Origin of the sequence: Aeribacillus composti (genome assembly GCF_031760945.1) — a bacterium.
Classification (GTDB): domain Bacteria; phylum Bacillota; class Bacilli; order Bacillales; family Aeribacillaceae; genus Aeribacillus; species Aeribacillus composti.
This window is the reverse complement of the sequence record NZ_CP134501.1, coordinates 3,094,717-3,325,402: the sequence shown is the minus strand read 5'-3', so window position 1 is coordinate 3,325,402 and position 230,686 is coordinate 3,094,717. Positions and strand designations below refer to the sequence as shown.

Below are 230,686 nucleotides of genomic sequence, written 5' to 3'. Positions count from 1 at the left end.
TGATGAAGAAATCTAGGGAAGTGGATGCGTTATGAAGGAACATGTAGAAATCCCTCTTCGGGAAAAAAATATTGTTTTAATTGGATTTATGGGAGTCGGCAAAACGACTATTGGCCAGTTGGTCGCGAAAAAGCTGTACCGAGATTTCATTGATGTGGATCAGGAGATTGAAAAAAAGCAAAATATGCCCATCTCGTTAATATTTCAAAAATTTGGCGAAGATTATTTCCGAAAAATCGAAAAGGAGTATATTGTTGATATTTGCACGAACACACGCTTGAAGGTTGTATCTTTAGGAGGGGGAGCCTATTTACAAGAAGAGGTCCGCAATGCTTGTTTATCAAACTGCATCGTCTTTTTGCTGGATTTATCTTGGGACAGCTGGAAGGATCGAATGCCGCTTTTAGTCGAGAACCGCCCTCTTTTAAAGGAAAAATCAATGGAGGAAATTGAAAAATTGTTTATAAAACGGCAAAATGCATACTCTCTCCATAACTCAAAAGTATCGACCAATAATCTTGATCCTGAAACAGTAGCAGATGAAATTGTAAATTCGGTGAAATTAACGTGGAGCATCTATGAACCGAACCAATAATATGAGATTATCCCTTTAAATGAATAGTTTGCAAGATGAGATTTGGGAAAGGGATTTAAAAACATGAATGTAGAAAACTTATTGTCTCCTTATCTTCAACTGGCTGATGCTGTCATTGTGACAGATAAAGATCATGTTGTCGTCGCTGTTAACGATGCGTATGAACAAATAACGGGATATAAAAAGGATTTCATTGTCGGCAGAAGAGCAGGTGTCATTAAATCTCATTTGACCCCGGAGCAAACTTATGCTTCGATGAAAAAAGCATTATCGGAAAAAAAGCCTTGGTCCGGTGTTTTTGTGAATCGTAAGAAATCAGGAGAATTATGGCACTCATCTATAACGATAACTCCTATTCTAATAGAAGATGAACTGTTTTTTGTAGGAATTTTTCGGGAATTGGAGCAGCTGGACAGCGGAGCATACGTTTCGCAGGAGCAAATAGAAGAAACAAAAAAATCAATATTGGAAGTGCTGGCGATTTCTTGTGAAATTCAAGATCCAAGTATTGAGGATCATTTGATCAACGTTCGAAAACTAACTGAAAAGCTCATTTATGCTCACAACAGCTATCATAATCTTAATTTATCAGAAGAATATATGAGAAATGTTGCTTATTCCAGCATTTTGCATGATATAGGAAAAGCTGGCATACCTGAAGGAATTTTATATAAACCAGGACCACTAACAAAATATGAACGCTTAATTATGGAGACGCATCCGTTAATAGGCTTTGACATTTTGAAAAAAATAACAAGCAAACTGAAAGATAACTTTTTAAGGCAAAGCTATAAAGTGGCCGAAAATATTATTCTCTTTCACCATGAAAAATGGAATGGAACGGGATATCCGAAAAACTTGAAAGGAGCAGAAATTCCTTTAGAAGCTAGAATTGTTGCGGTTGTCGATGTGTTTGAGGCTTTAACGAGCAGCCGTCCATATAAAGTTGCATGGCCGATTGAAAAAGCGTTGAATTTTTTAGTGGAGCATCAAAATACGCATTTTGATCCAGATGTAGTGGCCTCATTTCTGACAATTAAGGATTTTTAAACAGAAGGAAATTTTAGTTGAAGATCAACTAAAATTTCCTTCTTTTTTTGAAAATTTTTTATTGTGTTTTTTGTGTAATTGTGTATAATAAATCGTCGTGAAATAAACAATTTTCGATAAATATATTAATTTTTTTTGACAAAAAGTTTACTAGTATTAAACAAATGAGGTTGTTATGATGAAAATTGGGAGGAAAATTCGAAATTTGCGGATAAAAAAAGGTCTGACGCAAGAAGAGCTAAGCGAACGAACCGATTTGTCTAAAGGATACATTTCCCAATTGGAAAGAGATTTAAGCTCTCCCTCATTGGAAACGTTTCTGAATATATTGGATGTGCTGGGATGCAATCCAAAAGATTTTTTCGATGATGAGGATGCCGAGCAAAAAGTAGTTTACGGCAAAGAAGAACGAAAAGTATTTATTGACCAAGAGAGAGGATATAAGGTTGAATGGATTGTTCCTGAATCAAATGAAAAAGAAATGGAGCCGATTCTTTTAACGTTGTTTGAAAAAGGAGAGTTTAAAGTTTTTGAACCATCCTTATCTGAAACGTTTGCCTATGTTTTGAAAGGAACAATAAAAGTTCGGATCGGAACAAAAAAGTATGTGGCAAAGGAAGGAGAATCCATTTATTATCATGCATCCGATGAGCATCAAATTGTCAATGAGGCAGAAAGCATGTCGCAAGTAATTTTAGTGGCAACTGAATCTTATTTATAATTCTTGATGCGGTTGGAGGAAACGTTCATGAACAATAAAACAATTATTCGTTTTGAACAAGTGACAAAAAAATATGATGATGATTTGCCAGTATTGGATAATGTAAGTTTTGAAATCGAACGCGGAAAATTTTACACGTTGCTTGGACCTTCAGGATGCGGAAAAACAACCATTCTCCGTCTAATTGCGGGATTTACGGAACCGACCAGCGGCACGATTTATTTTAACGGAAAAAATATTAACCATGTAACGCCGAACAAACGTCAAGTCAATACAGTGTTTCAAGATTATGCCCTTTTTCCGCATCTGAATGTGTTTGAAAATGTTGCCTTTGGCCTTAGAATTAAAAAAATGAAAAAGGATATCATCGAACAAAAAGTAAAAGATGCCCTTCGTTTTGTAAACTTATCTGGCTATGAACAACGGAACATTCAGGAGATGTCAGGAGGACAGCGGCAGCGGGTCGCCATTGCGAGAGCGATAGTCAATGAACCGGAAGTGCTTCTGTTAGACGAACCGTTGTCAGCTCTTGATTTAAAGCTGCGCACGGAAATGCAGTACGAGCTGCGGGAGCTTCAGCGCCGGCTCGGCATTACATTTATTTTTGTCACACACGACCAAGAGGAAGCTCTTGCAATGTCTGATGAAATCTTTGTTTTAAATAAGGGGAAAATTCAGCAAAGTGGAACGCCGAAAGATATTTATGATGAACCTGTTAACCGCTTTGTGGCAGACTTTATCGGAGAATCGAATATTGTCGCAGGAAAAATGATTCAAGATTATCTTGTTGAATTTGTCGGAAAGCAGTTTGAATGTGTTGATAAAGGCTTTGCTCCGAACGAGGACGTAGAAGTGGTAATTCGACCGGAGGACTTGGAAATAACAACACCTGAAAAAGGAAAGCTGAAGGTTTATGTGGATTCCCAGCTGTTTAGAGGAGTTCATTATGAAATTTGCTGTTACGATAAGGATGGCAACGAGTGGCTTGTTCATTCTACAAAAAAGGCAGAAGTCGGCGATGAAATTGGTCTTTATTTTGAACCGGAAGCAATACACGTTATGCGTTTAGAAGAAAATTCTCGTATTGGTGTTGCCGATGAAAAGTAATATTCGCGCTTTATACTTCTTACCATATGTGTTATGGATCTTACTATTTGTTGTCGTTCCGATTCTGCTTATCATTTATTATTCGTTTTTTAACATTGAAGGAACATTTTCTGTTGAAAACTACGAGAAATTTTTCACGCCGGTCTATTTGAAAATGGCGTTAAGCTCATTTTGGTATGCGTTTTTAATTACAGCCTTTTCGCTATTGATCGCTTATCCGACAGCTCTTTTATTAACGAAAACAAAACATAAGCAGCTTTGGCTTTTGTTAATCATTTTGCCGATGTGGATCAATTTGCTGTTAAAAGCATACGCCTTTCTCGGCATTTTTGGAACCTATGGAATAGCTAATCATTTTTTGGAATTAATTGGTGTCGGTGCTAAACAAATATTGTTTACAGATTTCAGCTTTGTGTTTGTTTCTGTCTATATTTTCGTTCCATTTATGATTTTGCCGATTTTTAATGCTTTAGAAAAATTAAATCCAACGCTTGTAGATGCAGCTAAGGATCTCGGAGCATCCCCTTGGATTACGTTCCGCCGGGTCATTTTTCCGCTGACGCTGGACGGTGTTAAATCCGGATGCCAAGCAGTGTTTATTCCTGCATTATCGTTATTTATGATTACCCGCTTGATTGCAGGAAACCGGGTAATTACGCTTGGCACAGCAATAGAGCAGCATTTCCTAGTTACTCAAAACTGGGGAATGGGAGCAACCATTGCGGTCTTTTTAATTCTTGCAATGGTGATCATCATGTTTTTAACAGGAAATCGGAAGTGAGGGATGAAAAATGAACAGAAAATGGAAGGTTTCAAATATATATTTAATCATCGTATTTTTCATCTTATACGCTCCGATTTTCTACCTTATTTATTACTCGTTTAACAGCGGCGGAAAAATGCATCATTTTGAAAATTTTACGTTGGACTGGTATAAAGAAGTCCTGCAGGATGTGCGTCTGTTGATTATTGTACTGAATACGATTGTAATTGCTTTGCTTTCTGCGGCGATTTCAACGATCATCGGCGTTTTCGGTGCGCTCGCCATTTACTCCGTCAAAACAAGACGGGTGAAAAATACATTGCTTTCGTTAAATAATGTTCTATTAGTCAGTCCTGATGTCATCATCGGAGCTTCCTTTTTAATTTTGTTTACCATTGTCGGCATTCAGCTTGGTTTTATTTCTGTTTTGCTGTCTCATATCGCCTTTAGTGTGCCGATTGTCGTATTGATGGTATTGCCAAAGCTTCAGGAAATGAGCCCGACATTAATCGATGCGGCAAGAGATTTAGGGGCGAGCCAGTGGAATGTCATAACAAAAGTAGTAATTCCCTATATTACCCCTGGGATTTTTGCTGGATTTTTTATGGCTTTAACCTATTCTTTGGACGATTTCGCCGTTACATTCTTTGTTACTGGAAATGGTTTTTCCACTTTATCTGTTGAAATATATTCAATGGCTCGACAAGGTATTTCCCTTACCATTAATGCTTTGTCAACACTCATTTTCCTATTAACGATTTTGCTTGTGATCGGCTATTATTTCATCACGCTGCGCTATAATCGTCCGGGAAGATTGGGGGGACGGAAATGAAGAAAATTGTGCAGATGTTTGCGATAGTATTTATCGCTTCGTTTGCCATCCTGTTTTTTATTGCGAGACTGAATGCATCTGAAGGCTACTCCGGTGATAATACCCTTACGATTTACAACTGGGGAGAATATATTGATCCGGAATTGATCGACCGTTTTGAAAAAGAAACAGGTATAAAAGTGATTTACCAAACATTTGATTCAAATGAAGCGATGATGACAAAAATTTCTCAAGGAGGAACAACATTTGATATTGCCGTCCCTTCTGAGTATGCCATTAGCAAAATGAAGGAAGAAGGTCTTCTTATTCCGATTGATCATTCGAAAATTCCTAATTTAAAATATATCAACCCCCGTTTTCTAAATTTATCGTTTGATCCGGGGAATAAATATTCCATTCCATATTTTTGGGGAACGGTCGGCATTTTGTATAATCCGGAAGCTCTCGGGGGAAAAAAGATCGACAGCTGGAATGATTTATGGGATAAAGATATGAAAAATCAAATACTTCTTGTCGACGGCGCCCGAGAGGTAATCGGAATGGGGTTGAACAGTCTTGGTTACTCGTTAAATGATACGAACAAAGACCATTTGCTAGAAGCGAAAAAGAAACTGGATAAACTGACTCCAAACGTGAAGGCGATCGTTGGAGATGAAATCAAAATGCTGATGGCAAACGAAGAAGCCGGTGCCGCTCTCGTCTGGTCGGGAGATGCTGCAGATATCATGTGGGAAAATGAGAAGCTAGATTACGTGGTGCCGAAAGAAGGCTCTAATCTTTGGTTTGATAATATGGTTATTCCGAAAACGGCCAAAAACATAGAAGGCGCTCATAAATTTATCAACTTTATGCTAGACCCGAAAGTGGCTGCGCAAAATGCTGAATATGTCGGCTACTCTACTCCAAATGAAAAGGCGCTTGAATACTTGCCGAAAGAGATTTCTGAAGATGAGCGGTTTTACCCGCCCCCTGAATTAACGGATAAATTGGAAGTGTATGAAAACCTAGGGAAACGAATGCTTTCCTATTATAATGATTTATTTTTAGAATTTAAAATGCACTCGAAATAAAAGGAAACCATCGCCATCCTCAATTTGGGAGGCGATGGTTTTTTTTGAATTCTGCGAAAATCTGATCTTTGACGCAAGAACGAGCTGTTGTTGGAAAAATATACAGCATAACCCTATCTTTATGCGGCTGTAAAAATAGACGTATAGTAGATGTAATTGGCACGTTGAAGGCAGCCGTTTGCAGCATAGAAAAAATGCGCATATGGGCTTTTAAAATCGAAAACAAGAATCGGCACTTTGCCGGTTTCTGCTCATCGCGCTCACCTTTAAAAGAGTGTGGTTATGAACATTTCCTTAGCTGCTGCCGCATCCTCCGCCGCAGCTGCTTCCGCAATTTGAACTGGAGCATCCTGAAGAAGAGCATCCGGAACCCCCTGAATGATCATTGGAATCGCTGAGCGCAGCCCCGCATGCATAAACAGAACCTCCGCTTGTCCCTGCATCCTTATTCAAAAGCTGCGACATTTTTTCTGTATAACTGTCCTGCTCGTACAGCGATAAAAATACCATTGCCGGCAGCAGCATCGAGTACGTATCGTCTGTTTTTATTTTCTTGCGAAGCGATTTGTTTTGCCGTTTCATTTCTTCTGCTTTTTCAATATCGTTTTTCAGCTGTTCAAGCAGCTTTGTTTGTAATGGTTTGATCGGGTCAAACGAACGAAAATATTTATCAAACAGTTTTTCGTCACTAGCTGAGCGAACTTCTTCCAAAAATGTTTTGCTTAGCGGATTTTTTAAAAAGCCTCCCCACAGCTTCGTGCTGTTTGGATAGATTTCAAATAAGTGCAAATACATCCAATCAAAAAGGGCTCTTTCATGGGGAATCGGTGTCCGTTCCACATTAGGGCTGTGATGCAGAAATGATCCAAAAAATTTTTTTGAAAAATTTTCGTATTCTTTCGTAAACATAATCATTTCATGCCATATTTCATCCACTTCATCGCTGAACATTGGAACTGATTTTAAAATTCCTGCCAATAAAAAATATCTTTTTAATTCAAATAGGCGCCAGTTAAAGTCCGTTTCGGTCCAATTAGGATGATTTGCTAACACTCTTTTCTTTACTTTTTCCATATATTCTGAGTTTAGAGAGTCTTCCAAACGAGAGATAATTGGCAGCCCTTCTGGAATGCGGCAGGCTAATTCTGTCGGGACAGCCTCTTGAACAAGCTTTAATGATCTTTTTTTCTTCGTTTTATTGATATTGACAACGATGAACATGATGAAAATACCAATGATCAATCCTACTAAAAGCTCAGTCATAATATCCCTCCACAACACTATATATATCTTATTATACTACTGGAATAGGAAATTTATAGAAACGATTTTCGTGAAACTTGAATGTTGTAAAATTTCAAAAATATCGTAAAATGGAAAGAGCAAAAAATTCCTATTTAATCATATAGAAAGGTTTTGGCGATGAACGTTCAAAAAATAAATATAGCAGGGAAAAAAGATCATATTATTTTTTTAACAGTTATCTTTTGCTTTTGGTTTTCCATTTATATTTATGTTCCAATCTTTGGGGTTTATTTAGAACATTTGCAGTTTGACTATTCACTTGTTGGCATTATTTTTGGCAGTTACGGCATCACCCAGATTTTGATTCGTTTGCCTCTTGGAGTTTTATCAGACTATTTAGGGCAAATGAGAAAAGGAATGCTTATAGCTGGTTTTTTTATGGCGTTTGCCAGCGGAATCCTGTTTCTTTTCTTTCAATCATTTATCCCGATTTTTATTGCAAGACTTCTTTCAGGAATTACCGCGTCGATGTGGGTAATGGCTACTACATTATACGCTCAATATTTTACGGAAAGTCAATCTTCCAAAGCGATGGGAATTCTCCAGTTTATGACGGTCGTTTCCCAATTTATTAGCATGGCTATCAGCGGGAAAATTGTAGAGTGGTTCGGCTGGGAAATGCCGTTTCTCATTGGGACCGTCATGGCTTTGATTGGTCTTATTCTTTCATTTCGCATTAAAGAAATCGGCGATAAGGTGAATCTTATTGATTTTAAATATATGAGTCAATTAAAATATGTTCTCGGCATCAAGCCGCTTTGGGGCATCTCAGCTTTATCGCTTGCCGGACACGGAATTTTGTTTATGACGATTTTTGGATTTACACCGGTTTATGTCTCGAAAATCGGATTTAGTGAGTCCGTGTTTTTTTGGGTCGTCACTTCCTTTTTTATTCCGCATGCAGTTGCATCATTGCTGCTTGCCTATTTTCCTGTTCGAAAGCAAAAACAACTGCTTTTGCTTTCATTTATTTTAAGCGGATTATTCCATCTTCTGTTGCCGTTGTCAAATTCGATTCTATGGATTTGCTTCATGCATATTTTCATAGGGTTTTGGCTTGGTTTTATTTTTCCGCTGCTGCTTGCGATGGTTATTCAAAGCTGTCAAGAAGCATATCGGACGACCGCAATGGGTTTTTATCAATCATTTTATGCAATCGGCATTTTCACTGGTCCGATGTTAGCGGGCTTTATTGCAGATCACATCGGTTTTTATGAAGTGTTTCTTGCAACAGGCTTGCTTGCCTTTGCAGCTGCTTTTCTGTCTTTATTCATTCCAAGCTCCCGCATGGAAAGGAAAGCGGAGCGAATCTCTTCGTAAAGAGATAAAGTGGAATACGAACATTTTTTCATATTAGCGTTGAATCCTATATTGCTTGGGAATATGAAATGACATCTTGCCATAAATGAAAATGGCTGACTGTTTTTGCACGGAGAGATCAACGGTCTTTTTCAACTATGTATGTTGTTTTTTCAGTTTCAATTCGATAGCTTCCATAAGAACCTCTCAATTTGTAGCGGCTGAGCTATATTTGCTCAGCCGTTTTTTTCGTGCGCCCGGCATGTACATGAACTATAGGGTGTAAGTCCCGAACCCCGAAGACAGAAGTAGAGGTTAGCCAAGAGCAAGGGTGTCCGTGGTGACGCGGAATCTGAAGGAAGCTGGAGGCAAAACACCGGTCCGAGGAACACGAACCTCATATAAGGCTAGGTATGATTGAGTGAGTTTGCGAAACAAAACAAAGCTCTTTCTGTCGAAGGTCATATCGAGTAAATGAGGCGGATAGATGGTGTGAAAGTGCATGTACTTACCCGGGGAGATCTGGCTGGCACGCCAAGTAACCTTGGTAACCTATCTAGTGATAGATAACTGAACAGTCAGAAGTCAGCAGAAGTCATAGTACTCTTTTCGAGCTCGAGACGAAAGAGGAAGGACTGAACAATTAAGGAGAACGAATCGCTAGGCGTTCACCTTCTGTGTGGAAGCAGACAATCCGATAGGACTTACTTGAAGGAGGAAGTGGTGAACCCCACGGGGGACTTCAAGAGGGTGGAGCAGAAGATGGCACAAATAGAAGAATTCGTTCACGTGGAGAGGATATCAATGTTGATGGAAATGATTTTGTCACGGGAAAATCTCCTGGCGGCACTGAAACGAGTCGAACAGAATAAAGGAGGTCACGGAGTAGATGGCATGTCCGTAAAAGACCTACGAAGACACCTCTACGAAAATTGGGACTCCATTCGACAGTCGTTGAGAGAAGGAACCTACAAGCCCTTACCCGTCCGTCGAGTCGAAATCCCGAAACCGAACGGTGGAGTAAGGCTTCTAGGGATCCCTACCGTGACGGATCGTTTCATCCAACAAGCGATTGCCCAAGTGTTGACGAAAATCTTTGATCCGACCTTCTCGAACCATAGCTATGGTTTCCGCCCAGGTAGAAGGGGACATGATGCGGTTAGGGAAGCAAAGGGTTATATCAAAGAAGGATATCGTTGGGTAGTCGATATAGACCTAGAGAAATTCTTTGACAAGGTGAATCACGACAAACTGATGGGGATCTTGGCGAAAACGATCAAAGATCGAATTCTACTGAAGGTAATCCGCCGGTATCTTCAATCAGGCGTGATGATCAATGGAGTGGTAATGGAAACGGACATGGGAACGCCTCAAGGCGGCCCGCTTAGTCCACTTTTATCAAACATCATGCTTCATGAATTGGATAAGGAGCTTGAGAAACGTGGACATAAGTTTGTTCGGTATGCGGATGACTGTAACATCTATGTGAAAACAAAGAAAGCAGGAATTCGTGTCATGAACTCCATTACGAACTTTATAGAGAAGGAGTTAAAGCTCAAGGTAAATAAAGAGAAATCGGCGGTAGACCGTCCTTGGAAACGGAAGTTTCTCGGTTTCAGCTTCACACTCAATAAGACTCCAAAGGTACGGATTGCGAACGAAAGTGTGAAACGTTTGAAGAACAAGATCCGTGAAATTACATCAAGGTCGAAACCGTATCCAATGGAGAAAAGGATTGAGAAACTGAACAAGTATTTAATGGGATGGTGCGGATATTTTGCCTTGGCAGAAACACCAAGTAAGTTCAAAGAATTTGATGAATGGATTAGACGAAGGCTTCGGATGTGTTTGTGGAAAGAATGGAAAACCCCGAAAACAAGAATTCGGAAACTCAGAGGATTAGAAGTTCCAAGCCATAAAGCATTCGAATGGGGCAATACACGCAAGAAATATTGGCGGATTGCCTGCAGTCCCATTCTACACAAAACCCTCGACAACTCCTATTGGAAGCGTCGAGGGTTAAGAAGTCTATTCGAAAGATATCAAGCACTACGTCATACTTAATTGAACCGCCGTATACCGAACGGTACGTACGGTGGTGTGAGAGGTCGGGGGTTAGTCACCCCCTCCTACTCGATTGCCAATTTTTTAAACAACTTGTTAAAGAAAATAAACAGAACAACATGAAAAAAATAGTGGCTAATTGATAATAAACGAGGTTCATTGATTGATAGATCAACGGTTTCAAACTCCTTTATTAAAATTATTATAATTTACTATTGATTTTTAATTAAAATATGTTATCATATAGTTGTAATGATTAGAGAAATATTATTTTAAATTATGAGGTGATCGGTAAATGGGAGAGAATAAAAAGCTTACGACGAGCTGGGGTGCTCCTGTAGGGGACAATCAAAATTCGATGACAGCAGGCCATCGAGGTCCGACATTAATTCAAGACGTACATCTTCTGGAAAAACTAGCCCATTTTAATAGAGAAAGAGTTCCTGAACGAGTTGTTCACGCAAAAGGTGCCGGTGCTCACGGATACTTTGAAGTGACAAATGATATGTCAAAATATACGAAAGCGAAAGTCTTCAACGGAGTAGGCAAGCGAACACCAGTATTTGTAAGATTCTCAACTGTTGCAGGTGAGCTTGGCTCCGCTGATACGGTCCGCGATCCGCGCGGTTTTGCCGTTAAGTTTTACACAGAAGAAGGAAACTATGACATCGTAGGAAACAACACGCCGATTTTCTTCATTCGCGATGCGATTAAATTCCCTGATTTTATCCACACACAAAAACGCGATCCAAAAACACATTTGAAAAATCCTACTGCCGTATGGGATTTTTGGTCTCTATCGCCTGAATCATTGCACCAAGTAACTTATTTGATGGGAGATCGCGGAATTCCGGCAACATACCGTCATATGAATGGTTATGGAAGCCATACATTTAAATGGACAAACGAAGACGGGGAAAGCGTCTGGATCAAATATCATTTCAAAACTGACCAAGGTATAAAAAACCTTGATACGAAAACAGCTGTAAAAATTGCCGGAGAAAATCCGGATTATCATACAGAGGATTTATTCAATGCGATTGAAAACGGAGACTATCCTTCTTGGACGCTTTATGTGCAAATCATGCCGCTTGAAGATGCCAACACATACAGATGGGATCCATTTGACGTGACAAAAGTATGGTCTCACAAAGATTATCCATTAATTGAAGTAGGAAAATTAGTATTAAATAAAAACCCTGAAAACTATTTTGCAGAAGTTGAGCAAGCTGCATTCTCACCGGGAAACCTAGTTCTAGGAGTCGATGTGTCGCCGGACAAAATGCTGCAAGGTCGTCTCTTTGCATATCATGATGCACATCGCTACCGCATCGGGGCAAACTATAACTCACTTCCAATCAACCGTCCGCGGGTTGAAGTGAACAACTATCAACGCGATGGATTTATGCGCTTTGACTCAAATGGCGGAGGCTCTGTATATTATGAACCAAACAGCTTTGGCGGTCCAAAAGAAACACCTGAAGCAAAACAAGCATCATACCCAGTATCAGGTGTTGCGGAAAACGTTCCTTATGACCATGATGACCATTATACTCAAGCGGGCGACTTATACCGTCTCATGAGTGAAGATGAAAGAGCACGCCTTATTGAAAATATTGTAAATTCAATGAAACCAGTTAAGCTGGAAGAAATAAAACTCCGCCAAATCGGCCACTTCTACAAAGCAGATCCTGAATATGGAACCCGCGTTGCAGAAGGTCTTGGTTTGCAAGTGCCTGAAGAAGTAAAAAAAGGTTAATAAATATTTCATAGCTGGACGATCTCGGAAGGTTCAAACGAACTTTTCGGGGTCGTCTTAATTTTTGTCACCTTCGAAAAAATATTTGGAATTACAACCTGCTTGCTTGTGAATGCGTCAGCTTTCAAACAATAGTTGGAATTACCACACGTCCCATAAAAACATATAATTGCCTTCTTTAATAGGGAAAAGTAAAAATAGTTAAAAAATTTTTTATAAAGTTGTATGATGGAAAATATAAATAGTTTCGTTCATACTTTTTGGAGGCTATGCTTATGAAAGAAGTGGCGTCTTTCTTAAAACCGTACCGCCTGGCGGTTGTTATTGCACTTGCTCTCATGTTAACAGAGCTGACAGTGGAGCTTGTCCAGCCTTTGTTTATGGCAAAAATTGTAGATGATGGAATTTTGAAAAGGGATTTATCAGCTGTCGTCCATTGGGGGCTGGTGATGGTTGGTGTATCGGCTCTTGCCTTTGCAGCAGGCATCATTAATTCATTTTTTGCGGCGCATGTCAGCCAGAGCTTTGGATTTGATATTAGAAAAGTTCTTTTTGGGAAAATTCAATCCTTTTCATTTGCGAACTATAATCAATTTTCCAATTCATCTTTCATTACAAGGATGACAAATGATGTCTCCCAAGTGCAAAACACAATTTTTATGGGACTTCGGATTATGCTGCGTGCTCCATTGTTGGTGATCGGCGGCGCGGTTATGGCTCTAGCAGTAAATTTTACATTATCCTTCATTCTCATCGTCATTCTTCCGTGCCTGATCTTTTTTCTTTTATGGGTGATGAAAAGAGCAGGATCGATGTTTCGAATCGTGCAAGAAAAGCTGGATACGGTGAATAAAGTCATACAGGAAAACTTGACGAATATGCGCTTAATCAAAGCTTTTTTGCGAAATGACTATGAAGTTAATCGCTTTCAGAAGGCGAACAAAGATTTAAAAGACCAAACAATTTTCGTGCTCCGCTTTATGGAAATCATGCAGCCTGTCTTGCTTTTTGTAATGAATGTAAGCATTTTAATTATTTTATGGGCGGCTCATGCTGGACCAAGTGAGGCAAAAGTAGGTGAAGTCGTTGCGATCGTCAATTATTCAACGAGGATCATTTCTGTTTTATCTATGCTGTCTTTTATTGTCTCTGGTTTTTCAAGGGCAAAAGCCTCCAGCTTAAGGATTTCGGAGGTGCTTCAAACAGAAGTAAAATTGACTGATGAGCTTGCCGAATCAAGTCATCAAATAACAGAGGGAAAAATTGAATTTCGATCGGTGTCCTTTGCATACCCGGATTCAGCCGTTAAGGTGCTTGATGATGTATCGTTTACGGTAAATGCTGGAGAAACTATGGCGGTGATGGGGGCTACCGGCTCCGGCAAATCGACTCTTTTCAATTTAATTCCGCGATTATATGACTTAGAAAAAGGAGTCGTTTATATTGACGGTTTCGATATACGTACGATCAAGCTTGAGCATTTAAGAAGGTCAATTGGAATGGTTCCGCAAGAATCGCTGTTATTCACTGGAACGGTAAAAGATAATATTTTATGGGGAAAAGAAGATGCTACTATGGAAGAAATCATTGATGCTGCAAAGGATGCCCAAATACATGATACGATTTTAAAGCTCCCTCATGGATATGATACCCTTATCAGCCAAAAAGGCGTGAATCTTTCCGGAGGGCAAAAGCAGCGAATTTCGATTGCCAGAGCGCTTGTCCGAAAGCCAAAAATATTGCTGCTTGATGACAGCACGAGTGCTTTAGACTTAAAGACGGAAAGAAAACTGCTTCAAGCATTGATGAAATATCCATGTACGACCTTGATCATTACGCAAAAAATTTTAACAGCGATGGCGGCTGATAAAATTTTGCTACTAGAAAACGGAAAGGTGCTTGCGAAAGGAAGGCATGATGAATTAATACGCAGCGTTCCACTTTACCAAAAAATCTATGAATCACAATATGGAAAGGATGGCATCCGTCATGCTCAAAAGTCTTATTGAACCTTTCCGATATGAAAAACTAAAGCTGACAAATGAGTCAAAAGTGAAGAAAAGCTCTTCAAAAGTTAAAGACTGGAAAGGAACATTAAAAAGAATTTGGGGATATATGTCAGATCAAAAGGTTTTGTTTTTATTCGTTTTGCTCATGGTTTTTATTAGCACAGTTTTAACAATCCTTGGGCCTTTTTTAGTAGGGAAAGGGATCGACATTTATATTGTAGAAAAAAGCGGAAATCACTTTTTCTTTTTTTTCGTCGTTCTTGTTTTAATCTATGCATTGCATTCCCTTTCCATTTGGCTGCAAAACATATGGATGATCAAAGTGGCGCAAAATACTGTGTATAAAATAAGATCCGATCTATTTCGCCAGTTTCATCTTCTTCCCATTTCTTTTTTTGATCAGAAAAAAACGGGAGAGCTGATGAGCAGAATGACCAATGATGTTGAAAACGTCAGCTCGACATTAAACAGCTCAGTGATTCAAATCTCATCCAGTGTTCTTACATTAATTGGTGTTGTTTCTGTTATGTTATGGATGAGCCCTTTTTTAACAATCATCACCTTAATAGTTGTTCCTTTATTGGTTGTAGGTATGAAATGGATTACCCGGCGGACTGGACAATTGTTTAAAGAGCAGCAGCGAAGTTTAGGAGAACTGAATGGATACATTGAAGAAACCATCACTGGTCAGCGAATTGTCAAAACCTTTTCACAAGAGAACCGGGTTATGCATGAGTTTTTAGAAAAAAATGAAAGGCTGCGGAGATCTTCATTTTGGGCTCAGACGATTTCCGGTTTTATCCCAAAGCTTATGCACGTATTAAACAATTTAAGTTTTACATTGATTGCAGGGTTCGGTGGAATCTTTGCTCTAAAAGGGTGGATAACCATCGGAACGATTGTTGTTTTTGCGGAGTACGCCAGGCAGTTTACACGGCCTTTAAATGATCTTGCCAATCAATTTAATACATTATTATCTGCGGTTGCCGGTGCAGAGCGGGTATTTGATTTGCTCGATGAGCAGGCAGAGGAAGCTGATTTTGGAGAATATGTACAATCCGCAAATATAAAAGGGGACATTGTGTTTGATCGAGTATCTTTTTCATATGGGGAAGAGAGCCAAACGATAAAAAATATTAGCTTTCATGTTTTTCCGGGAGAAACAGTTGCCCTTGTCGGTGCCACCGGCGCCGGAAAAACAACGATCATCAATTTACTGGCACGCTTTTATGAAATAAATGAAGGGAGAATTTTGATAGATGGAAAGGATATTTCCAAATTAAGACGGAGTGAACTTCGTCAAGCAATGGGGTTTGTATTGCAGGATCCTTTTTTGTTTCACACGACAATTCGTGAAAATATCCGATACGGAAGATTGGATGCAACAGATGAGGAAGTGGAGGAAGCGGCAAAGCTAGCAAATGCTCATTCATTTATTAAAAACCTACCTGATCAATATGATACAATCATTAACGAAGGTGGAACGAGCATCAGTCAAGGTCAAAAACAACTTCTTTCAATTGCGAGGGCGATTTTAAAAAATCCGTCCATTTTATTGCTGGATGAAGCGACAAGCAGCATTGACACTGTAACAGAATTAAAGATTCAAGAAGCGCTGGAGAGGCTGATGAAGGGGAGAACAAGCTTTGTGATCGCTCATCGGCTGAATACGATTAAAAAAGCAGATCAAATATTTGTTATCCAAGATGGTCGCATTGTGGAAAAAGGATCTCATGATGAATTGCTGGAAAAAGAGGGGTTTTATTTTGATTTAGTCACAAACCAGCTAAAACCGCAATTAAAAACGAAAGACATGTTGTCAGAAATAAAGGATCATATATAATGAATATAATCACTTTACTTTGTTAAAAGGGGAAACAGTATGAAATTAGTAGCTATTGATTTAGACGGGACATTGCTATCTTCAAATTTATCCATATCAGAAGAAAATCTTACAGCTATTCGGGAAGCACAAAATGAGGGAAACATCATCATGATTTGCTCCGGCAGGGCGCCTGAGAGTATTCGTGAACTGCTGGACGAATATGATTTTGCATGTCCATTTGCAGCAAGCAATGGAACAGTTGTCGTAATCGAAGGAGAAAAGCCGAAATACATTTCAATGAACAAACAAAACATGTTGGAAGTAGCCGAAATTTTGGAGAGTTATGGTGTGCCGTATAAACTTTATACAAATGATGGTATTTGGATGCCGGAAGACTGGAGCGCCAAAGTTCGCTCTGCTCTGCAGTCGAATCCGGAGCTGGCAAAATGTTTGCTTGAATCTGAGTACAAACAGTTTATCGAGCAGCCAAAAAGGACCGACAATAATCGATACTTTCGTCATATACAAGATGTTATAAACCGCGGTGATTTATCGGTCCAGAAGTTTTTTATTTTGCAATTTAATCAACATACTAGAAAAGAAATTATGGAACAATTAGAAAACATTGCTGGGATTGCGGTTACGACATCAGGTGACTACAACATTGAAATAATGGATGAAAAGGGAAATAAAGGATACGGATTAAAAGCTGTTGCCAAGCACTACAATATCCCATTGGAACAAACGATTGCGATTGGTGATAATTTCAATGACGTTCCAATGCTGGAAGCTGCAGGGCTTTCCGTTGCAATGGGGAATGCCGAGCCTGAGGTGAAAGAAATGTGCGATATCGTGACGAGGACAAACGATGAACACGGTGTCGCCCATGCTATTCGACAATTTGTGCTGTAAATGGTTTATGGATGCAAAGGGGTGTCTAATAAGTCGTTTTTACGGCTTATTGACGCCCCCTTTAATGTTTTATAAACGTTGATTTATCGACGTTTATAATTTTTAGTGTGCGCCCGGCATGGGTGTAATCTATAGGGTGAAAGTCCCGAGCTGCGAAGGCAGAAGTAGCAGTTAGCTTAACGCAAGGGTGTCCGTGGTGACGCGGAATCTGAAGGAAGCGAGCGGCAAACTTCCGGTCTGAGGAACACGAACTTCATATGAGGCTAGGTATCACTGGGTGAGTTTGCACAACAAAACAAAGCCCTTTCTGCCGAAGGTGATACAAAGTAAATGAAGCAGATGGATGGAAGGAAAGATTACACTCTTACCCGGGGAGGTCTGGCTGGCACGCCAAGTAACCTTGGTAACCTATCTAGTGATAGATAGCTGAACAGTCAGAAGTCAGCAGAAGTCATAGTACTCTTTCAAGCTCGAGATGGAAGAGGAAGGACTGAACAATTAAGGAGAACGAATCGCTAGGCGTTCATCTTCTGTGTGGAAGCAGACAATCCGATAGGACTTACTTGAAGGAGGAAGTGGTGAATCCCACGGGGGACTTCAAGAGGGTGGAGCAGAAGATGGCACAAATAGAAGAATTCGTTCACGTGGAGAGGATATCAATGTTGATGGAAATGATTTTGTCACGGGAAAATCTCCTGGCGGCACTGAAACGAGTCGAACAGAATAAAGGAGGTCACGGAGTAGATGGCATGTCCGTAAAAGACCTACGAAGACACCTCTACGAAAATTGGGACTCCATTCGACAGTCGTTGAGAGAAGGAACCTACAAGCCCTTACCCGTCCGTCGAGTCGAAATCCCGAAACCGAACGGTGGAGTAAGGCTTCTAGGGATCCCTACCGTGACGGATCGTTTCATCCAACAAGCGATTGCCCAAGTGTTGACGAAAATCTTTGATCCGACCTTCTCGAACCATAGCTATGGTTTCCGCCCAGGTAGAAGGGGACATGATGCGGTTAGGGAAGCAAAGGGTTATATCAAAGAAGGATATCGTTGGGTAGTCGATATAGACCTAGAGAAATTCTTTGACAAGGTGAATCACGACAAACTGATGGGGATCTTGGCGAAAACGATCAAAGATCGAATTCTACTGAAGGTAATCCGCCGGTATCTTCAATCAGGCGTGATGATCAATGGAGTGGTAATGGAAACGGACATGGGAACGCCTCAAGGCGGCCCGCTTAGTCCACTTTTATCAAACATCATGCTTCATGAATTGGATAAGGAGCTTGAGAAACGTGGACATAAGTTTGTTCGGTATGCGGATGACTGTAACATCTATGTGAAAACAAAGAAAGCAGGAATTCGTGTCATGAACTCCATTACGAACTTTATAGAGAAGGAGTTAAAGCTCAAGGTAAATAAAGAGAAATCGGCGGTAGACCGTCCTTGGAAACGGAAGTTTCTCGGTTTCAGCTTCACACTCAATAAGACTCCAAAGGTACGGATTGCGAACGAAAGTGTGAAACGTTTGAAGAACAAGATCCGTGAAATTACATCAAGGTCGAAACCGTATCCAATGGAGAAAAGGATTGAGAATCTGAACAAGTATTTAATGGGATGGTGCGGATATTTTGCCTTGGCAGAAACACCAAGTAAGTTCAAAGAATTTGATGAATGGATTAGACGAAGGCTTCGGATGTGTTTGTGGAAAGAATGGAAAACCCCGAAAACAAGAATTCGGAAACTCAGAGGATTAGGGGTTCCAAGCCATAAAGCATTCGAATGGGGCAATACACGCAAGAAATATTGGCGGATTGCCTGCAGTCCCATTCTACACAAAACCCTCGACAACTCCTATTGGAAGCGTCGAGGGTTAAGAAGTCTATTCGAAAGATATCAAGCACTACGTCATACTTAATTGAACCGCCGTATACCGAACGGTACGTACGGTGGTGTGAGAGGTCGGGGGTTAGTCACCCCCTCCTACTCGATTTACGATAGGGATTTGACTTTCTGGATAGCTCCTTTCATTTTATTTACTATTGAAAACTGCGACGGTGCGGCTTCTTTGAGGCGGGCAATAAAAAAGTGTGATGAATTATTTTTATTGTTTCGCTAGTTCTGTCTGCCATACTTTTTTTAACATAGCTGTTTCGTCACACGATGGAAGTTTCGGACAATTGATGCAATCCTTCCACATTTTTTGCGGGAGAGATTGCTTGTCAACGATATCGAATCCTAATTTGGTAAAAAACTCGATTTGATACGTTAAGGCAATCAAATTTTCAATTTCCAACCTGTTTGTTTCATAAATGATTTGTTTTACGAGCTCTTTTCCGATGCCTTTGCCGGTATGGTCAGGGTCAACGGCCAGCGAGCGGATTTCAGCCAAATCTTTGTCTAAAATATGCAAGCTGGCAACGCCAGCCACTGCTCCGCCTTCATCTGCAACATAAAAATTTTGTAAATTCTCATAAATAGATGCGTACGTTCTGCTGAGCAGCTTTCCTTCCAATGCATAATGTTTAATTAATTGATAGATGGCATCTGTATCGCTCATAGTCGCTCTTCGAATGTGCATGTATACTCCCTCATTTAATCGAATGAATAATTATAAGTAAAACAAAATATTTATTCATATATATTATCGGTATGAACATTATTTTGTCAATAAAAAACCAAACAATTTATAATTATGCAAGTTCATCAAATATTTAAACATTTTCTGTAAGTAAAATTTTGGCGGGAGAAAATATTTGATAAGAGGATTTTACTACATGGAAGCTAGCATTCAATGAAACTTATGGTAAAAAATAGATGTTTACAAGAGAGGTTTAATCTTCTTCATCCATCAAATTGTGAACAAATTCAGACATTTTTTCTTAATTTATTGAAAATGAGTCTTATTCTTATTATAATTGATAACGAATCTCATTATTAATTTATTACGGAAAGAGTTAAAAAATGAAAAAACGATATTTGATCATTGCTCTCATTATTCTTTCAATTGCATCGATTTTTATCGGAGTAAACGATATTAAACCAACTGATATATTCAATTTGACAGATGAACAAATACAAATTTTGATCATCAGCAGAATTCCGCGCGTTATTAGCATTATTATTGCAGGAACGAGTATAAGCATTGCCGGTCTTATTATGCAGCAGCTGAGCAGAAACAAGTTCGTTTCCCCAACTACGGCAGGAACAATGGATTCCGCCAGATTGGGGATTTTAGTTGCGATCATGGTTTTTGCAGACGCCAGTCCGATTCAAAAAATGATTGTCGCTTTTGCTTTTGCACTTTTAGGAACATTTATCTTTATGAAAATATTAGAAAAAATTAAATATAAAGATACTATTTTTGTTCCTCTAGTCGGGCTGATGTTCGGCAACATCATTGGATCTATCACTACTTTTTTTGCATACAAAAATAATTTGATTCAAAATGTTTCCTCATGGCTGGAAGGAGATTTTTCGTTAATTTTAAAAGGTCAATATGAATTATTGTATGTCAGCATTCCTTTTGTATTAATTGCATACTTGTATGCGAATCAATTCACTGTCGCTGGAATGGGAGAGGAATTTTCGAAAAATTTAGGCTTGAATTATAAACAAGTTGTCAATATCGGACTTGTTATCGTAGCTTTGATCACTTCATCTGTTGTATTGACGGTTGGAACCATTCCGTTTCTAGGTCTTGTCGTTCCGAATATTGTCGCCATATACAATGGAGACCATTTGAAAAAGAATTTGATTCATACCGCTTTGCTCGGTGCTGTTTTCGTTATGTTTTGCGATATTTTAGGGCGAATCATTATATATCCGTACGAAATCTCGATCAGCTTAACCGTCGGTGTCATCGGCAGTGCCATTTTTGTTTACTTACTTATGAGGAGAAAAGCATATGGGTTATAGAGCGAAAATAACATCTCTTCTAGTGGTCGCAGTCCTTTTAATTATCACCTTTTTGTTCATCGACCTCGGCAAAAATTGGGATTATGCATTGCCGCGCCGTTCGGTGAAGATGCTGGCGGTTATTATTACAAGTGTAGCAATCGGTTTTTCAACGTTAGTATTTCAAACGATTACAAACAACAGAATTTTAACTCCGAGCATTTTAGGTTTAGATTCTTTATATATGCTTTTGCAAACCATGCTTGTCTTTTTATTTGGTTCAACACATGTTGCGATGATCGATAAAAATATTAACTTTGCGCTTTCCTTGTTCTTTATGATGCTGTTTGCACTGATCTTTTACAAATTCCTTCTTCGAGGCGAGGGTCAAGACATTTATTTTCTTCTTCTAATTGGACTGATATTCGGAACATTATTTAACAGCTTGACTTCTTTTATGCAAGTGCTGATAGATCCTAACGAATTTCTAATTGTACAGGACAGAATGTTTGCCAGCATCAATAACGTGAATACGGATTTGCTGTACTTGTCGATTGCCGTTATGCTGCTGGCGGGTCTTTATTCACTGAAATATGCCAAATATTTAGATGTGCTGGCACTTGGAAGGGAGCATGCGATTAATCTCGGCATTGATTACGATCATGTTGTTAAAAGGCTTTTGATCATTGTGGCTGTTTTCGTTTCGATTTCGACAGCTTTAACCGGTCCGATGACGTTTTTGGGTCTTCTCGTGATTAACGTGGCAAGGGAATTTTTAAACACATATAAACATAGTGTTTTAACGATCGGGACCGTTCTTTTTTCCATCATTGCGTTGGTTGGCGGTCAGCTATTGGTCGAAAGAGTGTTTACATTTTCAACTACGTTAAGTGTTGTCATTAATTTTGTTGGAGGGGTTTATTTTATTTATCTTCTATTAAAGGAGAATCGATCATGGTAGAAGTAAAAAATGTTTCAAAACAGTACGGAAACAAATTTGTAGTAAAAGGTGTCTCGCTGAAAATTCCGAAACAAAAAATCACAGCCTTCATCGGCCCAAACGGAGCTGGAAAAAGCACACTGCTATCAATGATCAGCCGATTAATAAAAAAAGATGAAGGAGAAATATTGATTGACGGAAAAGAAATTGGCGCATGCAAAAGCAACGATTTGGCGAAAAAAATTTCGATCTTAAAGCAATCAAACCACATTAATCTTCGCTTAACAGTCAGGGAACTTGTCTCTTTCGGCAGATTTCCGTATTCAAGCGGAAGATTAACAAAAGAAGATCAAAGGCATGTGGATGAAGCGATCCGTTACATGGGGCTTGAAGAGATCGAACATAAATTTCTTGATCAGTTGAGCGGAGGCCAAAAGCAGCGGGCTTTTATCGCTATGGTGATCGCGCAGGATACCGAATATATTTTGCTTGATGAGCCATTGAACAATTTAGATATGAAGCACTCTGTGCAAATTATGAAAATGTTAAGAAAACTTGTCGATGAACTTGGAAAAACAATTGTCATTGTACTGCACGATATCAATTTTGCTTCGGTGTATGCCGATTATGTAGTTGCAATGAAAGATGGAGAACTCGTACACGTCGGGCCAACTGATCAAGTCATAGATCGTTCTGTCTTAAAAGACGTATATGATATGGATATAAACATCCAGCAAATAAACAATTGCAAAATATGTGTGTACTTTTCTTAAAGGGTAGTATGGATGGAGGCATTTTGATAAACATCTCAGCAGAAGGAAGAGCTGTCAGCTCTTCCTTATAAAGAATTCGAAATGATAATGATTTTCTTATTCAATTGCGAGATGTTTAAAGAATTGCCGACATCATTTAAAAAATATACAGGGGGTAATTTTTATGAAAAAGTTTTTAGTTTTTCTCATTGCTTCTTTGATGGTTTTTGTTGTTGCAGCTTGCGGCTCGAACGGGTCAACTAGCGGCGAAGGTGAAAAAAATGGCACGAAACAGGAGTCAGAAGAAATGACGATTAAGCATCAGCTTGGCGAAACAAAAGTGAAGAAAAATCCAGAAAAAGTCGTCGTTTTTGATTTTGGTGCTCTTGACACATTGGATAAGCTTGGCGTTGAAGTGGCAGGTGTACCGAAGGATAACCTTCCATCCTATTTAAAAGACAAATACAGTGACGATAAATATGAAAATGTCGGCGGTTTAAAAGAACCGGATTTTGAAAAAATCAGTTCGATTGAGCCTGATTTGATCATTATTTCCGGAAGACAATCAGAGGTTTATGAAGAGTTTGAGAAAATTGCACCAACCATCTTTATGGGTGTTGATACAACGAAATATTTAGAGTCATTCCATGAAAATGTGAAAACACTTGGAAAAATTTTCGGTAAAGAAGAGGAAGCTGAAAAAGAACTGGCAGCAATCGATGAATCGATTAAAAAGCTAAAAGAAAAAGCAGAAGCGTCTGGAAAAAATGCATTAGTTATTTTAGCCAATGAAGGGAAAGTCAGCGCATATGGACCGAAATCTAGATTTGGACTCATCCATGATGAATTTGGAATTAAAGCTGTAGATGAAAACATTGAAGTTTCTACACACGGACAAAGCATTTCATTTGAATATATCGTTGAAAAAAATCCTGATTACTTATTTGTGGTAGACCGCGGTGCTGTTGTAGGCGGCCAATCATCTGCAAAACAAACAGTAGAAAATGAATTAGTGAAAAAGACAAATGCCTACAAAAACGGCAATATTGTGTACTTAGATCCTAACTACTGGTATTTATCCGGCGGCGGATTGATTTCGGTTGCTGAAATGGTGAAAGAAGTGGATAATGCGATCCAATAATTTTTCAAAAGGGAGCTGAAAACAGCTCTCTTTTTTCATATGCACCCGGGCATGGGTGTAATCTCTAGGGAGAAAGTCCAGAGCTGCGAAGGCAAAAGTAGCAGTTAGCTTAACGCAAGGGTGTCCGTGGTGATGTGGAATCTGAAGGAAGCGGGCAGCAAACTTAAGGTGTCTCTCGAAACACGAACTTCATATGAGGCCAGTTGCCATTGGATGAAACAAAGTCCTTTCTGTCGAAGATGGTACAGAGTAAATGAAGCAGACAGGTGGAAGGAAAGACTTCACCCTTACCCAGGGAGGTATGACGACATGTCGAATTGATTAGTATGTGCTTGAACGACTCAACCTTTTCCATAAAAGAAACAGACGCAAAAAACACATACATATGCCGAAAGTCATAGACAAGGTCAACATTTGATTATGAGACTCGCTAGTTAGACACCGTGAGAAGGCATTACAAAAAGCCAATACCTTGCTACATAGTATTGGCTTTTAATCATTGATGAAAAATGAAGTGAATAGACTCTCATCTCCTTTTAACTTAAATTCTTTTTCTTTTTTGAAGTTATCAAGATTATAAATTTGTATCTTTGTACCGTCTGATGTAATAAATTGATCTTCATGAATATATGATACATAGTTTTCAATTTCTGTAGTAAATACATCCATTTTAGAAGAATTTAAATGAAGTTTCGCAATTTTCTTTTCCGTGGGTTCTAGAAACGAATTTCCTTGTGTGATAAAGATATGGTCTTTGTGTACATGCATATCACTCAAGGATTTGAACGGAAGGGTAATCTTTTCAATTTTCTTGTTCATCAAGTTTATTTTTATTAATTCATTTGACTGATTGTCTTTTCCATCTGATGTTTTTACTAGGAAAAGATCGTTGTCAACGAGCTCCATATCTGATGAATACATCATATCGTCTATTTTTATTGTTTCAATTAAAGATAAATCTTTTTTATTGATTACATTGATAATACCGTAAATATCATCTGGATTGGAGTGTATAAAGGTTAATACATATAATTTGTCTGAATGTTCAATCATATAGTTCGCCTCCCCCTTGAGCTTAGTGGATGCGACCTGTTTTCCTGTTGCTATATTTGTTTTGGCAAGCTTAGAGGAAGTAAGATCTCCTTCAGACATATAAGCAAACTCCTTATCAACAGTCCAAACTGTGGGAGCAATTTTTTCTTCGTTAGGAATTTCTTTAATCTGCAAATTACTTTTATTTAACTCTAATATAAATTCATTGGTGTTGTATTTAGATTGTGGATTAGCGTAATATACTTTATTATTCATATGAATAGGTCTTTCCATAAAAGCTCCAAGAGGCATTCCTCTGTATTTCGTTTTATGTTTTGAAAGAAACTTTCCTTTTTCATTGTACAGGTGTATAACTGCTTTCTCAAACATATTTGTATAAATCACTGCATATTTGTAATCTTCGATGTTTTTTGTTTCCGTTGAGAAGCATCCTTGTAAAAAGATCATGGAGGATAACAAACAGATAAAGATCATTTTGTATCTGTTTGTTATCGTATTAAAAAGGTTCATTTGTTAAACTCCTTTAATATAAATGATATACGTGTGAGAAGAGTTAACTAAATCAATTGGAAATACGATTCCTCCGCCATGATTTAAGTTTAAACCTGTAGAATACTTATATGCTTCATATACTAATTGCGAACAATAAAATTTTTTTGTAGTGTTGATATTCGTAAATTCCCAATTATAAGGTTTTCCTTTGTGTGAATACGCTCTGTCTGCAGCTTTTGCATCTTGAGCGACAGTTGTTCCCTTTGTCGTTACCGCATAAACAGTTTTATATTTTGTATTCCAATTATTTTTGAATGTTTTCACTCCTTCTTTTGGGAAAGATTCAACTGTTTTTGTTTCTGAGTATATGATTCCTGCATGACCTACTAGAGAACCAAATTTTCCATCTTTAGTTACTAATATAACTCCTTTTCTTTTTGGATATGATGGTGCTGCTAACGCTTGAAAATTATTAGCTTTAAAATTATAAGATGATGAATTTTTATCAGGTTGAACTAGTTCTGGGTCAGATTCGATCTCTTTCTCCACTCTTTCAAAAGTTTCTAACTGTTGTTGGACTATGTCCTCAGAAGAAGTAGAATTTGCATGAGATACAGCTGGCAAAATTACCGATAACATGCATAAGGACAAGACTGTACTCAATACTTTTCTAATTTTCCCTTTATTAAGAATTCTCCTCCTCTGTTAATAAAGTATTAGGAAAAAATTCCTTTTCATTTTCATTATATATTAAACTTAACTTTTTTCAACTTAAATTTGGTAAATTAGTAAAATATTTCTGGTAAATAGAATAATAGATGAACATAGAAATTGGTGATCCTTTTTGCAGATAAAGTTAGCCAAAAACAACACCGGCACTTATTAAGACAGAAAGCCAGGTGTGCTTTTCCTATAATCCCGTCTACCGCTAACATACAAAAGCATTGAAATTCCATAACGGCTCTAACGCTACTTCCATAAAAAAGTTGCCCACAAATACTTGACTCAAACTTTTTCATTTGAAAATAAGGGATGAACGGAGTATTTATAGTATGATAGAGAAAAAGGGGGAAGAAAGGCATGGGAAATTTACATGGGAAACGGATCGCTATCACAGGCTCTCGTAAGAGCGAGGAAATTTCCACGTTAATTCGTAAAAAAGGAGGAGAGCCTGTAATTCGAGCTATTCAAGAAACAATAAAATGCTCTCCTTCGGATTTGGAGGCTGATCTTCGAAGCATTGTTGAAAAAGGGACTGACTGGGCTGTGTTTACGACAGGAATAGGGACGAACGCTCTGTTGGAAGCGGCAGAAAAGATCGGCATTTTGGATTCATTTATAAACGTTTTAAAAGAAGCAAAAATAGCTGCCCGCGGCTATAAAACGAAAGCGGCTCTTAAACAAATCGGCATTCAGCCGGATGCTGCCGATGATGACGGAACGAATGACGGGCTGCTTCGGGCTATTGAAGGATTTTCTTTTAAAGACAAGCATGTTTTTTTACAATTGCATGGAGAACCGGTGCCAAAGCTTTCAGAATGGTTTGAAAAGCACGGAGCGATTTTGAGTGAAATTTTGCCATACCGCTCCATTGTACCTAATCCTGAGACCGTTGAGCAGCTGCTGGATGAAATAATCGAGAATAAGCTGAATGCTGTTGCGTTTACAGCTGCCCCGCAAGTAAGAGTGCTTTTTAAATTGGCTGAAAAAAAAGGAGCAACATCTGACCTTATAGAGGCATTTCAACAAAATGTTGTGGCAGCAGCCGTCGGCAAAGTAACTGCTGGAGAATTGAAGGAATATGGGGTGCAGCGCATCGTGGCTCCAGAGCTGGAGCGGATGGGGGCGATGATTGTCGCTTTGGATGAGTATTTTCAATGATGTTGTCGTCAAAAAATTTAATGGCTGATTGTGTGTATAAAAAACAGGTGGAGCGTGACAGCTTCGAGGATGAATCACGTCCACCTGGGTTTGAACCTTTTACCTAAAAATCAGTATGTATGAAAGCATCGATTTATTTCATGAAAAACAAATACTGTAAATTTTGTGCAATATAATTCGGGTAAATTTTGTTTTTTTCAATATCTTCTTTTCTAGAGGCTCCTGTTAATACAAGGCATGTGCGGCAATTATTTGTTTTTCCAAGCAAAATATCGGTTTCTAAACGATCGCCAATGATTAAGCACCTGTTGCTGTTTATGTTTAATTTTTCAAGAATTTTTTTGCCGTAAAAAGAGGAAGGCTTCCCGATCACCTGATCTATCGGCCGTCCTGATGCAGCTTCTATTGCTTTCGCTATTGCCAGTGTATCTGAAATATACCCTTCAGGAACTGGACAAAGCGAATCCGGATTGGCTGCAATTAATTTGGCTCCATTACGAACCGCGTTCATTGCCAAATTGAGTTTTTCGTAAGTGAAGCAGCGATCAAGCCCGACAAGTACGTGGGTCGCGTCCATAGGATTGTCGGTCATTTTTAGTGAAAATTTGTGGAATTCTTCCGAAATCGCTTTTTCACCTACAATATAGACTAAAGAGTCCGGAGATTTCTCTAAAAAATATACAGCTGACAAATAAGAAGCTGTCATGATTTCGTCCAGTTTCGCTTGAATTCCTAAATGATGAAGCCGCTTTCTGCATTCTTCTCTTGTTTGTGTCGATGTATTTGTGATAAAAAGAATTTTTTTGTTATGGCGCCTTAATCGGTCGATCGTTTCTTTTACACCGGGCAAAAGTTTATTGCCAATATATATAGTTCCATCTAAATCAAAACAATATGCATCAAAATCGTCAATGTGTAACAATACAATACTCCACCTTTATTCTGTTGAAAGTTCTTTTAGAAGAATTTCTTTGCCTTCGCGTAACTTTTCTAACGGTGTTCCGGGGGCATATTCTAGGATGAGCTGACAATCGATTGATTGTTCATGAATCGTTTTAAAGATTTCTTGCCATGGGACAGTTCCTTCACCGATTGGCAAGTGATCGTCTCCTGTTCCGTTATTATCATGAACATGGAGGGCAATCAGTCGATCCTTTGTCTGCTTCATTATTTGCGGAATATCCCAACCGTTTAAATTTGCGTGGCCAATATCAAGTAAATATCCTGCCGTGTCATGAATATTTTCTAAAAAGCTTATAAACTCATCTTGCGTAAAAATCGAACTGCCGTTGTATCCGACGTTTTCGATTGCCAGCTTGACGTTCAAAGGTTTAGCAAATTCACATAATTGATGGATATAATCTTCAGCTCGCTGCTTTGCTAAACGTTTGTCAAAAACCGGAGAAAAACAGAACCCAGGATGGATCACAACATGCGAAGCCTGAATCATGCCGGCAAACTCAATCGCTTTTTTGTATTCAAAAAATGAAGCTTCCCGAATCGCTTTATTTTCACTTGTTAAGTTAATATCCCATGCTGGCGGATGAATGGTGTAGCCGATGGGCAATTCTTTTAGTTTGGAAGACAATTTTTTGAATGATTTTTCCATGTCATCCCATTTTTCGCCATCCATTAATAGTTCAACTTTATCAGCTCCATATTCAATTAAGTCATGGACATTTTTTAAAGGATCTTTTGATACAAGCGGCAAATCAGAATAACAGATTTTTCTTTTCATAAACAACCACCTCATGAAAGATATGTTTCCACATTGATTTTGTGATTCATCGGACTGCTTTCATTCAGATCCAGCTCTTGCGGATAGCCTATTGATTGTGTGGATTCTTGATCAAAAATATGAATACGATCCATTTTTGGTTTTAAATAGACCATTTCCCCCGGATGCCAATTCTTTTTTTCACTCATCGCAATCACTTCATGACCTTCTAAATTTATATAAATACTGTAGCTGCTTCCTTGGTTTTCCACGTATTTCACTGTGCCTTTTAATGTGTTTTCTTGGGGAGTTTTATAAATTTCTAGATGTTCAGGACGAATTCCAAAAACAAACGTTTTGGCATTGCATTCATTTATTTGTCGGATCCACATCGGATGCAATAAAAATGATTGTTTCCCGATCATAACCTTGCCATCATAATAATCCATATCGACAATATTCGTTGGAGGTGAGCCGATAAATTTTGCCGTAAAGATGTTTGCAGGGCGGTTATATACATTTTCCGGCGTATCTACCATTTGCAATTGCCCTTGATTCATTAACGCAATACGATCCCCTATAGTCATTGCTTCAATTTGATCATGTGTAACATAAACGATTGTTTGCTTATACATTTCATGGATTTTCACTAGTTCCTTGCGCGCAGATACTCTTAGCTGCGCATCTAAATTTGATAATGGTTCATCAAGCAGAAAGAAATCAGATTTTTTTACAACGGCTCTTGCTAAAGCGACACGCTGCCTTTGCCCGCCGGATAAATCTTTCGGCAATCTGTTTTCATATCCTTTCAGCTGGAGCATTTCTAACACAGCATTTAATCTTTTTTGAATTTCGTCTTTATGAACCTTCTGAACTTTTAAACCGTACGTAATATTTTCAACGACATTCATATGAGGATATAATGCATAATTTTGAAATACCATCGCTACATTTCTTTTTCCGCTTGGAATGTCATTCGCCTTTACGCCATTCAAATATAAGTCGCCCGAAGTAATTTCTTCAAGGCCTGCAATCATGCGTAAAGTTGTCGATTTGCCGCATCCGGACGGACCTAGAAGAACTAAACGTTCTCCAGGATGAATGGTAAGATTGAGCCCTTTTACAACATGTGTTTTTCCATAGGATTTCCAAACGTTTTCAAATCTTATTTCCTTCATTGTGCCATCCTCCGTTATTTAATTCCAGAAGAAGTAAATGTTCCTATAATATACTTCTGGAAAATTAAATATAAAGTTAAAGGTATTATCATTGTGATGACTGATACGGCCATGGCGACAGTAAAATTCGTGCCGCCTTCTGAGCTGATGTACATCTGTAAAGCAAGAGGCAATGTATAATTTTCCTTGCTTTTTAAAATGAGCACCGGCCATACGTATTCGTTCCAGGTAGTAATGAAAAACCAGATGCCTGTTGATGTGACAGCCGGCCTCACTAATGGGAGAACGATATCTTTCATAATCCGGGCGTGTCCAATATGATCTAATTTGGCTGCTTCAATTAACGAGATGGGGATTGTTTTCATCGACTGCCTCATTAAAAAGATACCAAGCGCATTGGCGAGCTGCGGCAAAATAACACCCCAAACGCTGTTGACTAAACCGATACCCGATATGATCAAATAGTTTGGAATCATTGTTACGGTAAAAGGGATAAAAATTGTACTAATTAACATAAAATATAAAATGTTTTTCCCTTTAAACTGCAAAAATACGAAAGCATACGCTGCTAAAAATGAAGTAATCAGTTTGAAAATTGTCGCAACAGAGGCAATAATGAACGTATTCATCGTAATTTTGAAAGCGGGTAAACTATTAAAGAATGTGATATAGTTTTCGAATGTCGGATTTAACGGAACTATGTTCAAAACATTGTTGTAGGCATCTTCCAACGTTTTAAACGATGAACCTAATGCAAAAACGATAGGATATAATAGAATAATGATTGTGATGATAAAAATAATGTGCCAAGGTATCGCAACAGATCGTTTAATTTTCATAATAGATACCTCTTTCAACAAACTTAAATTCAAGAGCTAATAATATGAAAAAGATTAACATCGTCATAATTGCTAAAGCTGCGGAATGTCCTGTTCTGTAAAGTACGAAGGCTTCGTGATAGGCGTGATAGATCGCATTGGAGCTGGCGTAATTTGGACCGCCTTGTGTTATCACTTTTATAGGCGTGAATACATACTGCAGTCCTTGGACGATTGTAATAATAAACACATAAATGCCAGTAGCGCTGCTCATAGGCAAGACGATATGAAAGAATATTTTCCATAAAGGAACATTATCCAAACGGGCTGCTTCTATTATTTCGCGTGAAATACCGTTGATAGAAGCATAAAGGACGATAAAGTTATAGCCAAATACTTTCCAGGATGTAATCAAACTTAAAACCAATATGACCCAACCGTCTAATTTGCTCCAAATCGGCATTTCAATGCAGAACCATCCTAAAATAATGGCAACAGGTCCGGAAACTGGATTTAAAATCCACGTAAACAATATCGAACCGACGACCAATGAGATGAATGCCGGCAGAAACAAGGCGCTTTTATAAAAACCATTAAATCGTTTTAAAATTAAATCTAAAACGAAAGCAAAAAGATACGGTATGATACAGTTTATAACTAATAAGAAAGCAATATATATAAATGTATTTCCCAAAATTTTATATGTATTTCGATCAGATAAAACATCAATGTAGTTTTTCAATCCTACAAATTCTTTTGTCGGAGTAATCATGTTCCAGTCAAAAAAGCTTAAATAAATTGTGTATAAAAATGGCCAGAACATGAATATCGAAAATATAATTAACGTTGGAATCAATAAGCAATACGCTTTCCAACTCTCTTTATTTTTTAAAACCGTCCCATCACTCATATTTTTATTACCCTCCGTATTGATACCGAAAATAAAAGTTAAAAGGAGGGTGACTAAAGGAAGTTTTTTTGAAAAATTGTTATAAATGTTAGTCACCCTTTGTAGACATTTCCTTTTACTTTAACAATTCATTGATGGATTTTTCCGTTGATTTTAAACCTTCTTCTACTGATACTTTTCCAGTAAGAATTTCGTCGCGTACATCTATTAATAATTGCTCTGCCTGTAAACCGGTATCTCCAGGGAATGATGCCCAAGGAACAATCTTGTCCATTTGTTCTATGGCAGGCTTCATCATTTCATTTTCTTCTAAAAATGATTTAAGTCCATTTTCTGCTTCTGCAACATCTTTACGTGGAGGCACATAACCTGTTCCTTCTGTCCATTTGGCCATTGATTCAACGCTATAAAGAAATTTCATGAATTCCCATGCTGCTTTTTGCTGGTCTTCATCTTTTGCTGTAATAGCCAGCATTGCGCCACCTGCCGGCAGTCTTACTTCTTTTCCTTCCCATGCTGGCGATTTGATTGCCGCTACGTCAAATTTGGCATTCGCTTGGATATGCGAACGTTGGGCAATCGTTGTATAGACCATGGCGACATTGCCATCGATAAAGCTTTGTACACCTTGATCCCAAGGCAAATGCAAGGCTGTTTTATCTTTTAACACCATATCAGCCCATAGTTGATACGCTTCAATTCCTTCTTTTGAAGCAAATGTTGCTTTTCCGTCCGTAATCATTTTGGCTCCGTTGCTTTCTAATAAAGCTTGTGTAGCCCAGTTATCTGCCGGCTCCTGCAAATAAAACCCATATTTTCCTGTTTTCTCTTTTATTATTTTGGAAAATTCTCTTACCTCTTCCCACGTTTTTGGCCCATTTTCATCTAGTCCAGCTTTTCGTAAAAGGTCTCGATTAATATAGAGGACTGGATTGCTTAACGAATATGGAATCCCGACTTGTTCACCATCCGAATTTTTCGCTAAATCCAAAACATTTTTTAAGAAATGATCTTTTAAAAATGTTTTATCTTCTGGAAAATATTTATCTATTATTTCTTGCGGCGGCACATAATGAAAATTATTTGAGAAGTAGTCTAAAAATGCCCATCCTACTTGTACAACTGCTGGTGAATTGCCCGCAGCTACTTCAGCCTGTAAATTTTGCATCAACCCTTTATACATGTCCGGGTTGTATTTGGCTACGACTTCTACAGTATCACTTTGTGCATTAAATTCCTTCACTAACTCTTCTACTGTTTTTCCGCCTTGAGTTTCAGCATTTACGTGCCAGTATTCGATAACCGTTTTTTTGTTGCCGTCCTCTGATTTAGAAGGAGAGTCATTGGCTGCCTGCTTGCTTGTGTTGTTACAAGCTGCTAACATAAATACTAATGTAAATGCGCAAATCAATTTTACAAATGATTTCATTATATTCCTCCTCACCAAATTGTTTGACCGTAATTAATGAAAGGATCTTCAAAATGTCGTGACATTTCGTCTATTTAGAAAATTCTTTACATGAATCAGTTAACAAATCGTGTTGCCTTTGACTGGCTATCACCGTCCGTGTTCGAGCAAGCGGCTTCTACAAGCTGTCTTCAATTTCAGATAAAGCTATTTTTCATCGTTATGCCAATGACAGGTTGGCAGATCGTTTGCATTAATATTTTAGGTGTAAATGCTTTTTATCTCCCGACCTGACAAATCTATTAAATGATGTCGAAATCACCTCCAATTGCTTGCATAACAAAAAAAGAGACTCCAAATATAATGTATATATCTATTCCATATACATTAAATTTGAGGTCTCTCTATTTGCACCAGTAATTATTCACTTGTTACTTATAATATAGATGAGAATTGTTAATCTAGTATAAATCATATGTAAATTCTCTTTTAAAATTTATTTAAATCCATTTCCCACAATTTTGAGTTGGACGTCGTTACAGCGAGTGCGCCATTATTTATCGCTTCCTTCGCATGTTCAGGCAAAGTCAACAGCCCTCCTGTTATAACGGGAACTTGCGAAACCTTTGTGAATTTCTTTAAAAAATCCGGAGCACGGCACGGCATAATTTCTATTATATCTGAGCGGATTTGGTCCGCATCCTTCACTAAATTATGATAAACTTCCGTGTCAATTAAAAAGATTCGCTGAATAACAAATAAACCGCTTGATTTTGCCTTTTTTATAATGCCGTTCCTCGTTGTAACGATCGCCGTTGGCTGGACATTCTTTTTTACAAAGTCAATTCCATCGCCATCCATTTCCAGACCGCCTATTTTTTCAACATGCAATATGACGGGGAGCCCTTCAGACTGGATGAAATCAACATATCTTTTTACCGTTAAAATGGTCCCTGTCATTAGTAAGACAGCACTTAAATGTTCTTTATTCTTGATCGCTTTCTCAATATATTTCGGTTCTTTAATAGCTGCTACCATTCTATGTTTTTTTAATCTTTCCAACAAAATTGTTCCTGCATTGCTTTTTGCCACAGCTAAATTTCCTTTCTTTTAAAATTCCGAATCTGCTCTTAAGATTTAACAAAGTATTTTGTTATAAAATCAATTCGATTGGCAAACGTTTGATATACTTTGGATTGCGCGAAACATCTTGTTGGGCAGAATATGCTTGCTCTTTGGATGGGGGCAGAGGATCAAAAGCTTTTAAAAGAAATATAAAAAACAAATATTAAGCAAATATTGTGCCCAAGCTAATTCATTGTAAATTTTGCTTTACAAAAGATTTACATCTAGCATGATTTTGCCCGAAAGATTATTTTTAATAGCCGAATTATTTTTGCTGTTTTCTAAAATCGCTGGAGAGACTAGTTCCAAATAAGAAAGATGTGTATAAAAAAAGAGGATGTATGCTCTAATCATGAACATACTATCCTCTGAAAAATTAATATAGGTAATTAGATGATTAGTTGGAAAAGCACTTTCAACTTGTAGGGCTGAGATATCCCTTGAAACAGGAAAGTTTGCCGTGCACAGCGATTATGCTCTTCCCCAAATACGATTAATCCAGTTTTCAATAAGTCCGACCGCTTTATCGAGAAGCAGCCCGGATACGCCGATAAATAGTATGGCAGCCATGACTAAATCTAGCCTCATGGAATTTCTGGCGTCGACAACTAAATAACCAAGTCCTGACTGCGTTCCAACCATCTCTCCTGCTACAAGAAAAATCCAAGCTGTACCTACAGCTATATGAAGCCCGTTCGCAATATAAGGGAATGTGGCAGGAAAAATGATTTTGCGCAATAGCTCGAATTTTTTAATCTCGAAATTTTGTGCCACTTTCAAATAAGTTTTATCAACGTTCTTTACAGCAGATACTGTCGATAGCAAAACAGGAAAGAAGGCAGCAATAAAAATAATTACTATTGCCGGCATATTGCCAATCCCAAACCAAAGTACAATAAACGGCGACCATGCGATTGGCGAAACAGGCCGCAATACCTGGATAATTGGGTCAATCACTCCCCATAATAGTGGTATTCTGCCAAAAATAAGTCCTAAAATGATCGCTAATACAACGGCAGAAAGATATCCAGCCAAAAATCGCATGATACTCACTTGAAAATGTTCGAACAGTGTGCCATCTTTAATCAAAGAAAGTATTCCATCCCATACTTGAATGGGTGAAGGGAAAAGTGCTGAATCATATTTTCCAATGAAAATAATTAATTGCCACAAGGTAATCAAGATAGCAAAACCAATGATGACGTTTATGAAATTCTTATATTTAATCATCCTATCACTTCTCTTTTTTCTCAAATTAATTGGTGAATTTATGCATCATCAACCATGCGGAACTGTCATTTTAGTATACTTCCATCATTAGGGCTTCTGTTGTTCAACATGCCTAGTGCTTGCTTAACCATAGAACATCTTTAAATTCGCGTCCATCTTTCGGTTTGCTCGAGAAATAGGAATTCCCCTTATGGAAGCTTTGCATTGTCTATTAGCGAATTATCTACAAATTCTTCATAAGATGGCGGATTTTTTTGTAAGCCCATCTCAATCAAGTTTTTCGTTAATTCTTTATAGTCTTTTTCATGAATGATTAAATCGTCATAGGCAATCCATTTAAAAGATAAATCCATTACTTCTTTGTCCGCTTTCATATATTTGGAGGACATTTCAATTGTTTGCTCATCCTTGTGCTCTGCTACCTCACCAGCTTTTAAGTAATAATTAACAAAATCCTGAGCAATCTCTTTTTCCTTTTCGATAAATTCACCGCGCAGTACTAGTGCACAGTCAATGGAATTCTGCCAAATTTCATTATCTTGAAATAGTACCTTGCCCTTTCCGATCGATACGGAAGCTGCACCAAAAGGTTCTGCAACGACATATCCAGCAATTCTGCCCTCAGATAAAGCTGCCGGCATTTCTGCTGGAGGCATCTCGACAGCCTTTACATCATCGTACTTTAATCCGTTTTGTTTTAACATTTGATAAAGCAAAATATTGTGAGTGGAGAATTTGTGTGGAATAGCAAAATTTTTCCCCTTTAAGTCTTTAACACTATTAATATCATTTGCTACGACAAGTACGTTCCCATCTCGATGTCCTAATGCGACAGCTTTTAAATCTATGCCTTGCTCTTTTGCCTTCATAGCCAAAGTAACTAGCATGGAAGCTCCGTCAATATTGCCTGTGTTTAAGGCGTCTACAAGCTCAGGCCACGAACCGAATTTCACGAGTTCAAGATTGAATTTTTCATATTTTTCTAATTCCTTCTCGATAAACAGAGGTACTGCATGAGTAATCGGCAAATACCCGATCTTGATTGTTCTTTTTCCATCTTTGCCACTTTCGGAAGTATTATCGCTTCCGTTTGCTCCACAAGCAGCCATTGTCAATAACAATACTGATATAACTAATAGAAACAGTCCAGATTGAATAATCCTTTTCATCTAATTTCCCCTTTTCCTATTTTTATTTTTTATATACAATGTGAGCTTGCTTTGAAAAATTAGATATAATACTCCGTTGTTACATTAGGATGGTTAAAGTGGAATTCTTCAAAAATGATTTTTCGATAATACTGAAAATCAGAATGGCTTCGGTCTCGAGGCTTCGAGAGAGCGATCTTGATCTCCCTGTGAATATGACCGGGATTTGGATGCATTATGAGAATCCGGTCTGATAAATAGATTGCTTCATCAATATCGTGGGTAACTAAAATAATAGTTGTTTTTTCCTTTTGCTGGATGCGAAGCAGTTCATCCTGCAAATAATAACGATTAAACGTGTCCAATGCTGCAAACGGTTCATCCATTAAAATTAATTCTGGCTTCAGTGCAAGTGCTCTGGCAATTCCTGCTCTTTGCTGCATTCCTCCAGAAAGTTCATGAGGAAACAAATCTTCTTTTCCTTTTAGACCAACCAATGCCAAGTAATGTAACGCTCTTTCCTTCCGTTCTGCAGGATGAAGCTTGAGACCTTCCAGCCCCAATTCTACATTTTTAAGCACTGTTCGCCATGGGAGCAGTCCATAGTCTTGAAACAGCATTATGCATTTGCGATTCGGCTGATTCACCACATTCCCATCAAGCAAAACTTGACCGCTATCCGCCTTTTCAAAGCCGCCGATAATATTTAAAAAAGTGCTTTTCCCGCAGCCGCTTTCTCCTAATATGGAGATGATTTCACCTTGCTTTATTTCTAGTGAAATATTGTCTAGAACGTGTATTTCTTTATTTTTATTTGTGTAGCTCTTGCTCAAATTTTCAACTTTAATAATTGTAGACTGCTGAGAATCCATTCATTACACCGCCTCTTAGTCGTCGGATTTTCATTAATCTTCGGTTAATTAATTAACAAAATAATTCTTATAAGAATAGTGAGTTTTAATATTTGTAGATCATTTTATTATACTTTGTTAGTTTTTTCAACTATATATAGAAAATATTTTTTAGTGTCAATGATTTTAATTTTTGAGAATGAATCGTGTTATTTTGATTGTGAGCGGTTTGCACCGATGTATCTGGACGTTTTGCAGAAGAAGTGATGGGAGTTCAATGAGGATAAGCTTAGTAATTGCGTTTTTATAGATTTTTATTATGATGGACGTTTGCGGATGGCATTTTTGAAGCTGGAGGCAGGAAAACATTTAAAGCTGTAAGCGGGATTTTTAAAGTGATGCTTTAAGAATAGGTAGGTGATTCAAGCATACTGGATTTTACGGAAGGTGTTGAAAAAGGAGAACAAGGGAATGATGATAACCTGGAATAGGGGATTTATAATATGGATTTCGTATTCGTTATTGACAAAGGGAAATGAATTTATGTAAAAATTGGTATCTAAGAGGCTAGACGCGTGGAAAAACCCCTCCTGAAAGGCAATTGCCGGAGCTTCCAGCACGCCTATCCTTAAACTAGTCTTAGAAGACCTGACAGCATTTTTATTTAATATTTTGAAGCTCACTTTCAATAGAAATAACTTCAACATTTTGGACAAGTTCGCCTGTTTTTTTGGAATAATAGGCAATGTCCACCTCATCACCTGTAGCCGGGTCAATTAGTTTTTTATAACATTTTTTTAAATGTTTGCTTCCCCAAATAATAAGTGCATTGAAAACATGCTCTAAATCTTTTCCGCTTTGTGTTAATACATAGCGGTATCGAGGTGGATGCTGTGAATAAAGCTCTGATTGAACGAGGCCTTCTTCTTCTAAATATCTGAGACGTTCCGAAAGCAAATTAGAAGAAATTCCCGGTAAAGCTTTTTTAATTTCATTAAAAAGTGCATTTCCGTTTAAAATTTCATGAATAATTAACAGTGTCCAACGATCTCCAATGATATTAAGTGATTGCGCGATGTTGCAAGGGATATCATATCTTATTTTCATAAACTAATCTCCTCCATTTGTTACAATCCATTTTAACATAAAATAATTTAAAAGTGATTAAGTTGATTTTTTGAACTAAGTATATTAAAATGACTTTATGATAATAAAAAAGTGGGGGATAAAAATATGGCGCTATACTTAATTGAATCATCCTTAAATGGTATTGTATCAGCAAAAGAGGAATTAGATCAAAAAGTTTCAGAGCTTCAAGGAAAATTAAACGAAAATCAGGCATCATTAATTGAACTTCAAGTATCAAAGGATTTCTCACGCGCATTCTTTATTGTTGAAGCAGAAAATCAAAAAGCTGCCACTGAAACGTTAAAAGATATTCAGATACCTATTCATCTAGTAAAACAAGTTCGTCTTGTTGGAAAAGAACTCGAAGATGTAAAGAAAAATAATGAAGTTGTCAATTATTTGGTTGAATGGAATTTACCAGAAGATTTGACAATGGAACAATATTTGGAGAGAAAGAAGAAAAACTCTGTACATTATCAAGAAGTTCCTGAAGTAACATTTTCGAGAACTTATGTTTGTGAAGATATGACAAAATGCCTTTGCTTCTACGATGCACCAGATGAAGAGGCTGTTAAGCGTGCCCGCAACGCAGTAAAAACACCAATTGACTCCATTACGGAAATATTGGCAGATAAATAATCAATTTTAATCACCTTTTTTTAAGAGGCGGGGCTGTCCGATAAGTCCCTAAAATGAAGCAAGTGGAGAAAAACAATGCGTTTCTTTCCACTTGCTTTTATATTTTTTCGATTTTTATCTGAAAGTAGCTTGCGGATGCCGGCTACTTTCAGGAAGTTGTAATAAGCCAAGCATTGGTTTATTGTCTTTTTTTCAAAGCTCTTTTGAAATACATATACAGGTTCATCTTTATCAAAAAAATAGGAGAGGCGGCAAAATAAAGATTGATTTTTTGAACCTAATATAATAAAATAACTTTAAACCGACTAAACACGTAGGAATTATTTATTTAATAATAATTGGAATGCCTGATTTCGGACATTATGAACGCGGGTGATGATTGAAATGAATAGTTTGGACGAAAAAGTTGAAACGTTGGAGCAGTTAATTGAAAAAGAATTGAAACCATATGTAAAAAAAATTGATGCGGAAGGTTTTTATCAGGAGCAATATTTGCGGGAGCTAGGGAAAGCTGGATTTTTCTCTACGAATCATAAGTCGCAAAAGGAATATATTTTACAAGAAATGAAAGTAGTAGAAGAAACAGCAAAATGGTGTATGACGACTGCATTTTGCCTATGGTGCCATCTGGCCGCTTTAACTTATGTGCGAAATTCCAACAATCTTTCATTAAAAAATAAATTGCTCCCTTTGTTGGAGAGTGGAAAAATTTTAGGTGCAACAGGCTTATCGAATCCGATGAAATATTATGCAGGACTTGAAAAATTGCACTTAAAGGCAAAACCTAAAGAAGATGGTTATATACTTTCAGGTGTTTTGCCGAATGTATCCAATCTAGGTGACAATCATTGGTTCGGTGTGATTGCTGAGGTGGATGAACACAAACGAATCATGTGCTTCATTCCGAGCAATGCAGAAGGATTAATATTAAAGGAAAAAAATGATTTTCTAGGTTTAAATGGAAGCGCAACATATTCTTGTACTTTTCAAGATGTTTTTGTCCCGAATCAGTGGGTTTTATCTGACGATGCGGATCTTTTTGTGGAGAAAATCCGCCCGGTTTTCATTTTATATCAAATACCTCTTGGTTTAGGTGTTATACGATCTTCCATCGCCTCCATTGAAAAGGTTATTAATAAACAAAATGGCTGCAACAGCTTTTTGAAAATACAGCCGGGTCAATTGAAAACACAAGAGCGCAAAATTCAAGATGACATTCATGCATTGTTCAGCGATCAAAGACTCGACTGGAAAGAAATTGCAAAGATACGTTTGGAAGCTGCTTATTTAACCCTTGAAGCTGTACAGGCAAACATGCTTCATCACGGAAGTGCCGGATATCTCATGCATAGTGCACCTTCCCGCAGACTCCGCGAAGCGTATTTCTTTGCTAATTTAACACCAACAGTGAAACATTTAGAAAAAGTTCTTCACTCATAAAAAATCCCTCATGGTTATCCATAAGGGATTTTTTGTATGTGCTGGGCATCTGTACATTCGCCAAGCTTTAAAGCAGCAGTATTTTGTTTAAGACAAGGGTGTCTAGGGCGCCAAGATCTGAAGGAAGTCAGCAGCCAATTTTTGACTTGCGGAAAAGATGATCGATGTTTTATTCTTTCTCCTTTTTTTTCTTTAACCTTCCTTCGCGTCGAGCAGCGTCCCGCAATAAAAATTCAATATGGGAATTGACGCTGCGGAATTCCTCTTGCGCCCAACGTTCAATAACGGCATACAATTCAGGATCGATTCTTAAAGGGAAATTTTTCTTTTTTGCCATGATGCGACACAACCATTAATATAGACTTCCGGTATTTATGACCGGCTGGGTGCCGCGATCGGAGATGATCGCAACCATTAAATTATTCACCATGTTAACCTTTCTTTCTTCATCAAGCTCAATCGTTCCGTTGCTAGCCAGCTGCTCGACAGCCATTTGGGCCATGCTGACGGCTCCTTCGACAATCTTTTTTCTCGCAGATAAAACGGCGGCTGCCTGCTGGCGCTGAAGCATGGCGCTGGCAATTTCAGTCGAGTAAGCTAAATGAGTCAGTCTAGCTTCTATTACTTCAACTCCAGCGACGTTCAACCGTTCTTGCAATTCATCTGCCAGCTCTTTTGAAACAACATCGGCGTTGCCTCTTAATGTAATATTGTGGTCATCAAACGTATCGTAAGGATATTTCGTTGCTACATGACGAATGGCAGCCTCGCTTTGGATTTCCACGAATTCTTCATAATCATCCACATCAAAAGTTGCTTTTGCGGAATCGATTACTTTGAAGACGATGACCGAAGCAATTTCAATCGGATTCCCTTCCACATCGTTTACTTTTAGCTTTTTGCTGTTAAAATTTCGAACGCGAAGGGACACCTTTTGTCTAATAGTTAATGGAACCGTTAAAGCAAGGCCACTTTTCCGAATGCTTCCTAAATAACGTCCGAAGAAAATGACAACGTTTGCTTGATTCGGCTGTACAATGGTAAGGCCGCTTCCAAGCAGTGCGGCAAGAACAACCAATACAATTGCAGGAACAATAAACTCCTGGATAAATGTAAAAGCTGCTCCGAGCAAAAGTGCAACGATTAATACAATTCCAATAAACCCGTCAATAAACCATGCCTTTTTTTCTTTCAACTTTCATTGCCCCTCTCATATTATTTTTATATTAAAATGATATCACTTTTTGAAATAAATGTAAATTATTATTGTCAAAAAATTTTGGCGAAAAACGTTTTTGGAGCTATGAAAATTCAATGAAAGCCAAAATAAAAAACCTCAACTAACAACCATGCTAAACGTCATTTCGTTAGCAAGGGCTAGTCGAGGATTTCGGTTTAAATATATTTAGTTCATTATTGTTTGCATAGGTTCGTTTCTTTAGCATTAAAACAGAAAAATAAGACATACAATGAGGATGACAATAAACAATAAGGTATAAATCCATGTCAACGAGCGAACATTGCGAAAGGAGCTTGTTTCATATTCCCTTGACCTTGCGAGTTCATCATGGGGACTGTTCCCGATCGCTTTATATGTTTCTATTTTGTTTCCTACTTCTTTTCCGATAAACGCAGTTAAAATGAGTGCAAGTACACAAATAATAATGCCTACGGTCAATAACATACTATACATAAAACCATCTCCCTGTCTCTTTACATTGTGGTAGAGAATTGATTCGTTAATGTCCTTGCTTGATAATCACCTGAAAATAGAAATTTATTTATGCTGAATATTATAAAATGCATCAGCAAATCTTTTTATTCCTTCATTTATATTTTCTTCATTTTCTCTTGCGAAGGTAAAACGGACATATTTTGTACTTGATCCAAGCGTTGAGCCCGGAACATAAATAACCCCGCGCTTGATCGACTCTTCTAGCAGCTGGATCTCATTAAAGTCTTTCTTTATTTTGCACCATAAATGAATGCCTCCTTGTGGGATATAAAAATCAACATCGTCTTTTAAGTAGAATCGAAGGCTTTTGACAATTTGATCCCTTCTGTTTTCGAGCCGTTTGACTAAGCAGTTGATATGGGCATCGAAGTCGTCAGATTCCAGAAAATCATTGGCAATCCATTGAGTAAAGCTGGCATGACCGAAATCCACTTGCTGTTTGGCATCAGACAATCTTTCAATCACAGGCTTTGGTCCAATAACCCAACCAATTCGCAAACCAGAAGCAACAATTTTTGACAATGAGCTGATATATAAGACATTTCCATGCTCATCCATTGATTTTAGCGGGTAGGTCTCTTCCCCATTAAAGGACGTTAAACTGTAAGGATCGTCTTCAACAATCGGTATTCCATACTCAGACGATATTTCCAATATTTTTTCCCGCCGGTTTTTATGAAGGAAAGCGCCTGATGGATTTTGGAAAGCAGGATTTAAAAAGATCATCCTGATTCGATGTTTTTTATGCAATAGAAGCAAATCATCCGGGTTTATACCGTCTTTGTCAACTGGTAAATAGAAAGGTCTAATTCCGGTTGATTTAAAGACCGGGAGACTGTAATAATACGAAGGCTCTTCTAATGCTATCGCGTCACCCGGCTTTAATAAGCATTGGACGATTAAATATAAAGCTTGCTGCGCTCCTGATGTGATGAGAATGGAAGACGGATTTGTCTCAATTCTCCGATATCGTTTCACATGCTTTGTGATAGTTTTTCTTAATATCTCATTCCCTTGAGGATGATCATATCCTAGGCTTCCGATAAATGACCTTGTCGAAATGATTTCTCGCAAGGAGTCGATTGGAAAAAGATCTTCCGACAATTCACCGCTAGCTAAATTGATTAGTTTATGCTCTTCCATCTCTTTGCGTATTCTCTGGGTCACAGGTAAATTCGGCAAGAACGATCCTGCCTCAATATACCGATTCCAGCTTGGTACACGCTTCTTTGTCATGCCCCATATATCTTTGCTGATTGTTGTTCCGCTTCCTCTCTTTCTCTCGATAAGTCCGTTTGATTCTAATTCGTCATATGCAGCCACAACTGTGCTTCTGTTTATTTGCAGCTTATTGGCCAAAAACCGTTCAGAAGGCAGCGGTTTATCAGGGGGAAATGTGCCATCCGCAATTCCATTTTCAATATATTCGGCCAGCTGTTTATATATAGGCTTTTTTGCATTTCGATCCGGTTTCCAGTCCATATGCTTCACCCTTTAGATTTGCTTGGCACTTCCTGCTATATGGCAAGTTAACCAGGTTCTTTGTTATTTATCTATAGAATGTTCCTATTGAACATAATCGAAAATGTTGTTATATCCATCAAAATTTGAACCTGTTCAAACATTAATTATAACGCTAGATGAAAGAATAATGCCCATCCAATTCAGTAACATTTTACCCATCCACTTTTATTTTAACTTGGAGTTTTTAGCACATGATTTGAACGCTGCTGAAAAATCATTATCTTTTGTAACATGGACGCAATGCTTAAAGCTGTCCTGCCCGATTTTTTCTTTACTTGAAGTTGAAAACCCTTAAAATAGATGTGCGATTTTCGGCAAATTTATTTCACTTTATGGTTCGTCTTGGATAAATGGCTGTTGCAGTATTGAAATTGGATGATTGACAAAATCTTTGATTGGATGGTCCAAAAATTTTTGAACATTTTTATTATGAATAATATACTCCAATTCAAACCGTTTCTCATATTTTACGCTTAATGCTTCTATAGAATTAAGTGTTGATAGTTAGTTCGACACTCAGCCACAGCTGTATTGTACAAAGGAGCATGCTAAGAAATTACCATTAAATTACTTCAGATGAGATATCACATGAAAAGCTCTCATGGAAAAACATAATCCAATTATTTTGAACTCTAATACATGGGCCGGCCCTTCTATGCTAAAAAAGAGGATTATTCAAAGTGTTTTCCTTCCTGTGCAGATTTTTTTATGGAAGATGAATAGGGGGGCAACTTCCGAAGGTTATTGACTTTGAAGGTTCATGAGCTTCGGCATTTAAGATGGCTTTAGATTTTTCAATTTGGTGGAGGGGAAGAATATGTCGAACAGAGCACAAAAGGTTAAAGTTGCTGTTATACAAGCCTCATCTGTTATTATGGACCGAGACGCCACGACAAAAAAGGCGGTTAGCCTCATACATCAAGCTGCTGAAAAAGGAGCAAAGATTGTTGTATTTCCTGAAGCTTTTATTCCCGCTTATCCTAGAGGCTTATCTTTCGGTACAACGATTGGGAGCCGTTCGGCTGAAGGGAGGAAGGATTGGTATAGATACTGGAGCAATTCTGTAGCTGTTCCGGACGAAACGACGGAACAACTGGGCGAAGCGGCTCGAAAAGCAGGTGTCTACCTTGTGATAGGCGTTACAGAAAGGGATAATGAATTTAGCGGCGGGACACTTTACTGTTCTGTTTTATTTTTCGATTCTGACGGACAGTTGTTAGGAAAACACCGCAAATTAAAACCGACTGCAGCAGAACGGATTGTTTGGGGGGAAGGGGATGGAAGCACATTACCAGTGTTTGACACCCCTTATGGAAGAATAGGGGCGCTAATCTGCTGGGAAAATTATATGCCGTTAGCAAGGGCTGCGATGTATGCACAAGGAATTCAAATTTATATTGCCCCAACGGCTGATGCAAGGGAAACTTGGCAGTCAACAATCCGCCACATTGCTTTGGAGGGGAGATGCTTTGTTTTGTCTGCCAATCAATATGTGACAAAAGATATGTATCCGAAAGATTTGGCTTGTTATGATGAACTTGCTTCTTCACCTGAAATAATGAGCAGAGGTGGTAGCGCGATTGTTGGACCGTTGGGCGAATATGTGGCAGAGCCCGTATTTGGCAAGGAAGACATCATCATTGCAGAACTGGATATGAAACAAATCGCCTATAGCCAGTTTGATTTTGATCCTGTTGGGCATTATGCAAGACCTGATGTTTTTAAATTGCTAGTCAACAAAGAGAAGAAGGCAACTATTGAGTGGAAAAATTAATCTCATGATGAGACTCGTTTCTACGATTATCTCATTATTTATTTGAGATTTTACAGTTCAATAAACAATAAGGGAAATAAAGAAATCCCTTGCTCCTTTACATTAAGAAAGCGTTTATTTTATAATTAGTGTAAAACAAACGTTCGAGTGGATTCGCTATTTTAAGAAATATTTTCCGGGAAATATCGAGCCCTCTGGCGAATGGGAATGATTTTGTCGAACTTAGCTGAGAGCTTGTTTAAAAAAGGAGATGCTCTTAATTGATAAAAATTAAGAAAATTGTTTTGCATATATTACAGATGCGTTTGAAAGCCCCATTTTCTACTAGCTATGGAGACATTCACGATCGCGAATTGTTGATCGTAGAAGTAAAGGATGATGATGGTGCAGCCGGTTTTGGAGAAGGGGTTGCTTTTTCCACTCCATGGTATACAGAAGAAACCGTGAAAACAACTGTGCACATGATCGAAGATTTCCTCATTCCGATTTTATCAAAGACGTCGTTTCATCATCCTCGTGAGTTGGCTGAATCGTTTCGTTTTATTCGCAGAAATTATATGGCAAAAGCGGCTTTGGAAGGTGCCGTGTGGGATCTATATGCAAAACAGCAAAATATACCTCTTTCACAAGCTCTCGGGGGAATGAAAAAAGAAGTTGAAGCTGGGGTGAGCATCGGTATTCAGCCGACAATAAAAGATTTAATCAGTCTTATTGAACAATATCAGGAGGAAGGATACAAGAGAGTAAAAATAAAGATTAAACCCGGTTGGGATATTGAAGTAGTTAAGGAAATACGGAAGCATTTTCCGAACTTGGATTTAATGGCTGATGCGAACAGTGCCTATACATTAAAAGATATAAATCATCTAAAACAATTGGATGAGTTTCAATTAATGATGATTGAGCAGCCTCTTGCGCACGATGATATTGTGGATCATAGCAAACTTCAAAAAGAATTGGACACACCGATCTGTTTAGATGAAAGTATTTGTTCCTTCGAAGATGCTCGAAAGGCTGTTGAACTTCGAAGCTGCAAAATTATGAATATAAAAATCGGCCGTGTTGGCGGTTTGACAGAAGCAAAAAAAATCCATGATTTTTGCAAAGAGCAAAATGTTCCAGTTTGGTGCGGAGGGATGCTTGAATCAGGGATTGGACGGGCCCATAATATAGCCTTAGCGACACTTGAACAATTCACACTGCCAGGAGATATATCCAGTTCATCTAAGTATTGGGAAGAAGATATTATTGAACCGGAAATATCGGTTTATAATGGAAAAATTGCCTTGCCTGATAACCCGGGGATCGGTTTTCATGTAAGCCGTGAAAAATTAAAAAAATACACTGTTGAAACGAAAGTATTTACCCTATAAACAAAATCATCCTCTGCATGTTTTGCAGAGGACTATTTTATTTATTTTACAACCAATCTTGGCGCCGCCATAATGAGAATAACAGTAACGACAGCGCATAATACAAAGGCTCCTATCATCGTAATGCCGTTTACGATCAAAGAATAAACGACCGCTGACATTCCTTCTGGTGCATATTCTCCGAAGAAAAAGACACCGCTGATAAAATGCCAAAAATAACGTGCAAAAGCTCCGATGAAGACGCCAAAGATGATGAAAACAAGAGCAGAGCTTTTCTTTCCATCTTTCAGCTTATTTTGGATAGTTTTGCTGAAAAGACCGGCTAAACCGATAAAGGAAAAAGCTAGAAAATAGTCGATGAAGCCTTGAACAGGCGTCAGGATGTATGCATCACCTAATACAATTTGCAATAATCCCCATAAAAAGCCGGAAATGAAGCCAATCTTTGCACCGGATCGAAACGATAATATGAGTACAGGCACCATGGCAATGGATATAGAAATGGCTGATGATAATTGAATGGAAGGGAGAAGATCAAGTATAACTGCCAATGCTGCAAAGATTGCTGCTTCTATTAATAGTAATAAGCGATTTTTTTCCAAAAATAAAACCCCCTGTATATTATTTGCTATCAACAAATATCCATAAGGGGGAAAAAGGCTGTATCATGGATCAGTATACTTCCACATCCCTACGCTAGCATTAACTAACAGGTTCAAAGGGTCTGGACGAAATATCCGTCCACTCTCAGCATATAGCTCCCCTTGTGGATCTGTTGATATTCGAATCTTATGTCTATCATAATAGACTATAAGAAAATTGTCATTCTTTTTTCGCTATATTCAAATAAATTTAAACACGATAAAGCTGAAATGCAGCCTTTGGACAAAAAGTAATGAAAAAAGGGCGTTAACAATAAGAACTTTTTTCAGAATGGGGGTTTTGGTTTGAATCTTAATCGTGAGCGTTATGAAGTAGTGGATGTGGTGCGGGGGGCTGCGATATTTGGCATTTTACTTGTGAATATGGCGCATTTCAGCTATCCAGATGTATATTTATACCAAATAGGCAGCGAAAATTTTTTTACTGAAACATGGAGAACATGGGATTTTCTAACGAAAAATATTTTGGAAATATTTGTACAAATGAAGTTTATTACAATGTTCTCATTATTGTTCGGATTTGGAATCATCATCATGGAGGAACGGGCTTTAGGAAACGGCAGGAACTTTGTTTCTATATATATACGCAGACTGGTGGTGCTTTTTGTATTTGGACTAATTCATTCATTTTTCATCTGGGATGGAGACATTTTAATGGATTATGCTGTGCTGGGGTTTCTTCTCCTTTTTTTCCGGAAGTGTTCCTGGAAAACCCTTTTGGTATGGACTGTATGTTTATTTAGTTTATATTTGCTCCTTATTGGTTTGATGACGGCTGTATCCAATGGTGAGGATGCTTTTGTCCAAAAAAGAGAGCAGGCTGCCTTACTGGAAGAGGAGGCAAGAAACGCAATCCATTCATATCAAAACGGAAGTTTTACTGATATTTTCCATCAGCGTATTCATGATCGGCTTTTTTACATGTCTATGTCTGGCATGTGGCCTTTTCAACCGCTTGTCTATATAATAAACATGCTCCCATATATCAGCATGTTTTTAGTTGGCATGATATTTGCGAAACAAAAGCTTTTTCAAGAACCGGAGAAGCATCGAAGGTTATTAACAGCCATCTGGTTTTTCGGGCTTATCATTGGGCTTCCGTTAAATATTTTTGCGGTCACCGCTAAAAATAGTTTTTACATGGTGTTCGGTGCACCATTTCTCATGTTGTTTTATGTGATCTCTCTCATATTTTTATATTTTCACCCAATCTGCCGGCAAATTGTTAAGAAGATTGCGCCTGTTGGACGCATGTCATTGACAAATTACATCATGCAATCTGTTATTTGTACATATATTTTTTATCATTACGGATTGGGATTGTACGGTAAAGTATACCCCTTCGCCGGTTTTTGGCTTGCACTCGCAATTTTTGCCGTGCAGCTTATCATCAGCCATATTTGGTTTAAATATTTTCAATTAGGGCCGTTGGAGTGGGTATGGAGAACAGCGATGTATTTCAAGCGCCAGCCTATTCGCATGAAAAAGGAAGTTTCGAAGCATAATAACAGATCAAGATGAATTGTAAAAATGTAGTTTCAAATCTCAGATTTTGAGTTTATGATAGCTCTTTCTTTTTGAAAATAATTTATAGAATGATGGAACAAAGGAGTGTCTAGGCAACATGTTTCTACAAGCAATTTTTATTTTTTTGCTGCAATTATTGTATGTACCAGTATTGACGATCCGAACTATTTTGTTAGTGAAAAATCAAACAAAGGCTGCTGCTGGTATAGGTTTGCTAGAAGCAGCGATTTATATTGTCGCTTTAGGAATAGTTTTTCAAGATTTATCTAATATTTACAATATTAGTGCATATATTGTCGGTTTTGGTGCAGGGCTGTTGTTGGGCGGTGAACTGGAGAAAAAGCTGGCTTTTGGATATGTAACATACAATGTGAATTTAATGGATAAAAATTCCGAATTAGTAAAAAAATTGAGGGAGGCTGGTTTTGGGGTTACGGTCTTTCAAGGAGAAGGAATGAATTCGATCAGGTATCGTTTGGAAGTTGTTGCTCAACGCTCTCGGGAGGAAGAATTTTTAAACCTTGTCAATGAAATAGAACCAAAAGCGTTTTTAAGCTCGTATGAAATTCGTTCTTTTAAAGGCGGATATTTAACAAAAGCGATGAAAAAGCGGGTAAAGCGTTTAGAAAAAGGACGAACATAACGGTCGAAGGGAGGGTGAAGCGTGGATATATTTGCAAAAATTGCTGAGGATCGGATCAAAAAGGCATATGAAGAGGGAGAGTTTAAAGAACTTCCCGGGATGGGGAAGCCTCTCCCGCATGACGATTTGTCTGATATTCCGGAAGAACTCCGAATGGCTTATCGTCTTTTGAGAAACGCCGGAATGGTCGATCAAGAAAATGACTTGAAAAAGGAACTATTAACTATTCAAGATTTACTAAAATGCTGTGAAGATGAAGCAGAAAGGAAAAAATTACAACAAAAGCTGTCGGAAAAACAATTAGCATTGGAACGAATCGTGAAGAAAAGGAATATATTCAACACATCTGCATCTCAATTTTATAAAGATAAAGTTTATAAAAAGCTTATTTGACGTTTTCGAAAAAGAATGGTGCCTTTATTTTCGCCATTCTTTTAAATTTGCTGTTTTTTCAAGGCTTCTCTATGGAAGACATAATATAAAGCAAGATTGAAAAAGCCTAAGAAAATGACTATCACCGAAAGCGGAAGCTCCTTTGCAAAACCGACCAAAATTCCAGACAATAAACAGAAGAGAGCAACGAATAAATAAAAATATTTCATAAGTGTCACGACCATTTTTTTGACCCCCAAACAAAGAAAACGTTTTCTTTTATTATAAATCATTTGTCACAAAAACGAAACAAAAAATTCACATTTTGTTCAAAAAATAGACACCGTTTTGACAAAAAGTTATTATACAAAAAGCAGCTTATACTGAATTTATAAAGCTGCTTTAAAGTAAAAACGATTTCTTCTGAAATCTGGCATCTAAACAACAAGGAGGTCTATCTTTATTTTTCTCCTGCAAAAGAAAAAAGAGAATGATGAAAATGGAGCGCGTACACGATTCGCCTGCTTTAGAATCCAAGCTAAACCTCTGATGGATGGCAGATTGGGCGGTTCCTAATGTGACTCGAACATCGTTTTGAGAAGCGTATAGAACCACATATAACAAATCAACTGAAGCAAGCTGATGAGGACAGCAGCTGCGAGTTTTCACAACACTTCAACATCGCTAAGTTAAACACTAATTGCCGTCATTTGCACAAGCCCATTCGCAACGAGCAGCAGAAAGCTCAATTCACTTAAAGAGTGCTCTTTCGTAGGTTCCCCAATTCCTCTGCAATTGCTTGCATTTCGCTGGGGCTGAAAGTATTTTTTTTCATTACATGGTCATAAATTTCTTTTAGGTCTTCATACATATTTACATTAAAATGTGTTGGTTGAACTGCACTGATGTTGATCATATTCAATTTTTCTGTAATTTTTTTAATCATGTATTCCATATTTTCTGCTGATTTTTCACATAAATTCAATTGATTTCATCCTCTCGTTTTTTTATTTGTTTCATTGTATCATGTATTATGAAAGATTGAATATTATGATCAAAAAAATTGATCTTTCCAAACTATTCTTTGCAGCTTATGAAAAAACGATTGAAGCAATGGTTTCAGGAGGTTTCAGCAATGATAAAAGTACTTTTTGTTTGTTTAGGAAATATATGCCGTTCGCCAATGGCTGAGGCGGTTTTTCGTGATTTAGTTAAACGGGAAGGTCTGGAAGATAAAATTTTTGTCGATTCAGCGGGAACGGGAGGCTGGCATGTAGGAAGCCCGCCGCATAGAGGGACTCGAGAAATATTAGACCGTTACCAAATTTCTTATGAAGGTTTAAAAGCACGTCAAATTCATAAGAATGATTTATCAGATTTTGATTATATTATTGCCATGGATGGAGAAAACTTAGGAAATTTGCGCCGGATGGCAGGATATAACAATACGGGTGAAATCAGTCGTTTAATGGATTTCGTACCAGATGCTGATATTTTGGACGTCCCTGATCCGTATTATACTGGGAACTTTGAAGAGGTTTATGACATGGTTGTCAAAGGCTGCAAAGGGCTGCTCCAGAAGATCAAAGAAGAACACCATCTTTCGTAGAAGAGGTGAAAGTCAAATGAAATCGCAAAATAAATTGTTAAAAGGGCTGTTCATCGGAGCGATCGCAGGCGCAGCGCTTTCTTTATTGGATAAAAAAACAAGGGACAATGTAATCAGCAAAAGCAGATCAGCTTTTAGCAAAATCAAGCAGTGCGCAGAAAATCCGATGGAGATTGCTGATAAAACAAAGGAAAAAATGAACTCTGTCAAAAGAACAATCGAGCAAACAATCGAAGATATTGAATTTGTTTCTGAAAAAGTGAAAGAATTAAAAGAAACGACACCGAAAGTAATGGAAATAATGAAAGAAGCAAAAGAGAAATGGAAGGAGCGCCTTTGACAGAAACTAGTTTGAAATGAGGTGCCAAGATGGATGACCACATCAACCTTCTTCAAATCGCTAAAGAGCTTTTTAAACGGTTTAAAGAAGATGAAATATCAAGTTTAGCTGCGGAGTTAGCCTACTTCTTTCTTTTGTCTCTTTTTCCATTCCTTATTTTTTTAATGAATCTCCTTGCATATTTGCCCCTCTCTTCAGATGTTGTTCTTGATTTTGTCGCACAATATGCACCGGGAAATACAATGAAATTGATCGAAAACAATGTGAGGCATATTATTGAAACTCAAAATGTGACCCTTTTGTCGTTCGGAGTCATTGGAACAATTTGGTCTGCCTCAAATGGGATTAATGCGATTGTCAGAGCTTTTAATAAAGCATATCAAGTGGAAGAAAACCGTCATTTCCTTGTAGCTCGCTTGATGTCTATTTTGTTGACTTTTGCCATGATTTTAGTCATTTTAGTTGCACTGCTGCTTCCGGTGTTTGGCAGAGAGATAGGCTTGTTTATATTTCGGGCGTTCGGATTTACAGAAGTGTTTTTAACGATATGGAATACGATAAGATGGTTATTAAGTGCTGTTATTTTGTGCATCGTTTTTACAGGACTGTATTTTATTGCGCCAAATAAACGGATGAAAATTTCTGAAGCATATCCAGGCGCTTTATTTGCTACCGTTGGCTGGATTGTTGTTTCTCTTCTTTTTTCTTACTATGTCGGAAATTTTGGGAATTTCAGCGTGACATATGGAAGCCTCGGCGGGGTGATCATTCTTCTAATTTGGTTTTATCTTTCCGCGGTTATTATTATATTAGGCGGGGAGATCAATGCAATTTTATCAAAAAATTCCAATAATTAATAAAGGCCGCCATTTATTTCGAAGACTTTTTTTCATTTCACATGGTCATATTAAAAATGAGGCTGAAAAAATTGACGTAAACAGGAGGACATACGAGTGGCAAAGCAATCAAAAAAAGGCGGTCAACACAACAAGCAAAACTCAAAATCCAAGCCGAAGCATAAAACAAGCGGAAGTGCGAACGGCCAAAACGGCTACCATTAAAAGAGATATTATCAAGCGCATTCCTCGGGCTGTCGACTTTTTCGACAGCCCGGGTTTTTGTATTCAGCAAGAATTTAGCTATGTTTGCCATGAGTTCAGAGCTTTAATTTTATATTAAATAAAGTTCGGCAATAGGTGAGTGTCTGCGTGTTGAAGCTTCTTTTTTTTGCGGGAATGTTCGCATCGGACCTCCGGCGGCGGAAGGCTTCTTTTGCGTTTTCTACTCAGCCATTTCTAAATATCGATCATAAATAGAAGCATAAATGTGTTCAATGTCCGCATCCGTCATGTACATAAGCGTTTCCCGATCAATATTTCCTATTTTTTCAATAAAATCAATCATATTTTTTCTTTCCTGCCGTTTCATCATTTTTCCCCTCTCCTCTATAATGTTATGATACAGTTTTTTTTATTTTGAAACTATTATATAACAGATGGAGTAGATGTTCAACTTATTTTTTAATTTTTTTCCCGCAATTTGTATTAATTGCAAATAAAAAAATTAATCAATTACAATAAAATTGTAGATATTAATGGAGGAGATGATACAGCATGGAATTTCAAATGAAGGAAATTGGATATAAAACAACTTTTGAATACGGAGAACTGCATGTGGCAGGTGATGTTACATACGGATTCCGTCCATTTCAATTGATGGTTTCCGCCATTGCTGGCTGCAGCGGAAGTGTTTTCAGAAAAATTTTAGATAAAAAAAGAATCGTTTATGACGATATTACGATTCAAGCTGAAGTTGAACGGAACGAAGAAAAAGCGAACAGAATTGAAAAAATTCATCTTCATTTCATCATTTCAAGTTCCAGCGAGGATTTGGACCGTGAGCAAATTCAAAAATGCTTGGAGCTGGCGCACAAAAATTGTCCAATGGTTCAATCAGTAGAAGGCAGCATCAACATTACGGAAACATTTGAACTAAAATAAAAGCTTTTATGAGCAAAAAAATTGTTTTTAGAAAAAAATGTAATACAATAAATGTGTATAATTCCGATCTGATTTCTAGGAGGTAATGTGATGACACAAACGAAGCTTGCCCGCCAGGCCGAATATGAAATTGATTCTATTTATTTAAAACGCTGGTCTCCGCGTTCGTTTTTAACTAAAGAGGTCCCGGAGGATGTGTTACTAAGCCTTTTTGAAGCAGCACGCTGGGCGCCTTCTGCTTTCAATTTCCAGCCATGGCGTTTTATTATCGCTCGCACAGAGGAAGACCGCAAAAGATTTATGTCATTCATTGGCGAGTTTAATCAAATTTGGTGCAAAAACGTCCCGGTTTTTGCCTTGATTATTTCTAAAAAGACTAGCGAGCGGGGGGAAATCGGCTCCCACGCCTTTGATGCAGGTGCAGCTTGGGGCTATTTATCATTAGAAGCAACAAGAAAAGGCTTGATTACGCATCCGATGACAGGCATAGACTTTGAAAAAGCACGTCAAGTTTTAAACATCCCTGAAGAGTATGCAATCAATGCGCTCATTGCAATTGGCTATCAAGGGGAAAAAGAAGCTCTGCCGGAAAGCCTGCAGGAAAGAGAGGCACCAACCCCTCGTCGTCCTATAAAAGAATCCATTTTTGAAGGCCTTTTTGGCGAATCGCTGAATGAATAAAAGTTTCAACAAAAAAATAGAAGCAGATGATAGAGATCTGCTTCTATTTCATTTTTATGAAGAGGAATTGTGGCATTGCCGATTTACCACATTTAGTTCTGAAAAATTTCCTTTCAGTTATTACGCTAGAGTCGAAGGTGTAAAAGTTCGTCCGGCAAATTCAAAAACAAAAAGTTATACGGCCTCGCTAAAACGGCGTTTATGTTGGATTGTAAAGTAGGTGATCGTTGCGAGAACAAACACGATCATAAAAGTGAGCAAAATAAATGCATTTTGCCACATAAACGCATAATCGCCGCTCGAAATGACTGAACGGAAGCCGGCTACGGAATATGTCATTGGCAGCCAGTTGTGGAGCGGCTGCAACGCTGTTGGGATTAACTCTAACGGGAAGGTACCGGCGCTTGTAGTTAATTGTAAGATTAAGATAATGATTGCTAAAAATCTTCCCGGATCACTTAACGTTGTGACAAGCAGCTGAATTAACGTCATGAACGTTAAGCTTGTGATGATCGTAAATACGATAAATCTCGCAATACTTTGCACTTCAATGCCTACTCCTGCTAGTAAAATTGTATCGGCTATCAACGATTGCATGACGCTGATCATAACGAGAACACCAAACTTGCTAAAAAACCAACTCATTCCCGTTTTAGGTGTAGTTGCTGGTTCACGAAGAGGGTACACAATTGTTACGAGCAAGGCGCCGACAAACAATCCCAGCGATAAGAAGTACGGAGCAATCCCCGTTCCATAGTTAGGAACTTCGTTTAATTTTTCGTTTTTAATTTTAATAGGTTTTGCAAACATATCGTATATTTCTTTGTCCGCTTTGACGTTGCTGGCATCTTTGGCTCCATCGTGCAATTTTTCTGCCAATTCATTAGAACCTTTATCCAGCGTCGTCATTCCTTCCGTCAATTGACCAGACCCGTTAGAAAGCTGCTCGATTCCGTGTGAAAAGTTTCCTAACCCATTTGTGAGTTTTTCCATTCCGTTTGCTAATTCGCCGGAACCAGCAGCAAGCTGATTAGTGCCATCTTGCAGTTGATCAGAACCGGAAGCGAGATCATGCAAGCCGGCTGATAATTGTCCGCTTCCTTCCATCAGCTGGGTTATTCCGCTTTTCGCTTCATTCATTTTTTCACCGAATGTCGATAATCCTTGGGAGAGCTCCTTCTGTCCGCCAGCTAATGATTCGGCACCTGCGGCGAGCTGCTCCTGCCCTGCTACTAGTCGTTTGAGACCGTCGCTTAAAGCGACTGTTCCGCTATGCAATTGCGCTGATCCAGAAGAAAGCTGATCAGCTCCATCTTTCAATGCTGCAGCATTTTCGGAAAGCTGGCTGATACCGCTTGTTACTTGTTTGCTTCCATCCGCCAGCTGCCCTACACTTGCACGCAGTTCTTTGAGTGCCGTTTTTTGCTGCGGATCAGACGTTTGAGCGATCATAGCATCAAGCCGGGCTGTCAGCTGTTCCAGTCCGGCACTCACCTGTGCCGCTCCCGTTTTCGTTTGTTCTGCTCCCTTAGCCCATTGTCCGAGTGATGACGACAGATTGCTGGCTCCGCTTCGTACTTGCTCGGCTCCGTTTGCGAGCTGAGGAGCTTTTTCATTTATTTGTTTCATTCCATGAAGTGATTGCTTTAATCCATCCGCCAGCTGCTGAGAACCATTTCTTGCCTTTTCTGCACCATCGAGCAATTTCTCTTGACCTGCAATCAATTGGTCAAGACCGGAATTAAAACGGTTCATTCCGCTGTTCAGACGCTCGGCTCCGGAACTAGCGGATTGCAGTCCATTTTTAAATATCAATGATTTTTCAGCCATCGTTTTTAAATGTCCATATATTTCTTGAACTCCTTGTTCCGCAGAGAGCGCGCCGTTGTACAGCTCTTGTGAACCATCTTTGGCCGAATCAACCCCGTCCTTCAGCTTTATTGCTCCTTGTTTTGCTGAATCAATGCCATCATGCAGTTTCTTTGCTCCTTCGCTTGCCGATTCGAGCCCTTCTGCCAGCTTCTTAATATTTTGGAACATTGTTTCGGCATATGTTTCCGTTAATGTATCACCAACTTCTTCTTTCAGTTTTTCAATGGTTTTATCCCCGATTTGTGCTGCGAAAAAGTTCATGCTCTCATTCGGCATATAAATGAGCTCCATTTTTTGAGGGTGTTCGTCCTTTATCGTAGTTGCATGCTTTGAAAAGTTTTCTGGAATTTTGATAACTAGATAATATTTCCGGTTTTTTAATCCGTTTTCCGCTTCTTTCTCGTCAACAAATTCCCAAGAAAGCTGCTTTTTCTTTTTTAGATTTTCCACTAGATCGTCGCCGATCTTTAACTTTTCCCCATTCAATGTTGCCCCTTTGTCTTGATTGACTACAGCGACCGGCAATCTCTCTAAGTGGCCATACGGATCTCCAAATCCCCATATAAACATTCCGCTATACATAATGGGAATAAATAAAATAGCGATAACAGGAATCAAAATTTTCCGATTCGCTACAATCATTTTTAGCTCATGTAAAAATAATGAGATTCCACGCAACGGTTATCTCCTTCCTTTTTTGTACTTTTGACCATTTTGCTCATTTAGTCATTTTATGATAAAAGAAGAAGGACTATCTATTTCGACAATCCTTTTAAAAAATACAGCTCAAATAATTCAGCGATTTTCTCCTTTGGCAGCGGCTCATGTTCCTTTTCCCAATCAAAGTTTAGGGCGATATACATTTTTAACATTAAAAAGGCGGTGATTTCGGAATCACAGTTGCGAATTTCTCCTTTTTTTATGGCGTTGTCAATTTTTTCGCGGATAAAGGCGATAATCGCCCGATCCAATCTTTTCATCACTTCTTGAACGGCCGGAGTCCCGATATCCCGAATTTCTTGGAGAAGCTTAATTGTTAGTGGATGTTGCTTTCGAAACTCTGCAATGCGATATAAAGCGCGATGGGCGTTTTCAAGAAATGGACGATCGGGGTCCATTGCATGCTCTGCCGTTTCTTTTATTTCTACAATAACTGAGGAAATAATTTCGTCTAACAAATCCTCTTTGCTTTTAAAAAACGTATAAATTGTTCCTTTGCCTACATTCGCGAGTTTCGCCACTTGTTCTATCGTCGTTGCCTTATACCCGAATAAGGAAAAAGATTTTGTCGCCGCATCAATAATATTTTGTTTTCGATCGATAGCCATGCTCCTCATCCTCTTGATTGACTAAATGGACATTTTGGTCATTTCGTTAAAATTATCATACTATATTGCCTGATTAAAATAAAGGGGTTTTTTTACAAAATGATCGACAGGCTTTACACATGCGGCTGTCCTCATTTTTAAAAAGGGAAGAAGGTCCAAGCACGATAACGTTGTGAAATGTTTGCAAAAACCACCACATTATAGTATACCGTCAATCATCCGAAGCTGTACTTGATGAAAGGTTTCTACTTCATACATAAGATTGGGGAACGAGAATTTTTTTCTTGCTGTTGTATTTTTTAGATTTGAGTATTTTGCACATTGTGTCCTCTATATGATAGAGCAGAAGGAACAAAATAATCAATTACCAAATAAACTAAAATCCGTTTTCAACGAATTGGAAATCTTGAAACATCTTCGAAAGGCAAACCATCCAAAAAAATCTCTGATTCACCTGTTCTTATTTGTTTCAACTGGTGTTTTGCCTCATTTTCCAACAGAAGAACTGGTTCCGGCTTTTGGACTCTAAAAAAGCGGATCAGCTGCCAGTCAAGGATGCGGTCTACCGTTTCCTCAACCATGGCGCCGTTCTACTTTCCTTTAGTTCCTCGGTCATTGCCAAGGTTAGTAGCCTAACAGATAAATACCGGGTAAAAGTATTCATTATTGATGATTCGATGTTTGAACGGAATCGCAGTAAGAAAGTGGAACTGCTTGCACGTTGTATGGATCACTCGTCGCTCCGGAAGCGATTCTATAAAGGCTTTCGTATGCTTACTTTAGGCTGGTCTGACGGCTACTCCGTTATGCCGATTGACTTTTCTTTATTGAGCTCCAAAAAGGCTCAAATCAATGGGATTTCAGAAAAAATAGATAAGCGTACATCAGGGGATAAATGCTGTGTTGAGGCATTACAGACAGCACCAGAACAAATCCCTGCTATGCTTGAGCGTGCCTTGACCGCAGGGTTGGAGCCCGTTACGTCTTGATGGATACATGGTTTACTCAACAACCTCTCATTCAAGCAATCGTGGAACAGGGACTTGATGTGATCGGCATGGTGAAAGCGACCAATCAACACTATCTCGTAGGGGACTGAGCCGTCTCTTTAAAAGAACTCTATCGATTGTCTAATCCGGTTCAAGGAAAGAAAGGAATCCTTCGTTCCATTCACACGGTGATGGCAAATTGAATACCAGTTAAAGTGGTCTTCATTCAAAACCGAAACAAGAAAAACGAATGGGTGGCCATTCTTAGCACCGATTGTACCCTGACAGAACAAGAAATCGTGCGCATCTATGGAATACGCTGGGACATCGAAGTATTTTTCAAGACGACTAAGTCACTGTTGCGCCTTCAGGAAGAATTCCAAGGCCGTTCTTTCGACTTGCTTATCAGCCATACCAACATTGTGTTTACTCGTTACATCGTTCTCTCGTGGCAAAATCAATGTAACACGGATGATCGGACCATTGGCGGTCTCTTTTATGAACTATGCGATGAAATCAATGAACTGGATTGGGCTGTAGCTTTACAGCAGTTGATCGAGCTTCTTCAAGATACCCTAAAAAAGATAAATAAAATGACAAAAAAATCATTGAAAGTCAACTACAGCAATGGATTGCAGGCCTTCCTAGTTATATCAAGGCTTATTTGCCAATTTCTATCTGCGAAAGTTGAGTTAGTAATTAAAATAAAATCAAAAATAAAGGAGAAAATGGATATGACTATTACTAGCAATTATCTTCATTCCCCTGCACTTAAAACAGTACAGGGGAATGTTGTAAAGATTTTATACAGCGAAAATGTGTATCAATCTATTTTCCCAGTAGCCTATATATCAGCACAATACCAATTAATAACACGGGTATTTGAACCGATAACTTAATTAAGCTATTTGTGAATATATACTCACCTATTAAAACGACTAATCCTGCAAAAATTGCAGATATAATAGCTTTTTTCATAATTTTCAACCCTTTTTATTGAGGTAAGACAATAGGAGGTTATTTATTACCATAAGTATATTTAACATAAATCGGGACACCTGTTATATACTCAGATATTATGGCTCCTACAACAGCTCCTCCAACTGCGCCAGCTATTCCAAATATACTACCTAGATATGCTGCACCACCAGAAATTCCACCTTTTACTATGGCTCGAACATCAGTCTTAGTCAACCACAGTTCGATTCCCCACCAATGAAATTTAATTGCTCTTTTTCCTTCAGAAGCTTTAGCGTAACTAATAGTTTTAGCTGAAACGTCTTTAGGCATTACAACAACAATATTTCTTACTACCGCTGTATTAGCTCCACTGATGGTCTCTAAATTATTATTAGCTTGAGATACTAAATTGTTAACAATCTCAAAATCTCTTTCAGAAAGAATCTCCTTTAACTTTTTCTCATCTTTCAATACAAATTTATTTTCTTCGACAACAACATATTGATCAGCTGTTTGAATTAGATTTTCTGATAACGATACATTATATCCTTGAGAATAGACGTTTAATGTTCTTGTTTTTCTGCCGCAAACGCTGAGTATGATGGTAATGTACTTCCTAACAAAGATAAACTTAAAGCCCCTAGTAAAATTTTTTTACGCATATTAAATTACCTCCTTAGTATATTAATTTCTATCACACCTTATAGACGTTAATTTTATTAATATAGTTCCATATATTTCATTTTTTGACATAAAAATACCATTAAATAAAGTATTCTAGAACTTTATTACTGGTAGACTAAATACCAACAAACTCGAAAATCCTTAAAAGAATGAAACTAATTACAATGCCTTAATGGATAAGTGACCTTTATTTTTTCTCTTTCAGTAGCTTACTTAACGCTTGTTCCCAAAATGGAATACCATCTACAAAACCCGCTTCTTTGCAACGTCTCATCTCATTTTTAATCTTTTGAATGGCCTTTTCTAATTTTTCCATATTTACAGCAATCGTCCGGGACACCGATCTATCATGCCCTGTCTGAATTCAAGGGATGGTAAAAAAAGGTATACATATCGGTCTGTCATGGCAAGGGATGAGAGTCCAAAAGCGCTTACAGATGAAATTCAAAAAATGGTTCCCTAACCTATGACTTACATCTGTTTTCAGCGAATCAAAAAAGTTCCCACAAAGTCTTGACTGACTCTTTGCAAAATGCTCGATTTATCAAAATATAGTGCTTATGTCAGAATAAAAATAATTTTTACGGACAAATTTTTTCCATAATTGTAAACGGCCTTTTTTTAGAAGGAAATGTTTATTTTAAACAACTTTTGTTAAAATAAGTAAGCAAAGTTTTCGGGAAAATTATTGCTAAATATGGGTGGTGAGCTTTATGTTCAATCGTATATTATCGATCTTGGTTGTTGTTGGATTGCCGTTGTCCGTTATTGGCAGTTTGATGCATTGGAATGCACTGCTTCTATTTGCAATTTATTGTTTAACGATTATCGGACTTGCCAGTTTTATGGGAAGAGCGACAGAAAGCTTGGCGATTGTGGCAGGTCCACGAATTGGCGGACTGTTGAATGCGACTTTTGGGAACGCTGTTGAGCTCATTATTTCAATCTTTGCGTTAAAAGCAGGTTTAATTTCAGTTGTTTTAGCATCTCTCACAGGTTCTGTAATCGGCAACTTGCTGCTTGTTGCAGGTTTATCGTTTTTTGTTGGTGGATTAAAGTACAAGCGGCAGAAGTTTAATGAATACGACGCAAGACATAATTCTGGATTGTTAATGTTTGCGGTCATTGTTGCCTTTGTCATTCCAGAAGTGTTTGCACAAACAATGAATGATACGGACACATTGACGTTAAGCATTGGCATTTCCATCATTATGATCGGGCTCTATTTAGCCGCGTTGTTTTTTAAATTGGTAACCCATCGGGGAGTTTATCAGAAAAAAGAGGAGCAGATCGAAGAACACGAAAGCCCGGAATGGTCTGGCAAGATCGCAACCATCATTTTGTTTTTGGCAACAATTGCGGTTGCATATGTTTCGGAAAATCTTGTACATACGTTTGAAACGGTCGCACATGAACTTGGCTGGAGTGAATTATTTATTGGGGTAATTGTCGTTGCCATTGTTGGAAATGCAGCGGAGCATGCGTCTGCGATTATTATGGCTTACAAAAATAAAATGGATGTAGCGGTTGAAATCGCCATCGGATCAACCTTGCAGATTGCCATGTTTGTTGCGCCTTTGCTTGTATTAATTTCGCTTCTGTTTTCAGAAAAAATGCCGCTCGTCTTTACACTTCCTGAGTTGATTGCCATGGCGACAGGAGTACTGCTCATGATTGTAATTTCCAATGACGGCGATACGAACTGGTTTGAAGGGGCTACTTTGCTTGCTGCTTATGTCATCATGGGGATAGGCTTCTATCTATTATAGGAAGATATTTTGCGGATAAAATACAAATAGCTTGAAAAAACTACAAGCAAAGGCTACTTGAAAGGAGATAACCACATGAAACAGCTAATGACGTTATTTATTTCAGTCATGCTTGCATCGGTTTTTTCAAGCTTAAGCTTCGCTGAAGCACCAACTATCCCCAAATCGGTGATGGATATTTCAAAAGAAAATACGTATCCAAATCCGAGTCAAAATCTTCCTTATTTACAGCCAAGTGAATTAACAAAAGAGTTAATCAAAACATCCAACGTCCCGATTGAAAATCCTGTTTTAATTAAAATGTTAAATGAGTCTTCCATTACACCTTCTCCAACCGCCATAGGATATAGAGCCGCCATTTACTTGGGACGGTGGGCATTGAATTATGAATCTGAGGAAACAACAGTCAATTGGGAGTATCAAAAAATCAATACAAACTTTTTTGACAATCGAGGCGGTAAGTCGCCCGTTCAAATTAGCTATAAACAGGAGGCGCAAAAACGGGTAAAAGGAGGATTAACCGCTAGAATTTCTGATCATAAAGATGTCAAAAAAATGATGCTGATGAAGGCGGCAAAGAAATCGAAAATGCCGCTAGCATTTGAAACAATTGTCGGCTTCGGGACGAAAAAAAATCAAGTATATAATATCCCGCCGAAAAAAATGGGGTATTTATACGCATACGTTCCCGCTGTCAACGAAAAAGGAAAAGTCACTTACGGAGAAGTGTATTTAATGTTAAAGGGAAGCAAGAAGCAAATTGTTGTCAAAAATGTTACGCAGCAAGGCATTGGAGCATGGATTCCTGTGCATGATCGGGCATCTTTCCACTTTCTTATTACCAATCAGCCTAGATAATAGAAAAGGGCGGGCGAAAGGCAAATATATTGCCGAAAGAAGCCCAAGCCCTTTTATTTTATATGCGCGCTTTTCTTTTTGTAAAATCTAAGTCTCGGTAATAACTATTTTTCACTAAAAGATTCGGTCCAAGACACGCTACGTTTGGACAATGGCAATTCAGCTGTTGGGCAATCGGGGATTGCATCCATTTTTCATAGGCTGATAAAAGAGTATCTTTTTTGATGTTTCCAAGCGGCGGTACATCGCCGAAATCTGTCACAATAATGTCCCCTGTAAAAATATTGACATTGAGACGGGATCTGCCGTCAGGGTCATTTCGAACTGTCACGTTTTTGCTTTCTCTCAATCGCTTCAGCAATGCTAAATCTTCCTCATTGTCGCTGCAAGCGTAAAACGGGAGTGTTCCAAACAGCATCCACACTGATTCGTCGCGGATATCCAAAAGCGTATGAATTGCTTCGCGTATCTCATCCAAGCTGAGCGTTTCAAGATTGCTAGCGAAATCACTTGGATACATTGGATGCACCTCATGGCGTTGACATTTCATTTCGTCTACAATTTGTCTATGGATTTTTTCAAGATGAGGAACCGTCCGTTTATTCAGCATCGTCTCCGCTGAAACAATTACTCCCGCTTCAGCCAGAGCTCTAGAGTTTTCAATGATTCGTTCAAAATATTTTGCACGTTCTTTATATGGAGGCTTCTTTTTCATCATTGCAAATCCGGCTTCAACAAAATCATCGACCGTTCCCCAGTTATGGGAAATATGCAAAACATCTAAATACGGGATAATTTTTTCATAGCGTTTCAAGTCCAATGTTAAATTGGAATTGATTTGGGTTCGTATCCCGCGTTCATGTGCGTATTTTAAAATGGGAACGACATAATTTTCCACAGATTTTATCGAAAGCATCGGCTCCCCGCCGGTAATCGAAAGGGATCGCAATGTCGGCACTTCGTCTAGCCTTTTTAAAAGTAAATCGAGCGGCAGCCCTTCCGGATCTTTCGGAGATAAAGTGTATCCTACAGCGCAATGCTCACATCGCATATTGCAGATTGTGGTGGTGGTAAATTCTATATTTGATAATGTTAATTCACCGTATTCCTTCATATCTAAATAAGCTTCCCAAGGGTCATAGGAAGGAGTAATCTTTTTGAGGGTTGTATAAGTTTCCATAAAAATCATTTCTCCTTTAATTAACGTTCTCAAGACATAACGTTCCTTATGACGATATTGCCCTGTTACCTCTACACCGTTTTTTGAATTAATGCTTCCAGCAATGCGGAATACCCTTGAAGCATCAACCGCCCTAGAGTCGCCCCCTAGCTCTTTTAATTGTTCTAAGAAGTGATTTTGTACCGCTTGCCATAACGGTGAAGCTTTGTAAGGAACAGGCTCTTTAAGCCAAATTAAAACCATTCCTTGACCGCTAAAAATGATTATATTCGGCTCTGGAATCGATTGGCCAAAATAATCGTATTCTAATTTGCCGATGATCCAGTTCGAATTATAATTAAACAAATAAAAATCTAAATCAACATATAACGACTTTAATTGCCTTATATTCGTAATTTGTCGGCTAGGCTTATAAAATTGTATTCTAGCTAAAATAAACATCCTCTTCGAGCCATTCTGTTAGTTTTTCAGCCAATTCCTGTGGTTTGTAATGATATTGGATGAATTTACCTTCTTTTTTCTTTGCAACAGTAATCCATCAATCAGAGTTATGATGATGAAACCATGCATGGTATCTAGCGTTATCTAGCCTTTTTGCATTTTCCATAAATATTTTCTGGTGTGCGTAAAATGTTTGTGGGAGAAATTCTTAGAATTCCCGATGAGGGGGGATGGGAACGTAGGTTCGCAATCCCCTCATCGGGGTCACCAAGCGAAAGCGCGGTAGGATCCCAAGCAGGAACATGAAAAAAGGACTCTCTCCCTGATAAGATGATTATTGACCACACTATCAAACAGGAGGAGAGAGTCCCATGAATATTCAACAACATCTTACCACAAATTCGTTGACATGGAAAGAGATCGAACTTGATTTGTTTCGAGCCCTGCAAAACGCCTTCGCCGAACTGTTTACGGCTTTGTTGGAGGACATCGACCGACAATTGGCGGAAACCCGGGACAAGCGCCGGTACCACTTGAAAGACAAACGACGCACCACGATTCAAACCCTGTTTGGCGAAGTCACCTTTGAGCGAAACTACTATTTAGACCGAGAACAAAACCGTTACACGTTTTTGCTTGACTCCCTTCTAGTGTTTGATGGATCGCAGTCAATCAGTCCTTGTCTAGAAGAAACGTCGGTGGGATTGGTTGTGGAGTGCTCTTCTTATCGCAAAGCGGCTTGTACGCTTGCCCAGATGGTCGGGTATCCGGTGATAAGCCATGAGGCGATCCGCCAGTTGGTGCTCGAAGCCGAAGCTCCGCTGCACTGCCCGGTTGACCAGCAATATGGACGGATGCTGTTTGTGGGAGGCCGATGGACTGTTTGTCTCTCGCCAAGGGAAGAGAAAACGGGCTAAGGAAGACAAATCCTGATCGTTCACGAAGGGTGGAAGCGCAACGGCTCACGGATCGAATTCGTGAATCAGCGCCATTACGTCCATGAGGGCAAGAGGGAGGTGTGGGAAGGCTTCGAGGAATTTTTGATGAACGAATATGCCTATGATCCGTATCGGGATTAATAATGCAGAAAAAATTAAACCTACTATTCAAAACCTAGACAGCAATGGAATCAAACTTCAATTAGATATTGATACAGATGAATATGCTACGGATTTAATTATAGATTCAAATCTAAAAGGTAATGATATAACAGTTAGTTCCGTATTAGATGTTGGGGATAAGATTGAAAAAACAGTATATGATGTAAAAATAATTGAAAATACTGAAGAACAATTTAAAGCTATTTTAATAGAAAAAAATACTGGTGAACAAATAACCATCTCTGAAAATGAAGCTAAAGCATCTATAATAAGTGTTGTTGTACGTATAATTGGCGGAGCAATTAAGTATGTTTCCAAACAATCAGGTAAACAAGTTACAAAATCAGCTGCAAAAAAAGCTAAATTATCTTTTAGTAGTGGAAGAGCTGGAGAGAAGTATTTAGAAACATTAGTAAAAGTAAGAAGTAAACAAGAATATTTTAGAACTCCTTTAGGTGGTAGATATATAGACGTGCTCGATACTTCTGGAATTGGACATGAATCTAAAGTTGGTTATGTTTCGTTAACTTCAACTATAAGAAAACAGATTGATAAAGACGCCTTATTAATCAAAAAGAAGGAACTAAAAGGTGCTAAATGGCATTTCTTTAGAAGTGATACTACAGGAAAAGTAGGGGCAAGTAAACCTGTACTAAACTATTTGAAATCTAAAGGAATACCTTATAAAATTTATAAATAATATTTAGACTAGAGGTCACTAAAATTAGAATTGTGAATTTTAAGTGTACTAGTTCGTTTTGAATCACATGGGAACCTCTTTCTTTTAATAATAATATATAATTAAGATATAAAAGACAAAATGAATTTTTGGAGGAATACTAAATATGGCTTCCAATGACCGTCTAAATATGACTAATGCATTAAAAAAGATTGTTGTTCCTTATTTAAGAGAACATGGTTTTAAAGGTTCATTTCCACATTTTAGAAGGAAAAATGAAGATAATATTGACTTAATAACTTTTCAGTTTAATCGTTATGGTGGATCTTTTGTTGTAGTTTTAGCTATTTGCCCAATTGAAGGAGTAACAACGAGTTGGGGAGAAGAAATTCCGCCAAGTAAAGTGACTGCACACGATGTAGGTATAGATTACCGATATAGACTCACAGAAAATATAAAAGAATCCAATGAAACTTGGTTTAACTATGAGGATGCAAAGAATGAAGAAGATTTTGACTTAGTCGCATCAAGAGTGTTGAGTTTATTACATGTGTCAGACAGAAATTGGATTAAGAATCTTTTTAAATAATATAACTACTGATGCTAGTATAGTTTCATGGACACCCTTTAGTGAAATATAATATTAACGAAGGGATGTGTCCTGATATAGGTAACACAAGCGAAAAACGTAAACGTTATCATGCTGAATTTAAGGAAATGGTGGTTGAGCTTTATCAAACTGGAACACTAGTAAAACAGATCTTGATCGAATATGGCCTGTCTGAAACGACATTCTACAAATGGATCAGAAAACAAAAACCGGTTAAGGTGGATGACGGGGGCTCTTTTACCCCGGAAGAATTTCTGAACCTGCAAAAAGAATTGCATCGGCTGAAAGAGGAAAATGAAATCTTTAAAAAAGCTATGGTCATATTCGCAAAGAAGTAGATCAAACCACTGTTATATCCATGATTGACGAGATAAGAGCCAGACACCATTATGACCTTAAAACCATGTGTACGGTCCTTGGCGTGCCGAGAAGTACCTACTATCAATCCAAACAAAAAACAGAATCAAAAACAAAACGGAAAACCGGGAGCTGACAGACAGAATACGAAAAATCCATACGGAAAGCAAGCAGAGATACGGAGAACCGAAGATCCACCATATGCTTGAAAAAGAATGGCTCAAAGTCAGCCTGAAACGGGTTCAGCATTTGATGAAGGCTGCAGGCATTTATTCCATTATCAGAAAAAAGTATCGCCCCCATTCCAATAAGGGCAAGATGGAAGAGAATGGACATCGTTCCCCTCTTTTGCAGCGTCTAATACGAATATAAATTCACGTAAAAATGTCCTTGGAAGTACAGTGATTTCCTGTTCAAAGGCAACAGTAAATGATTCAACATATTGCTTAATAAATGTATCATCAATAACTGTCTCTGGTATCCATTTGTGTACCATACCGTGGATTTCCCTAACTTTATATGAAACTTCTATTAATTGTTCAGTTGAGAAACGGTTTAATTTCATCAATGGGGTTGAAAGTACACCACTAACCCTTCCATTTTTTGTGAAGATAAAGGTTTAATTCTAGAATATAAAACATCATGTTCTTTAATTGATCGATCCTCGTTTTTAATTAAATCATCCGTTCCAGTAAATAACATATAACATCCTTTCCTTACATACGATTCACTTATTCCTAGCAATTTAGCTAATTTGTAATTCGAGAAATCAGGATTCAACTCAATTGCTTGTCTAAGTTTTTCTAAGTTCTTATCCGTTTTATTGCGCTGTTCTTTTAAATACTCCTCACGGCTTTTTACGCCCATTTCCCGGCGTTTTTGTTTCCTTCTCCGCTTTTCATTCGCATCTATAATCGTGCTTAAATGGCGTTGTTCGTCCTCTGTTATATCTAACCATTCAATTAATTTTTTATTGCTGATATTATATCCAGCGCCAGGATACCCTTTTTCTCTAGCTATTCGGTTTGCTTCTTCGTTATTCCGTGCATAATAGGCCTTTTCAGCGCTTCTGGTGGATCTTCTTAAAGGCTCATTAAACTGTAAATTAAACGTTAGCGTTTGTTTTAAGGCTTCTTCTGGATCATTCAAAAAGCAACATAACCAATAACGGTACAAGAAACAAATTGTCTCACGATAACCAGTAACGTTATAATTGCGTAATTCAACCAGTTTTTCTAAGTCTAGTAATCTAGCATGATGCGATCGGAAGACGTTAATAAGATGTTGTACCTTCTTTTTTCGTCCTCTTTTTTTAGGCTTTCCTGTTTTGGCTCAACCTCAAGTTCCGGTAAATACCTCAAATTGTAAACTGCACCATTAAATAATTGTAGCATGCCATCAGAAAAATGTAAGCGAATTTGAATCGAATATGATGTAAAAAAGTGTTGACAGAGGGGAAGGATAGTGGCATAATCCAAGTAACCGAATAAGAATTATAAAGTTAATAATAAAACTCTTATCAAGAGCAGGTGGAGGGATGAGCCCAATGAAGCCCGGCAACCGACTCATATGATGAGCACGGTGCTAATTCTCCCAACAGAGATGTTGAAAGATAAGAAGTTGTTTTGACAAAAGGGGCTGTCCAAAAAGTCAGGGTAACTGACTTTTTGGAGCCCCTCATTTTTTCACTTTTTAAAAAAAATGCACAAAAAAATCGTCCTTTCTAGTAAAATGAAGTTACCACACAACATTACAGAAAGGACGATTTTTTATGAGCAATCAAATGATTACTCGTGAAAATTATAACACACAAATGACACTTCCTCTAGATGGAAAAGAAGAAAAAACTCCTGCCAAAAGAAATTTAGCCCCTACTTTCAAACCATATGACAACCGTCAAGTTCAAATGATTTATGATATTGAATCTCTTATACCCGAACATCACGTGGCACGTGTCGTGGACGAAATGGTGGAGGCGATACCAGATAAACAATTGTTTTCTCATTATAAAGGCGGCGGCAGAAGTTCCTATCATCCCAAAATGATGCTGAAAATCATTCTGTATGCTTATTCTCAAAAGGTTTATTCCTGCCGAGGAATCGAAAAACTCGTTAAAGAAAATATTCCTGCCATGTGGCTTTCAGCGATGCAACAACCAGATTTTCGCACCATTAATGAGTTCCGAGGGGAACGGATGAAAGCTTTCATGGATGAGCTCTTTGAAGTCATGATTCTCAAATTGATAAAAGAACATTACATCACGATGGAAAACTACTTTTTGGATGGCACTAAGATCGAAGCCAATGCCAATAAGTATTCTTTTGTGTGGAAAAAATCCACTTTGAAATTCGAAGAGAAATTAAAAGAAAAAATCCAAGAAACACTAAAGCACATTCATGAATTAACCCAATTAGAAGCCGGAACAGGGCAAAAGGAAAGCGATCAACATACAGAGATCACCGAACAAAACCTGGAGGAAATCGCAAAAGAAATAGAAGAAAAAGTTGAAACGCTAACGGAAGAAATCGAAAAGGAGACCGATACATCCATTCGGAAAGAGAAGCGAAAAAAACGCAGTCAATTAAAGAAATCGGTGAAACAAATTCGGGAAGATTTCCTGCCCCGAATGGCAAGATACAAGGAACAAAAGGAAATGTTCGGTGACCGTAACAGCTACTCGAAAACAGACAAAGACGCAACCTTCATGCGCATGAAAGAAGACCATATGAAAAACGGTCAGCTCAAGCCCGGATACAACGTGCAAATGGGGACAGAGAATCAGTTTATCTTGTTTTATACCATTCATCAACGACCGACCGATACACGTTGCTTTATCCCACATATGGAGAAGCTAGCCTCCACTTCATTACCGATGCCCCAAACAGTTATTGCGGATGCAGGCTATGGTAGTGAAGAAAACTATGTATATGCAGTTGGTGATGAGAAAGAGCCCCGGTTTGAGTTTCTAATTCCTTATGGGAGCTATGTAAAAGAACAAACACGTACATACAAAAAAGACATTAAAAATGCCAAAAACTGGACCTATTGTGAAGAGGATGATTGTTTTATTTGCCCGAATGGAAGGAGAGTAACGTTTAAAAAATACCAAAACAAAAAGAATCCATCTGGCTATGAACAAAGCTTCAAAATATACGAATGTGAAGATTGTACCGATTGCCCATTGAAAGCGAAATGCACAAAAGCGAAGGGAAATCGTCAAGTTCACTGGAATCCCATCTTCGAAGAAATGAAAGCAAAGGCCAAAACAGCCCTTGAATGTGAAGAGAAAGCCGCCATCTACGCTCGACGCAAAGTCGAGGCAGAAAGTGTGTTCGGTCACATCAAGGGCAATCGGTCGTTCCGCAGATTTTCTTTGCGGGGCCTCGACAAGGTACATGTTGAGTTTGGGATTGTGGCATTAGCCCACAACATACTGAAAGTAGCCGGCATCCGCCAGCTACTTTCAGATAAAAATCGAAAAAATATAAAAGCAAGTGGAGAGAAACGAATTGTTTTTCTCCACTTGCTTCATTTTAGGGACTTATCGGACAGCCCCTTTATTTATATAAAAAAATCTGAATGAAGAGGATTGAAAAAATGGGTCACGTAACAGCAGTATACCAAATCATTGCGAAACGAGAAGATTTAGAAAAAAAAGCAGAAGGCATTGCTCTTGGATTAACGGTAGGTTCGTGGACTGACCTTCCTCTTTTAGTGCAAGAGCAGTTAAAAAAGCATAAAGGACAAGTGGTTGAAATAAAAGAAACAGGTGAGGATCCATCCTCCGGCAAAACGATTGCACAGCTTCACATTCGCTTTCCGGGAGAAAACTTTTCTAAAGACATTCCTGCCATCTTAACGACAACTTTTGGAAAATTATCACTAGATGGAGAAATAAAATTACTAGATTTGCAGTTTGACGATGAGATCTTTCGGTATTTTCCAGGTCCTCGATTTGGAATTCAGGGGTTACGAGAAAAACTTGGCGTTTACGACAGACCGTTAGTGATGAGCATCTTTAAAGGTGTAATTGGACGTGATATGGATTACCTTCTTGCCCAATTGCGGGAGCAGGCTCTCGGGGGCGTCGACTTAGTAAAGGATGATGAAATACTTTTTGAAAATTCGCTCACATCATTTGAAACAAGAATAAAGGAAGGCAAAAAAGTTCTTGATAACGTGTATCAAGAAAAGGGACACCGAACTTTGTATGCGGTCAATTTGACGGGAAAAACATTTGAATTGAAAGATAAGGCAAGAAAAGCAAAAGAATTAGGTGCCGATATTTTGCTATTTAATGTTTTTACATATGGCCTCGATGTGCTGCAAGCATTAAGGGAAGATGATGAAATCGTCCTCCCAATTATGGCTCATCCGGCGTTTAGCGGATCGTTTACTTCATCCGAAAAATATGGGCTCTCTCATTCCTTATTGCTTGGAAAATTGATAAGAATTGCTGGAGCAGATTTTTCGTTGTTCCCTTCACCATATGGCAGCGTTGCATTGGAGCGTGACAAAGTTTTAAAAGTGAAAGAAGAATTGGTGAAGGAATCAGTTTTAAAACCAGTTTTTCCTGTTCCATCTGCTGGCATTCACCCGGGTCTTGTTCCCATTTTAATTCATGATTTTGGAAAAGATTGTGTCATTAATGCAGGAGGCGGTGTTCACGGTCACCCGCAAGGTGCTCAGGGCGGAGGAAAAGCTTTCCGTCAGGCAGTTGACGCTGTTTCCCGGGGTGTTTCCCTTAATGAAGCAGCTGAAGACATAGAATTACAAGAAGCAATTCGGCTCTGGGGATGGAAGGAGGCACCGTCCAATTGAAGCCAGTAATATTTTGTGATTTTGATGGAACGGTGACAAAAAAAGATAACATCGTTAGCATTATGAAGCGTTTCGCTCCAAAAGAGTGGGAGCAATTGAAGGATGGCGTCCTTTCCCAGTCGATTAGTATTCAGGAAGGAGTCGGCAAGATGTTTGCACTTCTTCCATCTTCTTTAAAGGGTGACATCATTCACTATATTTTAGAAACTGCAGAAATAAGGGAAGGATTTCGCGACTTTGTTCATTATGCGAAAAACATGAACATTCCTTTATACATTGTCAGCGGCGGAATCGATTTTTTTATTAAACCGCTGCTGCGCCCTTTTGATTCTATTACCGCACTGTTTTGCAATAAAGCGGATTTTAGCGGAGAAACGATCACCATTCATTGGCCTTATACGTGTGATGAAAAATGTCCCAACCAAAATTGTGGGTGCTGCAAACCGACAATTATTCGGCAAATTGCAAATGCTGACACTCATTCCATCATCATCGGGGATTCCGTCACAGATTTAGAAGCCGCGAAGATTGCAGATACAGTTATTGCACGTGATTATTTATCAAAAAAATGTCAAGAATTTTCTATTCCTTATCAATCTTTCGAAACATTTTACGACTGTATTGACATTTTAGAGAAGACAATAAACAAAACAAATTTCATAGAAGAAAAAGGTGGCGCAAAATGAGTGTCGTTTTAACTCGTGTTCATGAGCTTGCGGAGATTAAAGAGGAGCTTGCTGCGAGGGATTGGTTTATGGGGACAAGCGGCAATTTAGCCATAAAAGTTCAAGATTCCCCGCTTCAGTTTCTTGTGACCGCAAGCGGCAAAGATAAACGAAAAAAAACGAAGGAAGATTTTTTGCTTGTAGATGGAGAAGGAAATCCTGTAGGCGCAACACAGCTGAAGCCTTCGGCAGAAACGCTATTGCATTGCGAAATATATAAAAGAAGCAAAGCCGGCTGCAGCCTGCATGTACATACGGTTGCAAATAATGTCATCTCTGAACTTTATGGTGAAGCTGGAAAAATTGTATTTCAAGGACAAGAACTGATAAAAGCGTTTGACCGCTGGGAGGAAGATGCAGAATTACAGATTCCGATTATTTATAATTATGCCCATATTCCTACATTAGCAAGCACTTTGGGCGATTTCGTGAAGGAGGATAAAGGGGCAGTTCTTATTCGCAACCACGGAATTACTGTATGGGGAAAAGATAGCTTTGAAGCAAAGAAAATTTTAGAAGCTTGTGAATTTTTATTTCAGTATCAGCTTGCTCTTATTCAAGCAAAAGCCGGTCTCCTTGCGAGTACAGGAGCTTTAAATAATTAAACATTTTAAGGAGGTATTTTACATGACAACGATTAAAATTCAAGGAACAAACGAAGTTATCAGCAATCAAGAGGAAGTGATTTCATTTTTAAATCAACAAGGTGTTATTTACGAGCAATGGGATATTGCCAAATTACCAGAGCATTTAAAAGAGAAATATCTTTTAAATGATGAGGAAAAACAAACGATTTTACAATCTTTTGAAAATGAAATTAAAGATATTTCAGCAAGACGTGGCTACAAAGCTTGGGATGTCATTTCTTTAGCAGATCATACGCCAAACCTTGAAGAGCTGCTGAAAAATTTTCAGCGTGAACATCATCATACAGATGATGAAGTGCGCTTTATTGTAAGCGGCCATGGAATTTTTGTTATTCAAGGACAGGACGGGAAATTTTTTGAAGTGCATCTTAATCCGGGAGACCTTATTTCTGTTCCAGAGGGCAGACGCCACTATTTCACATTAGCTGATGACCGAAAAGTTGTTGCGATCCGCATCTTTGTGACAGAAGAAGGCTGGGTGCCAGTTTACGAAAAAGAAGAAGTAAATTAAGTTTACAAAAAATTTATGAAAAAGCGGCTTTAAACATTCACAGCTGCAAGCTTAACATCATCTTTTTCATATGACTGGCTGCTCTTCGGATACACAATTCATCAGCTCAGTGAACAATGTTCCTGAATGCAAAGAAACTATGAAAATACCACAGCGGCTGCTGACCCGGTTTTAATAGGTTTACACATTTTTGCGAAGAAGCTTGCAGCTAAAAGAGCACCACAAAAATAGGCTTGTCTTATGTTACAAGAGGATATAGTTTCACTTGAAAACCAAGTAAACACAGATAATTTATCAAGTATTATGGCGGGATGGGGAAAATCAAGAATAAATGATGCAGATTTATATTTTTAGGAAGGGGCTGTCTTAGAAAGTCAAAATCCATTGAAAACGAAACATCATAAGCATTGATATATCAACGTTTCTAAAACATTAAAGGGGCGTCTATAAGCCGGAAAATCGACTTATTAGACAGCCCCCTCTATTTAATGGATGCGGCGGCTGCTTTGGATCTAGAAATCTGAATCCATTTGGAGCATTTGCCGGAATCGGCTTTTACAAGCAGGTGACGAAGTGGTCTTGTAATAATGTCGTCCCCATATTGTGAATGGATATTATGAAAGACTCTTTTTTCACTTTATGACAAACAAAGATATGAGGAGGGAATTTTTTTGAAGGATTTTACAACATATTTTACGATGACTGAGCAAGATGTCATCGAATATGTACAGAAAAAACTCGATATTTTTGAACAAAACGCAGAATTGGAATGCCGAGAGATTGGCGATGGCAACTTAAATTATGTATTTCGAGTCGTTGATCAAAATAGCGGTCAGTCTGTCATTATTAAACAAGCTGGTCCGGTTGCGCGTATTTCAGACGCCTTTAAAGTTTCACCAGATCGCAATCGGATTGAAAGCGAAGCATTGAAGCTGCAAGGGGAATTAGCGCCTGGATTTGTACCTAAGGTTTATTCGTATGATCCGATTATGAATTGTTGTGTGATGGATGATCTATCTGACCATGAAATTATGAGGACAGCTCTTTTAAAACATAAAAAATTTCCTTTGTTTGCCGACCATATTACAACGTTTCTTGTCAACACCTTATTGCTTACTTCAGATGCCGTTATCGATCATAAAGAGAAGAAAGCATTGGTGCAAAAATTTACAAACCCAGAATTATGTGAAATAACAGAAGATCTCGTGTATACAGAACCTTTTTACGATTGTGAGCAAAATGATGTATTTCCAGAAACGAGAGAATTCATCCGCGAAGAAATTTGGAATGATTCAAAGCTTGCATTGGAAACAGCTAAACTGAAGTTTGATTTTATGACAAAAGCACAGTCCCTCCTCCACGGCGACCTTCATACCGGTTCCATTTTTATAAAGGAAGATTCAACAAAAATAATCGATCCTGAGTTTGCTTTTTATGGACCTGCTGGGTTCGATATTGGGAATGTGATTGCAAACCTTATTTTCGCCTATGTAAATGCAAGCTTTACAATTGAAGATCAAGAAACAAAGGAAGACTACTTGCAATATATTCAACAAACAATCTCAGACGTAATAGAGCTGTTTACAAAAAAATTTTTACATGCTTGGGATGAGAATATAAAAGAAAGAACTGCAAGTGCACCTGGTTTTAAAGAATGGTATTTAAATTCCATCCTTGAGGATGCCTCAGCCGCTGCCGGACTTGAATTATGCAGAAGAATTATTGGGATCGCCCATGTAAAAGACATCACGTCAATTGAAAATAAAGAATCCCGAACTTTGGCTGAAAAAATTTGTTTAACAGCTGGTAAAACCTTTATTCTTGAACGGGCAAACATTCGTACAGGCGACGACTTTGTGAATGTTTTATTACAAAGTGTCCGCAAATTTATTGAAGGAGAAAAGTTTTATGACAGCAGTAAAAGCCATTCAATCCGTACAACTGGATGATGAAAACAATACGGTGATCATACTCGACCAAACGCTATTGCCGAATGAGAAAGTATTTCTGCATCTTTCTACTCCAGAAGAAATATGGGAGGCCATTTACCATCTGAAGGTTAGAGGAGCGCCTGCGATCGGAATTGCTGCTGCATTCGGTGTTTATTTAGGCACGAAGCAATCAAAAGCGTCGACTTATGAACAGCTTTTGGATGATTTTCAAAAAATCAAACAGTATTTGGCTTCATCGCGGCCGACTGCAGTGAATTTATTTTGGGCTTTAGATCGCATGGAGGATAGACTCAAAGTAGAAAAAGACAAAAGCATCGAGGAAATTAAAAACGCACTGAAGGAAGAAGCAGAACATATCCGTAATGAGGATGAACAAGTCTGTTATTCGATTGGCGAGCATGCCCTGTCATTATTAAAACCCGGCTGGGGTCTTCTGACCCATTGCAATGCAGGAACAATTGCGACGGCGAGGTATGGGACTGCGTTAGCTCCCATCTACTTAGGCCAAGAAAGAGGCTACCATTTCAAAGTTTTTGCAGATGAAACAAGACCGCTTCTTCAAGGTGCACGTCTAACTGCATGGGAATTGCAGGAAGCTGGTGTGGATGTAACGTTAATTTGTGACAACATGGCATCCATTGTGATGAAGGAGGGAAAAGTACAAGCGGTTTTAGTCGGGTGTGATCGAGTTGCCGCAAACGGAGATACTGCCAATAAAATTGGAACTTCCGGAGTGGCAATCTTAGCAAAATATTATGGAATCCCGTTTTATGTTTGTGCTCCGCTTTCAACAATCGATTTAGATTGTCCGACAGGGGAACATATACCGATCGAAGTGAGAAAAGCAGAGGAGATCACGACAAAATGGTATGAAAAACCGATGGCGCCGGAAAATGTGCAAACATATAATCCGGCATTCGACGTGACCGATCATGAACTCATTACGGCAATTATTACAGAAAAAGGGATTGCCTATCCACCCTTTACCAAAAGTTTAAAACACATGAAAAGCGTTTAATTGCCTTTTCATACAAAAACCCCTTAAAAGGGAATGCTTTCACATTCTTTTAAGGGGTGTAAAATTTTATTCGAAATATAATTCCGGACGTCTGTCTTGAAAAATAGGAATGGTTTTTCTTACACGGTCAATTTCTTGAAGATCCAGTTGGGCGTAAAAAATTCCTGCATCTGTTTGATCATGAACAAGAAGCTCGCCCCAAGGGGCAATGACCATTGAGTGTCCATTAAATTCATTATTTTGATCCGCTCCGACCCGGTTTACTGCTACAACAAACATTTGATTTTCAATTGCCCGTGCTTGGAGAAGCAATTGCCAATGGTCAATTCGCTTTTTCGGCCATTCGGCAGGAATGAACATAATGTTTGCACCTTTTAATGCATGGGTGCGAATCCATTCCGGAAAACGCAAATCATAACAAATAACACCACCGCAAGTGATGCCGTCCAGCTCAAATATATTTACTTTTTGGCCGGCACTCATAAATTTATGCTCATCCATCAATTTAAACAGATGGGCTTTGTCGTATTCAGCGGTGATATTTCCGAATCGGTCGACAACGTACATGGTATTAAAAAATTGTCCGTTTTTTTTCGTTGCAACTGAACCGCCGACAATATTGACATGATATGTTTTAGCAAGGGATGTCAGCAACTCAATTGTTTTTTCTCCATTTTTGTCTGCAAGCTCATCAAGCTGATCAAGGGCGTATCCTGTATTCCACATTTCAGGCAAAACAATTGTATCCGCTTGATGGCTTGCTGCTTCTATTATATTTTTTTGAGCGATTTCATAGTTTTGGTCCGGTTCGCCTAAAATGATATTCATTTGTATACAAGCAACTTTCATGATTTTCAGCCCCTAGACATTTTTATATAAAGACTATAGAATTTTTATGATAATTTCAACTATTTTTATAAAAAAAGGTGGATTAGAGTGGAGATTTCAGAACGTTTAAAAAAGCTTCCAACACAATTTTTCTCTGCCCTTGTGAAAAAAGTGAATAACGCTGTAGCCGAAGGAAGAGATATTATTAATTTAGGACAAGGAAATCCTGACCAGCCGACTCCCCCGCATATCGTCAAAGCGCTGCAAACCGCAGCAGAAGACCCGAAAACACATAAATATTCACCATTTTCAGGTCTTAGCGAGTTAAAACATGCGGCTAGTGAATATTATAAGAAACAATACGGTGTCGATATAGATCCGGAAAAAGAAGTGGCGATTTTATTCGGTACGAAAACTGGACTTGTTGAATTGCCGATGTGCCTATTAAATGAAGGAGATCTAATGCTATTGCCCGACCCGGGTTATCCAGACTATTTATCAGGCGTTGTTTTAGCCGGGGCTCAATTTAAAACGTTCCCGCTGTTGGCAGAAAATCGTTTTTTACCTGATTACAACGCCATTCCGTTGGAGGATAAAGAAGCGGCAAAATTGGTGTATTTAAACTACCCGAACAATCCGACAGGAGCAACGGCCGATCTTAAGTTTTTTGAGGAAACGGTTACGTTTGCAAAGAAGCATCGAATTTCCGTTGTCCATGATTTTGCGTACGGTGCGATCGGCTTTGACGGCAAAAAACCGACCAGCCTTCTTGAAGCGGAAGGAGCTAAGGACATCGGCATTGAAATGTACACATTGTCGAAAACCTACAATATGGCCGGCTGGCGCGTTGGATTTGCTGTAGGGAACCAGAATATCATTGAAAGTATTAATCTTATTCAAGATCACTTATATTGCAGCCTTTTTCCAGCAATACAATTAGCAGCAGCTGCCGCATTAACAGGCGATCAGTCGTGTGTAGAGGAGCTTGTCTCCCTTTATGAAAAACGGCGAAATACGTTTATCAATGCTATTCGGCAAATTGGCTGGAACGCTCAAGCTCCGAAAGGGTCATTTTTTGCCTGGCTCCCTGTTCCGAAAGGTTTTACTAGCGAAGAGTTTGCCGATTATTTGCTTGAAAAAGCAGATGTCGCCGTTGCGCCAGGAAACGGCTTCGGGCAATATGGAGAAGGATACATACGCGTTGGTTTATTAGTTGATGAGAGCAGGCTTTTAGAAGCGGTTGATAGAATTCGCAAGCTGAACCTTTTTTAACTGCTGCAATGAATGTTGAAACACTCTCCTTATCCCCCTAAAAAATGATCAGCACGTGAATGCCTTTCCAATCAAAATTAAAAGAAGTATAATAAAAATTGTGTTAAGTGGGAGTTTTTTGACTGAATGTAAGGGGGATAAGCGGGATGGAAAAATTATATGAGAGTATGTATCAATTAATTGTGGAAACGTCTACAAAATTGCCGAAGGATGTCCGCCGCGCTATTTTGAAGGCGAAGCAGCGTGAAAATGCTGGTACAAGAGCTGCGATGTCGCTTGCCACGATAACCGAAAATATTAAAATGGCAGATGAAAATGTATCGCCGATCTGCCAAGATACCGGATTGCCGACATTTAAAATTAAAGTGCCAGTCGGTATCAATCAAATTCAAATAAAGGAAACAATAAAAAAAGCGATCGCTCAAGCGACGAAGGACGGGAAGCTTCGCCCGAACTCGGTCGATTCGCTCACTGGAGAAAATTCCGGCGATAACTTGGGCGAAGGGCTTCCAGTCGTAAAATTTGAACAATGGGAAAAAGATTATATCGATGTTCGCTTAATATTAAAAGGCGGCGGCTGCGAAAACAAAAATATTCAATACAGCCTGCCGTGCGAACTAGAAGGATTGGGAAGAGCCGGGAGAGATTTGGATGGAATCCGCAAATGTATTTTGCATGCGGTATATCAAGCACAAGGCCAAGGATGCAGCGCAGGATTCATTGGAGTTGGAATCGGTGGAGACCGTTCATCGGGGTACGATTTAGCGAAAGAACAATTATTCCGCGAAGTCGATGACGTAAATCCGAACGAAGAATTGCGGCAATTGGAAGAATATATTATGGAAAATGCGAACAAGCTTGGCATCGGAACGATGGGATTTGGCGGGGAAACCACTTTATTAGGCTGCAAAGTCGGCGCAATGCACAGAATCCCTGCAAGCTTTTTTGTTTCTGTCGCATACAACTGCTGGGCATTCCGCCGTTTAGGTGTGCATATCGATCCAAATACGGGTGAAATCATAAAATGGCTTTATCAAGATGGAGAAGATGTTGATTTTCAAGAAAATGCTGCACAAGAAGAACATTTAGCATCAACGGACTCTGAAAGACGTGTCATCACGCTGCAAGCGCCAATTACAGAAGAACAAATCCGCGAGCTGAAAGTCGGCGACGTTGTTCGCATCAACGGAATCATTTACACAGGAAGGGATGCCATCCATAAATATTTAATGGATCATGATGCGCCGGTTGATTTAAACGGTCAAATTATTTACCACTGCGGACCTGTCATGTTAAAAGATGAAAACGGCAATTGGGAAGTGAAAGCGGCTGGGCCGACCACTTCCATTCGCGAAGAGCCTTATCAAGGGGATATTATGAAAAAATTTGGCATCCGTGCGGTAATGGGCAAAGGCGGCATGGGGCAAAAAACGCTGCAAGCTTTAAAAGAGCATGGCGGAGTATACTTGAATGCGATTGGCGGTGCTGCTCAATATTATGCGGATTGCATCGAAGCGGTTGAAGGTGTTGACTTGCTGGAGTTTGGAATTCCAGAAGCTATGTGGCATTTGCGCGTAAAAGACTTCACGGCCGTTGTCACAATGGATTCACACGGCAACAGCCTGCATGAAGACATTGAAAAATCGTCATTAGAAAAGCTTTCTCAATTTAAAGAGCCGGTATTTAGCTAAATATTAAACTCAATGCCATAGCCAGATGATTGGCTATGGTATTTTTTTGAAATCAAGATGGAGCATAATTCCTAAAAACGGATAAAGACTAATAGTAAAAATAATGGAAAGGAGATTCACAGCTTGAATTATTTCCGGATTTTATATTGCTCTGTCTTGTTATTTTTTTCTTTTTTTAGCTGCGCCTCTGCTGCTGTCAGCAATCACCCGATTCATTGGGGTTTTCAAAAAAACAACAATCATCAGCCTCCTGATGCCGGGAAAGAATGGAGTGAACTTTTAAATAAATATGGAGCGTTTTATTTAGGAGATCCCAGCAAAAAAGAGATTTATTTAACGTTTGATAATGGCTATGAAAACGGCTATACATCGAAAATTTTGGACGTACTGAAAAAGCACGATGTACATGCGACGTTTTTTGTAACAGGCCATTATTTAAAAACAGCCCCTGATCTTGTAAAGAGAATGGTGAAGGAAGGGCATATTGTCGGCAATCATTCATGGAGTCACCCAGATATGACGACAATCAGTGCTGATAAAATAAAGAAGGAGCTTGATGCCGTCAGCGACAAAGTAAAGGAGCTTACAGGCCAAGATGGAACAGTATATGTGAGACCGCCAAGGGGCATTTTTAGCGAACGCACACTTGCATTGTCCGAAAAATACGGTTATCGCAATATTTTTTGGTCGCTTGCATTTGTCGACTGGAAGGTGAATGAACAAAAAGGCTGGCGATATGCATACGACAACATTATCAATCAAATTCATCCGGGCGCGATCATTTTGTTGCACACCGTATCAAAAGACAACGCTGATGCGCTTGATGAAGCGATTAAAACTTTAAAACAGCAAGGCTATACTTTTAAAAGCTTAGACGAACTAGTGATGGAGAAAATGTTTGAAAGTCCATTTCTTTATTAATAGAAGCGGATTATGTGATATAATAGCTCCGAAAAAATACGATAAAGGTCGGTAAAAACATGTGGAATGTGACGATAAAAGCGGCGCCGCCGTATGACTTCGACCGCGTGTTAGAGCGCCTTTCACTTGATCCGTTGAACAAGGTGGACGTGCACAAGCGAACCGTCCTTGTTCCTCTTTATAGTGAAAAAGAAGAACCTTTTGTTGCCGCTGTAAAAGCAATCGGATCGAAGGAAAACCCAGTATTTGAAATATCAGGGGAACAGGATGAACAAAAAGAACGAGCCATCCATGAGCTGACACGCATATTTCAATGGAAGAATTCGCTTAAAACCATTCAAGATCATTTCCTGCAAACCAACCTTGCTCCGCTTTTTCAAGAGCATGAAGGGACGCCGCTCGTGTTAGATTTTCATCCGTATGCTTGTTTAATGAAATGCATTATTCATCAGCAATTAAATTTATCATTTGCCTATCAGTTGACGACCGCTTTTGTGCAAACTTTTGGGTTTAAAGTAGATAATGTATGGTTTTATCCCAAACCGGAAACAGTATCCAAATTGAACTATGAAGATTTGCGGGCGCTGAAATTCAGCATGAGAAAAGCGGAATATGTTATTGATACCTCCAGACTGATTGCAGAAGGAGCACTGCCGATTCAGGCCTTCCATGAATGGAGCGATGATGATATTATGAAAAAATTGGTTCAAGTGCGCGGCATCGGCCCGTGGACGGTGCAAAATTTTCTTTTATTTGGGCTGGGCAGGCCGAATCTGTTTCCTGCTGCTGATATCGGCTTGCAAAATGCGATCAAGCATTATTTTCAACTGGAAAAGAAACCGACAAAAGAAGAAATGGAAAACTACAGCCGCGAGTGGGCTCCTTATTTAAGCTATGCAGCTTTTTATTTATGGCGAAGCATCGAAAAGAGACGGGGAGAAGCGAAATGAAGATAAAAAATAGACCGACATCTGTGACGATTCAAAAGGGACAGCAATTTCCGCTGACAATTAAGCGGCTTGGCATTAACGGAGAAGGTGTCGGGTATTTTAAGAAACAAGTCGTCTTTGTCCCGGGAGCTTTGCCCGGGGAAGAAGTGGTCGTTCAAGCAGAGAATATTCAACCAAATTATGCAGAAGCCGTTATTAAAAAAATACGGAAAAAATCCCCTCATCGTGTGAAACCGCCCTGCATCTATTATGACCGATGCGGAGGCTGCCAATTGCAGCATTTGCAATATGAACAGCAGCTTGCTGCCAAACGGGACATTGTCATTCAAGCGCTTGAGCGGCATACGAACCTAGAGGTTGACACCCTCGACATCCGTCCGACAATCGGTATGGACGACCCTTGGCATTACCGCAATAAAAGTCAATTTCAGCTCGGAAATGAAAAACAGCAAGTGATAGCAGGCCTGTATGGTGCGAATTCACACAAGCTTGTTCCAATTCACTCTTGCATGGTCCAGCACCCGCTGACAGATAAAATTACCCAAACGGTAAAACAAGTACTGGAGGATTTTCACATTCCGATTTACCATGAGCGAAAACGGACGGGCATCGTTCGCACAATCGTTGTACGCGCCGGCGTTCAGACGAACCATGTGCAAGTCGTCCTCATTACAAAAGCGGAAGAATTGCCGCGAAAAGAACTGATTGCAGCGGAGATCATGAAGCGCGCGCCGGAAGTAAAATCAGTCATGCAAAATATAAATGGAAGCAAAACATCGCTGATTTTCGGCGACAAAACGGTTTTGTTAAAAGGTGAAGAAGTCATCCAAGAAACATTGGGCGACCTTTCCTTTGAACTATCCGCCCGCGCTTTTTTCCAGCTTAACCCGGTGCAAACGGTCAAACTTTATGACGAAGTCAAAAAAGCAGCAGGTTTAACAGGAAGCGAAAAAATCGTAGATGCCTATTGCGGCGTCGGCACGATCGGCTTGTGGCTGGCAAAGGATGCAGCAGAAATCAGAGGAATGGATGTCATTGAAGAATCCATCCGTGACGCGAAAAAAAACGCCGAAAAACACGGGATCAAAAATGCAACATATGTCACAGGCAAAGCAGAAACATGGATGCCAAAATGGGCAAAAGAAGGCTGGCGCCCAGATGTTGTCGTCGTCGACCCTCCCCGCACCGGCTGCGACCGAGCGTTTCTCAAAACAATCAAAAAAGTGAAGCCAAAACGATTCGTTTACGTCTCATGCAATCCGTCCACCCTGGCAAAAGACATTCAATTTCTTTCCAGCTTGTACAAAGTCGAATACATCCAGCCCGTCGACATGTTCCCGCACACGGCGCATGTGGAGTGTGTTTCACGGCTAGTGTTAAAAAATGATTGAGCGTGTTTAAACTTTTACACACTAAATCGGCGTAAGCTTGTGGTAAATTTTAACATTTTGGTTGTTATCTACTTCTATCCGTTCAATAAAAGGGAGAAAGAAAGTGTCTGCTGAAAATCAAGTAATTGTATCAAACTCCCACCCTGCCATTATCTTAGAGAAGATTTTGAAGCTGTACAAGCACAAATGAAAATTAGAAAGAGGACATAACTGCTCCTAAAAAGCATTTATTTACTAATATTGCTTTTTGTGCAGACTGTGGAACAGGCATGTGGTACAGACAAAATCGAAAGGGATATATATGTGGGGGATACGGTAGGCATGGAAGCAAAAAATGTAGTCACCATGCTATTAAAGAAAGTGGCCTTAAATCAATTATCCTTTCTGATCTAAAAAAATACGCAAGGGAAATCAGTAAAGAAGGTTTAATAAAGAAACTAGAACAACAAACGGTGAGAGCCGAGAAAACGACGAACAAAAAGCTAGCTAGCATTGAAAGGGAAATGAAACGGCTAGTTGAAAGAAAAAGTAAATTTCTCAACCTGTTAGCAAATGAAATCATTACTAAAGCTGATTTCAACGGGCTATTGAAGAAATCAATAGAGAATTGAAAAGACTGTCTGCTCAAAAGACTGAATTACAACACTCATTGGAAAGTAAAAATATCCATGAGGAAATTGCTAAGCTAAAAGCCGAGTTAGACAAATACCTTTTGTTCAATGATTTAACAGAGGAAATGCTACACCGATTTGTTAGAAGAATTGAAATAAAAGCAGATGGAACACCGAAAATCTTTTACAGATTTTCGGCTCTTTCTGCTTAATTTTTCCTCAAAACTATCTGCGACACACATTCAACATGGCTCGAGTTGATAGAATTGATGTCTGCCTAATTTGCCTGTTTGGGAAACATGTCCATGGACCTTTTATTACTATAGAATGTCATTACAATATAATTTACAAAACCAACCATCATCATGAGCAAGATAAACAAAATTATTATTTATTCGATTAAAAAATGGTGTTATTAAGGATTTCCCAAAATGAGGCAAATATAAAATTTCAGTCATTGTGATGTCTTTTTGAAACAAAAGAATGACGGTTGCTCCAAGCGTATCGTTTGAGCACTTATATGGAGCCACGGTTGTTGTTTAAACTCGCCATTAGATCACGTGTCGGATATTTAGGTCACCAAAATCGGTGTGTAACTTACGAGAATAAGAACCATTGCGCGAATTACCTGAGTTAAAGCCGATACGATCGTACTTTTCGAAGTCTAAAAAGAATGTTAGTTCTGTCGCAAGTAACGTATTCACTGCCGTTTCTAAATGCGTACGGAAAACCTCGGTGATATCTTGTTTTTTTGACTAGTGCATCGACAAGCTCTGTTGTAAACTGATTCATAGGGAGATCTCTTTTCTGTGAATTTTTTGCGATAACCCAATTCTATCAAGAAAAGGTCTTCCTTTTTTATCATTCTATTCATTTACACAAAATATTTCATACTCCCAAAAACTTTTTTAAATCATACTCCCTTTAAATATTGTAAGTTAATATTTGTTTTTTAGTTCTTTATAGGCTTTTAATTGTTGCTCCATCATTTCAACAGAATCGTGTTGAATGGCATTTGGATCCTTCTGAAGAAGTCCTTTAAAGTAGCGTTCATATTCTTTAAAGAAAGCTGTAAGAAAATCTTCAAACTCACCTTGAAAGGCGATTTCTGTTGTATTGTCGTATTCACTGTAGGCTTTAATAATAAGCAATTTACCAGTTTTGTTTAAAGTATATTCCATTGCATTTTCATAGGTTTCAAATCCATTAGAAAAAGATGTATGGTTTTCTTTTAATTCCAAAAGAATTTTCCCCATACCTAAAAGCAAGGCGTCATGGAAAGTGGAATTACAAAGTTCTTTTTTTTCCCCATTTTGCTGCACAAAAATAGATAAACGACAGGCTAAATAGTCATCTATATTAAAAGGTTGTCCAATCATTTCATCATATAATTCAACAAAAAAAGATATTTTCATTATAATAACTCCCTCTTTAAATGTTGAGATATCAACGGTTTAACCCGTTTATACCTTATTAAAAAAATATTTTTACTGATATATATTTTAGTATTTTACATTACTTTATTGATTTACAGTTTGAGGATACGCTTCTGCTTGGCAATATCGCTGCCAATTACTAACGTGTTTTCAAGAACTTGATTAATTTTATGGTTTGTACTAAAATTCATATGATAGAGTCCTCTGTATGATGATGGGTCAATGAGCGTTGACACTCATGCATCATACTAGAGGGCTTTTATTTTTTCAAGACCCCGAAAATCCTTCTAACAGGATTGCTCCTTATTATTTAACTTTTATCACACTTTTTCCGGACAACGGGTACGCAGTGACAATCATACCATCTTTATCAACAATGACTTTCATTTTATTTATACCATACTTATTTAGGTTATATTCATAAGATTTATAACCATTAGCTGCTTGACCTTTATAAGTACCTTTTTGTAAAGATTCCATAATAATATTTTTAATTTGAGATTCAGATAAGTTTTTGGGGAATAATGTATCGCCCTTTTTAGCACCTTTGCCCAAAATATGTCCATTCTTTATATGTTTCCATCCTTTGCTAGCATTACCTTCAAATAGAACGCCTCGACTATTGTGCTTTAGAATTTTCCCCATGTTACTGGCAACTTTAATAGATTTTTTCGCGAGACCTTTAATTGCTAAACGAACAACTTGAGAACCTATAATATATGCAACATAAGGAACCGCTGAGGCAGATACAACTGAAGAATCATAAATTGTGATTTCACCAGTTTCTTTATCAATAAACTCTATAATAAAATTTTCATCATCTATAACATTAATATTTAAATCATACTCTTTTTCAATTAAATCCCCATTTTCTTCATATGTAATGTTATACTGGGCAGTATTCTCTTCAGGTTGTATTTCTAAAGTAGTATCCACATCATAGTTATATGTTGAAACTTTACTTTCTATAATAATCCTATCATTCTGAACATTTAAGTTAGAAACTTCTAGTTCAGTATCCTCAGCAGTATTAAACTCTTCTTCAAGTTCTTGGACAATTTCTTCTGTTTCGTCTGCTGCATAGTTAAAAACTTCTTGAATGTTACTTTCTACAGATACAGGAACTTCATTTTCAGAGGTAGCAGCATATACATTACTTGCAGTTGGTCCAATACTTAAAAAACTTAAAGTAAAACATAATGAGATAATCAATAGTTTTTTCATTCTAATCCCCTTTTTTTAATGTTAATAATCCATTTCCGTATTCTGATTGTTTGCCCAAAGGTTTTGCGTAGTCTTTTAAATGCTTGAAATAAGAAGTTCGATCTATTTTTTGCTCGCTTAAGAGTTGTGCAATAATTCCCGTTGCATAAGCTGTTGCATATGATGTTCCATCAAGACTTTTATCTCTCATTTTATTAATTTTTACAGCTTGTACGTTTATACCAGGAGTAACATAGTCAACTTTATTTTTTGCAGCCGTTGGATCTCGTTTTAAGTTTTTGTCAATCCCGAAAATTTACCTTTAAAAATAATTAGGACAACGTCGTAATTATTTTTAAAAGGCCACCAAGCGATAGCGCGGTAGCTGCGAAAAAAATTTATAAATTTTTGTGTCTACTTTATTGACCTAATATCAATCGGTCGTTAAGCATGAAGGGTTGTCCCTATGACAACGCAGTAGCTGAAGCAACCTTTAAAATTATCAAAACAGAATTTGTTAAAGGTAAATATTTTGAAAATTTAGACCGATTAAAACTGGAATTAGATGATTATGTTCATTGGTTTCATCATGTTAGAATACATGGAACACTTGGGTATTTAAGCCCGGTGGAGTACAAAGAGAAACACCTCAAAAAAATTGTCTAGTTTAGTGTTGACATACCAATACAAAAAAAGTTGACAATTATACATGTAAATGGTAAAACTATACTTGATAGGCAAACATTTTATTTACTACATCAAGATGCCGCTCATTAAGCAGGGCATTTTTTTTCGCGCACCATTGATAATGATTATCATTATTGAAACACAATCATAATCAATGGTGTTTTTTTACGTCATATATTGAGAATGATTATCGTTACCATTAAATGCCCTGGCATATAAAAACATAAAGGAGGGAGGAGTAAGTAAACGCAATTGATTTAATAAGTAATGGCAGGGTTTATGAGAATGGATGTAATACCAAGAAATGAAGGAGAATGGTAGAGAATGATTCAAACTAATCTAAGCTATAAAAGAACTGTTGCGATGTTCATAAGTGTATTATTGCTATCCATAGCGATTGCTGTATCTGTATCTGCCGCAACATTAAATTATCAGTTTTTAGATTCTAATGGGAATTATTCTAGTCACGCGAGTTCGTTTATTGTTGGTGATGCCGTTATCGATGGTAATTCTGCAACTATTACATTGAAGGATGCTAGTTATATTGGTGATTTATTAGTATGGGATGGCAGTGATTATGTTTCCGCCAATCGGACAGTTGATGCGGATGGAAATGTTCAATTTACTTTTGACGTCTATGATTTCGATGTAAATTTAGCTGTTCAATTATATGTAAACGCTGGTCCGCATAGTGGATATATTCCTCTATTTATTCAATGGCTTTGATATTTTCAGAATATTTGGAGAGTGGCGGGGTTTTTCCATTCACTCTCCATTGGAAAAATTTTGTGATTAGGGAGAGATCAGCTTGAAGAGGAAAAGTAGGTTATTATGGATAGGTATTGCAATATTCCTGTTGACTTTATCACCTATCCTTCCAATATTTCATAATGTTCATGCGGAAGGGGCAGGATTAGTAAATGGAACATATGAAGGAGTTGATTATCGTTATTTAAAAGATGGAACTGCGGAAACATCAGCAGCTCATGGTTATTTGTATGTTGCTAATTCAGGAAGATTGATTATAGAAGATGATACGATAATATTTGAGCATGAAATTACAGCAGTAAACAAAGATTATTTACCTTATATTGGTTATCGACTGCCAGGTAAGCCAAAGGCTGTTATTTCAGGTGATAACATATCTGGTATGGATGGGTATCAGCAAGTTCAGCCAGAACGAAAAGATAATGGGAATTATGTGATTCGTTATAAAATGGAGGATGTAACAAAAGCTTTAGATATTTTAATGCATGTGCATATGGAAAATGTCCCTGGTATGCCTGGTGGCATATATGATAATTGGTACAATGTTCAATTACAATTAGATACAAGTACTCTACCGATTGATGTTGAAACGGATAAATCTGAATTGGAAAAAGTGCTTGAGGAGGCAAGACACCTCTTTAATACAGTGCATCCTAGAGGGACTTTGATTCCATATGTTTATTCTGAAGGAGAACATGGCTATGCTGTCCCCGAAATTCAAAGAAGGCTTGCCAACGCTGAAAACGTTTATAATAATCCAAATGCTACACAAACAGAGGTTGATGCAGCAATAGAAAGTCTAAAATTTGCAATGGATTCTGTAAAGAGGGATCAATTCTTTAAGATAGAGCCTTTAAGATTTAGAGTTTTAAACTCTATTGGTGATGATGCAGAACTGTCCGAGCATGCAGGTGATTTCGGCGAAGAAACAACAGCAGTATTAAAGCAATTTGGAACATATCAAACTGTTGCTAATATTCCTGTTCATTTACCAAAAGAAACTTTACAAATTTATAAAGCCGCAGATACTGCAAATGGCGGTTTTTCAAGTGCTATGTCTAAAGTGTATTTTGTAGAAGCGAAAAATGATACTAATATTTATCAAATAAACATTAGGCACAAGGATGCTGGAGACGATGTTTGGAAAGGCATTTCTTATGTGAAATATAATACGGATGGTGTGGAAAAAGAAGTATATTTAAACTTTAATGTCAATATCCAAGAAGACTTAAAAGATTTCGTTGAACTTGCAAAGAAAATCGATCCAAGTAAATTGGAAGCTGATGGGGAGCATGTGAATACTTTTCAAACGTCACTTAATGAAGCTGAGAAGGTTAGTAACAAATTAGCCGCAACAAGAGTGGAAATTTTATCTGCTACGCAAGCATTGAAAGAAGCAGTAACAAATATTCTAAAAACGAAACACTATGATGCAGGCACATATGTTCTCAGTTTAGCAGATTTTGGAGCGGATTTTGCGAATTTTGTTGAAAAAAGCCATTTAATTGTTGATGAAAATGGTCAATTAAGCTTACAAATCATTCCGAAAGCTAATGTCGAAGTTAGCTTACAAAATCAAGAAACGGGTGAGGAAATAGCAGCTGATTCTTCACATATTTTTAAAGATATTGATCCATCCATACCGTATACTATAGAGATTTCAAATAATGGGGAAACTGCTGCTTACTCTGTATATTTTGCGCTTATTACAGCCGAATTGTTAGCAGAGCCTGAACAGCCGGGAGGAAATCCTGAGCAACCAGCAGAGCCTGAACAGCCGGGAGAAAATCCTGAGCAACCAGCAGAACCTGAACAGCCGGGAGAAGATCCTGAGCAACCAGCAGAACCTGAACAGCCGGAAGAAAAAATCGGACAACCAACAAAATCTGAACAGTTAGCAGAAGAAAAGAAGGAACTAGAAGGTAAAAAATTGCCAAATACAGCTACCAATCAATTTAATTTCCTACTGATTGGCATTATTTTACTTGGAATGGGGAGTATATGTTTTGCTGTTGTAAGAAAAAAATATAACTAAAAAGAGAATGCCAAGTGAAGATCCAAAAAATTGATAGCCTTGCCTTGCAATGGTCTAGTCCAAAAAAAGTAGAAATGAAGAAAAATCCCGGAAGTAATTGTCTTATTTAGAGGTAATTGCTTCCTTTTTTCTTGCCAATATAGGCAAGGGTATTAGATGTTATACGGGATTAACTGTTGTAAGCATACTTTTCCGCGTTTGCATCAAAGAACAGGTCCTTAGGGTTATCAAAATTTCAAAAAAAGACAGCATTTTTAACTACAATCGGCATCCTCCTAACAAAAAATCCTCAATTATGAAAGCGCAATATAAACAATTTCCATTACCTAGATTTTTTTACAAAAAATAAGTTATATGCACCATAAAATGTAACATAAAAACCACAAATAACCAATTTTAGAATTCCGAATTACTGGTTAAATGGAATTGTATGCCATCAATTGTTTTTAGAAAAAATCATAGGTTCGAGATAATTTTGGGCAAAAAGTACTGTGTGAAATTTGACATCTTTCATCGGGCGTTTGACTGTTTTTCCAACTATTGATAAATACATTTATAGGAAAATATTTATTAAGCATTCGATATTATTTAAACCCGTGGTGCTAGTTGAGTCTTAACGCTCAACTAGCCCAAGAACAACAAGGGAGTAAGCCAGTAAAATACCATCCAGTGCCGTTTCAAATCCAGAAACCGAGTTCGCTCGAATCTCGGTGATCCGATACGAATCGACTAAAATCGAAAACACGGTTTCAATCACTTTGCGTTTTCGTTTCATCCACTGTTTCCATGCGTCGGATTGGAGAATTCGCTGATTTTTTCGAACGGGCGTCCAAAAAGCGACTCGATGCTCTTCGTACAGCTTCTTTTGCAGTTTTTGGCTGATGTACCCTTTGTCACCTAGGTTATATGGATGTGGAATTTGCGTCATGACGGTTTCAGCGGCCACCCGATCGTGACAAGACGCTTCAGTGACGACATATCCCATCGGAAGCCCTTGGTCGGTGACCTGCAGATGAAGTTTCAACCCATAGAAAGCGATCTTTTTCGAAGCACAATAGCCAATATCCGCAATTCCACGAAACCGTTTGGCGCGATACATTCGGGATGAATGACACAGCTCGATCGGCAAACTGTCCACGACCGCATACGCATGGTGTTGTCCACGCTTGGCCAGCTGGTGCCGCATCCACTTGATCGCAAAGCCAAGCGCTCGGCAGCGACGGTTGTATCGAGAACGTTCAGGGAACAAGTCCTTGGAAAACAAATTCCCGATCACAAACCGGTGCCAAGCCCGTTCGGAAGTGAAGCCTAACAACTTTCCAAGGACATGGACGGCGATGATGACCTCGTCCTTCTGTTTCAACAAATGAAGATTTCGACGTTGAAGATGAATCTGGATACTCGATAGTTGAGCTGATACAAAACACAAAATCGATACATATTGTTTTTGAAGTTTGGCTCGATCTGTTGTAAAATGAAAGTGCTCTTGCATGTGAATTCTCCTTTTAAATGTTTGGTCGCACTTTCATTTTAAGGAGATCCTCATGCAAGGGCTATTTTTATGCTTGTCTGATTTTATCTAGCACCACGGGTTATTTAAAGAAACGAATGCCACAAAACTATTTTGAAGGAGATGGATATTTTGGCAGGACAAATTCGAATGACCCCAGAGGAGCTAAAAGCGAAGGCTCAGCGTTATGGGCAAGCTGGTTTGCAAATTGAGCAAATTTTAAGAGATTTAACAAATTTACAAAATGAACTTCGTGCTGAGTGGGAAGGCCGTGCTTTCCAAGGATTTGATGATCAATTTAATCAACTAAAACCGAAGGTGCAAAACTTTGCCCAGCTTATGCATGATATTAATACGCAATTGAATAGAACAGCGGAAGCAGTAGCTCAACATGATGAGCAGCTATCACGCAATTTTGGGCTTCAATAATCAATCCGCGTTGACTTCATGTCTAATACCAGGCTTAGATGGTTGGACGACTTCCGTGTTGTCAAAAAAGCCACGCGACGATGTTGTGTGGCTTTTTTCTTAATACATAAATATTTTCGGAATGGATGTGCAAGGAAAAATGAGGCGTTGGCAAGAAGGCAGTGCCTTTGAGGATGTTTGTCATGTTTGGTTTTCATCCCAACATATCTGTATGTCATTCACATAAAAGGGGGTGAATGGAATGAAGAAATTTGTGCTCAATTCTTTCTTGTTTCTTGGACTGGTGCTCATGCTTTCCTCAGGAAGTTCCTACTTAGCATTAAACCAAGTATCGAAAAGTACAAATGATGATGAGCAAAAAATGACTGTTGCTTTAGTAAATGAAGATCAAGGCGGCACCTTTAATGGCAAAAAATACGCATTTGGCAATGAATTTGTGAAAAGTATTGAAAAAGATAATGAACATGATTGGTATATTGTCAGCCGTGGTGTTGCTGAAAGCGGCTTTAAAAACAATTTGTACAACATGATTATTATCATTCCAAATGATTTTACAGAAAAAGCACTATCAATGAATGATAAAAATCCGGAGAAAATCACTTTAAACTATAAGATTAATGCATCGGGCAACAGCAGCATGAAAGCCCGGGCGGAAAAAACGGCTAGTTCAATTTTAGAGGATTTTAATCGTCGAATTATTGATGTTTACTTCGCTAGTGTAATAGGAAACTTACAAAAGGCCCAAGACAATGTTGCTGAACTTGTCAGGAAGGAACGGAATCATACCAATATATATAATCATGATATTCATCAACCATTATCTGGTTTCACTAATCAGTTTGCGACAGTAAAGGATCAAACAAAGGTATCAACCGATGCTTTCAAAGGTCTGGAGGATATCTTGCAAAATTACCAGAGCTCCTTTGTTGAAGGGGCAAAAGCAACAAATGCTTATCAAACAAATTTTTTAGATTTCCAACAAATGAAGAATGCTCATGAAACTTTGGCAAAAGGTTTTGCAGATCAGCTAACAGCATTCGACAGCAGTCTAAACGCTGCAGACGTTCAGCAAAATATTAACCGACTGGTTGAAACCAATCAAGCAATTTATAATCAGTTCCATTTCAATTCCATGGAGGACCAAAATATTTTCTTGAAGTCTGAAGCGCTGAAGATGTCGTTAAAATCAACATTGGAAACAATAGACAGCTATGAGCAAGAATTAACGAAAAAGCTAGAAAATGAAACAGAGGAAAATATTGCGAAAAAACTGGCAAAACAAATGAAAGATGGTGTCGGAAACAGTTACGTTTCGTTAAATCAAATATTTGATACTCCCGATAAAATTGTCCAAAAAACGATTAAAAGCCAAATTGATAAACTTCAAACGTTAAAACGGGAAGAAATTGATGATTTAAACATCGATGAGTCGGTGAAGAGCGATATCAAAATGGTTATCAAGGTGACAAACCAATTTAATCGGGAATTTCAATATCAGCCACAACCATCCAACGGTACGGGGCTTCCTTTAACAAATTTAATAAACAAAGTGAAAAAGGATTTAACGGAATCAGGCATCATTTTGTCGGACAATGCAGCTATTCTAGGCGGAAATATTGAGAGTCAAAATATAAATGCGGCAGTTCCTGAACTTTTTCGTATTCATGAAGTGACATTGACTCTTCCTAATGGGCAAACAAATGTTTTTAAAGTGGATGGAGATCAGAACAACGTTACATTTGATCTTCCTGTCACTGAAAAAGGAAATATTACAGTCAACATAAAAATAAGCTTGAAGGACGAAAATGCGAAAATTGATTTATTTCAGCCTGTTGCATGGGAATGGAAGATTATTCAAAAGCATAAAAATACAGAGGCGCCAGAGCCGTCTGATCCATCTGATCCATTGCCGCCAGAAGAGCAACAGCCTGATCCTGAAGCTCTAAATATGAATGAAAACAGTAATTCCGAATCGACACAGGACGATTCAAATGATGAGAATACAAATGAACCTCCTGTTGAAAGAGAAGATATTAACAATGTTATCTATCATAAAGTAATGTCTCAGCTGATAAGTGATCCGGCTAATACTTTCATGAAAAGCCTTAATGAAAGTATCAGAGATTATCAAAAAACAGCGATGTTATATGAATTATATTTTGGGAAAAGTATTTCCGATTTAGCCAATGGATTGGAACAACGTAGCTTGGGGGATATGGCTGCAGAGGATTCTCTTTATTACCTGTTCCATAAACAAGATATTGTAGAAGCCATATCCGACTATATGGCCGGGAAAATAACTGAGGATGTCAGAGCTGAAACGGAAGACCTTAAAAATAAGATAGCAGGTTATAAGCAGCTAGTTCAGAAAACTCAAAATCATTCTGACGAAATGGCTTTATTAGTCCAACAAGCGACGATACAAGCAGAAGAATTGAATCATCGCATTACCAATACATTACAGCGGTTGGAAGCATGGCGGGAAGCCAGTTTGAAGCTGCAAAACGCAAATAGTGAGATACAAGCCGGTCAAAATAAAGAACAAAGCGCTGTTCTGTCCTTAGACGATCAACTTCAAACATTGCTGGCTACAAGCCAATCCTTGGCAGATCAATCTGAAAATGTATTGATTTCAACAGACAGCGTCTATAAAACTTTTGATGCGATTGATAAACAGGCTGACAATATTGTAAACAGCGGCGACACATTAGTGAAAAAGGCTCAAAAGCTTTCAAATGATTTGACTAATAAGCTGCTGAAGGATCAAGAGTTTGCTGATAACTTTGGACAAGTGTTAGCCAACAGCCGTATAGGCGACCGTCCAAATGAAAACTTGTTGAATTTTCTATCAAATCCGGTGCAGACAAAAAACAGCGAAGTGAAAGTAGTTAAAGATACTTTTATCCCTTATTATTTGGTGTTAATCTGTTTTATTTTGGCTTTATTTTCTGCATACGTCATTGCAACGTCTGAAAGAAAAAGATTGATAAAGGATGATTTCTCAGAAAACAGAACATTGGTTTGGAAAAATACTCCGATCACATGGGTGACAGCAGGAATTGGCGTTATCGAAGGAATCATCATCGGTTTGCTGTCAGGTTCTTTTATCGATATTCCACAAGAAAAATATTTTCAATGGATTGGCCTGATCTCCCTGATTATGTTCACCATGGTGCTGGCAGGAGCTTATTTGCTAAGACAGCTTAAAATGATCGGGATGTTTTTACTTCTTGGCATGTTAAGCCTTTATGTATTGTTGACAGAAACTCTTGGGCTGAATTTCGACAAACAGTCTTTAGCATCTACATTGCAAGAATTGTCGCCACTGCAATATATTGAGAAGCTGCTATTAGGTTTTGTTGACGATACAAAGTACGATCCATTGATCATCACCATATTAGTGGGGACAGCATTTTTAAGTCTTGTCGGACATTTATTTGTGATAAATGGGTTTACACAAAGTAAGGAGGCAAGGGATGAAGCAGCTAATCCGAATTAGTATTTTAGTTGCTGCAGCTATAGGCGTCCAGCCTTTGCTTTCTGCACATTCGTTGGCAGATGAACATTTGGATCACAGTGGGAAGCTTGATTTACAAGTAGACCGTATCAGCGATGACATAAAATCACAAGAATCCCAAAGTGAGAGTGAAACTGAACTGGAAAAAATCGCGCCCGGTTTGTTTAAAAAACAAACTCGGGCTGCGGTCCAGAAAAAACAAAAAGAGCTGGATCATGCAGTGAATCATCTAAAAGAAGAAATTTTTGCCGATTCGGTGGCGAGCGATGCAAAAACAAGCTTTTACGATGCGAAAAAGACATTATTTTCACAACATTTTTTTACGCAGCATTCTTCTCCCGCTAGCCAAAGCACTGCGGATCATGCAGAGAAAAAGGAAAGGGTAAATCAGATAGCCATTGGATTTCTGAGCGGATTTGCTGTTATGTTGGTCGGCGGAATTTTGGCTCTTATAAGAAAAATAATGGAGTAAAGGGGAGATCAGGAATGCCCGTTGAAACGCATATCAATGTGACCGTTGATTTTAGTAAATGGGGGAAAGGTCGATATGATGTGAGGATACCGGCACATCAGCCGATAAAACAGCTGCTGTCGAACTTGAATGAATCTTTAAGGCTCGAACTCCCTAATTATTCCCTTTTTGCGGTAAAAATCCCGACTAAAGAACTTTTACTGGCGGATGACGACCAGATTAGCGAGTTCCCAGTGGCGAATGGAGATATTTTACTTGTTTTATAGAACAAGAACCATGCTTTTTATCATAGCCTGTGTAACGTTGAAAAGGAGTCAGAAATCATGAAGGAAAAAACAATTAAAATGGATTCCGTGTCTTATCATTTTTTTATTGAAAACAATCAATGGAAATTAGAACTGGCAAAATCGCAGACCCGCGTGAAAGATATTCGTGAATTGGCTCTGATGAAGGAGAATACAGACCAGTTTGTTCCGGTAGAAGTGGAGGACGGGGAAGAGGTTCTCACTTTCCAATTTCAAGTTGATTCCAATATGAACCATTGGGAAACCATTCAAAGCTTGGGGCGAAGTGACAAGTTGCGATTGCTGTGCAATCTGGCCCGTTTCAGAAAAATTTTAGATACGCGAATTACGTTCTTCCTGCATCCACATAATCTCATATTTGACGATAATCTTATACCTTTTTTGGTTTACAGAGGCATTCGACAGGTGCTACCCCCCTATGAGATCAACGACGAAACCTTCCTGCTGCAATATAAATGCTTGAGTATCGCCCTATTTTCAAAAAAATATAATTTCGATGAACTATATGCAGGTTCATGGAAAAATGCAAAAGATACCGAGTTTGAACGTCAAATCAGTGAAATTGATCATTTTGATGACTTTGTTGAATTTTTACACAATCAGTATAGCAAGGAAAAGCGCGAAACAGAGAAAAATATGCAAATCGTTCCAAAAAAAAGATTTCAGCTATTTAAACGTTTATCCATTGCCATGATCGCAGCTGCAGTCATTTTGGCTGTTCCTGTTGTATACTTCGGCTTTTTCAAGCTGCCGTTTCAGCAGCACCTTTTGGAAGCGCATAGGGCTTTTTTATCCAAGGATTATTCAGAAGTCATTTCAGATCTCGAAAGTGTCAATCCTGAAAAATTGCCAGATTCGGGAAAATATATATTGGCCTATTCATATGTTAAATCCGAAAATCTGGGCGATGAAGAAAAAGACACCATTATGAATAATATTAGCTTAAAAAGCGATCCTAACTACTTATTGTATTGGATTTACAATGGCCGCGGAGATTTGGATAAATCACTTGATTTAGCGATGTATCTCGATGATCCGGTGTTAATCATGTACGGCTATATTAAAAAAATTGAGAAGGCAAAAAATGATCCAAACTTAAGTGGAACCGAACGGCAAAACCAGGTGCAACAATATGAAGAGAAGTTAAAATCGTATGGAGAAAAATATGGTCTGGAATCTTTGTTTGTGACGGATCCGGAGAAAGCCAATCCAACTGAAGAAACGGGTGGATCCGCGCCGGCAGCTGCAGAACAACAAGTAACCGATCAAGCAAAGGGGACACAGACAGATCGAACGGAGAAAAAGGTTCCTGATCAAAACCAAACAGAAGAAACGAAATGAGGGGATCTTGCCTGCATTTATGAGCGGCTATCATTTTAATAGTTCAGCTGATTTTTAGTTTTAAAGAATTAAACGTTACGCTTCATGTACCCCAATCATTTCGCTTACTGGAAAAAAAGGCATGCGTCTTTCTTAATTGCATGTAGAGAGGGAGAAAGAGATGGCACAACGATTATTACTGGTGAGTTATGATAAACAATTGCATAAATGCCATTTACATGACCATGAACCGAAAAGAGTATCAATCGGCGGCCAATGGTCTGACACTATTACCTTTCGCGGTTTATCCGACACCATTTGGGTGGATTGGGATGGTGAAACATGCAAGGTTGAAAATAAATCATTGATAAATGGTGCCATTTCATTACAGATAAACAATATTCCGCTGGAAATATACCTTACGGAGCATAATGATTGGCACTACTATGATATTTCCAATAAATTGAACATTACCTTTGGCAAAAATACGTATGATGATGTGCAGATTCCCAATACTGCTATTGATTTCGTATTGTTCCGTGATCAATTGGGAGACTCTTTTCAAATGGCTGTCTATCAGGGCACTGTCTATCATAACTATACATTTGTGGATGGAGAAGAAGTGAAGATTGAAGCGGGGGATGAGCTTTTTTTTGCCGGTGTAATGGTCAGAGTGACCAGAGATCGTTTGGAGATATTGGCCTCCGAACCCTATATATCTAAATTGGTGCCATTATATAGCGCACAAAGCAAGTATAACGCGGATTATCCTGATTATCACCGTTCACCGCGCATTATTTACCGTGTTCCGGAAGATAAACGGAAAATTGCTAAACCATCCAGCAAGCCAAGCAAACCGAGTGAACAACTTGCCCGTGTCATTGTTCCGCCGCTAGTCATGATTGCAGCCTTCGTACTCGTTTCCTTTTTTCAGCGAAGCGGCATTTATTTAATTGTGATGCTGTCTATGACGATTGTCACAGTTATTTTTTCCATCACCTCTTATGTGAAAAGCTTGCGGCAATATCGATTGGATATGAAAGAACGGGAGGAGAGCTACCGGGATTATTTGAAGCAAAAAACACATGAATTGTATCAAGCAAGTGAAGAACAGCGCCATGCCTTAAACTATCACTACCCAAGTGTGGAGCAAATCCGTGATATGGCCTTAAGGGTGGACTCGCGGATTTACGAAAAGACGAGGTTTCACCATGACTTTTTAATGTATCGCGTTGGAACAGGGACAGTGGATGCCAGCTTTGACATCGAATTCAGCATGGAAGAATTTACACAGGATAAAGATGAACTGGTCGAGGAGGCGCGCAGCCTTCGATCACAATTTTTAAAATTGCATGATGTTCCGATTGTAACGTCCTTGTTAAATGGGCCTGTGGGATATATCGGTCAGCGCCGTCTTGTGTTGGAACAGCTGCAAATGCTCGTCATGCAAGCAGCCTTATTTCACAGTTATCACGATGTTCAATTTGTGACGATATTCCCGGAGGAAGAAAAGCAACAATGGGCTTGGATGCGCTGGCTGCCGCATGCCAGTTTGCGTGATTTAAATATTAGAGGTTTTATATACCACGAGCGATCTCGCGACCAAGTTCTCAATTCGCTCTCTCAAATTTTAAAAGAAAGAAAATTAACAATTGATGAGAAAGCGAACAAAAATGAGAATATCTATTTTTCACCGCATTTTGTCATTTTTATTACAGATGAAAAGCTGATTTTAGACCATACGATCATGGAGTTTTTTAATGAAGATCCAATCGAACTTGGTGTTTCGCTCGTGTTTGTGGAAGATGTCATGCAGTCATTGCCTGAGCATGTAAAAACGGTGATTGATATACGCGATGCCCACTATGGCAACATCATTATCGAAAACGGCGAATTGGTAAACAAACGGTTTGTTCCAGATCACTTCCCGGACGGTTTTAACAAAGAAGACATTTCCCGTGCTTTGGCTCCTTTAAACCACCTGCAAAACTTGAAAAATTCCATTCCGGAAAGCGTGACTTTCCTTGAAATGTACGGCGTGGAAAAGGTTGAGGAGCTCGGGATTGAAGAACGCTGGGCACGAAACGAAACATATAAAAGCCTGGCAGTACCGATCGGACTGCGGGGAAAAGAGGATATTGTCCAGTTGAACCTCCATGAAAAAGCGCACGGACCGCACGGGCTGATCGCCGGGACGACGGGTTCGGGGAAATCTGAAATCATTCAATCTTATATTCTCTCGCTTGCCGTTAATTTCCATCCGCATGAAGTTGCATTTTTGCTGATCGACTATAAAGGCGGCGGGATGGCGAATCTGTTCCGGAAGCTGCCGCACCTGCTCGGCACCATCACAAACCTTGACGGTGTCCAGTCGATGCGCGCGCTTGCCTCGATCAAAGCCGAACTAAAGAAGCGCCAGCGCTTGTTTGGAGAGCATAACGTCAACCATATCAACCAATACCAGAAGTTATATAAAACGGGCGAAGCGAAAGAGCCGATGCCGCATTTATTCCTGATCTCAGACGAATTTGCCGAACTGAAAGCGGAGCAGCCGGATTTCATGAAAGAACTTGTCTCGACCGCCCGCATCGGTCGTTCGCTCGGCATCCATCTGATATTGGCAACGCAAAAACCGAGCGGGGTTGTCGACGATCAAATTTGGTCCAACTCGAAATTTAAACTGGCACTCAAAGTCCAAAATACAAGCGACTCGATGGAAATTTTAAAAACACCGGACGCCGCTGAAATCACCTTGCCGGGACGCGCCTACCTGCAAGTCGGCAACAATGAAATTTACGAACTATTTCAAAGCGCATGGAGCGGCGCAAATTATGTTCCGGATCAGGAGGACCAAGACCTTTTGGACACGACGATTTACGCGATTAACGAGCTTGGCCAATATGAGCCGATTTCTCAGGATTTAAGCGGCCTTTCCAACCGCAAAGAAATAGTAAAAGTCCCGACTGAACTCGAAGCTGTCGTCGACTGGATCAACGCCTACGCTGAAAAAATCGGTGTGGAAGAATTGCCAAGACCGTGGCTGCCGCCGTTAGAAGAGAAGATCTATTTAACGGAGCTGCATCAAGTAGAATATACAGAAGCTTGGTATCAAGAGAAGCAAGGGCTTGAAGCGACCATCGGCTTTTTAGATTTGCCGGAAATGCAAGAGCAAAAGCCATTAACCTTGAATTTGGAGAAGGATGGACATTTAGCTGTTTATTCCAGCCCAGGCTATGGGAAATCAACCTTTTTGCAGACTTTGGCAGTGGATATTGCCAGACAGTATAACCCGGAAAGAGTTCATATGTATTTAATCGATTTAGGAACTAACGGTTTGTTGCCATTGAAAGATTTGCCCCATGTCGCCGACACCATTATGGCGGATGACGAAGTGAAAATGGCTAAGCTTATTCGCCGCTTACGAAACGAGATGAAGGAGCGCAAGCAGAAATTAAGTAAATACGGAGTTGCCAACATTCGCATGTACGAAAAGGCAATCGGCGAAAACGTTCCGGCGATTCTACTCATAATCGATACGTATGATTCCGTTTTAGACTCTTCTTATAAGGATGATTTTGAGAATATGGTCGCGCAAGTTGCAAGGGAAGGCGTCAGCGTCGGTATACATCTTGCCATCAGCGCAGGAAGGCAAAGCGCGTTAAGAGCGCCTCTCCTCGCCAATATTAAACATCAGATTGCCTTGTTTATGATAGATGCTACAGAAGTTCGCAATATTGTAGGGAGAACGGATTTATCGATTGAGGAAATACCAGGCCGCGGCCTAATCAAATTGGATCAGCCAACTGCTTTTCAAACAGCTTTGCCTGTAAAAGGCGAAGATACGCTGCAAATCATTGAGGGAATCCAAACGGAGAGCAAAGGTATGCGTGAAGCGTGGAAAGGCAAAACGCCGGCTCCAATTCCAATGGTTCCGGAAGTGGTTGAATTTTCTGCATTCATTAAACATCCGAAGGCAAAAGATATGTTGGCGTCAGGAGGCATTCCATTTGCGGTGGATTTTGAAGAAGTAGAGCCTGTAGCACTACAGGTTGTTGAAGACCAAAATACATTAATTTTAGGAGAAATGGCTGATGCAGTGGAACAAACGTATTTAACTCTTCTATCCAGCATTTCGCTCAATGAGCATATTGATGTCGGTTTGTTGGATAATGCTGCAGCAGCATTCCAATTGTATCAAAACCATGTCAATTTGTATGCGGATAATGGAGCTTCAATGGATTTGTTTGTAGCCAAAATTCAAGAACTATACGAGGCAAGGGAAGACGCATTTCGCCAAATCCAGTTGGAAACAAACGGGCGAGCGACCATACGCGATTTTAAGAACCAAATCCGTCCGCTCGTTGTTTTAATCACCGATGCCTCCTTTGTCGTTGAAACGATGTCGGCGCTGTCGCAGTCAACGCTTGCAAAGCTGATGGAAACGGGAGCAAGACTTGGAATCTATTTCATTATTGGCGGAATCCCGGGAAGAATTGAAAGAATGTATGATGACATTTCCACTATGATCAAAAAACAAAAAACGGGTGTGTTGATTGGCAGGGTTGCCGACCAAAATATTTTGGAAGTGATGAATCGGCCGTATAAGGAAAAGAACCTGCTGCCTTACGAAGCTTATTATATCCGATATGGAAAAGCGGTAAAAATTAAAATCGCCGCGCCATATCGTACAAAGGAGGAAGTGAGCGAACATGTTTGATTGGTTCAAAACGGCGACGGAGAAAAAAAGAGATGATTACCATAAGCTTTACGAAAAACTTCATGATGCACTTTCGGATTATGATCAAAATGTTTCGGAAGCAGAAGGAATCTACGAAAGCTATGTAGGAAAAGCAGCTCATTTATCCATCTCAGACATTCCATCAAACGACTTCGAACCTAAGCGGCAAGAACTCAATCAGAAGCTGAATAAATATTTCCAACTGGAAAAGCAGAAAAGAAGCTCTCTTGTGTCCGCCAAAAATAAGGCATACGAAAGATACATTTACTATAAAAACTTAGCCATTAAAGAAGCGAGGGAGAGAGCGGAAAGAGAGGAAAGAGAACGGGAAGAAAGGATGGAGCGGTTATATGGGAAGCGTTAAAATCAACGGTGCCAAAGTAAATGAAGCGAAAGAAACGGCAAAAGCGCTTGAAGAGTCGATTAGAAACACGAAGAACACATGCAGCCAATTAATTTCCTATATTCACTCGGCGGGGTGGAGTGGAAAATCACGAGACGCATTTCTTACCTATCTCGAGATTATACACAAATATCATCAAGAGATGGAAAAGGCTGCAGCGAAACAGACAAAAGCCCTGAATAATTTGGAAAGTTATTTCCATGACTTTTTGAACGATCCATCAGTTAAAGAAGTGAGAAACTTATGAACGCTGCTCGCGATGCTTTTAACGTACCGGAATTATATTTGTTAGCTGCGGCTTTTGGATGCAATACGATATTCGGCCTCCCGGATAAACAAATTTACCAATTAAAGGGAGAAGAAGTTTTTAAAGAAGCTCACGAACGCTTAAAAGAAAAACAAATACTAGATTCTGCCGGCAAAATCACAGAGGCGGGGGCCTTGGTCATTCAAGCACTGGAACATTATGCTCAAAGTGAAAAATATGTGCGAATTAATAATTTAATGTTTGCTTTCTTCGAGAAAACAAATGACAAGCTGATCGTTTTGGTGGAACTAGAAAATAACTTATATCAATTAAGGATCATGGCCAAAGCTTTTGTTCTCAAATTGCTAAGCGAACAGTTTCCGTTAATGTCAAGAGAACCGGCGCCGCTTGAAAAAACTTTTTTAAAGCGTGAACTAACCCATGAAGAAAGGCGAGAAGTAGAAAGTTTCGAACCGGAAAAAATGTTTATGAATCTTGAATTCTTTCATATGACTGAACGGCCGATGGAGCCTGACAATCCGAAATTCTATCAGCAGTGGATGATTTTTACGAAAGATCAAAATCTGATTATGGTGGATATCCCACAAAAGAAATACTACCATGCAAGCCAATATTGGTTTCTGAAACTGCTCTTTGACGAATTGGAATTTCCTTATAAGGAGGCAAAAGCGCATGGCTAACGCGAATATGGGCGGAGGAGGATCCGGCACCATTGATGTCAATCCGGATGAAATCACGACTGTTTTTAATTATTTGAACAGAATTCTTTCGGAATTAGAGGAAACGGCAATTCCCAATATAAAAAAACTAAGCAGCCTTGATTACTATACGGCGGGCAAAGCGATGAAAGCGATGGCTGTATACGATGAAGCGAATGAAAAGATCATGGATTTGTACGATCATTACAGTCGTGCAGCAACGTTAGTAATGGACATTTTATTAACCATGATGGAAGTGGACCAACAAATTGCGGAACAGATTATAGCAAAATTGGAGGTATAATCGGATGGATGTCAAATATATACCTTCCGAATGGGAAAGGACCAAGAAAGGCATTGGCGATCTGATCGGCCTCGGTGCATGGGGAAAAGGCATGATCGACAACTTAAAAGATATCAGTGATCTTTTGGAAGACGCCCAATCAGACATCGCCAAATATGATAGCGACGGTGTCATCTCTTTCACCCACACGGACCGCAAAAGCCAATATCAACAATTATATGAAGATTATCTCGTCCTGCACCGCTTTAGCGGCCGTGTCGGAGATATTGTCGACCGTACGATCGATGAGCCGTTTTATCAAGATATCGATGCTTTTGTCGAAGCGATGCGCAACTTATCGATATCAGAGATCAAGACGAAAAACCACATCGGTGTTAAAGAAATAATCGTCGTTCCAGGAACTTATGGCACACAAGAGACGATCGAAGTGCCAAAAGCCGAGGTCGGACTAGAAGATCTGTTCAGCGGCAGCAACTACTATGCCAGGCTGATGGAACGGGAATACGCCTCATGGAAAGAACTGAATCCCCACCAGGACTTTTCGGAAAAAGAATACATAAAGAATGCATTGAATTCCTACGCCTTTCAGTATGAATCGATCAAAGACGGGCAAATGAACAAAGAATTCTGGGGGCAAATAGCGGCGCTCGTCGTGATTGTCGGCGTCTCATTTATTTGTCCGCCAGCAGGGATGGCATTGGGCATGGCCTATGGTACACTGGAATTAAGCTCGGCCGTTTCCGGAAAAGACTGGATTTCAGGGAGGGAACTAGAAACAGGCGAAAGAGTATTCCGTGGTGTCCTCGCTCCATTGGATATCGTCCCTGGCGTTAGCGCGCTTTCTAGATTCAGCAGCGCCGCCCGCTTTTCACCTCTAAGAGAAGCAAGTGATCTTCAATTATTAACGGGGTTAAAAACGGGCTTCCAGCAAAAATCACAACGTGCCTCCGACATAGTTGTCCATGCTGAAAAAGACATCGTTGCCCGCATTCGAAATGCGAAAGCATGGGCGAAGGAAGTGCCTCAGCATTTGAAAATCGGCGCAGCAAACGGTGCGTTGCAAGTCGGCCGATTCGTAGACAACGCCATAACAAATCTGAAAAATGTGATCCCTGACCGGCAAATGGGATTCGCCATGGAAGGGGTTGGGGATGTTAAGGTTCCGGCGGAAAATACGCATGCGGTGGAGAATAAAATCCGGGCATACTTGAGCAAGGTCGATGGGGTGAATGTTGGGGGGAATAAAGTTAACAACGATGGCTTCGAATATAACATTAAGGATACGGGAACAGGCGAAAGTACTATAGATCCTAAATTAGAAAAATATGTTTGTGAATCATTTGAAGGTATAGGGAAAGAGGCACAAGATAATTTCAATAAATATCTCAGAGATAATGTTTGGTGTGATGAAACGTTATCTAATGCTGAAAAGATTGAAATTATGAAAGCTAACTTTAATAAGTTAACACCGGAACAAAAAATAAATTTTAATGTTTTAAATGATGTTAGAGTGATAAAAAATGCTGATTATTCTAATTGGGGAGAATGGCCAGATATTGACTGGCCAAGTTTTCCAGGTTTGAATAAAGATACTGCAATTGGTGTATTTAATAAAGAAACTGGAGAAATATTAATTCCAAGTGAATTAGATAGAATTGGAAGTCCTTTTGGTAACAATTTAGGTGTGGTAGAAAATGGTTATCATAGTACACAAAGTGAACGTTCTATTTGTTATATTGAAAATGAGTATGCGAGGAACACCTATTATTTTGATAAAACGTACTATAAAGATGCAATAGATGCTATTAAAAATTTTAGTATTGACCATCCAGAATATTCTGTTAACAAAATAAATTCTATTATTGATAAATTAAATATAAAGAATGGAACAAATAATCCTCATATTACTGAAAATGTTATTGCCAATTGGTATTCTCAATATAAAGCTTTTCAATCAAATCCTGAATTGGTAGCTTTGTGTAAAGAAAAAGAAATAGACTCAACATATGGTGTTATGGGGGAAGCAGCTCCATGGGAAAAAAACGGTGAAATAATAACTACGGGTGGTGCGAAACAAATTAACACTCCAATAAATGTGAAAGCTTTAGAGGATATCGGTATATTACAAAATAAAGGAGGTTGGTAAAAAATGACACGAACTGAATATGAAAATAAAATAAAAGAGTTAGGCATAGATTTGGAAGAATTGAATATTGTTATTGGTAGAAAAACCAATGTACCATTTTCAACAGGTTGCTACTTTGAAGGTGATAATTGGATCTTATATAATGTGGATGAAAGACAAAATTTTTCAATTATCGAGAGGGGAAATGAGAATCAAATTTTCAAATTTTTATATATGATAACGATGGGAAAAATAGGTAGATAGAAAATAAACATTTTAATTTGACCGCACTTCTTATCCAAAGCTTCTAAGCTATTCCATGTCGATGAAATAAAATTAATAGTTAATGGAAATTAAATTTGACCGTAATAAATGGTTCAGAGAAGAGGGGTTTTTGAATCCTTTTTATGTTATCCATGATAATAAAGATCCAATATTGTAACAGGTTCGGAAGTAATATTTAATAATGAAAGTGATGCCCTTGATAACTTTATAAAAAGGCTTAGAACAGAAAAGCTGTTATTTTAGGATATATAATATTAGCTAAGAACAATAAGGTATTTAAGTAATAGAAACATAAAATTGATGTTAGTCTAAAAATTAGACACGGAGAACAGGGAGATTATAATAAACTTAATTACAATAGGTTTGTTTTTTGAAAATAAAAGTGCAGAGAATTGCAAAATCCTTATGCAGTGATATGCAAAGGAGCTTTACATGGAGGAGGAGCCATGATAACCTTTTTTGGTTTTGCCAAAACTGTTGAAGCTGGCGCTTGGCTAAAGAATCATGGCTACAGAAGATCCATGTCAAGCCCTTGATGGATAGATCACATATATGTATATTTATACAAAATTTTGATAAAGATATACTGCGACACTCTGAATTTTCTTCTTGTAGAAAATAACTTGCATCATTTTACAGAAATATATTTGGAAAATGCACAAATGCTTGGTAAGAATGTGCATCATCTAGGGGATTCGCAAAATTTTTCGCGGTATTTCGGATGTTAGAATGAAATTGCCCTAATTTACAACATAGCATTTCAATATATACTCTCCCCTTTGTATTTCACCAGCTTCCCGCACAACTATTTTCTCAGTCTTTTCAGCGCTATTTGTAATAATAATTGGCGTTACGATTTCTTTATTATTTTTTTCAATAAATTCTATATCAACATTCATTATGGGATCTCCAATTTTTACTTTTTGCCCTTCACTCACAGTTACTTCATAACCTTCACCATTTAATTCAACCGTATCTAGTCCAACGTGAATTAATATTTCTAACCCATGTTTTGTTCGAATACCTATTGCGTGCTTAGTAGGAAATACTTGAATAATTTGTCCTTTTACAGGGGACACAACCTTTCCGTCTTTAGGAATAACCGCTATCCCATCCCCCATCATCTTTTGGGCAAACACGGGATCCGGTACTTCTGATAATGAAATTACTTCGCCATACATAGGTGAAAAAATTTCTTCTATAATAGTTTTGGGATTTTTCGCAAATATTTTTTTTAACATACTAATTCCTTCTTTCTATCTATAATAATTTTATGAAAATTGTATTTTAATAATAAAGACAAGACAAAGAACAGACAGCAATCCAACAATAATGGTACTTCCGACAAATCTTAAATTTGCTCCTTTTTCCTTCCGGTTCAACGTACTATTTTTTATTAATTCTTTATGTGCTTTCCGGTATTTGCTAATAGCTAAAAGAAGCAACATACTGCCAAATATATTTCAACCAGCAATAATGAAATCGCCAACCTTCCTATTTCTAACTGGATCTGTTTTATAAATCTGACAACACCATTCTTGTCAATACACCAAAAAAAGATTTAACATGGCAAACACAAACAAATTTTAATGAAAGGATCCTCTTTTACTTGAGCAAAAAAAGGTTGGTTTGCCTGCAGCGACATTATATATAAATAATTAAGAAAGAGAAATGGGACGTATAAAAAAGATGACCGATATTTTAAAAATGCGCAAACTTTGTAATATGGAAGGGGAATCATTCGAATGTTTTTGTTGGCACGTTGTATTATGCGTCTTCATCTTTTCCCGCCCTTTCAATTGTTTCTTTTTTCTCTTTCAGGTAGTCAACATAATGGCTAAAAATAGCTTCTCCAATAATAAAAAAAGGGGCAAATGTTTTCAATTTTGTTCCGTTATGGCTTGCGAGATTTGAACTTCTGGCATATAAATTATACGGAGTCATTCTAGCCAAACGATTATTTACTAAATTTGTTATAGAGATAAAAGGAATTCCTTTGGCAACTAAATTTTGCACTGCAGGAAAAATTGTTGGTGTATCTCCTGATAAAGAAAAAATGATCACAACATCGTTTTTCTGCAAATTCTTTACAATTATTTCAAACTCCAATTGGGAGTGGATAACATTCAAATACTTTTGAAGCGGCAGAAACATTCTTTGCAACTCTAATGCACAATGTAATTGTGCAGTGCCCGTCCCAAAAACAAATACTTGATTGGCATTATATATCAATTCACAAACATCCGAAAAATCTTTGGTTTGAATATATTTGATTGTTTCATGAAGATCTTCCTGCAAAATTTCTACACCGCTTTTTTCTTCTACCGGATCCTCTCGACCTTGCCATTTTAAGAACACTCGGAATTCACTATATCCACTAAATTCCAATTTTTGTGCCAACCGCAATATTGAAGAGCGGGAAACATTGCATTTTTCAGCTAGATTATTAATCCCTAACGAATAACAAGTATTTTTATTATTCATAATGTACTTTAAGATGTGTAAATCTGTCTCATTTAATTTTTTATAATGTTTATTAATAAGTTCTTCTAATCTCAAGCCATATCCCCTCCTTCAATAAATAATTTATGTTTGCTCTTGTCATCTCCAATGGCCGTGCCGTTAACTGCGAATAAATTCGCTGGCAGAACTATATGGAACTGTACTGGATTATTATCCTTTACATTCTTTCGGAAGCAGCCAAATGTAATGCCAGAACACTACAATACTTAGTTTAAAGGAAAAAAAGGTGTAAGTCTGCTGCTTGGCAAAAAATAATTATTCATTAACAGAGGGAGGAGTGAAACAAAAAAGTACAAAAGATTGTTACCCTTTTGTACTTTTTGTTTGATAAAATCGATCATCTTAAAAAAATTCGCTCACTACCACATCATCTTTATGAAGTTCAGGCCAGAAATCTTTATTTGCTTCAATTAAATCATCCAATATTTCTTTAGCAACTTTTGCACTCGGTACTGTTTTGGATAATGTTATTGCTTGCCATAATTTTTGGTAAGAACGGGTAACCCACGCCTCAACAACCAATTTTTCAACTGATACTTGTTGTTCCATTAATCCTTTTTGGAATTGTGGAATTTCTCCTATCGATAATGGCTCTGGACCATTACTTCCAACAATACAAGGAATTTCCACCATTGCAGTTGGATCAAGATTAATAATTGATCCTTTATTTTCGACAATTAATAACATTCTTTCATGAGTGTTATATGCAATGGCACGTGCTAAATCTACAATATATGCTGCATGTTCATCTATATGAAGTTTACTGCCTTCTGTCGATTGATTTTCAATTATTTTTCTACATTCGCCGAAAACAAATTTTTCACGGCCTTCCATTACCTCATTGGCTCTTGTATATTCAGGATTAGAATGCTCCACAACATAATCTGGGAAGAAGTAGTATTGCAAATACGTATTCGGCAATGTATTTGGATCTAATGCATATACATCACGCGCCTTTAAGAATGTTTCATTCCAACTTTGATCTACATGCTGGTTATCTGCGCTATTTGGTACATTATATCCATGTTTAGCTACATGTTCTTTTAGTTTTGGCATTAAATCATTTCCATCTTTATCACGGATTTCTGTCCACCAGCCAAAATGGTTTAATCCAAAATAACGGACATTCATTTCTTTACGATCATTTAAACCTAAAATTTGTGCCATGCGCATTTCAATTCCAATAGGCATGTCGCAAATGTTTAATATTTTGGAATTTGGCCGCAAACGACGGGTAGCTTCAGCAACAATAGCAGCTGGATTGGAATAGTTTAACATCCATGCATCCGGAGAGTATTTTTCCATATAATCAATTAATTCTAATACTCCTCCAATAGAACGCATTCCATATGCAATTCCGCCTGGCCCGCATGTTTCTTGACCAACTACACCATGTTTCAAAGGTATTTTTTCATCTAATTCACGCATTGCATATTTTCCTACACGAATATGCGCCATGACAAAATCAACATCTGTAAAGGCTTCTTCAGGATTTGTTGTTGCCAAAAATTCTATTTCCGGAGCTCTTTCTTTGAGAATTATTTCGCAAGCTCCTGCAATTGTTGCTTGACGTTCCTCATCATTATCATAAAGTTTTAATTTCCGAATTGGAAACTTATATAAATTATCTAATAACATCAAAACAATCCCTGGAGTAAAAGTACTTCCCCCGCCTGCAATTAATACCGAGAATTTTTTCATTTTTAGGTTTCCTCCTTTAATGCAATATCCTCTTTCATCCAAGTTATAACAATTCATTTGTATGAAAACAATATTCCTTAACCATTCTGGTCGCTATCTCAAGTTCAGTTCTATTTCCCATAAGAAGGGAATTTTCCCGCTTGTCAAATAAACAACATTTTAGAATTTGCAAGTAAATGTGGAGCCTTTCAGTTTTCTTTATATTGTTTTTTGCTAGAATCACTCAATAAATTCTCAAATTGTTCCCTTACTTGTGGAACCGATAAACCGACTATCACTTGAATTGCTTTCCCATTCTTAACAATTCCGTGGGCTCCAGCTGATCTAAATCGGCTATCAGGCGCTATTTTTGATTCATCTACTACTGTTACGCGGAGTCTTGTAGCACAGTTTGTTACATCGGCAATATTAGAAGATCCGCCTAGAGCTTCTAAAAATTCACTAGCTTGAACAAAATAAGCATTTTCTTTATTTGCACTATTTTTATTTTCTTCTTGCTTTTTAGCTTTGTAGTCTGCTTTTGTATACAGTTTTACTTCTTTTTGGTCATCTGCTTCACGACCTGGGGTAGCTACATTTAGCTTTACAATTAAATAACGAAACATGAAAAAATAGATAACCGTAAATGCCAATCCAATTATCCACTGAGTGATATAAGTGGAAGTATGGTATTTGAATAACGGAATCCAGTTGGAGCTGGCAATTTCTAACAATCCGCCACCCATATTACCAACTGCACCAAACGCATACATCACCGCAGCCATAGAAGCTGCTAAAAATGCATGTACAGCAAATAGAAGAGGAGCAACAAATAAAAATGTGAACTCTATCGGTTCTGTGATCCCAGCTACAACAGATGTTAAAGTTGCTGCAATCAACATACCTGATACGATTTTCTTTTTCTCAGGTTTTGCTGTTACGTATATCGCTAATGCAATGCCAGGGATTCCAAAAATTTTGGACATACCATGCAAAGCAAAACCGCCTTCCGGGAACATTTCTTTTAATGAATGAGCACTTGTTGCATATTCCGATAAATGCTCCATCCAATATTTTGCAATTCCGCCATCAACAACTGCCGGGCCGTAGATAAAAGGACCGTATATAAAATGGTGCAGTCCCGTTGGAATTAAGATTCTTTCAAGGAATGTATACAACCAAACCCCTAATACATCAGAGGAAGCCAAAAACCCTTGTAAAGAAGCAATTCCGTTCTGAATTATCGGCCATCCCCACGAGGTAAGCAAGGCAAGAGGCAATATAGCAAAAAAACAAACAATGACAACAAAGGATGTTCCTTGGAAGATACCTAGGAAATCTGGTAGTTTTTTGTCAAAATAATGATTGTGGATTAAAACAACAATGGAAGAAATAACAATCGCACCGATAATATTTGTATCTAAAGTTTTAATACCGGCAATTTCCGTTAACCCGCTCACTCCTCCAACTTCTTCGCTAAAATCGACACCAAAATTTTCCCCCCAAATCGTTAAAATAGCGTTTACAAAATAATTGAAAGTTAAATAGGTTACGAGTGCTGCTAAAACAGCTCTCGCATGTGCTTTTTTCGCTAATCCAATAGGGATGCCGGCAACAAAAAGCAACGGGATTTGATTAAATACTGTCCATCCACCTTCCTCTATTACCGTCCAGAATTTATACCATGCTCCATCTGGATCAGCCAAAGAACCCATAATATCCCCGTTTTTAAATAAAATTGTGAGACCTACAAGTATCCCCGCAAATGGGAATAATAATACTGGCACAAACATCGCCCCACCGAACCGTTGGAATTTTTGCATCATCCTTGATCCACTCCTTTACTAGCAATTAAATAACAATACTTAAGAAGTAATTTGTGGGATCTGTTATTTCATGCAAAAGATGATTGCCATAGCAAAAATGTCAAGGTGCTTATAGTTGCAACTATAAATTGTCAGCGCTTACAATTAAGTTATATTAAAATCTAATTTTTAACAATAACTTGGCAAGATGTCGGGACTTATCCTTTCCATTTGAACATTTTCCCACAGTTTGAAAAATTTCACGAACTTTTCAAACTGGAAAAACATATAAAATTTCTTTCTCACGGTTATTCACTATGTAGCTTTAGCTTCCCTAAACATCGAGTAGGAGGCTAATGAATTAGAAATACTGCAGCATTTGAAAACCGGCGCAGCAAACGGTGCGCCTAAAGTCGGCCGATTCGTAGACAACGCCATAGCAAATCTGAAAAATGCGAACCCTGACCGGCAAATAGGATTCGCCATGGAAGGGGTTGGGGATGTTAAGGTTCCGGCGGAATTGAGGGGAATTTTGGTTACTCCATAATTAGTGGGGAAAGTAAAGAGCCTCAAGAAGTTATTAATACTGTATATGAAACGGTTTCTAGATTTAAAAGGGATCCGATAAAAAGAGATAATGCACAACGTGTAATAAATAAGGAAATTGGTTGCTTTTTAAGGTCTATTAATTCGCCTCAATTTATTGCAAATCAATTCACACGTTATCATTTCAATGGGACGAATTTATTTGACGTAATACAAATATTAGAAAAATTAACCGAAAAGGACCTAGAAGAAGTACTACACTTACATTTTTCTGATGAATCGAGTTCGACACTAATCATTAAGTAAATGATACTTGTTATTTTTCTATAAATTTTTTTTATTTAATGTAGTGTTAAGGTAGTATCCATCTATTAATTTAACATCAATCAATGGAAAAATACTATTTATTCTCTCCTATATTATTTTCATAACCTTGGATGTACAAACAAAAATAAGTAAAAACATAGGCTCTTAGACCTAATAAAAAAACAAAACGATTCAAAAGCCCCTTTTAAAATGTATTATTCTACATTATTATTCTGAATAGAAAGATAATTTTTGAAAAAATAAATGATTTAACGGGTGTAAGTAGAATACATATATATACTAAGATAATATGTTGGAGTGAGAAAATGTCGTACTTATTAGATGTTCAAAATATTACAAAGCGATATGGCAATAAAGTTGTTTTAAAAAATGTTACATTCAATGTTCCGTCAGGATCAATAGTTGGCTTTATTGGTGATAATGGTGCAGGTAAATCTACTACATTTAAAACAATACTAGGTCTAGTTTCTCAGGATTCAGGTAGAATTAAAATCTTTGGCAAAGAAAATATACATAAACAGCCTAAGATGAAGGAAAAAATTGGAGTTGTGTTCGATGCTATGAATTTACCGGCGCACCTAACAATCAAACAACTAAATAAAGTTTTTTTGAGAATATTTAATACTTGGAATCAAGATGATTTTTTCCGATTGGTTAATTCTTTTTCTCTCCCCGAAGATAAACAAATATATAAATTTTCTCGTGGGATGTCAATGAAACTTTCTATAGCTGTTGCACTGTCACATAATGCAAAACTACTATTACTAGATGAGGCAACAGGAGGGCTTGATCCCTCATCAAGAGAACAAGTCTTAGGTGAGTTAAAAAGCTTTGTGAGAGAGAGTAGTGGTGGGATATTACTTTCTTCTCATATTATGAGTGATATTGAGAAAATTGCTAGTCATATTGTTTTTATCAAAAATGGTGAAATTTTATTAAATGAGAGAAAGGACAAGATTCTTGAAAAATTTGCAATTGTTGATATCAAAAAGGAACGATTATCTTTACTAAATAGAAATATAGTTGTTGCAAAAAGGGACTATGGTTCTTATTCTAGAATACTTGTATCAAATAAAATGGAATTGCCAAAGGACCTTAGCTCTAAAAAGATTTCAATGGAAGAACTTAGTCTCTTACTAACTAACAGGGAGTGAAATTTAAGTGAAAGGTCTATTATTGACAAACTATTACCTAGTTTATCGAAGTATTTTTGCATATGTAGGTCTCGCATTATTGATTTCTGGTGTACTTTTATTTTTTGCAGGGCCTATGGTAAGTGGTGTGGCCGCTATGTTAATTATATTATTAATGACTTTGCCTTCACTTGAAGTTATAAAAATAGAGAGTAAGTCTGGTTATGATAAATATGTACTTACCTTACCGGTTAGTAGGTCTAATATTGTCCGAAGTCACTATATTTTTTACTTATCGGTTGTGATTATCGGAGCATTTCTTTCATATATTGTTATTTATACATATGATCTAATTTTTGAAACACAAATAAATGGCATAATTAATATTATTTCTTCTGGAATTTTCGTAGTTCTTTTAGCAGGTGCGCTTATATACCCGTTCCTCTATATCTTTGGTGCAGACAAATCTGATGCATTTGTACTTGGAGGAGGATTTGTAGGTCTATTTGTTTATTATGGAATCAAATTCTTAGTAGAAGATTTAATAGACAAATTACCGTTATCCATAGATTCGTCTTTATTAGTTCCGATTTTATTTATAGTACTTGGTATTACTGTATTTACTCTCTCATATTTAATTGCTGTAATTATTTATCGAAAGAAAGAATTTTAGACTATGTGATTAGTACATCAAGTAGGCGCAAAAAATCGTGCCCGTAGAGGCTCCATGTCAAGCCTTTTTTGCACACGCACCACATTCATAGCGAAAGGAGAGAATGGATAACTTAAATATTATCAATTTGTGTCTTGACAAAGGGGTGCATTACAAAGTTTCTGTCTATCAAAAAAATTATGATAAAGACAATGTGTATTTCGATATGTCTATAAAATGTAAAACTGATATTGTCAACAAAAAAATGAGATTATATGAAGTCCAAAGAAATAAAGAATTTTTGATTGGACAATATGCCGATTCGGAATTTGGCCAATTGGCATTTTATATTGTTGTGTATAGTTACTTTAATCAAGATAAACCAAGTAATAGCGTAAGAAAAATGCTGCGAAATATAGGAGAAGATGTAAATAAAGCAAATAAAATCCTTGAAGATCATATAGGGAAAAATTATTTTTCTTTGTATAGGAAAGAAATTGGAAAAATAAGTGACGATCGTTGTGATGTTTTTTACTTGTCTTTTGAGAATAATATAATCCCAATTGTCCGAAACAAAAGATTGCCAAGTGCATTTGTGATAATTTACAATTATGGCTTTTATTTAAAGCAATTTGACTCCTTAATGAAAAAGATCATTTCACATTACAATTTAAAATTAAAGAAAGAAGAAACAGAAGAATTAAAGAGATTGTATTTAAAAAAATAATTACAGCGGTGATAGTTACGAAACTGATTTAATTTATCATAAACACTAAAATATGAAGTCTTAATTCATAGAACCTCAGCTTTTTCTTTATTATCGCGGTATCCCCCTATGCCACTCGTAACTCGTTTTTAATGGAATCAAAAAGATTAGTTTTTTAAACTAATCTAAGTTTGTCGACTTTGTCGATAAGCTGAAAGCACGTTTCTGGAAATCATGAAACGTGCTTTTCCTATATCTTTTATTCTTTTAAACCATCATTTTTGAAATGATAATAAATCTTTGGTGAAACATCTTCTTTTATTTCGATTCGATCAACCAAACGGTGAAGCATCTCAGAAGTTAGTTCATTGAAATGTCTATTAAATCATTTTGTAGTCTTTCCTCATATTTCTTTCGTTCACGTTTGGATTGATAGTAGATTTTTCCAGCTTAAGCTTCAGTTTATTCGAAAGCAGATTATTGATTTCTTCAGTTATTAAACGGTAATTTTCATTGCAAGCAATTTTCTGTTGATTGAGCTTTTTCCATATTTTGCTCAACTTTTGTTAAAAAGTACAAAAACTTCCCCCTATCTTTTAACACGGATCAAATGAACAATTTATTTTTCTTGCAATAACATACGCCAGTAATTCTCAATTCGATTGAATGTGTCATCGGCACGCTGTGTAACAAAATCTCTTGCCAATTGGTAATCTATATCCCTTGGTGAGATGCCTTTCGTAGCAAATGAAAGCAGTTGTTCTTTTGCTTTTGCAAGCACTCCAGACAAATCTTCCTCATTTTGAATGCTCTCAAACATTTCTTGATAATTTTTGATGACTGATTCAATTTCTGCTTGTGTATAAACCGTTTTCCCAAGTTTATTTGTCATGGACAGCTCACGGCTTTGTTGGTATGTTAAAGGAGCATTTAGTGACCTGATTTTGGCTCGTGCTGCGATGAATCGCTCCTCTACCGATTGGTGATTTATGGCTATTTTCGTATTGTGGCGGACATAATCTTGAATCAGTTGATCAAATCCTTTTTTTACATCACCGCTTAAAAACGTATCACTGAAGTATTGAAGTGCAACTGTTGAAGAAGCCAATTCAAGATGGGCTTCATAAGAATGCTGTTGTTCTTTACTAATTCCAAAAAGGCTAATCCCTAGATATGGCGACAAACTATCTACTCCGTCCGTTATGTGTTGTAAGATGGATTCTACTTTTTTTACTTCTTCATTACTTAGCGAATCAAAGTATTTGGATTCATATAAATATTGGCTGAACACAAGCCATTGATCCTTTGGCCGATAAGAGAAAATATCAGAAGGGTCAGCGTTTTCTACGTGAAAAAACTTTTCCATCGGTATGGCCATCAAGCCTTGAACTTGTTTGATTTCATCCGAAATCGTAAGTTTATAGGCTTGTCCGTTTCGGTTGACTTCCACTTGTTGTCCGGCCAATGGATTTTTGATTTCGTGTACGGGTGGCATTTTGGCTCTATTTCGAGCGACTATTGCTCCGATATATCCAAGATCAATTTTCACGGTTATTCCCTCCTATCTAAATAATTAATGGAAGGTAATAGTTCCACTTTGCTTTCATAGTAAAAATTCAACGCACTAAAGAAATCGATTGATTTACCTGTTATTAAATCGACGATTAAAATGTGATTGCCATAGTTAAAATCGTCAGTTTCCAGTCTGCGTTGTGTTGTTTTTTTAAGTATCAACAAACGAACTATAGTAGTACGGGTTTGGACCAGATTAATATTGTGATTCGTGCTATGTAAAAAGCGTACCTACTTCCAGACATACCGTAATTGCAAAATCGGAACTTGCAGAGTTCATATTTGGTTGGTCTTCCGCAAAGCTTTTCTGCACACAATAGTCATCAAAGTGAAAATTAAATTGAAAACCAAACAATTTCATTATTTATAATCGGCTTTTTAAATAAATAGTTAAATGATTATAAGGAAAAATTTAAATAATCTACCTAAAACTTTCTATTTTAAGTAAAATATCCTAGGGTTTGAGACACATCAGCCAGAAATTGGATGGAATAAGTAGTCAATGAGGGATTGTTTGTTGCAAATGGTAAAAAAGTTAAAAATATCATAAGTATATCGCCTGATTTTAAACATGTATTATCAATTAGAGTGGGGATGCCGTTTACTTGAGGTCTTATTACGGAATTCTGTCTCGTCCAAAAGAAAGGCTTCCCTATAAAACAGATGGGGAATTTTAAAGTGGAATAGTTAGCGAATGTTATTGCCGCCGTTACATATAAAACCGTTGATCATACGATTCAACAATTTATCTGGACTTATGGTGATCGCGGAAACGGAAGGTTCTATTATTATGTCGGGGCTGAAATCCATGGTCGATGGCAAGGAAATAACGTTGAGGTTGTGAGCCATTCAGAAGGAATTTCTGTTACTCATAAATGGTAAAAAGGAAATTATTTTACTGGGATCATATTACTCAGTTTGGTACTCTTGCTGTTGTTTTAATGAGACATAACGAAGAGATTTGGACTATATCATTAAATGAAAATTTTGTGGCTGATTCCGCAGACTCCGAACATACAACTGGTGAAATTAGTTTATATAAAGCAACAATGAAAAAAATAAGCCTATCATCCTGCATTATAAAGCTTCGCAATAACATCTGCCGCCGGTTGGTATACGAGAAAGTAATCGATTGCCTAGGTGAAAATGACCTGGCAACCACACCCTTATGATTGAGGATTTGGTAAATTAATCCTGTATCAGCTAATGAGAAATGGGCAGAGCGAAAGTTGCCAGGATTGGCCGAAGTACAAGCAGCCCTCGAGCAAATGTTTGAAGAACTAAATAATGCAAATCAAAAAAATAGGAGGATTCCCACTTTCCACATGGGGGTGTCTAATAAGTCGTTTTTACTACTTATTGACGCCCCCTTTGATGTTTTAGAAACGTTGATATATCGATGTTTATGATTTTTTGTTTTTTATGGGGATTTGATTTTCTGGACAGCCCCGTGTGGAGAAACATTCCAAATCCATTTCAGAGACCCCCTATCTATCTTGTATTACACAAAATTTTTGACGGTACCTGAAAGGTAGGGGATTATCTATTGTTTCTTTATCAAGTGCACCTAACAAATAAAAATTAAGTATTTGATCGGATACGTTTAAAAGTGTGCTGATTCAATATTTCTTTCAATGTATCTTTCGTTGCCATTCCGTTCACTGAGATTGTACCATTTTGAGAAATTCGAATTTCAATTTTATTTTGAAATTGATGAAAGTTCGTTTCTAAATGTTTATAAACATCCGTGAGGAAATGATAGTTTTGATTGGATGAACCAACCCAAGGACGGCTTAAATCTAATTTTTCTTCGATAAAAGGTCCATCGATTAGCAAATCTGTCACTGATAGCAGCTGTTGATTTTGTTTTTGTTTTTTCAAATCATCATATAAATACCCTGTAAATGTCATAACTGTTAAGCCGAGTTGTTTCACTTTTCTTCCTAGTTCCCCTAAGGCTTCAGCTTGATCAAACGGTTCTCCTCCAAGAAATGTGACGCCTTCAATCTCGTTTTGCTCTTTACTATCTTTAATGAATTCAAATAAATTCTCCACATTCATTTTTGTACCGTTTTCATTTACCCAAGTCCAAGGAACGGCACACCCTTTACAACGAATTGAACAACCTTGTACCCAAATTGCAAATCTTTTGCCTGGTCCTTCCACTTCAGTAACTGGAATATAACGATGTATGTACAGTTCCATCAAAAGTCCACAACTCTTCCTCGTTCCATTTTTTTCTTTTGATTTCCTTGATTATTATCGTCAGTATTAAACTGTAAATATGGTCTCATTTTTTCAGCTACATGAGGCTTAATCCCAAGAACTTGGATAAAGTGTTCGAAATTTTGAAAGAATCCTACCCTTTCTCTCTCTGCAAGTATTTTTTTCGCAAAAATCAATCCAACCTCAGGTACCTTTGCAATTTCATCTGCTGAAGCATGATTGACATCGATTCGTTTACTTACGCTTTCGTTTTCAATTGATGGCTGCATTGGGTTTATAAATTCTTCCTTTGGAGAAATCACTTGCTGTTCATCATTCGATTCAAGGATATGTTCTTTCGCAATAGCTTCTTTTAATTGCTTTAAATTTTTTTCTTGTACTTTTTGCTGTGATTCAAGACGGAGTAAATATTCAGGTCTAATTCTAAAAACATGAAAGATGGAAGAAACCCAACTAATAAGTGCTAATGCAAACGCGATATCAAATAAGAAATGTCCTTCTTCTGCAATTAAAAATATGATAAAAGGTAAAGTATATATGAGTCCTGCAAAAAACCATTTTCTTTGTCTTACTCTGAAAGCTGCATAGAAAAAAGAAATATAATTAAAAAAAGCAAAAGGGAAAAAGACCCATAGCATCCAGATGGAGTTACGTAATTCCCAACCTATCCCCTTCTCGGTTATACTCCGCATCATTCACTCCTCCTTTAGCTTCAATTTATTTTGTTCAGTTATAGTTTCTTCAAATTGAAAATATTCTTCTTTATAATTTGAATCAACTGTTTCCGATTCGAGTAGTTTCTCCAAAAGGTCAATATACTTGATGCATTCTTGTCCCTTCATGCCAATTGTTTCCGCAAAGATTTTACCGTCTTCTGTCAATTTGATCTGTATTTTTTTGGTTCCCATAGCATCACCTATTTAGAAATATTGTTGACATTAAAAGTTAAAACAATTGTTCGGTCTTCTTGCATAATTTCCGATTCCAGATGTAGGCCATGTTCTGCTGCTTGTTTAAGTAAATGTTGATAAGTTTCTTGTTGTATTAGATATTTGTATTCTGTCTGTAAATTTTCAATAAATTCCATGGCAGCTTGTGTGTCAACACTATTGTTAAATATCGCTTCAAAATACCCCTGTTCAGTTAGTTGAAAATAAATTTGAAGATCTTCAATTGTCGTTTGGTAATTTTGTTCAGTCAATTTTGTCACTTTGCAACCATACTGTTCAATCGATTTTTGAAGTAAATCTTCTTTCTTCATAATCGTTGGAATGATAAAGGAATCATTTTTTTGATTTGCAAAGGCTTTAATCGAACTAATTGTTGCAATACCAATTGGAACTAACAAAAGTTCAATGCTCAATTCATTCACCTACTTCTATTAAAAGTCAATCGCACGACCGCCACGAGTGGACTTAATATCCATATCCATGTTAGAGCTATTTGATTCGCAATACTCCGCTCGATCTTCTCTAGGCGTAGCCGCAACCGCTCTAACACTAGCCCATTCACGAATCTCTTTAATTTGTTCAGCCTGTGTCACCGCAAGTGGTACAATTAATTTCGAAACTTTTTCAAAATCACTAAATTGAACACTTCGTTCTTCATAAAATGCCTCAAATAATCCATTTATGACAACTTGTTCAATCTCTGCTCCTACAAACCCCTCCGTCATGTCAGCCAATTTTTCCAGGTTTTCAGTACTAATTTCAAAATTACCTTTTACGCTTGGGTTATTTAATCTTTTCTTTAAATGAACTCGGAAGATTTCAATACGTTCTCTATGTGTTGGTAAATCAACAAAGAAAATTTCATCAAATCGACCTTTTCGCAACATTTCAGGAGGAAGTGCCGATATATTGTTTGCAGTGGCAACTACAAATACGGATTTTTCTTTTTCTTGCATCCAAGTTAAAAAGTGTCCAAAAACACGAGAACTTGTCCCGCTATCTCCAGATGAACTAGTTCCGTTAAATCCTTTTTCGATTTCATCAATCCATAAGATGGAAGGAGCAATGGCTTCAGCTGTTTGAATCGCTTTTCTCATATTTTCTTCACTACTACCAACAATGCCGCTAAACACTTTTCCAATATCTAATCGCAGTAATGGAAGCTGCCACATTCCACTAATCGCTTTACTTATTAAACTTTTACCACAACCTGGAACACCTGTAATGAGCACACCCTTTGGAGCTGGTAAACCATATTGTTGCGCAGACTCTAACCAAGATTTATCTCTTTTTTTCAACCAACGTTTTAAATTTTCTAATCCACCGACTTCATCCATATTAAGATTACTCGATATAAATTCTAGTATCCCTGTTTTCTTAATGATTTGTTCTTTTTCTTGAAGGATTACTTCAACATCCTTGATTGATAATTTTCCATCATCAACCATTGCCCGTGCAAAGGCATTTTCGGCTTCCGAAAGTGTTAAACCCAATGATGCTTTTACGAGTTTTTCTTTTTCTTCTTCATTTAAGTTAATTTCAATTCTTCCTGTTTGTCGGTTTACTTCAATCATTTCATCAAGCAGTTGCTTCATTTCAGTAAAGGTTGGTAAAGGAAAATCAACAATTGTAATATCTTTCTCCAAATCTTGCGGTAATTTAAGAATTGGAGATAAAAATACAATATTCTTTGGATTAACACTTTGTTTTAAACTCATTACAATGTCACGTAGTTTTCTTATCACAAGAAGATCTGGTAATCTTCCTTGATCACCAAAATAAACATGGAAGTCTTGCAGTACAAAAATAGCGGGCTCATCATACTTTTCAATAAATTCTAATGCTTTTACAGGAACCTTCGTATCGTCTTTGCGTATACCCTCTCCTACAATCCCTTCCGTAATCTTCCAAGTAAATAATTTTCTTGTTGTTTTAATCAACTGTTGATCATAGGCAATGTCATTAATAAGTGCTAGTGCTCTTTGCTCTTCCCAAGTTGGAATATATATAAATGGGAATCTAGCTTTAAACAAATTAGCTACAAATCTTTTTTGCTTTACTAAGTAATTCAATGCTTTCCCTTCTTCCTTTAGATTTTTGGGTTATTAAGAATTTTATAAGCAGTTGTAATGTTTAAAATATATCTTTACCCATATATCCTATAGATACCTGAATCCGTGATAAAAGGTAGCTTACCTAGATAATTTTGGAATGACTTTCTTTTACCTTAACTTTGGATATTTTTACTGGAATTAACCGTTTTTGGGTATATCAAATAAGTTTCCCATACTGATAAAAGCTAGCAGTCTAAATAAATCAAAGCTTTGTAATTAGTTTCTTGTTCAAGGCATTTAAGCAAGTGTATGAGTTTAGTATTGTAATTTTACCTTTCTCTTCATCATTAATATTACATTAATTTTGAACAATACTAAAAATAATAAATTGAATGAATTTTATAAATATTAATCCTCCAGACTCAAAGATTTCTAAGCACTAAATAAGAAGTACTCCCGAAAATGTCGAAATAAGTAAGCGGCCAAACAATCTATCGACTTAAGGTTGACCCCCTATGCCTATTATAAGACAAGGAAGCTTTTTTGACATCAAGATTTATGCAGATTTACCAGTTGCAAAGTTAGATCGGAGTGGCTCAAAATTCAATTATCAAATACAATCGGATATTGGTTGATACAGGCTCTGATAGTAACGGTTATTTCAAGTGAATTGGCTGAGACAATATTGTTCTTGAGGAAAATGATACGATTTATAGAATAAGTGGCGTTGGCGACTCTGAATTTGTATTTTCGAAAAAAGTAGATTCTATTAAATAGGATTCGAAAGTGCAGCCGCATTCATATGGTTGGCTGTTCTTTTTTCTATATATTTGGAACGATTATAGATTGAAAGAGGCGTGAGGATAAAAAAATGAAGGATATTTCTTTCGTATCTCGAATTATTTAAAAGAGTTACTTTTTTGTTAAACGAAAAGAACTCTTCTCATCCTCGGTAATTTGTTTTCCATATAAGGATGTCATTCATTGTATAGGCTGCATTATTGAATATGAACCGGCCGATGCTCTCAGTAAACATTTAAAAAGATGACTTCAACAATAAATGATAGCGGAGGAGTAGTCACTATATGTTACGTTTATTCATTATTTTTGTAGCTACAGCAAATGCGTTCATTGTTCTTTATGCACCACAGCCTCTACTCCCGTTGTGGACTCAAGAATTTAATATATCGATAGCAACGGCAAGCTCAGCTATTTCGATTACCATTATTTCATTAGCCGTGTCATCTTTTGTATTTGCTCAATTATTGGACCAATGGGATCGAAAAAAAGTTATTCTTTTTGCAAGTATATTATTAATTTTTCCGAGTATGATGATTTACATTAGTGAATCATTTTCATCAATTTTATTTTGGAGATGTATGTATGGTCTCATCATACCTGGCATCTTGGCTGTGATGATGGCATATGTATCTGAAGAATTTCCTCTAAATCAACGTGGAAGAGTGATGGGAGTATATGTAAGTGCTAATGTGGCGGGCGGATTGCTGGGACGGGTTATTTCTGGACCGATAGCCGACACATTTTCCTGGAGGACTGTTTTTTCAATAATCGCGGTGTATTCCATGGTCGTTGCTTTTTTAGTTTGGAAATATCTCCCTAAACCTAACTATCAAAGAGAAAGGAAGAAACAAAGTTTTGGCATACATTTTAAAAATCCTGCTCTGATAGGTACATTCACTATAGGTTTTTCGCAATTCTTCGCATTTATTAGCTTTTTCACATATATTCCTTTTTATGTTGCTCAACCTCCTTTTCAGTTAAGCAATACACAAATTTCGTTGCTTTATGCTACATATGCGTTCGGCATTTTCTCCGCTCCTATAGCCGGCATGATATCTGATAAGATTGGCCGGCGTTGGACAATGAGTATGGGGCATATTCTTGGCGGAATCGGTATTTTCATAACGCTTTGGCCAACGATTCCTGCGCTTGTTGTGGGATCATCATTGTTGACGCTCGGAAATTTTGCTTCTCAATCAGCAACAACAGCTTATGTGACAGATATGGCCGCCGATTCACGGGGAGCTGCTACGTCTTTATATTTGGTGTTTTTCTATTTAGGAGGAAGCCTTGGCGGTTGGATTCCCGGCCTTTTATGGGAAAATTACGGATGGCATGGTGTCGTTTTTTTAACAATTGGAACAATCATTTTGGCACTATTAAGTAATTTATTTCTCGCAGGAAGAACCCCAGGGAGATTGAAAGTTTCTGAATTATGATATGAACAAAACAGTATTATTTCCTTGCCGAATCATAGTGAATATTTATGACTAAAATAAGGATTCTTTTTCCACAATGGGATTGTCCCGAAAGTCATTGAAACTTGACTTGTATCGTCTCCTTAATGAATTAAGGTGAAGCAGACGGGAACATACTGCGATTTGATTTTGAGCCACTATGTATGCTTTTTTTGCTAGGAAGACAGTTAGCTAATTCAAACCACTCAACGTAAAGTTTTTCGTTTGATCGGTGGTGCATGAAAGATTTTTCCCCATGGTTTTCTTAACTTGATAAGAACTTCATTTTATTGTTCGATTAAGTGTAACTTTTCGAATAGGAACCACCTTTTCCAAGGGTTATGTACTTTATCATTTTTGAACATTGTTAGTGTGGTGGAATCATCGGATTTATTTGCAATGGTAGCGATTTAAAATATAAATCTAACGATGATTCCTCCCAAAATAAATAAACTAAATATGAGATACCATATACTTTCGCTTCGGTTTTCTTTCCATCCCTTAATTGCGTAATAAAAGGCAAATGCAAAAAGTATAAAGAGAAGTATATCCCCAATATATTTGAACACATTCCTCATCCTTCCTCAGTTGAAAATACATTTAAATAATATTCCTCAAGACTGCTAGCTGTCTCTTTGATCTCGGAAATAGATATATTATTTTTTAATATTTTCCCATTGGAAATTAAAATAATTGAATCACAATATCTTTCACAAACCTCTAGTTGGTGTGTAGACATAAAAATACTGCATCCATTTTGTGCGTATTGAATTAAGATGTTTTTAATATCTTTCATACTGACAGGGTCAATTCCTGATAAATACTCATCTAGCAAAAGCAGCTTCGGTTTTTTCATTAATAATGGAATAAGATTGAGTTTCTTTTTCATCCCAAGCGAATAATTGAAAATTTGCTTATTTAAGGAATTTAATAATCCCAATAACTGGAGCATTTCTTTAATTTCCGGACTGTCTATATCAAAATTTAATAACTCGCTCATGAATTTTAAATATTCTTTTCCGGTCAGCACGGAAAATAATAATGGGGCATCAGGAAGTAACATGATTTCTTTTCGATCCAGATCTGACAGTTTTACACCATTGACGTAAATTTCTCCATCATCGTAGCCGGTCAATTCAGATAAAATTCTAAAGGTTGTGGTTTTCCCCGCTCCATTTGGTCCGAGAAATCCGACAATTTTATTTTCAGCAATTTCAAACGTTGCTTGATCTAATATTTTTTTCCCATTTTCAATTTTGGTCAGATTATGGACTTTCAATAAATAATCAGAAGATGCTGCTCCCACTGGATTTTCACTCCTAATAAATAAATTGTTTTTTATTTAGCTTTCTTTTTACTAATAAAAGTGATATAAAGAGCATTCCGAATAGATAAATAGCAAGAAAAATAGGATTGATGAACAAATATTGTGATTTTGTTAAATAACCCATGATAAATAAAACCATGGGGATTGTCATACTAGGAAGTATGATAAATAAAGACATTGCATCTAAGATAGAATCGACCATTTTTTTATCGCCAAATTCATTCAATTCTTCAGCGTTTCGAAATTCAAAATGAGGATAGAAGGCGCTGGAAATATAATTTAAAGCGCCAAAAGCATTTAAAGCTAAAATTTGCATTGAGAGCAACCATATAATAGTAGTTAATGAAATGGGAGTGAGTATATAAACAATGAAATCACCTATTATGATTAAAGGAATTAACGTGATGATGTAAACAAAAAACTTTTGTTTAAATACATACCAAAGATTTTTTCCAGCATTTAAATAAATTAAGACATTGGTGCCATCACTTTCTAAGGCCATTCCCCCTATGAAATGCTGATAATGACGTTCCGCCAAAAAATAAATATGGTACAAAATAAAAAATGAAAATACTAATTGCTGCACTTTGTACTCATCATCTAAATTGGCGAGCAATCCGCTAAATATGCCAACAGAAAACCAATAAACGAAATCGCCAAACATATACGGAAGCCTCTTTTGAAAAAAGCTCGATCTAATAAATAAAAGAATCGTAAAAGCTTTTTTCTTTAAAAACGGCACTTTTAATAACGGGGAAGGCAGCCGATCAAAATACTCCGCTGATCGCCTGTTGGGGTTTTCTTTAAAAAGAATGATAAATAACAAGTAAAATACCATAGTAAACATACACATCAATATCGTGCCAATATATGTATATAGAGAATTAGCAGTGAAAATATCAAAAAAGCTTAAATTGATTTTGATCGTCGTTACACTGTCAAACAGAATTTCCCAACCTTTGTTAGACCATTTTTCAAATGACTCGGATGTGGGATTTTCTTTAATAAAGGGAATATCAATAAGCCATCCTGTAAACTTTGCAGCGAAAAAATAGCCTATAGAAAATATGATCATTCTTGATATGACAATTTTGGCTACTTTGTTTACGAAAGGTTTTTCTATTATAAACTTGTATACATAAAATGTGTGCGAAAAAGAGACAGCAATGCTGACAAACAAATATAAAGAAAAGCTGAGCAGTGTTAATCCAATTACCATAGATATGTTTAAACCGATTGCGTATGATAAGCTAAAAAGCAATGTTAAAATATGTATGATGAAACTTCTTATGTTCCAGCAGATTGTTTCGAAAATAACCATAGAGTTGGCTTTACTTAAACTCAATTTAAAATGTGACAGCAGCCACTCCTTGTCCATTGAGCTTAAATTCCACTTGGAAGCTTTTATGCCAGCAATAACAGAGAAAACTATTACATATACAAAATAAAACTGCCAGAGAATATAAACATTGTTGTTAATTTGGGAAATTTTTTGCAATAAAAAGTCCAAAAATGGCGCACCTGTCGTTGCTGTATGTAAAAATTCATTCATAATTACCAGTTTTAATACAGCATATGCAGAAAAAAAATAAAAAATAGCCTCTATGACATCAAGAAAAAAAGCTGTGATCGCAAATATATATCCTGAATACCCTCTTCTATTTAAAAATTTACCCCATTGATTTTTCCATCTTATATAAATCTTCCATTTAATCCATGCTGCTCTCATTTTGACTCCCGACTTTCATAAATTTAATGTAATCAATCCCTCTACAATGGAAGCTAGAAGGATTCCTATAATTACCATTACGACATGTTTTAATAAAAATTTCAACCCATATTTTCTATTAAAATAAAATGTAAATCCTAAAAAGCCGATAGCTCCTGCTAATAAAAAAAAGGGGATTTCAAATATTCCATGAGGTATAACCTTTAAAAATATATTTAATAAAGGTTGATCAGATAAAATAAGATGAGTTAGACCTGCTCCGATAGATATGCCATTAATGAGTAAATAAATAAACGTAGGAATCCCAAATGTAAATAAACCCAGCATTAAAACTAGACAAACAAGTATATTATTTAAAAAAATAGAATACACTGAATACCAGCCAGCTTTATAAGTTCTTTGGAGCTCAGCTGCCTCCTCCATTTGAGGCGAAGTCGAAAAAATTATCATGACCCCAATAATTAAACCTATACCAAATACAATGGCAGAAAGGATAAAAGTGTTTCGTAGACGGGAAAAATAGTTCAACATCACTCACTCGCTAACTTTTTCTTAAATTAAATAGAAGGTAGGATAGAGAAAGACTAACGGCTCTCTATCCTATCCTAAAAACATTATGCTACTACAGCTTTTTTGCCTCCGGCTCTTAGAGCTATCTGCAAGGCTTTTAATGTGAGACCTGCTCCGGTTATCAATGTCAAGAATGAAGCTATTCCTAAACCGGCGTCCAAAAATGCAGCAATAGTATTTGCAGTAGTTTCATTAATGCCATAAGCAACTAAAAGATCAAGTTCCAACATTATAATTCACCTCCTTTCAAATAAGTTCAATTAGTGTGTTAAATATAATTGTTACTGGAAATAATATGGAAACTATCTTTGTTAAAGACTGCTTTGTAACAATTGTTAAGCTTAAACAAATTAGAAATAATGACCACAAATTAAATAATTCAATTTTCGATAAAAATATTTGCAGAAATTGATTCATGTTTAATCCTAAAAATAGGTAGGCCAAGCTGGTGACAGGAATATGATATTGAGACGGATCAGATAACACGTATTTTATACCGAGCCCCAAAACAACAGGGGATTGAGCGATGATGACAAATCTCAATAATTCCCTGAATTTTACTTTCAATTTTACGATGGAGAGAACTATTTTTATTAAGGCTGTAAGTAAAAGAATATTAACGAAAAATAAGAAGACTTGCATAATTGCGGCAAAAATAGTAAGAGCATTTTTAAACGATTGTGATGGATTGTTTCCTAAAAGATCTGCTATATATTCGGATTCCAATAAATTTTGACTTATAACAATACTTATTGCGGCAAACAATATAACTAATGTCAAAGTAGCTAGTATTCCTAGTTTTTTTTCATTATGTATGTTCAATAAAGTTTTTTGCGGCGAATAAATGATTTTAAATGGATAAAATATCCTTTTGATAAAAACATGACTAGGGTTTCTTACCAATTGCTCTTGCTCTTCAAGACGCATTATCAAATCACCTGCTTACATAATTTAATGAGTTTTCGATATTTTTTTGCTAAAAAACAATGTCAATATTTCATATGATCACAATGCTCCGGCTTGTTGTTTAAAGTTTTAGAGAGAAGAATTGATATATTTTTGGTATAATTTACAATTTCTTCTTCTTAATTCAAAATATATTACAAATCTTCTAAAAAAACATCGGTATTTTCCACAAAAAATGATGCGGAAAATACCTATTTTTAGAAAAAACAATGAAAAAAACTGTCATTTAGTGTAAAATTTTTACTATAAATACTAGTTGAAGGAGGGATAAAAGCGAGAATCGATAGGATTCACTGAACTTTGCATTCGCAAAAGAAAAGATTGGATTTGGATGTGTTCTCATCACTTGTGAATATATGAAAAACAGACGGACACTTAACGGAAAAGTAAATGAGTTTTTGAAAAAAACACTTGTTTAGCTCTAAGCTTGAAAAAAGTCATCTTTAAACTGTTGCGCCTTTAGAGGAAAATGATTTGGAAACGATGATTATTTTTTTCGAGATGTGTATACGCTTTTAGTCTATAATCGCTAATTGTTTATGCTGGTGCCATTGTACATCTGATTTTAGTGAAGCTAGTCTAAATACATTCTGTTCTAATTGAAATTCTTTAATGGAAATTTTGTGAATTATTCTCACATCTGTTCTCTTCAATGTTTTTTAGACTTATAAAATGCTTTAAAAATAAAAGGGTGTTTATATTGAGTTTTCCGAAAAAATCAATTAGGGTGAGTGACGATCTAAAATCTTCGACGAAGATGGCTACGCTTAAATGCAGTCAGAACTGGGCATTGTAACTTCCTGATAACTTTGCCGAGATTAGGATGATTGAAATGAAAATTAAAGTACTACTGGTAGATGATCACTTACTAGTCTTGTTAGGAATCAAACAATTATTAGAACACGAATCAGATCTTGAAGTTGTAAATACCATTTGCGACCCTGCCGGCATCAATGCAGCAATATCAAAAAATCATCCGGATGTTGTGGTAATGGACATAAGAATGAAAGGCTACAATGGAATTGAGTTGACAAAGAAATTAATCGAAAGCTATCCGAATCTGAAGATTGTCATATTATCAGCTTATAACGATGATGAATATATTGACGCATCTTATCATGCCGGTGCTTATGCGTTCATTACGAAGGAAAACTCTGCTACAGAACTTGCAAATGCGATCAGACAAAGTTTTTTGGGCAACAATATCATTCCTAGAAAAAAAATAGAATATCAGAATCACTATTTAACCAAAACTGAGTTAGAAATTTTAAAGCTGATTTCTGAAGATAAAACGAACGCAGAGATCAGTGATATTTTGATGGTAAGCAGAAGAACGGTCGAACACCATGTTTCATCAATTATTAAAAAGCTGAATGTGTACTCAAGAGTTGGTGCAGTGGTAAAAGGAATAAAACTGGGACTATTAAAAACTATTTAAAATCGATATATTTTGTTCAAATCGGAAGCCTACATTCCAGCATGTAGGTATTCAAGACATGGATATTGTGTCTGAACTCAATTGCGCTTTAAACAACAAAACCGCTGTACCGTGTGTGAGAGTGTCTATCAAACATAGTGATTCTCTTATTTTTTAAAGCCGAAATGTATAAACTTGACTTTTCCAGGTGGAGGATTTAGCAAAAAGACCTATTTGTTCTCTCAATTTCATTCTTAAGCACTATTCAGAATAGGATATTTTATCTATAGGAAGATAAAGGTAAATATGTTATTTTTAAACAGAAAATTTTTTAATATTTTGAATAGGAGGAATCAAAAATGAAAAAGAAATTGTTTATTGAAGAATTGGAAGTAAGGCAATCTAGCTCTCCGTTATTTGTGAGCCCTATTGTGGATCCGGGATATGCCACAACGTTAGCTTTAGGCGAAGAAGGAGGATATACAACTCAAGCTATCGGGGAAGAAGGCGGGCCAATTGTTACCACATATGCACTTGGCGAAGAAGGCGGTTTTATAAAATAGGTTTTGTTAAAAGTTGGACAAGCGCCCCAGAGAATGTTTTCTGGGGCGCTAAAATTCGGAAAATTCTCATTTATTTCATCGGAGGTGCGAAATGGCGGAAGTATCTGTTGGTATTATCGGTTCACAATTTGAAAGGCATTGTCTTTATTTACAAAAGGAATTGGTTCGACAAGGCGCCCAAGCATTCATTTTAGATAATTCGCCGGATGTCCCCTACCCCTTAAGCTTTGGCGGTGAAGACAGCCATTATGAAAACCGTGATTTATCGGAAACGAACGTTTACTTTTTGAGAGCATTATTTGTTCCTACTCCTGCATTCGATACTTCTCAAATAAAGGAACAAATCAAGGAGAATGGATTTTTGGCATATGCGGCGGAGCGGGAGAGATATGCTGCTTGGCTGTCTTGGTTAAAATCTTCCTCTTACTTCGGCAGACTCATCGTCAATCCTGTTGATACACTGCTCATTCATTTTGCAAAGCCTTATCACCTTGAGTGTCTAAGAAGAGCAGGTATTCCCGTTCCTAAAACGTTAGTAACCAGCAATCCGGAAAAAGTTTTGGAATTCAGCCATAACTGCGATGTCATCTATAAACCCGTTGCTGGAGGAGCATTGTGCCGTCTATTGACAGAGGAAGATAAAAAACCTGAAAGATTAGAAGCATTGAGCACAGCACCGGTGCAATTCCAAGAATACATACAAGGCCAGGATGTACGTGTATTTGTCCTGGACGGAAAAGTCATCGCATCATTTATCATTGAGGGAGAAGGAATTGATTATCGTGAAGGCGCCCATCAAGTCAAACCCTTTGAGATAACGCCAGAGATCGCTCAGTTATGTATAGAGGCATGCGAAACATTAGGGCTTATTTTCAGCGGAATTGATTTAAAACTACGTCCAGACGGTTCTGTTATATGCATTGAATGTAATCCAAGCCCAATGTTCGAAGGATTCGATCGGGTTGCCCCTGTTTCAATTGTTTCCCAGCTGGCTTCATACTTGATCAAACAAGCCATTCTTAAAGAGGAAAATAAACTGAAAGTGAGAAACTGACGTTTGGAGAGGGAGTATTTGTGAATTACTCACAGTCATTTCAAAAACCGTTAGTATACAAAATAGGAAAGATAAAAGAAGATCGGTACTGGATTGAACGACCGGATGGACTTTTATTGCAAATAGATAACTATTCAAAAAAATTGTTGGAGCAGTTGGCAAACAAAGAGCCTATATCTTCTATTGCAGATAAAATGGAAGTATCGGAGAAGGAAATTTTACTATTTCTTGAAAAGTTAGGCATCGATAAGGATGCAGCCTTTTCCCTTATTGAAGAAAAACAATCTGATTTTGAGCCGGATCAAAAGCCGCTCATAACCTATTACAATCCTTGGCTGGAGCGTAAATGGTTTAACTGGATTACCGCAGGTGCTGTTTTGATTTCGATCATCAGCACCGTTTTGTTCATGATCAACACTCCATTTTTTCTCGTCACTGATCTAAAAGGTCAATGGATCATCGCCGGAGTTTTAACATTTTCAGTCCTCATCCATGAGCTTGGGCACTTATTAACAATGCCGCGTACAGGGAACATTTCCATTTCTGTTCAATGGTCCGGGCCTGTCCCGTTATTTAGCATTGTTTGCAATGAAGCTTGGAAGCTATCAAAATGGCAGCGCATGCGGATCAACATCGCGGGCTTTACGGCAGATTTGATTGTATGCGGATTAACATCAGTGATCGGCTTATGCTTTGCACAGCTTTCACCATGGATTTGGTCCTTTCTTATTGTTCATATGTTTAGAATGCTGTTTGCGATTTTCCCGCTGCTTCCTGGAGACGGCTACTGGATGATCGTTGATCTATTGAATCAGCCGAATTTGTGGAAAAATGCAATAGATCAACTAAAGAAATTGAAAATTAATTTGCTTTCCTTCTATGCTTTTGTGCGGATTGCCTTTCATATCTTTATTTGGATTTTATATACGTATTTCATTTTTTTGTGGTCAGCTATCATATTCACAAGGCCGTTTGAAGACGTTCTTTTATTCTTTTTACAGCCTGCGCCGTTGTTGTTATTCCTGAACCTTTTCTATCAGCTGATTTTCATTACTTCCATCGGAATCAAGCATATAAGGCGGCTGGGCAAGGCGGAACGGGCTCTGGAACGGTAACGATTTTTCGCCATTTTATGAAAATCATAACTTAATGATTCGCCATAAACGGCTCTCGAGTTGTTGAAAAGATTGCAAGAGTGGAATTTTTGAATGATTATTCCCGGAACGGAGCCAATCTTGAACATAATTTAATTGATTTTTTTTGAAAAAATATTGACAAAAAATTCAATTCATGGTAATCTTTAAACCGCAGTAAATCAATAGGAATAATTTAGGTTCGATCAGACGACTGAAGGGCCTTGCAATGCTTGGAAATAATATATTTTCAGGCGTGCAAGGCCTGTTTTTATTTAATTTAAAGAAATTGGTTGGACCATTGAATGTCTGAACCAAATGCGTTGTAAAAAAGGAAATGGAGGGGTGGTTCATAGTGTCACACAAGTTTTTAGTACATAATGTCGGCGATTCTGTGGGAGTCGCAATAGAAGACATTGAAGCAGGCGAGCAAATCCAAGGGGTCATCTTAGAAGACGATTCAGTTGTTTCAGTAGAGTCTAGAGATTTTATTCCTCTTGGTCATAAGATTGCTTTAGTGGATTTGGATGAAAACAGCAAAGTAATTGAATATCGCGTACCGATTGGTGTAGCTACAAAAAAAATCTATAAAGGGAGCTATGTTCATACTCATAATTTAAAAACGGCGAGGTGGAAATATGGAGAATAAAATTTGGGGTTATCGCAGAGAGAACGGAAGAGTTGGTATTCGGAATCATGTAGTGATCATGCCTGTCGATGACATTTCTAATGCGGCAGCAGAAGCGGTTGCTAAAATTGTTCCTGGTACTTTAGCGATCCCGCATGCATACGGGCGATTACAATATGGGCCGGATTTAGACTTGTTTTTTAAAACGATTATCGGTAACTGTTCTAATCCAAATGTAGCAGCTGTTGTTGTGATTGGTATTGAGCCTAACTGGACAAATCGAATTGTTGAGGAGGTACAAAAAACAGGCAAGCCGGTAGCTGGATTTTCAATTGAACGTTATGGCGATTTGTCTACGATTGAAAAAGCAGCTCGAACAGCACAAAAATTTCTGCAGGATGCTTCTGAAATTCGCAGAGAGCCTGTGGAATTATCAGAAATTTTAGTAAGTATTAAATGCGGAGAGTCGGATACGACAACCGGGTTAGGATCATGCCCTACGGTAGGAAATGTAGTTGATCGTTTAATCGACGAAGGCGGAACTGTTTTGTTCGGTGAAACCTCCGAATTAACTGGCGGCGAGCATTTAATTGCAGAGCGTTGTGCCACTCCAGAAGTAAAACAAAAATTTTTAAGCCTTTATCAAAACTATGTTGAAGAAATCGCATCAAAAGGTGTTGATCTGCTTGGCAGCCAGCCGACAGAAGGAAATATAAGAGGCGGCCTCACAACAATTGAGGAAAAGGCGCTCGGCAATATCGAAAAAACAGGCACAAAACCGGTGGTTGATGCTTTAGGACCTGCGGAGGCTCCAGTAAAAGCGGGATTGAATTTTATGGATACCTCCTCTGCAGCAGCTGAATGCATTACTTTAATGGCAGCTGGAGGGGCAGTCGTACATTTCTTTCCTACCGGTCAAGGCAATATAATTGGTCATCCAATAGTACCCGTTATTAAGCTTTCGGCAAATCCAATTACAGTTTCTACTATGTCAGAGCATATCGATGTAGACGTTACAGGAATATTGAAACGGGAATATAATCTCCAGCAGGCTGGCGATTTGCTGCTTGATATTTTGATCCGAACAATAAACGGACGTTTAACTGCAGCGGAAACATTAGGGCATAGAGAATTTGTTTTGACGAAACTTTATCGCAGTGCATGAGCGGAGGAAAGTAATGAAAATACTAATCTCTGAATATATGCCTGAATCCGGGATTAACAGGATGAGGAAAATAGCGGAGGTCGAATACAATCCGGATTTATGGAGAAATAAACAGGAATTAATAAACAAAATAATAGATGCAGACGCATTAGTCGTTCGAAACCAGACAATTGTTGATCAGGAAATACTGGATGCAGGGAAAAAATTAAAGGTAATCGGCAGATTAGGAGTCGGGCTTGATAATATAAATTTACTTGCAGCAAAACAACGTAATGTAAAAATCGTCTCCGCCAAAAATGCCAATTCGGTTTCAGTAGCAGAATATGTTATGGCCGTTATTTTAACGGCATCGAGGCCTATCATACAAGCCGGAGAAGACGTTAAAAAAGGAAATTGGAATAGGAAATTATTTACGGGAAATGAGATATACGGGAAAACATTGGGATTAATCGGAACGGGAGAGATTGGCCACAGGCTTGCTAAAAGAGCCATTGCATTTGGAATGAAAGTGATCGGCTATGATCCTTATATAAGAGAATTCGATTATCCTTTTTCTGAAACGGGGATTACAAAGGTTGAATTAGCAGAGGTCTTAAAAGAATCCGACTTTGTAAGCATTCATGTTCCGCTAACGAATGAAACAAGAAATTTACTTAGTACGAAAGAATTTAACTTAATGAAAAAAATGCAATTATTATCAACACTTCTCGCGGGGGAATTGTTGATGAATCCGCCTTATTCAAGGCGGTGGAATCCGGGCAAATAGCTGGTGCTTACTTAGATGTACTTGAGAATGAGCCGGTCGAAAAAGACTATTTTCTATTAAACAGCAGCAAGATTACTGTAACTCCGCATATTGCAGGATTAACAGAAGAGTCCCAAGAACGAATCACTAACATTATTTCAGATGAAATTATGAAAGTACTTGAGGGAAAAGAATCACTATTTTTAGTTTCATCTGATTTTTAAAGGGTGAGTGAAGTTTGACTGTTTATGATGCGAAAGCTTTAAAAAAATTTGTGGAAGATGTTTTGGTGAAGCAAAACGTTAAAAAAGAGAATGCTGAAGTTGTAGCAGATTCATTAATAAGGGCAGATCTTGAAGGTATCACAAGCCACGGAATCAGCAGATTGCCGATCTATTCAAAACGTTTAAAAGAGGGGCGGATTAATCCGAACCCGTCCATAAAAATACAAAAAAAAGGGTTATCCATTTTAACTGTCGATGGAGATAACGGATTGGGCCAGATTGCATCATATTATGGCATTAAAGAGGGAATCAAAACAGCAAGAGAAACGGGAGTTGCTGCCATCGCCATTCGAAAAAGCAACCATTTTGGATGTGCATCATATTATTGCAAGGCAGCTTGCGATGAAAACCTTGCAGCAATTGTGATGACAAATTCTCCGCCTGGGATTCCGCCTTGGGGAGGCAAAAAAGCTTTCTTTGGAACGAATCCGATAGCATTTGGCTTTCCAGTCAAAAACGGACCGGATGTTATTATCGATATGTCTGCAAGCGTCGTTGCAAGAGGCAAAATTATAGAAGCGGCAAAGGAAGGAAAAGCCATTCCAAAAGGCTGGGCAATCGATCAAAGAGGCAATGATACGGAAGATCCTGCAGAAGCATTAAACGGAGCCGTTCTTCCTTCAGGAGGAGTAAAGGGGTATGGCTGGGCTTTGGCAGTGGAAATATTAACAGGGCTATTAACAGGTGCTGCTTACGGCCCACATGTCGAAAATATATATGACGATAACGGCCAAATAGCAAATGTAGGGCATTTTTTTATTTTAATCGATATAGAAAAATTTATGCCTGTCGATCAATTTACCTCTCTTCTGCAAAAAATGCTTTTGGAAATGAAAGCTGTTCCTAAAAAAGAAGAAGTCCATACAATTTTGTACCCTGGGGAACGAAGAGAACAATCTTATATTCATAAATTACATTGTGGTATTCATTTATCTCAGGAAGTGGAAAAGGATTTAGTGCAACTGGCCAATCAGTTGCATTTGGAATTTCCTACCACAGGTGATCATTATGTTTGAAAATATTCGTTTTGATCGTTCCACTGTTCCGAATAAGATTGTTGAAGAATTGAAATCACTTATTCAAGAAAATAAGCTGAAACCCGGGGAAAAGCTGCCGTCAGAAAGAGAGCTTTCTCTTAAATTAAATGTGAGTCGAAATACAATAAGGGAAGCTTACAAAGTTCTCTCTACGCTCGGATTTATTGAAATTAAACAGGGGAATGGCGTTTTTGTAGCGGATGGAACGAATAATTTAGCTCAATTAGCCAATCATTACTTTGTCAAAAGCGACCAATTTGCAGATTTATTTGAAATAAGAATGCTCATTGAAACGCAAGCGGTAGTATGGACTGTTGAACGGGCATCCGATTCGGAAATTGACGTTTTGTATCAGTTTGTGAAAGAGACTGTACAATTAATCAGCGAAAATAAAGTGAATGAAAAGATATTGTCTGAACGAGATCACAAATTTCATATTAGAATTGCGGAGCTTTCCAAGAACGCAATTGCTTATCGGATAATGAACAGTCTCACTAGCCTTTTTAACAATATCAGGGTGGAGACATCTAAAATACCTGATCGGATGCACCATTCGTGGCTGGAGCACTTAGAAATTGTCGAAATGATCAAAAAGCGCGACATAATTAGGTCAAGGAAAAGCATGGAGAAGCATTTACAAAGTGTCGAGCAGACTTTAGAAAACGCAAAGAGGGATAACGGCTAACATATGACATTTAAGTTTATTTCCGAGAAAAAATCGACGGGTTCACCACTGTATTGTTCGGCCTCTTATCGGTAAATGAAAGCAAAACTCTATCACCCTTATATATGAGCTGATGTGCCTTAGCGCCGACGCTTGCCATTTCCCTGATTTTTATAGCAAAAATATATTGTCAGGCGCCATTTTTTCCGAGATTCATTGAGATATTTCTTGTGCTATTTGGAATTGGCTGTGTTTTGAAAGGAAAAAGGCAGAGCTGCCAGCAGGAAAAATTCGCCTCACCTTCTTTATTAAGCTTCTTAATTATGAGCATAGGCTGTGCAGCCAGTCCGTCAGCGGTATCCGTTCGCTGGATTTTTTTATGATGATGAGGAACTTATCCTAGAACCAGGCTATTTAAATTCTGAAGATTTTACGAAAGATGTACAAAATGAAACGGAAGCATAAACAAAATTAGCCGAAAAGACTAGAATCCGCAAATGACATGAAGGCCATTTTCTATTAAAATGATTTTAAGATTTAAAATAGATAGAAAATGGTAAGCAAAAACAACAGAGAAAGTTTTCTGTGCTGGCAACACCAAATCGAATAGTTTAATGGGGAGTGTTTTTGAACAGACGGGAGTCAGGATGCACTCCCCAGCTATTTACTATAGGGGGAAATTTTTGTGGCAGAAACAATTGCACCAATGACGGCAAAACATTTGGAACAATGTATTGAACTATATATGAAAGTTTTTAATCGTGACCCTTGGAATGAAAGCTGGACATATGAAACGGCTAAAGAAAGGCTTACAGATTTGCTGCATACTCCGAAATTTACAGGATTTTTTTGGGAAATCGATGGAACTCCCATTGGTTTTATAGCAGGGAACAGCAAGAAAACATATCAAGGAATAACTTTTTATTTAGCGGAATTATGCATCAATCATGAAATTCAAGGTAAAGGCTATGGCTCTAAGCTTCTCCAATATTTAGAGAAAGATTTACAAAAGAAACAAGTTAAAAGCATTTACCTCTTAACATCCACTGGAGGACTCGCAGAAAGCTTCTACAGAAAAAATGGTTATGCTGTGAATAACAATCGAATTGTGATGAAAAAAATTTTCTTTTAGACAGTTTTTTCCTAGTTAAAATTTTATCCAGCCAATCTTCGGTTTCCGCCAAAGAATCATGCAATCACTGTGCGCATATGAAACCGAATGAGATAATGTTTTAAAACGAGAAACGAATTCAAATTTTGTCAAGTGCTATTCCCCACGCTTATGTTTGGGGAAATTTTTTTTGTGATTGATAAAAAATAATGGTAAATAGTTAAATATAATTAATTAAATATATTTAACTATTTATTGGGGGATTTTATGGTTAAAGACAGCATTGCGTTTATTGCAAATTATTTGTGGAGGGAATCGATTAAAAATTTACATATGCATTTGACGGAGGCAGAGATTAAAAATTTCAGCAGCAATGACTACTATTATTTAACGACTATTTACTATATGGGGAAACCCAATTTTTCTCAGGTGGCAGAAGCTTTGAACGTGACGAAGCCGGCTGTTTCAGCGATGATTAGAAAGCTGTCAAAAATGGGCCTTATAGAAAAAATACAATCGCAGGAGGACAAACGAGTTTATTATGTAAGTGTTACAGAAAAAGGAAAGAACATTGTCGAAGGTGATGAAAAGCTCTACAAGAAAATTGACTTGCAAATAAAAGAGTGTTTAGGAAGCGATCATAAATATGAATTTCTGGAAACTTTATTGGCAGAAATCGTTCGTTATTTGCAAAAAACAGATCGCTAATGCATCATATACATTTTTACATGGAGGAGCTGTTCATGAAAAGGAGTTTTGAGGGTAAATCCGTTATTGTCATAGGCGCTTCAGGGGGATTAGGTTCAAGCTTTGCAAAAGCTTTTGCCGATAAAGGTGCAAGGCTTCTTTTAGTTGGAAGGAATGAAGAAAAGCTTAAAAAGACAGCAGAGCAAATAACTGGAGATATAACAACAGCCGTTTTTGACATTACTGATTTACAATCGATTAAAGAACTGAAAAATATTGTAAAAAGGTGGTCAGCCCATATTGATATTGTCGTCAATGCTTCGGGTTATGACGTGAGAAAGTCTTTAGCTGAGCATAGTTATGAAGAAGCGAAGAACACGCTTGATATCAATCTTTTAGGAGCGATTCTTATAACGAAGGCATTCCTGCCGCATATGAGAGAACAAAAAGGCAGCACGATTGTGCATATCGGGGGATTTGCAGATGGCCGCTTGGCTTTTCCGTATTATAGTGTCGATGCTGCATCACGTGCAGGCTGTTCACATTTATTGAAGCTGTAAACCGTGAATTGGAGTTGGAAGGCAGTCAAGCAAGGGTTGCTTTTTTTTCGCCAAGTCCTGCAGATACTGAAGCTGAAAGACCATTTCATCCGCTTTGGAGGAAAATGGGTGTTTCCATTATGCCTGTTGAAAAAGTGGCAGAGGATTTGCTTAAAACAATTGAAAAGAAGAAGACAGTACGAATTATGGGAGGGATGTCCACGATCCTTTTTGCCAAGCTTAACTCCATATCGCCGAAGCTGGCTGATGCTATCATGATGAAAAAATATGGAAAAATGCTTCAACAATTTTTTTACAGGACAGAGGATTGCGGACAGCAAAAGCCGAATAAGCATAAAAGAGGCTATCTCCGCAAAATTGCTGTCATTCTTATAATCGCCTCGTTTATTTTGTATGGACTAGCCGCCGTTGTCCCATTGCTTCCGCTCACTCTTTCTCAAAAAGCGGCGGCTGTTCCGGCGCTGATTGCAATTGGCGAAATCGTTTGGTGGGCCGGGCTGGCAATCGCAGGTCGGGAAGTCGCTGCCAAGTACAAAAAATATCTTAATCCGTGCACTTGGTTTTCCTGTAAAAGAAAAACAATTTAAAGATTAGAAAAGTGCCATCAGCTGGAATTCTAAACTTTATGCGAGAAGTGAGGAGCTTGGAATTTTTTTTGCCAGATTGGCATATTCTTATTGTTAGTTGTTGGAATAGGATTCATTTCAAAATTATTGGGTAAATATAGGTTGTACTTTTTGCTGACTCTCACTTTTACAGTTTTAATTTTTGCTGTTCTAAATACGAATGATTTTAGTAATCGGCCTTTCTTATATGTTGTTTTATAAATACGAATGATTTTAGTAATCGGCCTTTCTTATATGTTGTTTTATAAATACGAATGATTTTAGTAATCGGCCTTTCTTATATGTTGTTTTATTTGGGACAGTTTGTCTAGCTTCAATGATAAAATTGACGATCCAAACGTATAAGTTAAAATAAAAGGTTCTTCTGAGTTTTATCAGGTAGACGGCAGCTTATAAATAGCGTAAAAGGACATTTTGAAATTCTTTTAAATGAGAAAGACGTCCTCAACACCTATCTTGCTTTCTTCTAAATGTTGATTCGGTTATTAGGCAGGCGGCAGCATGGATTATTTAAATAAGGAAAATAAGGAAAAGAAAAGACTTACGTTTTGATAAGGTGAAATCCCTTTAAATTCGAACAGTCATACAATGCCCTAAAGGGGCTGTCTTAGAAAGTCAAATCGTCATTGATAACCACGATATATCAACATTTCTAAAACATTAATGGGGGCGTCAATAAGCCGTAAAAACGACTTATTAGACACCCACATTTTGTAATTGCATTTTAATTCATTCGGTTTTAAGCTTCTTTTTCATTAATTCATTTATTATGGCAGGTATTAATAAATACAATGCGTAGGCAAAAGACATCCATGCTGCAAAAGCGATAACCTGCGGCTCATCAAGCTTAGGAAAAATCAGCTGGTGGTTGGATAAAGAAAAAGTATCTAAAATTAAACCAACGATCGTGCCGATGAATCCAAATTTCAGCGGTGCATTTTCGGCTTTGTCAAACAATACATATAAATACGTGGCTCCTGCCAATAACACCCCTGTTCCAGCTATTAGCAAAGAGAGGCTGACAGCAAACTCCGCTGTACCCGGTCTGAAAAGAACGCTGTCCCCAAACATAACAAAAAACATTGTGGCAAAAAACCAAACAAAAACGCTCCAGCATGCTGTGTACAAATATCCTTTCATTTGTTCTCCACCTCTTGTAAGCCGCTCAATGCTATAAATAATTTCTCAAGTTCTGCGTATGTTTTCTCTACCGGAAAATTTTTTGACAATAGAGCCTGTAAGGCGATTCCGTCTACAACAGCGTTTAAAATGATCGCCCATGTGTCAAGCGAAATTCCTTTAATTGGTGATGAAGGCCATATTTTTAATAAATTTTCCGCTAGAGCTTTATTTTCTTGTAAAATAATCCCCTCAAGCTGTTCCCTGATTTTATCATTATGAAAACCTGAAACGACGAGCGTTAAGAACAATTTATGAAAAAAAGAATCATGAGAACAACGGCTTTTCGCTGTCTCAATCGCTTGTTTAATGATGTTGCCGTCACTTTTCGATAATTCGTCCCAAGAACTGCCGCAAATATCTTTTACAATATCCAATAATAATTGTTCTTTTGTTCGAAAATGATAATAAACAGTCCCCTGCGTAACCCCTGCCGTTTCGGCGACTGCCCTCAATGTGAACTTTTCAATTCCGTTTTTGACTAAACACTTCTTCGCGGAACGAATTAATTCATTTTTACTAATAACATTCGGCTTTGCCATATGATCACTCCTTATTAGTTATTCATATAACTAACTTAACTCAAAAAAATTTACCGTTTATTCACTGATTCATTTTAGATTATACAAAATTCTTGACAGTACCACAATATAAAATGGTCATAATTACTATCTTTTCAAAAGTCATTTGAATTCTCTAATTTGAATATTGACAAGAAAAGAGTTTTCATGTGACTCTTTTTAAGAGAGAAAGGGCAGGTGAACAAAATGGATATCAATGAGTTTCAACAATGGGTGAAGGAGTATTATGACAGCAGGGGCTGGGCTGAATTAGATATTTTTGTCCGCATTGGATTTTTAGCCGAAGAAACGGGGGAAGTTGCCCGAGCTATAAGAGCGCTTGAAATTGGCAGAGACAGACCAGACGAATCAACAGGTTCAGTTGAGGAAAATAAACAGGCATTAATCGAAGAGCTGGGAGATGTGTTAGGAAACATCATAGTGATTGCAAACAAATACAATATTCCTTTGGAAGAAGTATTTCATTCACATAAAAAGAAGCTGTTAGATCGTTATTCTACTGTTTAAGTTTTATGTCTTAAAAATTCCGTAATAAGGTAAAATTGCGGCATCGCTGTTTCACGTGGTGAACGGATTCTTCCGTATTCTTTGATGCCGCAAACGATTGTTGAATAGATTGTGAAATCCATTTCTTTTTATGGTCGACCAATTGCAAATAAACTTTCTTTTCCGGGCAATAGGGGGGGATGCCCAATTTTCAAAAGTCATTAGCGATAAAAACGATTCCAAGGTTATTAGATAAAAGGCAGTGTTCGCATCAGAGGATGACGATTCTGCGTAAAACGGTCCCGAACTTATATAGCTTGATATTCACATAAGGGAGATGCCGTTTTTATTTGGTTATAAAAATTTTTGAAGTTTAACTTTTTAACTGAAAGGCTTTTATAAATTATTGGTTAGAAAAATCCTGATGGGACTATTTTTCTATTTTTCGTGTAATGCTGCGGCGGCCGTCTATACTAACAGGAACATCTCCTGCAATTGTAATTCTTCTCACAACTCTTTGTTCGTCGCCATAGTCATTTATTGCATAATGCTGGGTTGCACGGTTATCCCAAATCACAACATCTCCTGCACTCCATTTCCAGCGAACTGTATTTTCTAATTGTATAATATGCTGCTGCAGGACAGTGAACAATTGGGCTGAATCGAAGGTGGAAAGTCCGACAAATTTTTTGACAAAATGACCAAGTAAAAGATTGCGTTCACCGGTTTCAGGATGTATATGGACAACGGGGTGCTCGGTTTCATATAAAGTGGAAGTGAATACTTCGTCATAGTGCTTTTTTGCTTCAGGAGATATATTATATCGCAGTGCTGCATAATCATAGGCATTTGTATGGATTGCCCACAATTGATCAGCAAGATTCCGCAGTTCTGTTGGCAGAGTTTCATAGGCAGCAGCTGTGTTCGCCCAAACAGTATCCCCTCCTGCTTCAGGGATCACAACCCCCCGTAAAATGGAGAATTTCGGAAATGCATCTACAAATGTAACATCTGTATGCCATGAATTGGCCCGGTCGCCACGATCAGAGTCTAGCTCAAAAATATAATTGGAGCCGTCTTTTGCTGGAACAGTTGGATGAACAACAGGATTGCCAAGCAGCTGTGCAAAGGCTTCCTGCCCCGCATCATCTAGATGATGCTGATTTCGGAAGAAAACTACCTTGTACTTTAAGATCGCTTCGCGAATAAATTGAATTGTTTCAGCATCTAGTTTATCGGAAAGTTTGATGCCTGATATTTCAGCGCCAATTCGTCCGGCAACTGGTTTGACAATAATCTCTGATTCATTTTGTACTTGTTTGACATCAGTCATAGAGATCGCCTCCTCAAGAAAGTTTATGATTCTACGGAATATTCATCTTTCTCAAAATTTCATCGGCACTTAATAGAAGCCCCACCTCCTTGCTCGTTGAGTGAGCCATTTTAATAAACCGATAATAAGCAAGAAAGCCAGAGCAGATGAGCTCCGGCTTCCAGATGGCTGGTCAGCTTTTTATTCCAGTTGTAAATCCGATGAATTCATATCGGTTTAGTAAAAATATTAGATTCACAAGAAAAAATGTCAATATTAAATTTTAAAAATTTTTTATTTATAAAAAATTAATATTTTACAGTAAATTTTAGCTTGACTATTTTTCATTTGCTCAGTAACATTAAGGATAACTAATGTATACTAATTCAATAGGAAATATCGGTTAATTGATTGTTCCCACCGGTCAACCGGAGACATTGCTGCAAAATGTCTCCGGTATTTTTGTGCGCCCGGCATGTACATGAACTATAGGGTGTAAGTCCCGAACCCCGAAGACAGAAGTAGAGGTTAGCCAAGAGCAAGGGTGTCCGTGGTGACGCGGAATCTGAAGGAAGCTGGAGGCAAAACACCGGTCCGAGGAACACGAACCTCATATAAGGCTAGGTATGATTGAGTGAGTTTGCGAAACAAAACAAAGCTCTTTCTGTCGAAGGTCATATCGAGTAAATGAGGCGGATAGATGGTGTGAAAGTGCATGTACTTACCCGGGGAGATCTGGCTGGCACGCCAAGTAACCTTGGTAACCTATCTAGTGATAGATAACTGAACAGTCAGAAGTCAGCAGAAGTCATAGTACTCTTTTCGAGCTCGAGACGAAAGAGGAAGGACTGAACAATTAAGGAGAACGAATCGCTAGGCGTTCACCTTCTGTGTGGAAGCAGACAATCCGATAGGACTTACTTGAAGGAGGAAGTGGTGAACCCCACGGGGGACTTCAAGAGGGTGGAGCAGAAGATGGCACAAATAGAAGAATTCGTTCACGTGGAGAGGATATCAATGTTGATGGAAATGATTTTGTCACGGGAAAATCTCCTGGCGGCACTGAAACGAGTCGAACAGAATAAAGGAGGTCACGGAGTAGATGGCATGTCCGTAAAAGACCTACGAAGACACCTCTACGAAAATTGGGACTCCATTCGACAGTCGTTGAGAGAAGGAACCTACAAGCCCTTACCCGTCCGTCGAGTCGAAATCCCGAAACCGAACGGTGGAGTAAGGCTTCTAGGGATCCCTACCGTGACGGATCGTTTCATCCAACAAGCGATTGCCCAAGTGTTGACGAAAATCTTTGATCCGACCTTCTCGAACCATAGCTATGGTTTCCGCCCAGGTAGAAGGGGACATGATGCGGTTAGGGAAGCAAAGGGTTATATCAAAGAAGGATATCGTTGGGTAGTCGATATAGACCTAGAGAAATTCTTTGACAAGGTGAATCACGACAAACTGATGGGGATCTTGGCGAAAACGATCAAAGATCGAATTCTACTGAAGGTAATCCGCCGGTATCTTCAATCAGGCGTGATGATCAATGGAGTGGTAATGGAAACGGACATGGGAACGCCTCAAGGCGGCCCGCTTAGTCCACTTTTATCAAACATCATGCTTCATGAATTGGATAAGGAGCTTGAGAAACGTGGACATAAGTTTGTTCGGTATGCGGATGACTGTAACATCTATGTGAAAACAAAGAAAGCAGGAATTCGTGTCATGAACTCCATTACGAACTTTATAGAGAAGGAGTTAAAGCTCAAGGTAAATAAAGAGAAATCGGCGGTAGACCGTCCTTGGAAACGGAAGTTTCTCGGTTTCAGCTTCACACTCAATAAGACTCCAAAGGTACGGATTGCGAACGAAAGTGTGAAACGTTTGAAGAACAAGATCCGTGAAATTACATCAAGGTCGAAACCGTATCCAATGGAGAAAAGGATTGAGAAACTGAACAAGTATTTAATGGGATGGTGCGGATATTTTGCCTTGGCAGAAACACCAAGTAAGTTCAAAGAATTTGATGAATGGATTAGACGAAGGCTTCGGATGTGTTTGTGGAAAGAATGGAAAACCCCGAAAACAAGAATTCGGAAACTCAGAGGATTAGAAGTTCCAAGCCATAAAGCATTCGAATGGGGCAATACACGCAAGAAATATTGGCGGATTGCCTGCAGTCCCATTCTACACAAAACCCTCGACAACTCCTATTGGAAGCGTCGAGGGTTAAGAAGTCTATTCGAAAGATATCAAGCACTACGTCATACTTAATTGAACCGCCGTATACCGAACGGTACGTACGGTGGTGTGAGAGGTCGGGGGTTAGTCACCTCTTCCTATTCAATTGAAATCAAAAGGGAGGAGTAAGATGAAGTTGTTGAAGAATTGCAGAGTGATAGGAATTTTATTGTTAGTAGGGACAGTTGTTTTATCTGCTGGCTGTCAGAACAAAACAGTTGCTGAAAAAGAAGGCAAAGCCGGAGGTGATGGCAAATATGAGACGCTGACACTGCGCTATCAAGGATCTCCTGGACAAGTCACTTTCCCGGAATTGGCGGAAGATTTAGGTTATTTAGATCCAATCAAACTTGAATGGGTTGGAAATACAACGAGTGGACCACAGGATATCCAAACAGCTGCAACAGGGGAAATTCATTTTGGCGGTGCATTTAATGGAGCAATTATTAAATTAAAAGCCAGCGGCGCCCCGATTAAAGCCGTGATCAGTTATTACGGCAGCGATGAAGATACGTTCAGTGGGTTTTATACATTAGAGGATAGTCCGATTAAAGAGGCGCGAGATTTAATTGGCAAAAAAGTCGGGATGAATACTCTCGGTGCACACCATGAATTCGTGTTAAAAGAATACTTGCGTCAAAATGGATTAACAGAGGAAGAAATTAAAAAAGTAACGATAGTGGTGATTCCGCCAGTCAATGCAGAACAAGCATTGCGTAATAAACAAATTGATGTAGCTGTGTTAGGCGGAATGCTGCGAGACCGGGCATTAGAAAGGGGCGGGATTCGGAAGCTCTTTAGTGATTATGATTTGTTTGGTGCTTTTAATGCGGGCAGTTATGTTTTTACTGAGAAATTCATTAAAGAAAATCCGAATACTGTGAGAAAATTCGTTGAAGCAACAGCGAAAGCAATTGAATGGGCGCGTTCAACCCCTAGAGAAGAAGTCATTGCCCGTTATGAAGCAATTATTGAAAAAAGAAAACGAAAAGAAGATGGTGAAACAGTTAAATTTTGGAAAAGTACAGGAATCGGCTCGAAAGGAGGTTATATACAGGAGAAAGATTTTCAAGTGTGGATCGATTGGCTAATAAAAAGCGGTGAGTTGAAAAAAGGCGAAATTGGGCTGGATGACTTATACACAAATGAATTCAACCCTTACTAAAGGAAGCTTGAACAAAAATGTTTAGGAGGTGTTCAACAGGTGACAGATAAAATTCAATTTGACCATGTCACAAAAATTTTTAAAATTCGGGATGTTGAAAAGGGAAAAGGAAGCTTTAAAGAGTTTACCGCATTGAGGAACGTTCATTTTTCCGTTAAAAATGGAGAATTTCTAACGTTAGTCGGGCCGTCAGGATGCGGAAAATCAACTTTGCTTGATCTTCTCGGCGGATTGTCTCAACCAACATCTGGGAAAATTTTAATAGATGGGAAGCAAATCGACGGCCCCGGTTTAGATCGAGCAATTGTCTTTCAACAGTACGCCTTGTTTCCTTGGAAAACAGCTAAGGGAAATATTGAGTTTGGTTTAAAAGCGAAAGGTGTGCCAAAAAAGGAACGTTCGGAAATCGCCCGTCATTTTTTGGAGCTAGTCGGCTTGTCCGGCTTTGAAGAACGTTATCCCCACGAACTATCAGGCGGGATGAAGCAGCGTGTAGCTATTGCTAGAAGTTTGGCTTTTGACCCTGACGTTTTATTAATGGATGAACCGTTTGCGGCCTTGGATGCTCAAACACGCGAAACATTGCAAAACGAATTGCTTCGTATCTGGGAAAAAACAAAGAAGACGATCGTGTTCATTACTCATGGAATTGATGAAGCCGTGTACTTAGGACAGCGTATCGCCGTAATGACTTCACGTCCGGGGACGATAAAACAAATTATTACAAACTCAGCTCATTCCCAAGCAAAGGAAGACGATGCGCGTTCCACGCCGGAATTTGCAAAGACTCGCCATCAAATTTGGGATTTACTTCGGGATGAGGTCAGTAAATCGCAAAATGATCATAAAAAAGAGCATTCAGCTTAGGAAATTTAATAAAAGTCCTGCGGTAATATGTCAAGGTGAAAAATCATAGAAATTGGAAATTCCCTTGTCCGATGATCCGAAAAAAGGCAATACTGAAGAAACCCAGTATTGGTACATGTAATAAACTGGGTCTAAAGGTTGATATTGGTATACCAGATCGATCCTCTTATCGATCTTCCCCCTTTCTTGGCGTGTAGATTTGACCGTTGCGTAGCAGCGCATCGATCACACGCACGAGTTTTCTAGCGGTGAGGACGAGGGCTCGTTTATGTTGGTGTTTGGGCACTTCCTCATACTTCTTCCGGTAGTACGCACGAAACGTCGCATCATGCCGTTGCACCGAGTTGGCAGCCTCCACTAGGTAGTAACGGAGATAGCGATTGCCGGAACGAATGAGGGAGGTGTCCTCGGCTTGAAAACGGCCCGATTGGTGCTTGGACCATGTCAAGCCGGCATATTTTGCCAAGGCGGCCTGGTTGTGAAACCGCTCGATTTGCCCGATTTCGGCCAGGATGCCTGCGGTATAAACCGGTCCGATGCCTGGGATGGTTTGCAGTGTGTTCGGAATGCCTTCAAGATGGCGGGTAATGGCTTTATCGAGCTCTTTGAGCTGCGATTGCAGGCTGCGGATTGATTGAATCGACAGCCCTAACAGCAAGTCGATGGAATCCTCGACACACTTGGACAACCGATACGACGAACGGGCCGCCTTTTGAATCGACTTGGCGATGCATTCCGGATCGGCAAAGCGATTGCGCCCTTTTTGGCGCAGGAAGTCGGCCAACTGCTTGACATCCATTTGGCAGATGTCATCGAGGCTCCACGACTCAAGCAGCAGTTCGAGAATGGCATGTCCGAAGATCGAACTGTCCACCTCTTGGGTAAAGGAACTGCATTTGTAAAACAAGTGCTGGAGAAAATACTGTTTCTCACGGGTTAACTGGTGGACGAGATGATATCGCATGCGTGTCAGTCGCTGAAGCGCGAGAAACTGCTCCTTGAGGACAGCCGTCATCTTCAGACGGCCGAAGCGAAGCCGATCCGCAATGATCCAAGCATCGATGTCATCCGTTTTCTCCAAGTCGACATAGGCTTCTTTAAACTTGCGAATGAGCTTTGGATTGATCGTAAACACCTTGACGTTCCAAGCCTGCAAGGCCTCCTGCTGGTGGAAAAACATAGCTGGATGCCAACTGTAGACCGAGGTGGCTTCCATCCCGATCAGAATTTCGGTTGGCTTTCGCTTGTTAGCCCACAGGAGGATTTGATCCCGAAGGAAGGTGGCGCCCAGAAGATGATTATCCACTTTGAAGCGTGCGCACGTATTTCCTTCATGATCCATAATGCAGGTGGCTAAGTCGCGTGAGCTCACGTCGATCCCGACGTAGAGTTTCATGAGATCACCTCCTATTGTTGTAGGATCGAGGGGTAGGACTCTTCGGGATGCCCCCGGATCGCGCCTGTTGACCAGTCACCCTCGCATATGAGAACTCACGTTGGACCATGGGCTGCCCTGGAAGCTGCTCCTTCCAGCATGGGGAAAACCAACGGGAACAGCCTGCGGGTTAGACGTCCAAACAGGGGCCGAGGAGACAGACTTTACAAGTAGTCAAAGCTACAGGAGTGAGAAGAGTATCCCCGATGATCCTAAGACCATTATCCAGGAACATTGCGAAAAGTCCAACCCCGGTACGCTCAACCCTTTGTGGGAGGGGCGCGCCCCTCCCACAAAGGCAACCACCCAAGATATGCGATTGTCAAGGAGCGTATCGGACTGGAAATTCGATAAAAAAACTTTCTGAAACTTAGTATACGAGGAGTGTTGCAAATGTTAGGAATCATTCGTGTCTTAACGACTGATCAAGATGATATTTTACAAGAACATGGAGCAATACTGCATGAAAAGTACAAGATTAATTCGATTTCAAGATGTATCCCATCTCAGCCAAATGGGATATATGATGACCGTTCGGAAGAGATTGCGATTCCAAAAATAATCGAACTAGCCAGACAAATGGAAGCGGAAGGAAAAGTAGATGTGCTTACCATCAGCTGTGCTGCGGATCCCGCCTTGGAAGAAACTAGGGCGCAGGTAAAGATACCCGTTCTCGGAGCAGGAATTTGCGGCGCACATGCAGCAAGTATGGTAGGGAATAAGATTGGTGTAATCGGAATATCAAGTGATCCGCCGAAACGGATGAAGGAGGAGTTAAGGGAAAAATTTCATTCTTATTCCTACTCGCCAACGTTGCGGAAAACTACAGATTTGTTTAGGGAAGATGCCAAACCGGAATTGCTTGCATTAGTACAGCAAGTAATTAGCTCTGGAGCGGATACAATTTTGTTCGCTTGTACCGGTTTTTCAACGATTCGTCTCAAAGACTATTTAAGGAGCCGAGTTAATGTTCCAATTATTGATTTGGTGGAAGCGCAAGGGATTGCTTATCAATTAGTAAATAGGGGGGGAAACGAATGAATGCAAAGACATTTGATCTATCATTTGTCATATTTTCCATTTTAATTTCTATTTTTGGTGCAATTATTGGAATGCAATTGATTACTTCTCTCGGAATTACACCGAATACCTCGATCATCGGAGCACTGATTGCCATGCTCATTGCGAGGATTCCTATGCAATTATTTTATAAATACCGTTCCTTGGAAAATCAAAACTTAATTCAAACATCCATTTCTGCTGCAACGTTTGGTGCAGCCAACAGTTTGTTAATTCCTGTCGGTATTCCTTATGTAATGGGGTTGCCGGAATTAATTGTTCCGATGTTGATTGGTGCGGGAATCGCATTAATTATTGATGCACTTATCCTTTACAAAGTTTTTGATACGAGTTTCTTTAGTGCAGAAGAAACGTGGCCGCCAGGAGTTGCGACTGCAGAGGCATTAAAAGCAGGAGACGAAGGCGGAAAGAAGGCAAAAATCCTAGGTTTAGGTATTCTTGGCGGTATAGCGGGATCCTATTTAGGAATTTCCATGTCAGCCTTTGGGGTTGCCTTCATCGGGAATATATGGGCGTTAACGATGTTTGGTGCAGGTCTATTGTTAAATGGTTATGCGGAACCGCTGTTTGGAGTTAATTTAGGGGACTACTATATTCCCCATGGAATGATGATCGGCGCAGGGATTGTTGCGTTATTCCAATTTATTTTCGCATTTATAAAAATAAGGAATGATAAAAAAGAAGCGGCAAATAGCGCAGAACAGCAACGTCAATTTACTCGGACAGAGGAAGATTTGAAAAAAAGGATTTGGATTCGGTTTCATACTGTATGTTGTCGGAGCAGCTATCGTTGCAATCATGGGTGGTTTGCTTGCGGAAATGCCTGTACATCAAATCGTTCTGTTTGTACTATTTGCAGCTTTTGCAGCCCTGGTTACGGAGATTATTGTAGGTATTGCGGCGATGCACTCTGGGTGGTTCCCAGCATTTGCGGTTACATTAATTTCCTTAATTATCGGATTAATTCTAGGCTTTCCTCCAATTGCTTTGGCTTTGCTTACCGGATATACCGCTGCAACCGGACCAGCCTTTGCCGATTTGGGATATGACTTTAGGACAGGATATCTTCTTCGCAAAGGTTCTACATTAGAACAGGAACTTTATGGTCGTAAATTACAGTTGAAGAGTGCGCTGATTGGGTTTGGTGTAGCGATTGTCATGGTGACATTGTTTGCGAATAATTTCTTTGCCCAAGACTTAGTTCCTCCGGTGGACCGGACCTATGCAGTAACGATCGAGTCGGGATTATCTGGAAATGTTGCACTCATGCTCTTGCTTTGGGCAATTCCTGGCGCAATCATTCAGTTCATTGGCGGCTCCAAACGGCAAATGGGTATTTTGTTAGCTACGGGACTGTTAATAACAAATCCTATTGCTGGGTGGGCAGTATTGGTAGGTATTTTAATCCGTGTTACAGTGATTAAGTTGCGCGGCAAAGAGGCTGAAAACACAATGTTTACGATGGCAGCCGGCTTTATCGCTGGAGATGCTTTATATAGTTTCTTCTCATCCATCTGGAAAGCTAGATAAGGGAGGTTCTTCTTATGGCAACTAAGGTTTTGACAATGGAAGATGCGAAACATGCGGTGTATGGCGGCTGCATCTTAGGAGGAGGAGGCGGCGGGTGGATCCAAGATGGTCTGGAAAAGGCGAAACAAGCCTTCACCTTCGGCTCCCCTGCATTAGTCTCTGTTGATGAATTATCGACAGAAGATTATGTCGCTTGTGTCTCTCTTGTAGGCGCTCCATCCGCGAAGAATATTTACGTCGACAGCAGTCAATTAATCGATACGGTCAAGCGGATGCAAAAGGAATTTGACAAACCGATTAAAGCTTTGATGACCAATGAAAATGGAGCAGCCACTACTATTAATGGATGGTTGCAGGCAGCAGCGGTGGGCTTGCCTGTCATTGACGCACCATGTAACGGGAGAGCCCACCCAACAGGGTCCATGGGATCAATGAATTTATCCGAAGTTAAAGAATACAAGTCAGTGCAAACTTATGCAGGAGGAAAAGGAGAGAGAAAAGTAGCCGGCTCTGTTGTAGGGAGTTTAGACCTTGCTTCCAATGTTGTTCGCGATGTTTCCATTTATGCTGGAGGGATGGTTGCAGTTTGCCGAAACCCTGTTCATATCGGATTTATTAAAGAAAATGCAGCCGTTGGAGGCATTACCCAAGCTATGGAGCTAGGTAAAGTGTTTCTCTCTGTACCAGAAGGACCGGAGCGCATTGAAGCTGTTGCTTCCTATCTAAAGGGCCGTGTTATTCATTCCGGCCGAGTCTCAAAGTTTGAGTTAAAAGAGGAAGGCGGCTTTGACGTTGGCTACGTGCATGTAGATGATTTGGAATTAACATTTTGGAATGAATATATGACGGTTGAAGTGGAAGGTGTACGCAAAGGAACGTTTCCTGATCTCATCATGACATTCGATGCCCAGACAGGGAAGCCGATCGTCAGTGCGGAAATGAAAGAGGGGCTTCATATCGCTGTAATCTCGGTGCCAAAGGATAATCTACTATTAAGTTCTACGATGTTTAACAAAAATCTATTGAAAAAGATCGAACCAATTATCCAAAAAGAGATTATTTAAAGGAGAGGTTTACTATGTCATTAAAGTACACGATGGAAGTTATGGAATTGCTCGATGATGCAAATATCAATGGTCAACAAGTAGTCGATCTTTTTAAAGACAAAAAATATGTTGAGGCATCCTACGAGACGGTGAAAGGCGATAAAGGATCGACCGACTTTGTTAAAATAACGATCAAAGGGGAAAACGGTAAATCTTCCGGTGGCGATGCACCAACATTAGGAGTTGTCGGCAGATTAGGCGGAATCGGTGCACGTCCAAGCCGAATTGGTTTAGTCTCAGATGCGGATGGTGCGGTTGCTGCCATCGCAACGGCGTTAAAGCTTGCGGTCATGTCTGAAAAAGGAGATCGATTACCAGGAGATGTTTGTGTAACAACGCATATATGTCCAGATGCACCGACCGAACCGCATGAGCCGGTAGATTTTATGAATTCTCCGGTAGATATATTCACCATGAACAAATACGAAGTAACACCAGAAATGGATGCTATTTTATCCATTGATACGACTAAGGGAAATAAAGTATTTAATCATAAGGGCATTGCCATTTCTCCAACCGTGAAATCCGGCTATATCCTTAAAATTAATGATGATCTAATTCGTATTATGGAAATGACGACAGGGGATCTGCCAGCTACGTTTGCGGTAACGACACAAGACATTACTCCATATGGAAATGGCTTGTACCATATCAACAGTATTCTTCAGCCTGCTGTCGCAACGGATGCGCCGGTTGTCGGTGTAGCAATTGTTGCCAGGACAGCGGTTCCTGGATGCGGCACCGGGGCAAGCCATGAAGTAGATATTGCACAAGCTGTTCGTTTCTCTATCGAAGTGGCGAAAGAATATACTAAAAAACAATTCGAATTCTATGACGTAGAAGAATATAAACGTATAGAAGCGCTATATGGTTCTATGAAACATTTACAAACGTTGGGGAATGAATGATATGGAGCGAGGAAGAGTAGGAGTACTGACCATTGGCCAGTCACCCCGCACCGATGTTACCCCGTCTATAAAAGGAATATTAGGGAGTAATATCGAAATTATCGAACGAGGCGGATTAGATCGTTTGACAGAGGAAACGCTATCTGAAATCACCCCGGGTCCTACTACTACAACAACCTATATATCAAGGCTTAGAAATGGCAAAAGCGTGAAAATCGATAAAAACAAACTGCTCCCTTTGCTGCAGGAAGAGCTGACGGAGTTGGAGAAAGAAACAGATGTCACCATTATGCTCTGCACTGGCGATTTTCCAACATTAAAAAATACAAAGCCGGTGCTTTATCCAGACAAAGTGCTGAGACACTCGGTCCAAGCAATTATGACGAAAGGAACGCTAGGATTAATAATTCCTTTAGAAGAACAAAAGAAATCTCTTGTCGAGAAATGGCATGGCATCGGAATGGACATAGTCGTTGAAGCTGCTTCTCCATATGAAGAAAGCGATTTGAAAGGAGCCGGAGCAAGACTGAAGGAAAAAGGAGCAGACCTGATTGTTCTGGACTGTATGGGATATCATGAATCCCATAAAAATGAAGTAAAACAAGTATTCGACGGACCGGTCATCTTGCCAAGAACATTAATAGCGCGTATTGCAGCAGAATATGTGTTTTAATCAGATCCGGCGATAGCCGGATCTATCCCTGTTTGGAGATGGAATTGATATGCCAGTCATCGCTTTATTTTTATTGAGTTTGTTATGGGGATCAACTTTTTATTTCACCAAAATCGTATTGCCGGATTTTCATCCATTTTCGATCGTCTTTTATCGCTGTTTATTTGGTGCAGCTGCTTTATTTCCCTTTTTTATTTGGAAAGGAAATAAAGAGGAATTCCAGCGTCTGCCAATACTCTTAAGCATTGCGCTAATGAATGCAGCTGTTCCATGGAGTTTAATGAGTTACAGTCAACAAGAACTGGATACTACCATTAGTGCAGTACTGAATGCAACGGTGCCGATTTTTGGCTTAATGTTCAGTGCGCTGATTTTAAAGATGAATATTCGGTGGAAGGAATTTCTCGGCATCTTAATTGGTTTTACAGGTATAGTGACTGCTTTTTTTCTCGGACCTGCATCTGGGGCAGGATTTGAAGTTGGCAGTGCGTCTTTATTAATTACTGCAGCCATTTTTTATTCATTATCTTCTGTTTTAATCACAAAGTACCTGCAGCATTTATCGGTTTTTACATTATCATTTATGACAATGGTTATCGGCACTGTAGTTGCAGGGGGTTTGATGGCAGCGGTTCAGCCGCAAAGTATCCATCAATTGGCAGAAGCGGAAAATCTTGCAGCTCTTTTAATATTAGGCGTTTTTAATTCAGGGATTGGTAATGTGATATTCTTTTACTTAGTAAAGAGTGGCGGTCCGATTTTTGCGATGTTGATAACCTTTTTAATGCCAATTACAACCATTTTTCTTGGAGTACTTTTTTTGAACGAGTCCCTGAACATAGGAACGATGATTGCCTTAATTCTTGTATTAGTTAGTGTGTATATAACGCAAAACAAAGGAGGTAAAAAAGATATGGAATTTCAGGAAATCGTATCAAAGCTGATGAAAAATAATTTTTTTGTAGACCGGAATATCCGCATTTTTGTATTAACGGATCAGAGTACAAGATCATTAGGGGAAAAATTCGCTGGAGCGCTGCAAGGGGATGGCTGGAATGTCGCGCTGCACATAATGGAGGACCGAAATAAGTCAGGCGAGGAGCCGCCTTCGGACGCGGCGAATGCCATGCTTCAGTATGACTTGGTATTTTGTTTGACAAAACATTCCCTAACCCATACGGAAGCCCGAAAAAATGCGAATGCCAAGGGGATAAGTGTCATTACAATGCCGGGAATTACAGAGGATATGTTTCTTCACGGAGCGATGAGTGCAGATTATAGCAGGGTCGAGAAGGAAACTTTGGAAATGACTGATAGATTGACTGCTGCGAACAAAGTGACAATCTATACTGGAGATAATCATAAGTTAATTGTGCCCGTGGAAGGAAGAAGCGGGGTTCCGAGTACAGGAGTCTTCAGGAAAAAAGCTGCTTCCGGGAATTTGCCTTCCGGGGAGGCCTTTATTGCTCCATTAGAAGGGAAGGCAGTAGGGACAATTGAAATAAACGGTTCTATTGCAGGCATTGGGTTGCTGGATTCTCCTATTGTACTAACTATAAAGGAAGGTAGACTTGTTCACGCAACCGGCGAGGATGGAGCTGCCCTATTAAAACTACTTGGAGAAGGAGACGGCCGTATGCTTGCTGAACTGGGAATTGGTACAAACTATGCAGCACGGATAACAGGGAATATTTTGGAGGATGAAAAGGCTTATAATACTATACATGTAGCCTTTGGTTCCAATCATACATTTGGAGGTACTATAAAGGCGGATGTGCATATTGACTGTGTAACGAAAAATCCGACGATAGAAATGGAATAGCATTCATTGGACCCGATATAGAATCCCGCCAATGGGAAAGCGCTGTTTGAATAAGCGATCAAACTGGAGAGATGATTATGTCAGAGGATTTATTAAAGTTAATGCGTGGCATTGTCAATGTCCGAAATTACAAAAACGAATCAATTTCTGAAGACATTTTAACCAAACTGTATACTGCCTTTGCGGCAGGGCCAACTACGATGAGTTCTCAAGCTGGTGAGCTATTACTTATTTCGGACAAAGAAAAACGTAATAAGCTGGTTGAGGCAACGCTAAACCCTTATTTAACAAAGGATAGCTACGGTGCTCAATCATGGTTGCTAAATGCTCCTTTTGTCTGTGTTGTTTTAGTAGAGAAACGAAGAGCTGTTGCAAGGGTGGGAGAACAAGGTTTATCCATTGCGAAACAAGAGGTGAACGCTTCGATTCAGAATTTCCGCTTACTTGCCCAATCCCTTGGTTTGTCTACGGCTTGTGTTCGTGAATTTGATCAGGATCAATTGAAAGAAAACTTAGATTTACCTTGGTATGTTATGCCTGTTGCTATTCTGACTGCAGGCTATAGTGATGTTAAAGCAGAAGAGCCTCCGCGATTGTCCGTATCAGAGATTGTGAGCGAGGAGGTTTGGATTTGAATAAGGTGAATCAGCTCAAACGAATTCAAGCCATTTATAAACGTGTAAGTTGTCGTGCTTTTCAAGATAAACAGGTGCCGCAGCATATCTTAAAAGAAATTATTACAGCGGGGACAAGGGCTCCGGCTAGCGGAAATATGCAGCCTTGGGAATTTCTGATTATTGATGATTTGGATATGAAAGACAAACTATGCAGCTGTACTTTTAGCGGCTTTTATTCCAAAGGCGCAAAAAATCAATCATGGGTAAAAAAAGCACCAATCATCATTGTACCGTGTGTCAATTATAAGCGTACTGTTGCAAGATATGGAGATTTAGCTTACAAATGGGCCGTGATTGATACGGCATCGGCTGTTCAAAACATGCTGTTAGCTGCGACGGAATTAGGGATAGGAAGCTGTTGGGTTGGAGGCATTATTGAAGACAAAGTGCGAAAGCTGTTACAGCTGCCCTCCTACGTGGAACCCCTTGGTCTGATTCCGATGGGTTATCCTGCCGAAAAGACAGAGCAGAAACATAAAATTGATCCGAAGTGGCTGACACATCATAACATATATAATGCACCGTATTTTGATTAAGAAAGACCCATGTATGAAAGAAGTTGTCAACGCTTTTCATGATGACCATAAAACTGCTCTTGAAGGATAACGTTATAAATTGTCGAACAAGGGAAGGTGGATCAAGTCTTTGAGGAAACTTCCCATCCTTATACGAAGTCTCTGCTTTCTGCAATCCCGTCTACCGACATCAAGCAGAAAAGAGACCGCATCATTTTACGAGGAGACGTACCGTCTCCGGCCAACCCGCCTTCCGGATGCGGCTTTCGGACCCGCTGCCCTTTGGCTGAAGACATATGTAAAGAAGTTCCGCCTTTTGTCGAAGTTGGTGGGGGACACTTTTCCAGATGTAGTCTAATCGAAAAGTACAAACGGGAAATGGAAATAGAGGTATCTGCTAATTCTTGAGTTGAATAATTACGCAGATAATTTAAAGCTAACAGAGGATGATAAATAATTTTAGTTCATCCTTTGTTAGCTTTTGTTTTTTTGGGATTTCTGCACATCGATTATTGTTTACGACATCTTCACTATAAACTTCAAAACAGCTCTTAATCTCCTAGATTCATATATTAAATTCTTCTTCTTCTGACTCCATTAAAACACCAATTTACTGCAAACAAATGGGATATCAAAACGATAATAAGCCCATAAATTGACGTTAATAACACGATACCTAACTTATCAGCTCCTTGGATTAGGAAAACAATTATTATTAAAATAATTCCTGTCACAATTTCCTTTAATATTCGACTTTGAAGAATTCGCATCCAAAGATTACCCGCTAATCTTAATGGAAAATCACGTTTGGCTTTTAAAGTTGCAGTGATTAATGCACTAATTGCAGTAGAAATAGTGAAAGCAACAACTAACATAATGAATGAAAGGCTTTGTAACCAAGCTAAATATGCTGTGAACTGCGCACGCAGTATTCCTTCTTCCGCAATATAAACTACGTGTAATTCACCTGTAATCCCTTGGCTGCGAAGAGATTGTGCATCGAGCTTATGTTGTTCTAACAGTTTTTGCGTTTCGGATACACCTGTAAAAATTATATTTCCAGTAGAAATTAAAGATGTTAAATTCGAATCACTATAGGTATCGTGCAATGAAGGAAGAATAACGAATAAAATATCATCTCCAAAATAAAGACTGCTATCTCCGCCGCCCAACATAACGGGAAGTTTTGAACCTTTAATAGGTTGTCGCAATTGTATTTGTTCGAATAAATAATTTACATTTTCTTCTTTCGTGAATACACTTATCTCTTCCTTCACTTCATGAAGAAGTTCCTTTGGGACGTCCTGTTTGGAAACATTTTCCACGGCCGATTTGTCAATTTCGGCTGTAATCAGGTCTAGCCACTTCTCGTTCACAAAAGAAATAGCTGAGTAATGATGAAAATTAACCGTTGGCCACATTTCCTTAGTATAAGTGTAAGAAAAAGCTGCCAACTCCTTTGATTCAGCATCCTTTACCAATTCGCTAATCATTGACTCTGTACGATTCATCTCATCATTATTTGTAGCAAACACAATTGAGACTTGATCTGAAAGCTTTTTCCACTGAGCCAGCTCAGCTGCCATTTCTGATGATTGCTTATAAATGGACCATGTAGAACCTACTGAAGAAATGACCAAAACGAATGTTAATGCCTGAATCATAATTGCAACCGGCCGATAACGTTTTACTGGCGGCTGTCTTGTTGCAAACATCGCCGTGCTTGGCCGTGCAACAAAAGACATAATGAGTACGATAAGGATAGAGCAAAGAATCACTGCTACTTGTAAACTTATTAACACTTTCAGAAATACGCGAATATACATGAAGCCATGAAACAGACCTATATAGAACGTGGAAACGACAGCTATTATTCCTGCTGATAGGAGCAATGCTTCACAAAATCCTTTGAGATCTTGCCATTGAATTTCCATTGCAGGAGAACCATTTAAAAGCCGTATTGCTCTTCCGCGTGCCTTAATCGACAACCAAAATAAAGCAAGCGACGTAATTAGTGCAAGTGATGCAAGAACAGCAATGGCAAATCCCTTCTCTTTTACAACAAATAGAAGATTTTCAATAACCGAAGCATCGCGCCGAACGACTTCTACCCCCATATTTTGTAAAGTATCGACAAATTCCTCTAGATGTGAAGTATCGTTCGTAACTAGATATACTCCGTCTGGAAAAGAGTTGGCAAGCCGATTTTTCTGAACTATTTTCCCCGTTTCATTACCGCGAAACCATGTAAATTGATTTGGTAAAGAATGATGATTAAGCGAAATAAAAACTTCACTACTTCCATCATCATCCAAGTCTGGGGCGATTTTAACAAGCCCAAGATTAAGCTCCTTATCAAATTCTGTCAACTTTAAATACGTATCATTAATCGTAATTTCTGATTCTGCAAAATTAAGATAAATTCTGCTTTTACTTCCAATCGCTTGTGGAAAATCCCGATCATTTAAATCGGTAATAATTGCTGCGAGTAATGCTAGTAAAGAAAATAATATACATGAAACAATCATAATTATTTTTTTATAAATGTTCATCTGCCCATCACCACTTCTTTACATGAAAATTCCACATTGGTCTATCGTTTCACTAAATAGATTGGCACACCTAATCCTTCACTATTTTTAATCAGTTCACGAATGGACTCTTCTTCATCTTTCGAATCGTACGTAACTTCAATTAAGGCACGGTCTGAATCATCGGAACACGGTTGCCCGACTTCGACTTGAATGTTTTTTCCAATGTTTTCAATTTTTTTAACGAAATCTTGATGGTCATCTAATGCTTTAGCAACCTCCTGGACAGATGGTAATTGTTCACATGGTGGATGAGCGTTTTTGGATGGCATTGGGTATCCGACCATTATTAGTACAAATGCAACCGTTATTAATATCATCATTATTACACTTATGACTCTTTTATAAGTTGTTTTCATAGATATCCTCCCCGTAATTGAATTTTAGTTTTCTATATCTTGTTGTATAGCTGAGCTTGAGAAACGCAAACAATCCATAGTTAAGCTGAATTTGACAATAGCTATTTTCTCCTTTCTCCCTTGACACTTCACAACTAGACTATTATCGTATTTGTCAATGGGGACTGTGATTATTCCTTTCATCCAATTTTACGTATTTTGTTTCCGGCTCTTTTCATTTTACGTTAGATGTTAGCAGCTCAAATTCAGATCGCTTCACAATGTGTTTTGCCGCTTGTACATTTATCAAAATTAAGTTGGAAATTTGAGTTCATGAATGACGTCGCTCGCAGCAATCATCTCGGCATCATGCGTGGATACAACAACGGTTCGATCGCGTCTAGCAAACTTTTTTAGTAACTGTATCACCAGTTGGCGATTATCTTTATCCAGTGATGCAGTTGGTTCATCTACTAATAAAATATTTGCATCTTTGTAAATTGCACGAGCTAACGCTAATCGTTGTTTTTCACCACCGCTTAGATAGCTGGCCAATTCACTCTCCCTTCCTTTAAGTCCCGTTTGATCGAGCGATTGCAGCAATCGTTCTTTATTTCCGCCGATACGCTTTCCAAAAAGACTAGACTTCATAGTTACATTGAAAGCTACTGATTCCTCGTCCATAATTCCATAATCTTGAAGGATAAAAGACACATGTTTTTGCCAAAATTGACGACGCTGAAAAGTATTATAATTTGTTATATCCATTCCATTCAGATAGATACTTCCCTTATCTATCGGCAACAACAAACCAAGACAATGTAACAAAGTTGTTTTTCCCGCTCCGCTAGGGCCGATAAAAGCTGTCACCATCCCTGGCTTACACGTAACCGATTCTTCTTTTAGTACTGTTCGGGTTCCAATTTTTACTGAAATATTCCGTGCTTCAATAAGCATTTTTTTCACCTGCTTCATCGTATTACTTCTAAATATCGCATTCGATGCTCATTTTAAAACAAAAAAATAAACACCTCTTAAACGGTGTCTTAACGGAATCTTAATTTTTAATTTGGAAATTTAATTATTATCTTCGTTCCTTTATTCTTCTCACTAATGACATGTACTTCCCCGTTTTGTTTTTCGATAAACTGTTTAGCGATAGACATGCCCAGGCCAGAACCGAGGTGTGTTTTATCGGTTGATGTTCCACGATAATACTGATTAAATAATCGTTTTAGCATTTTACGATCCATGCCAATCCCGTTATCACTAATTTCTATCATCGTTTCCTTCTCTAATCTTTCTAACGTTATTGTAATCATTGTCCCGATAGGATTGTGATTAACGGCATTCATCAAAAAATTTTCCAACGCTCTTTTTAACAATGTCGGATCAACGGATAATAAGATGTCATCTATCCCATGCGTGTGGAAATAAATTGGATAATCTGTTGCCATTGGGTATTTTTTAAAATCTTCTAATACGTTCCTTATAAACTCAACTAGATTAATTGATTGTAGATTTAATGGGATTTGCATTTTATCAAATTCATAAATCACGCTTAAATCATCAATCAGCTGTTCCATGTATAAAGCCTTCTCTTCAATAATGCCAGCAAATTCTTTAATCTCATCCTCATTCCATTTATGTTCAGAACGAAGAATAGCAGCATAGCCTTTCACATACGAAAGTGGTGTTTTCAAATCGTGTGTTACCCCGGCTGTCCATTTTTTTCTTATTTCATCTAATTCTTTCCTCTCGTCCTCCGCTCTTTTAAGCTGAGTCGTCAAACGCTCTAGTTTTAATTTCAATTCAGAGAAAAATCCAAATTTCATTTTCTTTATAGTGTCATCTTTTGTTGTTTCAGGCATGTTAAAGTTTCCATTTGATAATTGATCGATCCAACGTACAATGTAGGTAAGCGGTTTTCTAATTTTTTGATTAATAGTATACCCAATAAGCATGAAAATACATATAAAGAACAGCAGAAATAAACTATAGGAAAATACTTTGTCCATCGTAAAAATATCACTTATAAGCTGAAAAATAGAGAATCCTGTAATAAAAAAAAGAAAACCGAAAGTTAGAAATATCGTAATGATCGTTAATGTAATTTTTTTTTCTAATTTCATTTAAGTCCCTCACGATTTTTAATAGAGCATTTTGCAAAATTAGATTTTTTGGATAAAAGTATAAAAAATAAAGCACTCGACAAATAGCTACCAGTATGTTATTTTACAAAATATTACAATAATCTTGTTTTCGGGCATACCTACAGAATTTTTCACATTGAATTTTTTTAAGCGGCTTTCTTCCCTTTATTTTCCTTTGCCATCGCTAGCGCTGAAACAAGTAATACAATAGCGTTCAGGTAAATATGGGTCTTTACTTTTTCAATTCCCCATACATGTAGGGAGTTCGCCGTAAGGTAGCTTTTCATTCTTGAATTACAGCGTTCTACACTTGTCCTCTCGTTGTAAAGCTCTTTCCAACGTTTTGTATCACGGTGCGGATTGGAATATCGGCGCACATCCTTTTTGATGTCGACTTTTACCACCATTCCATAGTTGGAAGATGAACAGGCTACCATTCCTAATGGGCAATCCACTTTGCCGGTTGCGTGAGGACATCTGAACTTGAGCTGGTCCTTATCAGCTCCCCAATAAGTCATTTCATAACCCATGGAACAACGCGGAGTTCCATTGGAAGAAATCCCTTCAGGAGGCTCTTTTTCGTTGCGCAAATTGAGCGGGATAATGGCTTGCGCTCCAATGTTTTTGGCAGATTCATAGTTTTTTAGTTGGTCATATCCGCCATCCATGATCAGAAATTCAATTTTGGATTTGGTACGCTCTGCCACTTGCTCTATTAATTCTGGTGCGACTTCTCCATCGTTCACATGGGCAGGGGGTTACTTTTATGGCCATTGGCAGTTCGCTTGCGGTATCGACTGAAAGATGCATCTTATAGCCAAACCAGGTAATTTTATTGCCGAAGGAATCATATTTTGCGCCCCAATTAGCATTACCCGTTTGTTCACTACGCTTTTTGGGCTGTTTCTTTTCATAGGCATCAATGGCGGCACTGTCGATGGCCTGGTGGCTGCCGTCAATTATTCCTTCCTCCTGAGCTAACTGTACCAAGTCAAGGAAGATCTTTTCAGCCAGCTTTTTTTTGGTAAGTGCCGCAAAAACCCGGCTGAGAGTGGAGATAGACGGTGCGGGGCGATCAATCGATAAACCGCATTGATAACGGAAACGAAGGTCTTTATCCAATCGATGATGAAGGGCGGTAAAGGTGTCGATGCCTTCGAGTGGGGCAGCGATGAGAGCCCTTAGAATCCCTTCTCTGGAATGACCGTCAGCCCCTCGGGGTGAAGAACTTCTCAACTGTTTAGCATAAGGGCGTAAATCAAGCGAGCTAAAAAAGATAGGTAATTTCTCTTTTGACTCTAATTTTTGCAGTTCTTCAAAGGAAAATAGGCTTTCTTGTAGAATATACAAAGTGACTTCCTCCTTTTGAATTTTTGTGGTTTCGTCACTTCAAAAATTCTACATTTTAGGGGTGAAGTCCTTTTTTATTTCGTTAAAAACCTTGTCACTCTTGGGTTAAAAAATCTGCAAAATGCTCAATACTTAAAATATATCCTAACCCTCTTACATTTTTTATATATCTTGGATTTTTAGGGTCTCTTTCTATTTTTTGTCGCAAACGACTGATATGGACCATAACTGTATTCTCCTTGCCTACAGCATTATAATCTCCCCATACGTTTTCATATAACTGATCAACACTTAATACTTGATTAGGATTTTGACACATGAATTTTAGCAATTGAAATTCCATAGCTGGTAAACGTATTTCTTCACCATTTACAACTAACTTTGCTTGGTCAAAGTAAAGAGTAAAATAATCGGTTTGAAATATATTTCTTAATTTCGATAATGCTTTCTTTTGACGATGTAATATAGCTTTTATTCGCGCTGCTACTTCGAGCGGATTAAAAGGTTTCGTGATGTAATCATCGCCGCCAACGGAAAAACCGGTTAATTTATCCATATCGGTTGTACGTGCAGTTAAAAAGATAATAGGTGCATCTGATATATCTCTAATTTTTTGGCATAATTCGAATCCATTTATATCAGGCAGCATGACGTCGAGCAGTATTAAATCAACCCTGCTTCTCTTAATCGTCTCCAAAGCTTCATATCCTGACTCAGCCTGATATATTTCTTGAAATCCTTCCTTTTCCAATAAACGTTTTAGCATTTTAATTAAACCGACTTCATCTTCTATGATAAGTATACTTTCTTTCACATTTAACCTCCCGACTAACAGTAATATTAATAGTTTTAGAGTTTTTTTAGTCGTAAAAACTTTTTCCAAAATAAAACTTTCCTGTATTTCCAAATCAAAATTGTTATTCAAAGGCTTCAAACATCAGTATCCATTCTGATTTCGCCTTTTCCCCCGGATAACTTTATTCTACAGAACGGGTCTTCCTTTTTCTATGGACATTATTTAATGCATTTCTATTTACACAAAATATTTTACACTCTCTTCAATTCCATTCATACACTTTTAATGGATTAGTGTAAATTATCATTTTATCTCCGCATAAAAAGCCTTCTTTTTTGCAAATTCCTTCGGGATGTTCTTCTCCCCTTTTCTGAAAGAGTGTGCTAAATTTTTAGTAAATTGTTTCGGAGGGGGAGAACGAGACCGTGATTCGATTGTACGACTTTGGAATCGATGTGCAAACCTATGCGGACTTAGGAAAACAGAATGCTTTTCCGTCGATCCATCGTTGTCCACATTGCCAAGTCAAGCGAACCCTTTACCGTCACGGCTATTATGAACGAAATGCATTAATGGGACAAGAAGCCTATCGGATTTGGATTGCTCGTTATCGATGCACGATATGCCAAAAGACGGTTACGGTGCTTCCCACGTTTCTCTTCCCTTATTTCCAATACACGATTTGGACGATCCTCCCATGCATCAACGAGCGCCTCTCGTTTCTCTTAGACAAGGGGACACGTTCGTCAAGGTTCTTTCCTACCCGACAAGGAGTCTATTTTTATATGCGTCGACTACTCTCCAACTTACCGTGGCTTCGTTGGTTTTTTCAAACCAAAGGGAAGCGAATTCTTGGGTTGTCCGATGAACCACTCGTTCAAGCACAGGAGTGGATTCAAAAAATGGAGGAGGTCTGTTTGGAAAAACTCATCCAAGCGATGTGGAATGAACAATCTACCCATTTTTTAGCGAATAGATTCGGTGCCTAATTTGTTTCTTTTTGGATCTATTTCCAAAAGCAATCGATTCCACAAACCTTTTGCGTCGACGAGTGGAAAGTGATGGGTTATGATGAAGGCAGGACGAACCTGTTGGTTCTTCCGCAAAATCGAAGAAGGAGGAAACCCTGATGGACGAATCGGTGAGACAAGAAATCGCCCTATTTCGGTATGGATTGATCGCACCGTTAGTCAATGGGCAGGTGGATCGGACATCGTACCTGAAGGAGGTGTCAACGCGCATGCATTGGGTTCCGCACTATGGAGAGAAACGGATCGCAGCGAAGACGATTCTAGATTGGTGCACGCAGTACAAAAAAGGGGGCTTTGAGGCGCTGAAGCCAAAACGACGGTCAGACCGTGGTCATTCCCGAAGGCTGTCACCTGAAGACGAAGATCATATTTTAACCCTAAGAAAAAAACTTCCCCACATGCCCGTGACGGTGTTTTACCAACACCTTATTGAGCAGGGGGAAATCGAAAAACAACTTGTATCTTACTTTACTATATATCGATTGTGCAAAAAATACAACCTCGTGGGGAAAGAAATTTTACCGATTCCTGAACGAAAACGGTTTGCGTACGATCGAGTCAATGAGTTATGGCAAGGGGATTTGTCCCATGGTCCAATGATACGAGAGAATGGAAAAGCGCAAAAAACATTTTTGATTGCCTACATCGATGACTGTTCGCGGGTCGTACCGTACGCTCAGTTTTTCTCTTCCGAGAAATTTGACGGGTTGCGGATCGTGACCAAAGAAGCGCTGCTTCGGTACGGGAAGCCGAAACGAATTTATTCGGACAACGGCAAAATTTATCGATCGGAGACACTACAATATGCTTGCGCAGAATTAGGGATCACGCTCATTCATACGCAGCCATATGATCCACAGAGCAAAGGGAAAATCGAGCGATTTTTTAAGACGGTGCAAACTCGGTTTTCCCCGTTGTTGGAGATGAAACCGGCTACGTCGCTTCAAGAGCTGAACGAACGCTTCTGGAAGTGGCTCGAAAAAGACTACCACCGGAAGCCCCATGCGTCGTTAGACGGAAAAACGCCGCATGAAGTGTTTCAATCGCAAGTGCAAGTAGTATCATTCGTGGAGGATGCGACTTGGCTGGATACGGTCTTTTTGAAGCGAGAGTTTCGCAAAGTGAAAGCCGATGGGACGATTACGTTAAACAAACAGCTGTATGAGGTTCCACCTCGGTTTATCGGACAATCAGTGGAAATTCGGTATGATGAGCAAGGGGTGTATGTATACGAAGACGGCAAAGAAGCAGCGAAAGCGACGCTGGTGCGTCTGCACGATAATGCCCACGTGAAACGCCATCGATCGCCATTTACGGGACTAGGAAAGGAGGAAGGAACGGATGTATAAAACGTTCTACTCCCTTTCTCGAGAGCCGTTTTCGAAAGACACAAGTCCGTCTGAAGCATATCGAGGGTCTTCTTACGAAGAGGCATTACATGCATTGGATTACGTGAAACGAACGAAAGGAATCGGTCTACTGACAGGAGAGCCGGGGGTGGGGAAAACGTTCGCCCTTCGGACGTTCAAAGAATCGTTACATCCTTCGTTGTATCACGTGGTGTATTTCCCGTTATCAACGGGTGGTGTGATGGATTTTTATCGAGGACTAGCCTTAGGGTTAGGCGAGGAGCCGAAATACCGCAAGGTGGACTTGTTTTACCAAATTCAACAAGGAATTGAACGAATGTATCATGAACGTCGAATCACCCCTGTGATTCTGCTTGATGAAATGCATCTAGCGAAAGATGCGTTTTTGCAGGATATCGCCATTCTGTTTAATTTTCACATGGATTCAACGAATCCGTTCGTGTTGATTTTGGCAGGGCTGCCGCACTTACAGATACGACTGCGCTTGAATCACCATCGTCCGCTTCAGCAACGAATCATCATGCGATATCGGATGGGAACACTCTCCAAAGAAGAAGTGGCAGCGTACATTGAGCAGCGAATGAAGCAAGCAGGGGTAAAACACTCGATTTTTACCCCTGCGGCTCTAGAGGCAATTGCCCTACAGTCGCAAGGATGGCCACGAGTCATCAATACGTTAACGACTACCTGCCTTTTATACGGCTACCAGCTAAAAAAAGACGTGATTGACGAAGAAATTGTTCGAATGGCGGTGGAGGAAACAGGGGCATAATGAAAGGGGCCGAACGGCTCCTTTTGGTTTTACGATTCTCGTCTGAAATAGTGCGCAAACAATCGGAAAAAGCGTGCAAAATCGGAGAGAATTCGCAAACATTTTGCGAGGTATTTCCGATTTTAGTCCAAAATAATTTGAAAAAAGTGGTTCTAAAATAGTGTGCTAATTTACAGGATTAGGTACACTTATAACTTATCTGTATGTTTCTCAAAATGTTAGAATTGTAAGCGTAAAATAGTCCACACCTACCTTTAGATGTGGACTATTGTTATGATTTATTTAGCTTTATTAGGAACACGACATTCTTCTGGAATTGTTGTGGACCAAGGAAGGAGTTGATCTAATTTTTCTTTGTCAGTCAGATTAATATTTGGAAGCTGTTCAAATAAATATTTAAGGTAATTGAATGGGTTTAATCCGTTTTCCTTCGCAGTCTCCACAATGCTATAAATGATTGCGCTGGATTTAGCCCCCTTTATGGTATTGCTAAACAGCCAGTTTTTCCTCCCGATTACAAACGGTTTAATGGATCGTTCTGCGCGGTTGTTATCAATTTCTAAACGACCATCCTCTAAAAAAGCTACTAAACGGTCCCATTGATTACGACAATATTTAATGGCTTGCCCAAGTGCACTTTTTGGCAACACTCTTGGGGCTTGTTCATGAAGCCATGCCAAAAAAGCCTCCAATACCGGTTGGCTGCGTTCTAAACGTTTCTTATAACGTTCTTCAGGACTAACGTCCTTTAAATCCCGTTCTATCGAGAAAAGTTGGTTACAGAATGCAAGACCTTCTTTGGCTTTAACGTGAGTAGTTTTAGCCGATTCAGGAAGAGCCTACAAAGCTTCTGTGAATTTACGTCTGGCATGAGCCCAACAACCGACCAGACTGACATCAGGGATTCCGTTATAACCGGCATACCCGTCCACATGTAAATATCCACGGAAACCTTCCAAAAATCGTAAAGGATGTTTGGATGCACGGGTTCGCTGGTAGTCATACAAAACAATTGGAGGCCCCATTCGTCCTGTCCGATAAAGCCACATAAATGATTTGGAAGTCGCTCGTCGGTCAGGTTCTGAAAGAACCTGTAAGGTGGTCTCATCCGCATGGAGGATATCCTGATTCAATAGATGGTTACGCATTCGGTCGTAAACAGGACTCAACCAGGTGTCGGCTCCATACAAAATCCAATTGGATAAAGTTTGCCTGGAAATGAATATGCCAAATCGCTCCAGATGTTTTTCCTGGCGATACAAAGGCATACTTTCAACGTATTTCTGCGTCATCGTATAAGCCATTGACGATGGAGATGCCAGACTTCCCGGAAAAACAGGAGCCGGCATTTTCGCCGTGACAATAGGCGTTTCTATTTCATGGCGTTCACAATGACGGCAACTATAAACATATTGGACATGCTTTTTCACTTTTACTTGTGCTGGAATAACTTCTATTTCTCTGCGTACTTGCGTACTCATTTCGTGTAGAGGTCCAGCGCAACACGAACAAACCTGTTCCTCAGCTGGCAAACGGTATTCCACCGTTTCAGTAGGCAGGTTTTCTAGTTTTTCATCTCGACGATTTCGCTCCTTCTTGCGTGTATATGTAATGGTTTCAATCGTCAGTTCTTCATCATCAGGATTTGCGGTAGCTTCAGCTTCATTGAAAAGGGACAGTTGGTCTGAATTGGTCTTCTCACTGGAAGAACCAAAACGACGTTGTTGACTTAACCGAAATTGCTCCTCATACCATTTTAGCTTCGCTTCCAAAGCTTCCTTTTCTATTTCAAGCTTTTCGTTACGCGCTTTATAGTATTCAATTGTTTCCTGAATTTTTGTGTCCGTGTTTTTCATAGTTCCAGTATACGCAAAAGAATCCGGCTTGACCAGTCGGATTCTCAAGTTTTTTAATTTCATAGAATCGTGCGTGCTTTCACTGTGGGATGGGCTTGTTTTTGTTCGATGGATAAGCCATCTAATAACCAGCGTAGCTGACGAGGACTGATATCCATCGGCACTCCTTCTTGTTCAGATGGCCAGTTGAAAGTTCCTCTTTCTAATCTTCGATAATGGAGCCAAAACCCATTATTATCCCACTGTAGAATTTTAAGTTTATCCCTTTTCCGATTACAGAAAACAAATAAACAAGGGGAAAATGGATCCAAATCGAAGCATTCTTTGACGATGACTGCGAGACCATCAATCGATTTCCGGAGATCGGTGCTTCCACGTGCAAGGTACACTCGTTCAAAATTTGCGTTAGATATCATCGATTTTGAATCACACGCACTACATCGGAAAGTAGATTCAAATCGGTGCCTGGACGTACTTCGATGGACAGTGCACCGTAATGAATAAGCACAGATTCCTGACCCGTATGATGGGAGGAGATTTCTTGGACATCCACCGTCAACCATTTTGATTGATGCTCGTTCGTAGAAATTTCTTCCTCACGAAACTTTCGAATCCAGTAGTACATCTGATGTATTTTTACATCATTGATGCGAGACCACTCAGCAGCACTCAATCCACTTGTTTTCCAAGCATCATACCTGGATTTCCATTCTATTCTTTTGTCAGCATCATTCATAGCATAACCTCCAGCATTTTTTCTATGGAGATTATCTCATGTAACATTCACAACTAGAAGGTGCTGAGTATTTGACGCTTACAAATAAACGAATGGAATTTCTTTTTTTGCTGTAAAAGTCAGCAGGATAAACATGGTTCCTACGTTCGATAACGCAGAGCTAAAAATACATATTTGTACACTCATTTTCCCCATTAACCCCCTTCCCATCACCAAGATTGAGTAAGAACCATAAACATGTACATTTTTGACTGTTTAAGAGTGTACATGTTTTTTTCTCTTTAAGTGATTTTGATATGTACAATATTAATCATGGTCGCGCATTATCCAATCTCTTTAATGCATTCTTAAACTAGCATTTCATTTCTGCCGATTCACCCCGCACCTTTAAATGTAATGAAGGGGGGAGGAATCAGGTTTTTTTATCATGGTATTCTTGAAATACCTTCCTGTATTGTAATAAAATGAAAATAGATTCATAGAACTTTAGTTCTATCAGGAGGTGGTATTTGGAAAAACTTGGGGCTTTTGATATGTGGTCAGGGAAATGAGGATTTCCTTTTTCAATCGGCATGATCCGGTAAGGAAGGGAATTTGCAAACCCTAAAACCTGTGAAAAATGTGCTTGCCCTCATAACAGTGTGTGCATGCTGCAGACAGTTGGCAGAAACCTATATGATTGATCAAATATCACTAAATTCAGGTAAAGAGGCATTTGGCAAATAGAACATTTGAAAGAAGAGGGCTGACTTTTATAATGAGATATTTTTGTAATTTAAGGCTTGAGCTGACCTCATGATCATGGTAATTGCCGCATGACAAATATGCAATCCTGTTCCATGAAGCTTGTACATATCATGGTTTGAAAAAGAGCCAATCACAAAATAAGCAATTTCATTTATAAAATAATATCGAATTTTTTCGATATGATAAAAATAGGACTAAAAAATGATACAATGAAAGCGATTATAAAATTGGGAGGGGAAATGAAATGAAAGCAGCAAGATGGCACAACGCTAGAGACATTCGAGTAGAGGAAGTAGAAGAACCGAAAGCAGGGAAAGGAAAAGTAAAAATTAAAGTAGAATGGGCAGGAATTTGCGGAAGCGATTTACACGAATATGCGGCAGGTCCAATTTTTGTTCCTGTTCAAGAGCCTCATCCTGTCAGTAAAGATGTGGCGCCTATTATCATGGGCCACGAATTTTCTGGTCAAGTAGTTGAAGTTGGAGAAGGTGTTACGAAAGTAAAGGTTGGGGATCCTGTCGTTGTAGAACCTATTCTTCGCTGTGGAGAATGCCCAGCTTGTAAAAAAGGTAAGTACAATCTTTGCGAATCTTTAGGATTCCACGGTTTATCCGGTGGCGGCGGCGGATTCTCTGAGTATACTGTCGTTGATGAGCATATGGTGCATAAAATGCCTGAAGGTCTTTCTTATGAACAAGGAGCATTGGTGGAGCCTGCGGCTGTAGCCTTGCATGCTGTTAGATTAAGCAAAATCAAACCTGGTGATAAAGCCGCTGTGTTTGGAACAGGTCCTATAGGTCTTCTTGTGATTGAAGCATTAAAAGCAGCTGGCACTTCAGAAATTTATGCAGTAGAAGTTTCCAAAGAACGTTTGCAAAAAGCGAAAGAACTCGGTGCTACATCTGTCATCAATCCAATAGAGGAAGATCCGGTTCAAAAGCTTCATGAATTAACCGATGGCGGAGTCGACGTTGCGTTTGAAGTAACGGGAATACCGGCTGTTTTGCAACAAGCTATTGACAGCACTGCATTTGAAGGAGAAACAGTCATCGTTAGCATATGGGAAAAAGAAGCGGGCATTCAGCCAAATAATATCGTATTAAAAGAAAGAAACGTAAAAGGAATTATTGCATACCGTGATATCTTCCCTGCTGTAATGGAATTAATGAAACGAGGCTACTTCCAAGCAGAAAAACTCGTTACGAAACGAATTAAGCTAAATGATATTGTAGCAGAAGGATTTGAAACGCTGATAAAAGAAAAAGACCAAGTGAAAATTTTGGTAAAACCAGAATAAACATTTAAATTGAGTAGGGAGAAAACGGTGCGGACAAGCTGAAGCTTCAATAGATGGATGCAATGCGAAAAACGCGTGCACCGTTTGGCAAGCAGGGAGAAAGTTGCAGGGGATTTGCCGATGCTTGAAAATATATACAAACAAATAAGTAAGGTTAAATCCCCTCTCTCTATCCAAATTTTTTCATGAGCCTTTATCATTCCATAAAAATTCCGTTGGTTCAAAAACATGTAAATACGTTAAGACATCGGTACTTGAGGGATAATTTTGCCTTCGATACGTTCAAAGATGTCATCTAAATCAGCGCCAGTTATGGTTAGTCCATGGTTTTTAAGACCAATAATAGCTTTAGAAGGCTCTTTTGAAGCTCGGACAAGTTCAGCCACCGTTTTTGCAAGTTCAATTGTTCCACAAGGATAGTTAATCTCTGTAGCCTTTATGCCGTCCATCCAAGCATGAACATGTACAATCGCTCCTACCTCCGGGTGCTCTTTATAAATCATCCAGTGCTCAATAGCGTCGACAGATGCCCTTTTTGGTGTTATATTCGGAGGAACGCTTACTTTCATGGCATTTTTATCAGGATCGTATCCACTTATTAAGAGAAAATCTTCACCAACTGTTTTCATATCTGCTTTGTTAATTCCGCTTGCACTCATCCAAAAGCTTTCACTGTCCCGTCTGGCACTGAGGTTTCCATAGCTTAGACCTCCTAATCCGTAAAGTTTTTTTAGATGACGGAGATCACGAGGTGTAAGGTATTCCTCCAATGGAAATGGAGCGGGAAGTAAATTCATGCGATCAAGCTTTTTTCCGTATTCGCTTAATGATCTCGTAATCTCATCTCCGTTCCACATCTCTTCCGGAAGATCATCATAAAAATTATTGTCAATGACTAACTGCGAAGCTGCGAGCGGTTCCAATCTTTCAAAAATTTGTTTAAAAAATGTTTCTTCTTCTCCTTTTCTATACTCCAATTTATAAATACCTTGTTTAGGTGTAAGAAAATAAATATCTGTTGTTTCATTATCGTTATCTAAGATATACATAAATGATTTGCTAAAGACCTGATTAAATACGGATAGGCTGATTTCCTGAAGGTAAAAGATGTAAAAACGGGGAAAGTGTCAATCCGAAAAAAAGGGGTAGCTTTTTCGGGTTAAAAACAGGAGCGCCTGTTCTTCCGGTTGCGATTATTTGTCTAGATGCGAAAAAGTGGATTCGAAAGCCAGTAAAAGTTGTTATTGGGCCAATGATATATTTAAATGAATTTAAAAGTTCAGATTATACCGTACTTGCAGAGGCTGTTATGAAACTTATGATGGTGCTGCAGCAATCAAAAAAGGTTAGTCTCCCATAGCTAGAACTGATTATGAAGGAAGAAATCAAAAATTTCCTCGAAATCTAACAGGAGGAACGGCATAGAAGCTACCATCGAAACTCAGCGAATATGTTTGTAAATGGCTACATTTAACCATATTATTATATTAAAAAAAGGGGAAAAGGGATTCTTCCTTTCCAAACAGGAGACTGCCCTATCTATCTTGCATTACACACAAAATTCTTGACGGTACCGTAAAGGACGTAAACGACATTTAGTTAGCAAATATTGATGATAACGATAACATCAAAATTTTTTTGTACTAATAAAAATAGAATGCCAAGCCAATATTAGTGCAAAAACCACTCTCCGATCAGTACTTGAAGCAAATCCGTACTCTATTTCCACCGCTTAATTCTGTTAAGCGTAAATCCAAACAAAAGGCGGCAGATCAGAATAAAAATTGTTTTTGGAACAAGCCGCAAAACACTTAACGGATGGATAAATGGAAATTATATGTGGTAGCAGGAAATTAAATCAAGGGGTGTACAATAGTATAGCTTCAATATAAGCGGAGCAAATTTTCAAGCAAAAAACGGGCAACTCCATAAGGAAGCTGCCGACCACATAAATGTATTAACTTAAGAAAACGGAAATGAAAAACGACGAATCCTTGAAAACGGGAATCGGAATCTCCTAAATCTCCGAAAACGAAATGGGAAATGCCCAAACCCTCCAAATCCACCGAAAGGACCTCCGAATCCACCGAAAGGAGATCCGAATCCTCCGAAAGGACCTCCGAATCCACCAAAAGGACCTCCGAATCCACCAAAGCCAAATTGTCTTTCTTCTTCGTTATCTTCTTCTCGTTGGTCGCCAATAGGTACTAATAAATAGGCATGATCATTATCGGCTTTATCAATAATGCCATCATACATTTTTCCATCGTCCATTTCCAGCAAGACGTAATAATGCTTATGTCTTTTGCAAAAATCATGCTTGCTCACATGGTGATCATAATGATCCCGATAATGCATATTTTCTTCATACGGCTCCTGAGGATTCGCATATGGAACTTGTTGATCTAGGTTATAAGCATAGTTCAAGTTATAATCATATTGCATATTGATTTCTCCTTTCCTGAAATTCGATTATATTGTATTCACCTAATTTTTCTTTGTTACAAAAAATAACATTTTATTGGATATGTCAAGCAATCATCCCTTTTGCAACATAAGACAACTCCTTCAATCTATGTCTCATTCATTTTTTCTGCAAAGATAGTAAAGAAGTTTTTTCTTTTGTCTTTTGTTACTCATCAAAAAATTTTTTAAAGGATTGCCAGTAAACTTAGGAAAAAACAAAGATCAATTCCTTGTATTTCAAGTGATAGCCGACGGTCATTGGGGATTTTTCACATTGACAGCATAAATTGAGTTGTGTGAATAGATTCCTGTAAATAGGAGAAAATTGTAATAAAATAGATAGAGAATTTACAAAAAACTTGGCAAGACAGTGCATGGGAACATCTTCCATTTGAATGTGCAAACGAGATGAATGTATCAACGGATTGGGTAACCAAGCAGGAAAGTGGTTGGACCGCTTAATCGGCAAACAAGCAGTTGTTGCTTTCTAATCCATCTAGAAAACTTCTGACAACCTTCTTCTGTACAGAAGCTTCATCGAGAAACGCCCACCTCTAAACGAAGTGAATGTGGAGATGATAAAACCATGCCAAATAAAACGGTTTTGGCATAATATATAAAACTTTCATATCTTTAATAAAGGAAAGATCTTTAGTATGTATTATTTTATCGTCAATAAAATCTCAGGAAACGGAAAAGGATTAAAAGTTTGGAAAAAGACTGAAAAGTTGCTTCAAGAAAAACAGATAAATTATCAAGTGCGCTTTACCAATCGTCCAAAACATGCAGCAGAAATTGCTAAGGAGTTGTCTTCTGAAAAATGTTATGCTGTTGTAGCCGTAGGAGGAGATGGTACAATCCATGATGTTGCTAACGGGTTAATCAATTCGAATATACCTTTGGGTGTTATTCCTGCAGGATCGGGAAACGATTTTGCAAGGGCTCTTGATATACCAAAGGACTATAAAAAGGCTTTAAAACGTATTTTAATGGGAAAACAAAGAAAAATTGATATTGGAAGAATTGGCAACGAATACTTCATTACTGTAATGGGGATCGGTTTTGACGGTAAAGTCGCCGAGATAAACAATGGCTCGAAATATAAAAATTGGCTGAATTTTATTAGATTAGGTAATCTTTCATATGGACTTAGCTTCTTGCATGTTTTATTAAAATATCGTCCTGTCAGCATTCAATTAATGGTTGATGGGGAGAAACTAGTTTTTTGTAATGTATGGTTAATTGCAATTGCCAATATCTCAAACTATGGCGGAGGTATTAAAATATGTCCAAATGCTTGTTATAATGATGGACTATTTGACATTTGTATAGTACACGGCATGAATAAATGGGAGCTGTTGCGCACTTTTCCAAAGGCGTTTAAAGGCAAACATATACTACATCCTGGTGTAACTATGATAACAGGGAAACAAGTGGAAGTTATCTCCGATTTACCTGTTATTGTGCAAGGAGATGGCGAGATTCTCACTAAAACTCCGATGAGTGTGACGATTCAAAGAGGTGGGTTGCTTATCATTTAAATAGTGGTTGTAAAGATGAATGATCTTAGTGAGAACACGACTTAGGTATTTCTGTTTGGGAAGTCATTCACCATAATTAGTATAAAAATGGAAAAACAATTTAATACACATGCATTCCAAGTCTTTTCTTGTTAACTTATAAGGGATGTAAATGTCTCTCAATAAAAAGATTTTCTTAAGATAGCTTTATTATCAATTTGAAAATTGGGGAATTATAAAATCGTTATTGGACTTTAAATGCAAAAGTTATTTACTGAATGTTTGTAAATATAATAAATTTTAATCTTTTCAACATTGCAGATATATTAGTTTTACACCGAAAAAGTCAGAAAATAAAAATTTTTGGAAGATGTGGCGAGTTTCTGATATTTTTCGTACAAGTTTGTATTTTTTCTCAGAGTTCATGAGCGTTTGTACATTTGATTTCGCTAACGAACTGTTTGATGATTACAGCTTACTCATAACGCATTTTTTATGGATTTTAGTCTATTACTATATTAATCTGTGTCTCTTTTTTAATCTAACTTTATTTAGAACGAGAATATGTTCGTGGATCCAAAATAATGTTTTGCTCACTTCTCATTGTAAAATTGTTGCAATTTAAATTATTTGCCAATAAATAGTTTGAAGAGAAGGCTCTTGATCGTTCAATCAAAAAATAGGAGAAAGTAAAAAAATGATAAAACATTTTCATGGAAAAGGGCAATGAATCAATTCAGAATTTTAACCCATTTTTTATTAAAAAATAAAGTACCTTAGTCAATTTTTAAACACTGCGATTCAAGTTGTGTCCTAGATGTTGGCAATGGAAAATTAGGATTGTTCGGTGCGAAAAGCACATAAAGTTTCTCCGTTAAATATCAATGAATACAGCATCTAGTGAAACAAAACAAGAGCTGAGACGTATGAAAATGGTGCTATACCGTATTTACATCCTTAACGATTAATCAGCCATCCGAGACGAAGGAACTAGGTGATGCACTTGAGGGGAAAATTGGAGAAGAGATTTTTCTATTTATATACTGGGGAGGCAATGGCAGCAGTCATTTTTTTTATCATTAGTTTCATTTGGAATAAAGTCTTTGCCCATTTGCATTTATATTCGCTGTACTCTTTTTGGATTTCGTTTTTTCTGTTAGAGTTTCTCTTATTTCAGGGTAGTGTGTATTGGTTTGCAAAATGGAAGCGATTAAAAAAAGAAAATACTGCCATAACTCCTGCTTATATCGTCCATCGATTAAAAAATATAAAGAAATGGAATACACTGTTTATCATCATTTCGCCTTTCATGTTTTTTGTCGATCTAGTCAGATGGTATCCGTCGGTACCTGCAACAGGATTGTACATAGCGGGATTTATTTATGTTTTTGCCATACTTGAGTATATAAACTATTTTCATATTCAGCTTTCATATGACAATTTTTCTGATATGAAGTACCTCTTAAAGTCGAAAAAGCTGAAAAAATCGTGTTTACGTAAAGACTTTGAAAGATTAGGATAAAGTAATAAGATAGCGGAAGGAAGATTATAAATGATACATATTCTGCTTGGCGCTTCACCTTCGGGAAGTTTAAAAATGGTCTTAAGGGATTTAGATGTGGAGAAAAAAGAGCGCGTCATTTCTTTTTGGGAAACATTCTCGGTAGGTCCGATCTGGAGACTGCATGAAGACATTGGAAAAGAAGCGAGATTTCATTGGATAAAAAATAATTTGACGGATGCATACAATGAGTTTCATGAGTATGAACAAAACTTTCAAAAAACAGTCAATGAAATAACAGCGATTCCAGAAGGATCACCTATTATGATATGGATTTCTGACAACGCTCATGAACAGACCGGATTGCGATTTGTTTTATATCTATTGAAGAATAAAAATAATGACATCTTCCTCATCAACACGACAAAGGTATATGGCGAGCTTTTTAAGAAACGAAAAGAAAAATATACTGTTTTGGATACAGGTGAAATTCCTCCTGAAAAGCTTCGATTCATATATGAACAAAGTAAAAATGAACCGCCTCTTTCCCAGCATGAAAGAGAGAGTTTTGAAAAGGAATGGCTCGCTCTTGCAAATACTCGCGAAGTATTGCGAATTTGGCAAAACGGAACGATACACAGCGTTTCGGAAGATTATTATGATCTTTTCATAATAAACAGAGCGAAAAAGCTGCATAATGAAATGAAGACGAAGGATTTTATAAAATCAGTTAGATTAATCGGTGAAGTACTGGGGCATCTAGACCAATATGTAGGAGATGAATTCTTGGAATATCGGCTAAGAAAGCTGATTGAAAAGAGAGCTTTTGAAATGGAAGGCAGTCTGGAAGCTATGGCCTTCTATAGTGTTAAATTGCGATAGGAAAGTGGTGAAATATGATTTACGCCATTATTTTATTTATTCTTGCTGGTTTAGCTGAAATTGGCGGAGGGTACTTAGTCTGGCTATGGATACGTGAAGGAAAACACTACTTGTACGGAGTTATTGGTAGTATGATCTTGGTTCTATATGGGCTGATCCCTACTTTGCAAAACTTTCCTACATTCGGTAGAGTATATGCCGCTTATGGCGGCGTGTTTATTATTCTTTCTGTTTTGTGGGGATGGTGGGTTGATAAAAAAACTCCTGATATTTACGATTGGATCGGAGCAGGCATTTGTTTAATTGGAGTTTCAATCATGCTTTGGGGTCCAAGACATTAGACTGTCCATTCTGATAGGGATTTTTAATAGAATAGCTGCAATTAAATAATGTGCGAGTGAGTAAGCTTTCTCGGAACATATCGAGCATGAGCAAGACAAATTCCGTATAGGGAGTATGGCATCCTAATTAATTGACAGTTTTAGCGTTATGCTGAATGACTTTTTTCCGGTGATGCCGATAATGTGCGATTTTTTAATAAAGGCTTCAGCTTGCCGTTACACTTCAGAGATATTACAGGCTCTGAATAATGGCAACAAGCGTGGCGGAAGGTGCAATCAAAATGATTTTTTTGTTTTATTTGAATAACAGATCGCTCCCATTCCCGACCAATCCAACGAGTCTTTAAAAAATGGACGAAAATCTCCTTAATGTCAAGCTATTGCAATTTTTTTAGTATATAAAAAGATTGCTGGCGTTCTTAGGAAGCCCCTGCTGTTGAATTGGTGAAGCGAGGAATTCAATTTTTTAGAAACTTTTATAGAAAAAAAACGTTAATACATATGTAAGGAATATAAAAAAAACGGGGTGTGCTCATGATCTGGGCGTTGGTATTGATTATGCTTGGAGGAGTGTTAGCTGGTTTTTTGCATGTTTGGTTGAAAAAGCGGATATCCTTTTTTCCGTTATTGGTGATAGAAATCGTACTGTTATCTGTTCTTGCAGTCTATTTATTTATAGCATATGAATTAGGTTTTACAATTAGAGCGATGTCTAGCTTTGGATACTCTTTTCTTATGTGTTTAATCACGTTTTCCCATGAATCGGGTTACGAAAAAATAAAAAATGAAGCAAACAGAGTGGAAATTGAAAAGATTGAACTCAATAAACATTCGAGTCGGGTTTGGGTTGATGCGGCATTTGCGATGACATTCATTGGTCTATCTGTCTTATATTTTGTTTTCAATTCATACGATTCTGTTTGGTCTCTCATTTTGTTATATACGAATGTTGTAATGATTTGTCAATTGTTAAAAAAAGCTGTTCTTTATCGAAACCTTGAAGTGTATTTCAGCAAAGAAACAAATTGTATTTACATATTATCGAACATCACAGCGAAACGATATCCGCTTTCAGAACTTTCGGAAGCAAAGCTCGAGTCAAATGTTGATGTACTTAAATTATTCCCATTATTTACGATGTTTTCAACAAATGAAGATTTCACGACAAGTATGGGAAAAACATTAAAGCTAGTATTTTCAGGCGAAACTGTCTATTTTAATGCTAAAAACACTTCTTGGCTTACGACCATTGAAAGCCGGGAAGAAAAGGAACTACCGTCGGAAATTGCACAAGTTGAAGTGCTTCCATTTTATCATAAAAAAAATATAAAAAGACTTCTCGGCAAAATGTACTTTGCCATTTCCGTCAAAGGAGTCGGCGCCTACACGACATTGACTGTTATCTTATCACTGCTAAAGGTTCCTATTTGGGCGATCACGATTGCGGTCATTGTTTTGTGGATATTTAATCTTTACATTTCTGATCGATTATTAAAAATTGCATTAGACGTGAAAGAGATAGATGATCCAAATGTTTTAGCTGTTGCAGACAAAGTGCTAAGTCGGGCTGGAATTTCTGATGTGAAAGTTTTTCAAACAGAGGCGAATGAATTAAACGGTTTTGCAGCTGGGGCAAACATCGGTCGATCAATGATCGTATTAACGTCGGAAACGTTAAAGCTTCCGTTGGAAGCAATCGAAGCGGTTTTTGCTCATGAAGCTGTGCATGTAAAAAAACGGGATGTCATGATCGGTCAAATTATACGTATACTTGCGCTTTTAGTAATTGTTTTATTTATTTACTGGTTATACCATTCTTTTCTACTAAGAAATGAGTCTCTTCTTTTTTACATTGTTTTTGTTCTTATTTTATTCCTTCCTCTTATCCAGTCTCTTCTTTTGCAATGGATGGAAGTGCGGGCAGATCATTTAGGGGCTATATGGCTTGACAACGGAAATGATCAAATGGCAGACGGTTTAACTGCTTTAGCTGTAAAACAAGATGAGTTGACATACAAAGCACAACGCTACAATTTAAGTAATGAAGAAAAAAATTCATCGATTGAGCGGGATTCATGGTTTTTCAGATTTCTAGAATTTCAATTTATGATCCACCCGCCAATGTATTGGCGTATTCAATCTTTAAAGGAAACTGGAACGGAATGGAACATGAAAAAAATACGAAAGTGGTGGAAAGAGCGTTTTTACGAATCGCTTCCTGATAAAAAGAATAAAATGGAAAGCATGTGAATCATTTTTATCGTTTGAAATGCTTATTAAAAATTAAACGATACAAACATAACCCCCATACGAGAAAATGTGACGAATTTTCATATTGAGTCGGCATTTTGAGTGCCGGCTTTTTGTATTTTATGGGTATCCGCTGATCATAATCTTTTTGTCTTCACCTTTTCCCAATGCCGGGAAAATCGTAATGGAAGACGAAAACCAATTTGGTCCGCTAGCAGTCAGAGTGAGAAATAGAAGAGTATTTGTCAATCTTCTTTTCTGCAGATTTGACCACATAATTTAGGAAAATGAATGTGTTTTTTTCTACAATAAGTAGATAACAATTATGATAATGAGATGCTACAATCAACTTAAAGATAATTCAAAATATTAAGTAAAAGAGAGGTGTTTCAGATAAATTGCAAACGCTTACTTAAAATGTGAAATACAAAAAATTTTTGATGAGGAGGTCTATCATAATATGAAACGGATTAACCCAATGAACGTAATTGACAACAGCCGCATTCATTCATTCCATATTTGGCTGATTTTCTGGTTATTTATCGTTATTATGTTTGACGGATTTGATGTTGTCATTTACGGTGCTTCTGTCCCGCTGCTTATTAAGGAATGGGGAATTTCGGATGTCACTGCCGGGGCTATTGGCAGCTATACAGTTGTCGGAACAGCAATCGGTGCTGTTTTGTTTGGATTGCTATCGGATAAAATAGGGCGAAAAAATATTATTTTGTTGACTACGTTCTTGTTTAGCTTTTTCACGCTGCTCGCAGGTTTTGCAGCAAATCCTGTCTTATTTACGATCTTTCGCGTCATTGCAGGTGTTGGTCTAGGCGGAGTTATGCCTAATGTCGTTGCAATAGCAACTGAATATTCACCGCGACGGGTTCGCACAGCAATTGTTTCATTCATTTTTTGCGGTTATTCTGCAGGAGCTATTCTAGCAGCGCTTACAAGCAGGCAGCTCCTTCCTACAGTTGGATGGGAGTCAGTATATTGGGTAGGCGGAATTCCCTTATTGTTCATTCCTTTCTTGTTGAAAAGTGTTCCAGAATCCATCGACTTTCTTTTGGAAAAAGGAAAGGAAGAAGAAGCTAAAAAAATTCTTGCCAAAATTGAGCCGGGAATTAGCAGCGATGGGGAATTTGAAAAAAAGGAAAAAGTGAAAGAAGCGGGATCGCCTATTGTCAGTTTGTTTGAGGAAAAACGTGCATTCAGCACCGTTATGTTCTGGATTTCCTGCTTTAGCGCATTTGTATTGATTTATTCCATGAATACATGGCTGCCGCGCCTTATGATGGAAGTTGGCTATGATTTAAGCTCAAGCCTTGCATTTACTGCTGTCATGCAAATTGGAGCGATTGTCGGAACAGTTGTTTTCGGCCCTATAGTTGACCGGCTAGGCTTTAAAAAAGTGCTTGTTCCATTGTTTTTCTGTGGAGCCATTGCACTATCTTTAATCGGTTTTGCCAACAGTACATTCATCGCTTTTGCCCTGATTTCTGTTATTGGTGCAGCATCCGTCGGGGTTCAAAATATGGCGAACGCATTCGTTTCTCAATATTATCCTACTAATATGCGTTCAACAGCTGTAGGAAGTACAATGGCATTTGGCCGTTTAGGCGGAATAGTTGCCCCTACATTTGTCGGGATTTTACTTTCATTAAATTTACAGCCGCAATATAATTTTGCAGCTATTGCCAGTGCAGCAGTGCTTGGCGGTTTAGCAGTATTGTTCATTCAAGAGCAGCATTCAGTCTATTACAAAGAGAAAAAACAATCTGAGATAATCAATGAAGATGTAGCCGTTGAAAAATAATTTTTGTAAAGTCCCGAGGAGATATTTTCTTCGGGATTTGAAATTATTCTTAGCGGTAAAGCGATTTGTAAAAAATAAAGTCGCTCAACTTTGGAAGGTGAAAGAAAAATGCCAATAAAAATAGAGCATCTGTTAACTGCCAGCATAAAGGTAGAAGAGCCGATTATTATTGGTGATGTTGGATTAGGGATAAGGAGGGTTATTCCGATTATTGGTGGAAGATTTGAAGGCCCTAACATAAAGGGAAGAGTACTTTCCGGAGGAGCCGATTACCAATTAATACGAAAAGATGGGGTGACGGAACTGTTAGCCCATTATACAATTGAAACAGACGACGGAGTGCCTATTTATGTAGTTAATAAAGGATATAGGCACGGACCGAAAGAAATTATGAATAAGTTGATTTGCGGCGAGGAAGTTCCACAAGACTCGTATTATTTTAAAACATCTCCCGTTTTTGAAGTAGGTAATAAAAAGTATGATTTCCTTAACAAGATGATATTTGTAGGAGAAGGAATTAGAAAACCGTCCGAAGTACAAGTAGCATTTTATCAAATTCTTTAATTCATATGTTATCGGCCTTTTATCGATTTGCAAAAACAGTGAAAACCGGAAATCCGGATGTATTTGGCGAAAAATTGAAAGAGACGGAAAAAGACTTAAAAAAACTAGCAGAAATGTATACTGAAAGAACAAAAAGCCTGCTAGAATCCGTGACGAATGAGGATCTAGATCGCCAAGTCGATCTTTCCAAAATTTTTGAGCGAAAATGTCTGGATCGCAATGATTGCAAACTGCGATGGATCATGAAATCCACCATAAAGGACAGTTGTTCGTCTATGTGCGGGAAATGGGGAATACGGCCCTTCTACGTTTTGTGATGCGCGGTTGATGAAATGAACCAGATGATCATCGAACTGATGTCATCTGGTTTCTTTCAGAACTTTGTTTGTGCGGAAGGCAAAATAAATCGATGTCCCTAGTATGACAATTAAGAAAATATAAAGCGGGAAGACTCCAAGTCCATCTGCTTTTCCGAGTGCGACTTGAGCAGTTCGCCAGACCCCGAATAAAAAGAAATAGACTACTTCTGCTTGCAATAAACGGATGAAAATCCTTCCTTGATTATAAAGAAGCTTTTTTTGTTCTTTTGTAGCATTGTACTGATAATAAAATGCGTCGGGAATGCGGGACAATAATGTTGTCAAGACAAATATTCCTAGTCCTGTAAAAGGCAGAACAAGAATGAAGCCTTTTCCGCCGAATCCATCCGGTTCGCCTTTGAAATTGAAATGCCGTGGTATAGTATCCGGCAAATGCTCCCAAATGAAAATGACGTAAATGAACATTGCTGAAAGCCCAATAATTGAAAGTGTCAAAAGAACATTTTCAATTTTCTTTTTTTTCTCCACAGAGAAAACCTCCGTTTTTCCATTATCGATGTTTTCATACGTATTCACCGTTTGTTGTGTTTCATTTAATCGCAGCTGCAGGATTCTATTACTCATTTACATCCCAAGTAACTGTAAAGCTTCCTTTCAGTTTGTCGCCTGTGACGATGATATGGTAGATGCTTTTTTCTGCCGCTTTGATTTGATATGTGCTTTCGTCGACTTCTTTCATGGCGACAACGTCACCGTCTTTGTTCAATACATGAAAACCATGTCCGCCTCCGTTATTGTTTTGAATTTTAACGGAAAACGTAATCGTTTGACCTTTTTCCGCATAAATCGGAATGGCGTGTTCTCCGTGGAAATAGTCGAAAAGTGCGATATAGCTTGAATTCCTTTTCCATTCGCGCCAATCTTTTTTTACAGTAAAATCCGTGTTTAAAATAATACACAAAATAAACGGAGCACAGATTGCAAAAATATATTTAAAAAATGCGTTTTTTCGCGCCATGTATGTTCCAAAATAAAAAACTAATGAACAAAGAGCTCCAACTGTTCCGCCAACAATCACCATCATCCATCCGAAAGGCAAAAAAAAGAGATATCCTGCCAAAACGTAAAAGGCAATTTTAATGGTTCCAGTGATTTTAGGAATTTTCACAGCCAGCAGGTCAATAAAAATAGAACAAATTATTCCGTATCCGTAAAAAATGCTCCAAAGAAAAGGGTTATTCAAATCTTTTGAAACTCCATACAAGTCAAAATCAGCTGCAATGAAAAAAACAGTAAAAAAAATAAACAGTGAGAATCCGGCGCCGGTTAATTTGGGTTTAACATAAGAGATAGCATTGAGGATATTTTTTTGTAAAAACACTAAGTGATCACAGCCTTATATTATTTTCTCAATATTATGTTTATTATAACATTAATTTTTCTCTGTACATTGACGTTGCGTAAAGGTTTATGATGATCTTGTCAGGAGGTGAAAGGATGGAATATACGGTAAAACAATTAGCAGAGTTGACCGGAGTTACAACACGGACATTGCGATATTACAATGAAATTGGGCTTCTTATGCCAGCGAAAATCAATTCATCCGGATATCGCATATATGGGGAAAAAGAGGTTGATAAACTGCAGCAAATTCTTTTTTATCGAGAGCTTGGAGTTGATTTAGATACAATTAAAAAAATCATCAATTCACCATCCTTCGACAGCATGAAAGCTTTAAAGGAACACCGCGAAAAGCTTCTTGCAAAACGCAGGCAGCTAAATTCATTAATCGCAAATGTGGAGAAAACAATAGCGGCAAAGGAAGGAAGGATCACGATGAACGATAAAGAGAAATTTGAAGCTTTTAAACAAAAATTAATTGAAGAAAATGAAAGAAAATATGGGTATGAAGTTAGAGAAAAATATGGAGACGAAGTCGTCGATCGATCTAATCAAAAACTGAAAAACATGACAAAAGAGCAGTTCGAACAGCTGAAACACCTTGAGGAAGAGGTCTTGAATACACTGAATAAAGCATTTGTAACTGGAGATCCAGCGAGTGAGCTGGCACAGAAGGCAGCTGATTTGCATCGTCAATGGCTCTGCTATTTTTGGGATCATTATGCGAAGGAAGCTCATAGAGGAGTAACAGAGATGTATGTAGCAGATGAAAGATTTAAAGCGTATTATGATAAAAAATATCTTGGAGCAGCGGAATTTTTAAGGGATGCAGTTCGAATTTATACCATGAATTGAAAAGAATTTTTTACAATTCGGTCTTTGGAATGCTTTCTTTGATGAACCATATTTTAATTCTGTGACATCAGCTACCCATTTTTCATTTGGCTTTTCCGCTGTGAATTCACGATTCAATATATTTTCTGCAACATGCTGAGGGGTAGATCACTTATAAGATTTCTTCTTTTTTTGAATAACAGATTGCATACCGGCAACTTTCATCAGTCTATAAATTCGTTTGTGATTGAAGTTCTGACTAAGCTTTCGATTTATATTCAAAGTCATTCGACGGTAACCATAGATGCCGTCAACTTGTTTTTTGCAAAATAAAAGTGAAATCCTTATGCAGTGATTTGCAATGGGGCTTTACATGGAGGAGGAGCCATGATAACTTTTTTGGTTTTGCCAAAACTGTTGAAGCTGGCGCTTGGCTAAAGAATCATGGGTATAGAGGATCCATGTCAAGCCCTTGATGGATAGATCACATATATGTATATTTATTCAAAATTTTGATAAAGATATACTGCAACACTCTGTATTTTTTTCTTGCAGAAAACAGTTAACTTTCTCCTGGAGAGCTTTCATTTCTTTTACGATTTCTTCATTCTGAAGTTCTCGGGAGGAAGGCGAACGTTTTAACCGCTTATAGTAAGCAGCTCGTGAAATACCGGCGATTTCACATAATAAGATTATGCTTAGGTTTTCTTTCTCATGAAGTTCCCGGATTGCGATATACTTGTCTTCAAAACGGATTTGGTTTACTTTCGCCTCCTTTCGATTTCCTCTAACTTTTTTAAAAATAGATTCTCCGCACGTAAGCGTTCATTTTCTCTTTCTAACTTTTTCATCTCCAGTTTCATTTTTCCTTCTGGAGATAACTTTGCTTCTTCTTTTTTTCTTCCTCGTTTGTCTTTAAGCGCTTCTTCTCCACCATTTTCATACTTCTTCACCCATTGATATACTTGTTGATAAGAAACTTCATAAGTCTCTGCTGTTTTTTTTTATAATCTTTTCCGTTCCCTAAACAATTAAGCACAATTTGTATCCGTTCATTCCAAGTCGTTTTTCTTCCTTTAGTCATAGAGCTTGTCTTTCCTTTCGACGTTAAATCTCTATGGCTATTATACTTCTTCATCCATCGTTGAAGTACCGATCTACTTGAAATACCATATGTCCTGACAATCTCGTATTGTGAGAACTCACCAGATAAATAATCTTTTACAGTTGCTTCCTTAAAACCTTTCCAAGAATTTAAACGTTCTAAACCCTCTATTCCAAATTCCTCAAATTCATTTATCCATTGCCTTAAAGAATATTTAGTAATTTGATACCTTTTACAAAGCTCTTGAATAGTACATTCTCGGTTTTCATATGCAAGTAAAACTTCAAGTTTGAACTCTGTAGTATATTGCTTATACATAGAAAAACTCCCCCTAAGGTAAAACAGATGTTTTATATTTTAATCTGTCTACCTTAAGGGGAGCATATCATGAAAGATCAGCCTCTTTATTTTTTACTTAAAACGTATGCGCTAAATCTTTTGCTCTCGCAATTGCGTTTTGTTTAATTTCCTCTGCTTTTTCAGGTTGAGCAGCGTGTCCTTCTACAAACAAGCCTTCAAATGAAGGAACACCGAAAAATTGCATCACAACAGCCAAATAGCGGTGACCCATTTCCATTTGAGCTGCTGGACCTTCTGAATAAATGCCTCCACGCGCTTGAATATGCAGGGCTTTTTTATCAGTCAATAACCCAACAGATCCTTGTTCAGTGTATTTAAACGTTTTGCCTGCAACTGCAACTGCATCAATATATGCTTTCAAGACAGGCGGAAATGAAAAATTCCATAAAGGTGTAACAAAAACGTATTTATCCGCTTCAATAAATTGTTCACAAAGCTCTGAAAGACGTCCAACTTTCGCTTTTTCCTCGGAAGTAAGCTCATCTAAGCTTTTTCCGGATCTCAGTTTCCCCCAGCCATTTAATACATCAGCATCGATTTGGGGAATATGTTCTTTATATAAATCAAGGTGAATTACTTCATGGTCAGGATTCGCTTCTTTATAGGTTTCGATAAAAGCCTTTCCTGCTGCCAAACTGTAAGATTGGGTGTCATCAAGTGGATGTGCTGTAATGTACAATACTTTTGTCAACGTAAACCTTCCTCTCTTGGTGCAATTTTAGTTTTTTAGTGAAAAAATAAAATTTATAAATTTTTATTTTGAAAATATTTATTTCGAGATAATTTTATAGGAATTTGTTTTAGATTTCAAATGATTTGTTTGCAAAAAAATTTATCCAAATTTAGTCAAATAATTTGTTTTCAGCTGTCTAATTTGTTTTTCACGTCTTATCGGTCAATAAACATGGCTGATCTACGAATGAGCCTTGATCAGTTATTTTTGATTTTGAACGCTTTCGCCGTGAAAACCGTTTTTCATCCATTTGTTTGGAATCACTAGCGTTGCATTAATTTAATTCGAAAATTCCGAATTGAAAAAAGTCCATAAAAAAATCCTTTATAATGGATGGTACAGGTGGTCCCTGTCCAAATCCAATATAAAGGATGAAGCCTATGGACAAGGATACACTATTTTCTTCATTTGGTAAATGGGTCACTCCTCTCAATTCTGTTAAATTTACACAAAGAATTGAAGAGATGAAACAAGATAAATATACGAAAAAATTAACCACAAAAGCGTATTTACTTTTGTTTTTGCATGCTCAACTTCAACAACGAGAAGGACTGCGCGCCATCGCCGATGATGCGTTACTGGATGATTTTCAGCGAGAATTAGGATTGACATCTATTAGTGCTTCACAACTTTCTCGAAAACATCGCCAAGTAAAACCCGAATTACTCGCAGAAATCTTTCTGGATTTAGTGAATCAAATCCGCCAGATGTCCACGAATTCCTCCAGTCAGGTGAGTGGCTTAAAAATCGTGGATTCTACGACCATTTCACTGAATCTGAAAAAATATCAATGGGCTACGTTTCGCAAAACGAAGTCGGGAATTAAGGTTCATTTACGACTGGTGTTTGTCAATGAAGATACGGTTTATCCGGAAAAAATGGTCATGACCCCAGCAGGGAACAATGATCGAACACAAATGGAACAACTGATCGACGAAACAGATGCCATGTACGTGTTTGATCGTGGTTATGTAGACTACGAAAAGTTCGATTATTACTGTGATAAAGGCCTCTTTTTCGCCTCCCGTCTGAAAAAGAATGCCTATGTTCGATTTCTTGAATCGTTCTCTGTCCCATCCAATTCCTCTATTTTATCTGATTCGATGGTGGTCATTGGGACACCACAAAAACGAACGGAAAATGTCTTTCGATTAATCGAAACATTCGATTCGGACGGGAATCGAATTCGAATCATTACGAACCGATTCGACCTAGATCCAGAAGAACTTGGTGATATCTATCGTTCTCGATGGGCCATTGAACTATTTTTTAAGTGGATTAAGCAACGTTTAACACTCAAACATCTTTATGGAACGAGTCCAGAAGCTGTAGAAAATCAGGTTTACTTAGCTCTGATTTCTTACTGTTTACTCATTCTTATTCAACTTGAAATGAAATCGAAACATTCTCTCACCCAGATTTATCGTTGGCTGCGCGTTTTTCTTTGGAAACCAAGTACCGTGTGGGTGGAACGAATTCAACGGGAATGAGTTGAAAAAAGTCGGCGAAGCGCAGTAGCCATGTAACAATAAAACAAATACATTTATTACCAAATGGATAGTGATCACCTTTAGTTGGTTACTGCCTTGTTTTTCGTTTATCATAAAATATTTTATCCAGAAAATTCTGCATAAAATGTTTTTATTTTTTATGCAACGCTACTGGTTTGGAATATAATTTATTATTCCCTGTAATGTGAAGCTTAGCTATTGCCATCTTCTCCTCAAATGATAAGGCAGCATTTTCTTTACGGAAAGGCAGAGTAAATGCCCGTTTCTTAAATTCTTTTCCAATAATCCCATCGTCCTTCATTTATTTCTTTTTCGATTGTTTTAATATATTTCTTTAGTTCAACGGGCATCTCGTCATTTTCCAGCTCATCCATTGTAAAAGTAATCATTTGCGCACCGCTGAAATCCATGACCTGTACAACTCTTTGCCGACCTTTAAAATATGTTAGCATAATGTGATATCTACCCATTCGTTTCACCCTATTTTTCGTTTTTTTATGGGACCAATTGAAAGAATGTTGGATCGTTTAAACGTTCGGAAAGTTTTTCGAAAGTGGCAGTAAGCGCGAATGTATTTATCGTTAAAGTCTTTTACTGTAATCAATCTTTCTGTTATTACCCCTTGATCGGTCATGTAGATCATCTTTAAAGCAAAACCGTACTTTTTGGCATTCAGCAGCAAACCGTTCATGATTTTCACCTCACAAAAAAGAACGTTTGTTCTATTTTTATTATATGCGAATATATGTTCTGATATGAAGAAGAAAATTTTGGAACGATTCATTTTTTTGGGCATCTTTCTTTAGAATGGAATGGCAGAGATTGAAATCACATGGAGAAGGGAATGCTGTTTTTTTCGAGAAGCGTGCAAGTGGGGAAGTTAAAATCATTTTAAATAAAAAATAGCTGTCAAGCGGGCCTCTATATCGATGATTTATTGACAACACATGCTGTCTTGGAGTGCGTATGTAAAACAAATCAGCTTAACTTTAAGAAGCGAGGCGGAGTGCTGTGTTGACATAACTCATCTGCTCCAAGGATGGGGAGAAACTAATCTTATTTACTATTAATACGGCAAAATTTACATCCCATTAAATAGAACTGATGAAGCAGTTATTTTTTATCATAAGCTGCCAAAGCTTGTTCAGGTAGTGTGTTCAATAGTGATATTTAGAAATGATAGATTTCGAGTGTTTCAAATTGCAAGATGTATGTTTAATAAAATCAAGATTTTTCTGCAAGCACTAGCTCCTAAAATGAAATGCATTTTTAATTGAGGCTGTACAGAAAGTCAAATCTCCATTGAAAACAAAAAATCATAAACTTTCAAAAAGATGAAAGGGGGCGTCAATAAGCCGATAAAACGGCTTATTAGACAGCCCCCCGCCATTGTCCGCACATTCCTTCATTAAATTTTTTGCAGAGCTTGTCTGACATCTTCTTTTAAATCTTCGATATGTTCTATGCCGACAGAGAAGCGCACGAAGTTTGCCGGGATTCCTGCGAGCTGCATTTGTTCTTCGTTCATTGTTCCTTCCCACATCGCTGCTGTATGTACAACGAGAGACTCGACTCCGCCAAGGCTTACAGCGTTAGGAGGAAGCTTTAATGCGGAAACAAAGCGCTGTGTTTCAGCATAACCGCCCTTAATGGAAAAGGCAATAACGGCACCAAAGCCTTTCATTTGCCGCTTAGCAAGCTCGTGCTGCGGATGGCTTGGCAGCCCCGGATAATATACCCGTTCAACTTGAGGCTGATTCTCAAGAAATTCGGCTAACGCCAAAGCGTTCGCGTTAATCCGTTCGATCCGCATAGGAAGCGTGCGCAAGCCTCTCAGCAATAGCCAACCATCCATTGGCGAAAGCACTGAACCGATGGAAATATGCGTATTCCAAATACGTTCAGCTAATTCCTCGTTTGTGCAAATTACGCCAGCTGTCAAATCATGATGGCCGCCCATGTATTTTGTTGCACTATGGACAACAACATCAACCCCAAAGTCATGTGGACGCTGATTGATAGGGGAAGCAAACGTATTATCTGCGACAACGATAATTCCATGTTGGCGGGCAAGATCACACACTGCAGCTAAATCTGTCAATACCAATGTAGGATTGGCAGGCGTCTCAACCATAATAAGTTTTGTATTCGGACGAATTGCCTTTTCAAACGCAGAAGTGTCGGATTGGTCAACGAACGTCACGTCAACACCAAATTTCGGCAGCAGCTCATCCATAATTTTCGTTGTGCTCATATAATGATTTTTTTGGGCAATCACATGATCGCCTGCTGCTACAAGCGATAAAATAGTTGTCGCTATCGCTCCCATACCAGAGCCGGTTACTAAGGCTGTTTCAGTTCCTTCAAGATCTGCTACAATTTTTTGAACCCGTTCATGCACTGGGTTTCCGTAACGTGTGTAATATCGCGGATGACGAGGTGTTCCAGCAATTTCAGAAAATTCGCTTGCACTATGTGCCTGGAATGTTGCGGAATAGTAAATAGCAGGATTGACTCCTTTTTCGTCCGTTATAGAATCGTCGCCATGGATGACAATTGTTTCATCTCTGAGTGCTTGAGGATTCCGTTGTTCTTGTTCATTTCTTTTCATTATTTATTTCTCCCTTAAATCAAAGTAATTTTATAGATATTATATATCTATTATTAAAAAAAATAAAACTAGTTTGAGAATTCATTTTTGTTCATTATATGATAAAACAGTATGAAACTTTTCGTTTTGATAAGAAAGGGTGCTTGAAAAATGAATTATACAAAACGTTTAAACGAGTATTACGCCGTGATTTTCACATCGGAAAGAACAGAAGGGGACAATGGTTATGAGGAAATGGCAAAGGAAATGGATCAATTGGTGTCCAAACAGCCCGGTTTTTTAGGAGCAGAGAGTGCAAGAAATGAGAATGGGTACGGAATTACAGTTTCATATTGGGAATCATTGGATGATATCAAACGCTGGAAAGAAAATGCTTTGCATAAAGCGGCGCAGGATAAAGGCAGGAAGGAATGGTATAAACGTTATACAATCAGAATTTGCAAAGTAGAAGAGGAAAGGGTTTTCCATATTTGATAGATACTATAGCCCAGAAGAATGGCCGCTTCCCTAAAAAACCAAGGGAAAAGCATGAGACTAGGTTCATAGTAACTTCGCAAAATGTTTTGACATAGCGCTGGATTGGTGAGAAAAAATTGCATATTATATAATGAAGTAAAGATTGTTCACTATTTGTGAACATTAGGATTGCGCAACTTTTCATTTTAGCTTAACACTGGAGAGAGAGAAAAATGTTAAAAAACATAAACAGCATAATGGAAAAGATGCTTCCTTTTTTAACCCCGTCAAGTGTTGTGATCGGGATTGTATTTTCAACTATATTTGACGATTTTTCTCAGCTTGTTCCGTGGATTTTTGCTTTTATTACGTTTGCGGGCAGTTTAAATCTTAGTTTTCATGCGTTTAAGCAGGCTCTTTTGCATCCGCTGCCGATTTTCGTCGTTCTTTTGCTGCTTCATCTTTTCATCCCGCTTTGGGCGTTTGCTGTCGGCCATCTTGCTTTTCAAGAAGACAGCTTCACAATCATTGGTTTAGTTTTGGCCGTGATCATTCCAACTGGTGTTACAAGCTTTATTTGGGTATCAATCCATAAAGGAAATTTGGCTTTAGCTCTTGCTGTTATATTAATAGATACGTTTATTTCTCCTTTTGTCGTTCCTGCCAGTTTATTAGTATTGGTGGAGAGAACGGTAGAAATCGACGTATGGAATATGATGTCTGGCTTATTTTTCATGATTATCCTGCCTTCCATTTTAGGAATGCTTGTAAATGAGTGGACGAAAAAAGAATTGAAACAGCGTATTGCAGCCGTTTTAAGTCCGTTTTCGAAAATAGCCTTATCGCTTGTAGTGATCATCAACAGCGCGATAGTAGCTCCTTATTTGGCGAACCCGAATAAAAAATTAATTTTGATTGGTTTTTTCGTTTTTTTGATTGCTACAAGCGGCTACTTTTTTTCATGGATGGCCGGGCGTCTATTAAAATTTCAACAGGATGATATCATCACTTTAACGTTTACGGGCGGAATGAGGAATATTAGCGCCGGTGCAGTGCTTGCGATCACTTATTTTCCGCCGCAAGTGGCGGTACCGGTTGTCTTAGGCATGCTTTTTCAGCAGGTTTTAGCTTCTTTTTATGGACGCATGCTTGAAAAAGTTTATCACCATGCGCTTACTGAAAAAAAGTATGCGGCAAATGCAAAATGAACGCTTTTATGCAAAAAAGCATTAATAAAACGTTATGTGAGCATCCCCTTCAATTAAGGCATTTCTGCCTATATTGAAGGGGTTTTTTAAGGGCAATTTCAGGCATTGATGTGTTAATTATTTTATTCGCCAATTGGACGCAGAACTGGTAAGGAGCATCAATAATGACGTTACATGAATCAGCATTTTTTAATAGTATTTTAGTAATATTCACAATTTTAACTATAAATTAACAAAAAAATTAACTTTTTTTTACAAGGAAAATAAAAGCAAATATAGAATTGCTTTGTAAGCGTGCGCTAATAGATCCTAAAAATAAATTACAGGAGGTATTTAAACAATGTTTCGGCTACTAGTCTCTGACAAAGTGAACAATGAAGGACTGAAACCGTTGATAGAATCAGAAGCGGTTGAAGTTGTCCAAAAAAGTGTATCGGAAGCAGAAGATGAACTAAATCTTTTTGATGCTCTTTTGGTGAGGAGCAGCACAAAAGTAACGAAAGAGCTTTTAGGAAAGATGACCTCTTTAAAAATTATCGGAAGAGTCGGAGTCGGTGTAGATAACATTGATATTGATGAGGCAACAAAGCAAGGAGTAATTGTCATTAATGCTCCCAATGGAAATACCATTTCGGTAGCCGAGCATACACTTGCGATGATTTCTTCTTTGATGAGGCACATTCCGCAAGCGAATATTTCAGTTAAAGCAAAAGAGTGGAATCGGTCAGCATTTGTTGGATCTGAACTTTACGGGAAGATCTTAGGCATTATCGGTTTTGGGCGCATTGGTATTGAAGTTGCCAAGCGGGCTAAAGCCTTTGGAATGAAAGTGCATGTATTTGATCCAATCCTAACTCCAGAGAGAGCAAATAATTTCGGTGTCGAAATGCTTTCTTTTGATGAAGTTCTTTCAAGTGCGGACATAATTACAGTTCATGCACCCCTGAACGAAAAAACGAGAGGATTGTTAAATAAAGATACATTGGCAAAAACAAGAAAAGGGGTAAGGATTATCAATTGTGCAAGAGGCGGAATTATTGAAGAAGAAGCTCTTTTAGAAGCTCTAGAAAATGGCCATGTCGCAGGTGCAGCGCTTGATGTTTTTGAAGTCGAACCGCCTATTCATTCAAAATTGGCTGATCATCCGTCAGTAATTGCGACGCCGCATATAGGAGCCTCGACAAAAGAAGCGCAGTTTAAGGTCGCTGCACAAATTGCCGAGGAAGTTTTGCGATTTATAAAAGGCATGCCTGTTAGGTTTTCTGTCAATTTTCCGCCCGTTGCACAGGAGGAGAATATTAACAAACAATTGATTTTACATTAAGAGTGCGGCTGAAAAACAAAAATTACAATTCCTTCTTGAATGGAATTTATATTTATTGGAGGATGATAGAGTTATGTATACAGAAATTCTCAGCGACAAGCTAAATTCGTTGAAGGAAAGAGGGCAATACCGTGAATTTATTACGATTAACCGCATATGCGGCCAGTATCCTTTGGCGAAGTTGAATGGCAAGGAAGATGAGCAGCCTGTTGTTGTTTGGTGCAGCAATGATTATCTGGGAATGTCCCAGCATCCTTTAGTAATTGAAGCGATGCAAGAAGCAATCCGGTTAAATGGAGCCGGTTCAGGCGGATCGCGGAACATAGGCGGCACACACTACCAATACACTTTGCTTGAATCATCATTGGCTGACTGGCACGGTAAAGAGGCAGCACTCGTTTTTCCGACCGGATACAGTTCAAATGATGCAACATTACAATGCTTATTGCGTCTGTTCCCTAATTGCATAGTGTTTTCCGACGAGCTTAATCATGCCTCCATTATCAATGGGATACGAAGTGCAAAAGCTGACCGCGCCATATTTAGGCATAATGATGTCGAACATTTGGAGGAATTACTAGCTTCCCAGCCGCATAATCGAGCCAAAATCATCGTATTCGAGTCAATATATTCGATGGACGGCGATATCGCACCGATTAAGGAAATTGTGAATCTTGCTAAAAAATATAACGCACTAACATTTCTCGATGAAGTTCATGCTATCGGTATGTACGGTCCTCGAGGAGCAGGAATAGCTGCAGAGCTTGGAGTTGCCAATCTCATTGACATTATACAAGGAACAATGGCGAAGGCGATAGGAGTGATAGGCGGGTATATTACTGCATCGGAATTGCTGATTGATGCTGTCCGCTCCTTTGCATCCGGCTTTATTTTTACTACCTCCCTGCCGCCGGCAATTGTTGCTGCATGCTATACAAGCATCGGGTATTTGAAATCTTCTGATAAAGAGAGAAATGAACTGCATAGAAAGACTAATCAGCTAAGAAAGATGCTCGTTCAGGCAGGTATACCGGTAATGCCATCGAGTGTAACACACATTCTTCCTGTAATGATTAGGGATGCAAAAAAATGTAAGGCAGCTGCTCAAAGAATGCTTGAAAAACATAAAATCTATCTGCAGCCTATTAACCCGCCGACAGTTCCTGTTGGTACAGAACGGTTTCGAGTCAATGTTACACCGAACCACACTGAAGAGCAGATGTTGCAGCTAACCGATGCATTAAATGAAGTTTTTTGCCACTTTAATATTCCATTTGCACAATCGGCCGATGTGTTCGCATAATTGGTTAGAGATAACCTATTACAATTCTGAGATAAGAGTAGTCCATAGTTTTTTGCCACCCTTAACGTATACAACAGAATAGGAGAGGATATTTATTCATGGATCATAATTTAAAAATTGTTGCTAGAAAGGCAACCATCAATGATGTTGACATGCTGATTGATTTAAGGAAGCTGTTGCTCAATGAAGGGGCAGGCCACTATGTTTCGAAATCACCCGAAGAACAAATGGCATGGCAGAAAAGCTATCGGAAATGGCTTATTCACAATATACCTGCAAATGAAAAAATGGTAATTGCTGTAGCCCACTATGATGGCGAAACCGAAATATCGGCCTGTGCTATAGGAATCATTGATGAACGTGCGCCGATGAAAGGATGTTTAAACGGACTTGTTGGGTGGGTGCAATCGGTTGTTGTTCACCCTGAACGGCGCCGTAGAGGGTTTGCAGAATGTTTAATGAACTATATTTTGGACTGGTTTCAGGCCAATAATGTTGAAAAAGTTATCTTACAAACAACACCGATTGCAAAAAATTTATATAAAAAGCTCGGATTTATTGATTCAGGCGAAGAGCTTTTAATAAAAGAAATTTAAATGTTAAAGGGAGGCAACTGATGAACGTCTTAATTTGTGGTTTGGGATATGCAGGGACAAGATTTCTTAAAGCTTTTTCCAATATGAATAAAGATATTGTTGGAGCTAGAAAAATCAATTTTGCATATGTTAATAGAAATCCTAAACGCAGGGATATTCAATACTTTAAAGAGGTGGATGCTGCTATTGAACAATTTGAGCCTCACATTATTGTAATTAGTGTAAATGATGAGTTCCACATGGATATAATTAAAAAGTTGGAAGGATACAAAGGCTTTGTTATTTGCGAGAAGCCCTTGGCGAATACGAACGATGATTTAGAGCTGCTGGAAGCGAAACTTAAAAGTGTATCTGGATTCTGTCTTAACCTTATAGAACGTTACTCTGATGCAACCATCGTCTTGAAAAAGTTTGTTGAAGAGCATAATTTGCAGCTTATTCGGGCCAATTTTTACTGGGGAAAGAACAGAATGAATGATTATAGGCCAACTGTAGGTGTGATCAGCGAAATAATCCATCCGCTAGATCTTATCCAATGGATTTGTGCATCCAATACTGATCTGGAGTTAAAGTCTATTCAAGGCACTCGATCAGACTTCTCCGTATCAGGTTCTGACGTACTTGACAGTGCAGCCGTAACTGCATGTTTAGGAAAAGCGGCAATAACCGGGTATAGCAGCTTCGTAAATATTGTCCGAAAGAGAGAAGTCGATCTTGTATTCGCTTCTCCACAAAACCGTCTAATCTTTGCCAATATGGTGTTTGATACACCTGTATGGGATGTTGACCATCTTCGTATATGGGAAAGAACTCCTTTCGGAGAACAGGTCATAATGGACATGAAAACGAATATTGATGACTCGAAGCCTGAACTAAAAACAATACGCAAATTGGTAAGATTGGTTAATGATGTTGGCGGGTATGTAGTAAACGGAGCAGCTCCTTCACAACCGTTTGCTAGCCTTCAAACAGCTTTGAAGCTCCAAAAATTATTAAATACAATAGAACGTGATGCTCAGACAATTGGACCGATAAATTATGTTGTTGGTTCACAACGGGAAATTTACAACGATGAAAATGATTGGGAGCGTCTAGGCTAAATGAATGCAAAATTTCAATTGATAATAATTGTAAATTTATCGGTTTTTTGAACCAATTTTTTAACGGCAAAATGATGTTAAAGACAAAAAAAGAGGAGACAGATACAAGAGTTCTTTCCCCAATCATCAAATCGGCTGCTAAAATGCATTGAAATTTACTTTGGCAGAGAGGGAAATGATTATTTTCATTGTACTCCTGCTTCTTTTTTTATTGCGGTTATTTCAATTATTCTCCTTGTTTAATTAAGGATTTGATAGAGAATTTTAATTGCCAGTATCATTTCATGAGATTATTTCTATTAAACTTGGTGAAAAAACGGAATGACAGATTTTCTCATTAAGTTAAGAAATGCATGAACAGTTGGAGACAAATTTCCACTTTTCCACGCAAAGGCAGTTGAAGTAGTAATTGGGTTGTTGTAAATGTCGCGATAGACAACTTTATTTTTTAATACATGCTGGATAGAGGATGGTACAATCGCTACGCCCATTCCTGATGAAACAAGGGATAGGACTGTAGGCAATTCTTGTGTTTCTTGAACTACTTTAGGATGGAATCCCGCTTGATAGCAACTGTTTATCACAGTATCATAGTGGCTTTGATTTGCCTTCCTTCCCGTCAAAATAAATGAATCGCCCGCCAATTCTTCAAGATGAATCGGGGAAGTGCCGGAAGCTAGCCGATGATCCTCTGGCAGAGCAATCATCATTCGTTCTTGCCGAATAACCTCGAAATGAATTCCGTCATTTTTTATGTTGGCGGGTTGGCAAAGGATTCCTATATCAATTGCGCCCTCATGCAAAGCTTTTAATTGCTCTCTAGTTGTCAATTGTTGCAAATCTATATGAATATTAGGATATGCTTTACGATAGTGCTCTATAATTGTTGGAAGAATATCATAGGCTGATGAGGAAATGAATCCTATCGCTATTTCTCCGACCTCTCCACGGTTCACCCTTTTTACTGATTCGACAGCTTCCTCCAGATCTTTGAAAATTTGATTAACTTTTTCCAAAAACAATTGGCCTTCTTTCGTCAGTTCTACTTTTCTTTTCGTTCGATGGAAAAGAGGCACGCCTATTTCTTCTTCTAATTGTCGGATTTGAAGGCTTAAAGGCGGCTGTGCCATATTTAAACGGGCTGCAGCTTTCCCAAAATGCAAATCTTCAGCAACTGTTAAGAAATATTTCAAGTGGCGCAGTTCCAATTAATCTCCTCCTTTATTAATATTTATAAGATATTAGTAGTTTTATAAATATATATTAGACATATTACATTCCGTCTTGTAAAGTGAAAAATAGATAAATCTTCCGTAAAGATAATTCCGTAAAAATGGAGGCTAAGTTATTATGCAAAAAGTTTTTCTCTTGACGATCGGTATGTTCGCTCTTGGGTTTGATGCTTATGTGATAGCTGGTTTGCTTCCGGATATCGGTGCAACTTTTCATATAACCCCTTCACAAACAGGGCAAGCCGTGAGCGTCTTTACGCTTTGTTATGCACTGGCCGCTCCGGTATTTGCAACACTGCTTGCTGGAAAACCGATGCGCAATATTTTATTGTTGGCGCTCGCAGTATTCTCGATAGGCAACGGGATAAGTGCACTAGCTTCAAATTTTTCCATGTTGCTGATTGCACGAGCAATTGCAGGCATCGGCGCCGGACTTTACTCTCCGCTAGCATCAGCAGCTGCAGCATCACTAGTGCCCGAACAGAAACGCGGCAGAGCACTTGGCATGACTCTTGGCGGCATGAGCACTGGAACAGTCATAGGAGTCCCTCTTGGACTGGTGATTGCGGAACATCTGAAGTGGAATGGAACTCTTTGGGTGATCACTGCACTAGGCTTAATTGCCATGATGGGAATTGCCATCTGGTTTCCACATTTTGCAGCTTCAGCTCCACCTTCACTCCGCCAGCGCGTCGCAATGATGACAAATAGACGGGTTGCAGCAATTGTTGGCATCACTTTTATGACCAGTGTTGCCAGCTTGGGTCTTTACACATATATTGCTGTTATTTTGAATAACTTGGCGGACATTTCCAACAACACGCCATATCTTTGGGCATGGGGAATTGGCGGCGTAGTTGGCAGTTTTTCCATCGGCGCTTTGATTGACCGGACAGGCAAACCGGGTTTGCTCATGGCAGGAATTTTGGCCATAATGGCTTTGTCCATGTTCAGTGTGCCATTCGCCCTTTCATTTCCGATCCTGTCATTTCTGCCTTTTATTCTATGGGGGGCGATGGGCTGGGCATCGCAAGCCCCGCAGCAGCATGAATTGCTTCACATACAGCCTAATCAAGGTGCAGCGGCCGTTGCTTTGAACAGTTCCGCAAATTATTTGGGCAGTGCAATAGGTTCTCTTCTTGGAGGGATAGTGATGCTGGCTGGATTGGCTCCTTCCCAACTTCCGTTTGCCGCCGGCGGCCTTGCATTAGTGACATTACTGGGACAATGGGGGATTTTATCAAGCAAAAGAAAGCATGGAAGTGAGAGAAAACAATCTATGCAACAATGACTATCTCCAGATTGAATAAACATATCATACTCATTTGTCAAATATCAAAGGGGTTGTTTATAAAATTTTATACAGCGAGCCATACTAAATAATGGTGATGGCTGAATGTACGAAAAAGAAGAATTGATCCGCTTTGTCCAAGAAGCGAAAAAGTATGGGCATCAGGGGAAAGTTGCCAGTTACATACCGGCTCTTGGCAAAGCAAATCCAAATGATTTATCTATTGCTATATATATGCCTGATGGGAGAATCATTGACGCGGGGGATGTAACGGTAAAAGTGACGCTTCAAAGCATTTCAAAAATTATCGCTTTAGCTCTTGTCATTATGGATCACGGTGAAAAGGAGGTATTCCAAAAAGTCGGGATGGAGCCGACGGGCGATCCGTTTCATTCCATTGCCAAGCTTGAGGAAACACAGCCTACAAAGCCGCTGAATCCGATGATCAATGCCGGTGCACTTGCCGTAACGCATATGATTTCGGGAAGAACGGTGAAAGAACGGCTGCAGAGACTCATTCGTTTTGTCCGCAAGCTAACAGGAAATCCAACCATTTCTTATTCGCAAGAAGTCGCTCAATCCGAATTTGAAACCGCGTTTTTAAACCGCTCCTTATGTTATTTTCTTCGACAGCATAATATTATAAACGAAGATGTCGAAGATCTGATGGAGCTTTACACGAAGCAATGCGCCATTGAAATGACATGCATCGATTTGGCGCGCATCGGCCTCGTTTTTGCGATGGATGGGCGCGATCCGTTTACAGAAGAGGAAATCATGCCGCTTGATGTAGCGCGTATTTGCAAAACGTTTATGGTCACCTGCGGCATGTATAATGCTTCGGGAGAATTTGCGATTAAAATCGGGATTCCGGCAAAAAGCGGCGTCTCAGGAGGCATACTCGCATCTGTTCCAAAAAGATGCGGCATCGGCATATTCGGTCCAGCATTGGATGACAAAGGCAATAGTCTGACCGGCATCAAACTGCTTGAATTTTTATCTAAAACATATTCATTAAGTATTTTCTAATATTTGAGGAGGAGACATACGATGCTTGAATTCACTGTTAAATTTCACCTTGAAGATGATATGGAAGAAATGAAAGTGCAAAAGCTGAGCCCGGATGATTTTGAAAGGGTGACAGAAGGAGGGACAAGACATTTGTTTGATCTCGATACAAACATTGGTTTTTTCGTCTTTTTTGACGCTGGGGACAGCGATGGCAATATGTCTTATCTTTCCCTTCGCTACGAGGAGGACGAGGAAGATCCGAGCGAATGCTACCGGTTTGAACTAAAAGACTTTTATGAATTTATAGCTCTTTATCTAAATGACTTAGAATTCGGTGATGAAGTGATGGCGGAGCAGGAGGAAGAGGAAATATACGGCCCCATTCAGCATCTTGCTCATCTTCTTTTCCATGTTGCTGAAGAAGGGAAAACAGTTGAAGTTTGAATACGTTGAATGAAATCCGGGGCATGCATACGAATTCAAATGCCAATTTTTCAGAAGGGCTTATTTTCAATCAACAACATCTATGTGTTTCAGAATTGCATTTTTTGTAATAAATGAAAGTACCGCGGGCGATCCGGATTGATGTTCACCGTTTCGTTAGGGCTTGGCAGGAGAAACGATTTTTGAAAAGTGCTTTTGAACTATGGATTTGGCGAAAAGGTAAGAGGCGCATAATATCGAGCGGCGTCCGATCTTTTTTATATTTCAATGTTTTTTTACCTTTTGTTCATCGTTTCGTCATATTTTTTGCCTAGTATGTCAATAAGACAAACGATGAAGAAGAGGAGGGCTTTTGCTATGGGATATTATGATGAAATAGATCAAAACAATCGTGTGGAAAGAAAAAAGAACAGTTTGTTGAAGCCGGTTCTTTCTTCTTTAATCAGCGGTGTTTTGGGCGGAGCTGTTGTATACGGTGCGTTGACCTACTTGCCATTCCAAGATCATAACAAAGCTTCAAATGAAACAGAGCATGCAGCGGTCAGTCAAAATACAAACGATCAGGAAGCATCTGTTAATGTTGCGAAGATTTCCAATCAAGGCGATATTGCAGAAATAGCTGAAAAACTTTCACCAGCGATTGTCGGCATTTCTAATTTGCAGCAGCAAAGGACAGATTGGTTTGGATCGCGCCAAGATTCTTCCAGCGAAGAAGTGGAAAGCGGAAGCGGAACAGGAATTATCTTTAAAAAGTCCGGCAATGATGTTTTTATTGTTACAAATAACCATGTTATTGAAGGGGCTTCTTCATTGGAGGTAACGCTTTCCAATGGCGATAAGGAAAAAGCAGAGGTAGTCGGTGCTGACTCATTGACAGACTTGGCAGTCATAAAAATTAATAACAATAGTGTTAACACAGTAGCTGAGTTTGGTGATTCCGATAATATACGAGTCGGCGATCAGGTCATTGCAATCGGGAATCCGCTTGGCAGCGATCTTTCTAGAACTGTAACAGAAGGGATTATCAGCGGAGTCAATCGCACAGTGACGATTACAACTTCTGAAGGAGACTGGGCGCTTGATGTCATTCAAACTGATGCAGCGATCAATCCAGGAAACAGCGGAGGCCCTTTAATTAACATGGATGGGAAAGTCATCGGCGTCAGCAGTATGAAAATCAGCCAGGAAGGTGTGGAAGGGCTCGGATTTGCTATTCCAAGCAATGATGTTGTGAAAGCGATCAATCAATTAATGGAAAAAGGAAAAATTGACCGTCCGTTTCTTGGAGTTGCATTATTAAATGTAAGCGAGCTTCCTGAGTATTTCCTTAGAGACACACTCAATTTGCCATCTGACGTTAAAGAAGGTGCGGTAGTTGGAAGAGTTCAGGCAAATTCTCCCGCCGATCAGGCCGGATTGCAGGAAAAGGATGTGATCGTCGCATTGGATGGGCAAAGCATTCACAACACGAGTGAGTTAAGAAAATATTTGTACAGTGAAAAGAAATCAGGAGACTCAGTCAAAGTCAAATTATATCGGGACGGAAAAGAAAAGACCGTCACAGTTACCCTTTCAAGTCAAGACTTATCGCAAACCTGATCGGGAATAGTATTAAAAAGAAAGGGCCCGCAAAAAGTCAGTTCAATTAACTTTTTGCAAAGCCCTTTTTTCAATGGAAATCTTTTTCATCAATGTGAAAATGATCTATCTCTGATAAATGAATGATACTCGCCAATTAACAACAGCATCATTTGCTTAGAAAAATTTCATCGCTATACATAACTTGTTTACATATTTGCTTCGCTAGACGAGATATTTTTTGGTTGAGCAGATTGTACAGCTTTGCTTGAGATTGCTAAAACAAATAAACAACTAATACTAATTAAAACTCCGTCCAATATTAGCGGAGCTCCCCAGCTGCCTGTGCTGTCTCTTAAATATCCTGATACGACTGGCGACAATACGGCGCCAATTTCTGCTATCAGATTCAGCATGCCAAATGCCCCGCCTTGTTTGCCTTCCGGCGCCAATTCTGCATTTAATGCATGTGAAACCGGCTGCAATGCAAAAAAGAATAATCCTGATATAAATAAAATGATTGATGTAATAATCGGGCTGCTATTTTCCGTTTGAATATACCAAGCAAAAACAAATATTGAAACAGCTAAAAGAAAAGTTAAAAGCGCTAATACATTTCTGCGGCCGTTCGGTCTATCAGCTAACAGGTCAGAAATTTTTCCGCCAAGCGGGAACCCGATAACCCCTGCTACTGCGTTAAATGAAGCTACTGCTGCTGCGGCAACTAGTGCTCCGCCGCCAAATTCTTGGACAATTGCCGTAGACCAGAATCCATACAACCATAAATGCCATAAAATCGGCAGGAAAGATAGATAAAGGAAAAACAGGTTTTTATTCATAATCAAAGGGTGCACTTCTGATTTTTTTGTTACATAAAGATATATGATCAATATGGGGGCTAAACTAGCCAAAATAAAAGCTATGACAATCGATGAGAGCCCTAATTTTGTTGATGTGAAGTATATCGCCATGATGATAACCAAAAACACAAGTGAATAAATACTTAAGTGATATAACGATTTTCCGTAAAATTCCTTCACACCAGGTGAATTTGGATCTGCTGATTGTATCAATTTTTTATCAGGCTTCATAAATTTAAACATAAGAACAGCAACGATTAAAGTAATGAATCCCATGAATAGAAAAGGAACTCTCCAAGCCTCATTTCCCATTAGAGGAACAAAAGCTTCCAGAAGAAGAGGTGTACCGATTGTTGCCAACGTTAAGCCGATAGACAGGCCAGTAATAACAACTCCCATTCCTAAGCCCATTTTTTCCGGAGGAGTGTTGAAAGCAATATAGGATCTGTCATTTGAATAAAGGATTCCTTCACCTAATCCAAGTAATACACGGAATAAAACAAACATGACGAGTCCGCCTGATAAGCCTGTGAAAAAAGTGGCGACGGCTGCCCACAAAATACTTAATATAATAATAGGGCGGTATCCAAATTTATCTCCCAAGTTTCCTCCAGGAAATTGGTTTAACATAAATCCGGCAAAAAACAAACTGCCTATTAAGCCCCCAAATTCATGAGGATTCGGGACATCTGAAAAAAATGATATTTTATGTTCTATCATCCAAGTAACAATTGGGCCTGTCGCAGTTCTGTCGATATAAGAAACAACCCATCCTAGGAACAGCATTCCCCATATTGTATGGTACCTTTCCCATTTTTTCATTATCATTTTCACTCCTATCTAGATTTAAAATTTAACATAACCTTTAGATAGCGCTTACATAAAAGAGCAAAAAGAAATAGAAAATGCTTCTGGTTGAATATAAGATCAATTGGCTGCTGGTTTTCTATATTTCGGACGATGTGAGATGAAAGGAATATAAAACTTTTTTAGCCTACATTCTTGATGATTCCATCTTGTTTTTGAACTTTCTCCGCAGCTTTAAAGTTTTGTACTTTCAACTATTCCAAATGAATTCAAATTTTAAATGCTTTTTGCTCCCGCTTTTTAAACTGTGGAATGGTTTTTTTCCTCTCTCATTTGGTTTTCTTGACTAATAGCGGGCAAATATACATCTAAAACAGCGGAACGGCCAGACTTGACAGTTTTTATTGCTTCATTCAGAGCCTCTTTCAGCTCATGAGGGTTTTCTACTTTTCTTGCATAGGCGCCACCTGCAGCTTCTGCAATTTTCGAAAGATCAGCATGAGGAGTGAAATCTACGAAAAATTGATTCGTTTCATTTGCGATACCATTCGGATGAACAGCTAAGGTTGACAGTTTCGGAGATTTCCAACCGCGATTATTATAAATTACGGTTAAAAATGGCGCGTCATATTTTTGCGATATCCAATGAACGCTCGAAGGGACGCTAAACAGATAAGATCCATCTCCAGTAAGGCTGATCACTGTTTTAGACGGGTCTGCCAGTTTTGCTCCTATCGCTGCTCCGCCGTTCCATCCAAGTCCGCCTCCGCCGCTGCCAAAAATAGAACCTGGTTTGGTCATTTGCAAATGGGTATATAATGTTTGGAAATTTGAAATGCCTTCATTGACAATAATCGTGTTTTCATCGCACACTTCCCGTATGCAGGCAGTTAAATACTCAGGCGTGATAATGTCGTCAAAAAATTGTTCAGCTTTTTTCCATTCTTCACGCTGAGCTTTATGATATTTTTCTATTTGTTTTCTCCTTTCATTTACTTGCAAGCTGTCAATGTCAGCGTTTTTAATCACTTCGTTCAACTGCCGCAAGGCCGTTTCGGCATCAGCTGCGAAAAAACGTTTTGATGGGATATACCATAATGTCATCCCTTCCTTCAGCGGATCTTCATCAATATAGTAAATCGTACAATTTGGCGATGGTTTATTATTCACTGGAATCCAAGGAACATCACTGTCAATGACCATTATAAAATCTGCTTTTTCTATTAAATCGTTTTGTGTTGATGTATTCCACTGATATCCGCAATGAAGCGGGTGATCAGATGGAAAGTTCATATAGTTTGGCACTGACTCTAAAACAGGTATCGCAAGTTTTTCACAAAATTGAACGAGTTCTTTCACCGCTTGTTTGTTTTTGCCAATATATGACGTGACAATGAGCGGATTATTTGCTGCCAGTAAATCTTTCACTAAAGGATCTATTTCTTGCGGTGCCAGTGCACGCGCTGCAATTGGTCTCCATTGCTCAGGATGAATTTCTACTTTTTCTACTTCCTCCTCCAAAACTTCTCTAGCGCTCGTCAAATATACGGGTCCTTTCGGGCTGCTTTGAGCAATTTGCAGTGCACGATGGACAATTTGTTTTACATTTTTCCCGGTGCGAATCTCATGAGTATACTTCATGTAACCCCTTACAATTCCGGGCTGATCGGGAACATCCTGAATCCAGTGAATAAATTCGTTCCTGCTTCCCCGAAGCTCCCCTTCTTGAGTATATGGAGAAGTTCCGGCAAAAATGAGGACAGGCACCCGACCTTTCCAAGCATTGTGAATGGCAGCGCCAAGGTTTTGCGTGCCGCATTCAACATGCACTAAAACAGCTTGAGGTTTCCCGCTTACTTGAGCATATCCATGTGCAGCGCTTAAGGCAACCATTTCATGTGGACAAGTAATGATTTTCGGAAAATCAATTCCCTCTTTTTCAGCTTCGGCAAGGGCTTCAATAATGGCAGGGTGATCGCTTCCTAGATTTGAAAAAATAAAGGAAACATCAGCTTCTTGTAACGCTTCTAAAAGTGCCTTGCTTGTCGTATATCGGCTGGTCAAACAACACACACCCTTTCAACATAATTTAGATAATTAATACTAGTCAGATAATTCCGTAATCAGAATTGTACTTGAAAAGAAAAGATAGTACAATACTATAATAACTATCATAATAATAGAAAATATCTATAGAAAGGAGCTATAAAATGGAGTTCCGTCTTTTGCAATATTTTGCAATATTGAGTCAAGAGCTGCATTTTACGAAAGCTGCAGAAAAGCTGGGGATTACGCAACCAACATTAAGCCAGCAAATTCGCCTTCTTGAAAACAGTCTTGATACAGTTCTTTTTCGAAGAATGGGGAAAAAAATTGAATTAACGGAAAGCGGAGAGATTTTACTTGAACATGTGAAAAAAATTTTTTCTGAAATTGATCAAGCAAAAATTAAAATACATGAATTAAAAGGATTGAATCGCGGCCATTTAAAAATCGGATGTGTTGGCAATCATCTTCTTTATTCTTCCTTGCTTACGTTTCACTCACAGTTTCCAAATATAAAACTCTCTGTTTACGATCTAAAAACGGAAGAAACGTTAGAAAAAATAGTCAAGTCTGAGCTCGATATAGGGATTGTCTATTTACCAGTTCATCATCCGCAAGTAGAGGTTATTAAATGGTTTTCATTAGAGTTTTTTGCCATTGTATCCCTTGATCATCCTTTAGCTGAAAAAAATTTAATATATTTGGAAGAACTTCAATCGTACCCGATCTTTTTATTGCCCGAGCAATATGTTCTTAGACAGACGATCGATTCATTTTGTAATAAAGAAGGCATTAAGTTAAACCCAATTGTGGAATTGTCGGATACGTATTCGTTGTTAAAGATGACGCTTTTACATAACGGAATTACGATCCTGCCAAAGCTTTATGTTGAAAACAGCCCGGAGTTTTCTGTCAAGCTTTTGAAAATTGCAGACGAACTTCCGCGTAAAGAGGTTGCAATTATTTATCGAAAAGGTCTTCTTTCTTCCACTGCCATTCGAACATTTATCCAGCAGCTGACAAGGAGATGACTCATTTTAATTTTTAAATAGGTAAAATATTGGATTTGCTTTCAAAGGAAGGTAGGGATAGAATCTATACGTATACATTTTTTAATAGAGGAGCGAATAACAATTGGATTTATTTTCAGTTGGTATATCTATTTCATCTGACGCCATCATTGCCTTATTAAAAATTATTGCAATCGATATTATTTTATCCGGCGATAACGCAGTTGTAATTGCAATGGCAACGAGAAATCTGCCGAAAGAACAGCAAAACAGAGCTATATTCTGGGGGACTGGAGGTGCGGTCGCATTACGGATTTTGTTTGCATCCGTTATTGTTGTCCTGTTGAAAATCCCATTTGTCAACATTGTCGGCGGATTTTTGCTGCTTTGGATTGCTTATAAAGTTTTGGTAGATGACGGAGAAGCTGCGCATGTCCAATCTCAAAGCAGTCTGCTTAAAGCTATTCAAACGATCATTCTTGCAGATGCCGTCATGAGTTTGGATAATGTGGTTGCAGTAGCAGGTGCGGCACACGGCCATATCGGCATGATTGCGGTTGGAGTTTTGATCAGTATTCCAATTATGATTTTTGGATCAAAAGCGATCGTAAAATTAATGAACAAATTTCAATGGATTGTATATGTTGGATCTGGAATTTTAGCTTGGACCGCCGGTGAGATGATCTTTAAGGATAAACATATTGAACAATGGTTTCACATCCAAAACTTGTGGATCGAATATTTACTTATCGGAATTATGACATTGATTGTGTTAGCGATCGGTTATGAGAAAAATAAGCGTGCAGAGAAAGAAAATAAATTGCAGCATAGTGCTTAGCAGGCGGCTGTTGAAACGGCGCCTGTTTTTTATGAAAAGAAATTCCACGTTTTAATAGATTTAGTTATGTCTAAAATTTTTGTTATCTGAAAATATGCACACTTCTGTAAAATGACGGTTTCTTTTGCAACAGCTCTAATTTGCATGTAAATTCGAGAGATCGTTCTTTGTGTATAAGCATTCATCGTCCAGAGAAGGTGAGTGCTTTTTTATTTTATCCACAGATATTTCAGATAATTCACAACTTATACACATTATCCATACTGTTTTTGTGGATATTATGTAACTGTTGGAGCTTAAGAAGCTGGATTTTTTCATAAAATCCTACTATGAATGTGGATAACTATAGTAATTGTTAACAATTTGTGAAATATTTCACAAATATATTGAAGTTAAATTCAGAAAATTATATATTGAAATTGAAGAGGTTAGTGAAATATTTCACAAACTTCTTCGAAAAATAAAAGTGAAAAAACAAACAAAGGAGATGGTTGAAGATGGAATGGCTGAAAGGTCCAAAAATGGCGGTTGTCTGGGCGGCTCTTAGAATTTGGCTCGGTTATCAATGGTTTGTCGCGGGAGTCGAAAAGCTGGGTGGATTTGATGCGACAGGATTTTTAAAAGGGGCGATTGCTAAAGCAACCGGAGAACATCCGGCCGTTCAAGGATGGTATGCAGCGTTCCTTGAAAACTTTGCTCTTCCGAATGTAGAACTTTTTAATTTTATTATTCCAATTGGAGAAGTGTTAGTTGGCATCGGACTGATTTTGGGATTGTTTACAACTCCTGCATTAATTGCTGGTGCGTTTATGAACTTGAATTTTATGTTAGCTGGAACAACAAGCACGAATCCGATTATGTACACTGAAGCAATCATTTTAATGGCAGTAGGCGCAGCTGCGTATTATTGGGGAGCTGATCGGTTTATCCTGCCGTATTTGAGAGATAAATTTACAAACAAAAAATTCAATCAACAAGCAAATGTTTAAATGCAGCAATCATCTTGACTTTTAAAAATTTTTGAAACATAATTTTAAAAAAAGTATATTTTCGGCGTTGAAAGGGGCCAGTAAATAGACTTTAGGCGAAAAAGAGAGTGAAACCCTATGGCTGAAAGGTTTCATCGCTGATAAGCTATTGAACCTACCCCTGGAGCTGTCAGGCTCATAACCTGACCGTATCCTTCGTTACAGGCTAAAGGGAGCACTAAACTAGTGCTAAAAAAGGTGGTACCGCGGATATAGACTCATATTCGTCCTTTTTCGAAAGGATGATATGAGTCTTTTTTATGACTGTCAAGCAATGAAGAGGTGTTTTTTAGTGAGGAAAAAGCGAGTGGTCGTAAAAATAGGAAGCAGTTCTTTAACAGATGACAACGGGGGACTCAGTAAAGAAAAGCTGCACGAGCATGTTGAAGCGATTGCTAAATTGAAGGAAGCAGGGTATGAAGTAATTTTAATTTCGTCAGGAGCGGTATCAGCAGGGTATGGAGATCTTGGATATCCTTCTAGGCCTGTGACAATTAGAGGAAAACAGGCGGCTGCGGCAGTGGGCCAAGGGCTGCTTATCCAGGCTTATACAGAAGCATTTAAAAAATACGGCATTGTATGTGCCCAGCTTTTGATGACAAGGAGCAATTTTCAGCATAAAGAGCAATATCAAAACGCATACGCCACCTTATCGGAGCTTCTAAAGCGGCAAGTGCTCCCGATCATCAATGAAAATGATTCGGTTTCGATTGAGGAATTGACGTTTGGAGACAACGATATGCTGTCAGCTCTTGTGAGCGGATTATTGCATGCCGATTTTCTTATTATTTTGACGGATATTAACGGTTTATATGAAGAAGATCCTACCAAAAATCCGAATGCGAAACGATTTGATTTTTTGCCGGAAGTAACAGATGAATTAATTGAACAAACAGAGGCAACATCCGGTTCGAAAGTTGGAACAGGTGGCATGAAATCAAAGCTCATGGCGGCAAAAACGGCACTTGCCCTCGGTGTATCCGTATTTATCGGGAAAGGTAAAGGAAAAGAGAAATTAATCGAAATTTTAAATGGGAACGGTGACGGAACATATATTGGCAAAAACGATTTAAGTGCTGTTCGTAATTCAAAAGCATGGATTGCTCTTCATTCGATCATATCTGGTGATGTGGAAGTCGATGATGGAGCAGTAGCGGCTATTTTGAAGGAAGGGAAATCGCTCCTTCCTGCTGGCGTTAAGCGTGTCAGCGGCAACTTTCAATCTGGAGACGTGGTGCAAATTTTAAACAAGGAACAAAAGCTGATCGGAAAAGGCATAGTCAATTATTCATCTGAAGAATTAAAAGAAATTATGGGCATGCCGAGTCAAAAAGCGATGGAAATGACAAAGCGCATACATCCTGAAGTGGTTCACCGTGATCAATTTGTAGCGATAACGAGTAAGGAGATGATGATATGAGTGAAGTGTTGACAAAAGGGAAGCTGGCAAAAGAAGCTGCTGCCAAGCTGGTTGCAAAGACTACTGAAGAAAAAAACAACGCATTATCAATCATCGCTGAACAATTGCAAAAAGAAACGCCTTATATTTTAAAAGAAAATGAAAAAGACATTGAAAACGGGAAAGCGAATGGTTTATCCGACGCTCTAATTGACCGTCTTCTTTTAAACGAAGAACGAATTAACGGAATGATTGAATCGTTAAGACAATTGATTTATTTGCAAGATCCAGTTGGGGAAGTGCTGGAAAGCTGGACTCGTCCGAACGGTTTACAAATCGAAAAAGTTCGGGTGCCGCTCGGAGTTGTTGGGATGATTTACGAAGCCAGACCAAATGTGACAATTGATGCCTCAAGCCTTTGCTTAAAAACAGGGAATGCTGTTCTTCTTCGCGGCAGCTCATCCGCATTGCATTCAAATATGGCGATCGTAAAGGTGATACGAGAGGCGTTAGAAAAAGCGAATTTTCCTGCCGACAGTGTACAGCTTCTGGAAGATACCAGCAGGGAAACGGCAGCGGAAATGTTCAAATTAAATGATTATTTAGATGTGCTAATTCCTCGCGGAGGGAAAAATCTGATTAAAACAGTTGTTGAAAATTCATCTGTCCCTGTGTTAGAAACGGGCGCAGGCAATTGTCATGTGTTTATTGATGAATCAGCAGACAAAAAGATGGCGATTGATATAACTGTAAACGCAAAAACACAAAGACCTTCCGTCTGCAATGCAGCCGAAACTCTTCTCATCCATGGAAATTGGAATAAGGAGTATATTCGCGAGCTCATTGAAAAGCTCGAGGAGAAAAATGTGGAGTTGCGAGTCGATCAAGCATTGTACAATGAATTCCCGCATTTGAAATTAGCGACAGAAGAAGATTGGGAAACGGAATATTTAGATTATACAATGGCAGTGAAACTTGTTTCGAATGTAGATGAAGCAATCGAGCATATTAATCGTTACGGAACAAACCATTCTGAGGCAATTATCACAGAAAATGCCGCAAATGTAGAAAAGTTTTTCAAATTAGTTGATTCCGCAGCTCTTTACCACAACGCATCGACGCGCTTTACAGACGGATTTGAATTTGGGTTTGGCGCAGAAATCGGGATCAGCACGCAAAAGCTCCATGCCAGAGGACCGATGGGACTCCCTGCACTGACTTCTACAAAATATATTATTAAAGGAAGCGGACAGATTAGAGAATAAGAAATGATAAAAAAATGGAAGCAGACATCTTGATTCGTTCGGATGTCTTCTTCCAATTTTTTATGCTTCCTTCAATCTGCTTTCTTCGTCTGTCATGAAACCGTTTCGTTTTGTATACAGTGTGTACATATCCTTTGAAATTTCAAAGATGTTGTATAAGTTTTTGTTTTCAATATGGGGAAGCTGACGAGATTCATCGGCAAGGGAGACATATGGAAGCTTCTGCGCGGCTTTCATGGAACGTTCATTGTCTTTCCGTATTTTCATAAAGATCGTTTGAATTCCAAATTCATAAAAAATCTCTTGAAAAAAAGCGTCCTTAGCAAGCTGATTATATCCTTTACCATGGTACGGCTTGCCGAGCCAAGTTCCGAGAAATCCCGTTTGATCAAAAATATCATACAAGCTGATTGTTCCAATAGGAGAGCCCCATTCATCCAAAATGGTGCGGGAAATTAATTCCCCTCGTTCCTCTGCTTCAATCAACTGTTTTGTTATAAACATGTATTCTTCAATCGACGTTGCTTTATGACGAACATAAGGGAAGACCTCTGGATGAACCATAAGTTCGAACAACTCTTGACAATCCGCTAGATCACGTTTTTTTAACATGCTCATCCTCCTCTATCAACGAGGGCGGTTACCACGAAATCTAACGGATCCCACCCTCGAAATTTTTATTTATCAAGTAAAAATTTCGGGGTGGGAATCGAACCCACTAGAACCGGTCAAAGACCGGTGGCGCACCATTTGCCTTCCCTTAAAAACAAATAAATTTAATTGTCAGCATTTCTTCTAGTATCATACTTGATTTCTATGGAAAAGAAAACAAAAAATTTGTAAAAAGATTATTAAGAAAATTTTACTTTTTTCTTACTACTTTAAGAGTTTTATAAGCAGTGAATAGGGCAAAATTACAATATTTTCTTTGACGATATTTTTTTCCTATTGCTTTGATGCAATAACAGTGAGGACCGCATTTCCTGACTGAAGCAGATTTGCCTGCTGCCAGCAAAATATTTAGAAATCATAATAAGAACGGTTGAATTTTACTTCATAGTTTTATAGCATCAACGGCTAGAAAAGTCAGCAAAATGTTCCTTACAAGCTGAAAAATCTATTGTTACAGTATTCATACACTTTCATGCTTAAAACTTCCATTTATTTATTTTTTCTATGGTACTATAAATATGAGGTGTCTGTACATGTTTATTGTAAAAATAGAAGTTCAACCTAAAAAGAAAAATCGTTTTAATATTTACGTCGATAGAGGAAACGGTGAAATATTTGCTTTTAGCGTCGGGGAAGATGTTTTAATTAAGCACGGGCTAAGAAAAGGGATGGAGCTTGATGAGCTGGATATAGATGCGATTTTGCACGAGGATCAAATAAAAGCAGCATTCAACAAAGCTTTAACTTTTCTTGGCTATCGGATGAGATCGGAAAAAGAGGTCCGTGACTATCTTGTAAGTCAAGGTATAGATGAGAGTGTTATTGAACGTGTAATGGTTGAGCTTCAATTAAAAAATTATGTAAATGACAAGGAGTTTGCGGAAGCCTTTGTAAGAACGCAAATGAAAACCACTTTGAAAGGGCCCGGCATAATAAAAGCAGAACTGGGACAAAAAGGGATTGAGAGCGATTTGATAGAAGCAGCTCTTGATCTTTTCACGAAAGAAAGACAAATAGAAGCAGCGTATAAATTAGCTGAAAAGCAATTGGGAAAAAAAGCGAACATATCTATGTCGCAGCTAAAGCAAAAAATAGAGCAGGCAATGTTTAGGAAAGGTTTTTCATCCGAAGTGATTCAAGCTGTTTTAGAGATGCTGCCTTTACATGAACGTCATGACCAAGAATGGGAAGCATTATTAATACAAGGCGAAAAAGGGAAAAAAAAGTATTCCCATCTAGATATGTACACATATCGTCAAAAGCTTGCGCAATTTTTATATCGAAAAGGTTTTTCGCAAGAACTTATTCAGCAATATTTGCAAAAACACTTAGAGAAAAGCGAGGAATAGGAATGGAAAAACGGTACAGTGAAATGACGGAATACGAGCTAAAAAATGAAATTGCCCGATTAAAAGAAAAAGCGCGCAAAGCGGAACAGCACGGAATGATCAACGAATATGCTGTCCTGGAAAGGAAAATTGCTATGGCAAAAGCATATATGTTGAATCCTGACGATTTTCCGCCAGGTGAGACGTATGAAATCGATGTAGCTCCTGGTGAATATTTCAAAGTTGAATATTTAAAAGGAGTTTTCGCTTGGGGGTATCGATTATCATCTCCTTTAAAGGAGGAAGCACTGCCGATATCGATGTTGATTAAAAAAAGTAATATAAATGAGAAATAAGTTGAGAACGAAAAATGAAGGAAGTTGGGGAAAAGAGTGGCCGCTGATTTCTTTCAATCGTTTTTTTTCTTCCTGTTCGTGGCTATGCTTCCTCGCGCCTAACTTTGCATTATGGTTATCAAACTGAATACTCTCTCAATTGACCTTGAAAGGATACGGATTTCGTTTTTAGCTTGAAATCTTTTGTAAACAAATAGTATCGAAAAAATAAGTAAAATAATGGAAAATCGTTTACTCAAGCAATGTTGAAACTAAATATTTTCTTTATTAAATTTAATCGAGGAAATCATAGTTGAGTTTTGAATCTAGGCGATTATTTTTAAAAATTAAAAAAGGTCTGTATAAACAAGATCATGCCAAATAATGGCATGATCTCGTATTATTTATTTATGAACGTTTTCGCATTTCGTTTTCCAAAATGATTAAGCTTTGGGTTTGCTGGGTTTCCCCGTTTACTTGACGGAATGAATGTTTCGGTTTTCCCCAAGCTCCTAAAAATTCGTTTTTCTGCTTTTTTGATAAGGATGATCGGTTTGTGTCCATTAGTAAACACCTCTTGAAAGGTCAATGGTTATGAAAAATTTTTATCGCGTTCTCCTGAAGCTTTCATCCTCTCTTGAGGGTGTGTGTTAATGGTTCCGTTCGCACGACGTGACGCGAATTCCGCTTTAGCACGTGGCTCACCGTCAAATTTTTCATGCTTCGGAAATCCTTTTGCTTTATTGCGCATCGCAGATCCTCCAAGGAGAAAAAAATTTGCGCTATTGGACGCGCATAAATAGTATTTGCTTATTAGAAGCCAATATAAAAGAAAATTAAGGAAATGTCATAATCAATCAATTAGCGGTTTAAGTTTTTTCTTCATTCTTTTTTTACTGAAAATCCAACCTGTGTACGAACGAACAATGTTGAGGTCTTTATCGAGCTGTGTAACTGCTACAAAGGGATAATGACCTTTGCTGAAATAACGCAAGTCAATCAAACGGATTTCGGTATAATCAAGCTGCTCTTTTATTTGCCAATGGAAAACAGGGGAAAAATGCAAAAATGCTGAAATATTCCGGTCTTTTTTTGCGGCTTCCATTGCAGGGTGATTCGGCAGCTCTTTGCGCTCAAATTGGTCGACGATTTGAATTTCGGTAAAATTTGAATATGCAACGTAATAATGTTCTTTTGTCACAATGACGAGCTGCCACTTGCGGAATTTCATTGTTGGGTTAAATATGACGTTTTCAACATTTTTCCATCTGTTTAAGATTTTTTTCTTAATCGATCTTTGCATTAGAAGTCTAACGACATAATATAAAGCGATTATGCAATAAATAATTAAAAAGGTATAGCCCCCATGGGCGCCGGAAAGCCAAATGCCAATGCCGACAATATGAGCGATGAAGATAAACGAATCAAACGTATTAATTGTGCCCAGCGCAATCCACTTTTCAGAAAAAGGTCTGAGAGCTTGAGTGCCGTAGCCGTTGAAAATGTCGACAACAACATGAAGAACAACAGCTAATAACGTCCAAATCCATACATGGATGAGGCTGCTGCTTGGCATAATAAAATGAATTGCTCCAGTGATCAACAGCGACCATAATAAAACTGCGGGAATTGAATGAGTTATTCCGCGATGATTTTTTAAATAAGCTGCATTATTTTTAAATTTAAGAACCGTATCAAGATCTGGTGCTTGTGAACCGATAATCGTGCCAACAAGAACTGCCTCGCTTGTCAGAAAGGAACCGCCGACAGCCGGATCCAAAGTTGCTAAGCCTCCCAATGCGATTCCCATGACGAAATGTGTACCTGTATCCAAAGCCATCCTCCTTAGCTGAAAAAACAATCGTTATGATGATATTTGAATTTTTTCCATTGAACGCAAAAAACATAAATTCATTTTTTCTTTCATGCCAAAAAAAAATAATGTACGATAAATTCATAAGTTCTTTTTAGTGTAACATATTTTGAAGTGCATAATGGAGGAAATATTGAAAAATGGGTCAATCACTGCAAAAAATTGAGAATTTCGATATTAAAACATTTCAGGAGGACCTGATCGGCTGGTATATACGGGAAAAAAGAGATTTGCCCTGGAGAAAGGACCAAGATCCATACAAAGTATGGGTATCTGAAATAATGCTTCAGCAAACACGGGTGGAAACGGTTATACCGTACTTTAACAATTTTATTAAAAAATTCCCGAATGTTGAGGCGCTGGCAAATGCGGATGAAGAAGAGGTTTTAAAGGCATGGGAAGGCCTAGGCTATTATTCGCGCGCCCGAAATTTGCACAGTGCAGTGAAAGAGGTGGCAGCAAAATACGGAGGAAAACTTCCGGATGACCCGAAGCAGCTTGGAAAATTAAAAGGAATTGGGCCTTATACGAAAGGAGCAATATTAAGCATTGCTTATAACAAGCCTGAGCCTGCTGTTGACGGCAATGTGATGAGAGTGCTGTCAAGAATTTTACTGATTGAAGAAGATATAGCAAAGCCAAAAACAAGAAGAATATTTGAAGAAGCGGCTGCAAATCTTATTTCAAAAGAACGTCCTTCCGATTTTAATCAAGCATTAATGGAATTGGGAGCAATGGTTTGTACGCCGACTTCTCCGTCCTGTTTGCTTTGTCCTGTACAGGAGCATTGTCTTGCCTTTTCAGAAGGATTACAGGAAAAGCTGCCAGTAAAAACACGAAGCAAATCAACAAAGCAAGTTTCGATTGCTTGCGCGGTTTTAGTGCAAAACAACGATTTATATATTCATAAAAGACCTGACACAGGACTGCTTGCGAATTTGTGGGAATTTCCAAATTGCGAAGTTCGCACAAACAGAATTCCTAAAAGGATATATCTAGAAAATTTTTTGCGGGAAGAATACGGTGTTGAAGCGGAATTAAGCGAGCTAAAAGGAACGATTCAGCATGTTTTTTCTCATTTGACATGGAATATTAATGTTTATTTCGGCAAAGTTTGTAGCGATGAATCAATGAAAGAGCTTGAAAAAGTTTTCATCAAGGATATTGATCGATATGCTTTTCCTGTACCTCATCAAAAAATATTTGCTCTTTATAAGGAAAAAGCTGCATACAAGTGAAGCCGTAATTCCATTGGGAAGTGAATGAAAATGCAATCGGCATGTACCGATTGCATCCATTATGCCTCTAAAAATTGGTTTAATCAGTCTTTGTTAATACCGCCGCGCGCTTCAATTTCTTCTATAATTTCACGGTGAATAGTATGACCTTCTATATTCAGGTAAGGCATAATTTGTTGAAAGGCGCGGTGATAATGCTGAAGCTCCTCACTGCTCCAAGCTTGCTTCGAGATCATGGAGAGCTCTGTCATATCTCGTATAGGCAATTTCAGTAGCGTTGCATAAAAAATAAAAACATTTTATGCAGAATTTTCTGGATAAAATATTTTATGATAAACGAAAAACAAGGCAGTAACCAACTAAAGGTGATCACTATCCATTTGGTAATAAATGTATTTGTTTTATTGTTACATGGCTACTGCGCTTCGCCGACTTTTTTCAACTCATTCCCGTTGAATTCGTTCCACCCACACGGTACTTGGTTTCCAAAGAAAAACGCGCAGCCAACGATAAATCTGGGTGAGAGAATGTTTCGATTTCATTTCAAGTTGAATAAGAATGAGTAAACAGTAAGAAATCAGAGCTAAGTAAACCTGATTTTCTACAGCTTCTGGACTCGTTCCATAAAGATGTTTGAGTGTTAAACGTTGCTTAATCCACTTAAAAAATAGTTCAATGGCCCATCGAGAACGATAGATATCACCAAGTTCTTCTGGATCTAGGTCGAATCGGTTCGTAATGATTCGAATTCGATTCCCGTCCGAATCGAATGTTTCGATTAATCGAAAGACATTTTCCGTTCGTTTTTGTGGTGTCCCAATGACCACCATCGAATCAGATAAAATAGAGGAATTGGATGGGACAGAGAACGATTCAAGAAATCGAACATAGGCATTCTTTTTCAGACGGGAGGCGAAAAAGAGGCCTTTATCACAGTAATAATCGAACTTTTCGTAGTCTACATAACCACGATCAAACACGTACATGGCATCTGTTTCGTCGATCAGTTGTTCCATTTGTGTTCGATCATTGTTCCCTGCTGGGGTCATGACCATTTTTTCCGGATAAACCGTATCTTCATTGACAAACACCAGTCGTAAATGAACCTTAATTCCCGACTTCGTTTTGCGAAACGTAGCCCATTGATATTTTTTCAGATTCAGTGAAATGGTCGTAGAATCCACGATTTTTAAGCCACTCACCTGACTGGAGGAATTCGTGGACATCTGGCGGATTTGATTCACTAAATCCAGAAAGATTTCTGCGAGTAATTCGGGTTTTACTTGGCGATGTTTTCGAGAAAGTTGTGAAGCACTAATAGATGTCAATCCTAATTCTCGCTGAAAATCATCCAGTAACGCATCATCGGCGATGGCGCGCAGTCCTTCTCGTTGTTGAAGTTGAGCATGCAAAAACAAAAGTAAATACGCTTTTGTGGTTAATTTTTTCGTATATTTATCTTGTTTCATCTCTTCAATTCTTTGTGTAAATTTAACAGAATTGAGAGGAGTGACCCATTTACCAAATGAAGAAAATAGTGTATCCTTGTCCATAGGCTTCATCCTTTATATTGGATTTGGACAGGGACCACCTGTACCATCCATTATAAAGGATTTTTTTATGGACTTTTTTCAATTCGGAATTTTCGAATTAAATTAATGCAACGCTAGTGAGGCAATTTACAAAAACTCCTTTTTATATGTTTTTCTATATCTATTCTTTGTTACGATAGAAATAACTATTCAATACATAAGGAGATGTAAAATATGAATGAAAAAGTAGCGCTTGTCACAGGATCTTCAAGAGGAATCGGCAAAGCTATTGCCTTGAGGCTTGCTGAAAAAGGGTATCACATCGTCATTAATTATGCTCGCAGCAAATCGAAGGCGATCGAAACCGCGGAAGAAATTGAACGTCTTGGTGTGAAAACGCTTGTGGTGAAGGCAAACGTCGGAAAACCTGAAAAAATAAAGGAAATGTTTGCAGAAATTGACAAAACGTTTGGACGGCTTGATATTTTAGTAAACAATGCAGCATCTGGAGTTTTACGCCCTCTAATGGAAATTGAAGAATCCCATTGGGATTGGACGATGGATATTAATGCAAAAGCACTTCTTTTTTGTGCGCAGGAAGCAGCAAAATTGATGGAAAAACACGGCGGCGGACACATCGTGAGCATCAGCTCTTTAGGGTCTATTCGCTATTTAAAAAATTACACGACAGTAGGGGTTTCTAAAGCAGCTCTTGAAGCTTTAACTAGATATTTAGCAGTTGAATTAGCACCGAAAAATATTGTAGTAAATGCGGTTTCCGGCGCAGCTGTCGATACGGATGCATTGACACATTTTCCGAACAGGGAGGAAATTTTAAACGAAGCAAAAGAAAAGACTCCTGCTGGAAGAATGATTGAAAAAGAGGATATCGTAAATGCAGTTGAATTTTTGCTCTCTGAAAAAGCTTTCATGATAAGAGGGCAAACTTTGATCGTAGATGGAGGCATTTCCTTATTGCTGTAACTGCAAATTTTTTTGGATAAGTTTTTTCCCTCCTGGACATGATATATGACGTGGAGGTGAAAAATGATGGCAAAACAACAGCAAAACAAAACAAATGCTCAACAAGTGAGAAAGCAAAACCAACAATCAGCTCAAGGATTTGGAACAGAATTTGCTGCTGAAACAGATGCACAACAAGTAAGACAACAAAATCAACAATCTGAACAAAATAAACAACAAAATTCTTAACTATTAATTTTGAATGTTTCTTTTAAAAGAGCCAGGCAAAAAGCGGAGAACGTTTCAGCTCTCCGCTTTCTTTCATTAAAGGAAAAAAACATAGATGATGATCGCCAAAATGATCCGATAAATAGCAAATGGTGTAAGTTTAATGCGGTTGATCAGCTGCAAAAAGAATCTTATGGCCAAAAGCGCGAAAATAAACGCACTGATGAATCCGGCGATAAAAAACGGCAGGACGTCGATCGTGAAATGCTCCCAATTTTTAATAAGAGAAAGACCGCTCGCCCCCGCCATTATCGGCACAGCCATAATAAACGTAAAATCGGAAGCTGCACGATGGCTTAAACCGGCTAAAACCCCGCCGGAAATCGTTGAACCGGAACGCGAAAAACCAGGCCAAAGGGAAATGCATTGGATGAGGCCGATGGTTAGCGCTTGTTTGTATGTAATTTGATCAACCGTTTCTGCTTTCGGTTTTCTTGGACCAAATAGGTCTGCTGCAATCATTAATAATGCCCCTAACACAAGGCCGACTAATACTCTATGAGCGGAAAACAAGTACGTATCAATATAGTCTTCAAATAAAAAACCTAAGACGGCAGCAGGAAGAAGTCCTGTGATGACAAGGCCAAGCGTTAATCTTTGACCGTTTGGATGCTGCATTTTCTTAATCTGTAATAAATCGAAAAAGCGATCTTTAAATACGATCACCGCTGCTAATATTGATCCAAGCTGAATGACGACTTTAAAAGAGTTGGCGACAGGCTCTGAATATAATTCTTTAGATTTTAGAAGAATGTCATCAACAAGAATCATATGTCCAGTAGAAGAAACAGGGGCAAATTCCGTTAACCCTTCAACAATGCCTAAAATGACAGCTGTGATGATTTCCCACACGATATAGTAACTTCCTTTCTCTCTTAAAAAATCAAAGTTTGTAATGATTCAATCTTGTCAGATTGTACATAATGAATGAATGGAGAGTCAATAATAATTTTGACCTAAGCGTTCATACGACAAAACTTCTTAATTGTCTACATAACTTGTCAAAGGAATCAAGTGAAATAGTTAGAATATGTATCCATAAACATTTTATTAGGGAGGGATTCATTTGAATACATATAACCGCTTTGATCTGCTAGTTGGCGAACAGCTTGAAACGATGGATAAGCTTGTATCGCTTCAATCTAAAATAGAGCATTATCAACAAATGGAATTGGAATTTTTGAGACAAAATGATGATAAGAAATTGCGTTCTGTGCAAAAAGAAATTGAAAAAATGAAAAATGAGTTGATAGACATTCAAAAAACGTTTGAAAAGCAAACGGAAGAAGTTATTAAAATGTACCAAATCGAAATGTATGACTCGAGTCAGCCATTTTAGCGGCATGGCTCTTTTATTTTCTTTTTGAATATCAAACGTTATAATAAAGAAAAATGATTTTTTCGGATTTGAAGTGAACTGTTCATTAGAAAGTAGGGAACAAAATGGCGCTGCCAAAGGAAGGAGATATCATTCAAATACACAGTTATAAACATAATGGATGCATTCATCGTGTTTGGGAGGAAACGACCGTTTTAAAAGGATCGCAAAACTGTATTATTGGCGGCAACGATCGAACAACGGTTACCGAAGCTGACGGAAGAACTTGGATTACAAGGGAGCCGGCGATTTGTTATTTTCATGCACGTCATTGGTTTAATGTAATTGGAATGATTCGTGGTGACGGCATTTATTATTATTGCAACATCAGTTCTCCTTTTGTTTGGGATAATGAGGCATTAAAGTATATTGATTATGATTTGGATATTAAAGTGTTCCCGGATATGACCTATACACTGTTAGATGAAGATGAATATGAACGGCATAAGAAATCAATGAAATATCCGCAAGTCATTGACCGTATCTTAAAGAATAATGTGAACAAATTAATTTATTGGATACGCGGTAGAAAAGGTCCGTTTTCCCCTGAATTTATCGATCAGTGGTATGAAAGATATTTAACATATTTATGATGGAAAAGTCTGTTGGAATATCAACAGACTTTTCGCTTTGCATTGATCTGAAAGGAGAGAAATGGTTGGGTTCGATTAAACGCTATTTTCAATTTGTAAAACCATATAAAAAACAAATTTTTTTAACGATTTTCATCGGGATTATAAAGTTTGGCATTCCTTTGTTAATTCCGCTCATATTGAAATATATCGTCGACAATATTTTAAACGGATCATTATCAAATGACTTAAAGATAGAGATGCTTCTTTTTTTAATGGGCATCATGTTGTTTATATTCCTCGTCATACGGCCGCCGATCGAGTATTATCGGCAATATTTTGCGCAATGGACGGGAAGCAAAATTTTATATGATATTCGCGATCAACTGTTTACTCATCTTCAGCGGCTGAGCTTAAGATATTATTCAAACAATCGTGCGGGAGAAATTATTTCGCGGGTGATTAATGATGTTGAACAGACAAAGACGTTTGTTATTACGGGCCTTATGAATCTATGGCTTGACCTTTTTACTATTATATTTGCCATTGGGATTATGTTTACGATGGATGTTACGTTGACCATTGTATCGATTATGTTGCTTCCTATATACGGATTGTCAGTTAAATATTTTTACGGCAGGCTTCGTCATTTGACAAGAGTTAGGTCGCAGGCGCTGGCAGAGGTGCAGGGGCATTTGCATGAGAGGGTCAACGGAATGGCTGTCATTCAAAGCTTTGCGAATGAAGATCATGAACAAAAAGAATTTGATCGTGAAAATCGCAATTTTCTTGAAAGGGCGATTGATCATACAAAATGGAACGCAAAAACGTTTGCTGTTGTTAACACCGTTACTGACCTAGCGCCTCTTTTCGTCATTTTTTACGGGGCTTATGAAGTGATACAAGGGAATTTAACGATCGGGACGATGGTTGCCTTTACAGCCTATATTGATCGGTTGTACAATCCTCTTCGCCGTTTGATCAATTCATCAACTACCTTAACACAGGCTTTCGCTTCAATGGACAGAGTATTTGAGTTTCTTGACGAACCTTACGATATTGTTGATAAACAGGATGCAATAACAGCAGACAAACTTTCGGGGGAAATTATTTTTGACAAAGTATCCTTTCGCTATCATGACAACGAAGAATTTGTACTAAAGGATATTCATTTAACGATTCAAAAAGGGGAGACGGTCGCTTTTGTCGGGATGAGCGGAGGGGGAAAATCCACCCTTGTGAGTCTTGTTCCGAGGTTTTGGGATGTAACGGAAGGAAAAATTTTGTTGGACGGCATTGACGTTAGAGATTATAAAGTGCAAAGCGTCAGGGAGCAGATCGGCATAGTTTTGCAGGATCCTTTTTTATTCAGTGAATCGATAAAAACGAATATTTTAATTGGCAAACCAAATGCAACGGATGAAGAGGTCATAAAAGCGGCCAAAGCAGCTAACGCTCACGAGTTTATTATGAGTTTGCCTGATGGCTATGATACGAAAGTGGGCGAAAGAGGCGTGAAGTTATCCGGCGGTCAAAAACAGCGAATTGCAATTGCCCGAGTATTTTTAAAAAATCCGCCGATTTTCATTTTGGATGAAGCTACGTCTGCTTTGGATTTAGAAAGTGAACAATTTATCCAAGAAGCCCTTGATAAACTGGCAAAAAACCGTACGACCTTAATTGTTGCCCATCGTCTGTCTACAATTACTCATGCAGATAAAATTGTACTAATTGAAAACGGGAAAATTGTTGAGACCGGAACTCATGAAGAACTGATGAAAAAGCGTGGACATTACTATAAACTATTTCAAATTCAGCAATTGGGTGAATGGTAAAAAATACCGTAGTAAAATGGGTAATTAGTCATTTGCTTTGAAATCCATAATATACTTTAATTTTAGCAAGACTTTTGCCAGTCAAGTTTTTCATAAATTTTTGATTCAATCCCTTTTGAAAAAACGATTTTGGTAGAATAAAAGAAAAGACTAAATTCGTATAAGAACGGAGGTTGTCATGGCGGCGGAAAAGCAGTTAATTGAAAAAAACTTTTATCAAACATTATTAAAAGAAAATGAAACGAAACATCCGATCCAACTGCTTGGGGAGCTTTTTCAAGAAGAACAAAAAAAGGTCGCATATGATCTGTCTTATGTACGCTATGCTCAAGGAGAAGTATATTTCCACCACAAAGATTATGAAGCGGCAATTTTTAAATGGGAAAATATAGAGAATGAGCTGGCGCCATGGGCGAGAAAAAATATCGGAGATGCATATTTTGAATTAGGATTATTTTCATCTGCGGAAGAAATGTACCGTTCCATTGAAACGGATTCAAAAGTTCTTAAAGCAGAAGCATCGCTAAAGCTGTTTTCGCTTTACCGCCTTCAAGGAGAAAAAGAAAAGGCGTATGAGGCGATTCGTGATGCGGTATCGATCAACCCTGACCATGGTCAAGCATCCACCATCGCTATTCAATTTTATGAAGAACAGGAAGATTGGGACAAAGCTGTCCATCTTACGGTTGAAGAATTAATTCGGACTGAAAAAGCGGAATGGTTTCAGCGTTTGATCAATTATGTTGAACAAGGTTTTGTCAAAGAAAAAGAGCCGGATTATTTCTTTAAAGCATTAACGGTTTTATACAGAACCGACGTAGAGCAATTCGAGAAGCTTGCTGTTTCGCTGTGGCGATGCTATAAACACGATCAAAAATATTTTATTCCATGGTTAAAAACGATCAACAATCTAATTTTCAATGTGAAAGTGGACGAATTTCAGCATTGGGATGAAATATCGCGCTTTTATGAAGAATCCTATAATAAGCTTCTTGGCGGATCATATTTACTAAAAGAGCTTCAAGATATTATGCCGGACATTTTGGCCAATTGGCTGAAACTATCGACAGGAAAACAACTATCGACCGCTGCAGCAGCTGTCGTTGCATGGAGTGAAATTTACCGTTCAAGCTTAGATGAGAAAGTGATTGAAGAAGCGGAGCACGTTTTGGCATCAGTTAGTCATGATCGTGCTGATGGTCATGAAGCCAAAAAACGGCTATTTGCGAAGCTGGTCGATTGGGCGGAAATAAATCAAGTAAATCTTGGGCAGAAAAATCATTGGATATTAAAAAAGATTTTTGAACAGAACGGACATTATTTGCTCATTGTTGGAGAAAGCGGTTTTGCCCGATCTCTGCTTGGCCATTCTCTTCCAAGCATTCCTTCATCAAAAATTACAATTTACTCCCATGAAGACCGGACAGACATAAAGCAAATAAATAATGAAAGCATAACAGATGTATTCGCTAAAGAAGATGCGGCAGTTCGTGAAGATGGAACAATTGTTGCGGTATGTGCGCCTAATAATTTGTTAAACGATCATAAGCTAAGTTTAATAGAAGTACCTGACATAGAGCATGTTGATCAAGAGGAGCTAAAGGAATATATACAACTGGCTGATGGGTTGGTATATGTCCATCCAGAGCATCAACCTGCTTCAGTTGAAAAAATGATAGAAAGCCTGGCACCGATTGCTTTAAAAAAGGAGCTTCCAATTTACTTTTTGCTTGAAGATAGCGGCATGCTTCATGATCATTTTAAAGAACAAATACTTGACTTTTTCCCGGAAGCTGAATTTTTCCCATTCCCTTCAAGAAATGAAGGAGAGAAGCGGAAACAGTCCTTCGCTGAATTTATTCATTCACGTTTTCCGTTTCATCAAGATAACAAAACGGAGAAGCTGCTGTTTTTCTTGAAAAAAGCTATTAAATACGCTTATAGCAAACGGATGGAATTAGAGCAGCATTTAGAAGAAAACATCGATAAAAATAAAGAAATCGTGTCTCGATTAAAAGGATTAATACACAGCCTTGGCGATATGGAAAATGAAAAAGCTAAGGAATTGAGGCAGTCACTCCGCTCCACATTGGAAGAGATAAAAAAGGATCTTCATGATGAGTTAAGGACTATTTTGCGATCTGCATCGAAATTCATAACGGAAAACAGCGATTTCAGCCATTTACACATAGAATTGAACAAAAAAATGAACGATCAGGTGAAGGCGCATTTTGCTGAAACGCTGCTTCCAAAAATGTCGCAAAAAATGGGAGAATGGGTTTCATTTGCTGAAAGCGAGCTAAAACAATGCCAAGTCTATTTAGATGAAATGTGTGAATCGTTTAATTCATTGTACGGTCATGACCGTGTGAAGCTTA

The 230,686-nt window shown here is 38.3% G+C and carries 208 protein-coding genes, 16 pseudogenes, 2 riboswitches and 1 other annotated feature (1 of these 227 cut by a window edge); of the genes and pseudogenes, 138 read left to right on the top strand and 86 right to left on the bottom strand.

Going from position 1 to position 230,686, the window contains the following annotated elements:
- Nucleotides 1-31: 31 nt before the first annotated feature.
- The 7 genes from RI196_RS16215 to RI196_RS16185 all read left to right on the top strand — a co-directional run bounded on the left by RI196_RS16215 (nt 32) and on the right by RI196_RS16185 (nt 6,138).
- Nucleotides 32-595: a shikimate kinase gene (locus tag RI196_RS16215; protein ID WP_063386814.1), complete on the top strand. Its 564-nt coding sequence runs from the start codon at nt 32-34 to the stop codon at nt 593-595.
- Between the two features lie 63 nt (nt 596-658).
- Nucleotides 659-1,645, top strand: a complete 987-nt coding sequence (locus RI196_RS16210) for an HD domain-containing phosphohydrolase (protein WP_311066533.1) — start codon at nt 659-661, stop codon at nt 1,643-1,645.
- Nucleotides 1,646-1,823: 178 nt separating this feature from the next.
- On the top strand, nt 1,824-2,366 hold the full coding sequence (locus RI196_RS16205; protein ID WP_066250024.1) for a helix-turn-helix domain-containing protein: 543 nt from the start codon (nt 1,824-1,826) through the stop codon (nt 2,364-2,366).
- 27 nt (nt 2,367-2,393) lie between these two features.
- Nucleotides 2,394-3,473 (top strand): ABC transporter ATP-binding protein, encoded by a 1,080-nt coding sequence (locus RI196_RS16200; RefSeq protein WP_063386811.1) that lies wholly within the window; start codon nt 2,394-2,396, stop codon nt 3,471-3,473.
- Nucleotides 3,463-4,254 carry an ABC transporter permease gene (locus tag RI196_RS16195; RefSeq protein ID WP_311066532.1) on the top strand — a complete coding sequence of 264 codons (792 nt, stop codon included), beginning with the start codon at nt 3,463-3,465 and terminating at the stop codon, nt 4,252-4,254. Before RI196_RS16200 ends, RI196_RS16195 begins: the two co-directional genes overlap by 11 nt.
- 10 nt (nt 4,255-4,264) lie before the next feature.
- Nucleotides 4,265-5,068 (top strand): ABC transporter permease, encoded by an 804-nt coding sequence (locus RI196_RS16190; RefSeq protein ID WP_130157449.1) that lies wholly within the window; start codon nt 4,265-4,267, stop codon nt 5,066-5,068.
- A 14-nt stretch (nt 5,069-5,082) separates the two neighbouring features.
- The gene (locus tag RI196_RS16185; RefSeq protein WP_375338818.1) at nt 5,083-6,138 is read left to right on the top strand and encodes an ABC transporter substrate-binding protein; all 1,056 of its coding nucleotides are present in this window, start codon (nt 5,083-5,085) and stop codon (nt 6,136-6,138) included.
- A gap of 294 nt (nt 6,139-6,432) precedes the next feature.
- Here RI196_RS16185 and RI196_RS16180 read toward each other — a convergent pair whose 3' ends face one another.
- A complete protein-coding gene (locus RI196_RS16180; protein WP_066250013.1) occupies nt 6,433-7,401 on the bottom strand; it encodes a UCP032817 domain-containing protein in 969 nt (322 codons plus the stop codon).
- Between the two features lie 159 nt (nt 7,402-7,560).
- Here RI196_RS16180 and RI196_RS16175 point away from each other — a divergent pair, with 159 nt between their 5' ends.
- The 7 genes from RI196_RS16175 (at nt 7,561) to ltrA (RI196_RS16145) (ending at nt 19,230) form a co-directional block, all read left to right on the top strand.
- Nucleotides 7,561-8,763, top strand: a complete 1,203-nt coding sequence (locus RI196_RS16175) for an MFS transporter (protein ID WP_066250011.1) — start codon at nt 7,561-7,563, stop codon at nt 8,761-8,763.
- Between the two features lie 783 nt (nt 8,764-9,546).
- Nucleotides 9,547-10,806, top strand: coding sequence for a group II intron reverse transcriptase/maturase (gene ltrA, locus RI196_RS16170; protein WP_094245397.1), 1,260 nt, complete (start codon nt 9,547-9,549; stop codon nt 10,804-10,806).
- Between the two features lie 295 nt (nt 10,807-11,101).
- On the top strand, nt 11,102-12,565 hold the full coding sequence (gene katA / locus RI196_RS16165; protein WP_311066530.1) for a catalase KatA: 1,464 nt from the start codon (nt 11,102-11,104) through the stop codon (nt 12,563-12,565).
- A 275-nt stretch (nt 12,566-12,840) separates the two neighbouring features.
- Nucleotides 12,841-14,574, top strand: a complete 1,734-nt coding sequence (locus RI196_RS16160) for an ABC transporter ATP-binding protein (protein WP_311066529.1) — start codon at nt 12,841-12,843, stop codon at nt 14,572-14,574.
- Entirely contained in the window at nt 14,555-16,417 is a 1,863-nt protein-coding gene (locus RI196_RS16155; protein ID WP_311066528.1) for an ABC transporter ATP-binding protein, read from the top strand. The genes RI196_RS16160 and RI196_RS16155 overlap by 20 nt, the downstream gene beginning before the upstream one ends.
- A 39-nt stretch (nt 16,418-16,456) precedes the next feature.
- The gene (locus RI196_RS16150; protein WP_311066527.1) at nt 16,457-17,311 is read left to right on the top strand and encodes a Cof-type HAD-IIB family hydrolase; all 855 of its coding nucleotides are present in this window, start codon (nt 16,457-16,459) and stop codon (nt 17,309-17,311) included.
- A gap of 659 nt (nt 17,312-17,970) precedes the next feature.
- On the top strand, nt 17,971-19,230 hold the full coding sequence (gene ltrA, locus RI196_RS16145) for a group II intron reverse transcriptase/maturase (RefSeq protein WP_311067329.1): 1,260 nt from the start codon (nt 17,971-17,973) through the stop codon (nt 19,228-19,230).
- A 186-nt stretch (nt 19,231-19,416) separates the two neighbouring features.
- Here ltrA (RI196_RS16145) and RI196_RS16140 read toward each other — a convergent pair whose 3' ends face one another.
- Complete coding sequence (locus RI196_RS16140) at nt 19,417-19,893, bottom strand: N-acetyltransferase (RefSeq protein ID WP_063386801.1); 477 nt, start codon at nt 19,891-19,893, stop codon at nt 19,417-19,419.
- A 383-nt stretch (nt 19,894-20,276) separates the two neighbouring features.
- On the opposite strand from RI196_RS16140, the gene RI196_RS16135 reads away from it, so the two are divergent.
- The 4 genes from RI196_RS16135 (at nt 20,277) to RI196_RS16120 (ending at nt 24,042) form a co-directional block, all read left to right on the top strand.
- On the top strand, nt 20,277-21,230 hold the full coding sequence (locus tag RI196_RS16135; RefSeq protein WP_063386800.1) for an ABC transporter permease: 954 nt from the start codon (nt 20,277-20,279) through the stop codon (nt 21,228-21,230).
- Complete coding sequence (locus RI196_RS16130) at nt 21,220-22,170, top strand: iron chelate uptake ABC transporter family permease subunit (protein WP_066249998.1); 951 nt, start codon at nt 21,220-21,222, stop codon at nt 22,168-22,170. The genes RI196_RS16135 and RI196_RS16130 overlap by 11 nt, the downstream gene beginning before the upstream one ends.
- Entirely contained in the window at nt 22,164-22,922 is a 759-nt protein-coding gene (locus RI196_RS16125; protein WP_063386798.1) for an iron ABC transporter ATP-binding protein, read from the top strand. The genes RI196_RS16130 and RI196_RS16125 overlap by 7 nt, the downstream gene beginning before the upstream one ends.
- A gap of 163 nt (nt 22,923-23,085) precedes the next feature.
- Nucleotides 23,086-24,042, top strand: coding sequence for a siderophore ABC transporter substrate-binding protein (locus RI196_RS16120; RefSeq protein ID WP_311066526.1), 957 nt, complete (start codon nt 23,086-23,088; stop codon nt 24,040-24,042).
- A 492-nt stretch (nt 24,043-24,534) separates the two neighbouring features.
- On the opposite strand, the gene RI196_RS16115 is transcribed toward RI196_RS16120, so the two are convergent.
- Nucleotides 24,535-25,605 (bottom strand): hypothetical protein, encoded by a 1,071-nt coding sequence (locus tag RI196_RS16115; RefSeq protein WP_311066525.1) that lies wholly within the window; start codon nt 25,603-25,605, stop codon nt 24,535-24,537.
- 3 nt (nt 25,606-25,608) lie between these two features.
- Nucleotides 25,609-26,250, bottom strand: coding sequence for a YiiX/YebB-like N1pC/P60 family cysteine hydrolase (locus RI196_RS16110; protein ID WP_311066524.1), 642 nt, complete (start codon nt 26,248-26,250; stop codon nt 25,609-25,611).
- Between the two features lie 417 nt (nt 26,251-26,667).
- Here RI196_RS16110 and RI196_RS16105 point away from each other — a divergent pair, with 417 nt between their 5' ends.
- Nucleotides 26,668-27,468: a uroporphyrinogen-III synthase gene (locus RI196_RS16105; RefSeq protein ID WP_311066523.1), complete on the top strand. Its 801-nt coding sequence runs from the start codon at nt 26,668-26,670 to the stop codon at nt 27,466-27,468.
- Nucleotides 27,469-27,601: 133 nt separating this feature from the next.
- On the opposite strand, the gene RI196_RS16100 is transcribed toward RI196_RS16105, so the two are convergent.
- The 11 genes from RI196_RS16100 to RI196_RS16050 all read right to left on the bottom strand — a co-directional run bounded on the left by RI196_RS16100 (nt 27,602) and on the right by RI196_RS16050 (nt 38,960).
- Complete coding sequence (locus RI196_RS16100; RefSeq protein WP_311066522.1) at nt 27,602-28,390, bottom strand: HAD-IIA family hydrolase; 789 nt, start codon at nt 28,388-28,390, stop codon at nt 27,602-27,604.
- A gap of 15 nt (nt 28,391-28,405) precedes the next feature.
- The gene (locus RI196_RS16095) at nt 28,406-29,206 is read right to left on the bottom strand and encodes a sugar phosphate isomerase/epimerase family protein (RefSeq protein WP_063386793.1); all 801 of its coding nucleotides are present in this window, start codon (nt 29,204-29,206) and stop codon (nt 28,406-28,408) included.
- Between the two features lie 11 nt (nt 29,207-29,217).
- The gene (locus RI196_RS16090; RefSeq protein WP_063386792.1) at nt 29,218-30,363 is read right to left on the bottom strand and encodes an ABC transporter ATP-binding protein; all 1,146 of its coding nucleotides are present in this window, start codon (nt 30,361-30,363) and stop codon (nt 29,218-29,220) included.
- Between the two features lie 14 nt (nt 30,364-30,377).
- Nucleotides 30,378-31,202 carry a carbohydrate ABC transporter permease gene (locus RI196_RS16085; RefSeq protein ID WP_003252244.1) on the bottom strand — a complete coding sequence of 275 codons (825 nt, stop codon included), beginning with the start codon at nt 31,200-31,202 and terminating at the stop codon, nt 30,378-30,380.
- On the bottom strand, nt 31,192-32,091 hold the full coding sequence (locus tag RI196_RS16080) for a carbohydrate ABC transporter permease (protein ID WP_311066521.1): 900 nt from the start codon (nt 32,089-32,091) through the stop codon (nt 31,192-31,194). Before RI196_RS16080 ends, RI196_RS16085 begins: the two co-directional genes overlap by 11 nt.
- Before the next feature lie 115 nt (nt 32,092-32,206).
- Entirely contained in the window at nt 32,207-33,520 is a 1,314-nt protein-coding gene (locus tag RI196_RS16075; protein ID WP_311066520.1) for an ABC transporter substrate-binding protein, read from the bottom strand.
- A gap of 468 nt (nt 33,521-33,988) precedes the next feature.
- Nucleotides 33,989-34,591 (bottom strand): glycerol-3-phosphate responsive antiterminator, encoded by a 603-nt coding sequence (locus RI196_RS16070; RefSeq protein ID WP_232515598.1) that lies wholly within the window; start codon nt 34,589-34,591, stop codon nt 33,989-33,991.
- Nucleotides 34,592-35,095: 504 nt separating this feature from the next.
- A complete protein-coding gene (locus RI196_RS16065; protein WP_063386789.1) occupies nt 35,096-35,854 on the bottom strand; it encodes an ABC transporter permease in 759 nt (252 codons plus the stop codon).
- 188 nt (nt 35,855-36,042) lie between these two features.
- Nucleotides 36,043-37,023 carry an ABC transporter substrate-binding protein gene (locus tag RI196_RS16060; RefSeq protein WP_130156859.1) on the bottom strand — a complete coding sequence of 327 codons (981 nt, stop codon included), beginning with the start codon at nt 37,021-37,023 and terminating at the stop codon, nt 36,043-36,045.
- 59 nt (nt 37,024-37,082) lie between these two features.
- Complete coding sequence (locus RI196_RS16055) at nt 37,083-37,874, bottom strand: ABC transporter ATP-binding protein (RefSeq protein ID WP_130156861.1); 792 nt, start codon at nt 37,872-37,874, stop codon at nt 37,083-37,085.
- A 639-nt stretch (nt 37,875-38,513) separates the two neighbouring features.
- Complete coding sequence (locus RI196_RS16050; protein WP_066247718.1) at nt 38,514-38,960, bottom strand: winged helix-turn-helix transcriptional regulator; 447 nt, start codon at nt 38,958-38,960, stop codon at nt 38,514-38,516.
- A gap of 126 nt (nt 38,961-39,086) precedes the next feature.
- On the opposite strand from RI196_RS16050, the gene RI196_RS16045 reads away from it, so the two are divergent.
- Nucleotides 39,087-39,620, top strand: a complete 534-nt coding sequence (locus RI196_RS16045; protein ID WP_063386785.1) for a DUF4242 domain-containing protein — start codon at nt 39,087-39,089, stop codon at nt 39,618-39,620.
- Nucleotides 39,621-40,004: 384 nt separating this feature from the next.
- Nucleotides 40,005-41,060 carry an acyl-CoA dehydrogenase family protein gene (locus RI196_RS16040; protein WP_311066519.1) on the top strand — a complete coding sequence of 352 codons (1,056 nt, stop codon included), beginning with the start codon at nt 40,005-40,007 and terminating at the stop codon, nt 41,058-41,060.
- A 169-nt stretch (nt 41,061-41,229) separates the two neighbouring features.
- Here RI196_RS16040 and RI196_RS16035 read toward each other — a convergent pair whose 3' ends face one another.
- The 4 genes from RI196_RS16035 to pdxR all read right to left on the bottom strand — a co-directional run bounded on the left by RI196_RS16035 (nt 41,230) and on the right by pdxR (nt 44,277).
- Nucleotides 41,230-41,397 carry a type II toxin-antitoxin system antitoxin gene (locus tag RI196_RS16035; protein WP_065095528.1) on the bottom strand — a complete coding sequence of 56 codons (168 nt, stop codon included), beginning with the start codon at nt 41,395-41,397 and terminating at the stop codon, nt 41,230-41,232.
- A gap of 15 nt (nt 41,398-41,412) precedes the next feature.
- On the bottom strand, nt 41,413-42,255 hold the full coding sequence (locus RI196_RS16030) for an SPFH domain-containing protein (protein WP_063386783.1): 843 nt from the start codon (nt 42,253-42,255) through the stop codon (nt 41,413-41,415).
- A gap of 249 nt (nt 42,256-42,504) precedes the next feature.
- A complete protein-coding gene (locus tag RI196_RS16025; RefSeq protein WP_063386782.1) occupies nt 42,505-42,753 on the bottom strand; it encodes a hypothetical protein in 249 nt (82 codons plus the stop codon).
- A gap of 84 nt (nt 42,754-42,837) precedes the next feature.
- Entirely contained in the window at nt 42,838-44,277 is a 1,440-nt protein-coding gene (gene pdxR, locus RI196_RS16020; protein ID WP_063386781.1) for a MocR-like pyridoxine biosynthesis transcription factor PdxR, read from the bottom strand.
- A gap of 859 nt (nt 44,278-45,136) precedes the next feature.
- Here pdxR and RI196_RS16015 point away from each other — a divergent pair.
- Entirely contained in the window at nt 45,137-46,093 is a 957-nt protein-coding gene (locus tag RI196_RS16015; protein WP_066247730.1) for a carbon-nitrogen hydrolase family protein, read from the top strand.
- A 263-nt stretch (nt 46,094-46,356) separates the two neighbouring features.
- On the top strand, nt 46,357-47,466 hold the full coding sequence (gene menC, locus RI196_RS16010) for an o-succinylbenzoate synthase (RefSeq protein ID WP_066247766.1): 1,110 nt from the start codon (nt 46,357-46,359) through the stop codon (nt 47,464-47,466).
- Between the two features lie 41 nt (nt 47,467-47,507).
- On the opposite strand, the gene thiT is transcribed toward menC, so the two are convergent.
- Nucleotides 47,508-48,068: an energy-coupled thiamine transporter ThiT gene (thiT, locus tag RI196_RS16005; protein ID WP_066247732.1), complete on the bottom strand. Its 561-nt coding sequence runs from the start codon at nt 48,066-48,068 to the stop codon at nt 47,508-47,510.
- A gap of 69 nt (nt 48,069-48,137) precedes the next feature.
- Nucleotides 48,138-48,241: riboswitch (TPP riboswitch) on the bottom strand.
- 172 nt (nt 48,242-48,413) lie between these two features.
- Here thiT and RI196_RS16000 point away from each other — a divergent pair.
- The 3 genes from RI196_RS16000 (at nt 48,414) to RI196_RS15990 (ending at nt 50,691) form a co-directional block, all read left to right on the top strand.
- Nucleotides 48,414-49,649, top strand: a complete 1,236-nt coding sequence (locus tag RI196_RS16000; RefSeq protein WP_311066518.1) for a DUF418 domain-containing protein — start codon at nt 48,414-48,416, stop codon at nt 49,647-49,649.
- A 103-nt stretch (nt 49,650-49,752) separates the two neighbouring features.
- Nucleotides 49,753-50,298 carry a DUF2179 domain-containing protein gene (locus RI196_RS15995; protein WP_311066517.1) on the top strand — a complete coding sequence of 182 codons (546 nt, stop codon included), beginning with the start codon at nt 49,753-49,755 and terminating at the stop codon, nt 50,296-50,298.
- A 21-nt stretch (nt 50,299-50,319) separates the two neighbouring features.
- Entirely contained in the window at nt 50,320-50,691 is a 372-nt protein-coding gene (locus RI196_RS15990; protein ID WP_311066516.1) for a DnaJ family domain-containing protein, read from the top strand.
- Nucleotides 50,692-50,732: 41 nt separating this feature from the next.
- Here the strand turns inward: RI196_RS15990 and RI196_RS15985 are convergent, their stop codons facing one another.
- Nucleotides 50,733-50,915, bottom strand: coding sequence for a hypothetical protein (locus tag RI196_RS15985; protein ID WP_063386775.1), 183 nt, complete (start codon nt 50,913-50,915; stop codon nt 50,733-50,735).
- A 509-nt stretch (nt 50,916-51,424) separates the two neighbouring features.
- The gene (locus RI196_RS15980) at nt 51,425-51,655 is read right to left on the bottom strand and encodes a DUF1128 domain-containing protein (protein ID WP_063386774.1); all 231 of its coding nucleotides are present in this window, start codon (nt 51,653-51,655) and stop codon (nt 51,425-51,427) included.
- Between the two features lie 150 nt (nt 51,656-51,805).
- Here RI196_RS15980 and RI196_RS15975 point away from each other — a divergent pair, with 150 nt between their 5' ends.
- Genes RI196_RS15975 through RI196_RS15965 form a run of 3 tightly spaced genes read left to right on the top strand, consistent with a single transcriptional unit; the run spans nt 51,806 to nt 53,476 of the window.
- A complete protein-coding gene (locus tag RI196_RS15975) occupies nt 51,806-52,279 on the top strand; it encodes a low molecular weight protein-tyrosine-phosphatase (RefSeq protein WP_130156865.1) in 474 nt (157 codons plus the stop codon).
- A gap of 16 nt (nt 52,280-52,295) precedes the next feature.
- Nucleotides 52,296-52,619 (top strand): YtxH domain-containing protein, encoded by a 324-nt coding sequence (locus RI196_RS15970; RefSeq protein ID WP_311066515.1) that lies wholly within the window; start codon nt 52,296-52,298, stop codon nt 52,617-52,619.
- Between the two features lie 29 nt (nt 52,620-52,648).
- Nucleotides 52,649-53,476: a YihY/virulence factor BrkB family protein gene (locus RI196_RS15965; RefSeq protein WP_063386771.1), complete on the top strand. Its 828-nt coding sequence runs from the start codon at nt 52,649-52,651 to the stop codon at nt 53,474-53,476.
- Between the two features lie 424 nt (nt 53,477-53,900).
- Here RI196_RS15965 and RI196_RS15960 read toward each other — a convergent pair whose 3' ends face one another.
- Complete coding sequence (locus RI196_RS15960; protein ID WP_375338764.1) at nt 53,901-54,050, bottom strand: BH0509 family protein; 150 nt, start codon at nt 54,048-54,050, stop codon at nt 53,901-53,903.
- 182 nt (nt 54,051-54,232) lie between these two features.
- Here RI196_RS15960 and RI196_RS15955 point away from each other — a divergent pair, with 182 nt between their 5' ends.
- Both RI196_RS15955 and RI196_RS15950 read left to right on the top strand, forming a co-directional pair.
- Nucleotides 54,233-54,619 (top strand): OsmC family protein, encoded by a 387-nt coding sequence (locus RI196_RS15955; RefSeq protein WP_063386769.1) that lies wholly within the window; start codon nt 54,233-54,235, stop codon nt 54,617-54,619.
- A 90-nt stretch (nt 54,620-54,709) separates the two neighbouring features.
- A complete protein-coding gene (locus RI196_RS15950; protein ID WP_063386768.1) occupies nt 54,710-55,300 on the top strand; it encodes a nitroreductase family protein in 591 nt (196 codons plus the stop codon).
- A 174-nt stretch (nt 55,301-55,474) separates the two neighbouring features.
- Here the strand turns inward: RI196_RS15950 and RI196_RS15945 are convergent, their stop codons facing one another.
- Both RI196_RS15945 and RI196_RS15940 read right to left on the bottom strand, forming a co-directional pair.
- Nucleotides 55,475-57,850, bottom strand: a complete 2,376-nt coding sequence (locus RI196_RS15945; RefSeq protein ID WP_311066514.1) for a YhgE/Pip family protein — start codon at nt 57,848-57,850, stop codon at nt 55,475-55,477.
- Nucleotides 57,851-57,927: 77 nt separating this feature from the next.
- On the bottom strand, nt 57,928-58,500 hold the full coding sequence (locus RI196_RS15940) for a TetR/AcrR family transcriptional regulator (protein WP_066247743.1): 573 nt from the start codon (nt 58,498-58,500) through the stop codon (nt 57,928-57,930).
- Between the two features lie 334 nt (nt 58,501-58,834).
- Here RI196_RS15940 and RI196_RS15935 point away from each other — a divergent pair.
- Nucleotides 58,835-60,180 (top strand): annotated as a pseudogene (locus RI196_RS15935) (IS4 family transposase).
- Between the two features lie 326 nt (nt 60,181-60,506).
- Here the strand turns inward: RI196_RS15935 and RI196_RS15930 are convergent.
- Both RI196_RS15930 and RI196_RS15925 read right to left on the bottom strand, forming a co-directional pair.
- Complete coding sequence (locus RI196_RS15930; protein ID WP_311066513.1) at nt 60,507-60,920, bottom strand: hypothetical protein; 414 nt, start codon at nt 60,918-60,920, stop codon at nt 60,507-60,509.
- A gap of 400 nt (nt 60,921-61,320) precedes the next feature.
- On the bottom strand, nt 61,321-61,449 hold the full coding sequence (locus RI196_RS15925) for a hypothetical protein (RefSeq protein WP_311066512.1): 129 nt from the start codon (nt 61,447-61,449) through the stop codon (nt 61,321-61,323).
- A 397-nt stretch (nt 61,450-61,846) separates the two neighbouring features.
- On the opposite strand from RI196_RS15925, the gene cax reads away from it, so the two are divergent.
- Both cax and RI196_RS15915 read left to right on the top strand, forming a co-directional pair.
- Nucleotides 61,847-62,902, top strand: coding sequence for a calcium/proton exchanger (gene cax / locus RI196_RS15920; protein WP_130156871.1), 1,056 nt, complete (start codon nt 61,847-61,849; stop codon nt 62,900-62,902).
- A gap of 75 nt (nt 62,903-62,977) precedes the next feature.
- Nucleotides 62,978-63,760, top strand: a complete 783-nt coding sequence (locus RI196_RS15915; protein ID WP_311066511.1) for a YfkD famly protein — start codon at nt 62,978-62,980, stop codon at nt 63,758-63,760.
- A gap of 58 nt (nt 63,761-63,818) precedes the next feature.
- Here RI196_RS15915 and yfkAB read toward each other — a convergent pair whose 3' ends face one another.
- Complete coding sequence (gene yfkAB, locus RI196_RS15910; protein WP_311067369.1) at nt 63,819-64,940, bottom strand: radical SAM/CxCxxxxC motif protein YfkAB; 1,122 nt, start codon at nt 64,938-64,940, stop codon at nt 63,819-63,821.
- Between the two features lie 812 nt (nt 64,941-65,752).
- Between yfkAB and RI196_RS15905 the strand changes: the two are divergent.
- The 5 genes and pseudogenes from RI196_RS15905 to RI196_RS18655 all read left to right on the top strand — a co-directional run bounded on the left by RI196_RS15905 (nt 65,753) and on the right by RI196_RS18655 (nt 68,499).
- Nucleotides 65,753-66,460 (top strand): annotated as a pseudogene (locus RI196_RS15905) (UPF0236 family transposase-like protein).
- Nucleotides 66,435-67,181, top strand: coding sequence for an SAR2788 family putative toxin (locus RI196_RS15900; protein WP_311066510.1), 747 nt, complete (start codon nt 66,435-66,437; stop codon nt 67,179-67,181). The pseudogene RI196_RS15905 and the gene RI196_RS15900 overlap by 26 nt, the downstream one beginning before the upstream one ends.
- Nucleotides 67,182-67,326: 145 nt before the next feature.
- Complete coding sequence (locus RI196_RS15895; RefSeq protein WP_144598486.1) at nt 67,327-67,749, top strand: DUF4304 domain-containing protein; 423 nt, start codon at nt 67,327-67,329, stop codon at nt 67,747-67,749.
- 41 nt (nt 67,750-67,790) lie between these two features.
- Nucleotides 67,791-68,108 carry a transposase gene (locus tag RI196_RS15890; protein ID WP_311066509.1) on the top strand — a complete coding sequence of 106 codons (318 nt, stop codon included), beginning with the start codon at nt 67,791-67,793 and terminating at the stop codon, nt 68,106-68,108.
- Between the two features lie 67 nt (nt 68,109-68,175).
- A complete protein-coding gene (locus RI196_RS18655) occupies nt 68,176-68,499 on the top strand; it encodes an IS3 family transposase (RefSeq protein WP_375338763.1) in 324 nt (107 codons plus the stop codon).
- Here the strand turns inward: RI196_RS18655 and RI196_RS15885 are convergent.
- Both RI196_RS15885 and RI196_RS15880 read right to left on the bottom strand, forming a co-directional pair.
- Nucleotides 68,408-68,692, bottom strand: a complete 285-nt coding sequence (locus RI196_RS15885) for a BREX system ATP-binding domain-containing protein (RefSeq protein ID WP_311067368.1) — start codon at nt 68,690-68,692, stop codon at nt 68,408-68,410. The genes RI196_RS18655 and RI196_RS15885 overlap by 92 nt on opposite strands.
- Nucleotides 68,692-69,276 (bottom strand): hypothetical protein, encoded by a 585-nt coding sequence (locus tag RI196_RS15880; protein WP_144598484.1) that lies wholly within the window; start codon nt 69,274-69,276, stop codon nt 68,692-68,694. Before RI196_RS15880 ends, RI196_RS15885 begins: the two co-directional genes overlap by 1 nt.
- Nucleotides 69,277-69,640: 364 nt before the next feature.
- A riboswitch (SAM riboswitch) is annotated at nt 69,641-69,746 on the top strand.
- Nucleotides 69,747-69,898: 152 nt separating this feature from the next.
- On the opposite strand from RI196_RS15880, the gene RI196_RS15875 reads away from it, so the two are divergent.
- From RI196_RS15875 to mtnA, 7 genes are all read left to right on the top strand, one after another.
- The gene (locus RI196_RS15875; RefSeq protein ID WP_311066508.1) at nt 69,899-71,710 is read left to right on the top strand and encodes an IS1182 family transposase; all 1,812 of its coding nucleotides are present in this window, start codon (nt 69,899-69,901) and stop codon (nt 71,708-71,710) included.
- 14 nt (nt 71,711-71,724) lie between these two features.
- Entirely contained in the window at nt 71,725-72,948 is a 1,224-nt protein-coding gene (locus RI196_RS15870; RefSeq protein WP_311066507.1) for a 2,3-diketo-5-methylthiopentyl-1-phosphate enolase, read from the top strand.
- Nucleotides 72,945-73,634 (top strand): 2-hydroxy-3-keto-5-methylthiopentenyl-1-phosphate phosphatase, encoded by a 690-nt coding sequence (locus RI196_RS15865; protein ID WP_375338762.1) that lies wholly within the window; start codon nt 72,945-72,947, stop codon nt 73,632-73,634. Before RI196_RS15870 ends, RI196_RS15865 begins: the two co-directional genes overlap by 4 nt.
- Nucleotides 73,631-74,278 (top strand): methylthioribulose 1-phosphate dehydratase, encoded by a 648-nt coding sequence (locus tag RI196_RS15860; RefSeq protein ID WP_311066505.1) that lies wholly within the window; start codon nt 73,631-73,633, stop codon nt 74,276-74,278. The genes RI196_RS15865 and RI196_RS15860 overlap by 4 nt, the downstream gene beginning before the upstream one ends.
- Nucleotides 74,279-74,300: 22 nt before the next feature.
- Complete coding sequence (gene mtnD / locus RI196_RS15855) at nt 74,301-74,831, top strand: acireductone dioxygenase (protein WP_063386759.1); 531 nt, start codon at nt 74,301-74,303, stop codon at nt 74,829-74,831.
- A gap of 671 nt (nt 74,832-75,502) precedes the next feature.
- Entirely contained in the window at nt 75,503-76,780 is a 1,278-nt protein-coding gene (gene mtnK / locus RI196_RS15850; protein WP_311066504.1) for an S-methyl-5-thioribose kinase, read from the top strand.
- Nucleotides 76,740-77,801 (top strand): S-methyl-5-thioribose-1-phosphate isomerase, encoded by a 1,062-nt coding sequence (gene mtnA, locus RI196_RS15845; RefSeq protein ID WP_063386758.1) that lies wholly within the window; start codon nt 76,740-76,742, stop codon nt 77,799-77,801. The genes mtnK and mtnA overlap by 41 nt, the downstream gene beginning before the upstream one ends.
- Nucleotides 77,802-77,867: 66 nt before the next feature.
- Here the strand turns inward: mtnA and RI196_RS15840 are convergent, their stop codons facing one another.
- On the bottom strand, nt 77,868-78,650 hold the full coding sequence (locus RI196_RS15840) for a carbon-nitrogen family hydrolase (protein ID WP_311066503.1): 783 nt from the start codon (nt 78,648-78,650) through the stop codon (nt 77,868-77,870).
- A gap of 87 nt (nt 78,651-78,737) precedes the next feature.
- On the opposite strand from RI196_RS15840, the gene RI196_RS15835 reads away from it, so the two are divergent.
- The 6 genes from RI196_RS15835 (at nt 78,738) to RI196_RS15810 (ending at nt 85,465) form a co-directional block, all read left to right on the top strand.
- Entirely contained in the window at nt 78,738-79,901 is a 1,164-nt protein-coding gene (locus RI196_RS15835; RefSeq protein ID WP_311066502.1) for a pyridoxal phosphate-dependent aminotransferase, read from the top strand.
- Between the two features lie 146 nt (nt 79,902-80,047).
- Nucleotides 80,048-81,592, top strand: coding sequence for a fumarate hydratase (locus tag RI196_RS15830; RefSeq protein ID WP_311066501.1), 1,545 nt, complete (start codon nt 80,048-80,050; stop codon nt 81,590-81,592).
- 123 nt (nt 81,593-81,715) lie between these two features.
- A complete protein-coding gene (gene pdaA, locus RI196_RS15825) occupies nt 81,716-82,513 on the top strand; it encodes a delta-lactam-biosynthetic de-N-acetylase (protein WP_311066500.1) in 798 nt (265 codons plus the stop codon).
- Between the two features lie 59 nt (nt 82,514-82,572).
- Complete coding sequence (locus RI196_RS15820) at nt 82,573-83,463, top strand: DNA-3-methyladenine glycosylase family protein (RefSeq protein ID WP_311066499.1); 891 nt, start codon at nt 82,573-82,575, stop codon at nt 83,461-83,463.
- Nucleotides 83,460-84,854, top strand: coding sequence for a 23S rRNA (uracil(1939)-C(5))-methyltransferase RlmD (gene rlmD, locus RI196_RS15815; RefSeq protein WP_094244480.1), 1,395 nt, complete (start codon nt 83,460-83,462; stop codon nt 84,852-84,854). The genes RI196_RS15820 and rlmD overlap by 4 nt, the downstream gene beginning before the upstream one ends.
- A gap of 269 nt (nt 84,855-85,123) precedes the next feature.
- Nucleotides 85,124-85,465 (top strand): hypothetical protein, encoded by a 342-nt coding sequence (locus tag RI196_RS15810; protein ID WP_311066498.1) that lies wholly within the window; start codon nt 85,124-85,126, stop codon nt 85,463-85,465.
- 446 nt (nt 85,466-85,911) lie between these two features.
- Here the strand turns inward: RI196_RS15810 and RI196_RS15805 are convergent.
- The 4 genes and pseudogenes from RI196_RS15805 to RI196_RS15790 all read right to left on the bottom strand — a co-directional run.
- Nucleotides 85,912-86,257 (bottom strand): annotated as a pseudogene (locus tag RI196_RS15805) (transposase); the annotation flags it as partial.
- A gap of 146 nt (nt 86,258-86,403) precedes the next feature.
- Nucleotides 86,404-86,880 (bottom strand): hypothetical protein, encoded by a 477-nt coding sequence (locus tag RI196_RS15800; RefSeq protein ID WP_066247761.1) that lies wholly within the window; start codon nt 86,878-86,880, stop codon nt 86,404-86,406.
- Between the two features lie 327 nt (nt 86,881-87,207).
- Nucleotides 87,208-88,125: an SAR2788 family putative toxin gene (locus RI196_RS15795; RefSeq protein ID WP_094244484.1), complete on the bottom strand. Its 918-nt coding sequence runs from the start codon at nt 88,123-88,125 to the stop codon at nt 87,208-87,210.
- 1 nt (nt 88,126) lies between these two features.
- Complete coding sequence (locus RI196_RS15790; protein ID WP_327847653.1) at nt 88,127-88,411, bottom strand: S8 family serine peptidase; 285 nt, start codon at nt 88,409-88,411, stop codon at nt 88,127-88,129.
- A 122-nt stretch (nt 88,412-88,533) separates the two neighbouring features.
- Between RI196_RS15790 and RI196_RS15785 the strand changes: the two are divergent.
- The 3 genes and pseudogenes from RI196_RS15785 to RI196_RS15775 all read left to right on the top strand — a co-directional run.
- Nucleotides 88,534-88,770: pseudogene (locus RI196_RS15785) on the top strand (IS3 family transposase); the annotation flags it as partial.
- Nucleotides 88,771-89,115: 345 nt separating this feature from the next.
- Nucleotides 89,116-89,517 carry a hypothetical protein gene (locus RI196_RS15780; protein ID WP_066247764.1) on the top strand — a complete coding sequence of 134 codons (402 nt, stop codon included), beginning with the start codon at nt 89,116-89,118 and terminating at the stop codon, nt 89,515-89,517.
- An 82-nt stretch (nt 89,518-89,599) separates the two neighbouring features.
- A complete protein-coding gene (locus RI196_RS15775; RefSeq protein WP_311066497.1) occupies nt 89,600-91,594 on the top strand; it encodes an LPxTATN C-terminal sorting signal domain in 1,995 nt (664 codons plus the stop codon).
- Between the two features lie 613 nt (nt 91,595-92,207).
- Here RI196_RS15775 and RI196_RS15770 read toward each other — a convergent pair.
- Nucleotides 92,208-93,086: an IS982-like element ISGth1 family transposase gene (locus RI196_RS15770; protein WP_311066496.1), complete on the bottom strand. Its 879-nt coding sequence runs from the start codon at nt 93,084-93,086 to the stop codon at nt 92,208-92,210.
- A gap of 150 nt (nt 93,087-93,236) precedes the next feature.
- On the opposite strand from RI196_RS15770, the gene RI196_RS15765 reads away from it, so the two are divergent.
- From RI196_RS15765 to RI196_RS15710, 12 genes are all read left to right on the top strand, one after another.
- A complete protein-coding gene (locus RI196_RS15765) occupies nt 93,237-93,533 on the top strand; it encodes a WXG100 family type VII secretion target (protein WP_066249497.1) in 297 nt (98 codons plus the stop codon).
- A 241-nt stretch (nt 93,534-93,774) separates the two neighbouring features.
- Nucleotides 93,775-97,032: a type VII secretion protein EsaA gene (esaA, locus tag RI196_RS15760; protein ID WP_311066495.1), complete on the top strand. Its 3,258-nt coding sequence runs from the start codon at nt 93,775-93,777 to the stop codon at nt 97,030-97,032.
- Nucleotides 97,010-97,522, top strand: coding sequence for a type VII secretion protein EssA (essA, locus tag RI196_RS15755; RefSeq protein ID WP_066249501.1), 513 nt, complete (start codon nt 97,010-97,012; stop codon nt 97,520-97,522). The genes esaA and essA overlap by 23 nt, the downstream gene beginning before the upstream one ends.
- Nucleotides 97,523-97,536: 14 nt before the next feature.
- Entirely contained in the window at nt 97,537-97,788 is a 252-nt protein-coding gene (locus RI196_RS15750; RefSeq protein WP_066249503.1) for an EsaB/YukD family protein, read from the top strand.
- A 57-nt stretch (nt 97,789-97,845) separates the two neighbouring features.
- Nucleotides 97,846-99,168 carry a type VII secretion protein EssB gene (gene essB / locus RI196_RS15745; protein ID WP_144598493.1) on the top strand — a complete coding sequence of 441 codons (1,323 nt, stop codon included), beginning with the start codon at nt 97,846-97,848 and terminating at the stop codon, nt 99,166-99,168.
- A gap of 160 nt (nt 99,169-99,328) precedes the next feature.
- Nucleotides 99,329-103,864 carry a type VII secretion protein EssC gene (gene essC, locus RI196_RS15740; RefSeq protein ID WP_311066494.1) on the top strand — a complete coding sequence of 1,512 codons (4,536 nt, stop codon included), beginning with the start codon at nt 99,329-99,331 and terminating at the stop codon, nt 103,862-103,864.
- On the top strand, nt 103,857-104,249 hold the full coding sequence (locus tag RI196_RS15735) for an EsxC family T7SS substrate (RefSeq protein WP_311066493.1): 393 nt from the start codon (nt 103,857-103,859) through the stop codon (nt 104,247-104,249). The genes essC and RI196_RS15735 overlap by 8 nt, the downstream gene beginning before the upstream one ends.
- Nucleotides 104,236-104,535, top strand: coding sequence for a WXG100 family type VII secretion target (locus RI196_RS15730; RefSeq protein WP_066249517.1), 300 nt, complete (start codon nt 104,236-104,238; stop codon nt 104,533-104,535). Before RI196_RS15735 ends, RI196_RS15730 begins: the two co-directional genes overlap by 14 nt.
- The gene (locus tag RI196_RS15725; RefSeq protein WP_094244498.1) at nt 104,532-105,236 is read left to right on the top strand and encodes a DUF5081 family protein; all 705 of its coding nucleotides are present in this window, start codon (nt 104,532-104,534) and stop codon (nt 105,234-105,236) included. Before RI196_RS15730 ends, RI196_RS15725 begins: the two co-directional genes overlap by 4 nt.
- Nucleotides 105,229-105,558, top strand: coding sequence for a hypothetical protein (locus RI196_RS15720; protein ID WP_066249523.1), 330 nt, complete (start codon nt 105,229-105,231; stop codon nt 105,556-105,558). Before RI196_RS15725 ends, RI196_RS15720 begins: the two co-directional genes overlap by 8 nt.
- A gap of 4 nt (nt 105,559-105,562) precedes the next feature.
- Complete coding sequence (locus RI196_RS15715) at nt 105,563-107,704, top strand: hypothetical protein (protein WP_311066492.1); 2,142 nt, start codon at nt 105,563-105,565, stop codon at nt 107,702-107,704.
- A gap of 3 nt (nt 107,705-107,707) precedes the next feature.
- On the top strand, nt 107,708-107,947 hold the full coding sequence (locus RI196_RS15710; protein ID WP_130157206.1) for a hypothetical protein: 240 nt from the start codon (nt 107,708-107,710) through the stop codon (nt 107,945-107,947).
- 761 nt (nt 107,948-108,708) lie between these two features.
- On the opposite strand, the gene RI196_RS15705 is transcribed toward RI196_RS15710, so the two are convergent.
- The 4 genes from RI196_RS15705 to RI196_RS15690 form a co-directional block, all read right to left on the bottom strand.
- On the bottom strand, nt 108,709-109,209 hold the full coding sequence (locus RI196_RS15705) for a PTS sugar transporter subunit IIA (RefSeq protein WP_144598524.1): 501 nt from the start codon (nt 109,207-109,209) through the stop codon (nt 108,709-108,711).
- 526 nt (nt 109,210-109,735) lie between these two features.
- Entirely contained in the window at nt 109,736-110,527 is a 792-nt protein-coding gene (locus RI196_RS15700) for a MurR/RpiR family transcriptional regulator (RefSeq protein WP_066250757.1), read from the bottom strand.
- A 306-nt stretch (nt 110,528-110,833) separates the two neighbouring features.
- On the bottom strand, nt 110,834-112,192 hold the full coding sequence (locus tag RI196_RS15695; RefSeq protein ID WP_311066491.1) for a 6-phospho-alpha-glucosidase: 1,359 nt from the start codon (nt 112,190-112,192) through the stop codon (nt 110,834-110,836).
- Nucleotides 112,193-112,380: 188 nt separating this feature from the next.
- On the bottom strand, nt 112,381-113,997 hold the full coding sequence (locus tag RI196_RS15690; protein WP_311066490.1) for an alpha-glucoside-specific PTS transporter subunit IIBC: 1,617 nt from the start codon (nt 113,995-113,997) through the stop codon (nt 112,381-112,383).
- 1,157 nt (nt 113,998-115,154) lie between these two features.
- Between RI196_RS15690 and RI196_RS15685 the strand changes: the two genes are divergently transcribed.
- The 3 genes from RI196_RS15685 (at nt 115,155) to RI196_RS15675 (ending at nt 117,361) form a co-directional block, all read left to right on the top strand.
- A complete protein-coding gene (locus tag RI196_RS15685; RefSeq protein ID WP_066248045.1) occupies nt 115,155-116,003 on the top strand; it encodes an ABC transporter ATP-binding protein in 849 nt (282 codons plus the stop codon).
- 7 nt (nt 116,004-116,010) lie between these two features.
- Complete coding sequence (locus RI196_RS15680; RefSeq protein ID WP_066248048.1) at nt 116,011-116,655, top strand: ABC-2 transporter permease; 645 nt, start codon at nt 116,011-116,013, stop codon at nt 116,653-116,655.
- Nucleotides 116,656-116,758: 103 nt separating this feature from the next.
- A complete protein-coding gene (locus RI196_RS15675) occupies nt 116,759-117,361 on the top strand; it encodes a hypothetical protein (RefSeq protein WP_311066489.1) in 603 nt (200 codons plus the stop codon).
- Between the two features lie 598 nt (nt 117,362-117,959).
- On the opposite strand, the gene RI196_RS15670 is transcribed toward RI196_RS15675, so the two are convergent.
- The 7 genes and pseudogenes from RI196_RS15670 to RI196_RS15645 form a co-directional block, all read right to left on the bottom strand.
- The gene (locus RI196_RS15670; protein ID WP_311066488.1) at nt 117,960-118,889 is read right to left on the bottom strand and encodes a hypothetical protein; all 930 of its coding nucleotides are present in this window, start codon (nt 118,887-118,889) and stop codon (nt 117,960-117,962) included.
- A gap of 2 nt (nt 118,890-118,891) precedes the next feature.
- A pseudogene (locus RI196_RS18640) lies at nt 118,892-119,183 on the bottom strand (hypothetical protein); the annotation flags it as partial.
- 1,310 nt (nt 119,184-120,493) lie between these two features.
- Nucleotides 120,494-121,117, bottom strand: a complete 624-nt coding sequence (locus RI196_RS15665) for a 4Fe-4S single cluster domain-containing protein (RefSeq protein ID WP_066248060.1) — start codon at nt 121,115-121,117, stop codon at nt 120,494-120,496.
- Nucleotides 121,117-121,833 (bottom strand): ComEA family DNA-binding protein, encoded by a 717-nt coding sequence (locus tag RI196_RS15660; protein WP_311066487.1) that lies wholly within the window; start codon nt 121,831-121,833, stop codon nt 121,117-121,119. The genes RI196_RS15665 and RI196_RS15660 overlap by 1 nt, the downstream gene beginning before the upstream one ends.
- Nucleotides 121,834-122,046 carry a DUF2997 domain-containing protein gene (locus RI196_RS15655; RefSeq protein ID WP_066248063.1) on the bottom strand — a complete coding sequence of 71 codons (213 nt, stop codon included), beginning with the start codon at nt 122,044-122,046 and terminating at the stop codon, nt 121,834-121,836. It abuts the gene before it with no gap.
- An 8-nt stretch (nt 122,047-122,054) separates the two neighbouring features.
- Nucleotides 122,055-122,501: a hypothetical protein gene (locus RI196_RS15650; protein WP_066248066.1), complete on the bottom strand. Its 447-nt coding sequence runs from the start codon at nt 122,499-122,501 to the stop codon at nt 122,055-122,057.
- A gap of 18 nt (nt 122,502-122,519) precedes the next feature.
- Nucleotides 122,520-124,160 (bottom strand): Ycf46 family AAA ATPase, encoded by a 1,641-nt coding sequence (locus RI196_RS15645; RefSeq protein WP_130157217.1) that lies wholly within the window; start codon nt 124,158-124,160, stop codon nt 122,520-122,522.
- A gap of 1,067 nt (nt 124,161-125,227) precedes the next feature.
- On the opposite strand from RI196_RS15645, the gene RI196_RS15640 reads away from it, so the two are divergent.
- Nucleotides 125,228-126,382, top strand: a complete 1,155-nt coding sequence (locus RI196_RS15640) for an MFS transporter (RefSeq protein ID WP_066248068.1) — start codon at nt 125,228-125,230, stop codon at nt 126,380-126,382.
- 592 nt (nt 126,383-126,974) lie between these two features.
- Here RI196_RS15640 and RI196_RS15635 read toward each other — a convergent pair.
- The 5 genes from RI196_RS15635 to RI196_RS15615 all read right to left on the bottom strand — a co-directional run bounded on the left by RI196_RS15635 (nt 126,975) and on the right by RI196_RS15615 (nt 130,953).
- Nucleotides 126,975-127,706 (bottom strand): ATP-binding cassette domain-containing protein, encoded by a 732-nt coding sequence (locus RI196_RS15635; protein WP_063387816.1) that lies wholly within the window; start codon nt 127,704-127,706, stop codon nt 126,975-126,977.
- 13 nt (nt 127,707-127,719) lie between these two features.
- The gene (locus tag RI196_RS15630; RefSeq protein WP_130157219.1) at nt 127,720-129,456 is read right to left on the bottom strand and encodes a hypothetical protein; all 1,737 of its coding nucleotides are present in this window, start codon (nt 129,454-129,456) and stop codon (nt 127,720-127,722) included.
- A 15-nt stretch (nt 129,457-129,471) separates the two neighbouring features.
- Nucleotides 129,472-129,987, bottom strand: a complete 516-nt coding sequence (locus RI196_RS15625) for a stage II sporulation protein M (protein WP_311066486.1) — start codon at nt 129,985-129,987, stop codon at nt 129,472-129,474.
- Nucleotides 129,988-130,070: 83 nt separating this feature from the next.
- Nucleotides 130,071-130,256 (bottom strand): hypothetical protein, encoded by a 186-nt coding sequence (locus RI196_RS15620; protein ID WP_063388392.1) that lies wholly within the window; start codon nt 130,254-130,256, stop codon nt 130,071-130,073.
- A gap of 16 nt (nt 130,257-130,272) precedes the next feature.
- On the bottom strand, nt 130,273-130,953 hold the full coding sequence (locus tag RI196_RS15615; RefSeq protein ID WP_066248077.1) for a YIP1 family protein: 681 nt from the start codon (nt 130,951-130,953) through the stop codon (nt 130,273-130,275).
- A gap of 871 nt (nt 130,954-131,824) precedes the next feature.
- On the opposite strand from RI196_RS15615, the gene RI196_RS15610 reads away from it, so the two are divergent.
- The 14 genes and pseudogenes from RI196_RS15610 (at nt 131,825) to RI196_RS15540 (ending at nt 142,627) form a co-directional block, all read left to right on the top strand.
- On the top strand, nt 131,825-132,430 hold the full coding sequence (locus tag RI196_RS15610; protein ID WP_063388394.1) for a response regulator: 606 nt from the start codon (nt 131,825-131,827) through the stop codon (nt 132,428-132,430).
- A gap of 338 nt (nt 132,431-132,768) precedes the next feature.
- Entirely contained in the window at nt 132,769-132,972 is a 204-nt protein-coding gene (locus RI196_RS15605) for a hypothetical protein (RefSeq protein WP_063388395.1), read from the top strand.
- Between the two features lie 91 nt (nt 132,973-133,063).
- Nucleotides 133,064-134,026 carry an ATP-grasp domain-containing protein gene (locus tag RI196_RS15600; protein ID WP_063388396.1) on the top strand — a complete coding sequence of 321 codons (963 nt, stop codon included), beginning with the start codon at nt 133,064-133,066 and terminating at the stop codon, nt 134,024-134,026.
- Between the two features lie 20 nt (nt 134,027-134,046).
- Nucleotides 134,047-135,141: a hypothetical protein gene (locus RI196_RS15595; RefSeq protein ID WP_063388397.1), complete on the top strand. Its 1,095-nt coding sequence runs from the start codon at nt 134,047-134,049 to the stop codon at nt 135,139-135,141.
- A gap of 373 nt (nt 135,142-135,514) precedes the next feature.
- On the top strand, nt 135,515-135,808 hold the full coding sequence (locus tag RI196_RS15590) for a UxaA family hydrolase (protein ID WP_232515603.1): 294 nt from the start codon (nt 135,515-135,517) through the stop codon (nt 135,806-135,808).
- The gene (locus RI196_RS15585; protein WP_311066485.1) at nt 135,798-136,952 is read left to right on the top strand and encodes a UxaA family hydrolase; all 1,155 of its coding nucleotides are present in this window, start codon (nt 135,798-135,800) and stop codon (nt 136,950-136,952) included. The genes RI196_RS15590 and RI196_RS15585 overlap by 11 nt, the downstream gene beginning before the upstream one ends.
- Nucleotides 136,953-136,965: 13 nt before the next feature.
- Nucleotides 136,966-137,921, top strand: a pseudogene (locus RI196_RS15580) (hydroxyacid dehydrogenase).
- A gap of 14 nt (nt 137,922-137,935) precedes the next feature.
- The gene (locus tag RI196_RS15570) at nt 137,936-138,997 is read left to right on the top strand and encodes an Ldh family oxidoreductase (protein WP_311066483.1); all 1,062 of its coding nucleotides are present in this window, start codon (nt 137,936-137,938) and stop codon (nt 138,995-138,997) included.
- Nucleotides 138,990-139,703: a FadR/GntR family transcriptional regulator gene (locus tag RI196_RS15565; RefSeq protein WP_063388402.1), complete on the top strand. Its 714-nt coding sequence runs from the start codon at nt 138,990-138,992 to the stop codon at nt 139,701-139,703. Before RI196_RS15570 ends, RI196_RS15565 begins: the two co-directional genes overlap by 8 nt.
- A gap of 315 nt (nt 139,704-140,018) precedes the next feature.
- Nucleotides 140,019-140,147 (top strand): hypothetical protein, encoded by a 129-nt coding sequence (locus RI196_RS15560; RefSeq protein WP_261308733.1) that lies wholly within the window; start codon nt 140,019-140,021, stop codon nt 140,145-140,147.
- A gap of 220 nt (nt 140,148-140,367) precedes the next feature.
- The gene (locus RI196_RS15555; protein WP_311066482.1) at nt 140,368-140,814 is read left to right on the top strand and encodes a GNAT family N-acetyltransferase; all 447 of its coding nucleotides are present in this window, start codon (nt 140,368-140,370) and stop codon (nt 140,812-140,814) included.
- A gap of 246 nt (nt 140,815-141,060) precedes the next feature.
- Entirely contained in the window at nt 141,061-141,501 is a 441-nt protein-coding gene (locus RI196_RS15550; protein ID WP_311066481.1) for a MarR family transcriptional regulator, read from the top strand.
- 35 nt (nt 141,502-141,536) lie between these two features.
- Nucleotides 141,537-142,040, top strand: a complete 504-nt coding sequence (locus RI196_RS15545) for an SDR family oxidoreductase (RefSeq protein ID WP_311066480.1) — start codon at nt 141,537-141,539, stop codon at nt 142,038-142,040.
- Nucleotides 142,041-142,159: 119 nt separating this feature from the next.
- The gene (locus RI196_RS15540; RefSeq protein ID WP_311066479.1) at nt 142,160-142,627 is read left to right on the top strand and encodes a transporter suffix domain-containing protein; all 468 of its coding nucleotides are present in this window, start codon (nt 142,160-142,162) and stop codon (nt 142,625-142,627) included.
- A gap of 768 nt (nt 142,628-143,395) precedes the next feature.
- Here RI196_RS15540 and RI196_RS15535 read toward each other — a convergent pair.
- Together RI196_RS15535 and RI196_RS15530 are read right to left on the bottom strand one after the other, a co-directional pair.
- Entirely contained in the window at nt 143,396-143,806 is a 411-nt protein-coding gene (locus tag RI196_RS15535) for a DUF5367 family protein (protein WP_063388406.1), read from the bottom strand.
- The gene (locus RI196_RS15530) at nt 143,803-144,387 is read right to left on the bottom strand and encodes a TetR/AcrR family transcriptional regulator (RefSeq protein ID WP_311066478.1); all 585 of its coding nucleotides are present in this window, start codon (nt 144,385-144,387) and stop codon (nt 143,803-143,805) included. The genes RI196_RS15535 and RI196_RS15530 overlap by 4 nt, the downstream gene beginning before the upstream one ends.
- 225 nt (nt 144,388-144,612) lie before the next feature.
- Here RI196_RS15530 and RI196_RS15525 point away from each other — a divergent pair, with 225 nt between their 5' ends.
- Nucleotides 144,613-144,933 (top strand): MazG nucleotide pyrophosphohydrolase domain-containing protein, encoded by a 321-nt coding sequence (locus RI196_RS15525; protein ID WP_063388408.1) that lies wholly within the window; start codon nt 144,613-144,615, stop codon nt 144,931-144,933.
- Between the two features lie 409 nt (nt 144,934-145,342).
- Here RI196_RS15525 and RI196_RS15520 read toward each other — a convergent pair whose 3' ends face one another.
- Entirely contained in the window at nt 145,343-146,245 is a 903-nt protein-coding gene (locus RI196_RS15520; RefSeq protein ID WP_199757346.1) for a TauD/TfdA dioxygenase family protein, read from the bottom strand.
- 996 nt (nt 146,246-147,241) lie between these two features.
- Between RI196_RS15520 and ltrA (RI196_RS15515) the strand changes: the two genes are divergently transcribed.
- The 3 genes from ltrA (RI196_RS15515) (at nt 147,242) to RI196_RS15505 (ending at nt 150,500) form a co-directional block, all read left to right on the top strand.
- Nucleotides 147,242-148,501: a group II intron reverse transcriptase/maturase gene (gene ltrA / locus RI196_RS15515; RefSeq protein WP_094245397.1), complete on the top strand. Its 1,260-nt coding sequence runs from the start codon at nt 147,242-147,244 to the stop codon at nt 148,499-148,501.
- Nucleotides 148,502-148,598: 97 nt separating this feature from the next.
- Nucleotides 148,599-149,633, top strand: a complete 1,035-nt coding sequence (locus RI196_RS15510; RefSeq protein WP_063388410.1) for an ABC transporter substrate-binding protein — start codon at nt 148,599-148,601, stop codon at nt 149,631-149,633.
- A 39-nt stretch (nt 149,634-149,672) separates the two neighbouring features.
- On the top strand, nt 149,673-150,500 hold the full coding sequence (locus tag RI196_RS15505; protein ID WP_311066477.1) for an ABC transporter ATP-binding protein: 828 nt from the start codon (nt 149,673-149,675) through the stop codon (nt 150,498-150,500).
- A 166-nt stretch (nt 150,501-150,666) separates the two neighbouring features.
- Here the strand turns inward: RI196_RS15505 and RI196_RS15500 are convergent, their stop codons facing one another.
- Nucleotides 150,667-151,896, bottom strand: coding sequence for an IS110 family RNA-guided transposase (locus tag RI196_RS15500; protein ID WP_027725928.1), 1,230 nt, complete (start codon nt 151,894-151,896; stop codon nt 150,667-150,669).
- Nucleotides 151,897-152,328: 432 nt separating this feature from the next.
- Between RI196_RS15500 and RI196_RS15495 the strand changes: the two genes are divergently transcribed.
- The 9 genes and pseudogenes from RI196_RS15495 to RI196_RS15450 all read left to right on the top strand — a co-directional run bounded on the left by RI196_RS15495 (nt 152,329) and on the right by RI196_RS15450 (nt 160,654).
- Nucleotides 152,329-152,976, top strand: a complete 648-nt coding sequence (locus RI196_RS15495) for an aspartate/glutamate racemase family protein (protein WP_066247406.1) — start codon at nt 152,329-152,331, stop codon at nt 152,974-152,976.
- Nucleotides 152,973-154,545: pseudogene (locus tag RI196_RS18635) on the top strand (OPT/YSL family transporter). Before RI196_RS15495 ends, RI196_RS18635 begins: the two are co-directional and overlap by 4 nt.
- Nucleotides 154,546-154,559: 14 nt before the next feature.
- On the top strand, nt 154,560-155,609 hold the full coding sequence (locus tag RI196_RS15480) for an S-methyl thiohydantoin desulfurase family protein (RefSeq protein WP_066247401.1): 1,050 nt from the start codon (nt 154,560-154,562) through the stop codon (nt 155,607-155,609).
- Between the two features lie 14 nt (nt 155,610-155,623).
- Complete coding sequence (locus tag RI196_RS15475; protein WP_311066475.1) at nt 155,624-156,559, top strand: DUF1177 domain-containing protein; 936 nt, start codon at nt 155,624-155,626, stop codon at nt 156,557-156,559.
- Nucleotide 156,560: 1 nt separating this feature from the next.
- Nucleotides 156,561-157,232 (top strand): AroM family protein, encoded by a 672-nt coding sequence (locus RI196_RS15470; RefSeq protein WP_066247389.1) that lies wholly within the window; start codon nt 156,561-156,563, stop codon nt 157,230-157,232.
- A gap of 49 nt (nt 157,233-157,281) precedes the next feature.
- Nucleotides 157,282-159,054, top strand: a complete 1,773-nt coding sequence (locus RI196_RS15465; RefSeq protein WP_311066474.1) for an aminopeptidase — start codon at nt 157,282-157,284, stop codon at nt 159,052-159,054.
- Nucleotides 159,055-159,131: 77 nt separating this feature from the next.
- Nucleotides 159,132-159,689 carry a nitroreductase family protein gene (locus RI196_RS15460; protein WP_066247387.1) on the top strand — a complete coding sequence of 186 codons (558 nt, stop codon included), beginning with the start codon at nt 159,132-159,134 and terminating at the stop codon, nt 159,687-159,689.
- 5 nt (nt 159,690-159,694) lie between these two features.
- On the top strand, nt 159,695-160,267 hold the full coding sequence (locus tag RI196_RS15455) for a nitroreductase family protein (protein WP_261308716.1): 573 nt from the start codon (nt 159,695-159,697) through the stop codon (nt 160,265-160,267).
- 96 nt (nt 160,268-160,363) lie between these two features.
- Complete coding sequence (locus tag RI196_RS15450; protein ID WP_311066473.1) at nt 160,364-160,654, top strand: oligopeptide/dipeptide ABC transporter ATP-binding protein; 291 nt, start codon at nt 160,364-160,366, stop codon at nt 160,652-160,654.
- A gap of 164 nt (nt 160,655-160,818) precedes the next feature.
- Here the strand turns inward: RI196_RS15450 and RI196_RS15445 are convergent, their stop codons facing one another.
- The 6 genes and pseudogenes from RI196_RS15445 to RI196_RS15420 form a co-directional block, all read right to left on the bottom strand.
- Nucleotides 160,819-162,798 (bottom strand): bacteriocin-associated integral membrane family protein, encoded by a 1,980-nt coding sequence (locus RI196_RS15445; RefSeq protein ID WP_311066472.1) that lies wholly within the window; start codon nt 162,796-162,798, stop codon nt 160,819-160,821.
- Between the two features lie 41 nt (nt 162,799-162,839).
- Nucleotides 162,840-163,196, bottom strand: coding sequence for a hypothetical protein (locus tag RI196_RS15440; RefSeq protein WP_066247382.1), 357 nt, complete (start codon nt 163,194-163,196; stop codon nt 162,840-162,842).
- Between the two features lie 291 nt (nt 163,197-163,487).
- A complete protein-coding gene (locus RI196_RS15435) occupies nt 163,488-164,132 on the bottom strand; it encodes an ABC transporter ATP-binding protein (protein WP_066247412.1) in 645 nt (214 codons plus the stop codon).
- Between the two features lie 107 nt (nt 164,133-164,239).
- Nucleotides 164,240-165,307 (bottom strand): sensor histidine kinase, encoded by a 1,068-nt coding sequence (locus RI196_RS15430; RefSeq protein WP_066247379.1) that lies wholly within the window; start codon nt 165,305-165,307, stop codon nt 164,240-164,242.
- A gap of 167 nt (nt 165,308-165,474) precedes the next feature.
- Nucleotides 165,475-166,678: pseudogene (locus RI196_RS15425) on the bottom strand (transposase).
- A 94-nt stretch (nt 166,679-166,772) separates the two neighbouring features.
- Complete coding sequence (locus RI196_RS15420; RefSeq protein WP_222422768.1) at nt 166,773-167,444, bottom strand: response regulator transcription factor; 672 nt, start codon at nt 167,442-167,444, stop codon at nt 166,773-166,775.
- A gap of 455 nt (nt 167,445-167,899) precedes the next feature.
- Between RI196_RS15420 and RI196_RS15415 the strand changes: the two are divergent.
- The 4 genes and pseudogenes from RI196_RS15415 to RI196_RS15400 all read left to right on the top strand — a co-directional run.
- Nucleotides 167,900-168,118, top strand: a pseudogene (locus RI196_RS15415) (DUF6431 domain-containing protein); the annotation flags it as partial.
- A 141-nt stretch (nt 168,119-168,259) separates the two neighbouring features.
- Nucleotides 168,260-168,463 (top strand): hypothetical protein, encoded by a 204-nt coding sequence (locus tag RI196_RS15410; RefSeq protein ID WP_235600483.1) that lies wholly within the window; start codon nt 168,260-168,262, stop codon nt 168,461-168,463.
- Nucleotides 168,464-168,603: 140 nt separating this feature from the next.
- Complete coding sequence (locus tag RI196_RS15405) at nt 168,604-169,854, top strand: IS481 family transposase (protein WP_311066471.1); 1,251 nt, start codon at nt 168,604-168,606, stop codon at nt 169,852-169,854.
- Nucleotides 169,847-170,647 carry an ExeA family protein gene (locus tag RI196_RS15400; protein ID WP_063389145.1) on the top strand — a complete coding sequence of 267 codons (801 nt, stop codon included), beginning with the start codon at nt 169,847-169,849 and terminating at the stop codon, nt 170,645-170,647. Before RI196_RS15405 ends, RI196_RS15400 begins: the two co-directional genes overlap by 8 nt.
- A 278-nt stretch (nt 170,648-170,925) precedes the next feature.
- Here the strand turns inward: RI196_RS15400 and tnpC are convergent.
- From tnpC to tnpA, 3 genes and pseudogenes are all read right to left on the bottom strand, one after another.
- Nucleotides 170,926-172,503, bottom strand: a pseudogene (gene tnpC, locus RI196_RS15395) (IS66 family transposase).
- A gap of 59 nt (nt 172,504-172,562) precedes the next feature.
- The gene (gene tnpB / locus RI196_RS15390; protein ID WP_063389611.1) at nt 172,563-172,919 is read right to left on the bottom strand and encodes an IS66 family insertion sequence element accessory protein TnpB; all 357 of its coding nucleotides are present in this window, start codon (nt 172,917-172,919) and stop codon (nt 172,563-172,565) included.
- Entirely contained in the window at nt 172,916-173,239 is a 324-nt protein-coding gene (gene tnpA / locus RI196_RS15385; RefSeq protein WP_066247376.1) for an IS66 family insertion sequence element accessory protein TnpA, read from the bottom strand. The genes tnpB and tnpA overlap by 4 nt, the downstream gene beginning before the upstream one ends.
- Before the next feature lie 991 nt (nt 173,240-174,230).
- On the opposite strand from tnpA, the gene RI196_RS15380 reads away from it, so the two are divergent.
- Entirely contained in the window at nt 174,231-175,283 is a 1,053-nt protein-coding gene (locus tag RI196_RS15380; protein ID WP_066247374.1) for a 2,3-butanediol dehydrogenase, read from the top strand.
- 239 nt (nt 175,284-175,522) lie between these two features.
- Here the strand turns inward: RI196_RS15380 and RI196_RS15375 are convergent.
- Both RI196_RS15375 and RI196_RS15370 read right to left on the bottom strand, forming a co-directional pair.
- Nucleotides 175,523-176,376, bottom strand: a pseudogene (locus tag RI196_RS15375) (class II aldolase/adducin family protein); the annotation flags it as partial.
- An 869-nt stretch (nt 176,377-177,245) separates the two neighbouring features.
- Complete coding sequence (locus RI196_RS15370) at nt 177,246-177,728, bottom strand: hypothetical protein (protein WP_242513796.1); 483 nt, start codon at nt 177,726-177,728, stop codon at nt 177,246-177,248.
- 677 nt (nt 177,729-178,405) lie between these two features.
- On the opposite strand from RI196_RS15370, the gene RI196_RS15365 reads away from it, so the two are divergent.
- From RI196_RS15365 to RI196_RS15330, 9 genes and pseudogenes are all read left to right on the top strand, one after another.
- Nucleotides 178,406-179,290: a diacylglycerol/lipid kinase family protein gene (locus tag RI196_RS15365; RefSeq protein ID WP_066247365.1), complete on the top strand. Its 885-nt coding sequence runs from the start codon at nt 178,406-178,408 to the stop codon at nt 179,288-179,290.
- A gap of 982 nt (nt 179,291-180,272) precedes the next feature.
- A complete protein-coding gene (locus tag RI196_RS15360) occupies nt 180,273-180,791 on the top strand; it encodes a general stress protein (RefSeq protein WP_144598223.1) in 519 nt (172 codons plus the stop codon).
- A gap of 30 nt (nt 180,792-180,821) precedes the next feature.
- On the top strand, nt 180,822-181,652 hold the full coding sequence (locus RI196_RS15355) for a DUF1835 domain-containing protein (RefSeq protein WP_311066470.1): 831 nt from the start codon (nt 180,822-180,824) through the stop codon (nt 181,650-181,652).
- 14 nt (nt 181,653-181,666) lie between these two features.
- Nucleotides 181,667-181,993 (top strand): YnfA family protein, encoded by a 327-nt coding sequence (locus RI196_RS15350; RefSeq protein ID WP_044895977.1) that lies wholly within the window; start codon nt 181,667-181,669, stop codon nt 181,991-181,993.
- A gap of 534 nt (nt 181,994-182,527) precedes the next feature.
- Nucleotides 182,528-184,243, top strand: coding sequence for a M56 family metallopeptidase (locus tag RI196_RS15345; protein ID WP_311066469.1), 1,716 nt, complete (start codon nt 182,528-182,530; stop codon nt 184,241-184,243).
- A gap of 460 nt (nt 184,244-184,703) precedes the next feature.
- Nucleotides 184,704-186,059 carry an MFS transporter gene (locus tag RI196_RS15340; protein WP_066247353.1) on the top strand — a complete coding sequence of 452 codons (1,356 nt, stop codon included), beginning with the start codon at nt 184,704-184,706 and terminating at the stop codon, nt 186,057-186,059.
- A gap of 108 nt (nt 186,060-186,167) precedes the next feature.
- Nucleotides 186,168-186,623: a DUF3237 domain-containing protein gene (locus RI196_RS15335; RefSeq protein WP_311066468.1), complete on the top strand. Its 456-nt coding sequence runs from the start codon at nt 186,168-186,170 to the stop codon at nt 186,621-186,623.
- Nucleotides 186,624-186,628: 5 nt separating this feature from the next.
- A pseudogene (locus RI196_RS18630) lies at nt 186,629-186,766 on the top strand (DinB family protein); the annotation flags it as partial.
- A gap of 92 nt (nt 186,767-186,858) precedes the next feature.
- Complete coding sequence (locus tag RI196_RS15330; RefSeq protein WP_311067366.1) at nt 186,859-186,951, top strand: DinB family protein; 93 nt, start codon at nt 186,859-186,861, stop codon at nt 186,949-186,951.
- Between the two features lie 31 nt (nt 186,952-186,982).
- On the opposite strand, the gene RI196_RS15325 is transcribed toward RI196_RS15330, so the two are convergent.
- Nucleotides 186,983-187,567 carry a DUF1648 domain-containing protein gene (locus RI196_RS15325; protein WP_311066467.1) on the bottom strand — a complete coding sequence of 195 codons (585 nt, stop codon included), beginning with the start codon at nt 187,565-187,567 and terminating at the stop codon, nt 186,983-186,985.
- Entirely contained in the window at nt 187,560-188,186 is a 627-nt protein-coding gene (locus tag RI196_RS15320; protein WP_311066466.1) for a hypothetical protein, read from the bottom strand. The genes RI196_RS15325 and RI196_RS15320 overlap by 8 nt, the downstream gene beginning before the upstream one ends.
- 254 nt (nt 188,187-188,440) lie before the next feature.
- Here RI196_RS15320 and RI196_RS15315 point away from each other — a divergent pair, with 254 nt between their 5' ends.
- Nucleotides 188,441-189,199, top strand: a complete 759-nt coding sequence (locus RI196_RS15315) for a MerR family transcriptional regulator (protein ID WP_311066465.1) — start codon at nt 188,441-188,443, stop codon at nt 189,197-189,199.
- Between the two features lie 194 nt (nt 189,200-189,393).
- On the opposite strand, the pseudogene RI196_RS18750 reads toward RI196_RS15315, so the two are convergent.
- From RI196_RS18750 to RI196_RS15295, 4 genes and pseudogenes are all read right to left on the bottom strand, one after another.
- Nucleotides 189,394-189,496, bottom strand: a pseudogene (locus tag RI196_RS18750) (IS3 family transposase); the annotation flags it as partial.
- 443 nt (nt 189,497-189,939) lie between these two features.
- Nucleotides 189,940-190,131, bottom strand: a complete 192-nt coding sequence (locus tag RI196_RS15305) for a hypothetical protein (RefSeq protein ID WP_311066464.1) — start codon at nt 190,129-190,131, stop codon at nt 189,940-189,942.
- Between the two features lie 365 nt (nt 190,132-190,496).
- Nucleotides 190,497-190,601, bottom strand: a pseudogene (locus RI196_RS18830) (helix-turn-helix domain-containing protein); the annotation flags it as partial.
- 97 nt (nt 190,602-190,698) lie between these two features.
- Entirely contained in the window at nt 190,699-191,334 is a 636-nt protein-coding gene (locus tag RI196_RS15295) for an FMN-dependent NADH-azoreductase (protein ID WP_311066462.1), read from the bottom strand.
- 422 nt (nt 191,335-191,756) lie between these two features.
- On the opposite strand from RI196_RS15295, the gene RI196_RS15290 reads away from it, so the two are divergent.
- Nucleotides 191,757-192,866: an IS4 family transposase gene (locus tag RI196_RS15290; RefSeq protein WP_144596560.1), complete on the top strand. Its 1,110-nt coding sequence runs from the start codon at nt 191,757-191,759 to the stop codon at nt 192,864-192,866.
- Nucleotides 192,867-193,153: 287 nt separating this feature from the next.
- Here the strand turns inward: RI196_RS15290 and RI196_RS15285 are convergent, their stop codons facing one another.
- The 3 genes from RI196_RS15285 to RI196_RS15275 form a co-directional block, all read right to left on the bottom strand.
- Nucleotides 193,154-193,357: a hypothetical protein gene (locus RI196_RS15285; RefSeq protein ID WP_063386282.1), complete on the bottom strand. Its 204-nt coding sequence runs from the start codon at nt 193,355-193,357 to the stop codon at nt 193,154-193,156.
- A 5-nt stretch (nt 193,358-193,362) separates the two neighbouring features.
- Entirely contained in the window at nt 193,363-193,578 is a 216-nt protein-coding gene (locus RI196_RS15280; protein ID WP_063386281.1) for a hypothetical protein, read from the bottom strand.
- Between the two features lie 717 nt (nt 193,579-194,295).
- Nucleotides 194,296-195,498, bottom strand: a complete 1,203-nt coding sequence (locus RI196_RS15275; protein ID WP_375338759.1) for a trans-sulfuration enzyme family protein — start codon at nt 195,496-195,498, stop codon at nt 194,296-194,298.
- A 150-nt stretch (nt 195,499-195,648) separates the two neighbouring features.
- Between RI196_RS15275 and RI196_RS15270 the strand changes: the two genes are divergently transcribed.
- The 6 genes and pseudogenes from RI196_RS15270 to RI196_RS15245 all read left to right on the top strand — a co-directional run bounded on the left by RI196_RS15270 (nt 195,649) and on the right by RI196_RS15245 (nt 201,485).
- Nucleotides 195,649-195,972 (top strand): antibiotic biosynthesis monooxygenase family protein, encoded by a 324-nt coding sequence (locus tag RI196_RS15270; RefSeq protein WP_063386279.1) that lies wholly within the window; start codon nt 195,649-195,651, stop codon nt 195,970-195,972.
- Between the two features lie 215 nt (nt 195,973-196,187).
- A complete protein-coding gene (locus RI196_RS15265; protein WP_311066461.1) occupies nt 196,188-197,162 on the top strand; it encodes a bile acid:sodium symporter family protein in 975 nt (324 codons plus the stop codon).
- Between the two features lie 340 nt (nt 197,163-197,502).
- A pseudogene (serA, locus tag RI196_RS15260) lies at nt 197,503-198,456 on the top strand (phosphoglycerate dehydrogenase); the annotation flags it as partial.
- 103 nt (nt 198,457-198,559) lie between these two features.
- Nucleotides 198,560-199,789 (top strand): 5-aminolevulinate synthase, encoded by a 1,230-nt coding sequence (gene hemA / locus RI196_RS15255; RefSeq protein ID WP_144598213.1) that lies wholly within the window; start codon nt 198,560-198,562, stop codon nt 199,787-199,789.
- A 98-nt stretch (nt 199,790-199,887) separates the two neighbouring features.
- Nucleotides 199,888-200,385, top strand: a complete 498-nt coding sequence (locus RI196_RS15250; protein ID WP_094244543.1) for a GNAT family N-acetyltransferase — start codon at nt 199,888-199,890, stop codon at nt 200,383-200,385.
- A gap of 20 nt (nt 200,386-200,405) precedes the next feature.
- Nucleotides 200,406-201,485, top strand: a complete 1,080-nt coding sequence (locus tag RI196_RS15245; RefSeq protein WP_094244544.1) for a Gfo/Idh/MocA family protein — start codon at nt 200,406-200,408, stop codon at nt 201,483-201,485.
- A 299-nt stretch (nt 201,486-201,784) separates the two neighbouring features.
- Here RI196_RS15245 and RI196_RS15240 read toward each other — a convergent pair whose 3' ends face one another.
- A complete protein-coding gene (locus RI196_RS15240; RefSeq protein ID WP_144598212.1) occupies nt 201,785-202,693 on the bottom strand; it encodes a LysR family transcriptional regulator in 909 nt (302 codons plus the stop codon).
- Nucleotides 202,694-202,835: 142 nt separating this feature from the next.
- On the opposite strand from RI196_RS15240, the gene RI196_RS15235 reads away from it, so the two are divergent.
- From RI196_RS15235 to RI196_RS15220, 4 genes are all read left to right on the top strand, one after another.
- Entirely contained in the window at nt 202,836-204,008 is a 1,173-nt protein-coding gene (locus RI196_RS15235) for an MFS transporter (protein WP_066247323.1), read from the top strand.
- Between the two features lie 105 nt (nt 204,009-204,113).
- Nucleotides 204,114-205,037 (top strand): glutaminase A, encoded by a 924-nt coding sequence (gene glsA, locus RI196_RS15230; RefSeq protein ID WP_311066460.1) that lies wholly within the window; start codon nt 204,114-204,116, stop codon nt 205,035-205,037.
- Between the two features lie 21 nt (nt 205,038-205,058).
- Nucleotides 205,059-205,463 carry a cytosolic protein gene (locus RI196_RS15225; protein WP_311066459.1) on the top strand — a complete coding sequence of 135 codons (405 nt, stop codon included), beginning with the start codon at nt 205,059-205,061 and terminating at the stop codon, nt 205,461-205,463.
- A 357-nt stretch (nt 205,464-205,820) separates the two neighbouring features.
- Nucleotides 205,821-207,062 (top strand): S1C family serine protease, encoded by a 1,242-nt coding sequence (locus tag RI196_RS15220; protein ID WP_082829371.1) that lies wholly within the window; start codon nt 205,821-205,823, stop codon nt 207,060-207,062.
- Between the two features lie 188 nt (nt 207,063-207,250).
- On the opposite strand, the gene RI196_RS15215 is transcribed toward RI196_RS15220, so the two are convergent.
- Both RI196_RS15215 and RI196_RS15210 read right to left on the bottom strand, forming a co-directional pair.
- The gene (locus RI196_RS15215; protein WP_232515608.1) at nt 207,251-208,723 is read right to left on the bottom strand and encodes an MFS transporter; all 1,473 of its coding nucleotides are present in this window, start codon (nt 208,721-208,723) and stop codon (nt 207,251-207,253) included.
- A gap of 285 nt (nt 208,724-209,008) precedes the next feature.
- Nucleotides 209,009-210,772 (bottom strand): thiamine pyrophosphate-requiring protein, encoded by a 1,764-nt coding sequence (locus RI196_RS15210; RefSeq protein WP_063386272.1) that lies wholly within the window; start codon nt 210,770-210,772, stop codon nt 209,009-209,011.
- A 146-nt stretch (nt 210,773-210,918) separates the two neighbouring features.
- Here RI196_RS15210 and RI196_RS15205 point away from each other — a divergent pair, with 146 nt between their 5' ends.
- The 5 genes from RI196_RS15205 to RI196_RS15185 all read left to right on the top strand — a co-directional run bounded on the left by RI196_RS15205 (nt 210,919) and on the right by RI196_RS15185 (nt 216,294).
- On the top strand, nt 210,919-211,785 hold the full coding sequence (locus RI196_RS15205) for a LysR family transcriptional regulator (RefSeq protein ID WP_063386271.1): 867 nt from the start codon (nt 210,919-210,921) through the stop codon (nt 211,783-211,785).
- 124 nt (nt 211,786-211,909) lie between these two features.
- A complete protein-coding gene (locus RI196_RS15200; protein WP_063386365.1) occupies nt 211,910-212,602 on the top strand; it encodes a TerC family protein in 693 nt (230 codons plus the stop codon).
- A gap of 497 nt (nt 212,603-213,099) precedes the next feature.
- Nucleotides 213,100-213,591, top strand: a complete 492-nt coding sequence (locus RI196_RS15195; protein ID WP_066247308.1) for a DoxX family protein — start codon at nt 213,100-213,102, stop codon at nt 213,589-213,591.
- Nucleotides 213,592-213,649: 58 nt separating this feature from the next.
- Nucleotides 213,650-213,865 (top strand) — a binding site (T-box leader).
- 57 nt (nt 213,866-213,922) lie between these two features.
- Complete coding sequence (proB, locus tag RI196_RS15190) at nt 213,923-215,050, top strand: glutamate 5-kinase (RefSeq protein ID WP_066247304.1); 1,128 nt, start codon at nt 213,923-213,925, stop codon at nt 215,048-215,050.
- Entirely contained in the window at nt 215,047-216,294 is a 1,248-nt protein-coding gene (locus tag RI196_RS15185; protein WP_066247302.1) for a glutamate-5-semialdehyde dehydrogenase, read from the top strand. The genes proB and RI196_RS15185 overlap by 4 nt, the downstream gene beginning before the upstream one ends.
- A gap of 60 nt (nt 216,295-216,354) precedes the next feature.
- On the opposite strand, the gene RI196_RS15180 is transcribed toward RI196_RS15185, so the two are convergent.
- Entirely contained in the window at nt 216,355-216,906 is a 552-nt protein-coding gene (locus tag RI196_RS15180; protein WP_063386267.1) for a GNAT family N-acetyltransferase, read from the bottom strand.
- Nucleotides 216,907-217,499: 593 nt separating this feature from the next.
- On the opposite strand from RI196_RS15180, the gene recX reads away from it, so the two are divergent.
- Complete coding sequence (gene recX, locus RI196_RS15175) at nt 217,500-218,315, top strand: recombination regulator RecX (RefSeq protein WP_063386266.1); 816 nt, start codon at nt 217,500-217,502, stop codon at nt 218,313-218,315.
- A gap of 2 nt (nt 218,316-218,317) precedes the next feature.
- Nucleotides 218,318-218,650 carry a YfhH family protein gene (locus tag RI196_RS15170; protein ID WP_311066458.1) on the top strand — a complete coding sequence of 111 codons (333 nt, stop codon included), beginning with the start codon at nt 218,318-218,320 and terminating at the stop codon, nt 218,648-218,650.
- Between the two features lie 387 nt (nt 218,651-219,037).
- Here RI196_RS15170 and RI196_RS15165 read toward each other — a convergent pair whose 3' ends face one another.
- From RI196_RS15165 to RI196_RS15155, 3 genes are all read right to left on the bottom strand, one after another.
- Entirely contained in the window at nt 219,038-219,193 is a 156-nt protein-coding gene (locus tag RI196_RS15165) for a YpzG family protein (RefSeq protein WP_082829369.1), read from the bottom strand.
- A gap of 28 nt (nt 219,194-219,221) precedes the next feature.
- Nucleotides 219,222-219,380 (bottom strand): small, acid-soluble spore protein K, encoded by a 159-nt coding sequence (locus tag RI196_RS15160; RefSeq protein ID WP_063386264.1) that lies wholly within the window; start codon nt 219,378-219,380, stop codon nt 219,222-219,224.
- Nucleotides 219,381-219,482: 102 nt separating this feature from the next.
- Entirely contained in the window at nt 219,483-220,463 is a 981-nt protein-coding gene (locus RI196_RS15155) for a metal-dependent hydrolase (RefSeq protein WP_063386364.1), read from the bottom strand.
- A gap of 179 nt (nt 220,464-220,642) precedes the next feature.
- Here RI196_RS15155 and mutY point away from each other — a divergent pair, with 179 nt between their 5' ends.
- Nucleotides 220,643-221,740 carry an A/G-specific adenine glycosylase gene (mutY, locus tag RI196_RS15150; protein ID WP_311066457.1) on the top strand — a complete coding sequence of 366 codons (1,098 nt, stop codon included), beginning with the start codon at nt 220,643-220,645 and terminating at the stop codon, nt 221,738-221,740.
- 83 nt (nt 221,741-221,823) lie between these two features.
- On the opposite strand, the gene yfhS is transcribed toward mutY, so the two are convergent.
- Together yfhS and RI196_RS15140 are read right to left on the bottom strand one after the other, a co-directional pair.
- The gene (yfhS, locus tag RI196_RS15145) at nt 221,824-221,991 is read right to left on the bottom strand and encodes a mother cell protein YfhS (RefSeq protein ID WP_094246379.1); all 168 of its coding nucleotides are present in this window, start codon (nt 221,989-221,991) and stop codon (nt 221,824-221,826) included.
- A 192-nt stretch (nt 221,992-222,183) separates the two neighbouring features.
- Nucleotides 222,184-223,293, bottom strand: a complete 1,110-nt coding sequence (locus tag RI196_RS15140; RefSeq protein ID WP_144596560.1) for an IS4 family transposase — start codon at nt 223,291-223,293, stop codon at nt 222,184-222,186.
- 213 nt (nt 223,294-223,506) lie between these two features.
- Between RI196_RS15140 and fabL the strand changes: the two genes are divergently transcribed.
- Together fabL and RI196_RS15130 are read left to right on the top strand one after the other, a co-directional pair.
- Nucleotides 223,507-224,256 carry an enoyl-[acyl-carrier-protein] reductase FabL gene (gene fabL, locus RI196_RS15135; protein ID WP_063386261.1) on the top strand — a complete coding sequence of 250 codons (750 nt, stop codon included), beginning with the start codon at nt 223,507-223,509 and terminating at the stop codon, nt 224,254-224,256.
- An 84-nt stretch (nt 224,257-224,340) separates the two neighbouring features.
- Nucleotides 224,341-224,484 (top strand): annotated as a pseudogene (locus RI196_RS15130) (gamma-type small acid-soluble spore protein); the annotation flags it as partial.
- A gap of 75 nt (nt 224,485-224,559) precedes the next feature.
- Here the strand turns inward: RI196_RS15130 and RI196_RS15125 are convergent.
- Nucleotides 224,560-225,375: an undecaprenyl-diphosphate phosphatase gene (locus tag RI196_RS15125; RefSeq protein WP_063386260.1), complete on the bottom strand. Its 816-nt coding sequence runs from the start codon at nt 225,373-225,375 to the stop codon at nt 224,560-224,562.
- Between the two features lie 214 nt (nt 225,376-225,589).
- On the opposite strand from RI196_RS15125, the gene RI196_RS15120 reads away from it, so the two are divergent.
- From RI196_RS15120 to RI196_RS15105, 4 genes are all read left to right on the top strand, one after another.
- Nucleotides 225,590-225,862 (top strand): YgaB family protein, encoded by a 273-nt coding sequence (locus tag RI196_RS15120; RefSeq protein ID WP_232515610.1) that lies wholly within the window; start codon nt 225,590-225,592, stop codon nt 225,860-225,862.
- Between the two features lie 104 nt (nt 225,863-225,966).
- Nucleotides 225,967-226,494, top strand: a complete 528-nt coding sequence (gene ntdP / locus RI196_RS15115) for a nucleoside tri-diphosphate phosphatase (protein WP_063386259.1) — start codon at nt 225,967-225,969, stop codon at nt 226,492-226,494.
- A 65-nt stretch (nt 226,495-226,559) separates the two neighbouring features.
- Nucleotides 226,560-228,308 (top strand): ABC transporter ATP-binding protein, encoded by a 1,749-nt coding sequence (locus RI196_RS15110; RefSeq protein WP_063386258.1) that lies wholly within the window; start codon nt 226,560-226,562, stop codon nt 228,306-228,308.
- A 178-nt stretch (nt 228,309-228,486) separates the two neighbouring features.
- Nucleotides 228,487-230,686: the 5' portion of a tetratricopeptide repeat protein gene (locus tag RI196_RS15105; protein ID WP_063386257.1), read on the top strand. 521 nt of this gene lie beyond the right edge of the window; the window shows 2,200 of its 2,721 coding nt (coding positions 1-2,200); its start codon is at nt 228,487-228,489; the stop codon falls past the right edge of the window.

Excerpts from the sequence above, each read along its gene's own strand:
- RI196_RS16215 (WP_063386814.1), top strand. The coding sequence starts at position 32 with ATGAAGGAACATGTAGAAATCCCTCTTCGGGAAAAAAATATTGTTTTA.
- RI196_RS16210 (WP_311066533.1), top strand. The coding sequence starts at position 659 with ATGAATGTAGAAAACTTATTGTCTCCTTATCTTCAACTGGCTGATGCT.
- RI196_RS16205 (WP_066250024.1), top strand. The coding sequence starts at position 1,824 with ATGAAAATTGGGAGGAAAATTCGAAATTTGCGGATAAAAAAAGGTCTG.
- RI196_RS16200 (WP_063386811.1), top strand. The coding sequence starts at position 2,394 with ATGAACAATAAAACAATTATTCGTTTTGAACAAGTGACAAAAAAATAT.
- RI196_RS16195 (WP_311066532.1), top strand. The coding sequence starts at position 3,463 with ATGAAAAGTAATATTCGCGCTTTATACTTCTTACCATATGTGTTATGG.
- RI196_RS16190 (WP_130157449.1), top strand. The coding sequence starts at position 4,265 with ATGAACAGAAAATGGAAGGTTTCAAATATATATTTAATCATCGTATTT.
- RI196_RS16185 (WP_375338818.1), top strand. The coding sequence starts at position 5,083 with ATGTTTGCGATAGTATTTATCGCTTCGTTTGCCATCCTGTTTTTTATT.
- RI196_RS16180 (WP_066250013.1), bottom strand. The coding sequence starts at position 7,401 with ATGACTGAGCTTTTAGTAGGATTGATCATTGGTATTTTCATCATGTTC.
- RI196_RS16175 (WP_066250011.1), top strand. The coding sequence starts at position 7,561 with ATGAACGTTCAAAAAATAAATATAGCAGGGAAAAAAGATCATATTATT.
- ltrA (WP_094245397.1), top strand. The coding sequence starts at position 9,547 with ATGTTGATGGAAATGATTTTGTCACGGGAAAATCTCCTGGCGGCACTG.
- katA (WP_311066530.1), top strand. The coding sequence starts at position 11,102 with ATGGGAGAGAATAAAAAGCTTACGACGAGCTGGGGTGCTCCTGTAGGG.
- RI196_RS16160 (WP_311066529.1), top strand. The coding sequence starts at position 12,841 with ATGAAAGAAGTGGCGTCTTTCTTAAAACCGTACCGCCTGGCGGTTGTT.
- RI196_RS16155 (WP_311066528.1), top strand. The coding sequence starts at position 14,555 with ATGCTCAAAAGTCTTATTGAACCTTTCCGATATGAAAAACTAAAGCTG.
- RI196_RS16150 (WP_311066527.1), top strand. The coding sequence starts at position 16,457 with ATGAAATTAGTAGCTATTGATTTAGACGGGACATTGCTATCTTCAAAT.
- ltrA (WP_311067329.1), top strand. The coding sequence starts at position 17,971 with ATGTTGATGGAAATGATTTTGTCACGGGAAAATCTCCTGGCGGCACTG.
- RI196_RS16140 (WP_063386801.1), bottom strand. The coding sequence starts at position 19,893 with ATGCACATTCGAAGAGCGACTATGAGCGATACAGATGCCATCTATCAA.
- RI196_RS16135 (WP_063386800.1), top strand. The coding sequence starts at position 20,277 with ATGAAAAAACGATATTTGATCATTGCTCTCATTATTCTTTCAATTGCA.
- RI196_RS16130 (WP_066249998.1), top strand. The coding sequence starts at position 21,220 with ATGGGTTATAGAGCGAAAATAACATCTCTTCTAGTGGTCGCAGTCCTT.
- RI196_RS16125 (WP_063386798.1), top strand. The coding sequence starts at position 22,164 with ATGGTAGAAGTAAAAAATGTTTCAAAACAGTACGGAAACAAATTTGTA.
- RI196_RS16120 (WP_311066526.1), top strand. The coding sequence starts at position 23,086 with ATGAAAAAGTTTTTAGTTTTTCTCATTGCTTCTTTGATGGTTTTTGTT.
- RI196_RS16115 (WP_311066525.1), bottom strand. The coding sequence starts at position 25,605 with ATGAACCTTTTTAATACGATAACAAACAGATACAAAATGATCTTTATC.
- RI196_RS16105 (WP_311066523.1), top strand. The coding sequence starts at position 26,668 with ATGGGAAATTTACATGGGAAACGGATCGCTATCACAGGCTCTCGTAAG.
- RI196_RS16095 (WP_063386793.1), bottom strand. The coding sequence starts at position 29,206 with ATGAAAAGAAAAATCTGTTATTCTGATTTGCCGCTTGTATCAAAAGAT.
- RI196_RS16090 (WP_063386792.1), bottom strand. The coding sequence starts at position 30,363 with ATGAAGGAAATAAGATTTGAAAACGTTTGGAAATCCTATGGAAAAACA.
- RI196_RS16085 (WP_003252244.1), bottom strand. The coding sequence starts at position 31,202 with ATGAAAATTAAACGATCTGTTGCGATACCTTGGCACATTATTTTTATC.
- RI196_RS16080 (WP_311066521.1), bottom strand. The coding sequence starts at position 32,091 with ATGAGTGATGGGACGGTTTTAAAAAATAAAGAGAGTTGGAAAGCGTAT.
- RI196_RS16075 (WP_311066520.1), bottom strand. The coding sequence starts at position 33,520 with ATGAAATCATTTGTAAAATTGATTTGCGCATTTACATTAGTATTTATG.
- RI196_RS16065 (WP_063386789.1), bottom strand. The coding sequence starts at position 35,854 with ATGATTAAATATAAGAATTTCATAAACGTCATCATTGGTTTTGCTATC.
- RI196_RS16060 (WP_130156859.1), bottom strand. The coding sequence starts at position 37,023 with ATGAAAAGGATTATTCAATCTGGACTGTTTCTATTAGTTATATCAGTA.
- RI196_RS16055 (WP_130156861.1), bottom strand. The coding sequence starts at position 37,874 with ATGGATTCTCAGCAGTCTACAATTATTAAAGTTGAAAATTTGAGCAAG.
- RI196_RS16050 (WP_066247718.1), bottom strand. The coding sequence starts at position 38,960 with ATGAAAATAAGATATGATATCCCTTGCAACATCGCGCAATCACTTAAT.
- RI196_RS16045 (WP_063386785.1), top strand. The coding sequence starts at position 39,087 with ATGGCGCTATACTTAATTGAATCATCCTTAAATGGTATTGTATCAGCA.
- RI196_RS16040 (WP_311066519.1), top strand. The coding sequence starts at position 40,005 with ATGAATAGTTTGGACGAAAAAGTTGAAACGTTGGAGCAGTTAATTGAA.
- RI196_RS16035 (WP_065095528.1), bottom strand. The coding sequence starts at position 41,397 with ATGGCAAAAAAGAAAAATTTCCCTTTAAGAATCGATCCTGAATTGTAT.
- RI196_RS16025 (WP_063386782.1), bottom strand. The coding sequence starts at position 42,753 with ATGTATAGTATGTTATTGACCGTAGGCATTATTATTTGTGTACTTGCA.
- pdxR (WP_063386781.1), bottom strand. The coding sequence starts at position 44,277 with ATGGACTGGAAACCGGATCGAAATGCAAAAAAGCCTATATATAAACAG.
- RI196_RS16015 (WP_066247730.1), top strand. The coding sequence starts at position 45,137 with ATGTCGAACAGAGCACAAAAGGTTAAAGTTGCTGTTATACAAGCCTCA.
- RI196_RS15995 (WP_311066517.1), top strand. The coding sequence starts at position 49,753 with ATGTTTCTACAAGCAATTTTTATTTTTTTGCTGCAATTATTGTATGTA.
- RI196_RS15985 (WP_063386775.1), bottom strand. The coding sequence starts at position 50,915 with ATGGTCGTGACACTTATGAAATATTTTTATTTATTCGTTGCTCTCTTC.
- RI196_RS15975 (WP_130156865.1), top strand. The coding sequence starts at position 51,806 with ATGATAAAAGTACTTTTTGTTTGTTTAGGAAATATATGCCGTTCGCCA.
- RI196_RS15970 (WP_311066515.1), top strand. The coding sequence starts at position 52,296 with ATGAAATCGCAAAATAAATTGTTAAAAGGGCTGTTCATCGGAGCGATC.
- RI196_RS15965 (WP_063386771.1), top strand. The coding sequence starts at position 52,649 with ATGGATGACCACATCAACCTTCTTCAAATCGCTAAAGAGCTTTTTAAA.
- RI196_RS15960 (WP_375338764.1), bottom strand. The coding sequence starts at position 54,050 with ATGATGAAACGGCAGGAAAGAAAAAATATGATTGATTTTATTGAAAAA.
- RI196_RS15955 (WP_063386769.1), top strand. The coding sequence starts at position 54,233 with ATGGAATTTCAAATGAAGGAAATTGGATATAAAACAACTTTTGAATAC.
- RI196_RS15950 (WP_063386768.1), top strand. The coding sequence starts at position 54,710 with ATGACACAAACGAAGCTTGCCCGCCAGGCCGAATATGAAATTGATTCT.
- RI196_RS15940 (WP_066247743.1), bottom strand. The coding sequence starts at position 58,500 with ATGGCTATCGATCGAAAACAAAATATTATTGATGCGGCGACAAAATCT.
- RI196_RS15925 (WP_311066512.1), bottom strand. The coding sequence starts at position 61,449 with ATGGAAAAATTAGAAAAGGCCATTCAAAAGATTAAAAATGAGATGAGA.
- cax (WP_130156871.1), top strand. The coding sequence starts at position 61,847 with ATGTTCAATCGTATATTATCGATCTTGGTTGTTGTTGGATTGCCGTTG.
- RI196_RS15915 (WP_311066511.1), top strand. The coding sequence starts at position 62,978 with ATGAAACAGCTAATGACGTTATTTATTTCAGTCATGCTTGCATCGGTT.
- yfkAB (WP_311067369.1), bottom strand. The coding sequence starts at position 64,940 with ATGGAAACTTATACAACCCTCAAAAAGATTACTCCTTCCTATGACCCT.
- RI196_RS15900 (WP_311066510.1), top strand. The coding sequence starts at position 66,435 with ATGCCTATGATCCGTATCGGGATTAATAATGCAGAAAAAATTAAACCT.
- RI196_RS15895 (WP_144598486.1), top strand. The coding sequence starts at position 67,327 with ATGGCTTCCAATGACCGTCTAAATATGACTAATGCATTAAAAAAGATT.
- RI196_RS15885 (WP_311067368.1), bottom strand. The coding sequence starts at position 68,692 with ATGAAATTAAACCGTTTCTCAACTGAACAATTAATAGAAGTTTCATAT.
- RI196_RS15875 (WP_311066508.1), top strand. The coding sequence starts at position 69,899 with ATGAGCAATCAAATGATTACTCGTGAAAATTATAACACACAAATGACA.
- RI196_RS15870 (WP_311066507.1), top strand. The coding sequence starts at position 71,725 with ATGGGTCACGTAACAGCAGTATACCAAATCATTGCGAAACGAGAAGAT.
- RI196_RS15860 (WP_311066505.1), top strand. The coding sequence starts at position 73,631 with ATGAGTGTCGTTTTAACTCGTGTTCATGAGCTTGCGGAGATTAAAGAG.
- mtnD (WP_063386759.1), top strand. The coding sequence starts at position 74,301 with ATGACAACGATTAAAATTCAAGGAACAAACGAAGTTATCAGCAATCAA.
- mtnA (WP_063386758.1), top strand. The coding sequence starts at position 76,740 with ATGACAGCAGTAAAAGCCATTCAATCCGTACAACTGGATGATGAAAAC.
- RI196_RS15840 (WP_311066503.1), bottom strand. The coding sequence starts at position 78,650 with ATGAAAGTTGCTTGTATACAAATGAATATCATTTTAGGCGAACCGGAC.
- RI196_RS15830 (WP_311066501.1), top strand. The coding sequence starts at position 80,048 with ATGGAAAAATTATATGAGAGTATGTATCAATTAATTGTGGAAACGTCT.
- RI196_RS15820 (WP_311066499.1), top strand. The coding sequence starts at position 82,573 with ATGTGGAATGTGACGATAAAAGCGGCGCCGCCGTATGACTTCGACCGC.
- rlmD (WP_094244480.1), top strand. The coding sequence starts at position 83,460 with ATGAAGATAAAAAATAGACCGACATCTGTGACGATTCAAAAGGGACAG.
- RI196_RS15810 (WP_311066498.1), top strand. The coding sequence starts at position 85,124 with ATGTGGTACAGACAAAATCGAAAGGGATATATATGTGGGGGATACGGT.
- RI196_RS15800 (WP_066247761.1), bottom strand. The coding sequence starts at position 86,880 with ATGAAAATATCTTTTTTTGTTGAATTATATGATGAAATGATTGGACAA.
- RI196_RS15795 (WP_094244484.1), bottom strand. The coding sequence starts at position 88,125 with ATGAAAAAACTATTGATTATCTCATTATGTTTTACTTTAAGTTTTTTA.
- RI196_RS15780 (WP_066247764.1), top strand. The coding sequence starts at position 89,116 with ATGATTCAAACTAATCTAAGCTATAAAAGAACTGTTGCGATGTTCATA.
- RI196_RS15770 (WP_311066496.1), bottom strand. The coding sequence starts at position 93,086 with ATGCAAGAGCACTTTCATTTTACAACAGATCGAGCCAAACTTCAAAAA.
- esaA (WP_311066495.1), top strand. The coding sequence starts at position 93,775 with ATGAAGAAATTTGTGCTCAATTCTTTCTTGTTTCTTGGACTGGTGCTC.
- essA (WP_066249501.1), top strand. The coding sequence starts at position 97,010 with ATGAAGCAGCTAATCCGAATTAGTATTTTAGTTGCTGCAGCTATAGGC.
- RI196_RS15750 (WP_066249503.1), top strand. The coding sequence starts at position 97,537 with ATGCCCGTTGAAACGCATATCAATGTGACCGTTGATTTTAGTAAATGG.
- essB (WP_144598493.1), top strand. The coding sequence starts at position 97,846 with ATGAAGGAAAAAACAATTAAAATGGATTCCGTGTCTTATCATTTTTTT.
- essC (WP_311066494.1), top strand. The coding sequence starts at position 99,329 with ATGGCACAACGATTATTACTGGTGAGTTATGATAAACAATTGCATAAA.
- RI196_RS15735 (WP_311066493.1), top strand. The coding sequence starts at position 103,857 with ATGTTTGATTGGTTCAAAACGGCGACGGAGAAAAAAAGAGATGATTAC.
- RI196_RS15730 (WP_066249517.1), top strand. The coding sequence starts at position 104,236 with ATGGGAAGCGTTAAAATCAACGGTGCCAAAGTAAATGAAGCGAAAGAA.
- RI196_RS15725 (WP_094244498.1), top strand. The coding sequence starts at position 104,532 with ATGAACGCTGCTCGCGATGCTTTTAACGTACCGGAATTATATTTGTTA.
- RI196_RS15720 (WP_066249523.1), top strand. The coding sequence starts at position 105,229 with ATGGCTAACGCGAATATGGGCGGAGGAGGATCCGGCACCATTGATGTC.
- RI196_RS15715 (WP_311066492.1), top strand. The coding sequence starts at position 105,563 with ATGGATGTCAAATATATACCTTCCGAATGGGAAAGGACCAAGAAAGGC.
- RI196_RS15710 (WP_130157206.1), top strand. The coding sequence starts at position 107,708 with ATGACACGAACTGAATATGAAAATAAAATAAAAGAGTTAGGCATAGAT.
- RI196_RS15705 (WP_144598524.1), bottom strand. The coding sequence starts at position 109,209 with ATGTTAAAAAAAATATTTGCGAAAAATCCCAAAACTATTATAGAAGAA.
- RI196_RS15695 (WP_311066491.1), bottom strand. The coding sequence starts at position 112,192 with ATGAAAAAATTCTCGGTATTAATTGCAGGCGGGGGAAGTACTTTTACT.
- RI196_RS15690 (WP_311066490.1), bottom strand. The coding sequence starts at position 113,997 with ATGATGCAAAAATTCCAACGGTTCGGTGGGGCGATGTTTGTGCCAGTA.
- RI196_RS15685 (WP_066248045.1), top strand. The coding sequence starts at position 115,155 with ATGTCGTACTTATTAGATGTTCAAAATATTACAAAGCGATATGGCAAT.
- RI196_RS15675 (WP_311066489.1), top strand. The coding sequence starts at position 116,759 with ATGGATAACTTAAATATTATCAATTTGTGTCTTGACAAAGGGGTGCAT.
- RI196_RS15665 (WP_066248060.1), bottom strand. The coding sequence starts at position 121,117 with ATGGAACTGTACATACATCGTTATATTCCAGTTACTGAAGTGGAAGGA.
- RI196_RS15660 (WP_311066487.1), bottom strand. The coding sequence starts at position 121,833 with ATGATGCGGAGTATAACCGAGAAGGGGATAGGTTGGGAATTACGTAAC.
- RI196_RS15655 (WP_066248063.1), bottom strand. The coding sequence starts at position 122,046 with ATGGGAACCAAAAAAATACAGATCAAATTGACAGAAGACGGTAAAATC.
- RI196_RS15640 (WP_066248068.1), top strand. The coding sequence starts at position 125,228 with ATGTTACGTTTATTCATTATTTTTGTAGCTACAGCAAATGCGTTCATT.
- RI196_RS15630 (WP_130157219.1), bottom strand. The coding sequence starts at position 129,456 with ATGAGAGCAGCATGGATTAAATGGAAGATTTATATAAGATGGAAAAAT.
- RI196_RS15625 (WP_311066486.1), bottom strand. The coding sequence starts at position 129,987 with ATGTTGAACTATTTTTCCCGTCTACGAAACACTTTTATCCTTTCTGCC.
- RI196_RS15620 (WP_063388392.1), bottom strand. The coding sequence starts at position 130,256 with ATGTTGGAACTTGATCTTTTAGTTGCTTATGGCATTAATGAAACTACT.
- RI196_RS15615 (WP_066248077.1), bottom strand. The coding sequence starts at position 130,953 with ATGCGTCTTGAAGAGCAAGAGCAATTGGTAAGAAACCCTAGTCATGTT.
- RI196_RS15610 (WP_063388394.1), top strand. The coding sequence starts at position 131,825 with ATGAAAATTAAAGTACTACTGGTAGATGATCACTTACTAGTCTTGTTA.
- RI196_RS15605 (WP_063388395.1), top strand. The coding sequence starts at position 132,769 with ATGAAAAAGAAATTGTTTATTGAAGAATTGGAAGTAAGGCAATCTAGC.
- RI196_RS15600 (WP_063388396.1), top strand. The coding sequence starts at position 133,064 with ATGGCGGAAGTATCTGTTGGTATTATCGGTTCACAATTTGAAAGGCAT.
- RI196_RS15585 (WP_311066485.1), top strand. The coding sequence starts at position 135,798 with ATGGAGAATAAAATTTGGGGTTATCGCAGAGAGAACGGAAGAGTTGGT.
- RI196_RS15565 (WP_063388402.1), top strand. The coding sequence starts at position 138,990 with ATGTTTGAAAATATTCGTTTTGATCGTTCCACTGTTCCGAATAAGATT.
- RI196_RS15550 (WP_311066481.1), top strand. The coding sequence starts at position 141,061 with ATGGTTAAAGACAGCATTGCGTTTATTGCAAATTATTTGTGGAGGGAA.
- RI196_RS15545 (WP_311066480.1), top strand. The coding sequence starts at position 141,537 with ATGAAAAGGAGTTTTGAGGGTAAATCCGTTATTGTCATAGGCGCTTCA.
- RI196_RS15540 (WP_311066479.1), top strand. The coding sequence starts at position 142,160 with ATGCCTGTTGAAAAAGTGGCAGAGGATTTGCTTAAAACAATTGAAAAG.
- RI196_RS15535 (WP_063388406.1), bottom strand. The coding sequence starts at position 143,806 with ATGAAAGGATATTTGTACACAGCATGCTGGAGCGTTTTTGTTTGGTTT.
- RI196_RS15530 (WP_311066478.1), bottom strand. The coding sequence starts at position 144,387 with ATGGCAAAGCCGAATGTTATTAGTAAAAATGAATTAATTCGTTCCGCG.
- RI196_RS15525 (WP_063388408.1), top strand. The coding sequence starts at position 144,613 with ATGGATATCAATGAGTTTCAACAATGGGTGAAGGAGTATTATGACAGC.
- RI196_RS15520 (WP_199757346.1), bottom strand. The coding sequence starts at position 146,245 with ATGACTGATGTCAAACAAGTACAAAATGAATCAGAGATTATTGTCAAA.
- ltrA (WP_094245397.1), top strand. The coding sequence starts at position 147,242 with ATGTTGATGGAAATGATTTTGTCACGGGAAAATCTCCTGGCGGCACTG.
- RI196_RS15510 (WP_063388410.1), top strand. The coding sequence starts at position 148,599 with ATGAAGTTGTTGAAGAATTGCAGAGTGATAGGAATTTTATTGTTAGTA.
- RI196_RS15500 (WP_027725928.1), bottom strand. The coding sequence starts at position 151,896 with ATGAAACTCTACGTCGGGATCGACGTGAGCTCACGCGACTTAGCCACC.
- RI196_RS15495 (WP_066247406.1), top strand. The coding sequence starts at position 152,329 with ATGTTAGGAATCATTCGTGTCTTAACGACTGATCAAGATGATATTTTA.
- RI196_RS15480 (WP_066247401.1), top strand. The coding sequence starts at position 154,560 with ATGGCAACTAAGGTTTTGACAATGGAAGATGCGAAACATGCGGTGTAT.
- RI196_RS15475 (WP_311066475.1), top strand. The coding sequence starts at position 155,624 with ATGTCATTAAAGTACACGATGGAAGTTATGGAATTGCTCGATGATGCA.
- RI196_RS15470 (WP_066247389.1), top strand. The coding sequence starts at position 156,561 with ATGGAGCGAGGAAGAGTAGGAGTACTGACCATTGGCCAGTCACCCCGC.
- RI196_RS15465 (WP_311066474.1), top strand. The coding sequence starts at position 157,282 with ATGCCAGTCATCGCTTTATTTTTATTGAGTTTGTTATGGGGATCAACT.
- RI196_RS15460 (WP_066247387.1), top strand. The coding sequence starts at position 159,132 with ATGTCAGAGGATTTATTAAAGTTAATGCGTGGCATTGTCAATGTCCGA.
- RI196_RS15445 (WP_311066472.1), bottom strand. The coding sequence starts at position 162,798 with ATGAACATTTATAAAAAAATAATTATGATTGTTTCATGTATATTATTT.
- RI196_RS15440 (WP_066247382.1), bottom strand. The coding sequence starts at position 163,196 with ATGAAAACAACTTATAAAAGAGTCATAAGTGTAATAATGATGATATTA.
- RI196_RS15435 (WP_066247412.1), bottom strand. The coding sequence starts at position 164,132 with ATGCTTATTGAAGCACGGAATATTTCAGTAAAAATTGGAACCCGAACA.
- RI196_RS15430 (WP_066247379.1), bottom strand. The coding sequence starts at position 165,307 with ATGAAATTAGAAAAAAAAATTACATTAACGATCATTACGATATTTCTA.
- RI196_RS15420 (WP_222422768.1), bottom strand. The coding sequence starts at position 167,444 with ATGCTAAAACGTTTATTGGAAAAGGAAGGATTTCAAGAAATATATCAG.
- RI196_RS15410 (WP_235600483.1), top strand. The coding sequence starts at position 168,260 with ATGCGTCGACTACTCTCCAACTTACCGTGGCTTCGTTGGTTTTTTCAA.
- RI196_RS15405 (WP_311066471.1), top strand. The coding sequence starts at position 168,604 with ATGGACGAATCGGTGAGACAAGAAATCGCCCTATTTCGGTATGGATTG.
- RI196_RS15400 (WP_063389145.1), top strand. The coding sequence starts at position 169,847 with ATGTATAAAACGTTCTACTCCCTTTCTCGAGAGCCGTTTTCGAAAGAC.
- tnpB (WP_063389611.1), bottom strand. The coding sequence starts at position 172,919 with ATGATATCTAACGCAAATTTTGAACGAGTGTACCTTGCACGTGGAAGC.
- tnpA (WP_066247376.1), bottom strand. The coding sequence starts at position 173,239 with ATGAATGATGCTGACAAAAGAATAGAATGGAAATCCAGGTATGATGCT.
- RI196_RS15380 (WP_066247374.1), top strand. The coding sequence starts at position 174,231 with ATGAAAGCAGCAAGATGGCACAACGCTAGAGACATTCGAGTAGAGGAA.
- RI196_RS15370 (WP_242513796.1), bottom strand. The coding sequence starts at position 177,728 with ATGCAATATGATTATAACTTGAACTATGCTTATAACCTAGATCAACAA.
- RI196_RS15365 (WP_066247365.1), top strand. The coding sequence starts at position 178,406 with ATGTATTATTTTATCGTCAATAAAATCTCAGGAAACGGAAAAGGATTA.
- RI196_RS15355 (WP_311066470.1), top strand. The coding sequence starts at position 180,822 with ATGATACATATTCTGCTTGGCGCTTCACCTTCGGGAAGTTTAAAAATG.
- RI196_RS15350 (WP_044895977.1), top strand. The coding sequence starts at position 181,667 with ATGATTTACGCCATTATTTTATTTATTCTTGCTGGTTTAGCTGAAATT.
- RI196_RS15345 (WP_311066469.1), top strand. The coding sequence starts at position 182,528 with ATGATCTGGGCGTTGGTATTGATTATGCTTGGAGGAGTGTTAGCTGGT.
- RI196_RS15340 (WP_066247353.1), top strand. The coding sequence starts at position 184,704 with ATGAAACGGATTAACCCAATGAACGTAATTGACAACAGCCGCATTCAT.
- RI196_RS15335 (WP_311066468.1), top strand. The coding sequence starts at position 186,168 with ATGCCAATAAAAATAGAGCATCTGTTAACTGCCAGCATAAAGGTAGAA.
- RI196_RS15330 (WP_311067366.1), top strand. The coding sequence starts at position 186,859 with ATGGATCATGAAATCCACCATAAAGGACAGTTGTTCGTCTATGTGCGG.
- RI196_RS15325 (WP_311066467.1), bottom strand. The coding sequence starts at position 187,567 with ATGAGTAATAGAATCCTGCAGCTGCGATTAAATGAAACACAACAAACG.
- RI196_RS15315 (WP_311066465.1), top strand. The coding sequence starts at position 188,441 with ATGGAATATACGGTAAAACAATTAGCAGAGTTGACCGGAGTTACAACA.
- RI196_RS15290 (WP_144596560.1), top strand. The coding sequence starts at position 191,757 with ATGGACAAGGATACACTATTTTCTTCATTTGGTAAATGGGTCACTCCT.
- RI196_RS15285 (WP_063386282.1), bottom strand. The coding sequence starts at position 193,357 with ATGGGTAGATATCACATTATGCTAACATATTTTAAAGGTCGGCAAAGA.
- RI196_RS15280 (WP_063386281.1), bottom strand. The coding sequence starts at position 193,578 with ATGAACGGTTTGCTGCTGAATGCCAAAAAGTACGGTTTTGCTTTAAAG.
- RI196_RS15275 (WP_375338759.1), bottom strand. The coding sequence starts at position 195,498 with ATGAAAAGAAATGAACAAGAACAACGGAATCCTCAAGCACTCAGAGAT.
- RI196_RS15270 (WP_063386279.1), top strand. The coding sequence starts at position 195,649 with ATGAATTATACAAAACGTTTAAACGAGTATTACGCCGTGATTTTCACA.
- RI196_RS15265 (WP_311066461.1), top strand. The coding sequence starts at position 196,188 with ATGTTAAAAAACATAAACAGCATAATGGAAAAGATGCTTCCTTTTTTA.
- hemA (WP_144598213.1), top strand. The coding sequence starts at position 198,560 with ATGTATACAGAAATTCTCAGCGACAAGCTAAATTCGTTGAAGGAAAGA.
- RI196_RS15250 (WP_094244543.1), top strand. The coding sequence starts at position 199,888 with ATGGATCATAATTTAAAAATTGTTGCTAGAAAGGCAACCATCAATGAT.
- RI196_RS15245 (WP_094244544.1), top strand. The coding sequence starts at position 200,406 with ATGAACGTCTTAATTTGTGGTTTGGGATATGCAGGGACAAGATTTCTT.
- RI196_RS15235 (WP_066247323.1), top strand. The coding sequence starts at position 202,836 with ATGCAAAAAGTTTTTCTCTTGACGATCGGTATGTTCGCTCTTGGGTTT.
- glsA (WP_311066460.1), top strand. The coding sequence starts at position 204,114 with ATGTACGAAAAAGAAGAATTGATCCGCTTTGTCCAAGAAGCGAAAAAG.
- RI196_RS15225 (WP_311066459.1), top strand. The coding sequence starts at position 205,059 with ATGCTTGAATTCACTGTTAAATTTCACCTTGAAGATGATATGGAAGAA.
- RI196_RS15220 (WP_082829371.1), top strand. The coding sequence starts at position 205,821 with ATGGGATATTATGATGAAATAGATCAAAACAATCGTGTGGAAAGAAAA.
- RI196_RS15215 (WP_232515608.1), bottom strand. The coding sequence starts at position 208,723 with ATGAAAAAATGGGAAAGGTACCATACAATATGGGGAATGCTGTTCCTA.
- RI196_RS15205 (WP_063386271.1), top strand. The coding sequence starts at position 210,919 with ATGGAGTTCCGTCTTTTGCAATATTTTGCAATATTGAGTCAAGAGCTG.
- RI196_RS15195 (WP_066247308.1), top strand. The coding sequence starts at position 213,100 with ATGGAATGGCTGAAAGGTCCAAAAATGGCGGTTGTCTGGGCGGCTCTT.
- RI196_RS15185 (WP_066247302.1), top strand. The coding sequence starts at position 215,047 with ATGAGTGAAGTGTTGACAAAAGGGAAGCTGGCAAAAGAAGCTGCTGCC.
- RI196_RS15180 (WP_063386267.1), bottom strand. The coding sequence starts at position 216,906 with ATGTTAAAAAAACGTGATCTAGCGGATTGTCAAGAGTTGTTCGAACTT.
- recX (WP_063386266.1), top strand. The coding sequence starts at position 217,500 with ATGTTTATTGTAAAAATAGAAGTTCAACCTAAAAAGAAAAATCGTTTT.
- RI196_RS15170 (WP_311066458.1), top strand. The coding sequence starts at position 218,318 with ATGGAAAAACGGTACAGTGAAATGACGGAATACGAGCTAAAAAATGAA.
- RI196_RS15165 (WP_082829369.1), bottom strand. The coding sequence starts at position 219,193 with ATGGACACAAACCGATCATCCTTATCAAAAAAGCAGAAAAACGAATTT.
- RI196_RS15160 (WP_063386264.1), bottom strand. The coding sequence starts at position 219,380 with ATGCGCAATAAAGCAAAAGGATTTCCGAAGCATGAAAAATTTGACGGT.
- mutY (WP_311066457.1), top strand. The coding sequence starts at position 220,643 with ATGGGTCAATCACTGCAAAAAATTGAGAATTTCGATATTAAAACATTT.
- yfhS (WP_094246379.1), bottom strand. The coding sequence starts at position 221,991 with ATGACAGAGCTCTCCATGATCTCGAAGCAAGCTTGGAGCAGTGAGGAG.
- RI196_RS15140 (WP_144596560.1), bottom strand. The coding sequence starts at position 223,293 with ATGGACAAGGATACACTATTTTCTTCATTTGGTAAATGGGTCACTCCT.
- fabL (WP_063386261.1), top strand. The coding sequence starts at position 223,507 with ATGAATGAAAAAGTAGCGCTTGTCACAGGATCTTCAAGAGGAATCGGC.
- ntdP (WP_063386259.1), top strand. The coding sequence starts at position 225,967 with ATGGCGCTGCCAAAGGAAGGAGATATCATTCAAATACACAGTTATAAA.